Genomic DNA, 220,479 nt, shown 5'->3' on the forward strand with positions numbered 1-220,479 from the left:
CTCGGGGCCGGGACCTCGCGCTCGTCGTGGCGCGTCGTGCGTCCAACGCGGACCTGCGCCGCCAGGCCGCCCGGCTCGATCGGCATCACGGCGTTCGCCCGGCCGGGACGCGAGAGGCGGCCGAACTCGCCGTGCACCAGGACCGTGTGCTCGTCCCGGAAGTGCACGACGACCCCGAGGTCGAGGTCCAGGAGCTCCGCGATCTCGCGGGCGGCGAGCGCGAAGGTCGGCTCCGCCGCGATGTTCCGCGCCGCCGCCTCGGCGACGCGGCGCAGCGCCGCCTGCTCGTCGGCGAGCGCCCGCTTGGCCTGCTCGCTGCGGGCGAGCCGCAGGCCCGCACGGCGGCGCTCGCCGGTGATCGACGCGAGCAGCAGCGTGGTCAGCGCGGTCACCAGGATGAACCCCTGCGAGGTCAGCAGGCTGCTGGTGACCGTGTCCTGCACGAACGGCCCGTTGCCACGGGCCGCGTGTCCCACGGTCAGCGCGGACAGGATGAGCGCGACGCCCGCGGCGCCGCGCGGCCCCAGGCGCAGACCTGCCCAGATGAGGATCGGGAAGACGGCGTACACCTGCGTGTCGGGGGTGCCGAGGACGACGGTGCCGATGCCGGCCGCGGCGGCCGGCACGAGCAGCTCCTCCGTCCGGGACGCGTGCCCGCGCTCGCGCCGGACGAGGACGAGCGGTGCCGTGCAGAGCGCCCCGCAGACGTTGCCGAGCCACCACAGCCCCGCGGTGGGCAGCGCGTCGGCGGACGCGACGACACCGGTCAGCAACAGCCCGCCGACCCCGCCGAGCGCGCTGGCCGCCGCACCCACGCAGACCGCACCCGCGAAGACGACGACGTCCTGCGGCGCCCCGAACCCGGTGTCCACGCGGCGGCGCCGCAGGATCGTCACGGCGATCAGCGGCTCGAGGACGTTGCCCGCGATGATCAGCGCGACCGCGAGCGCGGGGATCGGCCGGGAGCCGTTCGCCACGACACATCCGATGACGATCCCGGGCAGTGCCGCGGTGCCGAAGCGGATCGTGGCGACGAGCGCGATCGCCGTCGCGGGCCAGACCGGGCACGCGGTCCCGGAGACGACGGCTGCGTGGAACGCGAGCTGCGCGCCCGCGACGTAGAGCGCGGCGACGAGCAGCGTGAGACCGGCGAGACGGCCGGGAGACAGCTGGCGCGGCAGCACGACACGGTCGTCGGCCGGCGGGCTGCGTTCTTTAGCGGACCCGCTTGGGCCCGGTCACCCGCCGCGGGAGCGAGCGGTCAGCGAGGCCCGTCGAGGAACTCCCGCATCGTCGTGTGGCGCGGCAGGTGCGCCCCCGACTCGAGCTCCTCGCGGAGCTCGGAGAGCAGGCCGGTGCGCTCGGCGACGACGTTGTGCTGGTGGATGGTCTCGAGGTTCTCCTGGCGGGCCGACAGGAACACCTCGCCCGGGAGGTCCGCGTACCGCGCGAGGGCGCCGCGCAGCGCCTCGCGGACGCAGTCCTCGACGAACCGCGGTCGCGAGTGGGCCTTCTCGACGACCGTGCCCTCGTCGCTGCGCTTCATCAGCTCGTAGATCTCGGACGACATCGACTCCTCGACGATCGCCACCAGGTCGGTGGCGTCGACGTTCGCCTCGACGCCCTCCGGCAGCCCGATGTGCAGCGTGCCCAAACCGCGCTGGTTGTGGGTGGCGACCGGGACGGACTCGAAGATGCGCTCGATCTGGTCCTCGGTGAAGCCGTCGGCGGCGAGCCGCTCGTGCGCGCGTCCCTGCAGGACGCCCTGTGCGCACGGGCACGCCGTCATGCCGTGGGCGGTCACGCCCACCATCCGGCGCGTGCCGGCCGCCGACGCGACCGCGACGCCGTACAGCGTGTAGATCTCCTGCGAGGTGATGCCGGACACCGGGGCGGGCTTGTGCTCGGGATAGCGCGCCTCGATGGTCACCTCGGCGCGCTGGGCGTCCTGGCGTTCGCGCACGATCTCCGCGATGCGCTCGGCGAGGGACTCGGCGCGGAACGCGGACTCGCCCAGGATGACCTCACCGATGGCGTCGTTGACGACCTCCTCGAAGCGACTCATGTGCGCGCCCTTCTGCTGCGGACCGAGGTCGACGAAGCAGTTCAGCGTCGCGTAGAACAGCTGCTCGTCGCCGTGATCGTCCCGGATGCGGATGACCTTCTCGACGCCGGTGACGCCGACACGGGACAGGGAGACCTGGAGGCCCGGCAACGACGCCTGCACGTCGGGACCGGACAGGGCAGAGGAAGAAGGGTTCATGGGCTGGGCCGTTGAGGGTAGCGATGCCCGGTCCCGGCACGGTGACAGGGTGTCGAGCGGCGGCTCGTGGCTTCTGCGACTTGTGCTATCACTCCGGGATAGCTGATAGCCCCTCCGGAGATAGCCGAGAGGACGACACGGCTCAGCACCTCGCGGGAACACCCGCGGCTCGCACGTCGCAGACGCGCACTCACAGCAGCACCGCAGGAACTGATGAGGGACATAGGAGGGTCGGGCCTGGTATGGGGCCGCCCACGAACTGCTTGAGTGAGGGACGGGGTTGAGGAAAGAAAGCACTGCACTGCTTGCTGATGAGGCGCCCATCTTCGAGATGGACGAACTCCGGCAGCTCATCGCCGACGGTCAGGAAAAGGGAGCCCTGACCATCGATCAGATCACCGCCGCTTTGGAAGAGGTGGAGGTCTCGAAGGAGCAGGTCAGCGAACTGCATGCGTACCTGGTCGACCAGGGCATCGAGATCGTGACGAAGGACGGCAAGCTCGCGACCAGCGAGAACGGGAAGATGGAGGCGGCCGCCGAGGCGCGCGCGTCCCAGCAGCCCGCGCCGAAGAAGCCGCAGATCGACCTCACGGTCGAGCCGTCGCTGGACTCGCTGCGGCTGTACCTGCGCTCGATCGGCAAGGTCAACCTGCTGACGGCCGAGCTCGAGGTGTCGCTGGCCAAGCGCATCGAGCGCGGCGACATGGACGCGAAGCAGCAGATGGTCGAGGCCAACCTGCGCCTCGTCGTGTCGATCGCCAAGGGCTACCTCGGTCGTGGCCTGACGTTCCTGGACTTGATCCAGGAGGGTTCGCTGGGCCTCATCCGCGCGGTCGAGAAGTTCGACTACCGCCGCGGGTACAAGTTCTCCACGTACGCCACGTGGTGGATCCGCCAGGCCGTCACCCGCGCCATCGCGGACAAGGGGCGGACGATCCGCATCCCGGTCCACATGGTGGAGAAGCTCAACAAGGTCGTGCACGTCGAGCGTCAGCTCGTGCAGTCGCTCGGCCGTGAGCCCACTCCGGAGGAGATCGCCCATGAGCTCGAGTGCACGGTGCGCGAGGTCCGCGACATCATGCGGATGAGCCAGCAGCCGATCTCGCTGGAGAAGCCGATCGGCGAGGAGGAGGAGTCCGAGCTGGGCGACTTCGTCGAGGACGCCAACGCGGTCTCTCCGTTCGAGCTCGCGTCGGACACGCTCCGCAAGGAGAACGTCCACCGCGCCCTCGCCACGCTCCCGCAGCGTGAGCGCGAGGTCATCGAGATGCGGTTCGGCCTCACCGGTGGCCGCCCCCGCACGCTCGAGGAGGTCGGTCGTGCGTTCAACGTGACGCGCGAGCGCATCCGCCAGATCGAGAACCACACGCTCAAGAAGCTCGAGTCGCTGCCCGAAGCGCAGCGTCTCCGCGACGCGTCCTAGACGCGCCGCCTCTCCTTGAGGGAGGAGACGACATGAAGGGCCGGCCATGTGCCGGCCCTTTGTCGTTGTGGGCGGTGCTGCCTGCCAGCGCGATCGGGACTGGAGCCGTGCCCCGGAGCCGTGGAAGGTTTCGGGCGTATTCCTCGCCGAATCCTCCGCGGAGACATGAACGCCTACCCATCCCCGGCGGTCCACCGGGCCGCGAGCCGTGCGATCCACCACTCGTCCCGCCCCGGCCAGCCGCCCGCCCCACGCCCGCACCCGAGACCTCCCAGCGCCCGCCGCCATCTGCAGCCCGCAGTTCGCAGCGCCGCCACGGCTGGGACAGTCCTCGGCGTCAGCACCACCAGCACGCGAGCACCAGGTCCTCGGCGCCAGCGCCACCGACCCCCGACCACAACCGCCCTTCCCGCGCGAACGCGGGAGGTCCTGAACCGATCTCCCGCAGTCCTCGTATCTTCCGGTGCATGCACCGCCTCCTCGCGCTCCTCGTCGTCGTCGCCCTGCTCGCCACCGCCGCGGTGCTCGTGTCGAGCGACGACGGCGGGACCACCCCTGCGGCCGCCGCCACCGGCAAGCGCCAGGTCCTGGTCGGCAAGGCCAAGAAGCTCACCGGCGGCGTCGTGTCGCTTTCGCGGTACCGGGGTCGGGTCGTGCTCGTCGTCAACACCGCCTCGCAGTGCGTCAACACACCGCAGTTCGGCCAGCTCGAGACGCTCTACAACCGCAAGCGGGGCAAGGGCCTGCTGGTGCTCGGCTTCCCGTCCGGCGACTTCGGCGAGCAGGAGCTGACGGACGCCGGCGACATCGCCGCGTTCTGCAAGCGGAACTTCGGCGTCTCGTTCCCGATGTTCGCCAAGACGCACGTCACGGGCGCCCGGGCGCACCCGTTCTACAAGCGCCTGATCCGCGAGGCCGGCTCGCCGAACTGGAACTTCGGGAAGTACCTCATCGATCGCAAGGGCCACGTCGTCAAGCGCTTCGACGCCTACATGTCGCCGAGCGACCCGACGATCGTCAAGGCCATCGACCGGCAGCTGAAGCGGTAGCCCGGCCAGGCCCCGCGCGCGCTCCTGCGGCACGCCGCCCCGCGCGCAGGATCGCTACACTCCGCGCCCCCCGGCGGGATTCCTGAGCGGTCAAAGGGGCGCGGCTGTAAACCGTGTGGCTCTGCCTTCGGAGGTTCGAATCCTCCTCCCGCCACCTGTATGACGAAGGGCCCCGCACGGGGCCCTTCGTCGTTCACGGCAGCCCGGCGGTGATCAGGTCCAGCTGGGCATCATCGCCTCGGGGTAGCGGCTGCCGAACGCACCCTGCGGCACGATCTCCTTGATGCGCGCGAGCGTCGCGTCGTCGAGCACGACGTCCGCCGCCCCGACGTTCTCCTCCAGCCGCGTCTGGCTGCGGGTTCCGGGGATGGGGACGACGTCGTCGCCTTGCGCGAGCAGCCACGCCAGCGCGAGCTGCGCCACGCTGATGCCCTGCTCGGCGGCCAGCGCGCCGAGCTGCTCGACGGCGGCGACGTTCTTCTCGTAGTTGCCCGGGAGCCACTGCTCCGACCAGCTGCGCATGTCGTCCTCCGGGTACTCGGCCGCCGGCTTGAAGTCGCCGGTCAGGAACCCGCGGCCCAGCGGCGAGTACGGGACGAAGCCGATGCCGAGCTCGCGCAGGACGGGGAGGACGTCCACCTCCACGGCGCGCTCGAAGATCGAGTACTCGGTCTGCAGGACCGAGACCGGCTGCACCGCGTGCGCCCGCCGGATGATCTCGGGCCCGGCCTCCGACAGGCCGAAGTACCGGACCTTGCCCGCGTCGATGAGCTCCTTCACCGCGCCCGCCACGTCCTCGATCGGGACGTCGGGGTCGACCCGGTGCTGGTAGAGGACGTCGATGTGGTCGGTCTGCAGGTACCGGAGGCTGTTCTCCGTGACCTCGCGGATGTGCTCGGGCCGGCTGTCGAGGACGGTGCCGACCTGCGCCGGATCGCTCAGGTCGAAGCCGAACTTCGTCGCGATGACGACGTCGTCGCGGACGTCCTTCAGGGCGCGGCCCACGAGCTTCTCGTTGCTGCCGGTGCCCATCCCGTAGAGCTCGGCGGTGTCGAAGAACGTGACGCCGAGCTCGTGGGCGCGGCGGAGCGTGGCGACGCTCGCCTCCTCATCGCCGCCGGGGCCGTAAGCCATGGTCATGCCCATCGTCCCGAGCCCGAGGGCCGACGCGGTGAGGCCCTGCTGTCCGAGGCTGCGCTGCTGCATGCGATCCGTCTCCTTCGCGAAGTGAACTAACTGTTTGGTTAGTTAGATGGTAGCGCCCCGGCTAGGCTCTCACCATGGCCGCGACCTGCACGCACCTGGACACGATCGAGCACACCGAGGGGCGGGGCGACGACGCCGGCTGTCCCGACTGCCTGGCGGTCGGCGGGACCTGGGTCCACCTCCGGCGCTGCACGGCGTGCGGCCGCGTCGGCTGCTGCGACAGCAGCCCGAACACCCACGCGACGAAGCACCACGCGGCGACGGGCCACCCGGTCATCCGCTCGATCGAGCCGGGCGAGCAGTGGCTCTACTGCTACCCCGACGACATCGCCTTCACGGTCGACGGGGTGCAGTGACGCAGGCGTCCGCCTTCAGGGCGTCGTCGTGCCGCCCTGCTGCTGCAGCTGCTCGACGGCGTTCGCGAGCTCGTCGACGCGCGTGCTGAGGGCGCTCACGTCTGCCCCCGCGTCGCCGTCGCCACCGTCGGGCGCCTGCTCGCCGAGCTTGTCCACCGCTTCGCGCAGGCTCTGAAGGTCGCTCGCCTTCGCCGCGCCGTCGACCTGCTCCTTGAGCGCATCGAGGTCGGCCGTGTCCGCGCTGCCGGACGACGAGCCGGAGCGCAGCTTCTGCACCTGTCGGCTGAGCCGGTCCACGCGGTCGTCCAGCTGCGAGCTGCTCGCGCTCGAGCTGCCGCCGGACCCGTCGTCGTCGCCGGCCTGGCTCAGGGCGTAGAAGCCCAGGAGCAGCGCGGCGACGGTCACGAGCGCCACGCCGATCAGCGTGGCGCGGAGCGTGCGGACGGTCGCGGCGAGGTTCTCGAACGCGAGCGCGTCCACGCCCTGGCCGCGGTAGCCCTGCGGATCGGCGGGCGGCCGCGGGTCGACCGGCTGCCGCGGGCGGGCGGCGCCGGCGGGCGGAAGGTGGCGGGTGGGCTGGTCGGCGGGGTCCCAGGGATCGTTGGGCATGCGGCTCCTCTGCGTCGTGACGACGGTCGCCGGGGTGACTACCCGGCCGGGGCCGACCTCATCCGCGCCGTCCGCGTTACAAACCGCGCGCTTGACCGGTAAGTCTGTTACGGTCGGCGAGGAGAGAGGGAAGTCCTCGACGACGGGTGCATCCTCCGGGAGCGCCACGTGGTCCGGTGCGGCGTGTGGGCCTGTGACCTGCGGAGCGATCCGGCGGTCACGGGCCCCGCTGCCGGTTTCCGACGGACGGACGGACGGGCGCCGCCGGCCGGCAGCTTCAGTAGATCCCGACATCTGCTGCTGGGGCGCCTTCGCGTGGGCCGGCGGACTCGGTCGCGGCGACCTGTGCGAGCGCCGTGGCCAGGACGGCCGCGAGGCGCTCCCGCTCGGCCCGCCGCCACGGTGCGTTGATGGCCAGCGCGACCGCGGCGCCGTGCAGGGCGACCGCGAGCGTGTGCGCAGGGTCCTCCCCGGACGGCGTCCGCGGCAGGTCGCGTCGCAGCGATGCCGCGATCCAGGCCGGCACCCGATCGAGCGCGCCGTCGACGGCGGCTGCGACCGACGAGCTGCGGTGCCGGGCGGTGACGTGCAAGAGCCGGAATGCGTCCGGATGGGCCCGCGCGTGGTCGATCATCGCCAGCGCGATCGCCTGCGTGCGAGCGACGAGGCCCAGGTCGCGCGCCGGGAGGTCGGCAGCGTGCAGGCGGTTCAGCAGGCGCTCGACCTCGGCCTCCACGCACGCCAGGAAGACCGCGTCCTTCGACCGCCCGTGGGCGTACAGCGTCGGCTTCGCGATGCCCGCCCGGCGCGCGACGTCGGCGGCGCTGACGCCGTGTAGACCGTCGGGTGCGAACGCTGCTGCGACGGCTCTCGTATCGATCCTGGAACGCGGCCGTGACATGGTCCAAACAGTGTGAACCTGAACCGGGTGGTTCACATTCGACCGGCGGGTGCCAGGTGGGACACCAGGTTCCGACCGGTTGTCGTAGATCCAGTGCCAGAGCCTCTCCAAGCTGGACTTCATGGCTGCGCTGCGCATCATCACGGACGGCGGACAGGGACCGGACGGCGGCTCACGCCCTGTTTCCGGGCCCATTCTGGTCATCGGCGGCGGCATCGCCGGACAGGCCGTCGTCGAGCAGGTCCGCGACCGCGACTCGCGCGTCCCCATCACGTTCCTGTGCGGCGAGGACCGGCTGCCCTACGACCGCGTCTCGCTGTCCCGGATCCTGGCCGAGGGCGAGGACCCCGCGGTCCTGCAGCTGCGGCCCGACGCGTGGTACGCCGACCGCGGCATCGACGTCCGCCTGAACGCGTGGGTCACCGCGGTGGACCCGGACGCCGGCACCGCCACGCTGGCCGGCGGCGAGACGCTGCCCTTCGACCGTGCCGTCCTGTGCACCGGCAGCGACGCCTTCGTCCCGCCGATCCCGGGCGCGGACGCCCCCGGGGTGGAGGTCTTCCGCGGGCCGGAGGACTGCGCGGCGATCGCCGCGGCGGTGACCGCGGCCGGCGCCCGGCGCGCGGTCGTCATCGGCGGCGGGCTGCTGGGGCTCGAGGCCGCGTACGGCATCGCGACGCTCGGCTGTCCCGTCACGGTCGTCCACCTCATGGATCGGCTGATGGAACGCCAGCTCGACACCGGCGCCGCCGAGCTGCTGGCGCCCGCGATCGAGGGCCTGGGCGTCGACGTCCTGCTCGAGACGTCGACCGCGAACATCACCGCAGGTCCTGACGGCCGCGCGAACCGGCTGGCCTTCGCCGACGGGACCGAGCTCGAGACCGACCTGGTCGTCGTCGCGGTCGGGATCGCGCCGCAGGCGGACCTCGCGCGGCAGACGGGCCTCGCCGTCGAGCGCGGCATCGTCGTCGACGACCGCCTCGTCACCTCGCACCCGAGGATCCTCAGCGTCGGCGAGTGCGCCCAGCACCGCGGCGTCTGCCACGGCATCGTCGCCCCGATCCACGAGCAGGCAGCGGTCGCGGCCGACACGCTGACCGGCGTCGCCGACTCGGCGTACCTGGGCTCCGTCCCGAGCGCCAAGCTCAAGGTGATGGGCGTGGCGCTCGTCACCGCGGGCGCCGCGGCGGGCGAGCGCGAGGTCGTCGTCGCGGACAGCGGCACCTACCGGAAGCTCGTCGTCGACGCCGAGGACCGCGTCATCGGCACCGTCCTGCTCGGCGACACGCGCGGCGCGGAGCTGCTGCTCGACGCCGTCAAGACGGGCCTGGTCGCCGCCGACCCGCTGCAGCTGCTGGCCGAGGCCAGCCAGGCCACCGCCGCCGAGCTGCCCGACAGCGCGCAGATCTGCAACTGCAACGGCATCTGCAAGGGCGACATCCTGAAGGCGATCTCAGGCGGCGACCTCGGGTCCACGCAGGAGGTGGTGTCCGTCACCCGCGCCGGCGCCGGCTGCGGCTCGTGCAAGCCGCTCGTCACCGAGCTGCTCGCCCACGCCCGCGGCGGCGCCGTCGAGGAGGCGACGTACCTGTGCCCGTGCCGCAAGCTCACCCGCGAGGAGCTGGCCGGCCGCGTCCGCGCCGAGGGCATCGAGGCGGTCAGCGAGCTCGCCGCGTCCTGCGGCGCCGGCCGCGACTGCGGCGCCTGCAAGCCGGGGCTCGCCTACCTGGTCTCCGAGATCAACGGCAACCAGCACCGTGAGGAGCGCCACGCCCGGTACATCAACGACCGCGTCCACGCGAACATCCAGAACGACGGCACGTTCAGCGTCGTCCCCCGGATGCGCGGCGGCGTCACGACCCCGGACGAGCTGCGCCGGATCGCCGACGTCGCCGACAAGTACGACATCCCGACCGTGAAGGTGACCGGCGGGCAGCGAATCGACCTGCTCGGCATCAAGAAGGAGGACCTGCCCGCTGTCTGGGAGGAGCTCGACATGCCCTCCGGTCACGCGTACGCGAAGTCCGTGCGGACCGTCAAGACGTGCGTGGGGACGACCCACTGCCGCTTCGGCCTCGGCGACGCGATGCGCGTCGGCATCGAGCTCGAGACTGCGATGGAGGGGCTGTACACACCCGCCAAGGTCAAGGCCGCGGTCACCGGCTGCCCGCGCAACTGCGCCGAGGCGTACGTCAAGGACATCGGCCTCGTCGCGGTCGAAGGCGGCTGGGAGGTCTACGTGGGTGGCGCCGCGGGGGCGTCCGTCCGCAAGGGTGACCTGCTCGCCACGCTCCAGACCTCCGAGGAGGCCAAGCGGATCGCCTACGTCTTCCTGCAGTACTACCGCGAGCACGCGGACTACCTGGAGCGCACCTACGCGTATATGGAGCGCGTCGGCCTCGAGGCCGTCCAGGCCGAGGTGATGGACCCGGCCAAGCAGGAGGAGTACCTCGAGCGCTACCGGATCGCCAAGGCCGCAGCCGACCCCGACCCGTGGCGCGAGCGGCACGCACCCGTGCACCCCAAGCAGTTCGCCGAGCTCGACACCGAGCCCGCACTGCTCCCGATGATGCCCGTCGGCCCGCCCGCCGAGGCCACGCGATGAGCTTCGAGTCCGCCTGGATCCCCGTCGGCCGCGCCGACGACGTCCCCCTCCTGGAGGGCCGCTCGGTGATGGTCGGATCGCGGCGGGTCGCGATCTTCCGCATGCCGACGGGCTGGGCCGCGATCGACCACGCCTGCCCGCACAAGGGCGGCCCGCTCGCCGACGGCCTGGTCGCGGACGCGTGCGTCACCTGCCCGCTGCACGGCCGGCGCTTCGACGTCTTCACCGGCCGGCAGGTCGGCGGCGACGACGTGGTCGCGACCTACGAGGTCCGTGAGTCGGGCGACGGCACGCTGGAGCTGCTGGTGCCCGCGGACCTGATGGTCGGCGCCGAGGCCGCGTAGTGGTGCGCAAGGTCAGGACGCAGTGCCCGTACTGCGGGGTCGGGTGCGGGCTCGTCGCCGAGGTCGAAGGTGGCCGCGTCCTGTCGGTCGCGGGCGACAAGCTGCACCCCGTCAACCGCGGGGCGACCTGCCGCAAGCCGTTGCGGCTGCCCGAGGCCGTCCACGCCGAGGACCGCGCTGTCGTCCCGCTGCAGCGATCGGGTGCCGACGCCCGCTGGGAGCCGGTGGGCTGGAAGGCGATCATCCCGAAGCTCGGCCGCCGGCTGCAGGCGATCATCGATGAGCACGGCCCCGAGTCCGTCGCCTTCTACATCTCCGGCCAGCTGCTGACCGAGGACTACTACGTCATCTCGAAGCTCGCCAAGGGCTTCCTCGGGACGAACAACGTCGATTCCAACAGCCGCCTGTGCATGTCCTCGGCCGTCGCCGGCTACGTCGCGTCGCTCGGCTCGGACGGCCCGCCCTCGTCCTACGCCGACCTCGCCCAGACCGACTGCATGCTCGTCCTCGGGTCCAACACCGCGGCCTGCCATCCGATCGTCTGGTCGAAGATCCGTGCCCGTCAGGCCGAGGGCGCGAAGCTGATCGTCGTCGACCCGCGCCGGACCGCCACCGCCGAGGCGGCCGACCTGCACCTCGCGGTCCGGCCCGGCGCCGACCTGCCGCTGCTGGCGGCGATGCTCGGCGTGATCGAGGCCGAGGGGCTGACGGACGCGGCGTTCGTCGCCCGCCACACCGAGGGCTTCGCCGACGCGCTCGCGGTCGCCGGCGAGTGGCCCGTCGAGCGCGCCGCCGCCGCCACCGGGATCCCGGCCGCGCTGATCGTGGACGCGGCACGCACGTTCGGCACCGCGGGCCGTGCGATGGCGCTGTGGTCAATGGGCGCGAACCAGTCGACCGTCGGCACGCTCAAGAACCGCGCGCTGACGAACCTCTGCCTGGCGACCGGCAACATCGGCCGTCCGGGGACGGGCCCGTTCTCGCTGACCGGGCAGCCGAACGCGATGGGCGGCCGCGAGGCGGGTGGGCTGTCGACCCTGCTGCCCGGCTACCGCAGCGTCGAGGACCCCGAGCACCGCGCGCAGATGCGGCGACTGTGGGACATCCCTGCGGACGCGCCCGGCATCTCGCCCGCGCCGGGCATCCCCGCGACCCAGCTCGTCGAGGCACTCGAGGCCGGGACGGTCAAGGCCGTCTGGATCGTCGCGACGAACCCCGTCGTCTCGCAGCCCGACGCGCAGCGCTTCACCGCCGCGCTGCGCCGCGCCGACCTGGTCGTCGTGCAGGACGCCTACCATCCGACCGAGACCTCGAGTGTCGCCCACGTCGTCCTGCCCGCGGCCCAGTGGCCTGAGAAGGAGGGGACGATGACGAACTCCGAGCGCCGTGTCGCGCTCGTGCGCAAGGCGATCGACCCTCCAGGCGACGCCCTGCCCGACTGGGAGATCTTCGCGCGCCTGGGTCGCGCGATGGGACACAAGGCGGCCTTCGGCTGGAAGTCGGCCGCGGAGGTCTTCGCGGAGTACGTCACGACCACCGAGGGTCGCCTGTGTGACCAGACCGGGCTCTCGCACGAGCGCCTGCGACGAGAGGGCGCGCTGCAGTGGCCGATCCCGGCGCGCGGGGCCGACGGCGAGGACCACGCCGGCACCGAGCGCCTCTACGCCTCGCGCCGCTTTCCGACGCCGACCGGCCGCGCGCGCTTCGCCGCCGCCGCCCACCAGGAGCCGTTCGACACGCCCGACGACGACTACCCGCTCGTGCTGACCAGCGGCCGCGTCGCGCACCAGTGGCACACGATGACGCGCACGGGCAAGGCGAAGGACCTCGTCGCCGCCGAGCCGGAGCCGTTCGTCGAGCTGCACCCGGCCGACGCCGAGCGCGCCGGCGTCACCGACGGGGACCGCGTCCGGGTCCGTTCGCGCTGGGGCCGGGCGATGCTCCGCGCCCGCGTGACCGACGCCATCGTCGAGGGGGCGGCGTTCGCGCCGTTCCACTGGGGCGCGCTGAACCTGCCGCCGGGGGCCGGTGCGCTGAACGCCGTCACCGCGCGGGCGATCGACCCGGTCTCCAAGCAGGCCGAGCTGAAGGCGACCGCGGTCTGCGTGGAGCCTGTCGCGGTGGCCGAGCGTGCCGACGGGACGGTCGGCCGTCCCCGGTCGGCGCCAGGGGAGGGCGGTGGGCCGGCGCGTCGGCGACTCGTGGTCGTCGGCACCGGCATGTCCGGCATGGCGACGGTCGAGGCCGCGCTGGCTCATCACGGCGGCGACGCGTGGGACGTCACGATGATCGGCGCCGAGCCCGAGCTGCCGTACAACCGCGTGATGCTCAGCAAGCTGCTGGCCGGCGCGATGGGCGAGGCCGAGCTGCACCTGCGCCACCGCCCGTGGTTCGCGGGCCGCGCCATCACGCTGCGCTCCGGCGAGACCGTCCGCGCCGTCGATGTCGCCGCGCGCGAGGTCGAGTTGTCCGACGGCGAGCGCGTCGCCTACGACCGGCTCGTGATCGCGACCGGCTCCCAGCCGGCACGCCCGCCGATCCCGGGCGTCGGACTCGACGGCGTCCTCACCTTCCGGTCGCTGGCGGACGCCCGCGCGATCCTTGCCGCCGCGGCGGGGGACGACGCCCGTTCGGCGGTGGTGATCGGCGGCGGCCTGCTCGGGCTCGAGGCCGCCCGTGGCCTGCGCGCCCGGGGCCTGTCCGTCACGGTCGTGCACCTCGCAGGCCGCCTGATGGAGCAGCAGCTGGACCCGCTGGCGGCCCAGCTGCTGATCCGGTCGCTCGCGGAGCTCGGGGTGGGCCTGCGGCTGGCCGCGTCGACCGACGCGATCGTGGCCGGGGACGACGGCCGCGTGGCGCACGTGGTGCTGGCCGGGGGCGAGGAGCTGCCCGCCGACCTCGTCGTCGTCGCCACCGGTGTGCGGCCCGACGTGCAGCTGGCACGGGACGCGGGCCTGGAGGTCGACCGCGCCATCGTCGTCGACGACGAGCTGCGCACCAGCGCCCCGGGCGTCTACGCGGTGGGGGAGTGCGCGCAGCACCGCGGCCTGGTCTACGGGCTGTGGGCGCCGCTGCTCGAGCAGGCCAAGGTGGCGGGCGCGTCGCTGTGCGGGCAGCCGGCGGCGTTCCGGGGAGCGGTCCCGGCGACGACCCTCAAGGTCGCAGGCATCGACCTGTTCAGCGGCGGCCGGGCGACGGCGCAGGACGACGACGACGAGCTGCTGGCGCTCGACTCCCGCCGCGGGGTCTACCGCCGGCTGCTGGTCCGGGAGGACCGGCTGGTCGGGGCGATCCTGCTCGGCGACCTGCGCGAGGCACGCACGCTGCGCGAGCTGCTGGCCTCCGGCGACCCCGTCCCCGACGCCCTGCTGGCGGGACCGTCGTCGACGGAGGGCGACGATGCGGTGGAGGTCCCGACCGACCCGCACGCGACCGTCTGCTCCTGCATGAACGTCGAGCGTGGTGAGATCGGGCGCATCATCCGCGACCGCGGGCTGACCACCGTCGAGCAGGTCGCCGAGCACACGCGGGCGTCGACAGGCTGCGGCGGCTGCCGGTCGGACGTTGCGGCGATCCTGGCGGTCGAGCGGGCGGCGAGCGTCGAGCCGCTGGTGGCGGTCCACCGCGGCTGACTGGGGGCGGGTGCGGGGCCGCCGAGTGATACCTGACGCACGGACGGGTGCGCACCAGCTATCACTCGGCAGCCTGCGACCGACGCCGTCTACTCGTCCAGGAACGCCTGCAGGTCGGCGTTGAACTGCGCCGGCCGCTCCAGCATCGGGACGTGGCCCGTGTCCGCGTAGACGACCTTGCGCGCGTTCGGGATCGCGTCCTCGTAGGCCGCCGCGCTGCTGACGGGGACCAGGTAGTCGGTGTCGCCCCAGACGATCAGCGTCGGGCAGGCGATGTCCGGGACGCGGTCCTTGAAGTCGTACTTGGCGAGCTCGACGGCCGCGGGCGCCGCACCGCGCTTGCCTGTGCCGCTGATCAGCTCGCGGACGAGCGCGGGGTGCAGACGCCGGGGGTGCGTGCTGACGAAGCCGAGCGCCAGGCGGCGGCCGTTGCGGCGACGCGACAGCGCCATGGCGAGCGGGTCAGGGACGCCGCCGAGGCCGAACAGCACCCGGCCGATCGCCACGCCGGACGGATGCGCGATGAGCTCGGTCGGCAGGCCGATGTACCGCCCGGCCATCCCCGCCGCGGACACGAGCACGAGCCGCTCGACGCGCTGCGGGAAGCGGATCGCGAGCTCGGCGGCGACGAACCCGCCCATCGAGTTGCCGACGACGCAGGCCGCGGCGACCCCGAGGTCCTGCAGGATCGCGTCGACCGTCCGGGCGTAGCCGCTCATCGAGATGCCGTTCGACGGGAACTCCGACCGTCCGAACCCCGGCAGGTCGAGGGCGATGCAGCGGCGCGTCCCCATGAACTGCGGCAGCTGCTCGAGCCAGTGCTGCCAGCACGCCGAGTGGCCATGGATGAAGACGAGCGGCGTGGCGTCGGCAGCGGAATTCGAACCCCGCCCACCCACACCCGTGTCCACGACGTTCACGGCCGTTCCCTCGTGATGGTGCCAGGACAGGTACTGCGACCAGTCCACGTCGAGCCAGGCGGGACGCGGACCGGAGCCGTACTCGCCGGGGTCCGGGATCGTGGCGGTCGGGGTCCGTCGGCGGGTGGCGGTGGCCATCGCCGGACGGTACCGGACCGCTCGTCAGCCGCCGTCGTCCGCGGCCCGGCGAACGGCCGCGCGGACGTCCTCGACCGCCTCCGCGTCCGTCGCCCCGAGGCCCTTGAGCAGGTCGGTGGCCATCGCGCGGACCTGCCCGACGATCACCGACGCCGACAGGTTCCCGGTCCGCTCCAGGCCGAGGGTCGCGAGCCCTGCGGCCTTCAGCGCGTGCTCGCGGGCCCGCGCGGCGCGCGCGTCGTCGACGGGGTCGGGCGCCAGCGCCACCATCGCCGACGCGAGCTCCCGCAGCGCCGCCGGGGTCTCCGGCGGGACGTGGGCGGCGAGGTCGACGGCGCGCACCCCGCCGCGGGCCAGGACCCTCAGGTTCCGCACCGCTAGGTCGATCTGCTCCGCCTCGCGCCGATAGCGCTCCAGACGGTCGCGGTGGCTGCGCCGCAGGGGCGAGAGCGCCGCGACCTCGGCGCCGGCCTCGGACGCCTCGGCGAATCGCATCATCATCGGGTCCAGCCCGCGCGCCCGGACGAGCGCATCGACGATGGCGTCGTGGTCGGCGGCCTCGACCGCCGAGGCGACGTCCCGCAGGACGGCGGCCAGCTCCTCCAGCAGCGGCGTCGCGGCGCGACGCGCCATCCGCTCGGGGTTCACGGGGGAGAGGACGAGGTTCATGAACAGCGCGATCCCCCCGCCGATCAGCGCGTCGACGGCGCGCGCCAAGGTGAGCTCGTCCGGGACGGCGATCGTCGCCACGAGCGCCGCCGACGTCGCGGCCTGCGAGACCACCAGCCGCGAGCCCCCGAGGACGATCGCCGCGCTCATCGCGAGCCCGATCACGAGCGCGATCTGCAGCGGGCCCGTGCCCAGCGCCAGCGTGATGAGGTCGGACACGAGGACGCCCACCGCCACGCCGAGGACGATCTCTACCGCCCTCCGGGTCCGTTGCCCGTAGGTGATCCCGAGCGCGATGATGGCGCTGACCGGGGCGACGAACGGGCCCGCGTGGCCGACGACGTCACGGGCGATCGTGAACGCCGCCGCGGCGGCCACCGCCGTCTGCAGCACAGCCGGCAGGACGGCCCACAGCAGGCCCAACCGCGCGCGGACGGTCACCCGCGAGCGCTCGGCCGCGTTGTCCAGCAGCTGTGACGTACGGCTGCGCATCGGCTCCATCATCGCGCGCGCTCTGCGACACTGCCGCCCCATGAAGCCGACTCGAAAGACCGCAGCCGCGCTGGCCGCCGCGCTCCTCGCCCTGACCGCCGCCGGCTGCGGCGGCGACGACGCCAAGCCGGGTGCCGCCGATCAGGCGATCGCCGACTCCCCGGCCACGACCGCCTCCACCGCGTCCACGGCGTCGACCGCGTCGACGGCCTCCACGCCGGCGGACGCGAAGCCCGACACCTCCGGCGAGGGCGCCGTCCTGCCGATCAGCACCGACCTGAAGAAGAAGCCGTCCGTCCCGAAGCCGTCCGGCACCGCGCCGAAGGAGCTCGTCGTCAAGGACATCGTCGTCGGCAAGGGCGCCGAGGCCAAGACCGGCAGCGAGATCACCGTCAAGTACGTCGGCGTGAGCTACTCGACCGGCAAGCAGTTCGACGCGTCGTGGGACAACGGGCAGGACTTCCCGTTCGCGCTCGGCACCGGCGCGGTCATCCCGGGCTGGGACGAGGGCCTCGTCGGCATGAAGGTGGGCGGGCGCCGCGAGCTCGTCATCCCGGCCGAGAAGGCCTACGGCGCCGCGGGCTCGCCGCCGGCGATCGGACCCAACGAGACGCTGGTCTTCATCGTCGACCTCGTCAAGGCCTGACGCCCGGCTGCGGGAGGTTCCCCTCGTCCGATCGGATGAGGGGGACCCACCCATCGATAGGACGTGCGCACGATGCCGAACGGACGGAAAGATTCCGATACTCGGCTGCAGCGTGTCCGCCCTTCCCCTCACCGTCGTCATCGCCGATGACAGCGACGCCTACCGATCCGGCATCGCCCGGGCCGTCCGCGCGCACGGCGACCTCGAGCTGGTCGGCGAGGCGATCGAGGGCGACGGCGCCCTGGCGGCGATCGCCGAGCTCGCCCCGGACGTCGCGCTGCTGGACGTCCGCATGCCGGGTCTCGACGGGCTCGAGGTCTGCGAGCGGCTGCGGGCGCTGAATCCCGCAGCGGCGACCCGGGTCGTGCTGCTCAGCGCCTACATGGACGACGCCGTGGTCGCCCGGGCACGCGAGGCCGGCGCCGACGCGTACATGTCGAAGACCGCCACGCGCGGTGAGATCTGCTCTGAAGCGATCCGGGTGGTCCGCGGACTACAATGATTCTCCGGTCAGACCGGCGTCGCGGGCCCGCGACGTCCTGATCGACCGGAAATCATCATGAGCGAAGCCAATGCCCCGCGCGTCCGCGTCCTTGTCGCCGACGACCACCCCGTCTACCGGGAAGGCGTCTCGCGCGCGATCAAGGCCCGTCCTGAGTTCGAGCTGATCGCCGAGGCCGAGGACGGCCGCCGGGCGCTCGAGCTGGTTCAGGAGCTGAACCCCGACGTGGCCGTGCTCGACGTGCAGATGCCCGGCCTGCAGGGCAACGACGTCCTGCACGCCATCAAGCGCGACGGGCTCCCGACGCGCGTGGTGCTGCTGAGCGCGCATCTCGACAGCGAGACCGTCTACCGCGCGGTCGCCTCCGGGGCCGGCGCCTACCTCTCGAAGGAGTCCTCGCGCGAGCGGATCTGCGACGCAATCGCCGCGGTCGCCCGCGGTGAGGTCGTGCTGTCCGCCGAGGTCCAGGCCGGGCTCGCTTCGGAGATCCAGATCCGCGAGCGCGACCAGCGTCCCGCGCTGACCCCGCGCGAGCACGAGATCCTGGTGCTGACCGCCAACGGGCACAGCGCGCCGGACATCGGCAAGCAGCTGCACCTGAGCCAGTCGACGGTCAAGACCCACCTGAAGTCGCTGTACGAGAAGCTCGCCGTGAACGACCGTGCTGCCGCGGTCGCCGAGGCGATGCGCCGCGGGCTGCTCGAGTAACCCCCGGACGGCGTCGTCAGAGCCGGTTCGCGCCGTCGTCGAGCAGGTCGCGGAGGGCGCGCTCGGTCGACCAGAACGCCAGCTCGTCCCATGGGATCGCATCCGGCGCGAACGCCTGCACCTCGGTCGCCTCGGGGGTGAGCTGCGGGACGTCGCGGGTGTGCGCCGTGTAGACGATCAGCACGACGCGCTCCTCGGGGCGCGAGTAGACGCCGTGGAGCGCCTCCAGCGTGACCGTGATGCGCAGCTCCTCCTGGGTCTCGCGCACCGCCGCCTCCTCGACCGACTCGCCGAGGTCGACGAAGCCGCCGGGGAACGTCCAGAGCCCGAACCCGGGCTCGCGCTCGTTGCCGCGGCGCAGCAGCAGGACGCTGCCGTCGGAGTAGCGCGGGATCGCTGCAGCCACGGGCTTCGGGTTGAAGAACGCCTGATAGCCGCACTGGCGGCAGCCGAAGTGCCGCGGCGCGCTGATCGTCGGGTCCGCCGCTCCGCACCGCGGGCAGAACCGGACGCCGTGCAGCGAAGGGTTGAGCGACACCGGTGCCTCGCCTCAGGCCGCGTCCAGGTGGGCCGCGTGTTCCTCGACGAGCCGTCGCTGGATCGGGGTGAGGGCCGGCGGCGACGTGCCGTCCTCGAGCAGGACGCGGGCGGCCTGGTCGAGCGTCAGGCCCGTCCCGGTCAGCGTGCGCCCGATCAGCGGCGGGACGTCCGCGCCGCAGATGCCCGTGCCGCACGAGTCTGCGGGCTGCGGGTTCGGGCTCTCCGGCGTCCTGGACACGCCTTCGATGCTAGACGGTCGGCGTACTCCCTCAGTGTATGCACTACAGGTATACCTTGTGTGTATAGTCCCTCCCATGTCGATCGGAAAAACATTCCTGGGGCTGCTGGAAGGCGGCTCCTGCCACGGATATGACCTCAAGCGCACGTACGACGAGAAGTTCGGGCAGGACCGGCCGCTCGCGTACGGGCAGGTCTACGCGACGCTCTCGCGCCTGCTGAAGCACGGCTTCGTCGAGGTGGAGGGCGTCGAGGCCGGGGACGGTCCCGATCGCAAGCGGTACGCCATCACCGAGGCTGGGGTCGCCGACGTCGACACCTGGCTCGCCCAGCCCGAGAAGCCGGAGCTCTACTTGCAAAGCGTCCTCTACACGAAGGTCGTCCTCGCGCTTTTGACCGACCGGCCCGCGGGGGAGGTGCTCGACACGCAGCGGACCGAGCACCTGCGCCTGATGCGCGAGCTCACGCGCCGCAAGCTCGCGGGCGACCTCACCGACCAGCTCATCTGCGACCACGCGCTCTTCCACCTCGAGGCCGACCTGCGCTGGCTGGAGTTGACCGCCGCCCGTCTGGACGACCTGCAGAAGGAGGTGGCCGCATGAACGCAGTGCGCACCGCGCCCGCCGGCGCGTCGGATCCGTCCGCGGCGGGCACCCCCCGCTTCGTGCTCGAGGCCACCGACCTCCACAAGGCCTTCGGCAGCACCGCAGCGCTCGATGGCGCGTCCTTGTCGGTCGCGGCCGGCGAGGTCCTCGCCGTGATGGGCTCGTCCGGGTCCGGCAAGTCGACGCTGCTGCACTGCCTGGCCGGCATCGTCCAGCCGGACCGCGGGCGCGTCACGTACGCCGGCCGCGAGCTGTCGTCGCTCCCCGACTCAGGCCGCAGCGCCCTGCGACGCGGCGACTTCGGCTTCATCTTCCAGTTCGGGCAGCTCGTCCCCGAGCTCAGCTGCGTGGAGAACGTTGCGCTCCCGTTGCGGCTCAGCGGGACGAAGCGCCGGCCGGCGGAGGCGCAGGCGATGACATGGCTCGAGCGGCTCGAGGTCTCAGACGTCGCCGCGAAGACGCCCGGGCGGATCTCGGGTGGACAGGGGCAGCGCGTGGCGGTCGCGCGGGCGCTGGTGACCGGGCCGCGGGTGATCTTCGCGGACGAGCCGACGGGCGCGCTCGACTCGCTCAACGGCGAGCGCGTCATGCAGCTGCTGGTCGCCGCCGCGCGCGAGACCGGTGCCGCCGTCGTCCTTGTCACGCACGAGGCGCGGGTCGCGGCGTACTCCGACCGCGAGGTCGTCGTCCGTGACGGCCGCACGCGCGATTTGGACCCGGCGTCGTGAGCACGTCGTCGTCGTCCCGGATCGACGACCTGGCGCTTGGGGCCCGGATGGCCCTGGCGGGCGGGCGCAGCTCGCGCCTGCGGGCCGCGATGACGGCGATCGGGGTCGGGCTCGGCGTTGCGCTGCTCCTGGCCGCGGCGTCGATCCCGGCCATGATCGCGGGCAGTGAGGACCGGGGTTCTGCGCGGTCGACGCCCTTCGGCGGCGGGCCGACGAAGGCCGGCCCAGGCACGCTGCTGATCGGGGGCGTCGACACGACCTACCGCGGTGACGACCTGATCGGTCGCGACCTCCAGCGCGAGGGACCGCGGGCACCGGCGCCGCCCGGTGTCCGGCAGCTTCCCGCGCCGGGCACGATGGTCGTCTCGCCGAAGCTGAACGACCTGCTGAACAGCTCACAGGGGCGGCTGCTGCGCGAGCGCCTCGATGCCCGCGTCGTCGGCATCATCGGCGACAGCGGCCTCCGCGGGCCGGCCGAGCTCGTCTTCTACCGCGGCACCGATCGCTTCGGGAAGCTCGCGGGGGTGTCGGCGGACCGTGACGTCGAGCGCATCGCGCGCTTCGGGGACGGTCAAAAGGCCGAGCCGCTCGGCCCGCTGCTGTCCCTGATCGTGGCGATCGCGGTCATCGTCCTGCTCCTCCCGGTGGCGGTCTTCGTGGCCGCGGCGGTCCGCTTCGGCGGGGAGGACCGCGATCGGCGCCTGGCGGCACTGCGGCTGGTGGGCGCCGACCGCGCGACTGCGGCCCGCGTGGCCGCGGGGGAGACGCTCTTCGGTGCCGTCGCCGGCATCGGGGTCGGCGCGGCGCTGTTCTTCGGGCTGCGGCCGCTGGTCGAGCGGTTCTCGATCGAGGACATCAGCGTCTTCGCGGGCGACGTCCGCCCTAGCGCGGTGCTCACCGTGCTGATCCTCGTGCTTGTGCCGCTGGCCTCGGTGCTCGTGTCGCTGCTCGCGCTGCGACGGGTCGTGATCGAGCCGCTGGGGGTCGTCCGCCGCGCGCCCGACGCCCGGCGCCGGCTGCGGTGGCGCGTCGTCCCCGCCCTGATCGGCCTGGCGCTGCTGGTGCCGCTGCGCGACGGGCTGTCCACCACCGACGGCTCCGACGACCAGTACCAGGCGGCGGCCGGGGTGTTCTTCGGGCTGATCGGCATCACCGCCGTCCTGCCGTGGCTCGTCGAGGTCGTCGTCCGCCGGATGCACGGTGGCTCGCTGTCCTGGCAGCTCGCGACCCGGCGGCTGCAGATGGATGGCGGTACCGCGGCGCGCGTGGTCAGCGGCATCGCGGTCGCGGTGGCCGGGGCGATCGCGCTGCAGACGCTCTTCACCGCGGCGGAGCGCGAGTCGACGCGCAACGTCTACTACGAGAACGGCCGGCCGCAGCTGGCGTCGCCGCTCCAGGGCCAGTCCACGCGCGACCGCGCGCAGGTCTCGGCCAATTACTTCAACGCGCCGGACGGGACGACGCCGGCCGGCCTGGTCCACGAGCTGCGTAGCGTGCCGGGTGTCAGCGGCGTGATCGGCACGGCGCAGGTGACCGCGCAGCGGCGGGGCCACGCCGACGACTACCTGGAGATCGTCGCGGGCGACTGCCGTGCCCTGCGCGAGTACGGCCAGGTCCGGACGTGCCAGGACGGCGACGTCTTCATTCCGCCGGGCTTCGACAGCCGGGTCGTCGCCCGTCCGGGCGATCGGCTGATCATCGGCGAGGGCAGCCGCGGGCGGGTCCGCTGGACCGTGCCGGCGGGGGCGCGCAAGGTCGGCGCCCGTACCGACCCAGGCGGCGGGCAGAACGACTACCTGCTCGTCACCCCCGGTGCGCTCGGATCGCTGCGCCTGCCGCGGCCCACGATCGAGGCGTACGCCAAGACCCCACCCGGCGACGACACGCTCGAGCTCGTCCGGAACGCTGTCGCCCGCGTCGACCCGTCGGCCTACGTCACCGAGTTGACGGCCACGCGAACCGCGGAGGCGTACACCACGGTCCGCCGCGGGGTCTACGCCAGCGCTGTGGCGGTCCTCCTGCTCATCGGAGCGTCGCTGCTGGTCGGGGCGCTCGAGCAGCTGCGGGAGCGGCGACGGGTGCTGGCCGTCCTCGTCGCGTTCGGGACACGGCGGTCGACCATGGCCACCTCGGTGCTGTGGCAGGCGCTCGTCCCGGTCACGCTCGGCCTGCTCGTGGCGGTCGCCGTCGGGGCGACGCTCGGCGCCCTGCTCCTGAAGATGGCCTCCGAGCCGGTGATCTACGACTGGGGCACCATCGCCGCGATGACCGGCGCCGGTGGCGCCGTCGTCCTGCTCGTCACCGCCCTGAGCATGCCTGCGCTGTGGCGCCTGATGCGTCCGGACGGGTTGAGGACGGAGTGAACCGGGGATGCTTTCCCGAGCATGCGACACGACTCCACGCCTGAGGTAATCCGCGAGCTGCTCACCGAGACCAAGGTCTGGGCGGTGGTCGGCTGCTCCCCGGAGCCGGCCCGCGACTCCCACCGTGTCGCGGCCTTCCTGCAGGAGCGGGGCTTCCGGGTCATCCCGGTGAACCCCACGGTGACCGGCCAGATCCTCGGCGAGGACTGCTACCCGGACCTCGCGTCCATCCCGGCCACCGAGGGCGTCGAGGTGGTGGACATCTTCCGCCGCTCCGAGCACGCGGGGGAGTACGTCGACGAGGCGATCGCCATCGGGGCGAAGGGCGTCTGGTTGCAGCTCGGCGTGATCGACGGCGCCGCAGTCGCCCGGGCCCACGCGGCCGGTTTGTCCGCGGTGATGGACCGCTGCCCGGCGATCGAGCTGCCGCGCATCGTCGACGTCTGAGGCCACGAGCCCCGCGAATCCTCCGACCGCCTCGGCGTGTCCCGCAGGGCGCGACCCGTCGGGGCCGTCAGCCGCTACGATTCCGAAAACCCGCTCTCTTAGCTCAGTTGGTAGAGCACTTCCATGGTAAGGAAGGGGTCATCGGTTCGAGTCCGATAGAGAGCTTCCGGGATTTGCAGGGATTTCGTCGGTTCCGAGTCCTGGCAGATCTCCGGAGAGGTACAAAACGGGTACATCCGTGCACGGACCCGGCGGATCTCCTCCTCGGGGGACACCCGGTCCTCCGGCTCCATCGAAGACGTGGGCGTAAGTGCTCAGTGTCATCGGGCGAGCGCCATGCGCAAGGCCGCCGATGAATGGTTGATGGTCAAGGACGATCCGGCTGCGCGTGCTGCCTACCTGGACGGTTGGATGTACGACGTCTGCGGCTACCGTCGCGACGCCCCGGCGGCCGGGTGACGCGCAGCGCGGCGGCCGGGCGGCCGGATCGCTAGCCGGGCACGTGCGCTTTGCGCGAGAAGTGGCATCGCTGGCCGCGTCCGCCCGGTAAGGGTTCGGGACGGACGGCACACCGCGACAGGGAGCTTGCGGCGTGTGGTGCCAGCTGACCGGTGCAACCGATCACCGCGTCGGGCGTAGTTCCACCATGCAGACGCCTCCCGTTACGTTCCGCACCGAGACTGAGGCTGCGATCGCCGCGGTCCAGAACGCCCTCAGGACCGCATCCGGCCGGGTCGGTTCGGACCACCTGACGATGAAGGGCGCTCGGGACATCGTCACCGAGACTGACGTCGTCATCGAGGATGCGCTGCGTACCGCGCTGAGCAAGACGTCCGCGCAGGACGTCGTCGGTGAGGAGCGCGGCGGTCGAGCCACCGACAGCGCCCACTGGATCGTTGATCCACTGTGCGGAACGCGGAACTTCGCCTCCGGCATACCGCTGTACTGCGTCAACGTCGCCCTCGTCGAGAACAAGCGCGTGACCGCCGCCGTCGTCGGCGACGCCTCGACCGGCGACATTCTGATCGCAGAAGCCCGCTCCGGGGCGTGGGCGCTGCGTAGGGACGCGATTCACCGGCTGAACGCGACGGCGGACAGCGGGTCGATCATCGTCGAAGCGGGCAAATCGACGCAGAACCGACGCGAGCACGCAGCTCGTTTCGTCTCCGACTTCGTGCGCGCCGACCGCTGGGAACTGCTCGCCCTCAGCTCGACCCTGTCCACGGCCTACGTCGCAGCAGGCCGCGCCGCGGCCTACGTGCAGTTCTTCGCGACGACCGTCCACAACGCCGCCGGCAGCCTCGTCGCGACCGAAGCCGGCGCGACCGTCACCGACATCGACGGCAACCCATGGACAACGGACTCCGACTCGCTCATCGCCAGCGCTGACCCGCAACTGCACGACGAACTGCTCACGCTGGTCCACGCCACCACTGCCCGCCCCTGAACGCCCACACGTGTCCGGCGGGGGTTCCCAGGAGTCGCGCGCCGTTGCGATCGCGCGGCGGCGCAGCACTGTGCCGGAATCATGTCGCGGCATTGCGTACCTGGGCGATCGTCGCCATCAGCGTCAGGTCGTCCCCGGGGAGCGGCTCGAAGCCGAACCGTTGGTAGAACGCTGCGGCCTGCTGGTCGATGGCGTCGATGAGGATGGCGCGGATGACGACCTCGTCCGCGGCTCGGACGGCGCGACGCATGGCGTCGGCGAGGAGCGCCGCGCCGAACCGGGTGCCTTGGTGGGGGCGGTCGACAGCGAGGCGGGCGAGCAGGACCACCGGGATCGGAAAGCGCTTCGACATTCCCCGGCGGACGCTTCCAGTGGCGCGTTCGTGGTCGAGCTGCGCGACGACGAGGGTGTAGTAACCGGCGACGTGGCCGCCCGGGTCGGCGGCGACGTAGGTCCGGGCCGCGTCACGGCGTTGACTTTGGCCGGCGTACGCGCGGAGCCACGTGTCCAGGCGTGCGTTGCCGCAGGTGAAAGCGTCGACCCGGTGGTACCCGGGGTCCAGCGGCCCCGGGGGCGCGAGCGTCACGTCGGCCAGGGCAGCGGCCCGTGCGCCACACTCGTGGCATACTTGTGGCATGTCGCGGATCAGGGTCAGCACCACCGTCGATGGCGATCTGCTTGCCCGAGCGCGCGGCCTGCGAGCTGGAACGCCGGACTCCGCCCTCCTCGACGAAGCGCTTACGGCGCTCGTCGCGCGCCACCGCGCCGCGGAGATCGACGCCGCGTACAGCGCTTACGACGAGCATCCCCTCAGTGAGCCCGACGAGTGGGGCGACCTTGCGTCCTTTCGCGCGGCCGCATCAACGTCATGAACGCTCCCGCTCGCGGGGAGATCTGGTGGTCCGAGCTCCCGGAGATCGGCCGACGACCGGTACTCGTGCTCTCGCGCGACGCTGCGATATCTCGCTTGCGACGCTCGATCATCGCGCCCTGCACAACCACCGTGCGTGGCCTCGCCAGCGAGGTCGTCCTGGACCCCGACACCGACCCGGTTCCCCGCCGCTGCGCGGTCAACTTCGATTCCATCGAGAGCATCTCGATCGGGATGCTCGTCGAGCGACTCGGCCGCGTGAGCGACCTACGCATGACCGACGTCTGCGCAGCGCTCAACGTTGCGGTCGCATGCTCCGGCTCTTAGCGCCGGCCGCCGTCACTGCCTCAAATCGCCGAACGCTGGCGCCTACAACCGCTCGGCGCTTCCCACCGTCACCGTCGTCGTCCTCACCACGAACCGCGCGCTGGCCGCACTCCCTGGCAACGTCGCCATCCCCGGCGAAACCGACGGCATCACCGCAGACTCAGTGGCCGATGTCACTCAAATCGCCACCATCGATCGATCAGCGCTCGAGGAACGCCTAGACGTTCTTCCGGCTTGGCTCCTCGCCCAAGTCGACTCCGGCCTCTCGCGCGCACTGGCACTGACCAACACGTACGGAAACCGTCGCGACGACCGGTCAGCGTTCCAGGAGTCGCTCGCCGTTGCGATCGCGCGGCCGTGCAGCACTGTGCCGGAATAATGTCCCGGCATTGCGTACCTGGGCGATCGTCGCCATCAGCGTCAGGTCGTCCCCGGAGAGCGGCTCGAAGCCGAACCGTCGGTAGAACGCCGCGATGAGGATGGCGCGGATGCCGACCTCGTCCGCGGCTCGGACGGCGCGACGCATGGCGTCGGCGAGGAGCGCCGCGCCGAGCCCGGTGCCCTGGTGGGGGCGGTCGACAGCGAGCCGGGCGAGCAGGACCGCCGAGATGGGAAAGCGCTTCGACTCCCCGGCGGACGCTTCCAGTGGCGCGTTCGTGGTCGAGCTGCGCGACGACGAGGGTGTAGTGCCCCTGACGGAGAGGTGGAGGTCCGTAACGGCGAACATCGTCTGTGGGCTGGCATCGCATGCGGCGGACGAAACCGGGTAGGAGCTGGCCTATGGGAGAGCTCGTTGTCGTCGTTGGCGAACAAGCCAGTCCCGGCCTGTACTCCTGCACCCGCTGCTGGGACCAGCTCAGGCTCGTCGCGGCCGCGCCGTTGCACGCATGTCGGGAATGCGAACACGAGCAGTTCAAGCTGCTCGTCCCGGCCAGAGCGGGCGACCCCCTCCCGGCTGGCGCAAGCGGATAAGCACGTCACGCGCTGATCCGGCGGGACTCCCGCGCAACAGCGGGCACCCGACTGCCGGCGGCATGGCCGTAAGCGCCCGTGAGTCGACGCTCTCCGGGTCGTCCGGTGAGGGTTCGTCGGTCGGGCTACATCTAGCGATCCGGCGTTCCAGGACGTGGCACGACTAGCCCCGCACGCCTGGGTAGACGTCGCAACATGAATCCTCCGAAGAACCCTGCCGACGACGGACCCGCGCACGAAGGCGTGCTCGCGCGCGACACCCCGCCGCACATCGACCCCGACGACCCGAAGCCAGAGATTTCAGACGAAGCCCTCGACACCGAGACACTGGGCGAGGGCGGGCCCGCAGGCGCCTGAGCGACGTTGCCTTCCCGGCGGCGGCTCCCGGCGATCGCAGCAGAAGGGGGAGACGCCCGGCCGGCGGACTGAGACCGTCGAAGGGATCGGCTTCGGCACGGTCCTCCGGGCGAGTTGCTCACCGCTGACCGCCGGCGCGACGGCTCGGCGCTTCCGCAGCAACGGGCGATCGGCCATGGCCGGCGACGGAACCCGTTCCTACCCTCCGACCTTGAGCAGGTCGACGACGAAGATCAGGGTCTCACCGGGAGCGATCACGCCGGATCCGGTGGATCCGTAACCCAAGCGGGGCGGGATGACGAGCTCGCGCCGCCCGCCGACCCTCATGCCCGGAATGCCCTTCTCCCAGCCGGAGATGACGGTGTCCGCCCCGAGCCGGAACGAGAACGGCTCGGCCTTGCGGTCCCAGGATGCGTCGAACTTCTTGCCGGTGGAGAGCGCGTAGCCCGTGTACTGGACCTCGACGCTTCGGCCGGACGTGGCCTTCTTGCCTTTGCCGACCACCAGGTCCTTCTTGATCAGCGCCGCCGGCGCCCTTCCGGGCTGCTTGAGGACGATGGGCTCCCGCCTGAGGTTCTTGGCATGCCTGACGGGCTTCAGCGAACTCTTGGTGACGGGCTTCGTGGCCGCTCCAGACGCCGACAGCACGGGCATCGCAGCAGCAGCGGTGACAGCCGCGACCAACGTGGTCGCGGCGAAGACAGAGGAACGGCGGTGAAAGCTCATCTACGGCGTGAGGGTATCTCGCGGTTTCGTGGAGTCGTACTGACCCGCGGAGCCGTCGCCTCGGTTCGCCGACTCAACGGCATCTCCGCGATGCCTCTAGGCGAGCCGAGGCGGCTCCGTGAGAGCGAAAGGCGAAGTCACCCATGTGACGAGGGCCGGATCGCAAGGAGCGCCGCCCGCCTGAGCTGCGGGCCGGCGTGTCAGCATGGACGCATGCCTGACCGTGCTCCGCTCGTCGTCGTCACCGGCGCCAACGGCTTCGTCGGCTCCCGCGTCTGCGAGGCGTTGTCCGCGCGCGGCGCGGCCGTGCGGGCCGTAGTGCGCCGCGCCGTCAGCTCGGCCACGCCCGACGGCGTGGAGATGCACGTCGGCGATTTCGGCGACGCGGCCTTCGCGGCCGAGGTCCTCGCCGGCGCCGACGCGGCCGTCACCACGGTGCACCCCATGGGCAGCGACCGGGCGGCGCAGGAGCGCGTCGGGATCGAGGCGACGCGGACGTTCGCCATGGCAGCGCGCGACGCCGGGGTCGCGACGCTCGTGCACGTCTCGACCGCTGCCGTCTACGCACGCCGGCCCACGACCGGCGGCGTCGATGAGGACGGCGCCCTGGTCGGCGACGACGCCGGCGACTACGCCGTCACCAAGCGGGACGCTGACGCCGCGCTGGCCGCGGTGGAGGGCATCACGCGCGTCCTCGTCCGGCCGCCCGCGATCCTCGGTCCTGGCGAGACGTCCGTGTGGAACACGCTGCGCCCGCAGCGCATCCGCGACGACGAGGCTGACCGCCGCACCCCGCCCCACGGCACCTACGCCTGGGTGCACGTCGAGGACCTCTCAGCGCTGATCGCCGACGTGGCGACGGGCGTGATCGCGCCGGCGCAGGACGCGGAACGCGGACCGGTTCCTGACGGCTGCACCCCGGTCAACGTGGCGGCGCCTTCGGCCACCCAGCGCCAGTACTTCCAAACGGTGACCGGCGCGCTGGGCGTCGACGCGATCTGGGACGACGGCCCGGCCTGGACGGGCGCGATCCTCGCGGGCCGCGCCCGTTCGTGGGGTTGGGGACCGCGGGTCACCCTCGACGAGGCGCTGCGCGAGCTCGCCGACGGCCTGCGCGCCTGAGTCCGGAAGCCCATGTTGTCGTGCTCGATCACGCGGAAGACACGTGCGAGCCCGGGAGCATCGTTGGCCCTGATGGCGGAGAGCACCATGGCCGGCGCGGTCGCGGCAAATCCACAGGTCGTTGACGTTGACCCGCCTACCGCGCTCGGCTAACTGGACGCGCAGCATGGCCGCCGAACACTCGCCGCGCTTGGTTTGGGTTCCGCAGGGGTTCGCATCGGAGACACTTCGGCATGTGTCGCTCACGGAGGCTCAGGACGGTTGGACGATCGATGCCGTTGGGTTCGAGGTCCTCACGGTCCAGTTCAGCGGTCGGACCTCGCTCACCGTCTACGCAGACGGAGGCGCCACCTGCACGGTCGCCTTCGGAGGCGAGTTCGACTTTCGCGACCGGTCGGGACGCCTCCACGAGCTGGATGCCGATGCCGGCTCCTGGGCGCCGCTGCAGCGCCTGCTCGAGCTTCGTCATGACCTTGTCCAGTCGCTCCAGGTGTCTCACGGCGGCGACGTCCAGATCCGGTTCAGCAGCGGGGCGGGCGTCAGCGCACGCCCGGACGCCGCCTACGAGAGCTGGGAGATCACCGGACCGGGCAGCCTCAACCTGGTGTGCCCGCCGGGCGGCGGCGACCCGCGCATCCGAACATAGGCTCGAGCCCGTCCGGACGAGGTTCGACAGCGGACGCGAGTTCGGTGTGACCACCGCGCTGCGGCGATGATGCCGGGATGACCGACGACACCAAGCGCAAACTCAGCCTGGCGGCCGGGATCGTGATTGGCTTCGTGATCCTCTTCGTCCTGTTTGCTCTGCTCTGAGCGACGTCTCGGTCGCCGTGGATGGCCGCCCCGAAGACCTTCGTCGCAGGACGGTCCGAGTTCCCCCCGCGCGCGACGGCGAACCGACGGCGTGCCGCATCGGCCTGCTTTGCGAGGCCCCGTCCGGTGAGGGTTCGCCGGTTGACCTAGCGGACAGGCTGATGATCGGTGAACCCGTCTTGGGGGTAGCGGATCTGCATGGCTGAGCTTCTTGGTGTCGCGCGCTTCACGTTCTTCGAGGGGAAGGCCGAGGACTTCAAGCGCCTCTCGGCGCAGTGCATGGAGGTCGTCCGCACGAAGGACACCGGGACGCTGCAGTACGAGATCTTCCTCGACGAGGAGGAGGCGTCTGCCGTCGTCATCGAGCGCTACCGAGATTCCGAGGCGCTGCTCGAGCACTTCGCGAACATCGGCGAAGAACTGATGGCGGCGATGCAAGAGGTCGGCACCCTCGAAGGAGAGACGCTCGGCGATCCGAGTCCCGAGTTGCGCGCGATGCTCAACGGGCCCCAACCCCGTCTGCTGTCGCCGTTCCTCTCGCTGTAACCCCTGGAGTTCTGAGACGTCAGGCGGGCGTGCATTGACCGCTCGACGACTTACTCGATTCCGGCTTCGCCACGCGCGCGGGCGTCCTCGGCAGCCGCCGCGCAGACCGGGTCGGTCTCGACGTCCGAGGCGATGGTCATCTGTCCCAGGTCGGTGCGCGCGGCACGGCCGCGCAGGCTCTGCACCTCGACAGAGAACGTCTCGGCGGGCTCGCAGGTCCGGTCGGCGACGGTCGGGATCGTGAGGTTCAGGTTCTTCGTCCGGCCCGCCTTGACGACGTGGGTCGTCACTCGGGTGGCGGCGTAGTCGATGCCGGCGGTGGCCGAGCCGTTCTTCAGCGCGATCCGGAACGTGCAGTTGCCCCTGCCCTTCTTGCAGACGAGCGCGGTTGAGAGGCGGACGGCTTGGCCCTCGGTCACCGTCGTCGGGATCAGCCCCGCGGCCACGAGCGTCGACGGCACCAGTTGCGGGGCCGGCGCGGGTGCCGACGCGACCGGCGGCGCCAGCGCGGTCTGCGCGCCGGCCGGCGTAGCGAATGCGCAGGCGACGAGTAGCGGGCCTGCAGCGGTGAGGGCCAAGCGGGCGGCGATGGTGCGGATGGCGGGCATTGGAGGGCTCTCGGTTCGTGGTGTGGCTGACGAGCACCATCAAACCGAGGTGACGATGAAGCCAACATGAAGCCGCCCCCAGCTTGACTTCAAGCGCTTGAGGTTTTCGATACTGGTCGACATGACTTCCTTTTCGACTGTCGAGCAGGCCGCGGAGTTGCCGATTCGCGAGGTAGCGCGGCGTACCGGCTTCAGCAGGGCGACGCTGCGGTACTACGAGAGCATCGGCCTCGTCGCGCCGGTCGCGCGCGATGACAGCAGTGGCCACCGCCGCTACGACGAGCGGGCGGTGCAGATGCTCGAGGCACTGGCGTGTCTGCGGACCACCGGCATGGGCGTGGAGGCGATGCGCGCCTATCTGCACAACATGGAGCGCGGGCACGTCGCCGCCGCGGACCAGCGCCGGCTGTTCGAAGAGCATCACGCCCGCGTGATGCGTGAGATCGAGCAGCTGCACACCCGGGCGCGTTACCTGGACGGCAAGGTGCGGCTCTGGGCAGCGCGCGAGGCCGGCGACGCGGACGGACAAGCCGGGGCGATCGAGGACCTCGGGGTATTGACGGAGGCCCTCCGATGAGCCGCGTCCTCGTCACCGGCGGGTCGGGGTTCCTCGGTGGGCACATCCTCGTCCGCCTGCTGGCCGACGACCACGACGTGCGGACCACCGTGCGGTCGCTCGCTCGGCGAGGCGAGGTCCAGGCGGTCCTCGCGGCCGCGGGAGCGCGGGAACCGGACCGGGTGACCTTCGCCATGGCCGACCTCACCGGCGACGCCGGCTGGGCCGACGCGGTCGCCGACCGGGACGTCGTCGTGCACGTCGCCTCCCCGTTCCCGCCCGGCGAGCCGGAACACGAAGCTGAACTGATCGTTCCCGCCCGCGAGGGCACGCTGCGCGTCCTGCGTGCGGCGGCTGCGGCCGGTGTCGCTCGGGTCGTCCTGACATCGTCGTTCGCCGCCGTGGGCTACACGCCGAAGCCCGACCCGGGCGAGCCGTACACGGAGGAGGACTGGACCGACCCCGCCGGGGACGTCGGGGCCTACGTGAAGTCCAAGACGCTCGCGGAGCGCGCAGCGTGGGACTGGGTCGCGGGCAACCCGACCGGCCCGGAGCTCACGGTCATCAACCCGACCGGCGTCTTCGGCCCGGTCCTCGGATCCGACCGCTCGAGCTCGATCGCCCTCGTCGAGGCGCTGCTGGCGGGCGCCACGCCCGCGCCCCCGGCAACCTCCTTCGGCGTGGTCGATGTCCGGGACGTGGCGGAGCTCCACGTCCGCGCGATGAGCGCACCGCACGCGGCGGGCGAGCGCTATCTGGCCGTCGGGCATGACGGCATCTCACTCGGGCGGATCGCGCGGATCCTGCGGAACGGCCTCGGCGAGGACGCTGCGCGCGTCCCGTGGGCCGACGCCGACGAAGCAACGACGTCGTCGGGCAAGCCGGCCAAGCGGATCTCGAACGCCAAGGCCCGGGCGACGTTCGACTGGTCTCCGCGGCCACTCGACGAGACGATCCTCGACACGGGCCGCAGCCTGACGTGAACTGGCTCGGACTTCCGCCAGCCGCGTCCGTTCTGCCGCGACGCCCCCGCTCGACTAACTCGGCGGGGTCCAGCGCACGGGTAGGTGATGCACGCCGTTGAGGAAGTTCGAGACGACGTAGACGGGGTCCCCGGCGAGGTCGATATCGGGCATCGTCTTGTAGATGTGCTGCAGCGCGGCTTTGCCCATCTCGCGGCCGAGGGCGGAGCCGATGCAGAAGTGAGGGCCGCCGGCCCCGAACGCGAGGTGGTTCTTGGTCTCGCGGTTGATGTCGAACTTCGCGGCATCCGGGAAGACGTCCTCGTCGCGGTTGCCCGAGCAGTACCACATGACGAGCTTCTCGCCCGCCTTGATGTCCACGCCGCCGATGGTGGTGTCGACGATCGCGGTGCGGCGGAAGTGCTGGATCGGGCCGGAGTGGCGGAGGGTCTCCTCGATGACCTTGCCGGAGTATGCGTCGATATCGGAGAGGAACAGCTCGCGCTGGTCGGGGTGCTCGGACAACAGCCGGACGGCGTGGGCGATCGTGTGCCGGGTGGTGTCGTTGGCGGCGGAGCCAAGGAGCGAGAAGAAGGACATGATCTCCCAGTCCTCGAGCTTGCGGCCCTCGAACTCGGCGTTCACGACCCAGGACACGAGGTCGTCGCCGGGCTTCTCGCGGCGCTTCTCGGCGACCTCGAGCGCGACGTCCTGGATCCGCATCGCCTCTTCGGCGTGGGTCGTGATCGCGTCGCGGCCCTGCGCGGCCTCCGGGTCGTCCCAGGCGAGCATCTTCTCGGCGGCGTCCATGAGGATCTGCTGCTCCTCGGTGCCCTGCTCGACCCCGAAGAAGTGCGCGAAGATGCGGCCGGGGAGCTCCTTGGCGAACAGCTGGCAGAACTCCCCCTCGCCCTTGTCCTGCATCTCCTCGACGAGCTCGCGGGCGTGGTCGTGGATCCAGGACTCGATCTTCTTGACGTTCCGCGGGGTGAAGGCGGTGTGGACGATTCCGCGTTGCTGACGGTGGTCCGTGCCGTCCATCGCCAGGAACGAGTGCGCCCCGATCTGGACGATCTCCGGGAAGTCCTCCATGACGATGCCCTTGCCGGAGACGAAGCGGGACACGTCACGGGAGACCTCGCGGCAGTCGGCCCAGCGCCAGAGCGACCAGAACCCCGGCGTGTCCTCGTCGGGCGGAAGCAGCGTCGACTCGTACGGCCGGTGCCAGGAGACGGGGCACTCCTTGCGGAACGTCGCGAACACGTCGTCGCGCTCCTCGTACGGGCGCTCCCAGAACCCGCGGGCGGAGATATCGGCCGCGGGATCGTCGATCGTCGGCTTCTGCGTGACCTGCGTGGACATGTCGCTCTCCTGTGGGTTTCCGTCGCGGCAGCCGCCGGACGGTGGAACGCGGACTCACTGGCCAGCCTCCCATACGCCCGACCCGCCGACCCTCTCCTGAGGGGGGAACTGCCTGCCCCTGTTGGCCAACTGGGCCCGTGCACGACCGCGCAGGAGGTACCCGGTCTGGCCTGTGATCGTCGGCCCCGCCCGGCGTCAGGCGGTCGTCGCCGCGGACCTTCCGCGGCGGGAGTAGCGATAGACCGCGCTGCGGGCCATGTTCAGGGCACCCGCAGGTCGCAGTCCGCCGCCGGTGTTCGTGATCGGATCGAAGTTCAGGTCTGCGTCGGCGGGCAGTGGCTTCCTGAGAGTGAGCGTGCCGATGATCGCGGGCCGATGGAGCCGCTGCGCCACGGAGACGCCGAACACGGCGCCGCGGTCCGCGACCTCGGCCCGGAGCGCCTCTATGCCGGGGCCGGGGCCGGTGACAGCAGGCGGCTCCCACCCGAAGATGATCGGCCCCGCACCCGCGTCGAAGGTCAGGCAGCTGGAGTAGGCGTTGGCGTACCACCGCGGGGAGGGCAGGAACAGTTCGTTCAGCGGCGCCGGGCGCCGGGAGGAGTTGCAGAGCAGATCCTGGTGCCGACCCGGGCCGTACGCGTCCACGACGCGGACGGCGATGCCGAACACGTCGCCGAGCTGCCGCGGGAGGCCGACCATCCGCGAGCACCGCACGATCACCGGCCGCGGGCCGGCCGGGCGAAAGACCTCGGCGCCGGCGACGTGCTCCGAGTCGCGGTCGATCTCGAGGGTGCCCTCGCAGAGCAAGCCCTGCGGGTGCACGCTGCGGTCCCCACGGAGGACGCTCAGCACTTGGAATCCAGGGCCGAAGGTGCGTTCGTAGGTGGCCTGAACCAGACCGTCGACCTGCGCAAGGACGCTCATGCCCGCACGGTCGCACGCTGAGGGCCGATCCTCGTCGGCCCCAGGGGGGAGCCGCCTGCCCCGAACGGTGCCTACGCCACTCGGCAACCGGGTTTCGCGCCGCTGGTCGCGATGCGCGAGTATCCGGCTCATGGAGAGCGGCGTGACGGTGCCGGCCTGGCGAGAGCGCGGTGCGCCGGTCCGCGACCGCGCACTGCTCGACCGCATCAACACCGCGTTGAAGCGGGTGCCGGGCGCCGCCCGGGTGTCGACCCGCGCGGACGCCTCGGAGCTGCTCGCCGCGCTCGACGCTGCACTCGATACCGTCACCCGCGCCGACGTCGTGCGCGAGCTCTGCACGCTGCAGGGGGACGTGCGCGTGGCCGTGGCCGCCGACCCCCTGCGGGGCGTGACGTCCGTCCAGGACGCCTTGTCGCGACTGCGCGGCAGCGAGACCGCAGCGCAGGTTCTGCGGCGCGCTCCCGAGGTGATCGTCGAGTGCATGGACTTCGACCGTGCGTTCATCTCCGAAGTCACCGACGGCGTCTGGACTCCGGTGAGCGTCTACGTGCACGACGATCCGCGCTGGGCCAAGTCGATCCTCGACGCCGCCCGCCAGCAGGTGCAGTCACTCGACGCCCTGGTTCTGGAGACGGAGATGGTTCGCCGGCGCCGGCCGTTGCTCGTCCGCAACGTCCAGGACCGCTCGGACGTCCATCACGCTGTGGCTTCGACGTCCGACAGCCGCTCGTACGTCGCGGCTCCGATCATGCCCGAGGGACTGGTCATCGGGTTCCTGCACGCCGACCTTCGCCTCAGCGGCCGCCATCCCGACGAGACCCACCGCGACCTGCTGTTCACGTTCGCCGAGGCACTGGGCGCGATCCTCGAGCGCACGGCGTTGCTCGAGCACCTCGCGACGCTGGAGCAACGCGCAGCCGATCTCGTCACCGCGTTCCGCGATGCGTTCGCCGACCGCCGCGAGACCCAGCTCTCGCTCGCCCCCGCAGAGTCCGACGCGGTCACCCCTCGGCGGTCACGCGCCGATGCGCCGGCGAGCGAGCACCGCCTGCGGGAGCTGCTCACCACGCGCGAGCTCGACGTGATGCGCTACGTGGCCGCCGGCATGTCCAACCGCGACATCGCCGCTCAGCTCGTCGTCAGCGAGGGAACCGTCAAGTCGCACATGAAATCGCTCCTGCGCAAGATGCACGCCACCAACCGCGCTGAGGCGACCTCCAAGTACATGCGGCTGATCGCTCGCACCCCGGACGGTTGACCCGCGCCGACGCTGCTACGAGTCCTCTGCATGACCCCGTCGTCGGAGGACGGCTGACTCCGCCTGGTTGCCGCTGGTTTGATGGTCCGCCGCAGCGGTGATCTCTCACCCATGGACGAACCCCGGACACCAGAACAGCGGCGGCAGGCGAAGGGCATGGCAACGGGCGGTCTCATCGGCCTGGTCGCTGTGGCGATCCTCATCATCGCCCTCGGCGCGTCCGTCGTCTCGCTCCTGCCGATGGCTGTCGCCGCCGTCCTGCTGGTCGCCGTCTACACGGGCCGCTTCGGCTGAAGCGCGGCGAGGCGATGAGTTCAGGCGACCGTGGTCGTCCGTGCTCGTATGACCACTACCGCCGCGACAGGATCCACGGCGCTCCAGTGGTCGCGCCGTCGCGCCGTCGCGCCGTCGCGCCGTCGCGCCGTCGCGCCGTCGACGATCGACGCCGGCGACTCGGCGTACATTCGCCGCATGAACGAGCTCGACGTCCGCGCGCCGGGAACCCGACCGATCTTCGATCAGGTCCCGCGCGCCATCGCCCTGACCGAGCGACTCAACCGCCTGCCCTACGCCGACCAGGACGCGATCCGCGCCGTCTGGGCCGAGCTGACCAACTCAGAGCCCGACCCGACGTTCCGGCTGATCCCGCCCGTCTACTCGGACCAGGGCGTGAACATCACGCTCGGCCGCAACGTCTTCATCAACCAGAACTGCACGCTCAACGACATCGGCGGCATTGTCATCGGGGACGACGTGCTTGTCGGGCCGGGTGTGAGCCTCATCAGCTCCGGCCACCCCGTCGATCCTGCGCGCCGGCGCAGCCACATCACCGCGGGACCCATCGTGATCGAGCGCGGGGTCTGGCTCTGCGCCCGTGCCACCGTGCTCCACGGCGTGACCGTCGGTGCTGACTCGGTCGTCGCGGCGGGGGCCGTCGTCACCCGCGACGTCCCTGCCGGCGTGGTGGTCGGCGGCACCCCGGCCCGTGTGCTGCGGACGGTCACGGACGACGATCAGGTCTGAACGCACCCGTGCCGTGCTTTCCAGCACGCGTGCGCTGCCGCAGCCGGAGTCCTCGGGGCTCGGCGTCCCTGGGCGGAAGCACGAACGAGGACCGTCGGTCAACGGTGGGTGCGCGCCCACACGGCCCAGAGTGGATCGCCGTCTGTGTAGGGGTCGGTGCGCAGGTCGGACTCGGGCGGGTCGAAGCCGCCGCTGAGCTGGAAGTAGCGTCGTACGATCTTCACGTGGGTGGCGTCGTCTGCGGCGAGCCAGCCGCGGATGGCCTTGGTCGGGAAGCAGCGGTTGGAGAACGTGCAGACGAACAGCCCGCCGGGCTTCAGCACCTGCGCGACCTCGGCGAACACCTCCAGTGGGCGGGTGAGGTAGTCGACGCTGACGCAGCAGACTGCGTGGTCGAAGCTCTGAGCGTCGAACGGAAGGTCGGGTGTGCGGTTGAGGTCGTGGACGACGCGCTCGGTGGCGGCAGCGTTGGCTTGCAGCTCGTCGTCGTTCATCCCCAGGACGACGAGCTCCTCGGGCGGGACCGTGAAGTGCGAGACCCAGGAGGACATCAGGTCGAGGGTGCGGCCGCGGTCGACGCCGAGTTCTTCGTACAGCGCGCCGACCGCGTTGATCGCGCCTTCGTCGATGTGGGTGACCAGGCGTGGTGGGCCGTAGAAGCCGGCGTCGGGCGCGGGGTCCATGCGGTCGAAGAATCCCGGGGGGAAAGCGTCGTCGCGGTCCATGCCTCGGGTACGGGCCGCCAGGGTCTCGGGGGTCACCAGCGGGCGTGGATGGAGGAGGATGGGCCGTGATGTCGCCCAGCTCCCCAGCTGACGTCCTGCGGGCGTCGTTCGACGACGATGCTCCGCGCTCGGTCGCGGATTCCGTCGCGCGTCTGGAAGCGCTCGTGGAAGCGGACGCGGCCGACACGGCGACTGCGGCAGCCGCGCAGCGCCGCCGGTTCGAGGTGCCGCTCCAGGTGCACGAGGCCCTCGGGCGCCTGCGGGCGGAGGCGACGTCGCCGGCGGAGCTCGTGGCGGCGGCACCGCGACTGGTGTGCGAGGCGTGCGGGTTCTCGCGGTCGTTGATCTCGCGAGTGCACGGGAGCCGCTGGAAGCCGGACATGGTGTGGAGCGATCCGGCGGTGGTCCCGGTGGACGTGCGGGCGTCGTTCGAGGGGTACGTCGACGAGACGGAGATCCCGCTCGAGCATCTGCTGCTGGAGGCGGAGCTCGCTCGGCGGCGGCGGCCGGCGCTGGTGAGTGACCCGCTGACGGACGAGCGGACGTTCAAGGGGATCATCGTCGCGTCGGAGACCGACGGCTACGTGGTCGCGCCGATCGCCCCGACGGGGAGCGTGATCGGGTTCCTGCACGCCGACCGGCTCGGGCAGGGCCGGTCGGTGGACGCGCGCGATCGGGAGAACCTGTGGATGTTCGCCGAGCACTTCGGGCTCCTCTTCGAGCGGCTGGTGCTGGTGGGCCGGCTCGAGCAGCAGCGCGTGCAGATGAAGGTCGCGCTGCGGGAGGCCGGGCGCCACATCGACGAGGCGTGCACGGCGGAGATCGAGCTCGCGCGCGAGGAGCCGGTCGGACTCGAGGAGGAGCGTCGGCCCCCTACCCGTGGAGGGGGCGCGGCACGGCTCACCGTCCGCGAGGTCGAGGTCGTCGAACTGCTGGCCGCGGGGCGTTCGAACGGGGAGATCGCGCGTGCGCTGGTGGTGTCCGAGGCGACGGTGAAGTCACACCTGGAGCGGGTCCTGCGCAAGCTCGGCGCGAGCACCCGGGCGGAGGCCGTCGCGCGGTACCTCCATCTGTCCCAGGACCCGCGTCGATGACGACGACGGGGGACGAGGGCGCGGCCGCGCTGACGGCACGGGTGGACGAGCTCGCCCGAGCGCTCGAAGGCCGGATGACCGCCGGGCCGCCGGGGGTCTCGGATCTGGGGGCGCTGGCACCGTGGCTCGCGTCGGCCAGGACGTCGGCCGCCGGTGCGCTCGCGGCGTGTGGTCAGATGGACGCGGAGGCGGGCGGCTGGCTGTCGCTGGCGCTCGAGGCCCGGGATCTGCTCGTCGCCTGCGGCGTGCTGTCCGAAGCCGACCGCGTCGCGCGCGAGGCGGCCGTCGCCCAGGCGCTTCACGAGCTGCGCGCGGTGGGCACCGCGGCGGATCTGCTCGATCGCGCCTGCGACGTCCTCGTCGAGCACTGCGGATTCCGACGGGCGCTGCTGAGCCGGACGGACGGCGAGCGGTGGCTGCCTTGGAAGGCGCGGTTCGCCGGCGACGCGGACTTCGCCGAGCGGTTCACGGCCGAGCTGCAGGAGCGGCGGATCGATCTCGTCGACGCGCCGCTGGAGCGGGACGTGGTCGACCGGATGCGTCCCGCCATCGTCCTGGACGCGGTCGGCGACGCGCGGACGAACAAGCCGACCGTCGAGCTCGGCCTGACCGGCTCCTACGTCGTGGCACCGATCATCCCGGGCGGCCGGGTCGTCGGGTTCTTCCACGCCGACCACCATCCCTCCGGCCGCGTGGTCGACGAGGACGACCGCGACGCGCTCTGGGCGTTCGCCGAGGGGTTCGGCCGCCTCTACGAGCGGGCGGTCCTGATCGAACGGCTGGCGGCGCAGCGACGGCACATCGAGCAGGCCTTCGCCTCGGCCCGCGAGACGTTCGCAGCGCTCGATCTCGACGTGCGGCTGGTCGACGTGGAGGGCGACCCGCTGGGCGAGGACGAGGCCCTTCCGGCGCCGGCGTCCAACGAGTCGGTCCGGGCGCTGATGACGGGCCGCGAGCGCGAGGTCCTCGACCTCCTCGTCCGGGGCATGGGAAACCGGGAGATCGCCGACCGTCTGGTGCTTCAGGTCGGCACGGTGAAGACGCACGTCAAGTCGATCCTGCGAAAAGTCGGGGCGGCGAACCGCGCCGAGGTGATCGCGCTGTACGTCCGCGGCAGCAGCTGAATCGCCCGAATCTCCCCCCATCGGCGGCGAAGTCCCGCCAACGGGGGAGGGGAGAGGGGCGTAGCGTCGTCCCATGACATCCAACGCTCCGGACTCCGTCGAACGCGCAGACGTCGTCATCGTCGGCTCCCGCTGCGCCGGCACCGCGGCCGCCGTGCCGCTGGTCCGGGCAGGCCACAAGGTCGTCGTGCTGGACAAGGCGCGGTTCCCGGCCGACACGCTGTCGACGCACGTGCTCGTGCCCAACGGCGTGTCGGAGCTGAAGAAGATGGGTGCGCTCGATCGGATCCTGGCGTTGAACCCCGCGCGGTCGACGCACCTGCGGATCACCGACGGCGACATGGTCGTCTGCGAGCGCTACAAGCCATTCGACGGCATCGACTACGGCATCTGCGTTCCGCGGAACCTGCAGGACGAGTGCCTCGTCGAGACGGCACGCGAGGCCGGTGCGGACATCCGCGAGAAGTGCAGCGTGGAGAGCGTCGTGTGGCGCGGCGGTCGCGCGGTGGGCGTCGTATACAGGGACCCGGACGGCGAGGAGCGGGAGATCCACGCCAAGCTCGTGATCGGCGCCGACGGCCGCAGGTCGCGGGTCGCGGCGGAGGTCGATTCGTGGACGCCCTACCGGGGTTCGAAGAACGGGCGCGGGTTCGCGTTCCGGTACATGGACGACCCGAAGGCAGGGACCTCGCAGCACGAGGAGATGGGCGTCTACCGTGCCGAGCGCACCGTCGGCCTGACCCTCCCGTCGACGCCGGAAGGCCGCGTGCTTGCCGTCTGGATGTGCCCCGCGGAGGACGTGAGCGGCTTCCGCATGGACCCCGAGGCGGCCTGGCAGCAGAAGCTCGACGGAGACCCCGTCATGGCCGACCGGCTGGCGGGCGCGCAGAACATGGGCAAGGTCCGCAGCACCGCGGACCTGTCGTCGTACTACCGCCGGTCGAGCGGCCCGGGCTGGGCGCTGGCGGGCGACGCCGGCCACTTCAAGGACCCGGTCACCGGCAACGGGATGCGCGACGCGCTGAAGCACGGCCGCCTGCTCGGCGAGGCCGCCGCCCCGAGGCTCCACGATCCCGAGCGGCTGGACGCGGCGCTCGCCGTGTGGGAGCGGGGCCGTGACCTGGACACCCTGAGCACCTACCACTGGGGCAACCGCGAGTCCCGGCCCGACCCGGTGTCGGACCTCGTGCGGGAGGTCCTGCGGACGTTCGCCGGCCAGGAGGGGCCCGACCTGTCGGACACGTTCAACCGCGCCCGGCCGATCGAGGCGATCGTCAGCCCGACGCACTTGGTCAAGGGCCTGGTCGCTGCGCTGCGCCGTCCCGGCGCCGACCGCAAGGCGATCGTCAAGCAGGCGCTCGGGGAGCTGCCGCTGGAGTGGCACGGACGACGCAACCGGCTGCTCGACGGCTTCCGCTCGACCCGTCCCACGAAGACCGAGCGGCCTGACTGGACGGTCGGCAACGCCCCCGGGCCGCCCTCCTACCGGCCTGCAGCAGACCCCGCGCCGGTCGGCGCCGATGTCCCGGCGGTGGCGGCATGAGCAGCGTCGAAGCACCGCTCACGCGGACCGGCGCGAACCTGAACCAGCCGCAGATCTCGAGGGTCGCCACAGCCCATCCCGACCCGAAGGCCTGACATGCCCACGCTCCAGCTCACCGACGAGAACTTCCTCCGTACCGCCCCGACACGCTTCACCGAGACGTTCGACATCCCCAGACCCGCCGACGCCGTCTGGGCCGAGCTCACCGGCGACAGGCCCCTGGACTGGTGCCGCGCGCTCTCGATCACCTGGACCTCGCCACGGCCCCTCGGCATCGGCGCCACCCGGACCGCGAAAATCCTCGGCGCCCTCTCCGCCAACGAGCGCTTCTTCATCTGGGAGGAAGGCCGCCGCAAGGCCTTCTGCATCACCGACACCAACCTTCCGGTCTTCAACCGCCTGGCGGAGGACTTCCTCGTCGAGCCGAACGGCCCCGACCGCTCACGCTTCACCTGGACCATCGCGATGGAGCCCAAGGGCATCGCCAAGGCCGGCGGTCCCGCGAACAAGCTGCTCGTGGGCAGCCTGTTCAAGGACACGCGCCGCCACTTCGCGGGCTAGCGCCGACCGCGGCGAGCCACGTGGGCGCAGTCGGTCATCGCTGCGGCACCAGGACCTGGATGAGCGCTCCACTGCGGAAGCGCTGCTCGTCGACGACCTCGAGCTTCAGGTGCTCGCCCAGATCGGCGAACGGGCTGCGGCCGCTGCCGATCACGATCGGCACCGTCGACAGCTGATACTCGTCGACGAGGCCCAGGCGGGTCAGCGCGGCGGCCAGTGTCGGGCCGCCGTGGACCAGGATCGTCCCGTCGTCGCGGCGCGCCCTCAGGTCCGCGATGCCGGCGCCTGCGTCGCCGAAGACCTCGGCCGGTCCCCAGCTCGTCTGCTTCAGTGTGCGGGAGAAGACCGCTTTCGGCTTCGCGTTCATCGCGGCGGCGATCGGCGCCTCGGACGCAGCCCAGTGCGGACCCATGATCTCGTAGCTCCGGCGGCCCATCGCGTGCACGCCGGCCGCCTCGAGCGCGCGCAGGCTGCGCTCACCCGAGTCCTCGCCGAACCATTCGAACATCCACTCATGGCTCCCGTCCGGACTCGTGGCGAAGCCGTCGAGGGACAGGACCATCTTGAGAATCACCTTGCGTTCGCTCATGCGGGTGGAGACCGACCCACCCACCCGAACTCATCGGTCGGCGACGTCACGCCGCCGTGCGGGGCTGGCGCCGCTCAGGCCTTCCAGCCGAGCGTCCGCCCGATCAGCGTCAGCGCTCGGAAAAGCGGCCGCTTCGGCCCGACGGCGACGATCTCGTCCGGATACTTGGTGAACAGCATCGCCGCGTAGATCGCGGACTTCGGGTTCTTCGGAGGCAGCGAGGTGATCTTGCCCGCACCGGCCAGGCTGGCGCCGTCGATGAAGAAGCCCTCCATCTGCTGGGCGGGCGAGTGGGTGTTGACGAGCTTGGCCGGGGTGTCGCTGAGATTGCGGACGGAGTGCGGCGCGCCCCTAGGGACGACGGACGTCTCACCGACGGCGACGGGGCTCCAGGTCCCGTCGAGAAGGACCTCGACGCCACCCTCGAGCACGGTGAACGTCTCCTCAGCAGCAGGATGGACATGGACGGGAGGCCCCGCCATCCGCGGCGCGAACCACATCGTCCCCTCCAGCAGCGCACCGTTCGTCTCCGCCGCGCTCCGCGTCGTCTCCCACTGCATCCCGACCCCCGGGCCCCAATCGTGCATGTCGACCACCTCCACCAAAGTAGTACGGCTTGTCGTACGAAGTAGTATGGAGTACCGTACGACTATGTCAAGTCCGCCGCCGCCGCCCTCAGTCATCGCGCTGCTGCGGATGGCCTGGGAGGACGCGATCCTCGAGGTCCACGACGGGCTGGTGGACGCTGGGTTCGAGGACATTCGGCCGGCCCACCGGATCGTCCTGCGCGACGTGCTGACCGCGGGCCTGCGGCCGACCGACCTCGCGGCTCGTCTGGGCGTCAGCAAACAGGCCGCGAACGACGTCCTGCGCGAGTTCGAGGCCGGCGGCTACATCACGCTCGTGCCCGATCCGGAGGACGGACGGGCCAAGCGGATACAGGCCACCGAGCGCGGGACGGCGCTGGTGCAGACCGCCTCGCGGGTCAGCGTCGAGATCGCGGACCGCTGGGCGGCGAGCGTCGGCGAGCGGCGCTTCGCGCAGTTCGAGGAGGTGCTGCGGGAAGTCGCCGACGACGCCACCGGCTGACGCCGCGCAGCCACCTGCGACCGGGGAGGAGCGCGGCCGTCAGACTGGCGCGACATGACCCTGGACACTGACCTGCACGAGCGCATCGCGGAGCTCCACGACCGCTTCGTCAAGGACGGCTCCCATGCGTTGCTCGTCGTCCTGCAGGGGTTCGACGGCGCGGGGAAGGATCACGTCATCCGCCAGGTGTTCGGCGCCATGGACCCCGCCGGGATTCACGTCCACAGCTTCAACAAGGCGGCCGGCGAGGAGGCGGAGCACGACTTCCTGTGGCGCTTCCACCGGCACGCCCCGGCGCGCGGCTGGGTGCACGTGTTCGACCGCTCGTACTACGAGGAGGTCATCTCGGCTCGCGTGCACGGCCTCGTCGACGCGGAGGAGGCCGCTGAGCGCTGTCGCTCGATCAACGACTTCGAGCAGATCCTGCACCGCGACGGCACCCGGCTGATGAAGGTCTATCTCGACATCGAGAAGGACGAGCAGGCGGAGCGCGTGCGGGAGCGGCTGACGGTGCGCTCCGAGCAGGCGGAGTTCTCGGCCGCCGATTGGAAGGACCGCGAGCTCTGGGACGAGTTCCAGCGGGCGTACGCCGACGCGCTGGGCGCGACGGACACCGAGATCGCGCCGTGGCACCGCATCGACGCCGACCCCCGTCCCGAGGCGCAGGCCGAGGTGGCCCGACGCCTGATCGCGCTCCTCGAGTCCCTCGACCCGCAGTACCCCGAGCTCGACCTCGATGAGGTCCGTGCGGCCGGGCTCGACCCGGACGACCTTCCGCCGCCGCAGTAGACGGGGTGCCGGTCGCGCGCCGATGAGTTCCGCCGCCGGCCGTCGTCACAGCCCCACCGGTCACGACGCGAAGGAACCCATGGGAACGCTGATCATCAACAACGCCACCACGATCGACGGCGCCTTCCAGGCGCCGCAGCCGGAGCCGAACGGCTGGCTGCGGCTGGACCCCGACAGCCAGCAGGCCTCGCTGGAGAAGTGGCAGGCCGCCGACGCGATGGTCCTCGGCCGCAAGACCTACGAGGGGCTCGCCGCGGTCTGGCCGCAGATGGTCGATCTCCCCGGCCTCGAGGCCTACGCCCGGCAGATGAACTCGATGCCCAAGTACGTCGCCTCCAGGACGCTGACCGCGCCGCTGGACTGGAACGCGACGCTGCTCGAAGGCGAGCTCGCCGACAGCATCGCCGGCATCAAGGCCCGCCACGAGGGCAACCTGATCGTCACCGGCGGCGGCGAGCTGGCCGCGGCCCTGATCGCCCAGGGCCTGGCCGACGAGCTCTGGATCACCGTCTGCCCGTACATCTGGCCCACCGGCCCGCGGATCTTCGATGCGCTGCCCGCCGTCCCCCTCGAGCACATCGCCACCACGACGTTCGCGTCCGGCGTGGTCCGCCTGACCTACCGGCTCGGCCCCCCCGACTGACCCACGGGCGCGCCGCGGTTCCACGGGGCCCACCAGTTCGCCCGGCCGAACAGGGTGACGAGCGCCGGGACGACGAGCGCGCGCACGACGGTCGCGTCCAGCAGGATCCCCGCCGCCAGGCCGGTCGCGAGGATGCGGATCTCCGTGTTGGGCGTGGCGGCCAGCGCAGCGAACGCGAGGAACAGGATCAGCGCGGCGCTCGTCACGAGGCGGCCGGTCCGGCCGAGGCCGGCGATCACCGCCTCGTCCGTCGAGCCGGTGCGCTCGTACTCCTCGCGCATGCGGGCGAGGATGAACACCTCGTAGTCCATCGACAGGCCGTAGAGGAACGCGAAGATCGCGAGCGGGACCCAGCCGGTGATCGATCCGGTGGACGGCACGCCGCCGATCAGCTCCGATCCGTGGCCCTGCTGCCAGACGAGGACGACCACCCCGAACGAGGCGCCGACCGACAGCACGTTCAGGAGGATCGCCTTCAGCGGCAGGAGGATCGAGTTCAGGGCGCGGGCGAGCAGCGCGAACGTGATCAGCGCGATCAGCGCGACCATCAGCGGGAACGACGCGTAGATCGCGTCGGAGAGGTCGCGGTCCTGCGCGTCCGGGCCGCCGACGCGGGCGTCCAGGTCCGCGTCGCGCAGGCGATCGAGCGCCGGGCGGCCGTCGCCGGACGCGTCGTCCCGCAGGACCACGAGCGACAAGGAGCGTCCACCGGCCGACCAGCTCTCGGCGGCCGGGCTGATGACGGCGCTGACCCCCGGCACCGCCGCGGCGCGGCGGCGGTCAGAGGGCGTGAGGGGACCGTCGGACACCAGCTCGACCGGGGTCAGCGCGCCGGAGCCGATTCCCGAGCGCTCGAGCGCCTCGAGCGTGGACCTGGCCTGCCCGCCCGCCGACAGCGCGTCGACCGACGGGCGGCCCGGACGCAGGTCGGTGGCGACGAGGGCGAGCGCGCCGAGGACCAGCAGGCCGGCGACGGCGGCGGGCCAGCGGCGGCGGACGACGAACGTGGCCCAGGCGGTCCAGCGTTCGCCCGGATCGTGATCCTGGTCCCCGCGGCGGCGGTCCAGCCGCGGTCCGAAGGCGGACAGCAGCGCGGGCAGCAGGGTGAGGGCTGCGGCGACCGACACGAGCGGGATGAGCAGGCCGCCGTAGCCGATCGAGCGGATGAAGGGGACCGGGACGACGACGAGCGCGAGCAGCCCGATGGCGACGGTGAGCCCGCTGACCGCGACGGAGTGGCCGGCGGTGCGCATCGCGGTCGCGACGGCGGTCGCGTTGTCGTGCCCGTGGGCGCGCTCCTCGCGCCAGCGCACGACGATCAGCAGGGAGTAGTCGATCGCGACGCCGAGCCCGATCAGCCCCACGAGGAACTGCACGACGAACGAGACATCGGTGACCTCGGTCAGGAGCCGCAGCAGGACGAACGTCGTCAGGATCGAGCAGGCCGCGATCGCGATCGGGACGAGCGCCAGCGCCGAGGCGAACACGAGGCCGAGCACGATGAGGGCGCCGATCCCCCCTCCGAGCGTCTCGATCAGCAGGCCGGGGCCGCCGCCCGAGCCGGTGTCGTCGGCGAGCGCCTCGATCCCGGTGACGCTGATGCGGACCCCGGGCGCGGCCGACTCGCCGACGACCCGGCGCGCCGCGGACAGGGCCGCAGGATTCTCGTCTGGCGCCGGGCGCCCGAGCGGGGGGAAGACGAGCGCGACCGCCGAGCGGCCGTCGCGGGCGACCAGCCCATCGGTGTCGCGGTCGCCCTGGGCCGCGCGGTCGTCCCGTCCCCCGCGGTCGCCCGCAGTCAGCACGCGCGACCCGGGGACAGCCTTGCCGACCCGCTCGGCGACCTGGGCGAGGCTCCGCTGCATGCGCGCGCTGCTCGCGTCGCCTGCGCGGCGCGCGACCAGGACGACCGGCGCGACCTGACCGCCGTTCCCGAAGTCGCGGGCGATCTCGCGGTTCGCCTGGAAGGCCGGGCGGCCCGGGGCGTCGAACGACCGCGAGAGGACGTCGTTGATCGATCCGGCCGCCCACCCGCCGGCGACGGTGAGGACGAGCCAGGCCGTGACGACCAGCCGGCGGTGCTGCGTGGCCAGGGCCGTGACGCGGCGCATCAGCGGGGCGCCGGGATCGGCGTGGTGAGCTTCACGGTGGACCTCGGGTTCGGGGGTGGTGTGACGGAGTCTGTCCGCGGCGGGTGCGCCGGCGGATCACGCGAGAGCGTCAGGACCCGCGGCCCTGCGACGGATACCCCCGGAACGCGATCGTCACCCCGCGCGGCGAGGACGATGGTCGGGGCCCCGTTGAGGGTAGGGCCCACCATCCACCCACCGAAAGAGCAGACATGTCCAGAGCACTCGTCATCGTCGACATCCAGCGCGACTACTTCCCCGGCGGCAACATGCCGCTGCACGAGCCGGAGGCGGCTGCCGCCAAGGCCGGCCAGGTCCTCGAGGCGTTCCGCGGGTCCGGCGAGCCGGTCATCCACATCCAGCACCTCAGCGCCGCCGGCGTCGGCTTCCTCGAGGAGGGGACTGCCGGCGCGGAGATCATGGCTCCGGTGACCCCGGCAGGCGACGAGATCGTGATCCAGAAGCGCGCCCCGAACTCGTTCCTGCAGACCGACCTGGAGCAGCGCCTGCGCGACCTCGGCGTCAGCGAGGTCGTGGTCGTCGGCATGATGACCAGCATGTGCGTGGACGCCACCACGCGCGCCGGCGCCGACCTCGGCTTCCAGATGACCCTTGTCCCCGACGCCTGCGCGGCCCCGGCCCTCGAGCACGGCGGACGGACGGTCGCCGCCGAGGACGTGCATGCCTCGTTCGTCGCCGCGCTCGGTCAGTTCTACGCGACCGTCACACCCGCCGACCAGCTCGGCTGACGCGTCCCGCACGGCGTTGGTGAGAGCGCCGGTTTGACCGTTCGGGTGATCGGTGACATAGTCCTCGCACCGTTCGCCGATCAAGCGATCGGCGAACGACTTCCCGCTCCGACCCCGACGCGCAAGGACACCATGGAAGAAGACGAGATTCGCGGGTCCAGGTTCAGGCGGGCCGCCACGATCACCGGTGCGGCGGCAGGCATCGCCGCCCGGGAGGCAAAGGCCCGCACGATGGTCAAGACGTCGCGGCCGGGCAACGCGGAGGCACGGCAGGCCGCGGCGTCCCGCCAGCAGCTGAAGTCCGCCCAGGCGCTCGTGAAGGTCTTCGCCGGGATGCGCGGCGCAGCGATGAAGGTGGGCCAGACACTGTCGGCGGTCGACCTCGGCATGGTGCCGGAGGAGATCCGCCCGGAGTTCCAGGCGATCCTCGCGCAGCTGCAGCAAGGCGCCGACCCCGTGTCCTTCAAGGCGATGACGAAGGTCATCGAGAGCGACCTCGGGGCCAAGCTCAAGGACGTCTTCGCGGACATCGACCCGGAGCCCATCGCGGCCGCATCGATCGGGCAGGTGCACCGCGCGACGCTCCACGACGGCCGCGACGTCGCCGTCAAGGTGCAGTACCCGGGCATCGCGGAGGCGATCCACTCGGACCTGCAGAACCTGCGGCTGGGGCTCAAGCTCCTGTCCGTCATCGCGCCCGGGATCGACACCGGCGCGATCGCCGACGAGATCCGCGAGCGGATCACCGAGGAGCTCGACTACGAGCTGGAAGCCTCCAACCAGCGCGCGATGTCGCGCGTCTACCGCGATCACCCCTTCGTCGTCGTCCCCGACGTGATGACGGACCTCTGCCGCGAGCGGGTGATCGTCAGCGAGTTCATCGACGCCAAGCGATTCGCCGAGGTCAAGGCGACCGCGACGCAGGCCGAGCGCGACCGCATCGGCGAGATCATCGTGCGCTTCTATCTCAACGGGCCGATGCGCCACCGGCTCCTGAACGGCGACCCGCACCCGGGCAACACGCTGTTCCTCCCGGACGGCCGCGTCGCGTTCCTCGACTTCGGCTTCTTCAAGCGGATGGGGGACGTCGAGGTCGAGCACCTGGTCGAGACGACGCGCGCCACGCATCAGAAGGATCCGCAGCGGCTGCTGGAGATCGTCGCATCCCTCGGGGCCCTGCCACCGGACCCGCGGCTGGCCCAGCCCTTCTTCGAGAACTACGAGGCGATCTTCGGCTGGCTGATGGTCGACACGCCGCTGAAGGTCGACGTCTCGCAGACCGCGGACATGATGCGGCGCTACACGCAGATGCGCGGCCAGGAGGGCTTCGACGAGCTGACGCTGCCGGCGGAGCACTTCGTCTTGATGCGCGGGGTGATGCTCGTCATCGGGCTGCTCGGGCAACTGGAGTCCGAGAACACCTGGTTCGACATCGCGCGCGAGTGGCTCTACGGCGACCCAGCGACGACCGAGCTCGGTCGTGCCGAGGAGGCGTTCTTCGGGTCGCGGCACACCTACACGACCGGCGTCGCGGCATGACCCCGGCGACAGCTGCACGACCGGCGAAGACCCCGTCATTCGCTCCGGTCCCCTTCGCCGTCGACATGCTCCTCAAGGGCCTGCACGTCGACGGCGACATGGTCAAGGGGAAGGAGGGCACCGACATCTCGACGGTCCGCATCGGGCGCCGGCGGATCTTCCTCATCACCCACCCGGACTACGTCGATCACGTCCTGCACACCGCGGTCGACAAGTACCACAAGTCCATCGAGTACGAGCTGCTGCGCGCGGTCCTCGGGCTGAACCTCTTCACCGACGAGGACGAGTCCTGGCGGCGGCATCGCATGATGCTGAACCCGACGATGTCCAAGCGGCACGTGCGGGGGATGGTCGACCTGATGATCGACCCGATCGAGGCGTACCTCGAGGCGTTCGACGACGGCGCGGAGCGGATCCCGCTGGAGATGGCGAGCTCGATGGTGGAGCTCACGATGGACGTGGTGGGGGCGGCGCTGTTCGGGCACTCCTTCGGTGAGGTCGCCCGCAAGATGAGCCGCGTCGTCACCATCGGGCTGCGCGGGGCGGAGTTCGCGACGCGGCTGCTGATGGTCCTCGCGCCGCCGATCCCCGTCATGCGCGGCGTCGGCGGGTTCATCCACCACGCGCCGCTGCTGCCGCCGCCGCTGTCGTCGATGCAGTACACGATGAAGACGGTCGACAAGGCGGTGTGGGACCTGATCCACGACCGTCAGGCCAACCCGACCGACAGCGACGACCTGCTGAACCTGCTGCTCGGGGTGAGCGACGACCAGGGCTCGCTGCCGCTCAAGCGGGTCCGTGACGAGGTCACCACGTTCATGCTCGCCGGCCACGAGACGACGGCGAATGCGCTGGCGTGGATGTGGTACCTGCTCGCGCTCAACACGGACGCGCGGGACCGGATGCTCGAGGAGGTCGACACCGTTCTACAGGGCCGACGGCCGACCGTCGACGACATCTCGAAGCTGCCGTGGACGACCGCCTGCTTCCAGGAGGGCATGCGGTTCTACCCGCCCGCCTGGGTGATCCCGCGGGAGTGCGTGCAGGACGACGTGATCGACGGGCACCGGATCCCGAAGGGGTCGACGGTGATCATGCCGGTGCACACCGTCCACCACGACGCGCGGTTCTGGCCGGACCCGGAGGTCTTCGATCCGTCGCGGTTCCTCGCGGAGAACATCAAGCAGCAGCACCGTTCGGCGTTCATCCCGTTCGGCGGCGGCCGCCGCGTCTGCATCGGCACGTCGTTCGCGCTGATGGAGACGACGCTGATCACCGCGATGATGAGCCAGCGGTTCGTCTACGACCTCGTGCCGGGCCACCCGGTCGAGCCCGAGGCGACGCTCACGCTGCGCCCGCGCAACGGCGTGAAGATGGTCGCCCGCCGGCGTGTCCACGCCCGGACCGAGGCGGTGACCGCATGACCCCGACCACCGCTGAGGCGGTGCCCGTCGAGGCGACGCCGCACCGCCGCATCCCGCGGCTGAACGGCCTGATGATGGCCCAGGAGATGCTCCTTCGAGGCCTCGCGACCGACGCCCGCATAGTGACGGGCGTCGAGGGCAGCGACATCTGCCAGTGGCGGATCGGCACCCGGGTCGGCATCGCCGTCACGCACCCGGACTACGCCGACCACGTCCTGCACAAGGCCGCCGCGAAGTACCACAAGTCGATCGAGTACGAGCTCCTGCGCGCGGCGCTCGGGCTGAGCATCTTCACCGACGAGGACGAGTCCTGGCGCCGGCACCGGATGATGCTCAACCCGACGATGTCCAAGCGCAACGTGCGTGGCATGGTCGACCTGATGATCGACCCGATCGCGGGGTTCGTGGACGAGCTCGACGACGGTTCGGCGCGCATCGAGCTCGAGATGGTCGAGGCGATGACGGAGCTGACGCTCGACATCGTCGGCGCGTCGCTGTTCGGCCACGAGATGGGCGAGCTGGCCCGCAAGCTCAAGCGCGCGGTGACCGACGCGCTGCGCACCGCGGAGGTGGGCGCGCGGCTGATGATGATCGCCGACCCGCCGGTGTGGCTGGCTCGGCTGTGCGCCGGGGTCGTGCGCCACACGCCGCTCCCGCTCGTGCCGCCCCCGCTGGACAAGCCGAGCTGGGCGCTGAAGGTCATCGACAAAACGATGTGGGAGACGATCCACGAGCGCCGCGCGCACCCGACCGACTCCCCGGACCTGCTCAACCTGCTCCTCGCCGCGAGCGACGAGGAGGGCGGCCTGAGCCTCAAGCGCGTGCGCGACGAAGCGACGACGTTCATGCTCGCCGGGCACGAGACGACGGCGAACGCGCTGGCGTGGATGTGGTACCTGCTCGCGCTCAACACGGACGCGCGCGACCGGATGCTCGAGGAGGTGGACACGGTCCTCCAAGGCCGTCGCCCCACGGTCGACGACATCCCGAAGCTCCCCTGGACGACGGCCTGCTTCGAGGAGGGGATGCGGCTGATGACCCCGGTCTGGGTCATCCCGCGCAAGTGCGTGGAGGAGGACGTCATCGACGGCCACCGCATCCCAAAGGGCGCGACCGTCTACATCCCCGTCGACAAGATCCACCACGACGAGCGCTTCTGGCCCGACCCCGAGGTCTTCGACCCCAGCCGCTTCATGCCGGGGGCGTCGAAGGGGCGCCATCGCAGCGCGTTCCTGACCTTCGGCGGTGGCCGGCGCGTGTGCATCGGGACGTCGTTCGCGCTCATGGAGGGCACGCTCATCACCGCGATGATGAGCCAGGACTTCGTCTACGACCTCGTGCCCGGCCACCCGGTCGAACCCGAGGCGACCCTGACCCTGCGCCCGCGCAACGGCGTGAAGATGATCGCGCGGCGGCGGACGTCCGCTGCCGCGGCGGTCGCCCCGACAGAAGAGGTGGCGGTATGAGCAAGGTCAGGCTGAAGGGGGCCCGCGTGGCCATCACCGGCGCCGGGAGCGGCATCGGCGCCGCTGCCGCCCTGCGCTTCGCCAAGGCCGGAACGGAGGTCATCGCGGTCGACATCGACGGGACGAGCGCGGAGGAGTCCGCCGTCGCCTGCCGCGCGCTCGGGGTCGAGGCGCACGCGTACGTCTGCGACGTCGCCGACGCGACCGCCGTGCACGACCTCGCCGACCAGATCGAACGCGACCGCGGGCCCGTGGACGTCCTTGTGAACAACGCGGGCGTCGGCATCGCGGGCCCGCTCCTGGACTCGTCGCTCGAGGACTGGGAGTGGCTGCGGTCGATCAACCTCGACGGGGTCGCCCACGGCTGTTACGCCTTCGGCCCCGGGATGGTGGAGCGCGGCCGCGGCCAGGTCGTGAACATCGCCTCGGGCGCCGCGTACATCCCGCAGCGGAACATGGCCGCGTACTGCGCGACCAAGGCTGCGGTGGTGATGCTGTCGCAGTGCCTGCGAGCGGACTGGCGCCCGCACGGCGTCGGCGTCTCCGTCGTCTGCCCTGGCGTCATCGACACGCCGATCGCCTCCGCGACCCGCTACCGGGGCGCGATGACCGCACGCCAGGGGCGGGCCGAGAAGGCGCTCGGCCTCGGCCATTCGCCTGACCTCGTGGCCAAGGCGATCGTCGACTGCGTCCGCAAGAACCGCGACGTGGTGCCGGTCGGCCTCGAGTCCACGCTCGCCTACAAGCTGCTGCGCGGTGCGCCGCAGCCGATCCAGGGCCTCGTCGCCCGCGCCCCGATCTGATGAAGGAGTCACGCATGTCCCCCTCCGCCTCGTCGCAGCACCACCGCCTCGTCATCATCGGCGCCGGCATCGCCGGCGTCGGCCTCGGCGTCCGTCTGCTGCAGGCCGGCGTGGACGACTTCGTCATCCTCGAGCGCAACGCGTCCGTGGGCGGCACCTGGTTCGAGCACACCTACCCGGGCTGCGGCTGCGACGTCCCGGCCAACCTCTACTCGTACTCGTTCGCGCGCAATCCGAAGTGGACGCGGATGTTCCCCCGGCAGGACGAGATCCTGGAGTACGTCCGCGACACCGCCGACGAGTACGGCGTCACCCCGCACATCCGCTTTCAGACCGAGATGGAGCACAGCGGCTGGGACGAGGCCGCGGGCCTGTGGCGCGTGCGGACGATCGGCGGCGAGGAGCTGACGGCGGACCTGCTCATCAGCGCGATCGGCGCCACGGCCGAGCCCGACGAGCCGGCGATCCCCGGCCTGACGAAGTTCAAGGGCCACCGCTTCCACTCGGCCCGCTGGGATCACGACCACGACCTGACCGGCGAGCGCGTCGCCGTCATCGGCACCGGCCCGGCCGCGGCGCAGTTCGTCCCCCGGATCCAGCCGCAGGTGGCCGCGCTGAAGGTCTTCCAGCGCACCCCGCCGTGGGTGATCCCGCACGTCGACCGGCCCGTGCCGTGGATCGAGCGCCAGCTCTACCGCGCCGCGCCCGTCCTGCAGGACGTGCAGCGCAACGCGCTGTTCGCCGTCTACGAGTCGATGGGGGTCGGCTTCCGCGGGCAGACCGCGCTGATCGCCCCGGTCGAGGCGATCGGCCGCGCGCACCTGCGCCGCCAGGTCAAGGACCCGGTCCTGCGGGCGAAGCTGACACCGCATTACCGCTTCGGCTGCAAGCGCCCGGTCCTGTCGAACACGTACAACCCGGCGCTGGCGGCGGACAACGCCGACGTCATCACCGAGGGCATCACGAAGGTCGACGGCAGCGCGATCGTCACCGCCGATGGCGGGCGGCACGAGGTCGACACGATCATCACCGCCATCGGCTACAAGTACGGCCGCTCGCTGCTGGCCCACCGCATCACCGGTCAGGACGGCCGCACCCTCGGCGAGTACTGGGACCAGTCGCCGAAGGCGTACCTCGGCTCGGCGGTCCCGGGCTTCCCGAACATGTTCATCCTGCTCGGCCCGAACTCGATCGGGATCAACTCGGTGATCTTCTCGCTCGAGTCCCAGATGGCGTACGTCATGAGCGCGCTGAAGACGATGGACCGCCGCGGGCTCGCCCGTGTCGAGGTGCGGCCCGAGGCGCTGCGCGAGTTCGTCGACGACGTCGACCGCCGCAGCGAGGGCAGCGTCTGGACCGCCGGCGGCTGCAAGGCCTACTACGTCGACGACACGGGCCGGAACTTCGGCCTGTACCCGGGCTTCGCCCTCGGGTTCCGCCGGCGCACGCGGACGTTCGACGCCGCGCCGTACGTCGTGGAGGAGACGACGCGGACGACGGTGGCGGCGTGAGCGCGCAGTCCCTCGCGCTACGCGATCGGGTTCCGTCGGACGGGACCGGTGCGCTCCCGGCCGCGTCCGATCTGGACCCGGTCGCGCGGGTGCTCTACCACGGCTCGGTGGCCGCCGACTACGGGCTGCGCACCGGCCTGGCCTCCGTGCTCAGCGCAGCCATGCTGCCGGCGGCGCTGCGGGACTGGTCCGGCGAGGAGCGGCGCCGACTCGAGTTCTATGCCGAGCTCGGCGCCGCACGCGACCAGGCGACGGTCTTCGCCCCGCCGCCACCGGTGAAGGTGCGCAGCGAGCCGGGGCGGGGACCCGGCGTCGACGGTGGTCGCGTCGAGCTCCTGCGCTTTGACAGTCCCTATGTCGCGCTGAACCCGCTCCTGCGCCGGTCCTACGCCGCCCACAGCAGCAACGCGGTGGCCCGGGCCCAGCACTGGCGCCACGAGGACGGACCCCGCAGGACACTCGCGGTCATCCACGGGTTCGGCGCGTCGCCGGCGTGGTTCAACACGGCGTTCTTCTCGCTCAAGCAGTTCTTCGCGAACGGCTGGGACGTCCTGCTCTACACCCTCCCGTTCCACGGCTCCCGCCGGAGCAACACGCTGGCGGTCAACGGGACCGACCTGTTCGCGCACGGCATGGCGCAGTTCAGCGAGGGGATCGTCCACGCCATCCACGACTTCCGTGCCTTCATGGACCACCTGGAAGCGACCGGCGCGCCCCGGGTCGGCGTGACGGGCCTCTCGCTCGGCGGCTACACCTCGGCGCTGCTCGCCGCCGTCGAGCCGCGGCTGGACTTCGCGATCCCGAACGCGGCCGTCACCTGGCTGCCGCCGCTGCTGAACAGCTGGTTCCCGGCCAACCTCAGCGCGGCCCTGGTCCGCGGGATCTCCCGCACCTCCGACGAGCTCCTCGAGAACGCGCTGGCGCTTCACAGCCCACTGAGCTACGCGCCGCAGCTGGCGAAGGACCGGCTGATGGTCGTGGGCGGCCTCGGCGACCGGCTGGCTCCACCCGAGCAGAGCCTGTTGCTGTGGGAGCACTGGGACCGTCCGCAGCTGGAGTGGTTCCCCGGCAGCCACATCATCCACTTCGGTCGCGGCGGGTACCTCGACGCGATGCGCAGCCTCATGCAAGGGCCGACCGATAAACCATCAGCGATGATGGTTTAACTGCTAGCCTGCCGCGCATGGCGACGACAGACGACATCGGGCGCGAGCTCGAGCGACCGTCCTTCCGCATCGACCCGAGCAAGGTGGGCGAGCTCGCACGGTCGCTGTTCGACGAGGACCCCGTCTACCGCGACGAGGAGGCCGCCCGCGCGGCGGGCTTCGCCGGCCTGCCGGTCCCGCTCACCGCGAGCACGCTGACGTCGTTCAACGCCGAAGGGGGCGCCCTCGGTGCGGCTGCGGCGCTCGGCCTCGATCTCGGCCGGCTGCTGCACGGCGAGGCCAGCTGGGAGTACGTGCGGCCGCTGCGCGTCGGCGACGCGCTCACCGGGACCACGACCGTGCTCGACGTGACGAAGAAGGAGGGCTCGCGCGGCGGGACGATGACGCTCGTGGTCCTGGGCACCGAGTTCCGCGACGCGGGCGGCGACGTCGTCCTGCGCAAGACCGACACCCTGATCGAGCGAGGTGCCTGAGATGAGCACGCCTTCCGCGCCGGTGGCCCTGGCCGCGGGCGACGCCATGCCGGCCGCGTCCGTCGGCCCGATCACCCGCACGGACATCGTTCGCTACGCGGGCGCCGGCGGGGACTTCAACCCGATCCACCACGACGAGCCGTTCGCGGTCTCGCTCGGCCTGCCCGGCGTCTTCGCGATGGGCATGCTCCAAGGCGGGGCGCTCGCGCAGCGGCTGGCCGCGTGGGTCGGGCCGGAGCACGTCCGCACGTTCAACCTGCGCTTCACCGGTCAGGTCTGGCCCGGCGACGTCCTCGCGATCGAGGGCACGGTCAGCGGCGTGGCCGACGGCATCGCTCAGCTGACGCTGACGGCGACCCGCCAGACCGGCGACGTGGTCCTGAAGGCCACGGCGTCGGCGACCGCTGCGCCTGCTGACAGCTGACCCCCCGCGCCGCTTTTTGGGAGGCTCGCGGGATGTCTGCTGCCCAGGCCCCCGCGAAGAGCCCGACACGGGACCGGCCACGGCTGATCCGTCGCGCGCTGATCCTTCTCACCGCCGCCGGGGCGCTCGCCGTCCCGGGCGCGGCCGGGGCCGCCCCCGGCGTCGAGTTCACGAACACCGGCAAGGACTGCCGCAACCTCGCCATCATGGCCGACCTCGACCCGGCCGGCGTCCGCGAGCTGCTTCCCGCGCGGTTCACGCCCGTCAGCCCGCCGCAGGGATTCGTGGAGCTGGCGGAGTGCCCCTCGGGCACGATCGACGGGGCGCCCACCGGGGCCTACCGGATCGCCGAGGCGGCGATCGTCATCCAGACCCCCGTGCCGATGGACGACCCGGGCGGCACGATCACGCAGGACATCTTCGCCGTGTCGCAGCTCGACACGAACGCCGAGCTCTCGCGTCGCAAGCGGGAGGTCGGGTTTCGCAGCGAGGTCGTCGACATCGGGTTCGCGCGCAGCGGCCTGCTCGGGACGCACGTCGAGGCGACGATCCCGTGGCCGTTCTCGCCGTACACGATGTCCGCCGACCTGACGCCGTCGACCCCGCCGCTCCCGATCACCATCGTGACGCGGATCTGGGGGCTGGGCCCGCGGGGCCTGGTCCTGACGCGCAACGACATCGAGCGGGTCGACGAGGGATCGGTCGCGTTCGGCACGGCCACGTTCGCCGTCGGCTCGCCGCTCGCGCGCCTGTTCGGGCAGACGACGGTCCAGGGGACCGGAATCGCGGGACGCGGCACGTTCACCAACGTCACGCGGATCGTCGAGCCGGCCGCGGCACCGGCACCCACCCCTGTCCGCCCGGCGCTGGCCGTCCGGATCGAGAACCGACGCGTGGTGCGCCTCTCGGTCGCGGGCGCCGGCGGTCCGCTGGTGGCGACGGTCCGCCGTGGACGTGGCGCCGCCGGCAAGGTGGTCCGGACCCTGCGCGGCCGCTCGCCACTGCGCTGGGGTGGACGGACTGCGGGCGGCGCCCGTGTGGCCGCAGGGGACTACACGCTGCGGGTCCGCACCGCGGCGGGCGCCCGGATCGGCGCGGTGCGCGTGCGCCTGACCGGCTCTGGGCTGCAGCGGCTGCCCTGACGCTGCCGGCGTCGAGCGCCCGCAGCGCTCGTCGGAAGCTAACCGGCCGGAGTCGTTTCCGGAGGGCACTCCGGAGCGACGTGCCCGCGGCCGGGTGCCGGCGGGCGGGGACGGGTGACGACGGTGTCCGACCCACCGGGCCCGAAGCAGACCGCGATGACCTGGACGCCTTCGGCATTCAGGCGGCGCAGGAGCGCCGGCAGGTCGGCGCTGGGGGTCGAGAGGCGACAGCCCGGCGGCGGCTCGGGCACCGGATGCACGTGCCGCTGCCGGGGCTGGACGTCAGAGCACGTCGCGATCACGGACGACGACGGGACGCTCGGTCCGGCGGCCGGCCCAGACGCTCGTCATCAGCAGGGTGAGGACGAGCCCGATGGCGCCGACCACCATCAGGATCAGGCCGGCGGTGTGGATGCTGAACCCGCTGACCGAGGTGTTCACGGCGTAGCGCATGATCGCGCCGACGGCGATCAGGAAGATCGAAGTACCAAGCTGCATCTGAGCCTCATTTCGGGCGGGCCGGACGGGACGATCCTGTGCCGGCGGGGGGACGGCGCAGCGGATGCTGCAGCCGTGCGCCGCGGACCCGGATGAGCGCTGCTGCGAGCGACCGGGGTCCGTGGCACACCACTAGAGCGCGTCAGGAGGCCGGAAGTTGGCTGGTCGGCCTGGCTATTTCGGCGACTTGCCCGAGCGGTCCGGCTGCACTGCGGCCGGCGCGGGCGCTGCGGCCTGCGCGGGCTGGGCGGCGGCCGCCGAGGCGGCCTTTGCCGGCTTCCTCGAGCTGGTCGACGCCGGGGCCTTCGTCGTCTTCGTCTGCTTGGCCGACCCGCCGGCCGACTGGACTCCGCGGCTGTTCTGCTTCTGGGCCGAGGTGGCCTTGGACGTCGCCTTCGACGATGCCGACTTGGCCGCGGGCGTCGCCTTCGCCTTGGCCTTGGCCTTGGCCGCGGCGGACGACGGGCTGGTGGACTTGGGCCGAGGACCGTTCAGCTTGAGCTTGCCGGAGGCGGCGCTCGCCGGCCGCAGCCTCTTGGCCTTGGACTTCCCCGATTGCGCGCGGCCCTGGGAGGCGCCGGCGCCGCGCGGCGCCGGCGTGCCCGGTGCCGCCTGCGAGCCACCGCGGCCTGGTGACGCGCTCGCGGCTGTGCTCCCGGCCGCAGCCCCGGGCCGGAGAGGCTGTGGCACGACCCCGGGCAGCGTGCGCCCGGCGCCTGTCACGGCGACGGGCCGCGGCGCCGGTGCGGCGGCCGGCGTGCCGGCCGCCGGGGCCGGGGTCGGGGCGGGCCGGCTGCGCTCGTGCTCGACGACGACCGCGCCGCCGCCGGCGGAGGCGGCGATCGCGGCGACCACCAGCGCCTTCGCGACGAGCCCCGAGGATCCGGCGGCGACGGCGCCGGTGGCGGTGCCGGCCGCCACGGCGGCGACCGAGCCGCCGGTGGCCGCGGTCCCGCCGGCGCCACCGCCCAGGGTCGCGGCCGCGCCTGCGCCCGTGGCCGCGACGCCGGTCGCGACGACCGGGTCCGCCGCCGCCTGGACCGCACCGAGGATGTGGTCACGCAGGCCGACGGCCGGCACCACCGGCAGAACGGCGCCGAGCAGCGTGCGCTGCCGGGCGACCTCGTCCTTGAACTCCGCGCACTCGGAGCAGACCGCGAGGTGGCGGCGCAGCTCGGTCCGGCGCAGCGCGCTTCCGCGCAGCGTCGCGAGCTGCTCACGGATGGGGGCGCAGTCCGCCGCGCGTGCGGCCCGGTACCCCATCAGCGCCTCGCGTCCCTGGAACACGAGCGCCTTGACCTTGTCCCGCCGGACGTCGAGCGCCTCCGCGATCTGCTCGTGCGACATGTCCCCGAGCTCGGAGAGAACGAGTGCGGCCCGCTGGTCCTCGGGAAGCCTCGCCATGTCCGCGAGCACGTCCCTGAGGTCCTGGCGCTGCTCCACCTCGGCGGCGACGAGCAGGCCTTCGCCGCTGGCCTCGGGTACGTCCTCGAGGGCGACGGTGTGACGGCGAGCCCGCAGCATCGAGAGGCACCGGTTGCGCGCGATCGCGTACAGCCAGGGCCGTAGGTCGATGTCCCGATCGTCGGCACGGAGCCGGCCGTGCGCGCTGACGAACACGTGCTGCAGCGCGTCCTCGGCCTCCTCGCGGCTGCCGAGCATGTGGCGGCAGAAGGACAGCAGCGGGCGGTGGTAGCGGTCGTAGATCGCCTCGAAGCAGCGGGCGTCCCCGCCGCGCACGCCCGCCACCAGTCGGCGGTCATCGGCCGACCCCGGGCGCGCGACGCGCCTGACGGCGGGCCGCAGGACGCTCGCCGCGCTCATGCGAGGCGTCTCGCAGCGGCCGCTGGGACCGCGAACGCGCCGCGGACCCCAGAGACCTTGCGGCGGTGTCGCGGAGGGCCATACGTGAAGAACCCGCTGGGCGGCATGAGGTTGGTCGATCGCATCACAGTGTCCGGGGGCGAACGGGCGCGCCGCCCGCCCCGACTCTACGCTCGCGCGCCACGCCCGCGGCCGACGACCAAGACGACCAGCAGGACGACGGCGACAATCAGCAGCAGCTTGGAGCTCACGGCGCCGCCGACGAGGAACAGGATCAGCAGCACCAGCAGGACGAGTTCGAGCGTGGTCATGGCGTGCTCCTTCTTTCGAGGACAGAACGTCGAGAACCGTTTCATACCCGGAACACGGTCACCCACACACGAAGGAGCAACCGCGGTGGCGGTCGCCAACCTTGGATCGCCCCAGGCGTTTCAGAGTGCGTGATCCAGCCCGATCCAGCCACCGTCCCGCCGTGCCCGGACCCGCGCATGGGCTCAAGGGGCGGCGGAGCACGGCCGATGGGGACATCGACATGGTCCCCGGCCTCCACCAGCGTCGCCGGACCGCCCAGGCACTGCTGGCGGCGTTCGCGCTGGCCGTCTGCCTCTGCGGGCTGCTCCCCGCGCTTGCGTCCGGCGCCGGCCTGTGCCTGCCGACCGGCAGCCTCGTGACCCCGGCGAGCGGCGACGCAGCGCTGCGGTTCGGAATCTATCCCGGCGGCGCGGCCGGCTCGGTGGAGGGCAAGCCCGACCCCGCCCCGGAGGACCCGGTCGCGCGCCTGGCTGCGCTGGAGCTGCTGCGCCCCACGAACGGCCGGCTCGGCGTCCACATCTACACGGCCTACACCGGCGACGCCGCGGCCGACGAGGGGACCGCGCTGTGGATGGACGGGGAGATCGCCGCCTACACGGCCGCCGGGTTCGACGTCGAGCTCGTCGTCCGGTACAAGCCGGAGGGCCTCGCCCGGGCACAGGCCGTCACGGGATTCGCCCGGTTCGTGCGGGCGACGGTTCGCCGGTACGGCGGCAACGCTCGCTTCACCTCCCTGCAGGTCACGAACGAGGCGAACCTGACCGGCGCCCCCGACGCGTCGGACGGCGCGTTCGCCGGGGCGACCGACGCGCTGGTCGCGGGCGTCATCGCCGCCAAGGCCGAGGTGCGCGAGACCAACTTCGCGCAGGTCCAGGTCGGGTTCAACTGGGCCAGCGACGCACGTCCTGCGGCCAGCACGGCGTTCTGGAAGGCGCTCGCCGATCAGGGCGGCGCCGCATTCGCGGACGCCGTCGACTGGGTCGGCCTGGACGCCTACCCCGGAACGTGGTTCCCGGCCCTCGATGTCAGCTCGCTGCTGCCGGGGCTCGCGGGCGCGGCGCTCGACTCGGCCCTCGCCACGGTCCGCGGCTGTCACATGCCGGCGGCGGGCCTCGGCACCGACATCCCGATCCACGTCAGCGAAAACGGGTACCCGACCGGTCCGGGACGCTCGCCGGCGACCCAGTCGCGCGTCCTCGAGGAGATGGTGCGCGCCGTCGCGCGTCGCGCCGCCGCGTACAACGTCAGCGACTACAACTGGTTCGACCTACGGGACAGCCGCTCGGACCACCCGCACCTCGAGAGCCAGTACGGCCTGCTGCGCGACGACTACTCGCTCAAGCCGGCCTTTTCGACATACCGCAGGCTGATCGGCGAGCTCGGCGCCGGCGCCGACACGAGCGGCGCGCCCACGGTGCAGCCGGCGGCGAACGCCGTCACGCCGTCCGCGAGCGCCTGCACCAGGTCGCCGGCGCGCATCGCCGTGCCGCGGCGCAAGGGCTGGAAGCTGCGCTCGCTCCGCGTGATGCAGGGCAGCCGCGTGCTGAAGACGCTGCGGCAGGCAGCGGTGCCGGCCTGGATCCGGGTGGCGCTGAAGCCCGGACGGACACGCGTGACCGTCCGCGTCAGCACCCGGCGCGGGCGCACCCTGCGCACCCAGACCGTGCGGCGGACGCTGACGGTCTGCGGAACCACCGCCGCCTGACGGCGCCGGCGCGCGCCCGGCGAAGTGGGGCGGCGTGACCCGTTTGGTTTGAGCGCTTGCACCGGAAGTAGCCCGACTCGGATTTCACGCATGTCGGATGTCGACCTGGGTATTCGGCGACCTTCATGTTGCGTATTGGGGGAGCGGGGACGGGGGTCCCGGACGACATCACGACGCCGGTCGGCGAGGGAAGCGAGGCGGCCGACCGCCGCCAGGCGTCCCGGCGCCGGCGCCGGCGCCGGCGCCGGCGGCGTCACGACCGGCACCTGATCGACGCGCTGTCCCGCACGCAGCGGCGCCAGTTGGCCGTCCTGTGCGTGGCGTGGGTCGCGACGTCGGCGTGGGCGTGGAGCTGGTGGATCGACCCCGCGCACGTGGAGTCGGTCCCGGCGTTCGTCCTGAACTCGCTGCTGCTGTCGGCCGAGACGCTCATCCTGCCGGCGTGGTTCTTCTTCTGGCTGTGGCGGATGAAGCGGCCGGACACGCGGATCCCGGTCCCGTGCCTGCGCACGGCGATGGTCGTGACCAAGGCCCCGAGCGAGCCCTGGCCCGTGGTGCGGCACACCCTCGAGGCGATGCTCGGGCAGCGGTTCCCCTACCACTACGACGTCTGGCTGGCCGACGAGCAGCCGACCGCGGCCACCCGCGCCTGGTGCAGCGAGCACGGGGTGCGCGTCTGCACCCGCGAGGGCGTCGCCGAGTACCACCAGCCGGTGTGGCCGCGGCGTACACGCTGCAAGGAGGGCAACCTCGCGTACTTCTACGACATGTACGGGTATCGCGAGTACGACGTCGTCGCCCAGCTCGACGCCGACCATGTCCCGGAGCCGGACTACCTCGCGCACATGCTGCGCCCGTTCGCTGATCCGATCGTCGGCTACGTGGCGGCGCCGAGCGTCTGCGACCGGAACGCGGCGCGCTCGTGGGCGGCCCGCGGCCGGCTCTACGCCGAGGCCGTGCTGCACGGCCCGATGCAGTCGGGGCACAGCGGCGGCTACGCACCGAGCTGCATCGGCTCGCACTACGCGGTGCGAACCCGCGCCCTCAGGGAGGCGGGGGGTCTCGGGCCGGAGCTGGCCGAGGACTTCACGACGACGCTGATGCTCAGCTCCCACGGCTGGCAGGGCGTCTTCGCCGGTGACGCCGAGGCCCACGGGGACGGCCCCGAGTCGCTGCCCGACTGCCTGACCCAGGAGTTCCAGTGGTCGCGGAGCATGATGAACGTCGCCCTCGGGGTGGGCGGCGCCTATTGGGCGGGCCTGCGCAGGACGGCCAAGGCGCGGCTCGGGTTCTGCCTCCTCTGGTATCCGCTCTTCGGGCTGCTGATGCTCGCGTCGGTCCTCGTGCCGGTCGTGGCGCTCGTGACGCAGACGCCGTTCGTGCGCGTCTCGCTCGGCGACTTCTACACGCACTTCGCGCCGTCGGTCCTGACGCTGCTGTGCGTCGTCCTGTGGCTGCGGCGCCTGGCGTTCCTGCGGCCGCGGACCGCCCGCGCCGTGTCCTGGGAGATGGCGCTGTTCCAGCTCGTGCGGTGGCCGTGGGCACTGATCGGCTGCGCGCATGCGGTCGCGGGCCGGATCCTCGGCCGCGAGTTCGCGTTCAAGGTCACGCCCAAGGGCAGGACCGGTGCCGCGCAGATGCCGTTCCGGGTCATCGCGCCCTACCTCGCGCTCTCGCTGATCTCGTCCGCGCCGTTCGTGCTAGGCGTTCCGACCGGGGCGGCGCACGGGTACCGGACGCTCGCGCTGGTCAACGTGGCGCTGTACCTGCTCGCGGCGATCGCGGTCCTCGTCCTGCACGTCGCCGAGCACCCGCCGCGGCACCGCCGGGCCGTCGTGCGCGGGTCGGTCGGCAAGGCGGTCCTCATCGGCCTGGTCGCCGTGACCGCCGGGGTGGCGGTCCTCCAGCCGGCGCCGTTCGCCGGCTTCGCCCCCGTGCAGGACGCCGAGGGGGCTGTCGCCTGGCCGCTGCGCGAGCCCGTGGCCGGACAGGTCGTCATCGGCGTGACCACCGACGCGCTCGCCAAGAACTCGACCCGCCCGTGGGACGCCGGGGACCTCGTGCAGGTCAATGCGTTCGAGCGTCACGCGGAGGGGGCGACCGGCATCGTGCAGTGGTTCGCGGACTGGGCGCATGCGCCGCGGCCGGACCTGGCCCAGTTGCGGGCGATCGCGGCCCGCGGGAGCGTGCCCCAGATCAGCTGGGAGCCGTGGGACTACTCGAAGGGCCTGAACACGGCCCAGCCGGAGTTCCGGCTGCGCGCCATCTCCGCCGGCCGGCACGACGCCCACATCCGCACCTGGGCCCGCGCGCTGCGGAGCTACCGGGGACCGGTGCTGCTGCGGTTCGCCCACGAGATGAACGGCACCTGGTATCCGTGGGGGCAGTCCTCCAACGGGAACCGCCGCGGCGACTACCGTGACGCCTGGCGCCACGTCCACGCGATCTTCGCGGCCGAGGGTGCCACCAACGTCCGCTGGGTCTGGAGCCCCGTGGCGCGGCCCCTCGACTCGCTGGACTACCCCGGCGACGACGTCGTCGACGAGGTCGGCCTGTCGGGCTTCAACGGCGGAACCGCGCTTCCGTGGACCGGCTGGCGCAGCTTCGAGAGCATCTTCGACAGGCCGCTGAAGCAGCTGCACGCGGTGGCACCCCACAAGCCCGTCCAGATCAGCGAGGTCAGCAGCGCCGAGCACGGAGGCGACAAGGCGCGGTGGATCCTGGACATGTTCGCCTACCTGCGGCGCCACCCGGGCATCAGGTCGGTGCTGTGGTTCGACCTGCGCAAGCAGACCGACTGGCGCGTCGCGAGCTCTCGCGACGCCGCAGCGGCCTTCGCCGCGGGCCTGGCGGGACGGACGGCCGTCGCGTCCCCGCGGGCATCCGCCACGCCCCTCGTGTCCCGGCCCTGAGCCGACCGAGGTGTGCGTGGGGTGACCGGGGGCGTGCTCAGTCCACAACCTGGACCGCTGGCGTGCGTTCTTCCTGACGACGCATCCGGGTCCGGTCCGCCGCGACCCGGGACAGGTCCACCGCTCCAGGGCAGGGGCACCCTCCACACAAGGACGTGAATCATGATGTTCCACGACTCGGTGCGCGTCGCGCACCTGTCGTCCCGCCGGCTGACCCGCGCAGCTGCGCTGTCCGCCGTCGTCGTCGGCGCCTCGCTGGCCTGCGGCGCCGGAAGCGCGCAGGCCGCAACCGCGACCTGGACCTGCGGCGCGAACGCCGTCACGGCGTCGGTGGTCGGCATGACGCAGCTGAACCCGATCACGGCGTCCCGGACCCCGTGCGCGGATCAGAGCGTCGGACTGCCGAACACGACGGACGCCGTCGGCCTCGCGCCGACGATCAACGCGCGGTCGGCCTACGCGATCACGTCGGCCGCACCGCCGGCCGGACGGCCGATCACCCAGACGATCGGCGGCGCCGCCGGAGTCGAGGGGCTCACGGTGAAGACCGCCGGCGGCACGGTGGTCATCGGGGTCGGTGCGGCGCAGTCGTCCGCGTCGGCGTCGTGCAAGGACGGCAAGGCGGTGCTGGCGGGCACGAGTCAGGTCGTGGACCTGACGATCAACGGCCAGACGGTGTCGCTGGACGGGCTGCTGACGAGCCTGACGGATGCGATCTCCAACTCGCCGCTGGGCGGGGTGGTCTCCGTGAAGCTGAACGAGCAGGTGGTGGCCGGTGAGACGCTGGTGCAGCGCGCGGCGCACGTCCGCGTGCTGTCGGCGATCGGCGCCAGCCCGCTCGCCGACATCATCGTGGCCCAGTCGACGGTGAGCTCGTCGAGCGCCTGCGATCCGGCGGCCGACGGCAACGTCGATCCGAACGGCGGCGGCACCGGCACCGGGACGGGCACGGGCACCGGGACGGGCACCGGCACCGGCTCCGGTGGCTCGGGCCTCGCGACCCTCAGCGGCGTCTGCCCGGCGGGTTCGACGCTCGACCAGGACCGGGTGCTGTGCATCATCACGGCGGCCAAGAGCGGCGGCCAGGGTGAGATCGTGATCGGTCGCCCGTTCACCGGCCCGTCCGGCGGCACCGTGATCTCGCTGGTCAACGCACGCAAGAAGTACCGCAGCATCTGCCTCTCCGGCAGCGGCCCGCGGTACGCGATCGTCGGCACCAACGGTGCCAACCGCATCACCGGTCGCAACACCGCCGACCGGATCCTCGCGCTCGGCGGCAACGATCAGGTCGACGGCGGCCGCGGCAGCGACTGCATCGATGGCGGCAGCGGCCGCGACAACCTGTCGGGCGGTCTCGGCAACGACCGCATCTACGGGACAACCGGCGGCGACGCCCTCAACGGCGGACCCGGCACGGACCGCCTGAGCGGCGGGACCGGCAACGACTCGATCAACGCCGCGTTCGGCGCCGACAGCGTCTCCGGCGGCACCGGGGTCGACTTCATCAACGTCGCCACCGCCGGTCCGCCGGCCCGCGTCGACTGCGGCAGCGCTCGCGACAAGGTCCGCCTGAACCGCAACGAGCGCGGCCGTATCCGCGGCTGCGAGACGATCCACGTGTTCAACGACCAGTAGCCGGCCGGGTGGGTGGGCGGAACTTCGTTCGCCCACCCACCAACCTCGGGATGCCGGCGACGTTGTGCTCTGTATGAAGACCATCACATCGCTCATCGTCGTCGGCGTCCTCGGGTGCACCGCTGCATCCGCGTCGGCCGACAAACCGGCCCCCAAGGCCCCGACCGGCGCCACCCCGTCGGCCCAGCAGCAGTGCCGCACCGAGCGCGCCCAGATGGGCGTGAAGACCTTCGGTGAGACCTACGGCACGAACGCCAAGCGCACCAACGCGTTCGGCAAGTGCGTCTCCAAGCGCGCCAAGCAGGACGACGCAGCCGCGAAGGCCGCGAAGACGCAGGCGACGAAGACCTGCGACGCCGAGCAGGCGGCCGACCCGGCCGCGTTCGCGGCCAAGTACGGCACCGGCAAGAAGGGCGCCAACGCCCACGGGAAGTGCGTCTCCGCCGAGGCCAAGCGCCTGAAGGCGACCAGCGTCGCAGCGACGACGACCGCCAACGTGAACGCCGCGAAGTCGTGCAAGGCGCAGCGCACGGCCGACGGTGCCGCGTTCGCCGCCAAGTACGGCAAGAGCCGCAACGCGTTCGGCAAGTGCGTCTCGGCGGCAGCCCGCGCCTGAGCCTTTCCCCGCGGAGTCGACACGTCTTCGCGGGGGCGCGCATGCACCTGAGCTGCAGCGGGCCGGTCGCCTCCCGGTGACCGGCCCGCGCCGCTTGCGACCGTGCGTGCTGACGTGACCCGTCTGTACGCCCGTGTCGTCGTGTGGCTGCGCTGGCCGGTGGCCGTCGCAATGATCGCCGGGGTGGCGGTCGCCGCGGTCGAGCTCCCCGCGCTGTCGACGGGCGGCGCGAGCGGGCTCGGCAGCCTGGTCCCGCCGGACTCGCGTGCCGTCGCCGCGGAGCAGGATGCCTCCGAACGGCTCGGCGCCCCGATCCTGAGCCGGACGCTCCTCGTGCAGCGCCGGCCGGCGGGGCTGACGGCAGCCGACCAGCGCGCGATCGTCCGGCAGGCGGCTGCGGTGCCCCGGGCATCCGGCGGCCGCGTCCTCGGTGCGGTGCCGTACGTGAACCACACGGCCGTCACGCCGCACGGGGGAGAGCGCGCGACGACTGCCGTGACGGGCCTGTTCTTCGGGCCGGACGTCGCGCCGCTGGACCAGCCCGAGGTGGCTCGCGACGTCGTGGACCGGCTGCGGCCACCGCACGCCGCGGGCATCACCGGCTCGCTCCCCGCGCAGGCCGCGCAGGGCGACCTGATCCTGGACCGGCTCCCGCTCGTCGAGATCGCGACCGCCGTGCTGGTCGCGCTCCTGGTCGGCCTGTACTTCCGTTCGCCGGTCGCCCCGCTGCTCACGCTCGGCGCCGTGGCGATGACGTACCTGCTGACCGATCGGATGCTCGCGCAGTTGGCGACGCACTCGCAGACCGCGATCCCGCAGGAGGTGCAGCCGGTGCTCGTCGTGCTCCTCTTCGGGGTCGTCACCGACTACTGCATCTTCTTCCTCTCCCGTGCGCGGACGCTGCTCGACGAAGGCCAGGGACGGCTGGAGGCGGCGATCGAGGCGACCACCGCCATCACGGGGATCGTCACCGCCGCCGCGGCCACGGTCGCCGCCGCGAGCCTCGCCCTGCTCGTGTCCGACCTGCAGTTCCTGCGGGCGTTCGGCCCCGGGATGGCCGGCGCCGTCGCCCTGGCCTGGCTGGTCGTGGTGCTGTTCGTCCCGGCCAGCCTGGCCATCCTCGGCCGCCGGGCGTTCTGGCCCCGCCCACGTCCCGTGGCCCCGCTGACGGTGGCCGAGGCCACTGCGGTGACGACACCGGCCGACACGTCCCGGCTCGTGCGCCTCTCGGTGCACCACCCGTTCGTCGCGTGCGTCCTGTGCCTCGTGGTACTCGGCGCCGGGGTGTCGGGTCTCGCCGAGACCCGGCTCGGGAACCCGCTGATGGCCTCCGCGCAGGAGGGGTCGGAGGTCCGCCGCGGGTACGAGGCGGCGAAGGCCGGCGCGGGGCCGGGCGTGGTCGCGCCAACCGTCGTCCTGCTCCGCCGAGCCGGCCTGCAGCGCGACGACGGCCAGGTCGCGTCGTTCCAGCGCTGGCTCGAGCGCCGGCCGGGCGTGGCCGGGGTCCTCGGCCCAGCGGACGCGGGGTTCGCCGCACCGCGCCGGCTCAGCCTGCAGGGTGACGAGGCGCGCCTCGTGCTGATCTTCCGCGACGACCCGCTGGGCGGGCGTGCGGTCGAGGGCCTGCGGGCGATCACCGCGGCGGCACCGGCGGCCCTCGCGGACCGTGGCCTCGCCGGCGCACGCCTCACATTCGCGGGCGACACGGCGATCACCGCCGAGATGGCCCGCACCACCGTCGCCAGCCTGCTGAAGATCGGCGCGCTGATCCTCGCGGTCCTGTTCCTGATCCTGGCCGTCTACCTGCGCGCCCTGATCGCACCGCTCTACCTGCTGGCGTCGAGCGTCCTTGCGCTGCTCGCCGCGCTCGGCCTGACGACGTACCTCTTCCAGGGCGCGCTCGGGCACGACGGGCTGTCGTACTTCACCGTGATCGTCGCCGGCGTCCTGCTCGTCGCACTCGGCTCCGACTACAACGTGTTCCTGGCGGGTGACGTCTGGCGCGAGGCGAAGGACCGACCTGCCCGCGAGGCGATCGTCACCGCGGCCAGCCGGACCTCGAAGCCGATCGCGCTGGCGGGCGTCGTGCTGGCCCTGTCGTTCGCGCTGCTGGCGCTCGTGCCCGTCACGCTGTTCAGGGAGATCGCCGTCGTCATGGTCATCGGGCTGCTGCTCGATGCGTTCCTGGTGCGGAAGGTCCTCGTCCCGGCGCTGATCTCCGCGTTCGGCTCCGTCGGGTCCAGGCGGGGGGACGGCGTGCCCCGCCGCGGGGCCGGCAGGCCGGCGGTCAGCCCTGCCGGGCCGCCGTCGCCGTAGCCGCCCGCGCTCGGACGAACGCCTCCACGAGATGCGGATCGAACTGCGCGCCCGCGCAGCGCCGCAGCTCGCCGATGGCCGCCTCCACCGTCTCGCCGCGGTGGTAGGGACGGCTGGTGGTGATGACGTCGAAGGCGTCGCAGACGGCGATGACGCGGGCGGCAAGCGGGATCTCGAGGCCGGCCAGGCGATCCGGGTACCCGCTGCCGTCCCAGCGCTCGTGGGTCGACCGGACGACGGCTGCCACGCCTCGGAGCGGCGGCGCGCACGCGAGGATCCGCTCGCCGATGACGGGATGCTCCCGCATGAAGAGCCATTCGTCGTCCGTCAGGTCGTCCGGGCTGTCCAGGATCTGATCCGGGATCGCGAGCTTCCCGATGTCGTGCAGCTCGGCCGCCCGCACCAGGACGTCCCGCTGCTCGGCGTCCAGGCCGAGCACCCGGCCGACCTCGTCGGCGAGGGCGGCGACCGCCTGGTGGTGACGGGCCAGGTCGGGCTGGCGCTCCTGCACCGTGCGGACCAGCGCGGCGCGCGTGTGCGGGTCGTCGCGACCGGCGGCGGCCGCCTTGGCGGCGTACAGGCGGCGGTCGGCCACGCGCAGGGCCTCGACCGCGGTCGCGGCCTCGCGCGGGACGTGCACGTGACCGGCGCAGGCCGTCACGCTGAATCCCTCACCGCGTTCGGTCAGCGCTGCGATCGCGCGCGCGGTCAGCGCCGGCGCGGACACGCCGCCCGCCCAGAGGACGCAGAACTCGTCGCCCCCGAGCCGGTACGTCCGTCCCGGAAGCGCGGCGATGCCGAGCTGGACCCCCACACGCCGCAGCAGCGCGTCGCCGACCGGGTGGCCGAACGTGTCGTTGTAGCGTTTGAAGCCGTCGAGGTCGAGGATCGTGAGCAGGTGGGGCTGGCCGTCCGCCGTCGCCGCCTCCAGGTCGCGGAGCAGGGCGCGCCGGTTGCCGAGGCCGGTGAGCTCGTCGGTGAGCGCCTCGTGCTCGCGGATGTGGAGCAGCCGCTCGGTCTGGTGGGCCGTGAGGACGAGCCGGACCACGACGCCGAGCAGGGACAGCGCGGCCAGGACCCGGGCGGCCACGCCGGACGGAGCGGCGATCAGGATCGCGGTGGACGTGGCGGCGGCGGCGACCGTCACCAGGCGCGCGTCCCAGTGACCCATTCCGCGCGCGCGGGCGGCGTCCGGACCGGCAGGGCGCCAGAGCCAGGGCGCGGCGGCGAACGCGCAGACGGCGGCCAGGTAGGCCGTGTCGACGAGGCCGCCCGTGGTGTACGTGCCGGCCGCCGAGCTGGCGAGGAAGGCCGCATCGGCGCCGGCCGCCAGCGCGAGCGCCGAGGGGAGCAGCAGGCGGCGGGCGTCCCGGCCGGTCCCGCGGAGCCCGGTGAAGGTCCCGACCGCCAGCACGACGAGGACGAGGTCGCCCGCGACGTAGGCGATGTTCAGCGCGGTCGCCAGCGTGCCGCCGACGGGCTGCGCCAGCGCGCCGTGGAGGATCGTCGCCGCGGCGAGCGCTGCGACGGCCGTGCCGGCGATGGCGCCGTCCAGGGAGAGGATCCCGCGGCCAGGGACATCGTCCCGGCGGGCGATAGCCCACGCGCCGCAGGCGATCAGCGGGTAGTAGGCGAGGTAGAGCGCGTCCGACAGCGGAACGCCGCCGAGCGCGACGTCGGCGTACAACCAGGACAGGTCTCCCGCGACCCAGCACACCAGGCCGGCGCCGAGGACGAACCACGCGCGCCGGGCTGCGGGCACGGCGTGCCGAGCGGCGCCCGCCAGGCACGCGCCGGCCGCCAGGACCGTGACCACGCCGTAGAGGGCATCGAGCGCCGGGGCGCCCGGCCCGATGAGCGCGGCGAGGACAGCGTGCAGGGCGACCGCCGCCCCGAGCACGCCGACCAGCAGCAGGAGCGGCGGCGACGGCTGGGCGCGCGCATTCACGCTCATGTGATCGGCAGGCCGGCCGGGTTCTTGAGCCGGGCCGGGCTGCCCGAGCGGTGTCCGCCGCGGGCGCTCAGGTTCCCGGGCTCCCGTCCGACCACCGGAGCTATGGTCTCCGGCGCTCGATGCGCTCGGTCTCGAGCTCGGACTCCGTGATGCGCCGCATGCGGCGACACGCCTCGCGGTAGAACGCCAGCTGCTGCCGGCGGCCGATCAGGCGGAACCCGAGGCGCAGGATCAGGGGCCCGTTGCGGGCGGCGCGCGAGTACGCGTGCAGGCGGAACTCGACCGCGCCGCTCCTGTCCCACTTCCAGACCTCGTAGTGCATCTGGCCCTGCTCGAAATGCCCTTCGAGCGTCTTGTAGTCCCAGCCGAAGACGTACGCGGTCTCCCCGTTGACGGTGCGGGTCTCGTCGTAGACGTCCCCGACCCGCACGCCGACAGGGAACCGCAGGACGAGGAAGTGGATCTGCAGCAGCATGGTCCGGCCCGCCAGGGGGACGTTCGGGCGGTAGCTGGCGCGCACCGTGCCGGGGTCGGCCACCTGGTAGGCGCTCATCAGCTCGCGCGCGACCTTCCAGCTGCCGCCGTCGGCCGGCGGCCCGGGCGCCTCGCCCGGCAGGGCCTGGCGCATGTCGTCGCGGCGCCAGCCGTTCTCGGGGGTGCGCTCCTCGACCGGGACCGTCGTGTCGAAGTTGACGGACCGCTGCTCGAGGCCCGAGAGCCTGCGCTCGGTGCGCTCGTCGCTGGGGCCCGACCCGTCGACCTGGTGGCCCGGGGAGTGCACGTGGCGGGTGGTGACGACGATGCCGCCGTGCAGCCGGCCGCCGGCGATCCTCGTGATTCGCTGCAGGACCGAGGTCCACATCAGCAGCTGGACCTCCTTGGAGATGCCCACGTGCGTGTACAGCAGGTTGCTGAGCCGGCTCCCGCTGCGCGCCCAGGACTCGATCACCACCTCGAGGCGGTTGTCGACCGGGTGCACGCGGAACTCGATCTGCCCCGCCTCCAAGTGGCCGTCGAGCGTGACGAGCCGGAACGCGGTCGGCGTGACGGCGACGACGCGGACCGGGCCGTCCCACGGTCCCGGCATCCGGACCACGTACTCGTCCCCGACCTGGAGACGCCCGGGTTCCCCGACCAGCTTCTGAAAGCTGGCGAAGGTCGACGGGGCCATGCGGTCGAGGTCCTCGGTGAGGGTCTGCATCAGCTCGGCGGAGTCCATCAGCGACCCCCGGATCTGCGTGCGGTAGAGGCGGTGCAGCAACGGGCCGACGCCGTCCTCGGTGGTCTGGACCTCGGCGGCGCTCACGCCGTCCGGCAGCGGTGGCGGACGGTCGTGCTCGGCCGAGCCCAGCAGGTCCCAGCGGTGCACCGGGACCGTCTGCCACAGGTACCGCCACATGGTCAGCGCCACGCCGCCCGGCCAGCGGGTCGCGGTGGCCAGGCGCTTGCCCGGGGTCTGCTTGCGCGGCATCCGCTAGCCCCGTCCGCGCGCCAGGCCTGGTGCAGGCCGTAGGAGATACGTCAGGGTGTCGAGCATGATCGTCTCGCTGTTCGGTCGGGTCGGCCTTCGCGGCTGGCACCTGCACACCGCATCGCTGGGGGCGATCGTCGCCTGCATCGCGCTCTGGATGCGGGCGAAGACGGTGGGGGAGGACGAGCGCGGCAACGCCGAGCGTCGCGCGTTGTTCATCGGGCTGTGGCCGCCGACGCTATGGCTCATCGGGGAGAGCCTCGACCGCGACGGGGACGGCTGAGGCGGACCGCACACCTCCCTGGTCTAACCGGAACGGCGTCGCGGGAACCCCCGGCGCCGCGAACGCGGCGCGGCGAGCCGGGCAGGGTCACGGCCCAGCTCGGTGCCGCGACGTCTGGAGCCGCACCGCCTCCGCGAGGATGCGGCCCAGGCCGGGGTCGTCCGTGACAGGGAGCGGGACGACCGCGAGGTCCCGGGGCCGGACCGTCCCGTCCGGTGCGCGGACCGCCCCGGACGCCAGGTGGATGCCGTGGCCGCCCACCACCAGCCACGGCTCGGCGATCGTCGCCGCGTCGCCGACGCCCACGCGCGCGAGGAAGATCTCCAGCCCCCGTCGCCGGTAGCGGCCCTGGGGGCCCAGTGGGCCGGTCAGCAGGTCGGTACCCAGCCCGGCGACGTCGATCGCGGTGCGGACGTCGGGATGGGGTGCGGGCCCGGGGTCCACGACGACGCTGCTCCACGTGCCCTTCTCGTTGACGTCGTCCGAGTCCGGCGGCGCGGTCCAGCGCACCCGCGCGCCGGCAGGGCCGATGCCGTCGCCGGCGCCGCCGCGGGTCCAGGTGCCGATGAGCGGCGCCCGCCACTCCTGCGCGCGGAGGATCGCAACGAACTGGTGCTGGGCGACGAGGTGCACCGCTCGAGCATGCCCAGCCGGCGGCAGCGTCACCGCACGCGGCGACGCGTGCGGAGGAAGCGCGGCTTCCCGCCAGGATCCTGCGCGCAGGCCCGGGGCGGATTGCCACGCGGGGGACCGGGGCAAGCGCCGCTCCGTGGTCACCGACGAGGAACTGCGGACACTCGCCGCCGAGCGCCTGGGCCACACGTCGCTGCGGCCCGGTCAGCTCGAGGCCGCGCGGGCGGCGGCCGCCGGACGGGACACCCTATGCGTGATGTCGACCGGCTCCGGGAAGTCCGCCGTCTACCAGCTCGCGGGCCTGGCCCGCGGTGGGCTGACCGTCGTAGTCTCGCCCCTGATCGCCCTCCAGCGCGACCAGCTCGAGGGCGCGATCGACGCGGCCGCGATGCTCAACTCGACGCTGAGGACGGCCGAGCGGGCGGAGCTGCTCGAGTCGGTGGCGGCGGGTGAGGTCGAGGTGCTCCTGCTCGCGCCCGAGCAGCTCACGGACGACGGCGTCCAGGCGGCGCTGCGCGACGGCGGCGCGTCGCTGTTCGTCGTGGACGAGGCGCACTGCGTCTCGCAGTGGGGCCACGAGTTCCGCCCGGACTACCTGCGCCTCGCCCAGGCCGCCGACGCGATCGGCCGCCCGCCGATCCTCGCGCTGACCGCCACGGCCGCGCCGCAGGTCCGCGAGGAGATCGCGGAGATCCTGTCGCTCCAGGACCCCGAGGTCGTCGTGCGCGGGTTCGACCGCCCGAACCTGCACCTCGAGGTCCGCACCTTCCGGGACGCCGACGCCAAACGCGCGGCGGTGGTCGACTTCGCCGTAGAGGCCGCCGGTCCGGGGATCGTCTACTGCGCGACGCAGAAGGCGACGGACGCCGTCGCCGCGGCCCTGCAGGAGCGCGGCGTTGCGGCGGTGGCGTACCACGCGGGTCACAGCGCGGCGCGCCGCGACGAGCGCCAGGCCGCGTTCATGGACCCGGCCGGCGGCGTCCAGGTGATGGTCGCCACGATCGCCTTCGGGATGGGCGTCGACAAGCCCGATGTGCGCTGGGTCGCCCACCACGACGTCTCCGCCTCCGTGGACGCCTACTACCAGGAGGTCGGGCGCGCCGGCCGGCACGGCGATCCCGCCCGCGTCGTCCTGTTCTTCCGCGCCGAGGACCTGGGGCTTCGGCGCTACTTCGCCGCCGGCCGGGTGCGCGGCGCCGAGATCGACCGGGTGGCGCGGGCGCTGGCCGACAAGGACGAGCCCACCGAGCCCGGCGTCCTGGCCGACCGGCTCCACCTGTCCGACACGAAGCTCGCGACGGCCCTGCAGCACTTCGAGCGCCTGGGCTTCGCGGAGGTGCTCGGCGACGGACGCGTGCGGCGGCCGCCCGGCGCGCCGAGCGTCGAGGAGGCGGTTGCCACCGGCCAGTCCGGCGAGGCGCACCGCAAGGCGCTGGACCGGACCCGCGTCGACATGATGCGCGCCTACGCCGAGAGCCGCAGCTGCCGGCGCGCGCTGCTGCTCGGCTACTTCGGCGAGCCCTACGACGCGCCGTGCGGGGCATGCGACGTCTGCGACGCCGACGAGCGGGACGGCACCGCCGTCGCGGCTGCGACCGCGGGGTTCACCACCGGGGACCGCGTGCAGCACAACGCCTGGGGCCACGGCCAGGTCGGCCACGTCGACGACGATCGCCTGACGGTCGTCTTCGACACGGTCGGCTACAAGACGCTCGCAGCGGAGGTCGTCGAGGGCGACCCGGACCTGCTGCGTCCCGTCTGACCGCGCCGGGTCGTCTCCGCGGCGCAGTCCGACCGCAGCCTGGAGCGTCGCCGCGTTCGCGGTCGGTGGACCCGGCCGGCCGCACGCGCGTTTGCGCCAGGACGGCTGGGGCACCCGGTTGGTGTGGCCCGCAACGAGATCCATGTCGATGTCCCGCCGGAGCGCGTGTGGGCGGTCCTCGCGGACGGGCGCAGCTACGGACACTGGGTCGTCGGCTCGAGCGAGATCCGCGATGTCGAGCCCGGGTTTCCGGCGGTCGGGACCGCGTTCCACCACAAGGTCGGCATCGGTCCGCTGAAGGTCGCCGACCACACCAGCGTCCTGGAGAGCGACGCCCCGCACGTGCTGAAGCTGAAGGCCAAGGCGCGCCCGCTCGGGACCGCGCTGGTGTCGCTCGAGCTGCGGCCCCAGAACGGTGGCACCCGCGTGATCATGGTCGAGGACGCGGGTGACAAGCTCACGCAGCTGGTCTTCAACCCCCTGACCCACCTCTTGGTCCGCGGCCGCAACGTCGAGTCGCTCGAGCGGCTGAAGGCGATGGCCGAAGGGCGCGGCCCGTCGCTCCCGGACGCCGCCTCGTCGTAAGCACCCCCCGCCGGGGCGAGCGTCAGGCCGCTTCCGCGCTGCGGCCACCGAGGCGCATGGCCACCCGCCGCGCCTCGTCGACGAACTCAGGCGGATCCAGGACCGTGAGGTCGTGGTCCATGAGCGCGATCCACACGAGGAACGGTCGCGACCAGCCGCCGACCGTGGTGACGATGCAGTGCGCGTCGCCGTCCGGCGTGACGGTCGCGCGGCTCGCGGGGACGCGGCCGGTCAGCTCGGTGAACGGCGCGTGCACGCGCACCCGGCCCGGGACCGGGCTGGCCGTCGTGGTCGACCCGCGGATGGACTGCTTGACGTAGGCCGCCGCATCGCCGCCCGGGACCTCGCGCCGGCGCCCGCGACCGCCGGGCCGCACGCCGCCGGCGATGCGGTCGACGCGGAACGTCCGCCAGTCCTCGCGGTCCAGGTCGTACGCGACCAGGTACCAGCGCCAGCCCGAGTGGACGAGCGCGTTCGGCTCGGTCTCGCGCCGGGTCTCGGCACCGTCCTTCGCGCCGTAGGCGAAGCTCAGGCGCACCCCGTCGCGGCAGGCCGAGGCGATCGTGGCCAGCAGGTCGGGGTCGATCTGGGGACCGTCGACCTGGAACGCCGACGTCGCGCCGGCGAGCGCCTGGACCCGGCGGCGCAGCCGGTCGGGGAGCAGCTGCTCGAGCTTGGCGAGCGCGCGCACGGACGTCTCCTCGATCCCGCCGATCGACCCGGTCGCCGCCGTCCGCAGCCCGATCGCGACGGCGACCGCCTCCTGGTCGTCGAGCAGCAGCGGCGGCAGGTCGGCGCCCGCGCCCAGGCGGTAGCCGCCCGCGACACCGGGCGCCGCCTCGATCGGATACCCGAGTCCCCGCAGCTTGTCGACGTCGCGCCGGATGGTGCGTGAGCCGACCTCGAGCCGGCCCGCGAGCTCGGGACCGCTCCACTCGCGCCGCTGCTGCAGCAGCGAGAGCAACGCGAGGAGGCGGGACGACGTCGGAACGGACATATGGTGATCGTCGCAGGCCTTGCGGTCAAAAGCTGACCGCAAGCGAGCAATTGCGGTCAATACCTGACCGCGAGCCGCGAGAGGATTCCGGACATGGCCACGACGACCGCGCCCAGCCCACCCCCGACAGCACTGCTCAAGGAGCCACCGGCGACGACGGACGAGACGCCGCCGATCCCGCGCCGCGTCTGGCTCGGGTTCCTCGTCGTCATCACGGCGGCGGTCATGGACCTGCTCGACTCGACGATCGCCCAGACGGCCGCGCCCGCGATCCGCGCGGACCTCGGCGGGTCCTACACGAGCATCGAGTGGATCTCCGCGTCCTACACGCTCGCGCTGGCCGTCGGCCTGCTGGTCGGCGGTCGGCTTGGCGACCTGTTCGGCCGGCGCCGCGTCCTGCTGATCGGCATGGCCGGCTTCACGGGCGCCTCCGTGCTCTGCGCCCTCGCGCCGTCGACGGATGCGCTCATCGCTGCCCGCGTGCTGCAGGGCGCGGTCGGCGCGATCATGCTGCCGCAGGGCTTCGGCCTGATCCGCGAGCTCTTCGGGGACGCCGGCCAGCAGAAGGCGTTCGCGGTCTTCGGCCCGGTGATGGGCATGTCCGCCGTGCTCGGCCCGGTCCTCGGCGGCGCGCTCGTCGACCTGGACCTGTTCGGCACCGGCTGGCGGGCGATCTTCCTGGTGAACCTCCCGATCGGCATCGCCGCCATCTGGATGGGCCGCCGGTACCTGCCCGACGTGCCGCCGTCGGCTCCGGGCGGCCGCATCGACCTGCCCAGCATCGGGCTGGCGGGCTTCGGCGTCTTCGCAGTGATCTACCCGCTCATCGAGGGCCGTGAGCTCGGCTGGCCGGCGTGGTCGGTCGCGCTCGTGTTCGCCGGCCTCGGCGTCCTGGCGGCGTTCGGCGTCCGGCAAGGCAAGCTCGCCCGCGGCGGCGACGGCCGCCGCGCCCCGCTCGTGGATCCGTCGATCCTGCGGCGCCGCGCCTACGTCGGCGGCCTGGTGCTCGTCGTCTGCTTCATCGGCGCGATGGGCGGGATGATCCTGGCGCTCAACGTGATGCTGCAGGCCGGGCTCGGGTTCACGCCGCTGGAGTGCGGCGTCGCCACGATCGCCATCCCGCTCACGGCGATCCTCGGCTCGATCACCTCGTCCGTCCTGCTCGAGCGTCTCGGCCGGACCACGATCCACATCGGGACGGCGACGATGGCGACCGGCCTGGTGCTGGTCGACCTCGTCCTGCGCGACGCGGGCGCGGACCTGAGCGCCTGGTCGCTCGCGGCACCGCTGGCGCTGACGGGCTTCGGCATGGGGATGGTCTTCGTCCCGATGTTCGACGTGATCCTGGCCGGGGTGCTGCCCACCCAGCTCGGCTCGGCCTCGGGCCTCCTCGAGTCGGTGCAGCAGTTCGGCATGTCGCTCGGGATCGCGGTGGTCGGGACCGTCCTGTTCGACGTGGTCGGCGACGGCACGTCCGCGGCGGTCTTCGTCCGGGCCGCCGACCACGCGCTGCTGGTGGCGGTCGGCTTTCTGGTGGCGGCGTTCACCGTCACGTGGTGGCTCCCGCGGCACGCCCGCGAGCAGGGCTGAGCGTCGGGGGCGGCACCGGTGGGTCGTCCTGCGGGCGGCCCACCAGGTGCGGCTGGACGTGGGGCGCGGCCCGGACGAAGATGCGGGCATGGCCATCACCACGCACTGGTACCTGCCGACGACCGGCGACGCCCGGTCGATCCTCGGATCGCTGCGCGTCATGGGTCGCCACGATCGCCGGCCCGACGACGAGCCGGGCGCCCGCCCGCCGTCGATCGACTACCTCGCGCAGATCGCCCGTGCGGCCGAGGACATGGGCTTCGACGCCGCCCTGACGCCGACCGGGACCTGGTGCGACGACGCGTGGATCACGACCGCGGCGCTCACGGCGATGACCACGAAGCTGCGGTACCTCGTCGCGCTCCGCCCGGGCCTCGCCTCGCCGACGCTCGTCGCGCAGCAGGCCGCGACCTACCAGCGCATCTCCGGCGGCCGGCTGCTGCTCAACACGGTCATCGGCGGCGACGACCCTGAGCAGCAGCGGTTCGGCGACTACCTCGGCAAGGACGAGCGCTACGTCCGCGGCGAGGAATGGCTCGAGGCCTTCCGCGGCGCGTGGACGGGCGAGCCGTTCTCCATGGACGGCGAGTACGTCAAGGTCACGGGCGCCTTCGTCGTCAACCCGCCGGCGTTCCCCGAGATCTACCTGGGGGGCGCGTCACCCGCCGCGCTGCGCTGCGCCGCGCGGCAGGCCGACGTCTTCCTCCACTGGGGCGAGCCGCCCGAGGCCATCGCGAGGCAGATCGACAGCGTCAAGGAGCTCAGCGCGCAGATCCGCGAACAGCCCGACCCGCTGCGCTTCGGCATCCGGCTGCAGGTCATCGCGCGCCCCACCGCCGACGAGGCGTGGGCGGCTGCCGAGTGCTGGCTCGACGGGGCGGACGACGACGTCGTCGACGGCATGCAGGCAGCGCTCGGGAGCGCGGTGTCCGAAGGCCAGAAGCGCCAGCTCGCGCTGCACGGCGGCAGCCGGGACAACCTCGTGGTCTCGCCGAACCTGTGGGCGGGGCCGGGCCTGCTGCGCCCGGGATCGGGGACGGCGCTGGTGGGCAGCTACGAGGACATCGCCGACCGGCTCGCCGAGTACCACGACCTCGGCGTCACCGAGTTCATCCTCTCGGGCTACCCGCACCTGGAGGAGGCGTACTGGGTGGGTGAGGGCGTGCACCCGGTCCTGCGCGAACGCGGGCTCCTGGCCGAGCCAGGGTCGCTGCACGCGGTGGCGTAGCGTCTAGGACCCGGCCGGCCGGAACGGGCCGGCCTCGCTCGACGCGATCTTCGCGTGGGCGGCCGCGATGCTGTCGACGACGTTGAGGGTCTGGGTGAGCGCGCTCAGCTCCATCAGGCGCAGGACCGGTCCGGGGCTGCAGACCGTGACGAGGAAGCGGCCCGCGGTCACCCGTCGACGGGTGGCGTTGAGCAGGATCGAGAGGGCGGTCGAGTCGGCGAACGTCACGCCCCGCAGGTCGACGATCAGGTCGGTGATCGGCTCGTCGGCCTGCTGCGCGAGCGCGGTCTTGAAGGTCTCGGCGGTGGCGACGTCGAGCGCGCCGCGGAACGCGACCACGCGATGCGGGCCCGGGAGCTCGTCGGCGGTGACGAGCGAGAGGTGGGGCCGGTCGGTCATGGCCTAGGGGCTCCGTGGTCGGTCGCGAACCAGACGCAGGTCGGATCGGCGCGCGCGCCCCAGTCGGAGGCGACGGCGTCGATGAGCTGGAGGCCGCGCCCGCCACGGTCGTCGGGGGTGCGTCCGGCGATCATCGCCCCGGTGCCGTCGTCGCGCACCTCGACGCGAACGCCCGTCGCGGTGCGCGCCGCCAGGACGTGGATTTGGCCGCCGGCCGGACCGTGCCGCACGCTGTTGGTGACGAGCTCGCTGAGGCCGAGCGCGAGGTCGGCGTGCTGGTCGGGCGTGAGGAAGTGACCCCAGGCGGCAAGCGCGCTGCGTGCGTCCCCGGGCGAATCGGGGTCGGCGGCCAGCGTCAGACGCAGGTCGCCGTGATCGTTTGCGGGAACGGTGGGGGCCATGGTCAAGCGGGGTGGTAGGCGGTGAGGATGGCAACATCGTCGTCGAAGCGCCCACTCGAGTCGAGCGCGGCCTCCAGCAGCACGTCGCCGAGGCGACCGTGCGGGACGGCCACGTCGCCGCAGCGCGTCGCGAGGCGCTCGAGCGACACCAGCAGGTCCTCGTCCCGCCGCTCGACGAGCCCGTCGGTGTAGAGGACGAGCTGCGACCCCCGGGGAAAGGCCGCGACCGCTTCCGCGCGGCGGTGCGGACCGAACCCGAGCGGCGGCGACAGCGCGTCGCGCAGGGCGTCGACCGTCCCGTCCGCGTGGCGCAGCAGCGCCGGGAGGTGGCCCGCGCTGGCGTACCGCATCCGGGCAGCAGCGGGGTCGACGAGCAGGTAGAGGACGGTGACCATCGTCCGGAGCCCGGCCACGAACGGGTCCAGCCGGCCCAGCAGCTCACCCGGCTCGCGGTGGTTCAGCGCCAGCGCGTGCATCGCGCTGCGGACCTGGCCCATCGTCACGGCGGCCTGCAGCCCCTTGCCGGCCACGTCCCCGATGCACAGCCCGACACAGCCGTCGGGGAAGGTGATCGCGTCGTACCAGTCGCCGCCGACCGCCCCGTCCGCGGCCTGCGGGTGGTAGTGGGCCACGAGGGTCAGCGCGCCCTCCGGCAGCGTGCTGGGCAGCATCGAGCGCTGGAAGGTCTCGGCGATGCGCCGCTCGCGGCGGACGGTCTCGCCGTGGGCGATGACGGCGGCCGCGCGGTCCCCGATCGCAGCGAGCAGCGCAACGTGCTCCGGCGCGAACGAGCCGGTCCGGTCGGCGCCGACGTGCAGGACGCCGACCACCTGGCCGGCGACGCGGAGCGGCACCACGACCAGCGACCGGTCCGGGCGGCTGGGTGCGGCGGTGACGCGCTCGTCGCGCGCGACGTCGTCGACCACGATGGCGCGGCCCGTGCGGGCGCACTCGCCGCTCACGCCCGCGTCGATGGGCTGCCGCCAGCCGATGAAGTCGGACCCCTCGACGCCGAGCCGGTGGACGATCGTCAGGTGGCGCCCGTCGGGCTCCAGGAGCAGCAGCGTGCTGCGCTGGCCGCCGACGAGCTCGCGCGCCTGCTCCAGCAGGGCGACCATGCCGCCCTGCGATCCGGTGTCCTCGATCGCGGCGACCGTGATCCGCTCGAGCGTCTCGAGCCGGCGGACGGCGCGCTCGGCCTGGTCCTTGGCGTCCTCGAGCTCCTGCTGACGATCGCTCAGCTGACGCTGGACCGCGATGAGCGCGTGGTTCATCGCGAGCAGCTGCACGACGCGCTGCTCGTGCTGGCGGTCCGGCGGCTCGGCGACGACGAGCAGCCCCGCCTCGCTGTGGCGCACGTGGACCACCCGTTCCACCAGCTCCGCGTCGGGTGCGCCACTTGCGAGCGCGAGGGTCGCCGTCGCCCAGTCCTGGTCGGCCGCCTGCCCGGCCAGCGCGAGGAACGCCGCGCGCTGGGGTCGGCATACGAGGTCCGCGAACCGGGACCCGGTGAGCTCGCGGCCGGCGAAGGCCTGCAGTCCGACGCTCGCCGAGACGACGGTGCCCTCCGGGGCGAGGACCGCCGCCCAGAGCGCCTCCGAGCGCTCGAAGAACGCCTCGAGCGCGCGCAGGTCCGCGAGCTGCCGGATCACCCCGCTCACCGGCTCCGGGTGACCGCGCCGAGCTGCTGCAGGAGCTGCGCCGGGTCGGCGGCGTAGAGGTCGGCGCCGACGTGGGCAACGGCTTCGCGCCCATCCGCGTAGCCCTGCCCGCCGACCACCATGAGCGGCGGCCGCTCGAGCTCGTCCAGGGCCTGGCGGACCGTTGCGACCGCGTCCAGCTGCTCGGGGCGTGACGTCGACACCGCGACGACCAGCGCGCCGTGGGCGGCGGCGACGGAGGCGAACGCCTCGGCCGGCGCGGCGGGGCCGAGGTCCAGCACCCGCCAGCCGGCGGCCTGCAGGAAGTCGCCGACCATCCGCGCGCCGAGGCCGTGGAAGTCGTCGGGGCCGGAGCCGAGCACGGCGACCGGGCGCGCGGCGACCGCCGGGACACGGGGCAGGCGGCCCGACAGCGACGCGAGGACGCCGGCCGTGATCGCGGTCGCCAGGTGCTCGTCGCCGATGCTGATCTTGGCCTGCTCCCAGAGCGTCCCCAGCTGGCGCATGACCGGGGTGAGGACGTCGAGGTACGTCGTGGCGACGGGGAGTCCGCGGGCGATCCCGTCGTCGATCGCGCGCTGCGCACGGCCGGCGTCCGCGTCCAGGAGGGCCGCCAGGTACCTGGAGCGCGTGAGGAGGAGATCGTCGGTGGCCGTCGCCGGGGAGTCGGGCATGCGGACCGTCAGGCGTGGCTGGTCACGGGAGGAACGGGAGGGTGGTGGTGAGGCCGGCGAGCTCGAACACCCGCCAGATGCGTGGGTGGCCGTGCAGGATGGTCAGGCGCTGGTCGCTGAGAGCGATGCGCTGGTGCAGCTGGATCAGGGCGTTGACGCCGCTCGAGTCGACGAACGTGAGGCCCCCGAGGTCGACGACGATCTCGGGCACGTCGCTGCGCTCGGCCACGTCCAGGACCTCCTGCAGCTCCGGGAGCGCTGCGAGGTCGAGCTCGCCGTGGACGGCGACGACGAACGCACGCTGTCCCTCGCGCGTCTCGATCCGGAAGCGTGGCGACCGCACGGGGAGCCCGTCGTCGGGACATCGCGTGTCGGCAGGACCGTCCACTTCCACACCCCAGTATCGATTCGAGAGCAGGCGACGCGGTCCGTGGGGTCCACCGCTGAGAGTGGGCCCGGCCCGCGAAGGTCCCGACTGGGCGGCCGCCTCCGGTCAGAAGGCAGCGACACCGACAAACCTACACCTCGTGCCGGGTTCTGGCACGTGGCGCGTCAGAACGCTCCGGATCTGCGGGTCGCGTCCTCGGCGGCGATGGCCGGCCGCCCGCCGGCCATCGCTGCCGGGTGGTTCAGGCGGCAGCCCCGCGGACGGTCGCCGTCCCCAGCAGCAGCCCCGGAGTGAAGGCCGTGGTGCCGAAGGCCTGGTTCAGCGCGCCCGCGGCGGCGGCTGTGAGCTTCGCCTGGACGTTGCCGACCGTCACCGTGCGGCCCGCGATCGCGACCTGCGGAGCCGAGAGGTCGAGGTCGAGGACCTCCACCCGGTCCGCTCCGCCGTTCACCTTGGCGGCGAGCGTCTTCCTGGTCGTGTCGACGAGGAAGTCCGTGAGCGTGATGGTGGTCGCGCCCTTGGTCAGGGTGATGCCGCCGCTGTGGCCGACGGTGCCCGCGAGGCTCGTCGCGTTGACGACGCCGCCGGTGATCGGGAAGGCGAGCGAGCCGTCCGTGTTCGTGGTCGTGCCGGGCGCGAGGCCGGGGGCGACGCCGAGGGAGGTCAGCGCGGCGACAGCGCCCGAGTCCAGGGCGAGGTCCGTCCGGCCGCCGGCGAAGGCGACCTCGGTGGGCTGGGTCCTCACGGTCAGCGTGCCGAGCTTGAGCTTCGGCTTGAACGCCTTGACCCCGAACGCCTTGTTCAGCGCGGCGGCGCCGGCGCTCGTGAGGTGCAGCGCGATGTTCGAGGCGTTCGTCGCGAGCCCGGAGCGGGTGACCTTCGCCTTCCCGACGACCGGGAGGAGCAGCTTCGCGCGCGCACCGCCGTTGACCTTGCTCGTCAGGGTCGACGCCTTCCCGATGATCACGTTGTAGTCGCTCAGCGTGACCTTGACCCGGCCGGCGCTCAGGCTGATGCCCCCGGAGTGGGTGATCAGCCCGGCCGCGCTGGCGGGGTCGATCCGCCCGCCGGTGATCGGGAAGGTGATCCCGGCGGTGCCGGCCTTCGCCTTGCCGGTCGGCGCGACCTTCACGCCGAGGCTCTTGAGCGCCTTCGCCGCCGAGGCGTCCAGCTTGAGCGTGGTCCCGCCCTTCGGAGCGAGCCGCACGGGTGCAGCGGACGCCGGTGCGGCGGCGACCGCGACGGCGACGGCCGCGCCGGTGGCGACGAGGACGCGGCGGGTGTTGGGGATGCTGGGCTTCATGCGGGTGGGACCTCCGATTCGGGGTGGGACTCCGAGGGCATCCGAGACCACGGTGGCGATCGGTTGGGTCGAACGCGCCAGAACCGAACGGCGGTGAGCCACGTACCCCATGGGTGAGATGTCCGCGCCGGAGCTCATGCACGACGTCGGGACGCGCATGGCGGTGAACCCCGGGCGCGCTGCGCCGTCCCGGGACGAGCAGCGCGTGGCGCGCGGGCTGGTGGGCGGCGACCCCGAGGCGCTGCGTGCCCTGCACGAGCGCTTCGCGGGCGTGGTCTTCGGCTACCTGCTGAGCACGCTCGGCAACCGCGCGACCGCCGAGGACGTGTGCCAGCAGGTCTTCACGGAGGTGTGGACGCGCGGGTCGAGCTACGACGCCGAGCGGGCGTCGCTGCTGACCTGGGTCATGACGATCACGCGCTCACGGGCGATCGACGAGCTGCGCCGGCGGCGACCCGAGCCGCACGCCCCGGAGTCCGCGGCCGCGCTCGCCGACGCCGCCGAGCCCGGGTCCGCGTCGGCTGGGGTCCCCGACGACATCGATGGCCTGCTGGCCCGCTGGGAGATGGCCCACCTCCTGGATCGCGTGGACCAGGACGACGCGCTCCTGCTGCGCCTGCGGTTCTACGCCGAGCTCAGCCAGACCGAGATCGCCGACCGCACCGGTCTGCCGCTCGGCACCGTGAAGACCCGCATGGTGCGCGGGCTGGAGCGGATGCGCGACCTGATGGCTGCCGACGAGCCGCGCATCGCCGGTCCCGGCGTGGCTCGGCGCACGTCGCTCGAGGTGGCGTCATGAACCCCGGCGTTCGTCCGGTCGACGTCGTGCTCGGGGGCCTCGACGCCGACCAGGTGGCCCGGGCCGAGCAGCTGATCAGGGAGGACCCGGCCTTCCGCGCCGAGGTCGAGCGGCTGCGCCTGGCGGGCGTGGCCATCGCACGGGCCGGCAGCGTGGGCGACGTGCCCGACCCCCCGGCGCTGCGGATGGACGCCGCACTCGCGGCACGGCCCGCCTGGGACGGCGTGGCCGCCGGTGAGGCCGCGCCGCCCACCGCGGCGGCCCCGCTGCGGCAGCCGCGCGGCGTCCGCGCGTGGGCCACGCGGCCGATCACGCTCCGCCGGGGCGTCGCCGCGCTCGCGTCGGCGGTGCTGCTCACCGCCGGGGCCGGGGGCGCGGTCGTGCTCACGGGCGATCCGGCACCGGGGGACGAGATCGTGGCCGGGCCCGGCGCGGCCCCCGTCGTGCTCCTGCGCGCGTTCGACGGCTTCGCCGGGGCGGGGCGCGTGTCCGTGCGGCTCCCTGCGACCGCCGGGCGTCCCGCGGTCCTCGTCGCCGACGGCCTCGCCCCGAGCCCGTCGGGCCACTACTACGAGCTCTGGCTGATGAGCGACGGCACCCGTCTCGCGTCGCTGGGAAGCTTCCGGGTGGGGGCGGGGGGCCACGTCGAGGTGCGCTTCCCGGTCGGCGTCGACCCGCAGGCCTACCGGTACCTCGACATCTCCCTCGAGGCGGACGACGGCGACCCGGCCCACTCCGCGCGCTCGGTGCTCCGCTCGCGGCCGTTGTCCTAGCCGTCGCCGCCGAGCGAGCCCTGCCGCGCCGGGGCCGGAGGCCAAGCGGCCGCGGGTGGACCGCCCCTCGGAGCCCACGTACCCTTCGCCGCATGCGTGGTCAGAGAGCGAACGTCGAGTCGCCGGCCCTTGCGCTCGCTGCGGCTCCCTGGGGACGGCGCGCGCTCGCGCTCGGGGTGGACGGGCTGCTGTACGCCATCGTCACGGTGCTCGCGTTCGTGGTGACGATCATCGTGCTCGCGAACGGGTCCAGCGACGAGGACGCAGCCGGGACGGGCCTCACCGCGCTGCTGGTGTTCGCGGTGACCTATCCGTGGCTGCTGCTGGGGCTCTGGGGCGGCCGGACCGTCGGCCGGCGGGTCGCGGGGGTCCGCGTGGTCGGTCACGACGGGCGGCCGGTCGGCATCGGCCGGGCGTTCGTGCGCGAGGTGCTGGTCAAGGGCGTCTTCGGCGTGTTGGTCCTGCCGCTGCTCGCCAGCGTCCTGTGGCCGCTGCGCGACCCGCACCAGCGTGCGCTCCACGACCTCGTCGCCGGGACGCGGGTGGTCCGGGACCGGTCCTGAAACGCCGGCCCGCGGACGAAAGGGGGGAACCCCCGATGGCACCGCGGACCCCCGGCGCGAAGCTCGGACCATGTTCTCCACCTCCAGCCCCGTCCGCTCCGCCGCCATCCTGACCGCGCTCGTCGGCGCCGCGCTGCCGGCCGTCGCCGTCCCGGCCGCGTCCGCCGCCACCCGCACGGAGGCGACCTACGCCGTCACGCTCAAGGCGCAGATGACCGAGCGGTGGCAGTACCGCTACGACTCCACCGACGACTGCAAGCTGACCGGCGACATGTGCACCAAGACGATCGTCGGCAGTGGCGCGGCGTCCGCGCAGCTGCGCACGCGCAGCCCCCAGGACGTCTGGGTCCTGCGCGGCAGTGGAGGCCGTCCGCCCGCGCTGAACACCGGGACCGACGGCCTGCAGATCACGGGGTCGACGGTCCGGTCCGGCAGCCTGACGACGACCTACGGCGGACCGTGGCAGGCGGCGAACCGCGACGTGACGCGCCCGACGTCCGGCTGCGGGCGCAGGGACGTCCGGGCCTCGACCGGCCTCGCGTGGGCCGGCCGCTCCGGCCTGCAGACCTCGCTGTCCGTGGGCGAGGGCTCCGGCGCCTGCCCGTCCGGGCCGGGTCCCGCGCCGGACTGGAAGAACGACGAGGCGCCGAGCCTGTCGGCCGTCGTCGCCGCCGTCTCGCCGTCCAAGTTCCTGAAGACCAGGCAGTTCACGATCCGCGGGACGAAGACGTTCACCGCGACCTACCCGACGTCGCAGGGCAGCAGCAAGCTCGGCCGCTACAGCGAGGGCGGCGACCACACGGTCCGCTGGACGTGGGAGGCGACGTTCCGGCTGAAGCCGGGACGCCGCGGCTGAGCGGTCCCGGCCTGTCGTGTGGCGCGCGGCGCTATCCGCGACCGCGGGTCGCCACCCGAGGGTCTGGCGCGGTGAGGCAGCGCGGGACCCGGACGGTCCGCCGGAACGGCGCGTGCCCCGGCGAGGACCGGCCGCGCAGGCGGACGGTCAACGTCTGCGGCCGCCCGCCGGGGAGGCGGACGAGGACCGCGGTCGGCCCTGCCCGGCGGACGCGCGCCGACCGTCCGCCGATGGCCGCGGTGACCGAGCGCGCTCGCGACGGGACGCGCAGCCGGACGACCCGCGCAGTGCAGGTGGGCGCCACCGGCGCCAGGACGGCAAGGTCGACGGCCTCGCCGAGCCGGCGGTAGCCCGCGGGGTTCAGGTGGATCCCGTCGGGGTCGTCGTAGCGCGGGTCACGACGGCCGTCGGCGGTGCTCACCGCGCGCTCGAAGTCGACGTGGTGCTCGAACGTGCCGCTTGTCCGGATCCAGTCGTTCAGTCGCAGCCGGTCGGCCTTCGCAGCGGCGGTGTAGTGCAGGTCATCCCGCACGTTGAGCGTGGCGGCGATCACGTCGAGGCCGCGGCCCCGGGCGCGGTCCGCCAGGCCGCGCAGGGCGCCGCGGAGCTGCGCGAACGTGCAGCCGTTGGCCAGGTCGTTCGTCCCGGCGAATAGGAACACGGTCCGGACGCCGGAGACGTCCAGGACATCGCGATCGAACCGGTCGACCCCGTCCGGGCCGTCGGCGCCGAGGCCCACACCGCAGTCGACGCTGTTGCCGGAGAGCCCGGCGTTGACCACGGACCTGTCGATGCCCGCTGCCTGCAGCCGCGCCGCCAAGACGTCGGTCCAGCGGTCGTGCCCGTCGAAGGTGCTGCCCAGGCCGTCCGACAGCGAGTCGCCGAGGACGACCACCGCGCCCGCGTCGGCCGCGCTCAGGACGTCGACGCGATCGACGACCACGACCGACGTGACCCCGGCGGTGAAGGCCGCGCCGGAGTCGTCCGCGGTGGCGTTCCCGTACCCGCTGCGGGTGAGGTAGTTGGTGCGGAACGCCTGGGCGTGCACGCTCGGGGTGAGGGCAGGCCCGGGCAGGTACACGCTGACCGCGACGTCCTGGCCGGCGGCGATCGGCAGGTCGGCGCCGTCGCTCACGACCGTCGCGCCGGGCGCGACGGTCACCCCGGGCCGGCCCCCGAAGAGCAGGCTGCGGGAGGACCCGGGACGCGTCGCAGCGCCCGTGCCGCCGATCGCAGCCGTGACCGCGCCGATCCGCAGGGGCGACGCGCTGCCGACGTTGCTCAGCCGGACGCGGACCGCCGTCCCGCCCGATGTCGTCCGCGCGAGCATCCGCAGCGTGCGGTCGCTCCCCGGGGCCGCGAGCAGGAAGTCGGCATCGGTGTTGTAGGTCTGCGGGAAGGCCGCAGCGGTGGGCGCTGCCCAGGTTGTCACCCAGTGCGGCGCGGCGGCCGCCGCCCCGGGCGCGGATGTCGCCGCCGCGACAACGACCCACAGCACCAGCGCGCGCCGCAGGCTCCGGATCTTCATCGCGGCAGCCGGACCGTCGCGCGGCCCCGGTCGAAGGTGTCGCCCGCGGTGGCCACCACTGCCCGAACCCCACGCTTCACTGCGCGCGGCAGGCGGACTGTCGCGACCCCGGCAGCGTTCGTCCGGGTGCGCCGCCCGGCGAGGAGGACCCGGGCGCCCCGGACGGGGCGGCTGTCCCCCAGGATCGTCGCCCGCACGGTGACGCGCACCCGCAGCGTGCCGGTCCGGCGCGCGCCGACCTCCAGGCGGGACGGCCGGACGAAGCTCTCCGGGCACGCAGCGGCAGCGGCGAGGCGCGTGACGCGCCGTCCACCGAACGCCGTGTCGACCGTGCCGGACAAGGTGGTCGGGGGCTCGGTCACCGGCGGAGCCGGTATCCGCTGGGAGAACGCGACGGCGACACGGTGATGGCCGGCCGGCCGGCCGCCCGCGTCGGTGGCGGTGACGTCGGCCGCGTAGCGGATGCCCAAGCGGGCGGCGCTGCCCGTCACGTCCTCGGTCCCGTCGAGGAAGGTCACCCCGTCGTCGCTGTAGCGCGAGTACGTGACACGCCCGACGATCGCTGCCACGTTCCCGCCGCGGACGATCGTCGCCGTCCCGCCGCGCGGTCCGTCGACCGTGGTGATGCCCGGCAGGCCGAACGCGCCGCGGTAGGCCTGCGGCGCCGGTGCCCACGCGCCCACGACCGTTTTCACCGTCGCCGCCGGAGCGCTCGGACGCCGGTCGAGGCGCGCGACGAGCAGCCGGTTCGGCGCCGTGCCCTTCTGCCGGACGTACGAATTGGACCCGGCCGGAACGGGCCTGAGCTGCCGCTCCTGCACGAGCACGCGCGTGCTGTCCGGGCTCCAGAAGGCGACGCCCGCGAGGTTGTTGCCCACGATGTCGTCCCCGCCACGGTAGGGCGCGAGGGGCTGGCCCGCCAGGGTGCCGCCGGCGTCGCCGGACCCGGCCAGCAGCCACGGCTGCAGGTCGCACGCGAACCCGGCCTTGCTCGAGACGTAGTGGATCGCCACCGCCGCGCCGAGCGGGTAGGTCAGGAACGGCCGCGTCGGGAAGATCCCGAACGGCGTCAGGCGGTCCATGCCGCGCCACGACGCCGCGATCAGCGCGCGGCCGTCGGGCGACTGCGCGCCGTCCTCGTCCCAGTCGGCGTCGGCTGTGAGCCGGGTCGTCCGGCCGGTGGCGAGGTCGAGCTTGAACATGTCCGCGTTCCCGCCCTCGCGCTCGCCGACGATGATCGCCGCCGCGCCCCCGTCCGCGAACGACTTCAGCTCGAACAGCTGGCTGCCGTTGGCCCAGCGCTCGGCGCTGCGATCCAGCAGCGACGTGGCAGGGGTCGGGTTGACCACCCGGGGGTCGGTGACGACGTAGCGGTCCGCAGCCCGGCGCAGACCGGCGACGAGCATCACCAGCTGGTCGGGCCGCGTGTTCGTGTATCCCAGGTGCTCGCCGTCGGGTGCGAGGTGATAGGTCCGGCGGCCGAGCCCGGGGTTGCCGCTGAGCGTGCTGTCGTCCGCCGACAGGTCGACCGGGAGGTAGGCGTGCTCCGCGCAGTCCACCAGCGACGGCCGGCACTCCAGGACGGAGGCGACGTCGCCGAGCTCGTTCGCGAGGAACATGCGGCGGTTGTCGGGGAAGACGTAGCTGAAAGCGCCGATGATGCCCGGGCGGTCGTCGAAGCCGCACGTCACGCAGCGCAGGTTTCGCCCGTCCGCCGTGGCCATCCACTCGCGCCCGCCGTTGTAGTCGTGGAAGAGGATGTGCCTGCCGTCGGGTGACCAGGTCGGTGCCCACGGCATCACGCCGGCCGGGGTCGCGATCCGCTCGTGGGCGATCGGCTCGAACGGCGGCGGCGCCGCCTGCCCGGTGGCCGGCCACGCGGCGGCAAGCGCCAGTGCGGCGCCCGCCACCGTCAGCGCCTGCCGGCGCATCGCACTCCCCGTCGACCCGAACACGCGCTGACCCCTCCGTCGTCCCGACCACCTCCGTGGCGATCACTTGCCTTGAAGGTAAACCATACTTGGCGGTATAGTCAAACCATGAGCACGGGCGAGGCCGATGTGACCGATGGGCGCCGCCGTCGCCGAGTCACCGACGAGCAGATCCTCGACGCGGCGGTCGCGGAGTTCGCCGCCCGTGGGCACGCCGGCGCCAGCATGGCTGCGGTGGCGGCCAGAGCCGGGACCACCAAGCCGACCCTGTACGCGAACTTCGGCTCGAAGGACGGGCTCTACGTGGCGGCCGTCGCGGCCGAGACCGAACGCCTGCGGGCGGCCCTGCTGAGCACCTACGCAGGCACGGAGGGTGACCCGGTCCGCGCGCAGTTGCACGCCGGGACGCTCGCGATCTTCGGCTACGCCGCCGCGCGCCCGGACGGCTTCGAGCTGCTCTTCGGCGCCGCCCCCGGGCTCCCGACCGGGTCACCCGTGACGCGTGACGCCTACGAGGACGTCGTCGCGGCGATCGCAGGGATGGTGCGCGGCCGACTGGCCGACGGGGACGACGGCGACCCGCGCCACGCGCGCTTCGTGGCGGCGATGCTCGTCGGGCTGCTGCATGCGGCCGCTCGGACGGCGGTCACGGACGGGCTCGACCACGAGGCGGCCGCGGCCGTCGCGCAGTCGCTCGTGCTGGACGGCCTGAGTGGCCTCGACGCCTCTCCGCTCGGTGACCCCGTGCTCAGGCGCCGAGGGCGCGCGCGATGACCATCTGCTGGACCTCGTCGGTCCCCTCGCCGATCGTGAGGATCTTCGCGTCGCGGTACATGCGGCACACCGGGTACTCCTCGATGTAGCCGTAGCCGCCGTGGATCTGCACGGCCTCCTCGGCGGCGCGCACCGCGAGGCGGCCGGTCTTCAGCTTCGCCTGCGCGGCGGTGAGGGTGAAGTTGCGGCCCTCGTCCTTCTCCCAGGCTGCCTTGTAGGTCAGCAGCCGGGCGGCCTCGATCTCGGTTGCCATGTCCGCGAGCTTGCTCTGGATCGCCTGGAACTTGGAGATCGACTGGCCGAACGCCTGGCGCTCCTTCGCGTACTTCAGCGCCTCGTCCAGCGCGCCCTGGGCGAGGCCGACGCCCATCGCGGCCACGCCGATGCGGCCGATGTCCAGGATGTGGAGGAACTGCTTGAAGCCGGCACCGCGCGGGCCGAGGAGGTTCTCCTCGGGGACCTGGCACTCGGTGAAGCTCAGCGGCCGCGTGTCGGACGCGTTCCAGCCCATCTTGCGGTACGCGGTCCCGATCTCGTAGCCGTCGGTGCCGTTCTCCACGATCAGGTTGGAGACCTCCTTGTTCCCGCGCTCGTCGGTCCCCGTCACGGCGGTGATCGCGACGTGGCCGGAGATGTCGGTCCCGGCGTTGGTGATGAACTGCTTCGCGCCGTCGATGGTCCACGTCCCGCCGTCGAGCGTCGCGCGCGTCTTGACGTTGCCCGCGTCCGACCCGGCCTCGGGCTCGGTCAGCCCGAACGCCCCGAGCTTGCGGCCGGCGCAGAGGTCGGGCATGAGCCGCTGCTTCTGGTCCTCGCTGCCGAACAGGTAGACCGGCTGCGTGCCGAGCGAGGTATGGGCGCAGAGGGTGATCGCGACGCTCGAATCGATCCGGGTGAGCTCCTCCACCGCGATCGCGTACTGCAAGGAGGTGCCGCCGGCGCCGCCGACCTCCTCGGGGAACGGGATCCCCATCCAGCCGAGCTCGCCCATCTTGGCGACGATCTCGTACGGGAACGACTTCGTCTGGTCCAGGTGCTCGGCGACCGGGGCTACCTCGCTGCGCGCGAAGTCGCGAACGGACTCCTGGAGCGCCTTGGCCTCATCGGGAAGGTCGAAGAACATGCGGGCCAGCATAACCGAATGACCGTTCAAAGTTCCGAACGGTCATTCGAAGAAGGCGCGGCGGCGTTAGGCGGTCCGGTCGAGGTCCAGCGCCGCGCTGTTGATGCAATAGCGCTGTCCGCCGCGGTCGCGCGGACCGTCGGGGAACACGTGGCCGAGGTGGCCGTCGCAGCTCGCGCAGCGGACCTCGGTGCGGCGCAGGATGATGCCCTCGCGGCGCAGCGCGACGCTGTCGCCTGCGGCCGGGGCGACGAAGCTCGGCCAGCCCGTTCCGGAGTCGAACTTGTCCCCGGACGTGAACAGCTCCGCGTGGCAGCCGGCGCAGCGGTACACACCGGGGTCCTTGCAGTCGTCGTAGGTCCCGGTGAACGGACGCTCGGTCCCGGCCCGGCGCAGCACGCGGTACTGCTCGGGGGTCAGGCGCTCGCGCCACTCGGCGTCGGTGCTCGGCAGGTCGGATCCCATGCCCCCATGGTGGCAGCGTCGCGCACGCGGCCGAGTCGTTTGACGCAACGGCGCGCTCATCGGGCCACGTACCGGTGCATCACGGCGCCACCACCTGTAGAAAGCCGGGCGTGAGCGTCCCCCGCCTGCGTCCCCGTGCCGACCGCCGTAGGCAGGCGTGGTCCTGGGTGTGCGCGACCATCGGGACCGCGGTGGCGGCAGGCGCGCTCGCAGCGCCGGCACGCAGCGCCGCCGACTGCCCGGGGACCGGCGCGGACCCGACGTGCCCGTGGACGGCCGCGACGACCGTCGGCAGCCGCGCCGACGGGACCTTCCGCTTCCCGCAGGCAGTGGCCGCCGACGCCGCCGGCAACGTCTACGTCGGGGACCACTACACCGGCGTCATCCAGGTCTTCACCGCGGAGGGCACGCTGCTGCGCCAGTTCGGTCGCAACGGCACGGGGGACGGCGAGCTCGGCCAGATCGGCGGCATCGCCGTCGACCCGGCGTCAGGCGACGTCTACGTCGTCGACTCCGAGACGGACCGCATCATGCAGTTCGCCGCGGGTGGGACGTTCCGCCGCAGCGTCGGCGGGCGCGGGACGACCGCCGGGACGTTCGACTTCCCGAGCGGGCCGGACGCGGCCTCGCCGGCCGGGGGTGGGATCGCCATCGCGAACGGGGCGGTCTACGTGGCGGACTCCGGCAACGACCGCATCCAGCGGCTGTCGATCACCGCGGCCGCCGGGGGCGTCGACGCAAGCACCGCCGTCGTCCTGCCGATCGTCGGCCTGCTGGTGCCCATGGGGCTCGCCGTCACCCCGGCCGGCGTCTACGTGGCGGACGACGACAACCACCGCCTCATCCTGGCCGACGAGGCCACCGGCGTCGTGAAGGCGGCTACGGCACCGGGTGCCCTCGACTTCCCCTACGGCGTGGCGGTCGACCCCGCCGGCAACGCCTACGTCGCCAACAACAACACCACCAGCGCGAACAACCGCGTGGCGGTCTTCGGGCCGCCGGCGGGCGACGGGACGTTCGGTCCCCCCACGGTGCCGACGACCGGGTGGGGCTCGTTCGGCACCGCGGTCGGCCGCTTCAGCTTCCCGCGCGACATCGCCATCAACCCGGCCAACGGCCAGATCCTCGTGGCGGACACCGCGAACAACCGGATCCAGGCGTTCGACGGCGTCGGCACGCCCGTCGCCCAGTGGGGCGCGTCGGGCCGGGCGCCGGGGCAGTTCACCTCGCCGCAGCGGATGTCCGTGTCGCCGTTCGGGGACCTGCTCGTCGCCGACACGTACGCCTACCGCGCGCAGGTCCTCGGCCTCGACGGCACGTTCGGCCTGGCGACGCGGACGACGATGGTGACGCCGGGCGGCGTCACCGACGACCATCTCCTGGGCGCGGCCGACGCGGCGTACGCGCCGGACGGGACGATCGTCGTGCTCGACACCCGCTCGCCGCGGATCGTGCGCTACGACACGGACGGTCGTCAGGTGGCCGCGTACCCGACGCCGGTGCGCACCACCGCGGCCAGCGTCCGGGGCGGCATCGCCGTCGACGCCGCCGGCAACATCTGGATCAGCGACCCGATCGGCGATCGCCTGCTGCAGTTCGACGCGGGCGGGAGCCAGATCGCGGCCACGGGCTCGTCCGGCAGCGCCCCGGGGCAGTTCGACGACCCGGAGGGCGTGCGGATCGACCCCGAGGGCAACGTCTGGGTGGCGGACGCGGGGAACAACCGCGTGCAGAAGCTCTCCGCGACCGGACAGCCGCTGCTGTCGCTGACCTACCCGGGAACCAGCCCGCCCGACGCGGCGGCGTCGATCGCCCTCGACGGGCAGGGCCACGTCTTCGCCGCGTCGGCCACGCGGCATCGCGTCGTGCAGATGAACGCGACCACGGGCGCGCAGGTCGCGCGCTTCGGCACGCGCGGGACGGCGGCCGGAGAGTTCCTGCGGCCGCTCGGCGTCGCCGTGCAGTGCGACGGGACGCTGGTCGTCGCCGACACGGACAACAACCGCCTGCAGCGCTTCACGCTCGCCGCCGCCCCGGCCAACGCCTGCCGCGAGCGGCCCGCGTCGCCCGTGCCCCCGGACCCGACCGTCCCGACGACGCCGACCGTCCCCGCGACCCCGACGACGCCGGCCCCGCCCGTGACGACCACCCCGACCACGCCGACGACCCCCACCGTGCCGCCGGCGAGCCCGAAGCCGGCGCCGCGGCCGGCCAAGATCGCGCTCCGGATCGGGGCCGCCACCACGAAGACGCTGACGCGCCGCACCATCCGTCTCACGGTCGGCTGCAACGTGCGGTGCGCCCTGACGGTGCGCGGCACGCTGAAGGCGTCGCTCGGCGGGCCGGCCGTGCGCCTCGGCGGCGTCCCGACGACCGCGCTGACGGTGCAGGGCGGCCGCGCGCGGACCGTGACGTTCACCGTGCCGCGCGCGGCGGCGGCCACCCTCGCGCGGCGGCTGACCCGCCGCGGACGCAAGGGCCTGGTCCTCGCGGTGACGGTGCGCGCAACGCGCACCGGGGCGAAGGCGTCGACGCGCAACCAGACGTTCCGGCTCGTGGCCTGAGGGCCGGCCGGGGGCACGCTCGTCGCACCCGGCAGGCGCCTCGAGCGCCTGCACCTACGACGGCCGTGCGCTGCGGGACCGGCGTCGGCTCACCCGCCGTCGGCCGGGACTGCAGACACGGCGGGACGATCGGGGAGCGGGATCGGGTTGCCGAGGGACACCGGCAGCTGCGCCGCCAGCTCCGGCGCCTTGACCCGGACGCGCCAGACGCGGCCGCCGTACTGCGTCCCCAGCAGGAAGAAGTCGTCCAGCGCGACCTCCTTCGTGCTCGTGCCCTGCAGGTTCATGAACCGTGGGTAGGTCAGCCGGCTCGACGTGAAGAAGTCGCAGCCGTCGAAGTCCGGCCCGGACAACTCGACCGGCGCCGACCACCGCACGCCGTCGGGCGACACACGCAGGCGGGTGGCGCTGCGCTCCTCCAGCCGTCCGCTCGCCGCGCGGCAGTCCTGGCCGGCGACCGGTCCCTGGTCGATCGCGACGAAGCCACGCCGCCCGGCCACACGGGCCACCGTCATCACCGTCGACCCCGAGGGGAACAGCTCGGTCGACGCGGCCGCGGGACTGCGCCGGGGCAGCGCCTCCGGGCGGGTCCCCGGTCCGCGCTGCTCCCGGGGCAGCGAGTCGATCCACTCGCCCCGCGACTGCACCCACGTCTTCCAGCCGCGGCCCCGCTGCCCCACCGGTGCGCGGGCCACGCGGAAGCCCTCGCGGACGCCGCCCGGCTCGAGTCCGGAGTCGTAGTAGAACATGTAGAGGTACCCGTCCCCGCCCGTGACGATCGACGGATGGCGGACGCCGTGGCTGAGCCGGAACAGGCCGCCGACGGCCGAGTAGCCCCCGATCGGCCAGACCGCCGGCCCCTGGTCCACCGGCATCGTCAGCCCCCAGTTGCTCGCGGCGTCGACCGGCGCGACGGCGGTGCCGACGAACGTCGAGTAGCCCGCGTCGCAATCGCGGTAGATGCCGGCCGCGTCCGGTCCGCTGAGGCACTTGCCCCGGGGCGGGGCCTCCGCGTCGACCCCGCGGTAGATCGAGTTCGGGTACGTCAGCCCGCTGCGGCGCACGTTCTTGTTCTCGCCGTGGGTCGCGGCGACGAGCGTCGCGGTCCCGCCGACGGCCGGCGTCTGGTCGGCCGAGAAGATGCCGAAGTAGCTGCGCCGGTGGGCGCGGCCGGACGGCATCCGGCCCGGGGGCGACGCGAGGTAGTCGGCGGCGCCCTGCGGCACGCTCCGCCCGGGGGCCTGGCAGTCGACGGGCCGACCGCTGACCGGGGTCATGTCGCCGGGGACGTCGCAGCGGGCGCTGCGCTCGGTCGTCAGGTAGTACGACAGGCGCAGTCCGCCCGGGACGATCTCGGGCGGGATCTCCGTGAAGATGCCGGGCGGCAGGCTGATGGAGACCGGCTCGACGGCGCCCGTGGTCGCCGCGGGGACGGTCGCTGGGAGCGCAGCCGCGAGCAGGCCGGCGGCGAGCGCGCCGAGGGCGAGGCGCCGGACCGGCGACCGAGACGTCATCCCGACGGGCTACCCAGCCGCGGGTCATCGGAAGCCCGCCCCGCACGCCGATGAACGTCCTTTTCCCCGTAGCCGGCTGCGGGGAAAAGGACGTTGATCCGCTGAGGGCGGGTGCCGGGGCGATCAGGGGGTCGTCGGCAGGATGATCGGCTCGGACACGGGGTCCGGGTCTGCGATCGGGTCCGGGTCGGTGACCGGGGTGGTGGGGGTCGGCGTCGGGTCGACCGGGTCGGGCGCCGGGGTGGTGTCGACCGGGATCGGGTCGGGGTCGATCGGGACAGGGGTCGGGGTGACCGGGTCGGGGGTCGGGTCGACCGGGACAGGTGTCGGGGTGATCGGGTCGGGTGTCGGGTCGACGGGGACGGGTGTCGGGGTGATCGGGTCCGGTGTCGGGTCGACGGGGACAGGGGTGGGGTCGACGGGGACGGGTGTCGGGGTGATCGGGTCGGGTGTCGGGTCGACGGGCACGGGGGTGGGGTCGACGGGGACGGGTGTCGGGGTGATCGGGTCGGGTGTCGGGTCGACGGGCACGGGGGTGGGGTCGACGGGGACGGGTGTCGGGGTGATCGGGTCGGGTGTCGGGTCGACGGGGACGGGTGTCGGGGTGATCGGGTCCGGTGTCGGGTCGACGGGGACAGGGGTCGGGTCGACGGGGACGGGGGTGGGGTCGACGGGGACGGGTGTCGGGGTGACCGGGTCCGGTGTCGGATCGACCGGGACGGGCGTCGGGTCCACCGGCACCGGGGTCGGGTCGACCGGCACCGGGGTCGGGTCGACAGGCACCGGCGTGGGAACGACCGGGACCGGAGTCGGGTCGACAGGGACCGGCGTGGGATCCACCGGGACGGGGACCGGCGTCGGGTCGACGGGGACCGGGGTCGGGTCCACCGGGACCGGAGCGGGGGCGGCCGGTACGGGCGCCGGCGCGGCCGGGGTGGGAGCGGCGGCGGCCGGGGGCGTGGCCGCGGGGGTGGTGTCCTTGGGTGGCGCCGTCGCCTTCGGCGTCGTCTTGGCGTCGCTCGACGGCATGCCGCCCTTCGGGAACGCGATGACCACCCGGTCGGCGCCGGATCCGTAGACGTGCCACGGGCGTCCGCCGTGGTCCTCGAGCGCGAACACCTGCCCGTCGCGCACGTTCTTCGAGGTGTTGACGAACATGCCCTCGCGCGAGCCCGACGTGATCCTGGAGTACGCGTGGCCCTTGACCGGCTCGAGCTTCTCCGACGCGTCGGCCAGCTTGCTCTTGAACGAGGACCCGCCGTCGCCACCCTTGGCGGTCGCGCGCAGCTTCGCGTCGGGCGCGGTCGTCGTCGGCTGCGCCTGGCGCCTGATCCGGCTCAGCTCGTCCATGTCCCCCGTAGTCGCCCGGGCTGGCCGTTTCCTGAGCGACCGATCTGCCCCGCCCCGTGCGGCGGCGTGAGAGAGTCCCGGCGTGCCCGAGCTCCCCGTCCCCCGCCGTCCCCGATGAGGGCCGTCGTCTGCACCGACGCCGTCCTCGAGGTCGTCGAGCAGCCCGACCCGACGCCCGGCCGCGGCCAGGTGCGCCTCGAGGTGTCGCGCTGCGGCATCTGCGGGTCCGACCTCCACGCGCGCCACGGCATCGACGAATGGGCCGATATGACGGCGCGCGTGGGCTACCACCGCTTCGGCCGGTCGCACGAGCCGCTGGTCTTCGGCCACGAGCTGTGCGGCACCGTCGCCGGCCACGGCCCGGGGTGCGACGCGAAGGTGCCCGAGGGCACGCCCGTCGTCGCTCTCCCGCTCCTGCGGAGCCCTGAGGGGGTCGACACTCTCGGCCTCTCGGTCCACGCCCCCGGCGCCTACGCCGAGCAGGTCCTGGTCCAGGAGTCGCTGATGCTCCCGGTCCCCAACGGCCTGCCGGTCGACGTCGCCGCGCTCACCGAGCCGATGGCCGTCGCCTGGCACGCGGTCCGTCGCGGAGATGTCGGCAAGCGCGACGTCGCCATCGTCATCGGCTGCGGCCCGGTCGGCCTCGGCGTGATCCTGATGCTGAAGGCGCAGGGCGTGCGCAGCGTCGTCGCCAGCGACTACTCGGCGGACCGGCGCGCGCTTGCGACCGCGTGCGGGGCGGACGTCGTCGTCGACCCGGCCGCCGCGTCGCCCTACACCGCCGTCAGGCGCAAGGGCCACGTGGACGACGTGCCGTCGCTGCTCGAGCTCGCGGTCTCCACGCGGGAGAAGCTCGGCCGGCTCCCGGTCGGCTGGTGGCACGCGTGGCGGCTGATCGACCGGCTCGGCATCGAGCCGGCTCGCCCGGTGATCTTCGAGTGCGTCGGCATGCCCGGCGTCATCGACAGCATCATCGACGGCGCGCCGCTGTTCTCCCGGGTCGTGGTCGTCGGCGTCTGCGTCGGCAAGGACACGATCACGCCCGCGATGGCGATCAACAAGGAGATCGACCTGCGCTTCGTGATCGGCTACTCGCCGCTCGAGTTCCGCGACACGCTGCACATGCTGGCCGACGGCAAGGTCGACCCGCGTCCGCTCATCACGGGCACGGTCGGCCTCGACGGGGTCGACGCGGCCTTCGCGGCGCTCGGCGGGAAGGACGGGTCGATCGTCCACGCGAAGATCCTCATCGACCCGCGCAGCACCCAGGGGCTCGGCGCCCCCGGGCCGGCCGCCTGAGTGCAGCGACCGGCAGGACGCTTCACGGCCGCGCATCGCGGCGGCGCGGGCGAGCCGCTGCTCTGCCTGCACGGCTTCATGGACACCTGGCGGACGTGGGAGCTCGTGCTTCCGCGGCTGGAGCGCCGGCACGACGTGCTCGCCCCGACGCTGCCCGGCCACGCGGGCGGGTCGCCGCTCCCGCCCGACGTCGACGACGACGCGATCGTCGACATGCTCGAGCGGACCCTCGACGAGGCCGGCTGGGCGACCGCGCACATCGCGGGCAACTCGCTCGGCGGCTACCTGGCGCTGCGGCTCGCCGCTCGCGGGCGCGCTCGATCGGTCGTCGCGTTCGCGCCCGCCGGGGGCTGGGCCGTCGGCGACCCGGCCTTCGCTGCCGTGCTGCGCATGCAGGCCGATCTGCACACCCAGACCCGAGCCGCGGCGGCGCAGGCGGTGCTGTCGGCGGGGACGCCCACCGGTCGCCGCGCCGCCACCCGGCTGCTCACGGTCCGGTACGAGCACCTGCCGGAGGACCTCGTCGCCCACCTCACCCTGGGCGTGGCCGCGTGCGACGCCCTCCCCCTGATCGAGGCGGCGCTGCGGACCGGCTACTCGCTCGACGCCGCCGCGGTGGCGTGTCCCGTCCGGGTCGTCTGGGGGACGGACGACGTGCTGCTGCCCTGGCCGTCGACCGCGGTCCGGTTCCGCGAGGACTGGCTCCCGCACGCCGACTGGGTGGAGCTCGACGGCGTCGGTCACGCGCCCCAGCTCGACGTGCCGCTCGAGGCCGCCGAGCTGATCCTCGGCCTCACCGCTGCGTGAGGCCGCCCGTCAGTCGGCGGCGACCGGCTCCAGGACGAAGCTCTCGATCGCGATGTCCGGGTCCAGGTGGTTCGCGCTCATGAAGGCCGCGACCTTGCGGCCGGTGATCCGCTCGACGCCGCTGACGAGCTCCTCGCGCATCGCCTGCTGATACGCCCAGCGCATCGCCAGGACGACCTCGGTCTTGCCGGCCTCCGCCAGCGAGCGCTCGCCCTTGTTGAGGATGTCCTGCAGGACCGTGGTGACCAGGTCGCCCTGGATGTAGGTCCGCGCGCGGGTGGGGCCACGGCCCGTCCATTCGCGCGTGGTGGTGACGACGTGGTCGCTGATGAGCGCGACCACGCTCGGTTGTTCTGACACTGCGGGACCTCGAACTGCCGACTCGGGGAAACGGGTCACCTCGCGCGAGCCGGACGGCGTGCTCGCGAGGGTGACCGCGTTCGAGGCGAAGTCCCGTCGCGATCGGACGGTCCTACGGAAGGCTCGCGGTACCGCGAGAAGCTACCAGCGCCGCCGTCCGTCCGCTCGACGACGCGTCATACATGGCGCTGCAGCCACAGCTCCAGGAGTCCGATCTGCCAGAGCGACGCGCCGTCGAGGTTCGTCCGGTGCCCGTTCGGGTCGGCGAACATCCGGTCGACCTCCGCGCCGTCGAACAGCCCGCGGGCCCGCGCCGCCGGGGCGTGGAGCGCGTCGCGGATCAGGTCGAGCACGGGCGCCTCCAGGTGCGACAGCGCGGGAACCGGGAAGTAGCCCTTCTCGCGGTCGATGACGGCGTCGGGGACGATCCCCCGTGCGGCGGCCTTCAGGACGCCCTTGCCGCCGGCGTCGAGCTTCAGCCCGGGCGGGCAGCGCGCCGCGAGCTCCACGAGCTCGTGGTCCAGGAACGGGGTCCGGGCCTCCAGCCCGTGGGCCATCGTCATGTTGTCCACGCGCTTGACGGGGTCGTCGACGAGCATCACCTCGGCGTCCGAGCGCAGGGCGCGGTCGATCGCGGTGCTCGCGCCCGCCCGCCGGAAGTCGCCGCGGACGTACGCCCGGGTGGGGTCGCCGTCCACGCGCAGGGGCGGCTGCACCAGCCGGCGAATCTGCGCGTCGTCGCGATCGAAGAACTCCGCGGCGTACTCGTCGGCGCCGTCGCCTTCCACGTCCAGCAGCGGCGGATACCAGTAGTAGCCGCCGAAGACCTCGTCGGCGCCCTGCCCGGACTGCACCACCTTGCGGGACGCGGCCACCTCCCGGGAGAGCAGCCAGAAGGCGACCGCGTCGTGGGAGACCATCGGCTCGCTCATCGCGTCGATCGCGTGCGGCAGGCCCTCGAGGAGCTCGTCGACCCCGAGCCGGAACTGCTGGTGGTCGGTGTCGAACTCCCGTGCGACGAGGTCGGAGAACGCGAACTCGTCCCCGTCGCGATCGCCGACGCGGTCGAACCCGATCGAGAACGTCGCGAGGCCGCGCTGGCCCTCCTCAGCGAGCAGGCCCACGATCAGCGACGAGTCCAGCCCGCCGGAGAGCAGGATGCCGACGGGGACGTCGGCGACCATGCGGCGGCGCACGGCGACGCGGGTCGCGTCCTGCACGGCGTCGCGCCAGTCCTCCGCCGACCAGTCCGCGCGCGCGTCGTCGCGCGTGAACGGCGGGTCCCACCAGCGGCGCTCGGTCCGGCGGCCGTCCGCCTCGACGTGCATCACCGTCGCCGGCGGCAGCTTGCGCACCCCGTTCAGGATCGTGCGCGGGGCGGGGACGATCGCGTGCAGCGAGAGGTAGTGGTGCAGCGCGACCGGGTCGACGCTCGTGTCCAGGCCGCCGCCGGCGACGAGCGCCGGCAGGGTGGAGCCGAAGCGCAGGCCGCCATCCGGCAGCGGCGCGAGGTAGAGCGGCTTGACCCCGAGGCGGTCGCGGACGAGCGTCACGCGGCCGCTCGCGTGGTCCACGAGGGCGAAGGCGAACATGCCGAGCAGCCGCTCGAGCAGACCCTCGCCCCACTGCGCCCAGCCGCGCAGCAGCACCTCGGTGTCGCTGACGGAGTCGAACGCGTGGCCGAGCGAGCGGAGCTCCTCCCGCAGCTCGTGGTGGTTGTAGATGCAGCCGTTGAAGACGATCGTCAGCCCCAGCGCGTCGTCGGTCATCGGCTGCGCGCCGCGCTCGGACAGGTCGATGACCTTCAGCCGGCGGTGGGCCAGGCCGACGTTCGCCCGGGTCCAGACACCGTCGCCGTCGGGGCCGCGCGGCGCGAGGCGGGCGGACATGCGCGTGAGCACGTCGCGGTCGACTGCGGCCCGTGGCCGCAGCTCGCCGGCGAAGCCGCACATCAGGCGGCGGGGACGGCCGCGGCAGCGGTCGCCGCCTCGACGAGCGCCGCGAACAGGTGCGCGTGCTCGGGTAGGTGGACCAGCGTCTCCGCGTGCCACTGCACGCCGAGCACGAAGCCGGCCCCGTCGCCCTCGATCGCCTCGATCGTCCCGTCCGGCGCCCAGGCGGTCGCGCGCAGGCCGTCCGCGATCCGGTCGACGGCCTGGTGGTGGAAGGAGTTGACCGGCACCTGGTCGGAGTCGCCCAGCAGCTCGCGCACCCGCGACCCGGGCTCGGTGCGGACCGTGTGGGACGGCGAGGTGCCCGGCTCGTGCTGGCGGTGGTCGAGGTCGGTGGAGACCTCGGGGAGGTGCTGGTGCAGCGTCCCGCCGAACGCGACGTTCAGCACCTGCGCACCGCGGCAGATCGCCAGCACGGGGACGCCCCGCTCGACGGCCTGGCGGACGATGGTCATCTCGAACTCGTCGAGCGCCGGCTCGACCGGGCCGAGCTCGTGGTGGCGCTCGGCGCCGTAGGCCGGCGGATCGATGTCGGGCCCGCCCGAGAGGCAGAGCCCGTCCAGCCGCTCGAGCACCCGCGGCGCGAGGTCGTGGCCGATCGGCGGCAGCACCACGGGGATCCCGCCGGCCGCCTCGATGGCGCGCAGGTACGGCATGCCGAGCGCCATCTCGGGGTGGGGCGGGTCGGCCGCCTTCGTCATCGAGATCGCGGCCTCGTCGCGCCGCATCTCCGAGCTGGTGACGCCGATCAGGGGCGGCCGAGCCGTCACCGCAGGATCCACGTGTCCTTCGCGCCGCCCTCCTGCGAGGAGTTGACGATCATCGACCCCTCGCGCAGCGCCACCCGGGTGAGGCCGCCGGCGACGACCCGCGCGGACTCCCCGGCGAGCATCACGAACGGCCGCAGGTCGACGTGCCGCGGCTGGGCGACGCCGTCGATCACGGTCGGATGCGTCGAGAGCGGCACGAGCTCCTGCGCCACGAACGCGTCGGGCGCGGCGTGCAGCTGCTCGCGCACGGCATCCAGGCCGGCGCGGTCGAGGGCCGCGCAGATGGTGACGCCGATGCCGCCGAAGCCGCCGCGGGGCTTGACGACGAGCTCCGCGAGGCGGTCGTCGGCCTCGGCCAGGCCGGCGTCCGTCCCGAGGTCGAGGCCGCGGACCGACGGCAGCAGCGGCTCCTCGCCCAGGTAGTAGCGCACGAGCCGCTCGACGTAGACGTGGGTGAGCTTGTCGTCGGCCACGCCGGTCCCGAACGCGTTGACCAGACCGAGCGTCCCGGCCTGCAGCGCCGGCGACAGGAAGCGGCCGACAGACGTCGTCGACAGGTCCTCGTCGGTGCGGCGGTAGACCACGTTCACCGGGTGCTCGCCGCCGATCGTCCACAGCTGGTCAGCGCGGATCTGCAGCTCGTTCGGGGTCACGAGCGGGACGCCGAGCGCCACCGCCAGGCGCCGATGCTCGTAGTAGGCGCTGTTGCGCGGGCCGTCGGTCAGGACGACGGCCTCGGTCGGCCGCGCCGGGTCGGGCCGCGCGGCGTCGAGGGTGGCCCGCAGCATCCCCGGGACGTCGCCGAGCGTCCGGACGTGGTCCAGCTCCTCGGGCTCGAGCGCGTGCTGCAGCGCCTCGCGGGCGGCCAGGGCGTACGCGAGGCCGCTCGGCGTGCGGCAGTTGTCCTCGAGCACGAGGAACCGGCCGGAGGCGTCGCGGATCAGGTCGAGCCCGGCGATGCCGATCCAGTTCTGCCCGCTGCCCCGGGGGCCGAGCGCCGCCGCTCCCGGGTCGAGGTTCGCGCACGACTCGATGACGCGGGCCGGGATGACGCCGTCGGCGACGGCGCTGCGGGTGCCGTGCACGTCCCGGACGAAGGCGTCGAGGGCGAGAGCCCGCTGCTTGAGCCCGCGCTCGACGTCGGCCCAGGTGGCGGCGTCGATGACCCGTGGGTACGGATCGATGACGAACCGCGAGTCCGGGCCGGTACCCGCGAACGAGACGCCACGCTGGCGGGCGTGGTCCATGACCGCGGTCTGCAGCGTCGGCAGACGGGCGTCCAGATCGGTGGGGAGGCCGCCGTGGGCGGCGGATTCGTCGAAGGTCTCGGCGTCGAGCAGGCTGGTGGTGTCGCTCACCGGGCAGGCACCGCGATCGGGCAGGTGGAACAGGCCATGGCGAACGTATGTCCGCGAGGCCTGAGCCCGTAACCCCCGCCGTACGCCCGGCGACACAGCAGGGAAACGGGGGCGGCGGGCGAAGAGGTCCTGATGAGCTGGGGCTTCGAGCTGATCGACGTCGAGAAGCGCTACGGCAGCGTCAGGGCCCTCGACGGGTTCGACCTGGGCGCGCGGATGGGGTCGATCACTGCGCTCGTCGGTCCGGCGGGCTGCGGCAAGACGACGGTGTTCCGCCTGCTCGCGGGGCTCGAGCGTCCCGACGTCGGCGCGGTGCTGGTGGCCGGCAAGGACATCGGGAACGCGCGGGGCGGACGGCTGAAGAAGATCCAGAGCCGCATGGCCGTGGTGTTCGACGCCGCCGCCGACGGCAGCCACGCGTTGTTCGGCACCGCCACGGTGCTCGAGAACGTCGAGTTCCCGATGCGGGCGGTCGGCCGCGTCCCGCGCCGGCGGCTCGAGCTCGTCGCGCGCACCGAGCTCGACCGCTTCGGCCTCGGGGCGCTGTCGGACGAGCTGCCGGGGGCGCTCAGCCGGTCGCAGCGCAAGTCGCTGGCGCTGGCGCGGGCGTTCGCGATGAAGGCGCCGCTGGTGCTGGTGGACGACCTTGCCGCCGGCCTCGACGGTCCCGGGCTCCACGACGTCTGCCGCCTGATCCGCGAGGAGTGCACGGCCATCGGCGCGACCTGGTTCGTGACCGAGCGCAGCGCCGTGGTCGCCGAGGCGGTCGCGGACGAGGTGCAGGAGCTCGTCCCCTTCGTCTGACGCCGCCGCCGCGTCAGGCCGTGTCGGGGACGGCGGCGTCCGCGCTCGGACCCTCGCGCAGGCCGAAGCGACGCTGGAACCGCGCGAGCGGCGCGGGCGCCCACCAGTTGCGCTCCCCCAGCAGGCGCATCAGCGACGGCACCAGCAACGCGCGGACGATCGTCGCGTCGAGCAGCACCCCGACCGCCATCCCGATCGCGATCTGCTTCATGAAGAACACCGGGCTGACGGCGAAGGCGAGGAAGACGACGGCGATCATCACCGCCGCCGCCGAGATGATCCGGCCCGTCTTGCCGATCCCGCCTGCGACCGCGTCCTCGTTGGAGTCCCCGGCGTCACGCTGCTCCTTGATGCGCGAGATCACCAGCACCGCGTAGTCGGTCGACAGCGCGAAGGTGACCGCGAACAGGAAGACGAGGCTCGTCACCTCGATCGAGTCCGGGCCTGAGTCGCCGAGCAGCCACTTGAGCCATCCGTGCTGGAACGCGAGCACCATCACGCCGAGGGTGGCGCAGAGCGTCAGCGCGTTCATCAGGAGGGTCTTGACCGGCAGGATCACCGAGCCCGTCAGGAGGAACAGCAGCAGCAGGGTCCCGCCCGCGACGATCGCGACCACGAGCGGTGCGTGGCTGACCAGGCTCGCCTTCTGGTCGATGAAGCGCGCGGTGTTGCCGGCGACGAGGACCTCCGTCCCCGGGGGGCCGGGGAGCGCCCGCACGGCTCTGATCGTGTCCTGTGACGCGCTGTCGAGGGCCGGTCCGGCCAGGGCGACGTTGGTGACCGCGACGTCGCCCGCCTGCGCGAACGGCGTGGCGCGCACCACCCCGGGAAGGCTCTTGACGCGGGCGCCGAGCGCGGCGAGGGCGTCCGGGGTGGTCCCCCCGCGGACGACGATCGTCGCGGCCTCGGTCACGTCACGCGGGTAGTGCTGCTGCACGTACCGGCTGGGCTCGTAGGACGGCTGGCCGGGCGGGACGGCCTCGGCGGACGGCCCGGTGAGGACCGTCGTCGCCAGCGGCGCCGCGGCCGCCAGCAGCAGCCCGGCGCTGGCGAGCCCGACGACCACCGGCCGCCGCATGACCGCGCGGGCGACGCGGTACCAGCGGTCCGACTGCGAGGCGACGCTCGGCCCGCGGCGGACCGCGAGCGCGTTGATCCGGTGCCCGAGCAGGGCGAGCAGCGACGGGACGACCAGCACCGAGATCACGGCCGACAGGACGCCGACCGCGGCACCGGCGGCGCCGACCGAGTACAGGAAGCGCTGCGGCATCACGATCAGCGCCGCCATCGCCGCCGCGACCGTGAAGCCGGAGAAGAGAGCGGTGCGGCCGGCGCTGGTCACGGTCCGGCGGTGGGCCTCGCGGGTGGGGCCGTCGCGCTCGAGCTCCTCCCGGTAGCGGGACACCATCAGCAGCGCGTAGTCGACGGCCAGCCCCAGGCTCAGCGCGGTGGCGATGTTCAGCGCGAAGAGGGACGTGTCCACGAGCGACGACATGATCCGCAGCACAAGGAACGTCCCGAGGATCGACAGGACGCCGATGAGCAGCGGCACGGCCGCCGCGACGACACCGCGGAACACCAGCAGCAGGAGCAGCGTCAGCGCCGGGAAGGCGATCAGCTCGGCGTTCGTGAGGTCCTTGCGGGTCTGGTCGTTGACGTCGTTGAACCCGGGCGCGAACCCGCCCATCCGCACGTCGAGGATCGGCGATCGCACCCTGCTCTCCGCGCGCTCGGCGATCTTGCCGCCCTCGTCCTCGATGTCCTGCGTCGTGAGGTGGGCCGTGAGGACCAGCGACCGGCCGTCGGCGGCCCGCAGCCCGCCGGCCGCGGGATCGGTGAGCGGGTTGTCGACCTTTCCGACACCCGGCACCGACGCGATCTGGCGGGCGATGCGGCCGACCTCGGCGGCGATGGTCGGCTGCCCGGAGGAGAGCGGGCCGCCGCCCTTGGGGCGCACCAGGAAGACGATGCCGGGGCTCGCGTCGTACCCGAGCCGGTCGTGCAGCGCCCGGCTCGCGACCTCGCTCTCCGAGGCGCTGTCGGTGAAGCCCGCGGCCTTCAGGTGGTGCTCGACGTCGTGACCCACGGCACCTGCGCCGATCGCGCAGATCGCGACCACGAGCAGCACGAGCTTCGGGTGCCGCCAGGTCAGCGTGGCTACACGATCGAGCATGGCCGGGACGGTACCACCGTGAGTTCCCATTGGGAACTGACTAACCTGTGTGCCATGCCTCACACGCCGTTCGCCGACATGTCCTGCTCGGTCGCCCGGACCCTGGACATCATCGGAGACCGCTGGACCCCGCTCGTCCTGCGCGACGTCGCGCTCGGGATCTCGCGCTTCGACCGCATCCAGAGCAACCTGGGGGTCTCGCGAAAGGTCCTCACGCAGCGGCTGAACCACCTGGTCGAGCACGGCGTCGTGCAGCGCGTCGCCTACCAGGAGCACCCGCCGCGCCACGACTACCACCTGACCGAGCGCGGGGCCGAGCTCGCCGTCGTCCTGCTCGCTGTCCAGTCGTGGGGCGATCGCTGGGTCCCGACCGAGGACGGGCCCCCGGTCGTCTGGCGGCACGAGCGCTGTGGGCAGTTCGCCCAGGCGCAGGTGACGTGCTCGTGCTGCGGCGAGCCGCTCCGCGCCGGCGAGGTGGTGCCGTTCCTGGGCCCGCGCACCGACCCCGGTCCCGGGGCGTCCGAGGTGCCGGCGGCCGTGGCGCGCATCCATGCCCTGGCCGGGATCGAGGACGAGCGGCCTAGGCCGTGATCGACGTCGTCCTGACGGCGCGGTCCGGGCAACGGGTCCGGCTGCGGACGCTGACGAGCGGCGAGGCCGGCGAGTTCGCCGGGGCGGTGGCCGGCGACCTGGCGCGCCTCGGGGAGTTCCTGGGCTGGCCTGAGCGCTGCGCCGCGCCCGAGGGTGCACGGGCGTTCCTCGAGGCGTACGAGCAGCAGCGCGAGGGACGCGTCCTGCACGCCGGCCTCTGGCTCGACGGGTGGCTGGTCGGCGGCGCGATCCTCATGCACCACGACCCCGTCGACGCGAAGGCCGAGCTCGGCTGCTGGGTGACCGCGGACGGTGTGGGGCGCGGGATCGTCGCGGTCGCGTGTCGCGCGCTGATCGCCCTTGCGTGCGACCTCGGCGTGCAGCGTCTCGTCTGGCGGTGCGCCCCGGCGAACGTCCCATCACGGACGCTCGCCGAGCACCTGGGCTTCGTCTACGAGGGGACGGCGCGGTCGGACTACGCGCTGCGGGGCGAGCGGCTCGACACCGACGTGCTGGCGCTCGTCGGCGCAGAGCTCGAGGTGGCCGCCGGGGGCGAGCGGAACGCCCTGCGGTAGTCGGACGGGGACGTCGCCGCGTGACGGCGCAGGTGGATGCGCAGCGACGCCGCGCTGGGAAACCCGGCGCGGGCCGCGACCGTCTCCACGGGGAGCGGCGTGGACTCGAGCAGATCGCGGGCCAGGCCGACCCGCTGGGCCAGCAGCCAGCGCTTCGGCGTGGTCCCGACCTCGGACGCGAACCGGCGGCTGAACGTCCGCTCGCTCATGTGCGCGTGGGCGGCCAGGCGCGCGACGGGCAGCGGCTCGGGCAGACGCTCGAAGGCCCAGCGCAGCGTCGGGCCGACGCCGTCCTCGCTGTCCGCGCGCGCCGGTGCCGGGATGAACTGGGCCTGCCCGCCCTCGCGGTGGGGGGCGACGACGTTCCACGCCGCCAGCCGGGCGGCCGCGGCCGCGCCGGTCTCGCGCCGGACGATGTGCAGGCAGAGGTCCAGGCCCGCGGTCAGCCCGGCCGAGGTCAGCACGTCCCCGTCGTCGACGAACAGCACCGCGGGCCGCAGGTCGACCTTCGGGAAGCGCGCCCGGAAGTCGTCGCAGAAGCCCCAGTGGGTCGTGGCGGGCCGGCCGTCCAGGATGCCGGCCGCCGCCAGGACGAACGCGCCGATGCAGATGCTGACCAGCGTCGCGCCCGCGTCCTGGGCGTCCCGGAGCGCGGCGATCACCGCCCGCGAGGGCTGCGCGTCGTGCGGGTGGCGGCCGGGGACGACGACGATGTCGGCGGCGCGCAGCGCCTCGAGGCCGTGCTCCACGCGCAGCTCGAACCCGTCGACGGTCCGCACGCGGCCGCGCCGCTCCCCGCACGTCGTCAGCGCGAAGCCGGCCGGCGCCCCGTCGACCCCTGGGCCGCGGGCGAACGCCTGGACCGCGCACCCCAGGTCGAAGCTGATGACGCCGTCCAGGGCGAGGGCGCAGACGCGGATCTCGGCCACCGGCTCAGTCTGGCAGGAAATCGCCGGATGTTGTCTTTCCCGACACTGGTCAGGTGGCGGCGCGGTCGGCAGGCTGACGAGCATGAGCGCACCGCGCGGGATGGACTGGGACTGGGCGACGGCGACCGGCGGCGCGCTCAGCGCGCGGCAGCGGCGGCAGCTGCTGAGTCCGCTGCTGCGCACCGTCGTCGCCTACCCGGTGGAGCGGCTGCGGCTCGCGACCGGGCGGCGCGGCGCCGGGGCGGTGGACCTCGACACGCTGCGGTGGCCGGACTCGGCGCTGGCCCGCGCGGCCGAGGATGAGGCCCGGGACGTCCTGAGCCCCCACGTCCTGCAGCACTCCTACCGGACCTATCTGTTCGCGCTGGCGCTGGCGGCGGTCGACGGTGTCGCCGTGGACGAGGAGCTCGGCTACGTCTCGTGCCTGCTCCACGACCTGCATCTCGAGCACCCGACGCCGGGACGGTGCTTCGCGGTGGTCGGCGGGGAGCGGGCGGCGGCGTTCGCCACCGCGCACGGTGCCGATGCCGCGCAGGCGCGGCACGTCGGGGCGGCGGTCGGCGGCCACATCACCATGGGCGCGAACGACGACCTGCGCGACCCGGCGGGCTTCGTCTCGGCGGGGGCGATCCTCGACGTCGCCGGGGTGCGGATGGCGGACACCGACCCGGAGTGGATCGACGCGGTCCTGGCGCGTCATCCGCGGCTGGGCTTCCGTCGCCACCTGATGGCCGCCTGGAAGGCCGAGGCGGCGGCGGTCCCGGCCGGCCGGGCGCGCTGGCTGAACCGGTACGCGGGCTTCCCGCTGCTGATCCGGCTGGCCCCGTTCGACGAGTAGCGCCGCCGGCTCTGGCGGGCGGTGTGCCGATGCGCGGGCGGCGGTGGGGCCGTCGTGCGGGCATGATTGAGGCCCTTGCAGCTGCTGACCGAAGCCAACCCCCGCGACCCGGTGCTGGACATGGCGCTGACCCACGCCCTGCTGCGGCGGGTCGGCGCGGGCGAGCTGCCCGAGCTCGCGCGGGTGTTCGTCCCGGGCCCGACGATGGCCTTCAGCCGGCTGGATGCGCTGCGGGACGGATTCCCCGTCGCGCGGCAGGCGGCGGTGGCGTACGGGTGGACCCCGCTCGTGCGCCTCGGGGGCGGGCACGCGGCCGCCTACGACAGCGGCGCGGTGGTCCTCGAGCTCATCACGCGGACCGTCGGCGTCGGGACCGCGATCCAGGAGCGCTTCGCGGCCGGGACCGAGCTGCTGGTCGCTGCGCTCGCGGACGCCGGCGTCGCCGCCGAGGTCGGCGAGCTGCCCCGCGAGTACTGCCCCGGTCGCTGGTCGGTGCACCTGCCGGGCGGCCCGAAGGTCGCCGGCGCCGCGCAGCGCAACATCCGCGGGGCGACGCTGTTCGCCGCCGCCGTCGTCGTCACCGGCGGGGCGCGGCTGCGGAAGGCGCTGCTCGCGGTCTACGCGGGCCTGGAGCTCGACTGGGATCCGGCGACGGCGGGGGCGGTCGAGGACGGGGTGCCCGGGGCACGTCCGGGGGACATCGCGGCGGCGCTCAGCGCTCAGGTCGGCCGCCGGCACGGCGGGCTGGAGCGCGCGACGATCAGCCCCGAGACGCACGCGCTGGCGCAGCAGCTGCGGGCGTCGCATCTGGCCGGACCCACTTCGGCCGGTCCGGCCAGACCGTGAGCGTCGGTTTCCCCGTCGCTGGGCGTGCGGCGGTCAGGCCGCCAGCGACAGGCCCCGCGCGCCCGCCGCCGGCAGCTCGATGCCGTCCAGCAGCGCGCCGATCCGCGCGCCCACCCCGGCCGCCGCCGTGTCCAGCACCCGCCGGCTTCGACTGCGGTCCATCATGTTCAGGCCCATCGCGTGCAGCTCGGCGGCTGCCGGTTCGATCGTGACGACCTGCGTCCCCGTCGCGCGCAGGAGCGCCGCCTCGTTCGCGAGGTTGCGGGCCGACGCGCGCCGGGCGGCGCCGAAGATGGTGGTGTCGGCGAGCGACGCGCGCTCGCGGGAGGCGAACGGCGACAGGCAGAGGACGACGTCGCAGCCGGCGTCGTTCAGGACGTCGGCGTTCAGCAGCGAGTGCAGGCCGCCGTCGACGTAGTCGCGCCCCCCGACCCGGACCGGCCGGTAGTAGCCCGGGATCGCGCAGGACGCCACCACCGCGTCCTCCAGCGGTGCTGGCGGAGCGCCGTCGGCACCGAATGTGACGCGGTCGCCCGTCCGGAAGTCGCAGGCGTTCAGCAGGAGCCGCCGCTCGGCCGGCCAGCCCGGGGCGACCGCATCGCGCGTGAGCCCGCGGATCTCGTCCCCGGAGCGCAGTCCGCGCGGGAGGAAGCCCGTCAGCGAGGTAATGCGGCGCCGCGGGTCGGTGCTGACGAGGCCGCTGATCCCCAGGGCGAGCGACCCGGGCCACATCCCCGGGACACCGCCGGTGCCGCCGGGACGACGGGCCACCGCATCGGCGATGGCGGCGTCGAGGACCGCCTGCTCCTCGGCCATCGTCAGCAGCTGCTCGTTGTCGATGCCGCCGGCGACGACCACCGCGGCGATCGCGCCCGCCGAGGTGCCGGCGATGACGTCGGCGGTGCCGGGATCCCAGCCGGTATGGGCCTGCACCGCCTCGAGCGCCCCGAGCAGCCAGGCGATGCCCGTGATGCCTCCGGCGCCCAGCACCACTCCGACCCGTGTCATGTCACCCATAGGCGCCGGGCGGCGGGTTCGTTACTGCGGTCCCCCCGGTTGGGGGGTGGGGTGCCGGATCAGAGGGTCGCGAGTGGCGGCGGACCGGTGATCGCCTGCAGCGCGGCGCCGGCGTCCAGCAGGTGCGTGTCCGCGCCCGCCCGGCCGACGAGCTGCACCCCCACGGGCAGTGCGCCGGCTGGCACCGGGCACGGCAGGCTGAGGGCCGGGAGCAGCGCGAGCGACCACGGCGCGGTGTTCCGGTTGACCCGGCGGCTGACCTCCACCATCGAGGCTCCCGCAACCACCGGCGCGACCGTCGGCACGGTCGGGACGAGCAGCAGCTCGACGTCCGCGAGGGCGCTGTCGACCACGGCGCGCCAGCGCTCGGCGATCGCTGCAGCACCTTCACGCGCGGCCGTGGTGGTGGCCAGCCCGAGGCGCAGCCGCTCCTTGATCTGCTCGTCGATCCGCGGGTCCTCCAGCGCCGCGCCGTGCAGCTGCGCCGCCTCGCCGTTCAGGAGGACCGCCAGCGCCGCCCCCGTGTCGGCGGCGCCAGGAAGGTCGACCGCCACGAGCGCGGCCCCGGCGCCGCGCAACGCCGCCAGCACCGCGTCCACGCCCGCCGCGACCGCCGGCTGCAGGTCGTCGAAGAAGAACGCGCGGGGCACGCCGACCCGCAGGCCGGCGAGCAGGCCGGCCGCGACCGGCTCGGGCGGCGGGCCCGTCCCGGCCACGACCGCGAACGCGACGCGCAGCTCGGCCGCGGTCCGGGCAATCGGGCCCACGACGTCGAAGCTGGGCGCGAGCGGGGTGACCCCGCCGATCGGGACCGTGCCGCGCGAGGGCCGCAGCCCGCTGACGCCGCAGAACGCGGCCGGGTTGCGGATCGAGCCGCCCGTGTCCGTCCCGAGCGCCAGGTCGACGTATCCGGCGGCCACCGCCACCGCCGACCCGCCGCTCGACCCGCCGGGGATGCGCCCGGTGTCCCACGGGTTGCGGCACGAGCCGAACGTCCGGTTCTGCGTGGTCGCGGCGAAGCTGAGCTCCTCGAGGTTCGCCTTGGCGACGACGACCGCGCCCGCGGACCGCAGGCGCCGGACGGCCTCGGCGTCGTGGCCCGCGACCGCAGGGTGCGGCGGCGGCAGGCCGTCGGTGCGGACGGTGCCCATGACGTCCGTGTTGTCCTTGACGGCGACCGTCCAGCCCCGCAGACCGCCGCGCCGCCGGCAGCCGCCCTCGGCGAGCGCGGCCGACCGGGCTGCGTCCGCGGGGACGTGTGTGCACGCGCGCAGCTCCACGTCCCGGGCGGCGATCACCCGGAGCGAGCGCTCGACCGCAGCGGCCGGGGTGACGGCCGCCGCGCTAATCGACGTAGCCCGCGGTCTTGCGCAGCAGGCGGTGCAGCTCGGCGAACTCCTCGGGCTCCAGGCGCCCGAACACCTCGTCCCGCATCCCGGCCGCCGCGCGGCGCGCAGCTCGGAGGGTCTCCGTGCCGGCCTCCGTCAGGTGGAGCGCGTGCTTGCGCCGGTCCGAGGCGTGCGGCCGGCGCTCGGCCAGCCCCGCAGCCTCCAGCCCGTCCAGCATGGCGACCATCGTCGAAGGATCGATGTTCGTCGCCGCGACCAGCTCCTGCTGCGCCATTCCCGGGTCGGCGTCGATCATCGTCATGGCCGCGAACTGCTGCGGCCGCAGGCCGAGCTCCTCGATCGCGGCGGCAAACGCTTCCCGCGACCGCGCCCCGACCCAGTTGAGCAGGAAGCCGGTCAGCTGGCCCATCGGCTCCGGCGGCGTGGATGACCCGAACAGCATGTCGAGCAGATACTACGGCCTCCGGATCTTAGGCGTTTCGTATAATTCGTGATACAAACGAATTCATGACCGCGTTCACCCGCTGGATCCTCGCGCACCGCCGGCTCGTCGTCGGCTTCTGGATCGTCCTCACCGTCGTCGGCATGGCGACCGCCGGGGCGGCCACGAAGGCGATGGACCAGAAGTTCTCGGTCCCGGGGAAGGAGGGCTGGGAGACGAACCTCGCGATCGCCCGCGCCTTCCAGGGCACCGGCGGCAACGCGGCGCCCCTCGTCCCGGTCGTCGCGCTGACCGGCGGCAGGACCGTCGCGGACCCCGGGGTGCGGGCCGACCTCGAGGCCGTCGAGGCCAAGCTGGCCAAGGCGCTGCCCGGCGTGCGCGTGGCGGGCTTCGGGTCGACCGGGGACAGGGCCTTCACGTCCGCGGACGGCCGCACGGCGTTCGTCGTCGCCTACCCCCGGCCCGATCCCGACCAGCCCTTCGGCGACAACCCCGAGGCGGAGAAGTCCGCCCGCGCCGCGCTGCGCGGCGCGACCGTCGGCGGCGCCCCCGTCCACCTCTCGGGCTACGACGCGCTGCTGGCCGACAGCGGTGAGGCGGAGGGGCCTGGCGTCCTCGTCGAGGCCCTGGTGGGCGGGCTCGGCGCGCTGCTGGTGCTCGCGTTCGTGTTCGGCTCGTTCCTCGCGATCGTCCCGATCCTGATGGCGATCCCCGCGATCATGACGTCGTTCCTGACGGTCTACGCGCTCACGGCGGCCATCGAGGTGTCGCCGATCGTGCAGTTCCTGATCGCGCTGATCGGGCTCGGGGTGGCGATCGACTACTCGCTGCTGGTCGTCGTCAGATGGCGCGAGGAGCAGTCGCACGGCGCGAAGGGCGACGAGGCGATCATCAACGCGATGGAGACGGCCGGCCGCTCGGTCGTGTTCTCGGGCACGACGGTCGCGATCGGCCTGCTCGCGCTCATCGTCCTGCCGCTGCCGTTCCTGCGCAGCGTCGGCATCGGCGGCATGGTCATCCCGCTGCTCAGCGTGGCCGTGTCGCTGTCGCTGCTCCCGGTCGTCCTGCACGCCTGGGGCGAGAAGCTCGACTGGCCGCACCGGCGGACGGACGACAAGGCCTCGGCCGCGTGGACCCGCTGGGCCGAGGGCGTCGTCAAGCGGCGCTGGACGGCCGCGGGGGTCGCCATGGTGATGCTCGCCCTGCTGGTCGCGGCGGCGACGCAGCTGCAGCCCGGTGTCTCGGACCCCGGGACGCTCGCGAAGGGCGGGCCGGCGAAGGTCGGCCTGCAGGAGCTCGAGCAGTCCGGGATCGGCGGCGGTGCGCTGCTCCCGCACGAGCTGCTCACGACCGGCGACGGGGCCAAGGGCGTCGCCACCGCGGTCGCCCGGGTGGACGGGGTGCACGGCGCCGTCGCACCGGTGGCATGGACCGCGCGCGGTGAGTCCGCGGTGCTCGCCTTCCCCGTCCAGGACGGCTCCAAGAGTGCCGGCCGGGACCTGGTCGATCCGATCCGGGACGCCGCCCGCGGCGCCGAGCCGGGGGCGCGCCTCGGCGGGCAGGTTGCGCAGAACGCCGACTTCATCGACGCGGTCTACGGCTCCTTCCCCCTGATGATCGTCCTCATCGCGGTGATTACGTTCATCCTGCTCGCGCGGGCCTTCCGGTCGCTGCTGCTGCCGGCGAAGGCCGTCCTGCTCAACATCATCAGCGTGGCCGCCGCCTGGGGAGTGCTGCAGCTGGTCTGGCAGTCCGGCCACGGCTCGGAGGAGATCTTCGGGATCGCGGCGACCGGGTCCATCACCGCCTGGATCCCGCTGATGGTGTTCGCGTTCCTCTTCGGGCTCTCTATGGACTACGAGGTGTTCATCCTCGCCCGCATGCGCGAGGAGTACGACGCGACGGGGGACACGGACCTCGCCGTGATCCGCGGCATCGGCCGCACGGGCCGGCTGGTGACGAGCGCCGCGATCATCCTGTTCCTCGCCTTCGTCTCGATGGCCTCAGGGCCGCAGACGGACGTGAAGGTCCTGGCGACAGGGCTCGCGGCGGGCATCCTGCTCGACGCGACGATCATCCGCGCGCTCCTCGTGCCGGCGGTCGTCTCGCTGTTCGGGCGCTGGAACTGGGTGCTGCCGGTGGGGGCGGCGAAGCTGCTGCGCGTGGAGCCGTCGCTGCCGCCGCGGGACGTGGTGCCGGAGGCCGCCTGACGCGCTGGCCGGCGCGGTCGTAAGGGTGGCCTTACGACCGCACCGGTATATTCGCCGACCATGCGCCCCGTAGCCCGCCGCGTCCGCCGCTCCACCGCCGTCGGGGCGGCCATCGCTGCCGGCGCCGTCGCGTTCACGGCCGCCGTGCCTGCCCACGCCGCTGACAGGACGGTGACGTTCGCCGACGACGGCGACACCCGGAACTACACGCCGAGCGCGGTGACGATCAACCCCGGCGACACCGTCACGTTCAGCGGCAGCTTCAAGGACCACCCGCTTGTGTGGCCGAGCGGCGACTTCTCGCGCGAGGCGACCGGGGACAGCCGCACCTACGCGTTCCCGCGCGGCGGGACCTACGCGTTCCTCTGCGACTTCCACCCGAACATGCTCGGCACCGTCGTCGTCGCCGGGAACAAGACCGCCGCGCCCGTCTTCGCCGTCAGCCCCGATCCGCCGACGGCGGGCGCGGTCACGACCTTCGACGCCGGCGCCACGCGCGACCCCGACGGCACCGTCAGCACGTACGAGTGGGACCTCGACGGCGACGGCCGCTTCGAGACGAAGGGCGCGTCGCCCACGGTCACGAGGACGTACGCGAGCGCGGGCACGATCAAGGTCGGCCTGCGGTACGTGGACGACGGCCACGACACCTCCGCGGTCACGACGCGCGAGATCACGGTCAGCACGGCGCCGGCGCCGGGCGGCGGCACCCCCGTGCCCGGTCCGGGTGGCGGAGGCACGCCGCCCGCCGGATCCACCCCGCCCGCCGGGGGCGCGACCCCGCCCACCGGGGGCACGACCCCGCCCGCGCGCGACCGGCGCGCGCCGACCGCCCGCGTGTCGGCCGCCACCACCCGCGGGGTCAAGCTCGTCGCCGGCGTGGCGCGCCTGGGGCTGACCGTGGACGAGCGCAGCACGGTCACCGCCAACGTGCGCCGCGGCGCCGTGGTCGTCGGGCGCGGGACGGCGAAGCTCACACGCGTCGGCGCGGGCGCGGTGAAGGTGAAGCTGACCGCCGCCGGGCTCCGCGCGGTCCGGCAGAAGGGCCGCGTCTCGGTCGCGCTCACGCTCGTGGTCCGCGACGCCGCGGGCAACGCGCGCACGCTCAGGCGTCAGTTGACGCTGAAGAAGTAACGAAGTCCCTCGCCGGGCGCGGGGACGTCGGCGGGGACGCGTCAGCCGGCGGCCGGCGCGTCGTCGAAGGTCGTGTCGTCGGCCGGGCCGGCGAGCAGCCGGTCCATGTCGTAGTGCTCGGCCCACGCAGCGAGCATCTCGTCGTACGGCATCTCGTTGTACGTGCCGTGGTCGGTCACGTACTCCATGTGGCGCCGGCCGGCGCCGTCGTACGCGTGCATCAACGCGTCGGTGCGCCCGTCGAAGTCCAGGGCGGGGGTCCCGAACCGCTCGCAGAGCGCGGCGTTGAACGCCGGGCTGGTCTTGCGCCAGGCGCCGTCGACGAACAGCGCCGAGTAGCCGTGGTAGACGAACAGGTCGGTGCCCATCATCGCCGTCAGCCGCTCCGAGGAGAGGTGGTTGCGGACGTCCGCGAACCCGAGCCGGGCCGGGATGCCGACCGCCCGCGCGCTCGCCGTCAGCAGGATCGCCTTCGGCACGCACCAGTTCTCGCTGGAGGCGAGCGCCGTGCTGGCGACGAACTCGGAGCGGTCGTAGTTCGACGTGTACGGCGAGTAGCGCACCGCCTCGCGGACGGCGACGAAGATCCGGCGGGCACGGTCGACCTCGTCGGTGGCGCCTGCCACCGCGTCACGGGCGAAGGCGGCGACCGCGGCGTCGTCGAAGTCGAAGGTCGGGGTCGCGGCGAGGTCGGCGTCGGTCGGCGGCAGGCTGTGCGGGGCGTCGGCAGGCATGGGGACATTGTAGGCCGGTGCCCTGGTCAGTCCCGTCGTCCCGGGGTTCCGGCTCCCCGGAGGATTCGGCGGGTCACGCCCGCACGATCCTCCGCGCGGAGGTCAGGTCGCCGGGCCGGCACGCCGACCGTCCCGCGGCTTCGCGTCGGCGCAGCGCGCGGGGTCGAGCGGGTCGCTGCAGGCGCCGAACGGCGGCCGGCCGGAGCGGTAGCGGACGCGCCCGAGGCGGTCGACGATCGAGTAGCGCAGGACGCCGGTGTCGAAGTCGCGCTCGACGACGACGAGGCGGCCGTGCAGGGCGGTCGACGGCGCGACGAGGACCAGGTGGTGCCGCGACCGCGCGCGGTGGGGCGGGACGACCTGCCGGACGACGTCGTCGGCCGCCGGGACCAGCCCTACGGCGCCGACGCTGACCGCGGTCCCGAGCCGGAGGACCGCCTCGCCCGGGACGCGGCCGTCCGCGGTCGCCCGCCACCCGCGCAGGTCGTTGCCGTGGCCGACGTAGTAGGTCAGCGCCGAGGTGACGGCCGCCTCGGCCGCGGCTAGCGCCCGTCGATCGCGATCGGCGGTGCGGAGGCTCTGTGTGTAGAGGCGGCGGCGGACCCGCTGCGTGAAGCCGACCGCGACCTCGCCGATCCGGTACCCGCCCGGCTCGGCGATCGTCGCCCGGCAGCCGTCGGCGTCGCCGGCGATCCGCTGCGCCAGGCCCGGCACGGTCAGGCGGACCGTGAGGGTCGCGGGGTCGGGCGCGACGACGGCGTCGCCGCCGAAGTCGCGGCCCGGTCGGGGACGGGTGAGGTCCAGGCCGACGACGTCCGCGCTGCAGGCGGCGGTGACGCGGACCGGGGCGGCGGACCGCAGCCGCTTCTCCAGCGCCGGGACGGCCGCGCTCGCATCGACGATGAGCTCGTCCGCGCGCGTGAGGACCTCGGCCTGGCTGCCCCGGTACGTCCGGTCGACCGCCCGCGCGCCGGGGGTCTGCGCGGTGGCGGCGGCGGGCAGCGCGACGCCGGCCAGGACCAGGACGGCCGGCCCGACGCGACGGAGGAGACCCCTGACCCCCATGGCCACCAAGCCTACCCCGCGCGCTGCAGCCGTCCCGCCGCCGCGGCGCGTGGATACGGTGCCCGGGTGACTGCTCCCGAGGACGTCGTCATCCCGCCGCTGGTCGAGGACGAGCCCGATGGCCGCGGCGTCGTTCGCCGCCGCGCACGGGCGGTTGCCCTGCAGGTCGCCGGCGACGCGGCGCGCTGGGACGACGAGGAGCGGTTCCCCGAGTCGTCCCTCGACGCGCTCCGCGCCGCGGGGCTGACCGGGCTGACGGTCCCGCTCGAGCACGGCGGCGAGGGGCTCGGCGTCGGCGACGCGTGCGCGGTGCTCGAGGAGCTCGCGACCGCCTGCGTGTCCTCCGCGATGGTCGCCCAGCTCTACCTCAACGGGCCGCCGAGAGCGCTCGCGACGCTCGGGACCGCGGCGCAGCGGGCGCGCTACCTGCCCGGTGCGGTCAGCGGCGAGCGGAACTTCGCCATCGCGATCTCCGAGCCGGATGCGGGCAGCGCCGCCACGGACCTGCAGACGCGGCTGGAGCCGGATCCCGGCGGCGGCTACCGCCTGCACGGAGGCAAGTGCTACATCACCGGCGGGATGCGGGCGGACACCGTCCTCGTGTTCTGCCGCCTCGCGGGGACACAGGGCTCGCGCGGCATCGGCGCGGTGGTCGTCGAGCGCTCCCAGCCGGGGTTCTCGTCCCCGCACAGCCAGCCCAAGATGGGGGGCCGCGGTGTGGGGGAGTCCGTGCTCGAGTTCGACGGCGTGGCGGTCGCGCAGGACGCGGTCGTCGTCGCGCCCGACGCGGCGTCCGCTGCCGGTGCGGCCGTGATGCTGCGGCAGTTCAACCCGGAGCGGTGCGGGAACGCCGCGATGGCGCTCGGCGCGGCGCGGGCGGCGCTCGAGCTGTCGCTGCGGCACGTGCGCACCCGCGAGCAGTTCGGCCGGGAGCTCGCCGAGTTCCAGGGGCTGCAGTGGAAGCTCTGCGACATGGCGATCGAGCTCGACGCCGCACGGGCGCTGCTCTATCGCGCGGCGGACTCGGACGCGGACGGCTTCCCGGTCACCCGGCTGACCGCGATGGCCAAGATCAAGGCCAACGAGGTCGCCGAGCGCATCTGCCACCAGGCGATCCAGCTGCACGGCCACGCCGGCTACACCCGCGACCTGCCGCTCGAGCGGATGTACCGGGACGTGCGCGGCATGTCGCTCGCCGGCGGGACGGTGGAGGTGATGCGCAACGTCCTCGCCGGCGAACTGCTGGGCCGCCGGTTCTCCCAGCGGGCCTGATCAGGCGACGGCGGCGTCGTACCCGGCCTGGATGTCGGCGTAGAGCACGTCGAGGTCGCTCGACAGCGCGGACTTGACGGCGCGCGAGGTGTCGTCGGCGAGGATCTCCTCGTCCCCCGCCGTCAGGCCCGCGACGAGGGCCGCGGCGACATCGGCCGGCGCCACCTTCGGCGCGGTGACGCCGGCGGTCATGTCGGTGTCGGCGTACCCCAGGTGCAGGCCGCTCACGAGCGTCCCCTGGCCGCGCAGCAGCGTGCGCAGGCTATTGGTCAGCGACCACGTGGCGGACTTCGCCGAGCAGTAGTTGCCGTACTGCGGAAAGGCGACCCACGAGAGGGCGGAGAGGACGTTCACGAGCGCGCCGCCGCCGTTCGCCGCCAGGACGGGCGCGAAGGCGCGGGACATGGCGAGGTGGCCGAAGTAGTTGACCTCCATCTCCTCCCGTGCACCCTCCAGGCCGTCGTCCGAGAGGACGTTGGTGCCGGTCGCGACGCCCGCGTTGTTGATGAGCACGGTGACGTCCCCGGCCGCCTCCACCGCGGCAGCGACGTCGGCCGGCCGGGTGATGTCGAGCGCGATCGGGACGACCCCCGGCCGTGCGGCGACCGTCGCGGGGTCCCGCGCGCCGGCGTAGACCTTCGCGGCGCCGGCCGCGAGCAGCGCGTCGGTGAACGCGAGGCCGAGGCCGCGGTTGGCGCCGGTGACGAGGACGATCGAGCCTTCGAGCTTCATGGGACTTCCTTTTGGTTAGTTAGTCGTGTGATGCAACGGATCGTATCACGCTGCGCGATGGCGTCCGCGGGGTCGGCGGGGGTCGGGTGGCGTAGAGTTCGGAACTCTGTACGCTGGGGGCATGACCTCGACGACCGCCCCCGCCGCTGTGCAGCTCGTCCGCGACGTCAACCGCGCGATGATCGCCTTCGACCTGGCCCTCGGGACGGCAGCGATCCTGAGGCCCGATGCCGCGCTCAGGGCGATCGGGCACGCGCCGCCGTCGGACGACGCACGCGAGCTGTTCCGGCGCAACGGGCCGATTTGGCTGACGTTCGCAGCGGCGCACGTGATGGCGGCGACGCGCGGCAGCGCGCGGGACTGGTGGGCCGTGGCCTGGCTGCGGGGGACCGAGGTGGCGACCGATCCCCTGTGGAGCCGCTCGCCGGGCATCCGCCGGGCCCACAACCGCGCCGGACTCAAGGTCGCCGGCGCGTTCAACCTGGCGCTCGCGCTCGGCGCCGCCCACGTGGCGCGCACCGTGGCGCGGCCGGGCACGCCGCCTGAGCCCGGCCGCTGAACCCGTCAGCGCCCGGCTGAACCCTCCGGCCGCCAGGTCGCCGGCCGGTCGGTGGTCAGCCGTCGGCGAACGGCTGGATCGTCATGCCGTGGTCGCGCTCGCGCATCCCGAGCTCGTAGGCGGCGAGCCCCGGCGCCGTGAGCGTGCGTGGCGGCTGACCGTCGCGCGCGACGGTCAGCTCGAGGTCGGCGATCGAGCAGTTCACCGTGTGGTGCGTCGATCCGTCCGGGTCCGCGTAGATCCAGCCGACGAAGCGCTCGCGGGGTGCCTGGGCCGCGCCGGTGACCCGGACGCCCCGGCCGGTGAGCCCGAAGACGAGGTGGTCCGGGTGCTCGTCGATCCGGGTCGAGCGGATCCGGCCGGGACCGCCCAGGGCCAGTCGCTCGCCGTCGACGCTGACCGTGCCGGACGCGGTCCATGGTGTCGTGCGCCCGGCGATCCGCAGGCGGCCGAGGACGACGTCCAGCCACGTGTCCTCGCCGGCGCCGTCGAACGCCATCCCGTGCAGCCAGATCCAGCGCTCGGCGTGCTCGGTCCCCCAGTTGTGGCCGACCATGCCGGGCCAGGCGTCCAGGTCGATGCGCCGGCCGTCGACGACGACGGTGCCCGACACGCGCGCGACCGGGTACACGCTCACGGGCTTGGTCCGCGGGAGCGGCGCACGGTACATCCACGCCTTCGGCAGCGTGGCCAGCAACGGCGCGCCGCTGAACGACAGCTCCCACGACACGTCCGCCCCGCCCGGGGCGGCGGCGGCGCCCCGGCACGTCCCGGGGCCGAAGTCGGCCGCACCGATGCGGATCCAGGCGCCGTCGCCGGTGCGCGGATCCTCCAGGGTGACCTTCGTCGCCGACGGGGCGAGCGCGTCCGCGTCGAAGAGCGTGAACCAGAGGGAGCCGGTCGGCGCGTGCCCCGGGCGGCGGTGGACGGTGTAGCGGATCCAGACGCCGAGCCCGCCTTCCGGCCGCGCGGTGCGGAGGTAGTAGCTCTCGTAGCCGGCTCGCATGTGGGGGAACCGGGCGCTGAGCAGGTCGGGGGTGCTCATGACCGCCGACGCTAACAGACAGTTCCGAACTCTGTCAGCGCCTCACAGCAGCGTCGCCACGGCCGACGCCAGCGCGACCGCGCCGCTGAACGCCAGGACCAGGACCGACGTCCGCTCGTGGTGGCCCGCCAGCAGCGGCCGCAGCCCACGGCCGACGACCTGCCCGGCCACGGCGGCGACGAGCAGCAGCGGGGTCAGCGCGATCGGGTCGAGCGCAGCCTCGGCGACCAGCAACAGCCCGGTCAGCACGCCGATCCCGGCGAAGTAGACCGCGAGCGTGCCGCGGCTCTGCTCGGGCGTGGTGCCGCGGCGCAGCAGCAGGAGGACGACCGGCGGCCCGTTGAAGCCGACCGAGCCACCGAGGACGCCCGCCACCAGGCCGGCGCCGACCGTCTCCCGCCCGCGGACGCCGACGACGGTCGGACGCGCCGCGCGGGCCACTGCCGCCAGGATGACCGCCCCGGCGACCAGTGCGCGCAGCGCCTCGCGCGGCAGCGCGAGCAGCAGCGCGATGCCGGCCACCGTGCCAGGAACCGAGATCGCCATCAGCGCCACGGACAGCCGCAGATCGGGAGCGTCGCGGGGACGTCCGGCGCGCCGGTCCGCGTACGCATCGGTCGCGACCATTAGCGCGTTCACCAGCGTCCCGACGATCACGAGGCTCGGCAGCGCCCGCTCGGGCGCGACCACGGCGGCCAGCACGGGGGCGGCGAGGACCGCGAAGCCGTAGCCCGTCGCGGCCTGGAGCAGCCCGCCGGCCGCGAAGGCCAGGAGCGCGCACCACTCGCCCGCGCTCATCGGTGCGCCGGTGGGCGCCGGGTGCGGCGGGGGGCGGGCATCGGCGGCGCATCCTACGGGCCGCGCTCGGCTTGGGTCCGGGCTCAGCCGCCCGGTTCGCGTCCGTGCCTGCCCGCATGGTCTACGGTTGGCTTCCGGAAGGGGTGGGCAGTGGAAAGACAGGGAACACGGAGCAGCAGCTGACATGAGGTGGAGCAGGTGAACGACCAGCAGGAGCACTATCCGCTCGAGGCCTACGACTACATGCGCCGCGTGATGTCGGTGCTGCTCGCGATCGTGGGGGTCTTCCTCTTCGCCGCCGGCACGAAGCTGTTCGCCGGTGTCGTCACGAAGACGTTCAGCTCGGCGGGCTTCGCGATCGTCCCGCTCGGCATGTTCATCACGGGCATCTTCCTGATCCCGCTCATGTCGGCCGTGCACGGCTTCTGGACCGACGCGGACCCGGCCATGCGCGCGCGGACCAAGGCGCGGGACGACCGTGACGCCGCGAAGGTGCGCCTCTCGGCGGCCGAGTACAAGACGCGCGCGCAGCGTGAGGCCGAGGGCCGCGCGGCGCGCGAGGCCGCCGATTCCACGTCGCGGGGCACCACCCGCAGCACGAGCAGTGAAGCGCCCGGCTGACTAGCCCGCCGGCGGCCGGCGGGTAGGTAGCCGCGCCAGCAGCGCGAGCACCGGGCCCTGCAGCGGACCGGGGAGCGCCAGGCGGAAGACCGCCTGGTGACGCTGGACGAGGCGCGCGAGCACGGGGAGCGGAACCTGGCCGCCGCCGTACCGGCGGCCGGCGGCGTCGACCGCGCTCCACCAGGCCACGGTCCCGAGCGCGGGTCGCGTCTGCCAGCGCACCCGCGCCGGCGCGTCGCCGCCGGCGTCCATCGTGTGCGGCGTCCCGCGCGGGATGTCGACGCTCTCGCCCGGGCCAAACGCCTGCGTCCGGCCCCCGGCGACCACGCGGAGCGTGCCCTCGAGGACCTCGAAGCGCTCGTCCTGCTCGGGGTGCAGGTGCTTCGGCGGGAGCCGGCCGCCCGGCGTCAGCACCGCCTCGACCTCCAGCAGGTCGGCGGTGTGGGAGACGACGGTGACGCGTTCGCCGGGACGGAGGACGAAGAACTCGTTTGGCATGAGCTAATACTTTCAGTCGAGTATCTCGATGTCAAGATACTTGGGTGGGGTACAGTCGCGGCATGGATGACCGCGTCGCCCAGTTGGTCGACCAGTGGACCCGCGAGCGCCCCGACGTCGACGTCGCGACCATGGCCACGGTCGCCCGGCTGCTCGGGACCGCGGACCTGGCCCGCGCCGCGATCGGGACGCTCGCCGCGAGCTACGACCTGACGACGGCGGAGGGCGACGTGCTGTTCGCGCTGCGGCGCAGCGGGCCCCCGTACCGGCTCCTGCCGTCGCGGCTCTCGGCCGCGCTGCTCGTCTCCTCCGGGACGATGACGAGCCGGCTCGACCGGCTCGAACGCGGCGGGCTCATCGACCGCACGACCGTGCCGGAGGACCGCCGTGCCGTCGCGGTGTCGCTCACCGAACGCGGGCGGGAGGTCACCGACGAGGCGCTCACCCGGCACATGGCGGCCGAGGAGCGCATGCTCGCGCCGCTCAGCGAGCGCGAGCGCCGGACCCTCGACCGCCTGCTGCGCAAGGTCGCCGACGGCTTCGACGAACGCGTGGGGACGCCATGAGCTCCGCGCGGCTGCCGGACGGCTTCGAGGTCGGCCACTGGACGCACCCGGGCGGCCACACCGGCTGCACCGTGGTGCTGGCGCCCGCCGGCGCGGTGGGGGGCGTCGAGGTCCGCGGCGGCGGCCCCGGGACGCGCGAGACCGATGTCCTCGCGCCGTCCAGCCTCGGGCGCGACGTGCACGGCGTCCTGCTGACGGGCGGCAGCGCATTCGGCCTGGCCGCGGCGGACGGCGTCGTGCGCTGGCTCGCCGAGCACGATCGCGGTCACCTGACACGGTCCGGGGTGCGCGTGCCCCTCGTGCCGGCGGCGGTGGTCTTCGACCTCGGTGCGCTCGACCCCGCGGCGCGTCCCGATGCGGCCGCGGGCCGGGCCGCCTGCGAGGCGGCGTCCGCCGATCCGCCCGCCCGCGGCCCGGTCGGCGCGGGGGCGGGCGTCGCGGCGGGCAAGCTCCTGGGGCCCGACGGCTGGACGCGGACCGGGATCGGCGTGGCGTCCGACACGACGGCGGGAGCGCTCGTCACGGCGCTCGCCGTGGTCAATCCCGTGGGCGAGGTCGTCGGCGCCGACGGGACGCTGCTGGCGGCCAGCCGCGATGCCGGCGGCCGCTCCTGGTCGACCGCCGACCTGATCCGCGACGGGCGCGCCTTCGCGGACCCGCCGGCCGGCCGCGAGGCCACGGTCCTGATCGCCGTGATGACCGACGCGATCCTCGACCGCACCGGCGCCTGGCTCCTGGCCCGCGCGGCGACGGCCGGCGTCGCGCGCGCCGTGCACCCGGTGGCGACCGCCTACGACGGCGACGTGGTCTTCGCGCTCGCATCGGGCCGGGTGGCCGCCGACCCGTTCGCGCTGCAGGTCAGCGCGGCCGAGGCGACGGCCGCGGCAGTCCGCGACGGCGCCCGCGCCGCGGCGTAGGGTCCCGGGCATGAGCACCGTCCGCAGCGAGCGGGACGGGCCCGTCACGACGATCGTGATCGCCCGCCCCGAGGTCCGCAACGCCGTCGACGGCCCGACCGCGGCCGCCTTGGCCGACGCGTTCCGGGCGTTCGACGCCGACGACGAGGCCGCCGTCGCGGTCCTCTGGGGCGAGGGCGGCACGTTCTGCGCCGGGGCCGACCTGAAGGCGATGGGCGGCGAGCGGTCCAACCGGATCGACGCCGAGGGCGACGGGCCGATGGGGCCGTCCCGCATGCACCTGTCCAAGCCCGTCATCGCCGCGGTCGCCGGGCACGCCGTAGCGGGGGGTCTCGAGCTCGCGTGCTGGTGCGACCTGCGCGTCGTCGAGGAGGACGCCGTCTTCGGGGTCTTCTGCCGGCGCTGGGGCGTGCCGCTGATCGACGGCGGCACCGTCCGGCTGCCGCGGCTGATCGGCCACAGCCACGCGATGGACATGATCCTCACCGGGCGTGCGGTCGCCGCGGACGAGGCACAGCGGATGGGGCTGGCCAACCGGGTGGTCCCGGCGGGGACGAGCCGCAGCGCGGCCGAGGCGCTCGCCCGCGAGCTGAGCCGGTTCCCGCAGGTGACGATGCGCGGCGACCGCCTGTCGGCGATCGAGCAGGCGGGCCAGGACGTGCCCGCCGCGATCGCGAACGAGTGGCAGCACGGGCTGCGGGCGCTGACGGCCGCCGTCGAGGGTGCGGGCCGCTTCGCCGCGGGCGCGGGCCGCCACGGCTCCTTCGACGACGCGACCTGAGCGCCCGCTCAGCGCCTCACGGTGCCGAGCTGCGATTTCCGTCATCCCGGCGTGGCGCCCGTCGCCACTCGGCCCCCGGGTGGCCGAGTGGCGGTGGCCGGGAGCGCATGTGGAAAGCTGCAGGACGTGGCACACCCGCTGACCTTCGATCCGATCGACGAGGCCGGCCGCCAGTGGCGCAAGCACTGGGGGGCGGCGTCCGCCCCGCCGATGATGGCGGTGACGTCGATGATGCGCGCGCAGCAGATCGTCCTCGCGCGACTCAACGAGGCCCTCGAGCCCTACCGCCTGTCGTTCCCGCGCTACGAGGCGCTGATGCTGCTGTTCTACAGCCGCGAGGGCGAACTGCCGCTCGGCAAGATGGGCGCGCGGCTGCAGGTGCACCCGACCAGCGTCACCAGCCTCATCGACGGCCTCGAGGGACTCGGGTACGTCGTGCGGTCCGCACACCCCACCGATCGCCGGACGACGCTCGCGACGATCACCGACACCGGTCGGGGGACCGCGTCCGCCGCCACGGAGGCGCTGAACGCGATCAGCTTCGGGATGGAGCCGCTGAAGCGGTCGGACATCGTCGTCGTGACCGACGTCCTGCGCGACCTGCGGCTGGCCGCCGGGGACTTCGAGTCCGGCGACGACTGACGGCGGCTTCAGGCCGCGGCGGGGACCTTCGCCGGCGGGTACTCGTAGAAGCCACGGCCCGACTTGCGGCCGAAGTGGCCGGAGACGACGAGCCGCTTCAGGATCGGCGGCGGCGCGAAGTCCGGGCGCTTGAACTCCTCGTAGAGCGACTCGCCGATGGCGTACATCACGTCGAGGCCGATGAAGTCAGCGAGCTGCAGCGGGCCCATCGGGTGGCCGCAGCCGCGCTTCATGCCCTCGTCGATGTCCTCGGCGGTCGCGAAGCCGTCCTCGTACATGCGGATCGCGGACATCAGGTACGGGACGAGCAGCATGTTGACGATGAAGCCCGCGCGGTCCGCGGTGTGGACCGGGTGCTTGCCCATCGTCGCCGCGAAGGCGCCGGCCGCCGCGAGCGTCTCGTCCGAGGTGTCGATCGCGCGGACGATCTCGACGAGGCTCATGACCGGGACGGGGGAGAAGAAGTGGATCCCGATGACGCGGTCCGGTCGCTGGGTCCAGGCGGCGATCTCGGCGATCGGGATCGACGAGGTGTTCGATGCGAGGAACGTCGCGTCCGGCAGGAGCGCGTCGAGCTTCTTGAAGATGCTGCCCTTGGCCTTCGCGTCCTCGATGATCGCCTCGACCACGCCATCGACGCCGTCGAAGTCGTCGAGCGACCTGGTCCAGGCGACGCGGTTCAGCATGTCGCTGCCCTCCTGGTCGGACAGCTTGCCGCGGGAGACCGCGCGCCCGATCGACTTCTCGAGGCTCGCCTGGGACCGGTCGAGCGGTGCCTGCTCCGGCTCGTAGATCACCACCGAGAGGCCGGCCCGGGCCGCGGACTCCGCGATCCCGGTGCCCATGAATCCGCCGCCGACGACACCCAACGTCTCGATTCCACTCATGGGACGACGCTACCAGATGCTCGGACGTCCGACTACTGGGCGTCATAGCAAGGCGCGGCATGCCGCGGGCCGGGCTGCGGACCGGTCCGGGTCTATGCTCGAGGCATGTCAGTCGACGTCACGGACAACGCCGAGCGGGAGCGCTACGACGTCCACCAGGACGGCATGCTCGCGGGGTTCGCCCAGTACCGCAAGCGCGGTGGGCTGATCGCCTTCATCCACACCGAGGTCGATCAGCAGTTCGAAGGGCAGGGCCTCGGGACGGCCGTCATCAAGTCGGCGCTCGACGACGCCCGGTCCCAGCAGCTGGCGGTCCTGCCGTTCTGCCCGTTCGTCAGCGGCTACATCGAGCGGCACGCGGTCTACCTCGACCTCGTGCCGGAAGCGCGCCGGGGGGACTTCGGCCTCTGAGCGGGGGCGGCCCCGGCCCGGTCACTTCACGGTGACGGCCTTCACCATCCCGAGGGCGTTGTGCGCCTTGCCCTTGGACTGCTTGCTCTTCACGAAGCACACCAGGACGTAGTTCCCGGGGGCGTTCGCGACGGTGAGGTCGTGCGCCTGGCCGGGGCCGACCGCGTTCGCGCTCGTGCCCTCGCCGCGGATCTCCTTGCCGGCGGCGCGCTGATCGTCCGCCCTGACCGCCTTCACCAGGCGCGCGGAGCCCTTCGCGTCGGCGGTCTTGAAGACGACGACGATGTGGTTGCGCTTGCCCTTGTTGACGATCCGCACGTCGCCCTTGCGCGGCAGCTTCCCGGCGATCTCGTACTTGTAGTCGAACATCGAGATCGTCGCGGCGGGCGCGGCCGGGAGCCCCGGGCCGCTGCCTTCGCCGACGGTGAACGGGACGGAGGGCACGCCCTTCTGCGAGCTGAGGTCGGCCAGCAGGTAGGTCCCGGACGTGAGGTCGACGACGATCGATCCCTTGCGGCGGGCGGACACGCCGGTGCCCCCGACGGCGACGACGCCGCCGAGCGCCTCGAAGTCGTCGTCGCTGCGGGCCTTGCTCACCCGCTGCTGGATCGCGGGGACGTCGGCGCCGGCCGGCAGGCGGAGGAGCTGGAAGCCGTGCATGCCCTTGGCCTTGGTGGCCACGTCGATGCGCACGGCGCCGGGCGGGACCGTGGCCGGCCCGGTCGGCGCGGTCCTGCCGTCGGCGGCGGCGAGCGCGAAGCGGACGGTGGGCGGGGCGGCCGCGTCCTCGGCGGTCGCGAGCGCCGCGGTGGCCCCGGTCGCGGCCAGTGCGGCGAGGGCGAGGGGGAGGAGGAGGTGGCGGGGAGTCGGAGTGCTCATGGCGGGCACTCTGCCTCCGGCCGCCCCGGCCCACATCGGGGGAATGCCCCTCCTGTCCCCCGCGCGCCGGGGGAGCTGCTGCCCGGCTCAGCTCCCGGTCAGCAGGACCATCCGGAACCGCGCGTCGCCGGCCATCATCTTGTCGTAGGCCGCCTGCGCCTCCTCGAGTGGCATCGTCTCGATCATCGGCCGCACGTCGGCCAGCTCGCTGAAGGCCAGCGTGTCCTGCGAGTCCTGCGAGGTCCCGGACGCGTGGCCCACGATTCCCGTGCTGCCGCCGATGAACGCCGCCGGCGGCACGCCGAGCGGGTCCATCGACGCGCCGACGATGATCAGGCGCCCGTTCGGCGCGAGACCGCCGACCGCCGCGGCCTGCGCGTCGGCGTTCGAGGCGGTGGCGAGGATGACGGTGGCGCCGCCGAGCGCCTGCAGCGCCTCGGAGGGATCCTCCTGCGTCGAGTCGATGTAGTGGTGGGCGCCCAGCTCGCGGGCGAGCTCCTCCTTCGCCGTCCCGCGGGCGATGGCGACGGTGCGGAACCCGAGCCGGCGCGCGAACTGGATGCCGAGGTGCCCGAGCCCGCCGACGCCGAGGACCGCGACCGTGTCGCCGCCGCGGGCGTCGCTGCGGCGCAGCGCGTTGAACGTCGTCACGCCCGCGCAGAGCAGCGGGGCGGCGTCCTCGGCGGACAGGTCGTCCGGGATCAGCGCGAGCGCGGTCGCCGGGACCACCACGTGGTCGGCGTAGCCGCCGTCGAAGGTGACGCCGGGGATGCCCGTGTTCTGGCAGGCGATGAAGTTGCCGCGGCGGCACGGCTCGCAGTGGCCGCAGTTGCCGCCGAACCAGCCGACGCCGACCCGCTGGCCGACCTTCCAGCTGCCGACGTCGTGGCCGACCTCGTCGATCACGCCGGCGATCTCATGACCCGGCACGATCGGGAACGTGACGCCCGGGTATCCGCCGGTCACCGCGAATACGTCGCTGTGGCAGACGCCGCAGGCCTGCACGCGGACGCGGACCTCGCGGGCGCCGGGGACGGGCACCTCCCGCTCCACGAGCTGCATCGGCCCGCCGGCCTCGCTGATCTGCACTGCGCGCATCGTCGCCATCGTCTGCTCCGTTCGTCTGCTGGGGGACGCGGCCCAGGCTAGTGACCCGTCCATGGGTGCTCGATTAGGCTCGCGGACCGTGAGTCAGATCTTCCGTGAGGGGCTGCTGGACGGCCAGGTCGCGATCGTCACCGGCGGTGGCTCGGGCATCGGACGCGCGACGGCGCTCGAGCTCGCGTCCCTGGGGATGCGCGTCGCCGTCTTCGGGCGCCGCGTCGAGCCGCTGGAGGAGACGTGCGCGCTCGACCCGTCCGGCCGCTGCACCGCCGTCGTGTGCGACATCCGCGAGGAGGACCACGTCGACGCCGCGGTCGCCGGCGTCGTCGAGCGGGAGGGGCGCATCGACCTGCTCGTCAACAACGCGGGCGGGCAGTTCCTGACCCCCGCCGAGCTGATCACCCCGAAGGGCTTCCGCACCGTCATCCGCCTGAACCTCGAGGGCACCTGGCTCATGACCCATGCCTGCGCGACGAAGGCAATGATTCCGGCCGGTGGCGGCAAGGTCGTGTCGATCACGATGACGCCGCACACCGGGCTGCCCGGGATGACGCACTCGTCGGCCTCCCGCGCCGGGATGGAGTCGATGATGAAGACGCTGTCGATCGAGTGGGCGCGCTTCAACATCCGCCTGAATGCGATCGCCCCCGGCATCGTCGGGACCGACACGTTCCTCACGAAGTACCCAAAGCAGTTCGTCGAAGGCGCCGCGGAGACCGTCCCGCTGCAGCGGCTCGGCACCCCGGAGCAGATCGCCTGGATGGTCGCGCAGCTGGCGTCCCCCGCGGGCGACTACACGACGGGATCGGTCATCACGATCGACGGCGCGCGGGACAACCACATCGGCCCGTGGCCGCCGGAGCGGGAGCTGGGGGAGGACGGCCTGCCGGCGATCGAGGTGCGCCGGCCGCGGGACTAGAGCGCGGGTGACCGGGGTATTGCTCCGGCATGCGCCGCCGACAGCTGCTGTCCGTCCTCGCCGTGCTCGCCGTACCGGCCACGGCTCTCGGAGCTGGGGCCGCCCCTGCGGGGGCGGCGAAGGCCCCGCTGGCCGGCAGCAAGAAATGCGCGAACGGCAAGTACGTGCTGCACGTGCGCGTGAAGGGGTGGTCCTGCGGCAAGGGCCGCAAGGAGGCGCAGTACTGGGAGACCACCGGCCGCGGGCACTGCCGCAAGGGCTACACGTTCCGGCAGTACAGCCTGCCTGCGGGCGTCAGCGGCCCGGGCGGCAGTTACCTCAGCTGCGGCAAGGGCGGGGTCCGCGTGTTCTGGGTCGAGGGCGGCGACTGACCGATGGACGCCCCTGCGGTCTAGGGTCCGGGCATGCCCACGGATCCCACGCTGTCCCCCGAGCTCGCCGACCTGCAGGAGCGCACGCGACGCTTCGTGGACGACGTCGTCATCCCCATGGAGGCGCGGGACGATTCGGCCGGGGCCCACGGGCCCAGCGAGGCGTTCAAGACGGAGCTACAGGACGCGGCCAAGGCGGCCGGGCTGTTCGTCCCGCACCTGCCGGCGGACCTGGGCGGGCTCGGCCTGGACATGCGCGGCCAGGCGATCGTGTTCGAGGAGGCGGGCCGCTCGCTGCTGGGCCCGCTCGCGCTGAACTGCGCCGCGCCCGACGAGGGCAACATGGCGATGATGGAGAAGATCGCCACGCCGGAGCAGCGCGACCGCTTCCTGGCGCCGCTGGCCGCCGGCGACGTGCGCTCGTGCTTCGCCATGACCGAGCGGGCCCCCGGCGCCGGCTCGGACCCGTCGATGCTGCAGACGACCGCCGAGCGCGTCGACGGTGGCTGGGCCATCAACGGCGAGAAGTGGTTCATCACGGGCGGCGTCGGCGCGGCGTTCGCCATCGTCATGGCCAAGACGGAAGGCGGCGCGACGATGTTCCTCGTGGACACGGACGCCGCGGGCTTCCGTGTCGAGGAGGCGATCGACACCATCGACCGCATCAGCCCGGGCGGCCACGCGCGGCTCACGCTGACCGACTGCGTGGTCCCCGACGACCAGGTCCTGGGTGCCGCCGGGCAGGGCTTCAAGTACGCCCAGGTCCGCCTGGCCCCCGCGCGCCTGACGCACTGCATGCGGTGGCTCGGGCTCGGGCGGCGGTCGCTCGAGATCGCGCTCGACCGGGCGTCGACGCGTCAGGCCTTCGGGGAGCGCCTGGCCGACCTCGGCCTCGCTCAGCGGCTGATCGCCGACGCCGTGATCGACATCGAGACGAGCCGCGCGATCATCCAGCGCACGGCGGCCGTCCTGGACGCCGGCGTCGACGGTGGCCTGGCCTCGTCGATCGCCAAGGTGCACTGCTCCGAGGCGGCGTTCCGGATCATCGACAGCGCGGTCCAGCTCTGCGGCAGCGACGGGATCACGGTCGAGCCGCTGGGCCGCTACATGGCCGAGGTGCGGCCGTTCCGCATCTACGACGGGTCCAACGAGACGCATCGCTGGTCGATCGCGCGGCGCACGGTGCGGGCGCGCGAGCGGGCTGTCGGTGTCTCTGCCTGAACAGCCGTCCGTCCAACCGGGCGCTCAGACGTCCGTCCAGTGCCACACGGAACGCGCGAGACCTGGCAGCATTGCGCCCGTGCCGGCTTACCTCCAGGCCTCGCTCGCGCTGGCTGCGACGACCCCGATCCTCGCGAACGCCGTCCCGGCCCCGCGAATGCGCTCGGGTCACGTCGGCACGCTGTGCCTCTGTCTGCTGGTGTCGTCGGCGCTGACCTTCATCGTGGCCGCGGGCGTCGTCGTCCTCGGGCTGCTGACGATCCTGCCGGGGTTCGTCGTCATCACGCCGGCGCTCGCCGGGCTGGCGATCGCGGTCGTCCTGTCGATGACGTCCTGCTGGATCTCGACGTCGCAGGAGCGGATCGTCGACGAGGCCGAGGAGAGCGACCCGGACTCTGACAGCGACGACGGCGGCGGCGGACTGCGTCCCGAGGACGAGCCCCCGCGCGACCCGGGCCCGTCGGACGGCATCGCGTGGGACGCGTTCGACCTCGAGCGCCAGGCGTGGGAGGCGACGCGCACCGAGCGCGACCGCGACGCCGAACGGGAGCTCGTCGGGGTCTGACGCAGCAGCCCGCCGTGCCGGCCGGGCGTTCGCCGGCCGCGACCGGGTCAGCTCGCGAGCCAGGCCTGCATGCCCGCGACCCCTGCGGGCTCCAGCTGCCGGATGACCGCCACCGCGCCCGCGCCGCCCGCGTGGTCGCCCGCCGCAGCAGCCTCCGCGAGCGCGACCCACGCCGCCGCGAGCTGGTCGTAGACCTCGCCCAGCCGGCCGAGGGCACGGTCGTCGAGCACCGCCGCGGCGTCGTGCAGGAACTCGGCGTGCAGCGAGCGGAACATCGCGCCACCCGTCCCCGCCTTCACGACGAACACGCGCAGGCCGGCCAGCGCGGCGGGTAGGTCGTCCCCGAACGCGTCCGGCCACGACGGGTACGCCGCCGCGAACTGCGCCACCCCGGCGAGCCCGGTCCCGGCGTCCTTCAGCCCGCCGAGCGGGTCGCCGCCGCCCTGCATGTTGCGGACCGCGGTCGCGACCGCTGCGCGCACCGCCCCCGCCGGGTCCGGCAGCGCCGCCGGCCACGTGTAGTCGAACGTCCTGTGACGGTTCGGCCCCGGGAAGCCGGGCGAGTGCCGCGCGGAGGCCAGCGACTCCAGGGAACAGGGCTCCAGCTCGTCGCGGTCGTTGTCGGCGATCCACGCGACGCCCTCGTCGGCCGAGTAGTCGACGACCACGATCGCGTGCTGCGTGTTCTGCATCCGGACGCGCAGGTACTCGAGGCGCTGGATGTCCGCCAGCACCATCAGCGGGCGGCGGTCGTCGATCGCGTCCCGGACCCAGCCCCAGCCGGTGGCCGGGTCCTCGGTCTCCAGGACCTCGAGCGGGATGCCCAGGTGCGCGGCGAAGTCCCGCTCCATCGTCGCGGTCCGGCCGACGAGGTAGAAGCGCTGCGGCTGGTCGGCGACCGGGGTGTAGAGAAAGCCGAGCCCGCCGCCGAGGCCGAAGACCATGCCCTCGGAGAGCGGTCCGGCGCCGAAGTCGAGGCCCTCGAACGCGAGCAGGTCGCGCAGCGAGCCGGAACCGCAGTGGCCGGCCTTGGTGTGCGCGAACGCGGCGCGCAACGTCGTCCCGGAACCCATGGTCCCCGCATCGTAGGCCCACCCCTCCAGGGAAAACATGAATCTGTTTCATCCCAGACGTCGAAATCGACGCCGGACAGCTACGATGCCGGTGCTGCCGGCTCCATTCAGCGCCAGCGGCCGGCGGCTGTCCCACGGGGACGCCGCTCGATGAGAACGCCTCTCGAGCACAGGAGCACGCAACCATGAGCAGCACCGAAGCGCTGGTCTTCGACGCCATCCGCACCCCCCGCGGCAAGGGCAAGAGCAACGGATCCCTCCACGGGACCAAGCCGGTCGACCTGGTCGTCGGCCTGATCCACGAGACCCTGTCCCGTCAGGACAGCCTCGATCCTGCCCAGATCGACGACCTCGTCCTCGGCTGCGTCTCCCCGATCGGCGACCAGGGCGGCGACATCGCCAAGGTTGCGGCCATCAAGGCCGGCCTCCCGGACACCGTCGCCGGCGTCCAGCTGAACCGCTTCTGCGCCTCCGGCCTCGAGGCCGTCAACACCGCCGCGATGAAGGTCGCCTCCGGCTGGGAGGACCTCGTCTTCGCCGGCGGCGTCGAGTCCATGTCCCGCGTCCCGATGGGCTCCGACGGCGGCGCCTGGGCGATGGACCCCGAGACGAACTTCGACACCGGCTTCGTGCCCCAGGGCATCGGCGCGGACCTCATCGCGACGATCGAGGGCTGGTCGCGTGACGACGTCGACGCGTTCGCTGCCCTCTCCCAGGAGCGCGCCTCGGCCGCCCAGGAGGCCGGCTACTTCGACAACTCCGTCATCGCGGTCAAGGACATCAACGACCAGGTCGTCCTCGACAAGGACGAGTTCATCCGCAAGGGCACGACGGTCGAGTCGCTCTCCAAGCTGAAGCCGTCGTTCGCGGCCATGGGCGAGATGGGCGGCTTCGACGCCGTCGCGCTGCAGAAGTACCACTGGGTCGAGAAGATCGACCACGTCCACCACGCGGGCAACTCGTCGGGCATCGTCGACGGCGCCTCGCTGCTGGTCATCGGCAACGAGGCCGCCGGCGAGCGCAACGGCATGAAGCCGCGTGCCCGCATCCTGTCGACCGCCGTCTCCGGCGCCGACCCGACGATCATGCTCACCGGCCCCGCGCCGGCGTCCCGCAAGGCCCTCGAGAAGGCCGGCCTGAAGGCGTCCGACATGGACCTCGTCGAGATCAACGAGGCCTTCGCGGCCGTCGCGCTGCGGCTCATCCGCGACCTCGACATCGACCCTGAGCTGACGAACGTCAACGGCGGCTCGATCGCCATGGGCCACCCGCTCGGCGCGACCGGCGGCATGATCCTCGGCACGCTCATCGACGAGCTGCACCGTCGCGGCAAGCGCTACGGCCTGGCGACGCTGTGCGTCGGCGGCGGCATGGGCATCGCGACCGTCATCGAGGCGATCTGAGCGCCGCGGCCCTCACGATCACCTCAAGAGAACTGAGAGACAGCACATGAGCGAGAGCACCACGATCCGCTACGAGAAGGGCGACGACAAGATCGTCAACCTGATCCTCGACGACCCGAACCAGTCGGCCAACACCATGAACGCGGCCTTCACCGCGTCCCTGGAGGCGACCGTCGACCGCCTCGAGGCCGAGAAGGACGACATCGCGGGCGTCATCATCACGTCGGCGAAGAAGACCTTCTTCGCCGGCGGCGACCTGAACGACCTCAAGCGCGTGAACCCCGAGAACGCCGCGGAGTTCACCGCCGGCGTCACGTTGATCAAGTCGCTGCTGCGGCGCCTGGAGACGCTCGGCAAGCCCGTCGTCGCCTGCGTCAACGGCGCGGCCCTCGGCGGCGGCCTGGAGATCACGCTGGCGACCCATCGCCGGATCGTGGTCGACAGCCCCAAGATCCAGCTCGGCACCCCCGAGGTGCAGCTCGGCCTGCTGCCCGGCGCCGGCGGCATCACCCGCACCGTGCGCATGATGGGCATCGTCGGCGCGCTCATGGGCCTGCTGCTCCAGGGCAAGCCGGTCCGTCCGGCGAAGGCGCTGGAGATCGGCCTGATCGACGAGCTCGTCGCCACGCCGGAGGACCTGATCCCGGCCGCGAAGAAGTTCATCGCCGAGAACCCCGAGGCGCAGCAGCGCTGGGACGCGGACAAGAAGTACCGCATCCCCGGCGGCACCCCGGCCACCCCGGCGCTCGCCGCCAACCTGCCGGCGTTCCCGTCCAACCTGCGCAAGCAGCTGAAGGGCGCGAACTACCCGGCGCCGAAGGCGATCATGTCCGCCGCCGTCGAGGGCGCGCAGGTCGACTTCGACACCGCGCTCGTCATCGAGGGCCGCTACTTCACGTCCCTGGCCACGAGCCAGATCGCGAAGAACATGATCCAGGCGTTCTTCTTCGACCTGCAGCGCGTCAACGGCAAGCGCGGCCGCGGCGACGACGTCGAGACGTTCCAGTCCAAGAAGGTCGTCGTCCTCGGCGCCGGCATGATGGGCGCCGCGATCGCGTACGTGTCGGCCAAGGCCGGCATCGAGGTCGTGCTGAAGGACGTCTCTCAGGAGGCGGCCGAGCGCGGTAAGGGCTACTCCAAGAACATCGTCGACAAGGCCGTCGCGAAGGGCCGTTCCACGCAGGAGCAGGCCGACGCGCTGCTGGCGCTGATCACCCCGACTGCCGATGCGGCCGATGCCGACGGCGCCGACCTGGTCATCGAGGCGGTCTTCGAGGACCCGGCCGTCAAGGCGCAGGTCTTCGCGGAGATCGAGCCGCACCTCGCCGAAGGCGCCCTGCTGGGCTCCAACACCTCGACCCTGCCGATCACCGGCCTGGCCGAGGGCGTCTCCCGTCCCGCCGACTTCATCGGGCTGCACTTCTTCTCCCCCGTGGACAAGATGCCGCTGCTGGAGATCATCAAGGGCGAGAAGACGTCGGACGAGACGCTCTACCGCGCGCTCGACTTCGCCAAGCAGATCAAGAAGACCCCGATCGTCGTCAACGACTCGCGTGGCTTCTTCACCTCGCGCGTCATCGGCACGTTCATCAACGAGGGCATCGCGATGCTCACGGAGGGCTTCGCGCCGAACACGATCGAGCAGGCCTCCTCGCAGGCCGGCTACCCGGCGCCCGTACTGCAGCTCAGCGACGAGCTGAACCTGGAGCTCATGGCGAAGATCCGCAAGGCGTCGAAGGAGGCCATCGAGGCCGACGGCGGCGAGTGGGTCGACCACCCGGCGTTCGCGGTCATCGACAAGATGATCGCCGAGGGCCGCTCGGGCCGCCTCAAGGGCGCGGGCTTCTACGAGTACGCGGACGGCAAGCGCACCGGGCTGTACAAGGGCCTGAAGGACCTCTTCCCGGTGACGGCCGACCCGTTCGCCGTGAACCTCAAGGACCTCGAGGAGCGCATGCTCTTCGCCGAGGCCCTGGAGACCGTCAAGTGCGTCGACGAGGGCGTCATCCCGTCGGTCGCCGACGCGAACATCGGCTCGATCATGGGCATCGGCTTCCCGGCCTGGTCGGGCGGCGTCCTGCAGTACATCAACGGTTACGAAGGCGGCGTTGCCGGCTTCGTGGCCCGTGCCAACGAGCTCGCGGCCGCGTACGGCGCGCGCTTCGAGCCGCCGGCGTCCCTGGTCGCCAAGGCCGAGGCCGGCGAGGTCTACACGGACGAGCAGGTCGCGGCTGCGGTGTAGCCGCCCCTGACGTGCCGGCTGTGCCCGAGGGCCCGCACTGCGGGCCCTCGGTCGTTCCCGGGCCAGGAACGCCCACGACCTCCGTGGCCGGCTCAGGCCGAGAGGCCGCCCTCCGGGCCGGCACCCGGAACGCCCGGGGTGCGGCGCGGCGGGAGGATCCTGCTCGGGTCGAGCGGATTCCGCGGCAGCCTGATCGGCGCGACCTTGTCCCAGTGGCTCAGGGTGGCGTCCGACTTCGTGCTCGTGTCGTCCGTGTCGTCGCAGCGCGGCTCGAACGTCCCGCCCGGACGCGACGGGCCGGTCTGCCGCTCGCGCATCGGCAGCGCGCGCCCGTTGGTGGCGACCGACAGCTCGCCGGGCGTACCGCCGGGGACGTTGCCCGCGTCCCGGATGACGACCACGCGCCGGCCGCGGACCGTGCGCACGCCGACCTTCGTCAGCGTCCCGATCCGCTTCGGCAGGCAGTACGCCTGTTCCTTCGGCATCAGGCGCTCGACGTCCTTGAGCAGCGCGGCCGCGCCGCCGGCCGAGAGCTTCACCCAGCGGCCCGCGAGCAGACGGGCGATGCGCTGCGAGCGTGCGTCGCTGCGTCCGTCGAGCCAATATGCGCGATCACCGCGGACGAACCCCTGCCCGCGGACCACGAGGTAGGACGAGGTCACGCCCTTCGTCGTGTACGTCGCCTTGACCGAGCGGTCGTCCCTGACGGAGGCGCTGATGACCGTCCGGCCGTCGTCGTCGACGACGGACCCGCGGATCTTGTAGCTGTGCACGTCCGCGACTGCGGCGACCGACGCGTCGAGGATCTCCTGCGGGGTCTTGGACGCGAGGTCGTCGTCCGCCGCCGTGGTGGTCGTGGACGACGAGCCGCCGCCGCAACCTGCGAGCCCCGCAGCGGCGGCACTGATGACGAGCAGGGGCAGGACGCGGCGGGACGGCATCCCGACCTACGGTAGCCCGCTGCCGACCGGGCGCGCGCCACACCGCTCCTCGGGGTCGAACATCCATCGTGCCCCGCCACGGACGGCAGGATCGATGTTCGACCGCGCTCGTCGGGATGCCGCGCGCTTGTCAGGCCGCCGCGGCTGCCGGCCGCGTGGTCCGGCGGGACTGCAGCACCAACCGCGCACCCTCTGCCGGGCTGACCGTGATGTGACGGCGCAGGTGCGCCTCGTCGCCCGGGGCCGCCGCCGGGTCCCTCGCGAGGTCCGTCGTCCGCAGCAGGGCCGCGAGGACGACGCGCATCTCGAGCATCGCGAACGCCTGGCCCAGGCAGCGCCGGCGGCCGCCGCCGAACGGCAGCCACGTGAAGGTCCCCGGCGCCTGCTCGAGGAAGCGCTCCGGCCGGAAGGCGTACGGATCGGGGTAGATGTCCGGGTCGTGGTGGACCAGGTGCACGTTGGCGGTCAGCGCGCAGCTGCCGGCCGGGTAGGCCACGTCGCCGACCGTGATGGGCCGGGCGACGAACCGCGGCTGCGCGAACATCAGCACGGGGCGGCAGCGCAGCGCCTCCTGGATGGTCGCGGTCAGGTACGCGTCGTCCCCGGCGTCGACCGCCGCCTGTGCGCGGGCCAGGACGTCCGGGGTCCGCACCAGCCGCTCGCACGTCCACGCCAGCTGGGACGCGGTGGTCTCGTGACCGGCCACGAGCAGCGTCACGAGCTCGTCGCGGATGTCGAGGTCGCGCATCGGCGTCCCGTCCTCCTCGGTCGCGCCGAGCAGCATCGCGAGGACGTCCCCGTGGTCGCCCTGGTCGGCGGTGCGGCGGCGGGCGATCTCGGCGCTGACCAGGCCGAGCGCCTGCTCGCGCACACGCAGGAACCGGCCCCAGGGGGACAGGCGGCCGAGGTCGCGCTGCAGTCCCGTCGGCATGTTGTGGGGCTTGGACGCCTCCTCCAGGTAGGCGGTGAAGACGGTCCGCAGCGCGTCGAGTCGCGGGCCGGGCTCGAGCCCGAAGACCGCGCGCAGGATGACCTCGAGCGTCAGGGCCTGCAGCCGTGGATGCAGCTCGATCGGCCGGTCGCGCGGCCACTCGGCGACGGCCCGCTCGGTGACCTCCTCGAGGACGCCGGTCAGCGTCGCCATCCGCTCGCCGTGGAAGGCGGGCAGCATCAGCCGCCGCTGGCGCAGGTGATCGTCGCCGTCGAGCACGAGGACGGACCGCGACCCGAGCACCGGCTCCAGGATCTTGCCACCGAAGCCGGGCTCCAGGACGTCGGGCGGCGCGCCGAAGATCGCCTTGACCTCCGCCGGGTCGCTAAGGCTCACGATGGGCGGGCCGAACAGGAAGCGGACAGTGAAGCGCCGGCCGTAGCGGTTGCGGCAGCGCTCGAAGAACGTGACGGGATCACGGACCCAGCGAGCGGTCTGGACGAGCGGCGGGGCGGCGGGCCCGGGGGGCAGGACGGCGCGCGAGCTCATGTACCCGGCAGCCTACGCCGTCGCGGCGCGGGCACGAAGGGGACGGGGATGAGCGGCGGCGCCCGCGGGTAGGGTCCGCAGCATGCCTGCCCGCCTGTCCGTCCTGCGCCGCCGCTCGGTCGGCGCCGTCGCCGTCGCCGCCCTCGCGGTCGCCGGTGCGAGCGTCCTTCCCGCAGGGTCGTCCGCCGCTCCGGCGTGCCGCAACCTGACGGTCGACAACGCCACGCGCACCGCGCTCTACAACGCACACGGGCGGCCGCGCGACGGGCAGATCAGGAAGGGGTCGGTCTACTACGGCCGCTGCGGGTCGACGCGATACGCGATCGCCACCTTCTCGAAGGCGCTCGCCGACCAGCCCGAGAAGTTCCGTAAGTACCCGGGCCGGGGCTGGGTGGACCAGGGCGACGGGTTCGAGAACGGCTGCGGGACGGCCAGCCGCCCGATCCCCCGGGCGCTGGTCCGTCTCTGGGGCTTCTGCCGCTGAGCGCGGCGCCCGTCGTCAGGACGGGATCCGGAACATCCCGGTCAGCTGCGCCGCGAAGCCGAGGTCGCCGCGGACCGAGATCTTCCGCCGCATGAACATCATCGCCGGGTTGGCGTTGCCGGTGACCAACCGCAGGAAGTCGGCGGCCTCCACCTGGATGCTCACGCGCGGCTTCAGGCTGCCGGGCTCCGCCAGGACGACCGCGCCATGGTCGATGTGGGTGACGAACTCGTCGACGCCACCGTCCTCGCGACCCGTGATCCGCCAGGCGATGGCAGCGTCGACGTCGGCGGTGCGGTCGCGGCGCAGGTGGTCCGCGAAGCGGGCGAAGATCTCGCCGAGGACGATGTCGCGCACGCCGCCGGCCATCCGCTGGCGCAGCGCCTTGTCGGAGAGGTCGCGGACCACGGCCGCCACGGCGTTCGCGTCGATCGCGAGCGGGTCGAGGTCGGTGGTCCCGTCGTGGCCGTCGCGGTTGCTCGACGCCGCGCCGGGGATGTGGAAGCAGCCGGCCGCGGCGATCGCGAGCCGCACCTCGCCTTCCAGGCGCAGCCCCCCGCGCAGGTAGAGCAGCGCCGCGTGCTCCTGCCCGGTGACGAGCAGCAGCAGGTCGAGCGCGTCGGCCTCGATCGTCACGTCGACCGGGTCGACGGTGGTCGCCGCACCGGTGGCGCGGTCGGCTGTGGCGGTCACGCCGTCGAGCCTCAGGACCACGGTGTCGCTGCCACCTCCCGCGCGGCCGGTCAGCCGCAGGGCGAGGCAGACGGGGGCCCCGGTCCAGCGCTCCGGGGCGACGAACTCCGGCAGGCGGTCCAGGACGATGTCGATGGTCAGGTCGCGCAGGCTGCCGGCGGCTGCGGCCCGCAGCTCGGCGAGCGGCGTGGCGGCGACCACGGCCGCGAGGTCGGCCGGGGCGACGGCGGCCGGGTCGGCCGCGGCCAGCGCGGCCAGCTGCGCGAGGGTCGCGGCGTCGCGGGCGTCGGTGGGCGTGCTCATCGGCGCACCTCCGACCTGGGCGAAGGAGCCGCCGGCAAGTTCGCCCGACCGGAGCCGAGCCCCCTGGGCGAGTGCTTCGGCGTGCTCATGACGGCAGGCTCGAGCCGGCGAAGAAGAAGAACCAGACGGCCAGCGCGGCGAACGCGATGGCGACGCTGGTGACCATCACGACCGCGAGCACGCTGCGCGGTGCGTCGTCGCCGCGGCTGTCGCGCATCGACTGGTTCCAGGGCGCGTGACGGGCACGCTCGTCGAGCGTCCCGGACAGCTCCTGGTGGCGGCGGTCGAGCGTCCCGAGCAGCTTGGCGGCGGGCAGCATGGTGAGCGGCGCGCCGATGAGGATAATGAGCAGCGGACCCAGGGTCGGCTGCGTGTGGGCCACCTGGGCGGCCAGCAGCACCCACGCAGCGGGGATGGCGACCCACATGACCACCGAGCCGAGCGCCATCGCGGCGACGAGGCCGTAGGCGAGCTGGCGCCGTGCGGGGCGGTGGTGGGCGGTCAGGGCGAGGGAATCGGTGCTCATGGAGGCGTCCTGGCAGGCGACGAGTAAGTTACGCAACCGTATCATGTTGGGCGACCGAACCTCCTGTCAAGCTTGCGTTCGATGTCGACCGCCCCGAAGGACCCCGTCAAGCGCCGCCCGTACGCGCCGCGCGTCCCGCCGGCCGAGCGCCGCGAGCAGCTGCTCGACGCCGCCCTCGTGCTGATCGGGGAGCACGGGTACCGCGGCGCGAGCATGGAGGCGATCGCGCGCCATGCCGCGGTCGCCAAGCCCGTCGTCTACCGCACGTTCACCAGTCGTGAGGCGCTGCTGATGGCCCTGCTCGAGCGGGAGCGGGAGCGGGCCTTCGCGACGCTCGAGAACGCGCTGCCGACCGACCTCGCCGGGACGACGCCGGAGGCTCTGCTGGCGGAGGCGGCGCGCGGCCTGCTGGCCGCGGTCCAGACCCGGCCGGAGGCGTGGCGCCTGATCCTGCTGCCGGCGGGGGAGACCCCGCGCCTGGTTCGCGAGCAGGTCGAGCAGGGTCGCGCGCTCGTTCGCGGGCAGATCACGCAGCTGATCCGCTGGGCGCTCACGCAGCGACCGGCTCTGGAGGGGGCCGACCCGGACATCGCCGCCCGCATGCTGATGGCCGCCGGGGAAGAGGCGATGCGCCTCGTGCTGACCGATCCGGACACGTACTCGCCGGACGCCTTCGCGGCGTTCGCGGTGCGGCTGCTGGGCGCGGTGCGCTGACCCCCGCCGCAGCGCAGGGACGCCCTTTGCCGGTCGAGATGCGATTCAGGGGTCGCATCTCGGCAGCGGGGGCACGGGGGCCGGTGGCGCCGGAAGCACTGTCGCGGTCGGACCTGGTGGTCGGTAGCCGTGGCGCTGACGCCGAGGACCTGCCGGTGGTGGTAGCTCTGGAAACGGCAGGCTGAAGACGGCGGTATGCGCTGAGCGGCCGCGGCGGCTTGGGTGCGGGGCCGTGGGCGGGTGGCCGGCTGTGCGAACCCCGGAACCGGGGACCTTGTCCCCCAGCGCATGTCATGCATGCGTCAGCGCGCAAGGTCCCACCCCACACCCGCGACATCGGCGTCCTCGGAGGTTTGGCGGGGCATGCCCCCCAAACCCTCCGCGCGTCCGGGCACGGCCGGGCGGCAGGGCCTCCTTGGAGGATCCGGCGGGGCACGCCCCCCAAACCCTCCACGCGTCCGGCGACAGTGCTCGCTTCATCGCCGCGGTCAGGACGGCGCGGCGCCGAAGCGGACCTCGAAGCGGGCGCCGCCCAGGTCCGCGGCGGTGCCCACCGTGACCGTCGCCCCGTGGTGACGTGCCTGCTGGGCGACGAGCGCGAGCCCGAGGCCCGAGCCCGGCCGGTCGGTGTGGCCGGCCCGCGCGAACGGCTCGAAGATGCGCTCGCGGTCGGCGGGCGGGATGCCGGGCCCGTCGTCCTCGACGGTGACCAGCACACCCCTGCCGGCGGGCGCCACCGCCACCCGTACCGAGCCGCCCGGCCGGCCGTGCCGTGCCGCGTTGCCGATCAGGTTGTCGACCAGGAGGCGCAGTCCCGGCTCCCAGCCCGTGACGGTGTCGACGGGCGCCTGCAGGTCGGTGATCCAGGTGACGTCCGGATGGCGGGCGCGGGCGGACTGCAGCGACGCGTCGACAACGTCGAGCAGGTCGACGTCGGTGTGCTCGACGGGGTTCGCGTCCCCGCGGGCCAGCGCCTGCAGGCCGTCCAGCAGGTGCACCAGGCGGCGCTGCTCGGTCAGGGCGTCGACCGCGAGCTGCGTGCGCTGGGCCGGGTCCATCTGCGGATGGCGGGCGATGATCGAGAGCGACGCCTGCACGCTCGTGAGCGGGGTGCGCAGCTCGTGGCCGGCGTCGGCGGCGAAGCGCCGGGTCGCGGCCAGCGCGGCGTTGCGCTCGTCGGCCGACCGCCCGAGCCGGACCAGCATCTCGTTGAACGATCCCGCCAGCGACCGTGCCTCGCTCGAACCGCTGACCGGGACGCGCTGCTCGAGGTCCTCGTCGACCGCGATCGACGCCGTCGCGGACCGCAGCCGGCGCAGCGGGCGCAGGACCCCGCCGGCGGCGAAGAACACCCCCAGGCCGGCGAGCACGAGCATGCCCGCACCGAGCGCCAGCATCCGCCGCCGCAGCCGCTCCTGGCGGTTCTCCACCTGTCGCAGGCTGCTGCTCACCACGAGGCTGGCCAGGCCGCCGAGGTCCTTGTCGCGCAGCGTCGCCGTGTAGAGCCGGACGTTCCGGCCGCGGATCCGCTGCGTGGAGAACCCGACCGGGGCCGACAGGCTCTGGGGGAGCGTCGCCCCGGACTCGGCCAGCGTCTGGGCCCCGAGGGAGAGCCGGAGCGAGCTGCCGGTCGCGCGCAGCACGGCGTCCAGGCGGTCGTCGATGCCGGGCAGCCCGTTGCGCAGCGCGATCTCCGCGATCGGCAGCGACAGGTTGGCGGTGCGCTCGAGGGTGTCGTCGACCCGCTGGCGCTCGGAGCGGTCCACCTCGCGGCTGACCGCGATCCCGCCGACGAGCAGCACGGCGGCCAGGACGGTCAGCACGCCGAGCGTCAGCCGGCCGCGGAGAGTGCGCACCCGGACGGCTCCCTAGACGCGCAGGATGAAGCCGACGCCGCGGACGGTGTGCAGGACGCGGGAGCCGCCGTCGGCCTCGAGCTTGCGCCGCAGGTAGCCGACGAAGACGTCGGCGATGTTGGTCCCCGGGTCGAACGTGTAGCCCCAGACGTCCTCGTGCAGCCGGGCGCGGTCGATGACCTCGCCGGGGTGCCGCAGGAACAGGTGCAGCAGCGCGAACTCGCGCTGGGTGAGCTCGAGGTCGCGGCCGTCCCGCGTGGCCTCGTGGGTCGCCGGGTCCAGCGCGATGTCGCCGGCGCTGACCACCTGCTGCGCGGCCGGGGGACGCCGCCGCAGCAGCGCGTGCAGGCGGGCGACGACCTCCTCGAGCGCGAAGGGCTTGACGACGTAGTCGTCGGCGCCGGCCTGCAGGCCGAGCACACGGTCGTCGACGTCATCGCGGGCCGACAGCACGCACACCGGGACGTCGTCCCCGCCGGCGCGCAGGCGGGCCAGCACCTCCAGGCCGTCAAGGTCGGGCATCGTGAGGTCCAGCAGGATCGCCGCCGGCCGGACCGACGCCGCGGCCTCGAGCGCCGCCCGTCCGCCGGACGCGGGGACGACCGCGAAGCCCTCGAGCTCCAGGCCGATCGCCAGGGTGCGCCGGATCCCCGGGTCGTCGTCCACCAGCAGGACGACCGGGCGCGAAGCGTCCTCAGCCACGTTTCACGCGCTCGCAGCCGCCGAGGATGCGGTCGCCGCGGTCGGCGCTCACGGTGTCGCGCCCGCTCCCGCAGGAGATCGTGTCGACCTCGCGGTCGCGGGCCTCGATGGAGTCGTTCCCGGCGCCGCCGACGATCGAGTCCGGGCCCTGGCCGCCGTTGATGCGGTCCGCCCCGGCGCCGCCGAGCAGGCTGTCGGCCCCGGGCCCGCCGCTGAGCTTGTCGTCGCCGGCGTCGCCGCTGAGCAGGTCGTTGCCCTCAGCTCCGACCAGCGAGTCGTTGCCAGGGCCGCCGTACACGCGGTCGTCGCCGGGGCCGCCGCTCTGCCGGTCGTTGCCGCCGTTGCCGTACAGGGTGTCGTTGCCGTTCTTGCCGGACTGCGAGTCCGCGCCGCCGGTGCCGTTGATCGTGTCGGGCCCGCGCGTGCCCTGCTGCTTGGCCGCGCCCGCGATCGCGACCGACGAGGCGAGGGCCAGGACAGCGACGAGGATCAGCGCGAGGGTGCGGGACATGGGAGGAAGACGATGGCCGACGCCCGTCATCCTGACACGCGGGACCCCCGTCTTCTCACGAACCTCTCACGAAGGGTGAGGGGCGGGTGAGAACACCTACTACTGGTGCGTCGGGTCGGTCATAACTGTTCGCAGCACGACCGAGGCATCACCCCCAAACAGGAGGAACACCCCGCATGCACCTTTCCACTCCCCGCCGCGCCACGATCACGGCCGCCGCAGCACTCGCGCTGATCCCGGCGACCGCGTTCGCGGCGACCATCAACGGTAGTGCTCGTGGTGAGCGCCTGAAGGGGACCGCTGTCGCCGACGTCATCAACGCCAACGCCGGCAACGACATCGTCTCCGGCCTCGGCGGCGACGACCGCCTCAACGGCGGCTCGGGCAACGACCGCATCTCCGGCAGCGCCGGCAACGACCTCATCAGCGGCGTGCAGGGCAACGACCGCCTGAGCGGTGGCCCGGGCGACGACACGATCTCCGGCGACGCCAACAACACCGGCGACCGCACCTCCTTCGACCGCCTGTCCGGCGGCGACGGCAACGACACGCTGCGCGGCGGCGACTCCCAGGATCGCCTCTCGGGCGGCAACGGCAACGACATCTCGTTCGGCGAGAGCGGCAACGACCACATGGCCGGCGGCTCCGGCGACGACGCCCAGGACGGCGGCGCGGGCAACGACCGGATCTACGCCAACCTCGGCGTCGACACGACCAACGGCGGCGACGGCAACGACCAGCTCTGGGCGCTCGCCCGCGGCGACGTCGCACCCGGCCCCGGCGTCGACCAGGTCGGCGACACGCTGAACGGCCAGGGCGGCAACGACACGATCCGCACCCGCGACGGCGAGGTCGACCGCATCACCTGCGGCGACGGCAAGGACAAGGCGCTGCTCGACAACGTCGACGTGATCGCCGACGCGACGGCCGAGAACCCGAAGGGCTCCTGCGAGACCGTCCAGCGCAAGGCGCCGAAGGCGTCCGACTCGGCGCCCGAGGACGCGGAGGCGGCCCCGGCCGCGGCGCTCTTCTCCTAGCCCGTCCCAGCGGCCGCCCGGTGACGGGCGGCCGCCTGAACCTGACCCGCGTTCGCGCGAGCGCTCCGAGATCGCTCGGCGCGGCCCCGGGTCTGCGGTCCGCCGGCACGGGCGGGCCGCGCCAGTCCCACCCCCGACGTCGCCGCCCGTTCCTCGTTCCGGGACGGGCGGTCGTCGTTCCGGGGCCATGCCCACTGACAGGTTCTGCCACGGCTGCGGGGCAGAACCTGTCAGCCGGCGCGGTCAGTCGGCTGCTGCGGCCTCCGCCACCAGCGCGTCGAGGTCGATCCCACCGTCCATCGCCATCTTCACGTGGCCGGCCGCGTCGCGCGGCCAGACGTCGAAGGGACGGTCGAACACCAGCTCGAGGTCGTTGCCGTCCGGGTCGGTGACGTAGATCGCGAGGTGGGTCCCGTGGTCGGTCACCTGCCGCAGCGGCCAGTCCGCCGCCCGCAGTCGCCGCACGGCGTCCCCGAGTGCCGCACGCGTCGGGTAGTTAAGCGCGACGTGGTGCAGGCCGGCCACGCCGTCCGGGGTCGGGCCGCCGCCCGCCGACTTCCAGGTGTTGAAGCCGAGGTGGTGGTGGTAGCCGCCGGCCGACAGGAACAGCAGGTCCCCGGTGGTGCCCCAGCCGGGGACGCCGCGCGCCTCGGCGACGACGTCGAAGCCCAGGACGTCCACGTAGAACGCGCGGATGCGGTCGATGTCGGCGGTCCGCAGGTGGACGTGGCCGATGTGGACGCGCGGATCGATGCGGCGGGCGGCGGTCGCCGTCGCCACCACCGGACCCTGCGCGTCGGGACGGTCGTCGAGGTTCATGCCGGCGCCCCGGTTCCGGCCGCCGCCGGGGCGATGACCTGCACGGCGATCGCCCACGGGTCACGGGCGAGGAACCCGTTGGGGACGTCCTCCGTCGGGACGCCGGCACCGTCCAGGCGTGCGCGGACCGCAGCGACCTCGTCGGCCGCCGCGAGCTCGATCGTCCAGTGCCGCAGGCCCACCGTGTGCGGCGGGGGCGCGGGGACGCCGGGGCCGCGCCAGACGTTGAACGCCAGGTGGTGGTGGTACCCGCCGGCGCTGACGAAGGCAGCGGTCGGCAGCCGGCCCCAGACCTCGAGGCCCAGGATGTCGCGGTAGAACGCGAGCCCCTCCTCGACGGAGCCGACGTGCAGGTGCACGTGCCCCATGCGCAGCCCGGGGCGGACCTGCGGCTCGGCCGGCTCCCCGGCGACGGCGGCCAGCAGCGAGTCGACGTCGAGCGGCCGCGGCCCGCCGCCGGAGAACTCCTCCTCGGGCGTGGGCCACTGCTCGCGGGGCCGGTCGGCGGCGAGCTCGACGCCGTTGCCGTCCGGGTCGGCGAGGTATATGGCCTCGTGCGTGCCGTGGTCGGACGCACCCTGGACCGGGACGCGCGTGGCCGACAGGCGGACGGCGGCGCGGGCCAGGTCCTCCCGGCTCGGGTACAGCAGCGCGTAGTGGTAGAGCCCCGCGGTGCGGTGCGGTGCGCGCGCCTGCGCGTCCTCGTGCAGGACGACGGTGGTGACCGACCCGTCCCCGAGCTCGGCGACGTCCAGGTCGTGACGGTGCACCCGCAGGCCGAGGGCGGTGGTGTACCAGGCCACCGACTGGTCCAGGTGCGTGACGGTGAGGTCGACCGCGCCCAGGCGCAAGGTGGCCGGGAGGGTCGGTGCGGGGGCGGTGGTGGGGCTGGGGGACGGCATGTGGCGGTGCTCCTGGATCGTCATGGCTCGTGCTCCCAGTATCCGGCGGGTGGCTTTCAACCGGAATGCACGGGCCGGTGCGATCTATGGACTTCTCGTCGCCGCGATCCGCCGCTGCAGGCCACGGGCGCGATCGCGGGCCATCCGCGCGCTGTAGCCCGCGAGCGTGCGGACCGGCGTGTCACCCATCAGCAGCCGGGCGGCGAGGCGCAGGGTCGACGCCCCCGCCTTGTCGGGCGAGCCGACGTCGAACAGCGGCTGCGGGTCGTACTCGATGCCGAGCTGGATCGCCTTCGCGAGCTCGTCGCCGTGGACCCGGGCCGTGAGGGCGAGCGCCATGTCGATGCCGGCGGACACGCCCGCGCCGGTGACGAACGGCCCGTCGAAGACGACCCGCTGCGTGACCACGTCGACCCCCATGGCCCTGAGGTTCTCGCGGAAGCCCCAGTGGGTGGTCGCGCGCCGGCCGTCGAGCACCCCGGCGGCCGCGTACACCCCGGCGCCGGTGCACGCCGACGCAAGCCAGGTCGCGGTCGGGGTCACCTGGCGGACCCAGTCGAGCAGGACCTCGTCCCTCAGGACCCCGAGCGGCCTGCTGGACCCGGGGATCACGACGACGTCGGGGTCCGGCAACTGCTCGGGGGTCGTCGTCGGGAGCATCGCGAGGCCGTGGTCGGTGTGGATCGGTCCGGGCGACGTCGCGACCCAGTGCAGCTCGACGTCCGGCCACAGGCTGATGACCTCGTAGGGCCCGATCAGGTCCAGGGCGGTGAAGTCGGGGTAGAGGACGTACGCGATCTTCATGGCTGACCTCGGTCGGGGGTTCGGGGTGTGCCCGGCGGCACAACGGGTTCGCGGCCGCGGCCGCGGCCGCGGGCGGCGTCGCGGTAGCGGACGGGCGGCACGCCGAAGTGCCGCTTGAACGCTCGCGAGAAGTAGAGCTGGTCGGGGAAGCCGACGCGGAAGGCGACCTCGCCGACCGCGAGGTCCGTGAAGCGCAGCAGCCGCGCGGCCTCGAGCATGACGCGGTCCAGAATCAGGTCCTTGGTGCTGCGCCCCGTCTGCGTCCCGAGCACGCGGGTCAGCGTCGCGCGGGGGACGGCGAGCGCGTCGGCGTAGTGGACCGCGTCGTGGTGCCGGGCGAAGTCGCTCTCGAGCAGCGCGACGAACCGGCGGTGCAGGGCGAGGTCGGCGTCGGCGGGCTCGCCGTGCCGTTCGCCGCGCGAGCCGTCGAACCACCGCTCGAGCCACAGCAGGACGGTGGCGATGAGGTTGCCCTGCAGATCAGCGCTGTAGGTGTCCTGCGGACGCCGGACCTCGGCCTGCAGCGCGAGCAGGATCGCGTCGAGGCGGCCGTGCTCGCCGGCCGGCACGGGAATCGTGCGTCCCGTCGTCCCAGCGAGGAGCCAGCTCGCGGCGATCCGCTGCGCACCGCCGCCGACGAGCTCGTCGCGGAACCGCAGGATCGCGCCGTCCAGGCCGTCCGCCCGCAGGAACTGGTGGACGCGTCCGCGGCCGATGACCGTGACCGCGCCGGCGGGAACGGACGCCGGCTCGCCGTCGACCAGGTGCTGCCCGCAGCCGGACCGCAGCCAGAGCAGCTCGTGGTAGTCGTGGCGGTGCGGCGCGCGGACCGGGCGGTCCCCCACGCGGAAGCCCTCCATGAGGACGACCTGGACCGGCTGCCCGGGGTCGAGCGTGTCGAGCGCGGGCTCGCGGCCGTCGGGGGTGGCGCTCGCCATCGTCGGCGAACGCTACCGCGCGAGCCGACGAGTGCTTCAGGGGCGCAGCGGGTCGGGCCGATGAGCCCGGTGGCGGCGTGCACGCCGCTTCGCGCCGCCCCGGTGCTCGAACTCCGGGTGGCGCCGGGTCAGCGTCCGCGTCGAGCCGACGCGGGTCGCGCGGCAGCGGGTCACGCCGGTCACGCCCTTGACGCGGGGAATGCGCTCAGGAATCGGGGATCAGCTCCGCGTCGGCCTCGCCGTGCGTCTCGCCTGCGTCCTCGGCCTCGTCGCGGGCGTCGCGCGTGATGACGGCGGTCCCGTGGTCGTCACCGTGGCTCGCGTTGTTGATCAGGTCGCGCTCGGCCTGCTCGAAGCCCTCCGACTCGCCGCCCCCGGCCTCCTCGACCGCGCGGCGCTCCTCACGGCGGCGCTCCGCAAGGCGGTCGACGTCGGCGGTGGGGAGGTCGTCGTCAAGTTGCATGCACTATCGCGTGCCCACGGGTTCGGGTACCCAAACGCATGCGCGCTGACGGCGCCGCGTGTGGCCCGGGCGATGACGGGTACGCATTCGGCATGACCACTCCGACGCTCGAAGTCCCTGGCCAGATCCCGCCGCATCCCGGCACGCCGAGTGGGCCGTCCGACCCCGTCCCGCCCGCGCCGACCCCCGAGCCGGGCCCGACGAGTCCGGATCCCGTGCCGCCGACCCCGGCGCCCGACCCGTCCCCGGCGCCCGGCGGGCCGGATCAGCCGCCGCAGCCGCAGATCGCTGCGCGCGACGTGCTGGCCGCTGCCTGAAGGTTCCGCCCGCGGCCGGCATGGTGCGCGAAGTGCCCACGCGGCACTTCTGACCACACGCCGCCGACCGCAGGCAGTCGCCGGTCAGCCCGCCAGGAGCGGGCCGGCCAGCGCCAGCAGGAGTGCGTCGTTCGCGCCCTCGCCGATCTGGGTCTGCGGCGCGTCGCGGCGCAGCCGGGCGAGTTCGTCGTCGGCGCCGTAGGACCGGCTCGCCGCCAGGCGTGCAGCGCGATCGACCGCCCACACGGCCGTGTCGGACGCGACGATCTTCGCCGCGGTGGCCAAGCGGCCTGAGTCCTCGCGCTGCTGGTCGACCGCCTCGGCCGCGCGCAGGACCAGTGCCTCGACGGCCATCAGGCGCGACACGATCTCCCCGACGCGCAGCTGCGCGTGGGTGTGGTCGCCCAGGACACCGTCCGCGATCTCGCGGCCCGTCGACTCGTCCACGGCGCACACCAGGCAGCGGTCGATGATGCCGAGGGCGCGGCAGGCCACGTTCACCCGGCCGACGTCGAGCGCGTCGAGCATCTGCCGCGCGCCACGGCCCAGTCCGTCGTCGCCGCCGAGCACCTCTGCACCCGGCTCATGGTGCTCGTCGAAGACGTAGGCGGCCGACTCGACGCCGCGGTAGCCGGTCTTGTCGAGGTCGTCCACCCGCCACGACGAGGTGCCACGGCCCTCGGTCGGGAGGACGATGCACGACGGCTTGTCGGTCCCCTCGACGCCGGACATCACGAAGACCACGCCGCTCGAGCGGCCCCCGGCGACCCAGCGCTTGGTCCCGTCGACGACGAGGCCGCCGTCCGGGTGGACGCGTGCGGAGGTCTCCAGTCGCTTGAGGTCGCTGCCGGCCTGCGGCTCGGTGATCGAGAACGATGCGAGCACCTCGCCGCTCGCGATCTGCGGGAGCCAGCGCTCGCGCTGGGCCGGCGACCCGTGGCGGACCAGCAGCGTGGTGGCCAGGCCCGTCGGGTTCACGGCACCCGTGATCGAGATCCAGCCCTGGCTGAGCAGCCGCCAGACGTGGACCATGTCCGCCACGCCGAGGCCGTCGCCGCCGTGCTCGACGGGCACGAGCGCGCGCGTGACCCCGAGCTCGACGAGCGTGTCGAGGAGGTCGTCCGGGAGGACGTCGTCCCGGTCCCACGCGGCGACGTTCGGCAGGATCTCCTCGTCGAGCAGGCGTTTGGTCTGCGTGTGCAGGGCGGCCGCGGTGGCGGCCCGTTCCGGCGAGGCGGTCGGCATGGGTGGTGCCATGCCCTCGTTGTCTGCCCGCAAACCGCCCTCCCCGGCTCGCTGACCCCGGGTTCCGCAACCGCTGCGGTGGTCAAAGTCCGGACGAGGGCCGAACGGGGTCAGAACAGGCCGGCGGGCTCGCGCGGGCGTTCGGCCGGGGTGGGGTGGCCGGCGCGGCCGGTCCGGGCGGTCGTGGCCGGCGCGGTCGCCGGGGGCGTCGCAGGCGCGCGGCTGCCGGCCGTTGTCCCGCGCTTCAGCCCGGCCAGCCGGGCGACCAGCAGCACCAGGGTCGGGACGACGGCGACTGCCACCAACGCGAGGAACCACGTCGTCCCGGCGTCCGTCCCCTCCCCGAGCGAGTGCCCGAGGCCCATCAGCCAGGCCAGCGCGGTGAAGCGGTGCGCGGTCCGCCAGCGGGCCTGCCCGATCCAGCCGCGGGCGTAGTAGGACAGGCCCAGCAGGACGAGGCCCCAGCCGGCGAAGATCCCGAGCGCGGTCCACCACCGGTGGTACGGGGAGACGAACGGGATCAGGAGGTCGGCGACCCCGGGACGCAGGTATGCATCGCCGAGCAGCGAGCCCGCGTGGACGACGAGCGCGACGATCGTCCCCAGCGACAGGACCTCGTGCAGGACGCGCAGGTCACCCGCACGAGTGCCGCGGACGAGCTTCGTGCCCATCAGCAGGCCGGCGGCGACCGCGGCGCTGGCCAGGACCAGGGCGGTGATGCCCGCGGCGCGGCTCGTGATCCAGAAGAGGTGGTCGCCGGTGGCAACTGCGGCCAAGGTCATCGTGATGCTCCGCGGAGGGTGGTCAGGTGGACGTGGATGGCGCCGGCGGACGTGACGGCGACGCCACCATCGGGAAGGAAGTCCGCCGCGCCACCGGGCCCGCTCAGCAGCGCCGCCTTCGCGCGGACCTCGGCGAGCAGGCCGGTCGGCGCGAGGGCGGTCACCTGCACCAGGCCGGTGTCCGCCGGCGAGCCGGTCCGCGGGTCGATCAGGTGGTGCCCGCCGCCGGCCCAGGCGCGGCGGGTGACGCCGCTGGTGGCGACCGCGGCCGCGCGCAGGTGCAGGGTGTGAACGGGGTCGTCGCCGGCGTGCGGGCCCGCGACGTGGACGGCCCGTTCGAGGTCGGCGGTGCCGCCGAGCCTGACGTCGCCCGCGCAGTCGACGGCCCAGGCGGCGCAGTCCCGCAGCGCGTGGGCCATCAGGTCGGCGGCCATGCCCTTCGCGAGCCCGCCGCTGTCGAGGCGGACGCCGGCCGGGCGGACGATGCTCGTGCCGCTCACCCGGAGCAGGCGCCAGCCGCCCGCCAGCGGCGCCGGGCTGCGCAGCGCGCGCTGCCAGCGCGGTCCGACGCCGCCGCCGGGCTCGAAGTGCTCGCGGTAGCCGGCGTCCTCCAGGGCGGGCAGGCAGGTGGCGTCGACCAGGCCGCCGCTCGCCTCGCCGGCCCAGCGCGCGGCCTCGGCCAGCCGCCGCAGGAGCGAGCCGGCCGGGACCGCGCGGCGTGGGTCGGCGTTCAGGCGGCACAGATCGCTGGCGGGGTCGAAGCGCGTCAGGTGGTGGTGGACGTCGAGGGCGACGCCGCGGGCGCGGGCCATCGCCGTCCGGACGACCGCGCCGTCCTCACCGCTCGCGACCACGGCGACCGTGGTGCCGAAGCACGCGAAGCGCTCGGTCAGCTCGACGGTCGTCGGCGGACGCGATGCCGCTGGTGACGGGGAGCGTGACCGGTGGCAGTGCGTCCTGTCGGCCGGGAGCCGGAGCCGTGAGGCGGCGGCGGGACGGGTGTCGGCCTGCGGGGTCATGGACGCATCGTCGGCCCGGGCCCTCTGCCGCAGCTGAAGCCAGGCTGGGAACTTGCTGGGAGGCGCTCGCCCGACCGTGGTGTGACCTTCCGCCGCGATGAAGGTACGCTTCCGTACTATGAGCTCCATGAACGGCAAGGTCGTCCTCATCACCGGCGGCGCACGCGGCGTCGGCGCGGAGGTCGCACGGCGCCTCCGCCGGCAGGGGGCGAAGCTCGTCCTCACCGATCTCGACGTCGAGCCCCTGAACGCGCTCGCCGCCGAGCTGGGATCCGACCACGTCGTGGGCGTCGTCGCGGACGTCTGCGACCTCGCGTCCATGGAGGCCGCGGTCGCCGAGGGCGTCGAGCGCTTCGGCGGGATCGACGTCGTCATGGCGAACGCCGGCATCGCGAGCTACGGCTCCGTCCTGGCCGTCGACCCCGAGACCTTCAAGCGCGTTCTCGACGTCAACGTCCTCGGCGTCTTCCACACCGTCCGCGCCGCGCTGCCGTCCGTCATCGAGCGCCAGGGCTACGTCCTCGTCGTCTCCTCGCTCGCCGCCTACACCGCCAGCCCGGGCCTCGCTGCCTATCACGCGTCGAAGGCCGGCGCGGAGTACTTCGCCAACACGCTGCGGCTCGAGGTCGCCCACCACGGCGTCGACGTCGGCTCGGCGCACATGTGCTGGATCGACACGCCGCTCGTGCAGGACGCCAAGGCCGACCTCGGCGCCTTCGGCAAGATGCTGAAGACCCTGCCCGGCCCGCTCAGCAAGACCACGTCGGTCGAGAAGTGCGGCGAGCTGTTCGTCAAGGGCATCGAGGGTCGCAAGAACCGCGTCAACGTCCCCGGCTGGGTCGGGCTGTTCCGCTTCATCCGTCCGCTGGTGCAGTCGAAGCTCGGCGAGCGCGACGTCCGCAAGGCGACGCCGACGCTGCTGCCGGAGATGGACGCCGAGGTCGCCGCCCTGGGCCGCTCCCTGAGCGCGCGCAGCCAGGCGCTGGAGCGCGAGCCCGCCGCGCACTGATCCGGGCACGGCCGTCGGGGCGTCAGCGCCCCGACGGATAGCTGGCGCGAGTGGCGGCCACGGGGGCAAGCTGGTAGGACGGACCTACATGGCGAACACCCCGTTGGCGGAAACGGCTCGCGTATGAGCCAGAGCGACGTAGACCCGCAGGAGACCCGCGAGTGGCTCGAGGCGCTCGACGCCGTCGCCCGCAACGACGGTCCCGAACGCGCCCGGCAGATCCTGGACGAGCTGCTCAGCCTGTCCTCGCGCCTCGGCGCGCACCCCCGCACCGACGGCCCGACGCCCTACGTCAACACGATCGCCGTCGAGCAGGAGGCGCCGCTCCCGGGCGATCCCGCCGTCGAGCGCGCGCTGCGGTCGCTCGTGCGCTGGAACGCGATGGAGACGGTGCTGCAGGCGAACAAGGAGTCGAGCGAGCTCGGCGGCCACATCGCCTCCTTCCAGTCGGCGGCCGTCCTGTACGAGACAGGCTTCAACCACTTCTGGCGCGCGCCCACCAAGGACAACGGCGGCGGCGACCTCGTCTACATCCAGGGCCACTCGTCCCCGGGCATCTACGCGCGGGCGTTCCTGGAGGGCCGCATCAGCGAGGAGCAGATGCGCCGCTTCCGCGAGGAGACCGACGCCACGAAGCCGGGCCTGAGCTCCTACCCGCACCCGTGGCTGATGCCGGAGTTCTGGCAGTTCCCGACCGTCTCGATGGGCCTCGGGCCGCTGATGGCGATCTACCAGGCGCGGTTCATGAAGTACCTCCAGGGGCGCGACCTCGGCAAGGCCGCCGGGCGCAAGGTCTGGGCGTTCATGGGCGACGGCGAGATGGACGAGCCGGAGTCGATGGGCGCGATCTCCCTCGCCGGCCGCGAGACGCTCGACAACCTCGTCTTCGTCGTCAACTGCAACCTGCAGCGTCTGGACGGGCCGGTGCGCGGCAACGGCAAGATCATCCAGGAGCTCGAGACGAACTTCCGCGGCGCCGGCTGGAACGTCATCAAGGTCATCTGGGGCTCGAAGTGGGACGCGCTGCTGGCCGCCGACAAGGACGGCCGCCTCGTCCGCCGCATGGAGGAGGCCGTCGACGGCGACTACCAGACCTACAAGTCCCGCAACGGTGCCTACGTGCGCGAGCACTTCTTCGGGACGGACCCGGAGCTCCTGAAGATGGTCGAGCACATGAGCGACGAGGAGGTCTGGGCGCTGAACCGCGGCGGCCACGACCCGGTGAAGGTGTACGCCGCCTACGCCGCCGCGTCCAAGCACTCGGGCCAGCCGACGGTGATCCTCGCCAAGACGATCAAGGGCTACGGCATGGGGACCTCCGGCGAGGGCCAGAACATCACCCATCAGCAGAAGAAGATGACGCGCGACTCGATCCTCGCGTTCCGGACCCGCTTCGACCTGCCGATCAGCGACGAGCGCATCGACGACACCGCGTTCGTCAAGCCGCCGGACGACGACCCGGCGATGGTCTACCTGCGGGAGCGGCGCGAGGCGCTGGGCGGCTCGCTCCCCGTCCGCAAGGTCTCGACCGAGGAGCTCGAGGTTCCGCCGCTGGGGAAGTTCCACGCGCAGCTGGAGGGCTCCGGCGAGCGCGAGATCTCCACCACGATGGCGTTCGTCCGGGTCCTGGCGACCATCGTCCGCGACAAGCAGCTCGGCCGCCGGGTCGTGCCGATCGTCCCCGACGAGTCGCGCACGTTCGGCATGGAGGGCATGTTCCGCCAGCTCGGCATCTTCAGCCAGGTCGGGCAGCTGTACTCGCCCGAGGACTCCGAGCAGCTCATGTTCTACCGCGAGGACAAGCACGGCCAGATCCTGCAGGAGGGGATCAACGAGCCCGGCGCCATGTCCTCCTGGATCGCCGCGGCGACGTCGTACGCCAACCACGGCGTGGCGATGATCCCGTTCTACATCTACTACTCGATGTTCGGGTTCCAGCGGATCGGCGACCTTGCCTACGCCGCCGGAGACAGCCGCGCGCGCGGGTTCCTGATCGGGGGGACGGCGGGCCGGACGACGCTGAACGGCGAGGGGCTGCAGCACGAGGACGGCCACTCGCACCTGCTCGCGTCGACGATCCCGAACTGCGTCGCGTACGACCCGACCTTCGCCTACGAGGTCGCGGTCATCGTCCAGGACGGCCTGCGGCGGATGATCGCCCAGCGCGAGGACGTCTTCTACTACCTCACCGTGATGAACGAGAACTACGTGCAGCCCGCGCTGCCGGAGGGCTCCGAGGCCGACATCCTGGCCGGGCTGCACCAGATCGCCGGGGACGGGTCGGGCGACGTCCGGCTGCTCGGCTCCGGCACGATCCTGCGCGAGGTCATCGCCGGCGCGCAGCTGCTGCAGGAGGACTTCGGCGTCAGCGCCGACGTCTGGAGCGCCACGTCGTTCAACGAGCTGCGGCGGGACGGGATGGCCGCCGAGCGCTGGAACCGGCTGCACCCGAAGGAGAAACCGACGGACTCGCATGTGCAGCGCTGCCTGCCGGGCGACGTGCCGGTCATCGCGTCGACCGACTACATGCGCGCGGTCGCCGATCAGATCCGTCCGTACCTCGACGCGCCCTACACGGTGCTCGGGACCGACGGCTACGGCCGCAGCGACTACCGCGTGAAGCTGCGCTCGTTCTTCGAGGTCGACCGCCACCACGTGGTGATCGCGGCGCTGCAGTCCCTCGGCCGCACCGACGACGCGCAGGCGGCCATCGACAAGTACTCCATCGATCCCGAGGCGGTGGCACCGTGGCGTCGGTGACGACAGTCGAGGTACCGGACATCGGCGACTTCGACGAGGTCCCGGTCATCGAGATCCTCGTCGAGGTGGGGGACACCGTGAGCGTGGAGGACCCGCTCGTGACGCTCGAGTCGGAGAAGGCGTCGATGGACGTCCCGTCCCCGGTGGCCGGCGTGGTGAAGGAGTTGTTGGTGAAGGTCGGGGACAGCGTGAAAGAAGGGGTGCCGCTGCTGACGGTCGAGGAGTCTGCTGACGACGACTCAGGTGGCGATGCCGAGTCGGGGAACTCGGATGCTGAGGACGAGGCAGCGGAGACCGACGCAGGGGGAGCGGTCGGCACGCCCCCCGCCGCTTCGGCACGCTCGTCCCTCGCTTTGCCGGACGACGCTCTGGGGGGCATGCCAACCGCTCCTACGACGAACGGCACGGGGGCGAAAGCCGGGGCCCCGGACGGGGGTGGGGGGTTGCTAGGTGGCAGCGATGACGCACCGATCTACGCCAGCCCCATGGTCCGCCGGCGTGCCCGTGAGCTCGGGATCGACCTGACCACGGTCGCCGGGACCGGCCGCGGTGGCCGCATCCAGGCGGTCGACCTCCGCGCTGCCGCCGATGCCGCGGCCAAGGCTCCGGCCCCGGCCGGTGGTGCCGCGGGCGCCGGGGATGCCACGTCGATCCTCGGCTTCGCGCTCGCGAAGTGGCCGACGCCGGACTTCGCCAAGCAGGGTCCGGTCGAGCGGGTGGAGCTCTCGAAGATCCGCAAGCTCAGCGCGACGAACCTGCACCGCAACTGGGTGGCGATCCCGCACGTCACGCACGACGACGAGGCGGACATCACCGAGCTGGAGGCGTTCCGCAAGCAGGTCAACGCCGAGCAGGCCAAGCTGAAGGAGGGCGGCGCCAAGCTGACGATGGTCGCGCTGCTGATGAAGGCGTGCGTCGCGTCGCTGAAGGCGTTCCCGGACATGAACTCCTCGCTCGAGCCCGGTGGCGAGGCGCTGATCCACAAGCGCTACTACCACCTCGGGTTTGCGGCCGACACGCCGAACGGGCTCGTCGTCCCCGTCATCCGCGACGTCGACCAGAAGGGCATCCTCGACGTCGCGCGCGACCTGACGGAGCTCTCCGGCAAGGCCCGCGCGGGCAAGCTGTCCCCGAAGGAGATGTCGGGCTCGACGTTCACGATCTCCTCGTTGGGCGGCATCGGCGGGACGTCGTTCACGCCGATCGTCAACGCGCCGGAGGTCGGGATCCTGGGCGTGACCCGGTCCGCCATGAAGCCGGTCTGGGACGGCAGCGCGTTCGTCCCTCGGCTGATGGTCCCGCTCTCCCTGAGCTACGACCACCGCGTCATCGACGGCGCCGCGGCGGCGCGGTTCATGGTGCACCTCTGTCAGACCCTCACCGACCTGCGGCGGGTGCTTCTCTAATGGCGACGACAGTCACGGTTCCTGTCCCCGACATCGGCGACTTCGACGACGTCCCGGTCGTCGAGGTCCTCGTCGCCCCCGGCGACACGGTCGCCAAGGAGGACAGCCTGGTCGTCCTCGAGTCCGAGAAGGCGACGATGGAGGTCCCGTCGCCCGCCGCTGGCAAGGTCATCGAGGTGATGGTGAAAGTGGGGGACGCGGTCAAGGAGGGCGTTCCGCTCCTGACTCTCGAGGTTGCGGACTCGGCCGGTGACCGTACGGGCGAGACATCGTCCGCGGCCGGCACGCCCCCCTCCGCTTCGGCACGCTCGTCCCTCGCTTTGCCGGACGACGCTCCGGAGGGCATGCCGACCGCTCCCGCGTCGGCCAGCGTGGCCTCCGATCGTGCCCTACCCGACCCGTCAGCGCTTCCTGAGGCTGACGTGAGCGCGCAGTTGGTGGTGCTCGGTTCCGGACCCGGCGGCTACACCGCCGCCTTCCGCGCCGCCGACCTCGGCCTCGACGTCCTGATGATCGAGCGGTACGAGCAGCTCGGCGGGGTCTGCCTGAACGTCGGCTGCATCCCGTCGAAGGCCCTCCTGCACACCGCCAAGCTGATCACCGACGCCGAGACCTCGGGCGAGCATGGCGTCGCGTTCGCCGCGCCCGACATCGACCTCGACAAGCTGCGCGAGTTCAAGGACGGCGTCGTCGGCAAGCTCGTCGGCGGGCTGTCCGGGATGGCCAAGCAGCGCAAGGTCCGCACCGTCCACGGTGTCGCCGAGTTCCGCGGGCCGAACCTGATCGCGGTCCAGACGTCGGGCGGCGAGCAGACGATCGCCTTCGAGCAGTGCATCATCGCCGCCGGCTCGGAGGCCGTGAAGCTGCCCGACCTACCGGACGACGAGCGCATCATGGACTCCACCGGAGCGCTCGAGCTGCGGGACATCCCCGGCAGCCTGCTGATCGTGGGCGGCGGCATCATCGGCCTCGAGATGGCGACCGTGTACGACGCGCTGGGCTCGCAGGTCACGGTCGTGGAGCTCGCGGACGTCCTGATCCCGGGCGCCGATCAGGACCTGGTCCGCCCGCTGAAGAAGCGGATCGAGAAGCGCTACGCCGGCATCCACCTCGGGACGCGCGTCGAGGCCATCAGCGCCGAGGACGACGGCCTGCACGTGCGCTTCGCCGGCAAGGAGACCCCGGCGACCACGACCTTCGACCGCGTCATCATCGCCGTCGGCCGCCGCCCGAACGGCAAGGCGATCAAGGCCGGGAAGGCCGGCGTCGAGGTCGACGACCGCGGGTTCATCCCGGTCGACGCGAAGTTGCGCACGAACGTCCCGCACATCAGCGCGATCGGCGACGTCGTCCCCGGCCCCATGCTCGCCCACAAGGCGATCCACGAGGGCAAGACCGCCGCCGAGGTCATCGCCGGCGAGGACGTCGTCTTCGACGCGAAGACGATCCCGTCGGTCGCGTACACCGATCCCGAGGTCGCCTGGATGGGCCTCACCGAGACCGAGGCCAAGGCGCAGGACATCCCGCACGAGACCGCGTCCTTCCCCTGGGCGGCGTCCGGCCGCGCGCTGTCGTTCGGCCGCAGCGAGGGCGCCACGAAGCTGATCGTCGAGCCGGAGACCCATCGCATCCTCGGCGCCGGCGCGGTCGGCGTCCACGCGGGTGACCTCATCGCCGAGGCCGTCCTGGCCCTCGAGATGGGCGCCGTCGCCGGCGACCTCGCGCTGACCGTCCACCCGCACCCGACGCTGTCGGAGACCATGGGCCTCGCCGCCGACCTCATCGAGGGCACGATCACCGATCTCCCGCAGCCGCGAAAGCGCGCGCCGAAGTAGCGTTCACCGCATGGAGATCGGATCGCAGCGCACCGACGAGTTCGTGGTCGAGGGGCTCGTGACGACCGACGTCGGCGGGACCATCGGCGTCACCGTCCTGTCGACTCCCGGCATGATCGGGATGATGGAGCGGACGGCCGCCACGCTCGCGTTCGAGCAGCTCCCTGCGGGGAAGGCGACCGTGGGCTTCGCGGTGAACATCAAGCACGTGGCGGGCTCGCTCGAGGGCTCCACGTGCACCGCGACCGCGCGGATCACCGAGGTGACCGACGGCCGCAAGCTGCACTTCGACGTCGAAGTCAAGGAGGGTGACCGCACGATCGGCGTCGGCACCCACGAGCGTCGCGTGATCGACGTCGCCGGCCACGCGCAGGCTGCCGGCAGCGGTCAGGGGCCTGTTGAAGCAAGCGAGTCGCGCGACCGAGCCGTCTCGCGGCGCCAGACGCCACCGGGAGAGCCGGTAAAAGGCAACCAGCCTTGATCGGCTCACCCGTCGTCGTCTGGCATCCACGATCCGGCCGCGCTCGCATCGACGGCAGATGCTTCAACAGACCCCACAGACGAGCGCGCGAGGCTACGGTGGCGTAACATCGCGCGCATGGCCTCACGCCCCAACGCCCTGCAGCGCCTCGTCGTCGACTCCGCCGGCCTCGCGAACCGCGTCGCCATGCGGCCGGTCGGGACCGCCGGCCGCAGCTACGGCGCCTGGCCGCTGGACCGCGCGCTGAGGGACCGCGTCACGCTCGTCACCGGTGCCTCGTCGGGCATCGGCGAGGCGACGGCCCACGCCATCGGTGCGGCCGGCGGGACGGTCGCGCTCGTCGCCCGCAGCGCCGGCAAGCTCGAGGAGGTCGCTGCCACCGTCGAGGCGTCCGGCGGCCGCGCGAGCGTGCACCCGGTCGACCTGACCGACGGCGAGGCGATCGACGCCCTCTGCGCGCAGGCGCTGGAGCAGCACGGGCACGTCGACATCCTCGTCAACAACGCGGGCCGGTCGATCCGGCGCGCCGTCAGCAACTCGACCGGCCGCTTCCACGACTACGAGCGCACGATGCAGCTGAACTACTTCGCCGCGGTCCGCCTGACGCTCGGGCTGCTGCCGGCGATGCAGGAGCGCCGCCACGGGCAGATCGTCAACGTCTCCACGCTGGGTGTCCTCACGCGCGTGCCCCGGTTCAGCGCGTACGTCGCGTCGAAGGCGGCCCTCGACGCGTTCGGCGACAGCCTCCAGGCGGAGGTCCTGAACGACGGCATCCGCGTGACGACCATCCACATGCCGCTCGTGCGCACGCCGATGATCTCCCCGACCGGCGCGTACCGCGGCGTCCCGGCGATCAGCCCGGACCAGGCCGCCGGCTTCGTCACGCGCGCGATCGTCGAGCGCCCGCGCCGCCTGACGCCGCCCGTCGGGCAGGCGATGAACGTCGCCGACGTCTTCGTCCCCGGGGTCACCGACTGGCTGCGGCACCGCGGGTTCAGCGCCTCGCAGGACTCGCGGGCCTCCCGCGGACCCGAGGACTCACCCGCCTGACGGCGCCCGCCGGGCGGCGCTACGGTGCCCGGGTGCGCGGCACCGTCCCACACACGGGGGCGCCGCCACGCCACCTGCTGCTGCTCCTCGGCTGCCTGTCGACCTTCGGCCCGCTGTCGATGGACATGTACCTGCCGGGCCTCCCGGCGATGGCGGACGACCTGGGGGCGTCGACCGCCGCAGCGCAGGTCACGCTGACCGCCTGCCTGGCCGGTCTGGCGGCCGGCCAGCTGCTGATCGGGCCGCTCAGCGACACGCACGGTCGCCGTCGTCCGCTGCTGGCCGGCCTGCTCGCGTACGGCCTCGCGTCGCTGCTGTGCGCGCTCGCGCCGTCCGTCGCCACGCTCACGCTGCTGCGATTCGTGCAGGGCGTCGCCGGTGCGGCGGGCATCGTCATCGCCCGCGCGATCGTCCGCGACGTCGCTGAGGGGGATGCCGCGGCACGGGCGTTCGCGCGGCTGATGCTCGTCAGCGGCCTCGCGCCGATCCTGGCGCCGGTCCTGGGCGGCCAGGTCCTGCGCGTCACGGACTGGCGCGGGGTCTTCGGCGTGCTGGCCGGCATCGGCGCCGTGCTCGCCGCCGTGACCTGGCGGGTCCTGCCCGAGACCCACGCGCCCGACCGGCGCCGGACCGGCGGCGTCCGGGAGACGACGTCGGTCTTCGCCACCCTGCTGCGGGACCGGACCTTCCTGGCCTGCACCCTCGCATGTGGACTCTCGTTCGCGGCGATGTTCGCCTACATCGCCGGCTCGCCGTTCGTCCTGCAGGAGGTCTACGACGTCTCGCCGCAGACGTTCAGCCTGCTCTTCGCCGTCAACGCGCTCGGCATCCTGCTCGGCAGCCAGGTGAGCGGTCGCCTGGTGGGCCGCGTGGCGCCGGACCGGCTGCTGACGCTCGGCGTGCGGACGGCGGCGGCGGGCGCGGTGGGGCTCGTGCTCGTCAGCGTCCTCGAGGTCGGCCTGGTCGCGGTCCTCGTCTGCCTGTTCGCCGTCGTGGCGAGCATCGGCCTGATCCTCCCGAACGCCGCGGCGATCGGGATGGCCGGGCACCCGCGGACGGCGGGCAGCGCGTCCGCCCTGCTGGGACTGTCGCAGTACGCGTTCGGTGCGCTGGCCGCGCCGCTGGTCGGCGTGGCGGGCCTGCACCACGGCGTCCCGATGGCGGTCGTGATCGCGGCCGCGGCGGTGGGCTCGCTCGTGGCGCTGATGCTGCTGCTGCCGCGCGGCCGCCTGCCGGCCCCGGTCGCCCCACGACCCTGACGCCGCGGGCCCGGTCCCGGCTCAGGCGGCGATGGCCGCGCGGGCGGCCAGCGTCTGCACGCAGGCGTTCGCCGCCTCGGCACCCTTGACGACGAAGTGCTCGAAGAAGAAGCGCCGGTGCTCCTCGCCCTCGTGGAAGTGGTGCGGCGTGAGGACGAGGGAGAAGATGGGCAGCTCGGCGGCGAGGCCGACCGCCACCAGCCCGTCGAGCACGGCGCCCGCGACGAACTCGTGCCGGTAGATGCCGCCGTCGACCACCAGCGCGCAGCCGACGATCGCGTCGTAGCGGCCGGTCGCAGCGAGGGTCTTGGCGTGCAGCGGGATCTCGAGCGCGCCGGGCACGTCGAACGTGTCGACGACGGCCGCCCCGTCGGTCAGGCGGGCGATCTCGTCGACGAACGAGTCCCGTGCCCGGTCGACGATGTCGGCGTGCCAGCGGGCCCGGACGAAGGCCACGCGCGGAGCGGTCTGGGTGGAGTTCATGGCGCGGCCATGATCCCATACCGGCGGTCCGTCCTTGCGCCCGCTCAGGACGGTGAGGTGACGGCGACCGGATACCCGGTCGGTGGCACCGCGCTCGAGGGTGCGGTCCCGGCGCCCGTCCTGTCGACGGCCGGTACCCTCAAGACCGTGCCCGACCGGTCGTTCACCCGCGCATGACGGCAGCACTGAACCCGGAACGCGCTCCGTCGCAGCCGGAGACAGACACCGTCGCTGCGGACCCTGCGGACCCCGTCCCGCCCGCCGAAGGCGGCCACGACGGCTGGCTGGGGGTGCTGCTCAGCCTCGTGGCGATCGCCATCGCGGCCGCCGTCGTCCTGGCGGTGCCCGCCCTCCGCGAAGCCGCCGGGCATGCCATGGACGGCGACGGCGGTGACCTACGGCAGCAGCTCCGCGACCTCGGCGCCACCGGGGTCCTCGTCCTGATCGCGGTGATGCTCATCCACGCGGTCGTCCTCTTCCCCTCCGAGCTGGTCACCGCCACGGCCGGCCTCGTATACGGCTTCCTGGGCGCGCTGCCGCTCGTCATCGGCGGCTGGATGGCCTCGGCGCTGCTCACCTACTGGCTCGGGCAGCACGCCGGCCGGCCGCTGCTGCAGCGGATCGTGGGCCGGTCGCGCCTGGAGCAGGCCGAGGCCCTGGTCCACCGTGGCGGCGCCGGGGGGTTGCTGGCGGCTCGCCTGGTCCCGATCGTCCCGTACAGCCTCGTCGGGTACGTGGCCGGCGCCGCGCGCGTCCCGGTCGGCAGGTTCATGTGGACGACGCTCGTCGGCTCGCTGCCGCTGACGGTCATGGTCATCGCCCTCGGGACCCGGCTCGAGGAGTTCTCGCTCTCGGATCCCGTGGTCTGGCTGATGGTCGTCCCGCTGCTGATGGGCGCCCTCGCGGTGCGCCCGCTCGCCCGCCGGATGAAGGCCGACCCGGCGGGCTGACGCCCGCGGCTCAGCCGAGCCGCACGAGCATCTTGCCGGTGTTGGCCCCGCGCAGCAGGTCGATGAACGCCTGCGGCGCCCGCTCGAGGCCGTCGACCACGGTCTCCCGCGCCGTGATGCGGCCCTCGGACAGCGCAGGGGCGATGTGCGTCACGAGGTCCGCCAGCCGGCTGCCGTGGTCGGTCACGATGAACCCGCGCAACGTCAGGCGCTTGCCGACGACGGTCATCATGTTCGACGGCCCGGCGACCGGCTCCGTCGCGTTGTACTGGGCGATCGCGCCGCACATGGCCACACGGCCGCCGACGTTGAGGACGTCGATCGCGGCCTCGAGGTGGTCGCCGCCGACGTTGTCGAAGTACAGGTCGATGCCGTCCGGGGCCGCGGCACGCAGTTGCTCGGCGACCGGTCCGTCCTTGTAGTTGAACGCCGCGTCCAAGCCGAGGTCATCGGTCAGGTGGGCGACCTTCGCCGCCGAGCCGGCGCTGCCGATCACGGTGTGGCCACGCAGCTTGGCGAACTGGCCGACGAGCGAGCCGACCGCGCCCGCCGCCCCGGAGACGAACACGATGTCGTTGTCGCGCAGCTCACCGACGTCCAGCAGACCGGCGTAGGCGGTGAGCCCCGGCATCCCCAGGACGCCGAGGTAGGCCTGCGCGGGGGCGAGCGCGGTGTCGACCACGCGGTAGGTGCGGGGCTCCAGCAGCGCCCACTCGCGCCAGCCGAGCCCGTGGCTGACGGTCGTCCCGACCGGGATCTCGTCGCCGCCGCCGGCGACGACCTCGCCGATCGCCCCACCCTCGAGCGGCGCACCGACCGCGAACGGCGGGATGTAGCTGGGGACGTCGTTCATCCGCCCGCGCATGTACGGATCGACCGACATCCACGTGTTGCGGACGAGCAGCTGGCCGGGGCCGGGGTCCGGGACGTCCACGGTCACGGCGTGGAAGTCGCCCGGCCGGGGCTCGCCTACGGGGCGGGCGGCGAGCTGGATCTCAAGACCGGTGCGGGGCATGCCCCGCACCGTAGTCCGTCGCGACGACCGCCTGCCGTCAGGGACGCCGGATCAGGACGCGCCGCTGCGAGCGCGCGCTGCGATCGCGTCCCGCAGGTCGCCGAGCTGCGCCTGGCGGCGGAGCAGCGGCAGGCGCGCCTTGCTGGTGAGCCCGGGTGCTGCCAGCTTGGTTGCGACGCTCTCCAGTTCCTTGAGCACTGCCGACTTGTCCAGAACGCGTTGCATCCGTCCAGGTTAGCGGTCTGACTCCTGCCGCAGCGGGTTCAGCTCTGCTTCGCGCGGCGCTGCGCGAACAGGAAACCGGCGGCGAAGCCGACCACGACGCAGATCGCGATCACCACGAACAGCGGCGCCTTCGACGAGGCGACGACCCAGGAGATCTTCGTGGTGCGGGAGTTCGCGACCGCGAAGACGACGACGACCGCGACCAGGGCGATCGTCGCGATGTCGGTGTTCGAGAGCCGCGACTTCTCCTCGGGCGGTGCGACGGTCGGATCCTCGGTGGCCATGCGCTGAAGCCTAATACGGCGCGCGCGTGACTGACGCGCTCCCCGCGCGGGTCAGCCGCGGCCCCACCGCCGGCGCCGACCGCCGTCCCCGCCAGGGTCGGGCAGCGTCGGCATCAGCGGCGTCGCCGCCTGGATCTCGCCATCGATCAGCTGCTTCGCCTGCGCGAGCGCCTGCGACCACAGGCCCTCCACCAGGCGCGCGATCTCGCCGTCCTCCGACTTCTCGCCGATGCGCAGCGCCTGCGGCGTCCCGCCGCCCACCGGGTCGACGACCATGTAGCGCAGCCCGTCCGGCCACTGCACCGCGAACAGGATCTGGCCGTCGCCGCGCAGGCCCGAGCGCAGCTCGACGGCGCCCGCCGCGGCGAGGGTCTCCTCCTTGGACAGCGCGTACTCGTCGAGCCAGTCCGGCGGCCAGCGGGGGAAGTCGTCGCTCATCGTCCCCCTAGTCAAGCGCATCCGGCGCAGGCCGGACGCCGTCGGCGGCGTGCCGTCGGGTCAGCGCCCGGGGACCTCGCCGCCCGCCGCGGCCAGCAGCTCGTTCGCGCGGAAGCCGAACCCGGTGCCCTTCACGAAGCACCAGATCGCGATGCCGACCAGGACGGCGGTCAGGAGGACGACGATGAACGCGAGCGGCGCCGCGGCCATCAGCGCGAGGATCCCGCGGTAGTACCACGCCCGTCCCTGCCGGCGCAGCTCGTCGACCTCCACCTGCACCTTCTCGAGCTTCTGCGCCTGCCGCGCCTCCTTGCCCGCCGCGCGATCGCGTGCCATCAGTCGCGCCCGATCGCGGAGCCGGCCCCGCCGAACTGCTGGCGCAGCTCGCGCTTGAGGAGCTTGCCCGACGGGTTCTTGGGCAGCTCGTCGACGAGGTGCACCGACTTCGGCACCTTGTGCGGCGCGAGGTGCTGCTTGGCGTAGGCGATCAGCTCGTCGGGCTCCACGGCGGCGCCGTCGCGCGGGACCACGACCGCGGCGATCGCCTCGATCCAGCGCTCGTGGGGGAGTCCCACCACCGCGATCTCGCCGACCGCCGGATGCCCGTAGAGCGCCTCCTCGACCTCGCGCGAGGCGACCAGGACGCCGCCCGTGTTGATGACGTCCTTGATGCGGTCGACGACGAACAGGTAGCCCTCGTCGTCGATCCGGACGAGGTCACCCGAGTGGAACCAGCCGCCCGCGAACGCCTCCGCCGTCGCCTCCGGCAGCGCCCAGTAGCCGGTGCAGAGCTGCGGCGAGCGGTAGAGCAGCTCGCCCTGCGCGGCGTCGTTGCCGTCCTCGTCGACCACTCGCACCTCGGCGAACAGCACCGGGCGCCCGCAGGAGTCCGGGCGCTCGTCGTGCTCCTCCGGCCGCAGCACGCACGCCAGCGGACCGATCTCGGACTGGCCGAAGCAGTTGTAGAAGCCGACCGCGGGCAAGGTGCCGCGCAGCCGCTGCAGGATCGGCACGGGCATGATCGAGGCGCCGTAGAACGCCTTCTTCAGGCCGGTGAGGTCCCGGCGCTCGAGGTCCGGGTGGTTGGCGACCGCGACCCAGACCGTCGGCGGGAGGAACACCGCGTTCACGTCCTGGCCCTCGACGTGGTCGAAGACGGCCTCGACGTCGGGGGCGGCCAGCAGGTGGTTCGTCGCGCCGACCGCCAGGGCCGGCAGCAGGAAGACGTGCATCTGTGCCGAGTGGTACAGCGGCAACGAGTGCAGTGCGACGTCGCGGTCCGTGAGCTCGAGGCCGACGATGCAGGAGACGTACTCGTGGACCAGCGCGCGGTGGGTCATCATCGCGCCCTTGGGCCGCGAGGTCGTCCCGCTCGTGTACAGCAGCTGCACGAGGTCGTCGTCCTTCACGCCGCTCTCCACGTGGACCGCTCCGTCGGCGTCCTGCATCCAGGCGAGGACGTCGTCCCCGATCGGCGAGGACTGCAGCCACGCGCGCGGCAGGCCCCCGAGCGTGTCCTCGACCGCGTCGACCTGCGCGGACAGGACGGGGTCGACGAAGACGACGGACGCGTCGCACTGCGTGAGCAGGTAGGTCAGCTCGTCGCCGGTCGCGTTGAAGTTGACCGGGACGTGGACCAGGCCTGCACGGGCACAGCCGAGGTACAGGGCCAGGTAGGCGTCGGAGTTCTTGCCGTAGGCGGCGACGCGGTCCCCGGGCGTCAGGCCGGTCGCCAGCAGCCGGGACGCCACCCGGCCGACCGCCACGTCGAGCTCGGCGTACGTCCACGTGCGCGCGCCGAACACGAGCGCCGTGCGCCCGGGTGATCGCGCCGCGCTGCGGCTGAGCACCCGGCCGACCGTGCTCGGGAAGCCCGCCACCGTCCCGTCTGCGTTCATGGGCTGATCCTCGCGCATCCGGTGCCGGGGCGGGGCGCCATCTGGCTACCCTCGTCCCCGGATGAGTGCTGCGCCCGAACCCGCCGACGGTCTACGCGTGCCGTTCGTCGTCCGGCCGTCGACGCTGCCCGCGACGCGCGCGCTGCGCCGGGCGGTCCTGCGGCCGCATGAGTCCCTCATGGCTTTCGCGGCGCACGACGAGCCGGGCGGGGAGTTCGTGGCCGCGGCGTTTGCGGCGGCCGACGACGCCGTGGTCGCGGCCGGGCTCGTCCTGCCGGACGGCGAGCCGGGCGGCTGGCGGATCCGCGGAATGGCGACGGCGCCGGAGGCCCGCGGGCAGGGTGCGGGCGGCGCAGTCCTCGACGCCCTGGTCGGCCACGCGCTGCGGGCCGGGGCGACGCGCATCTGGTGCAACGCGCGCACGCCGGCGACGAACCTCTACCTGCGGGCGGGCTTCCTGGTCGTCAGCGACGAGTTCGAGCTCCCGGAGATCGGCCCGCACGTGGTGATGGAGCGCGGCCGCTGACCGCGCGACCGAACGAAACGGTTGCTCAGCAACCACTTCGTACGGTCACCACCCCGGCAGCGACCAGGCCCGCCACGCAGCCGCCCGCCTCATCGCTGAACGAGCAACACCAAGCCCGTACCGGGGGTGGGGGCCGGCGGTCGTGGCGCGGAGCGGCGTCCGGCGCCGGGCTCGAGTCGTCGCTTCCGACACGTGCTCCGGCGCCCCAGCCGCGGAGGGCCATGACCGCCGGCCCTCCGCCCCCGGCCACAGAACCCCGACTACTTCAGCTGCGCGCTCGACCGGCCCAGCAGCTGCCGGGCGATGATCAGCAGCTGGATCTGCTGGGTGCCCTCGAAGATGTCGAGGATCTTCACGTCGCGCGCCCACTTCTCGAGCAGCTCGGTCTCCGTGACGCCGATGGCGCCGCACAGCTCGATGCAGCCGAACGCCACGTCGGTCCCGGTGCGCCCGGCCTTCGCCTTGGCGATCGACGCCTGGACCGAGTTCGGCTTGCGGTTGTCGGCCATCCACGCGGCCTGCATGGTCAGCAGGCGGGCCGCGTCGTACTCGGCCTCCATCGCCAGGTACTTCGCCGCGGCGGCGGACTGCGACAGGATCGGCTTGTCGTAGTCGACCTCCACGCCGGCCTCGTTCAGGCGCTCGAGCGTGAACTCGAGGCACGCCTTCGCGCAGCCGACGGCCATCGCGGCGACCAGCGGCCGCGTGTTGTCGAACGTCTGCATGACGCCGCCGAAGCCCTTCTTGACGTCGACCTCCGGTGAGCCGAGCAGCGCACTCGCCGGGACGCGGCAGTCCTGCAGGATGAACGCCGCGGTGTCGGACGCGCGGATGCCGAGCTTGTGCTCGAGCCGGTCGAGCTTCATGCCCGGGTTCGAGCGCTCGACGATGAACGACTTGATCGCGGCGCGGCCGACGCTGCGGTCCAGGGTCGCCCAGACGACGACGAGCTCCGCCCGCTCGCCGGCCGTGACATAGATCTTCTCGCCGTTGAGGATGTACTCGCCGGTGGCCTCGTCGAGCTCCGCGGTGGTGCGGATCGACGCCGAGTCGGACCCCGACTCGGGCTCCGTGATCGCCATCGCGGCCCAGCGGCCACCGAACTCCTCCAGCTGCTCGGGGGACGCCACGGCGGCGATCGCCGAGTTGCCCAGGCCCTGGCCGGGAATCGAGAGCAGCAGGCCGACGTCGCCCCAGCACATCTCCATGATCGACAGCGCGGTCGACAGGTTCGAGCCGTTCTTCGTCGTGGCCGGGTCCGCCGAGCCGTTGCCGTTCGCGTGGCCGTTCGCCGCGCCGCCGTTCAGCGCAGCGCCAGGCTTGTCGGCGTCCTTGCCCTTGCCGGCTCCGGCGGCACCGGCACCGCTCGTGGCGCCGGAGTCCTCCATGCCGTTGAGGATCGCCGCGAGGAAGTCGAGCTCCTTCGGGCGGGCGTGCTCGGCGGTGTCGTACTTGCGCGCGATCGGGCGCAGGACCTCCTGGGCGACCGTGTGGGCCTGGCCGATGAGGGGCTTGAACTTCTTGGGGGTCTCGAGATTGATCATCGTGGTCTCTTTCTCCGTCGACTAGACGAGGAGGGCGCCCTCGTACACGCCCGCGGTTCGCAGATCCCGGTACCAGCGCTCGACCGGGTACTCCTTGGTGTAGCCGTGGCCGCCGAGCAGCTGCACGGCGGACGAGCCGATCTCCGCGCCGTGCTTGACGCACAGCTGACGGGCGACGGCGGCCTCGCGGAAGAACTCCTTGCCCGCGTCGGCCCGGGACGCGGCACGCCACGTCGCCAGGCGCATGCCGGCGGTCTCGATCGCGATGTCCGACACGGTGAACGCGACGGCCTGGCGGTTGGCGATCGGCTCGCCGAACGCGACCCGCTCGTTGACGTACGGGATCAGGTAGTCGAGCGCCGCCTGCGACGCACCGACGGCGACCGCACACCAGGCGAGGCGCGCGCGGTGGATGCACTCGGCGTAGATGTCCTGGTCGGCGCCGCCCAGCAGCGCGTTCTCCGGGACCGGGACCGCGTTGAACGTGACGGACGCGGTGGCCGCGGCGCGCACGCCCATCGCGGGCTCGGCGACGACGGTCACGCCGCCGCCACTGGTCGGGACGAGGAACAGGGCCGGGCCGCGGTCCTCGAGGTCGGCCGCGACGAGGAACAGCTCAGCGTCGGCCGCGCGCGGGACGAGCGACTTGACGCCGTCGATGACGTAGCCCTCGGCCGTCTTGCGCGCCGTCGTCTTCAGGACGAACGGGTCGAACAGCGGCCGCGGCTCCAGGATCGCCAGCGCGCTCACGGCGACGTCGTCGCCGGTGAAGGCCGGCAGGTACGTGGCCTGCTGGCCGGCGTCGCCCCACAGCCCGAGGGCGGTGGGGACCGCGCCGGTCGACAGGGTGGCGACGGCGAGGCCGAGGTCGCCGTGGGCCAGCGCCTCGGCGACGAGGACGCCCGTGACCGCCGAACGCTCGGCGGCCGAGCCGCCCAGCTCCTCGGGCACGCCGAGCGTGGCCAGGCCGAGCTCGTCCGCGGACGCCAGCAGCTCCGCCGGCGCCGCGCATGCGGTGTCCGACGCGAGGGCGATCGGGCGCAGCTCCGCGGCGGCGAACTCCTTCATCGCCTCCACGATCATCTGCTGGTCCTCGTCGGGGGTGAGGTCGAAGAGGCCGGTCGTCGACGCGGGGCGCGGGCGCTCCGCGGTGCCGCGTTTGGTGACGACGGTGAAGGTGCGGCCCGCGCTCGCGGCGGCGCCCATCCCGTTCTTGGTGGCGACGTACAGCGCGCGCTCGGCGGGGCCGCGCAGGCCCACGCGGTCGATGACCTCGAGGCCCGCGATCTGGCGGATCGCCTTCAGCCCGAGGCCCATCCCTCGTTCGGCAACAGTGGTCATGCGGTCGTCCTTGCGGTCGTGGTCTTCTTGACAGGGGTCTTCTTGGGCGGCGTCTTCGCCGCCGCGGCGGGTGTGACGGTCCCGACGAGGTGCGCCGAGTCCTTCTTCGCGTCGCGGACGGCGAACGCGGTCACTCCGGTCTTCGCGTCCGTCGCCGAGCCGAAGGTGACCTTCGTCGGCAGCAGGACCGGTTTGCGGAACTCCACGTCCACGGTGAACGCGTCCGGCAGCTGCGACTCGATCGCGGCCAGCGCATGGGCCTTCGTCCAGAGCCCATGCGCGATGGCGCGCGGGAAGCCGAAGGCCTTGGCCGTCAGGCCATACAGGTGGATCGGGTTGCGGTCGCCCGAGACGGCGGCGTAGCGGCGGCCCTGGTCGCCCGGGACCTTCCAGGTGGCGGACGCCGGGACGTCCGCATCGGGCCCGCGTTCCACGCGGTCGCCCGATCCCCCGGGTGGGTGGGACCGATGCAGCATCGTCGACGCCGCGGTCCAGACGACCGCGCCGGAGGCGTCGGCCGCCTCCGTGTGCAGCGTCAGCGTCCGCCCCTTCGGGTGCGGGTCGAGGCCGGTCGTCCAGACGCGCAGCGACAGCTCCTCGCGCACGCTGACCGGCCGCGCCTGCGTGATCGTGTTCGTCAGGTGCACGAGGCCGACGGGGCCGAACGGGAACTGCGCGTCGGTCATCAGCGCGATGTGCACCGGGAACGCGCGCACGTTCAGGTAGGTCACCGGGAGGGTGTCCCGCAGCGTGAAGCCGCAGACCTGCGCGTACGCCGACAGATGCCCGAGGTCGGTCTTCAGCGACGGGACGCGCAGCTCGAGGTCGGGCAGGTCACCGCCGCCACCGGGCAGCGGCAGGGGCAGCTTGCCGACCAGCGGCAGCGCCGACCCGAAGGCCTTCGCGTACCCCGCGACGATGGACGGCGCGCCGTCGAGCTCCTTGATCGTGGTGCTCATGCTCACGCCCCCAGCAGCGACTGGCCGCAGACGCGGACGACGTTGCCGTTCAGGCCGGTCGAGTCGGGCGCCGCGAACCAGGCGATCGCCTCGGCGACGTCCACCGGCAGGCCGCCCTGGGACATCGAGTTCATGCGCCGGCCGGCCTCGCGGATCGCGATCGGGACGGCGGCCGTCATCTGGGTCTCGATGAACCCGGGGGCGACAGCGTTGATCGTGATCTTCTTCTTGGCGAGCACCGGCGCGAGGGCGGTGACCATGCCGGCCACGCCCGCCTTCGACGTGCCGTAGTTCGTCTGCCCGTTGTTGCCCGCGATACCGGCGATCGAGGAGACACAGATCACGCGGGCGCCGGCCTTCAGGACGCCGTCCGCGAGCAGGACGTCGTTGATCCGCTCCTCGCTCGAGAGGTTGATGTCCAGGACGCGGTCCCAGCGCTCGGGCTTCATGCGCGCGAGCGTGCGGTCCTGCGTAATGCCGGCGTTGTGGACGACAATGTCGACGCCGCCGTGCGCCTCCATCAGGCGGGCCGCGATCAGCTGCGGTGCGTCCTCGGCGGTGATGTCGGCGGTGAGCGACGAGCCACCCAGGGCGCTCGTCACGGCTGCGAGGTCGTCCGCCAGCGGCGGGATGTCGAGGCCGACGACGTGCGCGCCGTCCCGGGCCAGGACGGACGCGATCGCCGCGCCGATCCCGCGGGAGGCGCCGGTCACCAGCGCGACCTTGCCGGCCAGCGGCTGGTGCGGGTCGACCACGGGCGGCTTGCCGGTCGCCTTCCCGATCCGGACGACCTGCCCGGAGACGTAAGCGCTGCGGGCGGACAGCAGGAAGCGCAGCGTCGACGCCAGCTGCGTCTCGGCGCCAGGGGCGACGTAGACCAGCTGCACGGTGGAGCCGCCGCCGACCTCCTTGCCGAACGACCGTGTGAAGCCCTCCAGCGCACGCTGGGCGGTGGCGTGGCGCGGGTCCTCGCAGTCCTCGGGCGCGGTGCCGAGGACGACGACGCGGCCGCACGACTGCACACGCCGGGCGACGGGGTGGAAGAACGCGTGCACCTCGCGCAGCTGCGCGGAGTCGGTGATGCCGGTCGCGTCGAAGACGAGCGCCTTGAAGCGCGCGTCGCCGGGGACCTCGCCGTTGAAGACACCGGCGTCGAGGCCGGCGTCGGCGGCAGCGGTCCGCAGGTCGTCGCGCAGCGCGGTGGCGACGTCCACGCCGAGCGCCGCGAGGACCTCGGCGATCGGGCCGGCCAGGCGGCCGCCGGGCGCGGCGCCCAGCAGCAGGCGGCCGCCGACCGTCGCGTCCCCGGGCGAGTAGCGCTCCAGGATCGTCGGGCGCGGCAGGCCGACCTGGCCGGTGATGAACTTGCCGATCGGGTTGTTGGCGAGCTTGGTGTAGGTGTCGGGCATGGTGTGAGCTCCTTCTACTTCTCGAGGATGGCGACGACGCCCTGGCCGCCGGCGGCGCAGACCGAGATCAGCGCGCGGCCGCCGCCACGGGCGTGCAGCTCCTTCGCCGCGCCGGCGACGATCCGGCCGCCGGTGGCGGCGAACGGATGGCCGGCGGCGAGCGAGCTGCCGTTGACGTTGAGCTTCGAGCGGTCGATGGCGCCGAGCGCCTTCTTCAGCCCGAGCTGCTCCTTGCAGAAGACCGCGTCCTCCCACGCCTTCAGCGTGGACAGGACCTGCGAGGCGAACGCCTCGTGGATCTCGTAGATGTCGAAGTCCTGCAGCGAGAGGCCGACGCGCTCGAGCATCCGCGGGACGGCGTAGGCGGGGGCCATCAGGAGGCCCTCGTCGCCGCCGACGTAGTCGACCGCCGCCGTCTCGCCGGTGACGAAGTGCGCGAGCACCGGCAGGCCGCGCTCCGCGGCCCAGTCGTCGCTCGCCAGCAGCACCGCGGCGGCGCCGTCCGACAGCGGCGTCGAGTTGCCGGCGGTCATCGTCCCGTCCGGCCCGCCGAAGACGGGCTTCAGCTTCGCGAGCTTCTCGACGGACGAATCCGGGCGCAGGTTCTGGTCGCGCTCCAGGCCCAGGAACGGCGTGATGAGGTCGTCCTGGAAACCGCGCTCGTAGGCGGCGGCGAGGTTCGCGTGCGAGCGCGCGGTCAGCTCGTCCTGCTCGGCACGGGTGACGCCCCAGCGGGCACCGGTGCGAGCCTGGTGCTCGCCCATCGAGAGGCCGGTGCGGGGCTCCTCGTTGCGCGGGATCGCGGGGACGATCATGCCCGGGCGCACCGCGGTCAGCAGCTTCAGGCGGTCCTGCGTGGAGCGGGCGCTGTTGAGCTTGATGAGCAGCCGGCGCAGGTCGTCGCCGACGGCCAGCGGCGCGTCGCTCGTGGTGTCGACGCCGCCGGCGATGCCGGAGTCGATCTGCCCGAGGGCGATCTTGTTGGCGACGAGGATCGCGGCCTCCAGCCCGGTCCCGCAGGCCTGCTGGATGTCGTAGGCCGGCGTCTCGGCGGAGAGGCGCGTCGACATGACGGTCTCGCGCGTGAGGTTGAAGTCCTTGCTGTGCTTGAGGACGGCGCCGGCGACGACCTCGCCGAGGCGCTCGCCCTCGAGGCCGAAGCGGGCGACGAGCCCGTCGAGGGCCGCGGTCAGCATGTCCTGGTTCGATGCGGTCGCGTAGGCGCTGTTGGAGCGCGCGAACGGGATGCGGTTGCCGCCGACGACGGCGACCTTGCGCAGGTTCGTGATCATGGTCGGTCAGGTCCTGTCGTGGAGGGGGTCGGGAGAAGGACGGTGTGGGGGCGCGCGAGGCCCGGGCGGACCAGCGCGATGAACGCGTCGGCGGTGTCCGCCGCGCTGAGGTCGCCGGCGCCGTCGCGCAGCCACCAGCGGGAGAGCGACTCGACGGCACCGAGCAGCGCGTGGGCCATGCCCGGCAGCAGGACCGGGTCCGGCGCGGGATCGAGGTGGCGCAGCGCCTCGCCGACGAGGGCGGTCGCCTTCGCGCGGTAGGCGGCGATGTGCTCTGCGATCTGGCCGCCGGCGGGCAGCGTCTCGTCGTAGAGCACCTGCCAGGAGGCGCGGTCGCTCTCGACGAACGCGAAGAACGCGCGCAGGGCCTCGCGCAGTCCCTGGCCGGGGTCGTGGGCGCCGGCGAACGCGGTCGTCAGCGTGGCGATGAGTCCGTCCGCGGTCCGGCCCAGGCACGCCAGGTAGAGGCGTTCCTTGTTGCCGAAGTAGTTGTAGAGCAGCGGCTTCGTGACGCCGACCGCCGCCGCGACCTCGTCCATCGTCACCGCGCCGTAGCCGTGCTGCGCGAACAGCGCTTGCGCGACGTCGAGCATCTGCTGCTCGCGCTCGGCGCGCGGCAGGCGGCGGGGCGATCCGGCGGAGTCGGGGAGTGCTCGAGCGGCCACTGACGTTCATATTACCCATATATAAATTTGTATGCGGGTAACCGGACTACGGCGACCCGTGAACGGCGCCATCTGCGTCATTCGTCGCATTGCGACCGTCCCGGCGATACCTTCACCCGAGGACAGGGGTGTTAAGCGCATGGGGATCGAGGCCGGGATGGGCGCACGACCAAGCCGAAGGGGACGCAGGGTGGCGCGCGGGCTAGCCCTACCGGCCGCGCTGCTGGCCACCGCTATGACGCCGGTCACGGCGGACGCGTACGAGATCACCGGAACCGACACGGGCGGGGCCTTCAGCTTCGGCTACACGTTCACCGCCGCGCCGAACGAGGCGAATGTGGTCAATGTCCTCTTCACCAGCTCGCTGTCCTCGACCATCAGGATCACGGCGACCGGCGGGACCCGGACCGCCTTCCCCGCCGCATGCACGGCCGCCGGCGATGCCGTCACCTGCCCCGCGACGGGCAAGCGGCTCGTCGTCAACACCGGCAACCTCGATGACGCCGTGAACGTGGCGACGACCGGCACCGTGCGGTCGACCTTCTTCGTGATCGCCGACGGCGGGACCGAGAACGACTCGCTGGTCGGGGGCCCCAACGCCGACCAGCTGACGGGGGGTGACGGCGCGGACGCCATCGAGGGCGCCGGCGGCACCGACACCGTCGTGGGTGGACCGGGCGACGACCTCCTGGAGGGCAGCGACGGCAACGACACGGTCGACGGGGGAACGGGTGCCGACCAACTGAACGGGGACGACGGGGACGACATCCTCGAGGGCGGCACGGGGACGGACGACTACGACGGCGGCGACGGCAACGACACCATCACCTACAGGAACGGCGCCGGCCCGGTCACCGCCACCCTCGGGGGGAGCGGGCCTGTGGGTGAAAGCCTGCCCACGGACGTCGAGAACCTCGAGGGAACGGCGTTCGCCGACATCCTGACCGGGTCGAACGGCACGAACACGATCACCGGGCTCGCCGGGGACGACACGATCGACATCCGCGACGCGGCGCCTGACACGGCGAGCTGCGGTGACGGCAGCGACACCGTCGCCGCCGATGCCGCGGAGGTCGACACCGTGAACGGCGACTGCGAGAACGTCTCGCGGCCGGCCGTCGACCCTCCTGTCACTCCGACCACCCCCACGACGCCGACGACACCCACCACGACTCCGACAACGACCTCGCCGACCACCACGACCACGACGCCCCCGACCACGACGACTTCGCCCGGCGGCACCCTCGAGCCGCTGCCGCCAGGCCCATCGGAGCCGACGCAGCGTCCGACCAAGCCATCCGACCCCGTCAACCCCGACGGCAGCGACACCACCTCCTCCGGGGCCGCGGTGTCGCCGCCGGTGTACTCGCGGGACGCGAACCTCAACGCCGTCGACGGCAAGGTCGCCGTTCAGGGCAGCAACGGACAGTTCGTCCCGTTCACGGGCGGCATCAAGATCGAGGACGGCACCGTCGTCGACGCGACGAACGGCCGCGTGAAGCTGACCTCAGTCAACAAGGACGGGACGACGCTGAACGTCGCCGAGTTCACCGGGGGCCGCTTCAAGCTCAACCTCAAGACCCCGGACGGCGCGACCGAGCTGCTGCTCCACGGGGGCTCGCCGAGCATCTGCGCAAAGCGGGGCCGTGCCGCGCTCCGCAGCACCGCGCAGACCCGCGCCGCCAAGAAGAAGAAGGCCAAGCGCCGCAAGGTCCGCGGGCTGTTCGGGTCCGGCAAGGGCAACTTCCGCACCCGCGGCCGCTACGCGTCGGCCACGGTCCGCGGGACCATCTGGGTCGTCACCGACTACTGCGAGGGCACCGGGGTCGTCGTCCGCCAGGGCCGCGTCGCCACCCGCGACTTCGTGAACCGCAAGACCGTCACCGTGAAGTACAAGCCGGGAAGGCGCCCGTCCGAGGCCGGCAGCTTCGGCAGCTACTTCGCGCCCTTCGGGACGATCACGGCGAAGGAGAAGGCGCGGCGGGGGATATAGGCGCCGCGAGCGGCGCGTCCGCCTCCAGGCCCCACAGCCGCACCGTCGCGGCGCGTCCGCGCACCGGGCGCTCCTCGACGAACACCAGGTCGGGATGGTTGCGCTGCAGCCGCTGCTTCGTGGTCTCGCACACCAGGAGCTGACGGCGCACGTCCTTCGTCATCCCCTCGATCCGGGCCGCGATGTTGACGGCGTCCCCGATCCCCGTGTACTCCAGGCGGCGCTCGGACCCGACCGTCCCCACCATCACGGGGCCGCTGTTCAGCCCGATCCCCATGCGGAAGCCCTCGCCGCGCCCCGTCTCCTGCATCCAGTCGTTGAAGTGCCGGATCCGCACGAGCATCTCCCGTGACGCGGCGAGCGCGAGCTCGGCGTGGTCGTCCTGCGTGTAGGGCGCGCCGAAGAGGGCCATGATGCCGTCGCCCAGATAGGCGGTCAGCGTCCCGCCGTGGTCCAGGATCGCGGCGCTCATCTCCGACAGGTAGGCGTTGACGACCGTCACGACCTCCTCGGGCGAATGCGACTCCGAGTAGGTCGTGAACCCGCGCAGGTCGGAGAACATCACCGTGCACTCGATGCGGTCGCTGGCCAGGCGCACGTCGCCGTCGCCGTCCTCCATGACCTTCCGGGCAATGCTGTCGGAGACGAAGCGGCCGAAGACGTCGCGGACCCGCTGGCGCTCGAACGCCTCGGTGATGTAGTGGACGACGATCGAGCCGACGGCGCTCAGCCCGATGGCGGCGAGCGGCGCCACCGCGGGCAGCACCCGGCCCCAGCCGAACGCGAGCTGCGTCAGCCCGGCGTAGGCACCGGCCGTGACGATGGTCAGCGCGAACGCGCGCAGCGGCCCGAAGCGCAGGTTGATGAACGGCCCCACGAACGCCAGCGCGACCGCGAGCAGGGTCCCGACCCAGCCGGGGACGGCGCGCAGCGGTGCGTCGCGGCGGACCGTGTCGAACGCGTTGGCGAGCACCTCCACGCCCGGCATCTGACCGCCACCCGCCGAGACGGCATGCACGTCGTTCAGGCTCGGCGCCGTCGCGCCGACGAAGACGACCTTGTCCTTGAACGTCTCCGTGAGCGTGGTCCCCGCGATGGCGCCCGCCCGCACATCGAAGAACGACACCGTCCGGAAGCTGCCGGGCCTGCGGTAGTCGACGTAGAAGCGGTCCGAGCCGAGCGTCGCCGGCGCGATCGGCGTGCCGCCGACCACCTCCTGCAGCGCGACCGGCAGCGTGGTGAGCCCGTCGACCGCGTAGTTCCAGCGACGGATCACCCCGTCGTCGTCCTTGATGATGTTGGTGCTCGCCCCGCGCGCGCCGGACTCCCTGAGCAGGCGTGGGTCCGCCCCGAAGATCTTGGTGTTGCCCTGCTCGTCGACCTCGGTGGTCGCCAGGACGACGCGGGACGCATCCTGGACCGCGAAGTAGAGCCGCTCGTCGTCGGCCGGGCTGCCGGACGCGTCCGTGAACTGCACGTCGTACGCGATCGCCCGCGCGCCCGCGCGGCGCAGCCGGTCGATCACCTGCGCGTGGAACCGCCGCGGCAGCGGGAACCGGTTGAGCTTGTCCAGCGACCGTGCGTCGATGGCGACGATCACGATGTCGTCGGGTGCCTGCGCGAGCCCGGCGAGCCGTAGCCGGGCGTCGACGCTGGACCGCTCGGTCGGGGCGAACGCACCGACCGCCGACAGGCCGACGGTCAGCAGAGCCGCCGTGACCGCCACCGCGAGCAGCAGGCCGCGGCGCAGCGCCCCGAAACGCCGTGTCACCGGCCGGTCCCCCTCGCTCCGCGCACGGCGTGAGCGTAGACGACCACCGCAGGCGCGCCGCGATCCTGCTCAACCTTCCCGCGCCGGTGCCGAATACGGGGCCGAGCAATCCGGCCCCGTCGCCCAGGATCAGCCGCCTTCTCCCGCTGCCGCGCGCAGCCGTCTCCGAACAGAAAGACCTCGTGAAGACCAAGATCATCACCCTCTCCTCCGCCGCCGCCGCCCTGGCCCTGGTGGGCTCTGCCCAGGCTGCATACGGACCCGAGGCGCCGCAGCCGACCGACGCCCCCGGCGGCTACCAGCAGGTCATGACCGCCAAGACCGTCGGCGGCGGCGGCGGCACGCTGTCCGCCGGCTGGGGCAACGTGCGAGTGAACGTCAGCGTCCCGGCGGGGGCCTCCGGCTCACCGGTCCAGTTCAGGATCGTCGCGCCGAAGCTCTCGACCCTCGCCGCCGCCGTGCGCAAGTCGGGCTTCCGGAGGGTTCGCACCGTCACCGGCGTCGCCGTCTCGCAGACGGGCGTGAACGGCGGGTCGGGCACGCGGCTCAAGCGTGCCGTGAAGATCAGCCTGTCCGCCGGCAAGCTCGGGAAGCGCGCCTTTGTACTCCGGTACGACGCCGCCAAGGGCCGCTACGTGCGGACGGCGTTCAAGCGCGAGAACGGCCGGCTCGTCGTGCGCATGGTCCGCCCGGTCGCGCTCGTCGTCGTCACCCCGACCGCCTGAGCCGGCGCGGGCGACGGTGGCCCCGGCCGCCGAGCGCCCGCGCCTCCGTCGCACCCGCCCGTCGCACCCCGCATCCGTTCCCCGTCCGTCCCCGGGCGCGCCCGCGCCCGTCTTCCCCTGGGATCCCATGGCCACCACCGCTGCACCCCCGACCCACCTCGAACAGCTGCTGCCGGACCCCGTCGTCCCGGTCCGCCAGCCGTCGCGCAAGGACGCCGCGCTCGACCTCGCCGAGCCGGTCGGCTGGACGCTGGCCTCGCTGACGGTCGTCTTCTGGGGACTGCGGATGTGGGCCGGCTCCGCGCTCTACGGGCCGGTCAACGGGCTGGCCTGCGCCATGACCCTTGCGGGCCTTGCGGGCTGCGTCGCCGCCTGGACGCTGGAGGGGCGTGCGGCCACGGTCGCCCGGGCGGCGCTGCTCGGACTGTGGGCGGCCGGCTTCGCCGTGTTCGCGCTGCTGATGATCACGGCCAACCCGGCCTACGGGACCGACGCGATGGCGTTCAACCAGCGGGCGGCCGAGCTGCTCGTCGACGGGACGAACCCGTACACCGCGTCCCTGGCCTCGAGCCTGGACCGCTTCATGGTCCCCGAGCAGTACCACACGTGGTTGCTCGACGGGGGGCAGGTAGACCAGCTCAGCTACCCCGCGCTGTCGTTCCTCGTCTACGTGCCGGCGCTGCTGCTCGGCGCCGGGATGCAGACCGCGTTCGTGGTCAACATCGCGGCCTGGACCGCCACGATCGTCCTGCTCTTCGTCCTGCTGCCGGCGCGCCTGCGCTGGGCGGCCCTCGTCCTCGGCACGCTCACCAACTACGTCGACTTCGCGGTCGGCGGGGTGACCGACGTGACCTTCATGCCGTTTCTGCTGCTGGCGCTGTGGCGCTGGGATCGCTTCGGCGACCCGGCCGAGCGGTCGGCCGCGCGCTGGCTCGGGCCGGTCGCACTCGCGCTCGCGATGTGCATCAAGCAGACCCCGTGGTTCGTGCTGCCGTTCCTGCTGGTCGCGCTGGCGTTCGAGGCGCAGCACCGCCCGGTACCCCGCGGGTGGTGGCGGCTTCCGGCGCGCTACCTCGTCGTCGTCGTCGGCGTGTTCGCGGTCGTCAACGCCCCGTTCGTCGTCTGGGACCCGGGCGCGTTCCTGCACGGCATGCTGGTTCCGTTCGTCGAGCCCACGGTCCCCGCGGGCCAGGGCCTGATCACCCTGGCGCTGTTCCAGCGGCTCGGCGGCCAACTGGTGGTCTTCAAATTGACTGGCCTCGCGGCAGTCCCGCTGATGCTGCTCGTGTTCACCGTCGGCTACCGGCGCCTGAAACCCGCGCTGATCCCGCTCACCGCGATCGTCTTCTTCTGGTCCACGCGCTCGTACGCCAGCTACCTCATCGACCTGCTCCCGGCGGCATTCGTCGCCGGCGTCACGGTCCGCTCGGCCCCGGCCGCGGCGACGCTGGGCCGCCGCCGCGGTGCGGCGAAGGTCGCCGTCGCCGCCGGGTGCGTCGCCTTCGCGGGCCTCGTCACCGTCGCGCTCGCCTCACCGCAGCCGCTCGAGATGCGCATCGTGGGGATGCAGACGACCGGGCAGCAGCAGTCGGTCCGCCAGATCACCGTCAAGGTCCACAACAACACGGGAGCGGCGGTGACGCCCGTCTTCTCGATCATGGCCGGGCAGTACCTCACGCGGGCCTGGCGACCGAAGGGCTCGGCGCTCGTGCCCGCCCACGGCGAGGCGACGGTGACGCTCGCCGCGCCCAATCAGCAGTCGATGCCCGCCATCGAAGGCGGCTGGGTCGTGACCGCGTTCTCGCGCCGCCCGGACGCGCTGTCGACCTCGGTCGGCATCCCGGCGAACGCGGACCGTCTCAGCATGGTGCCGTCGACGATCAACGCCCCCGTCGCGGTCGGGCAGCACGTGCCGGTGAAGGTCCAGCTGCGGAACCGCCTCGGCGCGGCGCAGCGCCGCGCCGGCGTGCGTGTCTCGCTGGGGCAGGTGGTCTACACGCAGGACGGGATCCTCGGTGGGGAGACGCGGATCAACGGCAGCCCGGTGGGCCAGTCGCCGGTCACGGCCGTCACGGATGACCGAGGCCTCGCGCACTTCGACGTCGTCGGCGCCACCGCGCTGGAGGCGCCGGTCTTCTTCCAGGCTTGGATCAACCCTTCGGGAGAGGCGCCCCACGCCTACAGCGCGCAGCTCGCCATCACGTTCACCGACCCCGTCGCGCCCTGACGAGCGCCTTCGAGCAGGAGCCTCCACGATCATGTCCCTAGCACCGGGCTGCTCCGCCCGCACCGCAGCGACGACCGACGCAGGGCGGGTCATCGTCTGCCTGCCGACCTACGACGAGGCCGCGAACATCGAGCCGATGCTCGCGGGCCTCGCGCACGCCCTCGGGCCGGACGCCTCGGTCCTGGTCATCGACGACGGCTCACCGGACGGCACCGCCGACCTCGCCGCGGGCTACGGCGCCCGGCATGGCGGCGTCGAGGTCCTGCGCCGGACCCGCAAGGAAGGCCTCGGCCCGGCGTACGTCGCCGGGTTCCGGCGCGCGCTCGCGACTGGAGCCGACCTCATCGTGCAGATGGACTGCGACTTCTCACACGACCCCGGCGCGGTCCCGCGGCTGGTCGCCGCGACGCAGACCGGCGACGTCGCGATCGGCAGCCGCTGGGTCGCCGGCGGCAGCGTCGTGAACTGGCCCCTGCGCCGCCATGCGCTGTCCCGCGGCGGGTCGCTCTACGCCCGGCGGGTCCTGGACATCGACGTCCGCGACCTAACCGGCGGCTTCAAGTGCTGGCGTCGCGAGGTGCTCGAGGCGATCGACCTCGACCTCGTGCGGACCAGCGGGTACGGGTTCCAGATCGAGCTGACGTTCCGGGCGGTCGCGGCCGGGTTCTCCGTCGTCGAGGTCCCGATCCGGTTCACCGACCGGGCGGCGGGGACCTCCAAGATGTCCGGGCACATCGCCTTCGAGGCCCTGCGGGCCGTGCCGTCGCTGCGCCGCTCCGTCCTGAGGGAGGCCGCGTGACGCCCCGGCTGCAGCCCCTGCGCTTCGTGCTCGTCGGCGTCGCCGGGGCGGCCGTGAACCTCGCTGCCTTCGTCGCGGTCCACGCTCTCGGGGGCTCCGCGGTGCTGGCGAGCGCCGCCGCCTTCATCCTCGCGTGCGCCTGCAACAGCCGCCTGCACCTGCGCGTCACCTTCCGCCACGGTCTGGTGCCCGTCTCCTTCCGGACCGCCCGCTACACCGCGGTGTCGGGCGTGGCCCTGCTCGCGAACGTCGGCGTCCTTCACGCGCTCGTGTCGGCGGGCTCCCCAGCGGTCACCGCCCAGCTCGGCGGGATCGCGCTCGCGTGCCCCGTGAACTACCTGCTCTCGACCCGGCTCGTGTTTCGCCGCAGCCCGGCCGTCTTCCGTCCGTCCCCGTTCCCCACTTCCGCGTAGAAGGGATTCCCCGTGGCCACCACCACCATCGCAAGCCCGCCCGTCCAGCCGTCCCGTCCGACCCTCGCCGGCGCGATCGCCGGACGCGTCGCCCAGGCCCGTCCCCGCGACGTGGTCCTCGTGGCCGCGCTCGGCCTCGCTGGTCTGTGGCTGACGTTCCTCGCCCACTACCACGGCCACGTCGTCGACTTCTCGATCTTCGGGCAGGAGCTCGCGGGGCTGGTTGGGCCGCCGTCCGACGCTCATCCGATCGTGGGCCAGGGCTACGACGGGCAGTTTTTCTGGCGCCTGGGCAACGACCCGCTCCTGCTGGACCCGCAGACGCTCCACATGCTGGCAGGCGACCAGGCCTACCGCGCGCAGCGGATCTTCTACCCGGCGCTGGCCTGGCTCCTCGGCGGCGGGCAGGGTGCGGCCCTGCCCTACACGCTCCAGCTCGTTGCCTGGGGGGCCGTCCTCGGCCTCGTCGGACTGATGGCGACCGTCGCCCAGGCCCACGGCCGCTCGGCCTGGTGGGGGCTCTGCCTCGGCGTGCTGCCCGGGATGTACCTGGGCGCGGCCCGCGGGCTCGCGGATCCGCTGGCGACCACGATGATGATCGGCGCGTTCGTCGCGCTCGACCGCCGCCGCTACGGCTGGGCCGCGGCCGCGACGGTGGCCGCAGTGCTCACGCGCGAGACCATGATCGTGCTCCCGCTGGCGATCGTCGCCTGTGGCGCCGCCTCCTTCGCCGGCCTCCCGCAGCGTCTGCGACCCGAGCGGCCGGCCCTCGGCGCCTGGATGGTGGCCGCGGCGGGAATCGTCGTGTACGGCGCCTGGCAGGCATACGCGAGCATCCGGCTCGGGGTGACCCCGGCACGCAGCACCCCGGACGGACAGTTCTCCGGGATGTTCGCGTTCGTCCCACAGCAGCTGGAGGTCACCGGCCGCGACGTGGGCGCCGGCGGGCGCTTCGTGCTGCTGGCGGTGGCCAATCCGGTCTACCTCGCCGCCATGGCGGGCGCCGCGGCCGTCGCGGTCTTCGCGCTCAGCCGGCGGATCGGCGTACCCGAGCTCTGCGCCGCCGGCTTCGCCCTCGTGGCGGTGACCCAGAGCTACGGCGATCACTGGTCCTACACGCGCGCGTCGGCGCCTCTGTTCGCGGCGCTCGCGTACATCGCCCTCACCCGCGGCTACCAGCGGACCCTCATCATGATCGCCTGCGGCGTCGTGCTCGTGCCCTTGTACCCGGCCTGAGCCCGCGGGCGCGTCCGGCTCGCCGCCGTAGGGTGGGCGGGACGTGCCCGAGTCCTTCACCGACACGCCGCTCCTGACCGCCCGCTTCGACGCGGCGCTGCACTACGCGACCGAGCACCATCGCCTGCAGCTGCGCAAGGGCACGCCCGTCCCGTACACCGCGCACCTGCTGGCCGTCGCATCGCTGGTCCTGGAGATGCACGGGGACGAGGACGAGGCCATCGGCGGCCTGCTGCACGACGTCGTCGAGGACGGCGGCGGCCGCGAGGCGCTGGCCTTCATCGAGCGCGAGTTCGGCGCCGCGGTCGCGGCCATCGTCCTGGCCAACAGCGACACGGTCGACGGCGTCGAGGTCGCCGGCGGTGGACGCCGCTGGTTCGACCGCAAGCAGGCCTACCTCGACGGCTTCCCGGCGAAGACCCCCGCTGCGCTACGCGTGTCGCTCGCGGACAAGCTGCACAACGCACGGTCGATCCTCATCGACTACCGCACCCACGGGGACGACGTGTGGGCGCGCTTCAACCAGACGCAGGGCTTGGCGACGCGGCTGTACTACCGCGAGCTCGCGCTCGGGTTCGAGCGCGAGCGCGGCCGGCTCGGCGAGTTCGCGCAGCCGGCGGTCGACGAGCTGCGTCGGACCGTCGACGCCATCACCGCGCTCGCCGTCGAGCACCAGGGCCCGGACTCGCGCACGCTCTTCGCCGGCTGACGCGCCGCACGCGCGGTTGGCCGCGCCGTGTCCGCGGGTACACGGACGGGATGGACGACAACAAGCCAGGAACCCCGACGCGCGACCACCAGGACGCCGAGGACTTCGACAAGAGGGACCAGACCGTGTCCGACCAGTCGGGCGAGACGGCGCCGGAGGGTGCCGAGGAGAAAGCGGCCGACGAGGCCAACTGAGCCGCCGTCAGGGAGGGGAAAGGCCGGACGGGTCACTGCAAGTGGGGGCTTGCAGTGACCCGTACCCGGCACGGATGCCGTCCATGGCGTTCTTGGGGGCTGGGCCGCGTGGCCGGCGGATCGGGGGAAATCACCAGGCCTTATGGGCGACCGCAGTACGCGTCAGCTGCCCGCCCTCCCGGCCACCGAAACCGAAAACCTCAGCGCTGTCAGAAACCTGACGAACAGAGCGCGGAGCGGGGGCTGTCGCCCGCAGCGCCCGGCGCATTCCGATCGGCTCACGCGAACGGCACGCAGCGCCCGATCCGCCGCATGAGCGCCCACACGTCCGGCAGCTCCGGGTAGAGGATCGGCTTGCCGCTCGTGACCAGCGCGGCGGACAGCGCGCGCTGCGGGTCCGCCCAGCCGATCGTGTTCGTGTAGCCGAGGTGCCCGAAGGCCTGGTCGGTGTTCGGGCCGAACAGGCTCAGCACCTCGGCGCCGAGCATGAAGCCGAGCCCGTACCGCGTCGGGAAGCCGAGGGTGAAGTCGATGTCGCGGTAGGACTGCTCGGACCGTGCGCGCATGATCGTCCTCGGCTCCAGCAGCCGCACGCCGTCCAGCTCCCCGCCGCAGCGCAGCAGCTCGAAGAACCGCGACAGCTCGGTGGCACTGGCCACGCCGTTGCCCGCCGGGACGATCCCGGACAGGAAGCGCGGGTCGTTCGACGCCTCGACGATCGCGTCCGGGGCCTTGCCCAGGGCGCGGGTGAGGACCGTCGAGATCGGGGGCACCACCGGCGCTCCGGTGGCGTAGCAGTGGCCGACGAGGTCCAGGTCCTCGGGCGCCACGCCGTAGTTGCCGAACCGAAAGCCGAGCGGGTCCAGGATCTCGCGCTGCAGGACGGTGCGGATGTCGTCGCCGGTCACGCGCCGCACGACCTCGCCGAGGATGAAGCCGCCGGAGATCGCGTGGTAGGCCAGCGTCTTGCCGGCCCGCGACGCGGGGTGGGCGTCGCAGAGCGTCTCGACGATCAGGTCCCAGTCGCCGAGGTTCTCGATGTCCATCAGATGCCCGGGCAGGTTCGGCACACCCGCGCGGTGGCTCAGCACGTGCGCGAGCGTGATGGCGTCCTTCCCGTTGCGCCCGTAGCCCGGGATGTAGTCCGCGACGCGGTCCCCGATGTGGAGCTCGCCGCGCTCGTCGAGGAGGTGGACGACCATCGCGGTGATCGCCTTCGACGCCGAGAAGATCACGAACGGCGTGTCGGTGGTGACGGGGACCTTGGGCACGTCGGGCCCGTCGGACGGTCCGCCGCCGCGGGCGTGGCCGATCGCCCGGTCCAGCACGACGTGCCCGTCGCGCCGCACGCACAGCTGCAGCGCGGGATGCACACCCGAGCGGTAGAGGCGGCGCGCCGAACCCCACATGGCCTCGACCTGATCGCGGGTCATGCCGGCGTCCCGCGGGTCCGCCTCGGCGCCGACGTGGGTGACGGAGTCCAGGTCGGCCGGGACGCGGATCCGCCGCAGCGGGTCGCCGACGAACGGCAACCGGGGCAGCGGCGGCAGCGGGGCCATCAGCCGGCCAGCACCTTGAAGTCGATGCCGCCCTTGGCGTCGGTCTGCGTCACCTGCACCGTGGCGGAGTCGTTGGCGCTGGTCGCCTTGCACTGGAACGTGTCGCCCTGCTTGCCGACCACGATGTCCGGGCAGTCGACCTTCACGCCGGTGGCCGACGACTGGGACTCGATGCGCTCGGCGATCAGCCGCTCGCCGTTGCCGGTGTGCACGAACGGGGCGTTGAAGCGCACGTTGCCCTCGTCGTCCTTCTGCGTCACCAGCGCGTCGCCCTTGGTGCCGTCGGCCCCCGTGACCAGGCAGGTGAAGGTGTCGCCCTTCTTCGCGACCTCGTCCTCCGGGCACTTCACCTCTTTGACCGTCGTCCCGACCTGTTTGGCGACCTCCTCGCGGATGATCTTCTGGGCCTTGTCCGCGTCGATGGTCGTCTCCCCGCAGCCGGCGGCCAGGGCGGCGGCCGCGACGGCCGCGGTGAGGACGAGGGTCTTGGGTGAGCGCATGGCGCGCGAGGCTACTGGACGGGACGGAAACCGCCCTATCGCCTCGCAGACCCGGGGCCGGCGGACGCGGACCGGGCCAGCAGCTGCAGTCCGGGGAGCGTCAGGGCGACGAACCACTCGGTCAGCGTCTCGGGGGTGACGTCCGTCTGGGCGGCCGCCCAGTTGGCCAGCGACTCGAACGCGCCGTTCAGCGCCTGCGCGGTGGCGGCGACCTGCCGGGCGTCGATCGCGCCGCCCTGCTCGAGCGCCGCACCGGTGAGCAGCGCCTCGACGAGCGCGGTCTGCCGGTGGCGGATCGACTCGGCCTCGGCGGTGAAGGTGCTGTCGCCCGCGAACAGGACGCTCCACGACCTCCGGTGCTCTGCGGCGAAGCGGAAGAAGGCGAGGCTGCCGGCCCGCAGCTGCGCCTCGGCCGCGGTCGCGTCGGCGACCGGCGCCGCGGCGGCCACCGCGCTGGCCACCCGCTCGTGCAGATCCTGGGCGGCGAGGTCGGCGCAGCGGCGGAACAGCTCCTCCTTGCTGCCCAGCAGGTCGTAGATCACCGGCTTGGAGACCCCGGCGCGCGTGGCGAGCTCGTCCATCGAAGCGCCGGCGTACCCGCGCTCGGCGAACAGCTCGGCGCCGAGCGCCAGCAGCTGCCGCTCGCGCAGCGCGCGCGGCACCCGGCCGTGAGCGTGCGCCGCGAGCTCCTCGGTGAGCGTGTCCACGGTCACAGCGTAACGCCCTACCGCCAGTAGGTTACCCTCGGTAGCAGCGGCCGGAAGGCTGCCGCAGGTCCAGCCCGCACCCCGCACCAGGAGAGCCGTATGCCCGCCACTGCCGTCCCGGCGCCAGCCGAACAGGTCGCGCTCCACGTCGACCAGCCGCTCCCCGACCACGTCTACGTGGCGATCGTCGGGACCGGCGCCGCCGGCATCGCGATGGCGCACCAGCTCAAGGAGGCGGGGGTCGACGACCTCGTCCTGCTGGAGAAGGCCGCGGACGTGGGCGGCACGTGGCGCGCGAACGACTACCCGGGCTGCGCCTGCGACGTCCCCTCGCACCTGTACTCGTTCTCGTTCGCGCCGAACCCGACCTGGTCGCGTGCGTACTCCAGCCAGCCGGAGATCCACGCGTACATGCAGAAGGTCGCCGCCGAGCAGGACGTCCTGCGCCACGTTCGCGGCAACGCGGAGGTCATCGGCGCCGAGTGGGACGAGGCGACCCAGCGCTGGACCGTCACCACGGTGCGCGGCAGTCTGACCGCGAACGTCGTCGTCGCCGGCCCGGGCCCGCTGAACGACCCGAAGATCCCCGAGATCGAGGGGCTCGGCAGCTTCGCCGGGCAGATCTTCCACTCCGCGCTGTGGGACCACGACGTCGACCTGACCGGCAAGCGCGTCGCGGTGATCGGCACCGGCGCGTCGGCGATCCAGTTCGTCCCCCGGATCCAGAAGCAGGTCGCGCACCTCGACATCTACCAGCGGACGGCGCCGTGGATCGTCCCGAAGCTCAACCCCCACTACGGGAAGCGGCGGCACGCGCTGTACACGCGCCTGCCGCTCGCGCAGCGCATCGCCCGGACCCTGATCTACTGGCGCCAGGAGCTGCTCGTGCCGGGCTTCGTCTACGACCGCCGCTTCCAGGCGATCCCGCAGAAGCTCGCCGAGACGCACCTCAAGCGCCAGGTTCCCGACCCGGTCCTGCGCGAGAAGCTGCGGCCGAAGTACACCATCGGCTGCAAGCGCATCCTGCAGGCGAACGACTACTACCCGGCCGTCTCCAAGCCCAACGTCGACGTCATCGACACCGGCATCAAGGCCGTCACCCCCGAGGGGGTCGTCACGCACGACGACGTCGTGCACCCGTGCGACGTGATCATCCTCGGGACCGGCTTCCACGTCACGGACCTCCCGATCACGACCCTCATCCGGGGCAAGGGCGGCGTGCGGATGTCCGATCACTTCGACGGCAGCCCGCAGTGCTACTACGGCACGAGCGTCGACGGCTTCCCGAACCTGTTCCTGCTGCTCGGCCCCAACACCGGCCTCGGGCACAGCTCGGTCATCTTCATGATCGAGGCGCAGGTCGCGCACGTGATGGGCGCGGTCAAGGCGATGCGGGACCGCGGCATCGCCGAGGTCGAGGTCCGCGCGGACGTCGTGAAGGCCCACAACGCGACGCTCCAGCAGCAGATGAAGCGGACGGTCTGGACCCAGGGCGGCTGCGACTCCTGGTACCTGGACAGCAAGGGCAAGAACACGACCCTCTGGCCGGGCTTCACCTGGCGGTTCCGGCAGCTCGCCGCGACGTTCAACCCGGCGGACTACGTCCTCACGGGCCGCCGCTGACGCGCCTCGGCGCCTTCAGGCCGGGACCTTCGTGCCGGCAGCGTCGATCGCCGCCGCGCTCGGCCGCTCGCGCAGCGCGGCCAGCCACGCGGTCACGCGCGGGTGCTCGGCCGGGTCCGGCAGCAGCTGCGGCTTCCACTCCGGGATGCGGACGGCGATCGCCATGCCGGTGATGTCGGCGTAGGTGAACTGCTGCCCGCACAGCCAGGGCCCGTCGTGCGCGTCGAGGGCGTCCTCCAGCCGCGCCCACTGGCGCGGGACCTTGGCGTGGATCCGGTCGACGATGTCGTCCGGGTCCTCGGGCGCCTTGCCGAACGCGAGCTTGCGCATGCCGAAGAAGAAGTTGACCGCCAGCCCGTCGTCCACGTAGCGCGCCCAGCCCCGTGCCCAGCCGCGCAGGCCCGGGTCAGCCGGCCACAGCGGCGGCTCGGGGTAGACCTCTTCGAGGTACTCGCAGATGACCGCGGACTCGCGCAGGACGACGCCCGGCGCCTCGAGGACCGGGACGCGCCCCACCGGATTCAGCTCGCGCAGGCGCGGCGGCCGCTTGACCGGGTGGATCTCGAGCAGTTCGTAGTCCACGCCCTTCTCGGCGAGGGCGACACGGACCTTGCCCGCGAACGGCGAGGCGCGGAAGGACCACAGGCGGGGGACGTCGGACACGGTGACTCCTCGGCGGCGATGGGGCGGTGGGGACGCTGGGTGTTGCCCTCGCAACCCTTGCAGACCCGCGCAGGCGACCCGTCCAGGGGCCTGCGGACGCGCCAGCGTCGACAAAACGTCGAAAATGGTCCTTCCGACCGTCAAGCACCGGCGCGTCCGTGCCGAGTCTTGGGGCATGGGTCTTCCGACGATCGCCACGCGCCGCGCCGCTTTCGCGCTCGCAGCGGTCGCCTGTGGCGCCGTGCTGGGGCTCTCGCCGTCCGTCGCGAGCGCCGCCCCGACCGCTCCCGTGACCCCGTCGGACACGCTCTACGCCGACCAGAGCGCGCTGCAGGCCGACGCGGCCATCGGCGCGCCGCAGGCCTGGCGCCTGACCCGCGGCGCCGGCGCCGTGGTCGCCGTCCTGGACACCGGCGTGCTCGAGTCGCACCCGGACCTGACCGGCCAGCTGTGGACGAACAGCGGGGAGGTCGCCGGGAACGGGAAGGACGACGACCGCAACGGCTACGTCGACGACGTGCACGGCGTCGACCTCGTGAACCGCGACGGGGACCCGGCCGACGACGAGGGCCACGGCACCCACATCGCCGGGATCATCGCGGCGAAGGCCGACGGCGACGGCGCGGTCGGCCTGGCCAACCAGGCGAAGATCATGGCGATCAAGGTGCTCGACGCCCGCCGGGGCGGCACCGCCGACACCGTCGCGCAGGGCGTCCTCTACGCCGTCGGCAACGGCGCCGACGTCATCAACATCTCGATCAACGGTGCCGGGACGTCCGAGAGCCTGAAGAGCGCCATCCGGATCGCGGGCGCCGCGGGCGTGCCGGTGGTCGCCTCCGCCGGCAACGACGGCGACAACCTCGGCCTCGTCCCGTCCTACCCCGCGTCCTACCCGGATGCGGCCGTGGTGGGCGTCGGCGCGACCAAGGGCGACACCATCCTTGCGAGCTTCTCGAACTTCGGGCGCGGCGTGGAGCTGACCGCACCCGGGGTCGGGATCCTGTCGACGTCGAGCACGGGTGGATACGAGCTCCGCGACGGCACGTCGATGGCGGCGCCGTTCGTCGCCGCGGCGCTGGCCATGCTGCACAGCGTGCGGCCCGAGCTGGCGGGGACCGAGCTGCAGGCCACGCTGGAGGCCACCGCGCGCCATCCGTCCAACCTGCTCGGCAAGGTCGCTGCCGGCGCGATCGACGTGGCGGCCGCGCTGCGCAGCCTCGTCCCCGAGGACCAGTGGCCGACGCAGGCCGACCCGCCGGTGCTGACCGCGCGGGTCAAGCGCACGACGTCAGGGCGCAGCGGGCGCGCCCTCATCACGTGGACGCTGACGGGCGACGTCTCGCAGGTGAGCCGCTACCGCGTGACCCTCGGCGGCAAGACGCTGGCCCGGCGGAGCGGCGGCGGTGCCCGCGGGCTCTACGTCCCGCGCCGCAAGGGCCGGGCCACGCTCGTCGCGCTGTCGTCCACGGGTGCCCGGATCGCGGTCGCCCGCGTCACCATCAAGTAGTCCGGCGCAGCCTCGCTGCGCGGGTGGCTCGACCCGGTGGACAACAGGCACCCGTGAACTTCCTCCTGCGGGACGGGGGTTGGGGCATGGCCTGCCTGGGAAGATCGCTTACAAGCATGGCCGAGCCGATCATCATCAGAGAGCCCACCGTCTACCGCCCCTCGCCGGAGTACTTCGACGAGGTGTTCGGCGCCGGCGGCATCCCGCACGAGTACGCGTCCCCGCTCGTCGCCGAGCTGCACCGCCTCGGGCCGGAGCAGCTGGCCTCCGCCGGGCGCCGCCGCGACGCGATCTTCATGCAGCAGGGGATCACGTTCGACGCGACCGGGGAGGAGGGGCCCGTCAAGGACCGCCCGTTCCCGCTCGACCTCGTCCCGCGGATCCTGCCGGGCGAGGAGTGGCGGCAGATCAAGCGCGGCCTCGCGCAGCGGATCCGTGCGCTCAACCACTTCGTCGACGACGTCTACCACGCCCGGGAGATCGTCCGTGCGGGGATCGTCCCGTGGAACCTGATCGTCTCGCGCAGCCACTTCGCCCGCGCTGTGCACGGCATCCGGCCGCCTGGCGGCGTCTACTGCCACGTCGCCGGCTGCGACCTCGTCCGGGACAACGACGGCAGCTGGAAGGTCCTCGAGGACAACGTCCGCACGCCGTCGGGCATCTCCTACGTGCTCGAGAACCGCGTGGCCATGACGCGCCTGGTGCCGCAGCTGTTCCAGCACTACAAGGTCCGCCCGGTCGACCACTACCCGCAGCTGCTGCTGGCCGCGCTGCGCGCCGTGGCGCCGTCGACCGACGAGGAGGCCACGGTCGTCGTCTGGACGCCCGGCTCGCTGAACTCGGCCTACTTCGAGCACGCGTTCCTGGCGCGCCAGATGGGCGTCGAGCTCGTGGAGGCGTCCGACCTGGTCGTCCGCGACGACGTCCTCTACATGCGCACGACCTCCGGGCTGCAGCGCGTGCACTCGGTCTACCGGCGACTGGACGACGACTTCGTCGACCCGCTCGAGTTCCGGCCCGACTCCCTGCTGGGCGTCCCGGGCCTCGTGCGCGCCTACCGCGCCGGCACCGTCGCGATCGCCAACGCCTTCGGGACCGGCGTGGCGGACGACAAGGCGATCTACCACTACGTGCCCGAGATGATCGAGTTCTACCTGGGGGAGAAGCCGATCCTCCAGAACGTCAAGACCTACCTGCTCAGCGATCCCGAGCAGCTGGCCTACGTCCTGCCGAAGCTCGACCAGCTCGTGATCAAGCCGACCAGCGAGTCCGGCGGCAAGGGCGTCTTCATCGGGCCGTCGACGCCGGCCGACGAGCTCTCGGCGCTCGCCGACGTGCTCCGCGCCCAGCCCGAGAAGTGGATCGCGCAGGAGGTGGTGAAGCTGTCGACCGTCCCGACGGCCGGCGTCGACGGTGGCCTCTCGGCGCGTCACGTGGACCTGCGCCCGTTCGCGGTCTTCGGCGAGACCATCAAGATCGTGCCCGGTGGCCTGACCCGCGTGGCGATGGTCCCGGGGTCGATGATCGTCAACTCCTCGCGCGGTGGCGGTTCGAAGGACACCTGGGTGCTCGAGGAGGACGGCGTGGACACCGATCGCGCGGAGCCCACGATGGCCGCCACGCTGCCGCCGGCGCTGCCGGACATGCAGTACGGCAGCGAGTGGAGCGGGCAGCAACAGCAGCAGCAGCAGACGTCGGAGGCCGAGGTCGCTGCTCCCGCCGACGCTGACGCTGCCGTCGCCGCTGCCCCGACCGAGGCCGGCTCGTGCTAGCCCGGATCGCGCACGAGCTCTACTGGCTGGGCCGCAACCTCGTCCGCGCGGAGCACACCGCCCGCATGCTGGACGGCGTCTTCTCGGCGGACCTTCAGGGGCGCCCCGACGATCCGAACCGCGTCACGCTCGGCTGGGGCTCGATCCTCGCGATCATGGGCGGCGAGGTCGAGGACGCCGCGACGGTGCGGCGCGACGACGTGCTCTCGTCGCTGACCCTCGACCCGGACAACCCGACCTCCGTCGTCTCGTGCATCGGCCGGGCGCGTGAGGGCGCGCGTACGGTCCGCGACGTCATCTCCACGGAGATGTGGGAGGCGATCAACACCACGAACCTGACGCTGCTGGAGGGCGACCTCTCGGCGCGGCTGCGGACCGGCCCGTACTCGGTGTACCAGTACGTGAAGGAGCGGTCGGCGCTCACGTGGGGCATGACGTCCCGGACGATGCTGCGCGACGAGGCCTCCGCCTTCCTCGCCGCCGGCGGCCGGATCGAGTCGGCCGACATGGTGCTGCGCATGCTGCGCGTCGCGCTCCCGATCCAGGCCGACGTCGAGGACGCCGGCGCGGTCCGCGACGGGCAGGCGATCGCGCTGCTGGCCGCCGTCGGCGGCATCCAGGCCTTCCGCCGCGCGGTCCCCGGTCAGCCGAACGCACTTCCGGTGGCCAACTTCCTCCTGTACGAGCGTGCCTATCCCGACAGCGTCGCGGCGTCCGTCGAGGCGACGCTCGAGGTGCTGCAGCTCGCCGACTCCTCGCCGCGGGCGTCCGAGCCGATGCTGCGCCTCAGCCGCCTCGGCGCCGACCTGGACTTCCAGGCGCGGACCGTCGGCCCGCCCACCCGCGACCTCGGCGCCACCTGCGAGGCCGTCCAGCAGGAGCTGGCGCGCGTCGACCAGGACATCGCCGATCGCTACTTCGCCGGCGCCGCCAGCCCTGGCGTCGTCACCTCCTCGTCGTAGGGACCTCACGTGAACTTCTCGATCCGCTACCTCACCGAGTACCGGTACGACTCGATCGTCACCGACAACCTCAACGCCCTCCGCGTGCGGCCGGCGACCACGTCGACCCAGCGCACGGACGACTTCCACATCCGCACCGACCCGGAGTCCCGGGTCAGCCGCCACACCGACTACTTCGGCACCGAGGTCATCGAGTTCGGCATCCCCAAGCCGCACGACCACCTGACGATCGACGTCCGTGCCCGGGTCGTGACGTCGGCCCCGGCCGAGCCGCCGGAGGCCCCCTGGGACGCGCTGACGACCACGTCCTACGAGGCGGCCGGTGGCGAGTTCCTGCTCCCGGTCGGCGACGAGCCGGACCCGGAGCTGCTGGGCGACCTCATCGGCGTGGTGCGCGCCTCGAGCCCGCTCGCCACCCTCCGCCTGCTCTGCGAGATCATCCCCGACCGCTTCCGCTACGACCAGAACGCGACCTACGTCGGATCGACCGTCGAGGACCTCCTCAAGGGTGGTGGCGGTGTCTGCCAGGACTTCGTCCACCTCGGGGTCGTGCTGCTGCGGGCCCACGGCATCGCCGCGCGGTACGTCTCCGGCTACCTCTGGGCGGCCCCGCAGGACGGCGGCAGCGACTCGATGGAAGTCCACACCCACGCCTGGGTCGAGGCGCTGATGCCGGGGACGGACGGCCACGGCGAGCCCGTGTGGGTCGGTGCGGACCCGACGAACCGCCGGCTCGCGGGGGAGACCCACGTCAAGGTCGGCCACGGCCGCAACTACACCGATGTCCCGCCGGTGAAGGGGGTCTACCGCGGCAATGCGTCGACGGAGCTCAGCGCCTCCGTCCAGATGACCCGCCTGGACCCGGCCTCCTCCGCCCGCGCCTGACCGGGGCACCCGTCCCCAGGGCCTGAAGGCCCGTGGGCGCGAACGGGTGAATGTCGATTCACCAGGCCCGGAGCCGTGTGATCCGCCACTGGCGTCGCCGGACATGCGGTGAATGTCGATTCACCCGGCTGGGGGCCGTGCGATCCGCCACTCGCGTCGCCGGACCGTAGCCTTGCCTCCGTGACCGGCCTGCCCCCGCTGCCTCCACGCGAGATCGCCACGTACGTCGTCGGCGGCGTCGCGGGCGACGACTGGGCCGCCGACTACGACCGCGTCGGCCGCGAGGTCGTTGCCGCGCTCCTGCCGCTGACCGACCCGGAGGCGCTGGCGGGCGGGCGGCTGCTGGACTTCGGCTGCGGTTCGGGCCGGATCCTGCGGCACCTGATCCGCGCCGTGCCCGGCACGGAGCTGCACGGCTGCGACATCGACGCGACCTCCGTCGAGTGGGTGCAGGCGAACCTCGCCCCGCGGTGCCGGGCCGTCGTCGCTCCGCCGCAGCCGCCGCTGCCGTTCGCCGACGGGTGTTTCGACGTCGTCTGGGCCGTGTCGGTCTTCTCCCAGATCCACGAGGGCTGGGCCGACTGGCTGCTCGAGCTCCGGCGGGTCCTGCGTCCCGGGGGGACGCTGGTGGCGAGCTTCATGGGCGCAGCCGTCGCCCCCGAGGTCACCGGCCGGACCGTGGCCGACGACGACATCGGCATGAGCGTCCACGGCGCCGGGCGGCCGTGGGCGGCCGGGGGGCCGATGGTCCTCCACGGCGGGTGGTGGCTCCGCGCGCACTACGGCCGTGCCTTCGAGGTCGTCGAGCACCGCCCCGCCGCGATGCGAGGCCAGGACGTCCTGGTGCTCCGCCGTCCCCCGGCGGACGTCCCGGCCCCGTCCCCCGCGGACCTGATCGCCCCAGAACCGGACGAGCCGCGCGAGCTCACCGCGGCCCTGGCGGACGTCGCCCGTCTACACGCCGATCACGCCGCGCTCAACGCCGCTCACGACGCCTACGCGCAGGCCTACGCGGACGAGGCGCAGAAGTCCGCGGCACTGAGCGCTCGCATCGCCGAGCTCGAACGCCAGGCTGCGCTGCCGCGAGGTCGCGGCCGTCGGCGTAACGCGTAGGCCGGCGGTCGCGGCGGCCGCGGGCAGCGACCAATCGCGGTCGCTGACAGGTTCGCGTACGGATGAGGTGCAAAAGCTGTCAGCGGCAGGCGGGGACGGGCCCCGCGAACGGCCCGTCCGCAGGGCCGGCCACTCGGGCCCCGTCCTCAGCCCGCTCAGCGAGCGAAGTCGGGGCTGTTGCCCCGCACATCGTCCGAGCGGCCCTTCGGCTCCTCCCAGTCCTCCTGGCGGCCCAGTGGCGTGAGGTCCAGCCAGTAGTACGAGCCGCCCGTCATCTCCGCCCCGCGCGCGAAGCTCGAGTAGGTGTGGAAGACCTCGTCGCCGCTGCGCAGGAACACGCTCATGCCGGGCATCTCCCACGGCTGGTCGGTCACCAGGTCGAATCCGCGCTTGGTGTGCTCCGCAGCCGAGCGGTAGTTGTACTCACCCGGCGTCACGGAGTCGTCGATCGTCACGTGGAAGTCGTAGTTGAAGTCGCTTCCGAACGACGAGACCCAGGGGAACGTCCAGCCCCTGCGCGCCTTGTAGTCCGCGATCGTCTCCAGGCGCGCCCGCGAGACGTAGGTGAACGCCGTGTTCCGCGTGGCCAGGTGCTCGAGCAGGCCGGGGGAGACCTCGTCCGCGCCCGCCGTGCAGCTGGGGCACCCGTCCGTCCAGTCCGGGTCGAACATGAAGTGCCCGACCATCAGCTGCGGGTGCTCGCCGAACAGCTCGAGCAGCGTGACGCGGCCGTCCGGGCCGTCGAAGGCGTACTCCTTCTCGACGCGGACCATCGGCAGGCGCCGGCGCTCGGCGTTGAGCTCGTCCCGCGCCCGGGTCGCCGCCTTCTCCTTCTCGAGCAGGGTGACGCGGGCGGCCCGCCATTCGTCGGGGGACACGATCTCGGGCAGGGTCATGAGGCGCTCCTTGCGGTCGGGTTGTGCATCACCACAACGACGCCGACGGCAGCCGCTTCTCATCGGCCACCGTCGACGTCTGACAGCCGCCTACCCGATAACCGTCAGTCCCACCAGGGTCCGCGGTGCGCCGGTCGCGCCGATCCGACCGATCTTCGTCGCCTTGCCGGTGGTGACGTTCACGCGGTAGAGGAGCGTCCCCACGCGGCGCTTGACCTTGAGCGTCGCGAACGCCTCGCCGGCGGCGCTGATGTCGAAGGCGACCGGGTTCGTCACGTCGCCCGCGCCGAGCGTCCCGATCGTCTTGAGGCCGCCGTCGTTCGGCGGGTCCTGGAGGACGAGCGAGTCGGTCGTGCTGTCGATGTTCAGCAGCTGCGTCGTCGTCGCGCCCATGACGTTGTTCGTGTAGGCGGACCCGACGACGGTCGCGACCTTGCCGGCGTTGGCGTCACCCGTGGCGTAGTTCAGGGACTTGTCCGTGGCGGCCACCGCACCGGTGTCCGGATGCAGGCGCAGGTTCTGGGTGAAGTTCGAGGTCAGGCGGATGCGGTCGACCGTCGGGTTGAAGTCCCAGCCGAAGCCGGTGCCGAACAGCTTCGTCGCGAGCGGGCCGCTGCCGACGACCGTGGCCTTGCCCGTCGTGATGTCGACCCGGTAGATCGTGCTGGACGACCCGATCGCGTAGAGCGAGCTGTTCGCCGGGCGCCGGTCGAGGCCGACGATGCGGTCGCCGGCGGTCAGCCCGGAGATCGCGGTCGTCTTCGCGATCTTCTTGGGGCTGCTCGAGCTGAACGTGAGCAGGCGGTTCGACGTGTCGACGCCGGTCAGGGTCGCCGCGGACGCGCCGGCGGCGGGGACGGCGACGCCCAGGGCGGTCGCGAGGGCGAGGGTCCGTGCGGTACGTGAGGAGAACATGCCGGGTTCTTCGTAAGAGATCACTTAGGGGTTCACTTCTCTCAGGCTTCCCCCTGGCGCCGGCTCGCTAGCACCCCCGCCGGTCGTGAAACCCGGCCCTGCGCTATCCTCGTCCAGTGACTCGCTCCGGGGCGGGTCTTTTCTTTGCCCCGGTTCCGATGTCCTGACCCGTCTTACCCACCTTCTTTTCACATCGGGAGCCCGTATGGCCCGCGGAGACGTGCGCATTGCTGTAACCCTCGCCTGCGAGGACTGCAAGCGGCGCAACTACCAGACGAACAAGAGCAAGCGGAACAATCCGGACCGCATTGCCATGAGCAAGTACTGCAAGTGGTGCCGCTCTCATACCAGTCACAAGGAGACCCGCTGACCCGGGGACTCTGACGTGGCTGATTCCTCACAAGACGAGCCGGAGATCGACGACGTGTCGCTCGAGAAGGCCGCCCTCGCCGGCGCCCCCTCGGCAGCGGCGCTGCCGGCCGCCCCGACGCCCAAGGGCATCGGGCGCTTCTCCTCGTTCCTGCGCGCGTCGTGGGCCGAGCTGCAGCGCGTGCAGTGGCCCGACCGCGGCCAGGTCGGCCAGGCGACAGCCGTCGTCATCGGCTTCGTGATCGTCGCAGGCGCCTACCTCGGCCTTGCCGACGCGCTCGCCAAAGAGCTCGTCGACTTCATCCTCTAGGCCTCGGGCGCAGAAGAGAGTTACCGAAGAACCATGTTTCGCTGGTACGTCGTCAACACCTACTCGGGCCACGAGAAGAAGGTCAAGCAGAACATCGAGCATCGCGCGGAGACGCTCGGCCAGAAGCGCTACCTGCGCCAGGTCGTGATCCCCACCGAGACGGTCTCCGAGATGAAGGAGAACGTGAAGGTCACCTCGGAGAAGCGCACGATGCCCGGTTACGTGCTGATCAACCTCGATCTCAACGAGAACTCGTGGCAGCTCGTCAAGGGCACCCCCGGCGTGACCGGGTTCGTCGGCGCGGCCAACGAGCCGGTTCCGCTGACCCAGCCGGAGGTCGACCGCCTGCTGCACCGCGAGGTCGCGCAGAAGGTCGCAACGAAGGCGCAGTTCACGATCGGCGAATCGGTCAAGGTCGTCCACGGCCCCCTGTCGGACTTCTCGGGAGAGATCTCGGAGGTCAACCAGGAGCAGGCCAAGCTCAAGGTGCTTGTGTCAATCTTCGGCCGCGAGACGCCGGTCGAAGTGGGCTTCGACCAAGTCAAGAAGATTTAAACATCCGCGACGACCACTCCCCCGGACAGGCCGGGGCCGTGGCAGGAGATAGGAAATGGCAAAGAAGGTCCTCACCACCATCAAGCTGCAGGCTGCGGGCGGACAGGCCAGCCCGGCACCCCCGGTCGGCCCCGCGCTGGGTCAGCACGGCATCAACATCATGGAGTTCTGCAAGGCGTTCAACGCGCAGACCCAGGGTGACCAGGGCACGACGATCCCCGTCGTCATCACCGTGTACGAGGATCGCTCGTTCACGTTCGTCACCAAGACGCCGCCCGCGGCCGTCCTGATCCGTCAGGCCCTGTCGATCGACAAGGGCTCGTCCGAGCCGCAGAAGACCAAGGTCGGCAAGCTCACGCAGGCCCAGATCGTGGGCATCGCGGAGAAGAAGCTGCCGGACCTGAACGCCAACGACATCGACGCCGCGGTCAAGATCATCGCCGGCACCGCCCGCTCGATGGGCGTGGAGGTAGAGGCCTGATGCCCAAGCACGGCAAGAGCTACAACGAAGTCAAGGCCAAGGTCGACCGCAACGCGGAGATCTCCCCGGCGGCCGCCGTCAAGCTCGTCAAGGAGCTCAAGCGCGCGAAGTTCACCGAGTCGATCGAGATCCACGTCCGCACCGGCCTGAACGTCCGCCACGCCGACGAGCAGCTCCGCGGCACCATCGCGCTGCCGCACGGCCTCGGCAAGGAAGTCACGATCGCCGTGTTCGCCCGTGGCGACAAGGCCGCCGAGGCGACTGCCGCCGGCGCCGACATCGTCGGCGACGAGGACCTGGCCAAGCGCGTCGAGGAGGGCTTCACCGATTTCGACGTCGCCATCGCGACGCCGGACATGATGCCGCTCGTCGGCCGCCTGGGCCGCGTGCTCGGCCCGTCGGGCAAGATGCCGAACCCGAAGGTCGGCACCGTGACGATGGACGTCGCGAAGGCCGTCACCGAGGCGAAGGCCGGCAAGGTGGAGTACCGCACCGACCGCACCGCGATCGTGCACCTCACCATCGGCAAGGTCGACTTCCCCGACCAGCAGCTGCTCGAGAACTACGCCGCCGTCATCGACGAGCTGATGCGTGCCAAGCCGTCCGCGGCCAAGGGCAAGTACATCAAGTCGATCACCATGGCCTCGACCATGGGCCCCGGCGTGAAGGTCGACCCCACTCGTACCAAGGACATCCTCGAGGAGGCAGCGTCCGCAGCCGCGGCGTAGCCACCACCCTCGAGGCCACCCAAGACCCGCGGCCGGCCGGCGCACCCCCAACGGTGCGCCGGGCTGCTAAGCCCGCGACAGGAGGCTCATGAACAGAGAGCAGAAAGCCGCGGCGATCGAAGAGATCGTCGGCCAGATCCAGGAGTCCGAGGCGATCTTCGCCGTGGACTACCGCGGGATCACCGTTGCGCAGATCGCCGAGCTGCGCACCAAGCTGGCCGAGTCCGACGCCTCGCTGCGCGTCGTGAAGAACACGCTGACGGAGCGTGCGGCAACGCAGACCGAGACCGAGGCCCTGAAGGCGCTCCTGTCCGGTCCGACCGCACTCGCGTTCGTCCGTGGCGATGTCGCCGCGGCCGCGAAGGCGCTCGCCGACGCCCAGAAGGCGACGACGTTCCTCGCCTTCAAGGGTGGCGTCCTGAACGGGGAGGCGCTCGACGCCGACCAGATCACGGCGCTCTCGAAGCTCCCGACCCGCGAGGTGCTCTACCAGCAGCTCGTCGGTCTCGTCGCATCCCCGATCTCGGGCCTGGCCCGGAGCCTCAACGGGCTCATCGGTGGTCTGGCGATCGCGCTCGACGGCGTGCGCGAGAAGAAGGAGTCGGGCGAGATTCCGTCTGGCGATGCACCGGCCCCGGCCGCTGCTCCCGCCGCAGAAGAGGCGGCTCCGGCCGCCGAAGAAGCTCCCGCAGATGTGGCTCCGGCCGTTGACGCACCTGCCGCCGATGCGGCCGATACCACTGACACGACCCCCCAGGAGGACTGAAACACATGAGCACCACCGCTGAATGGATCGAAGAGCTGAAGAGCATCTCCGTGCTCGAGCTGTCTGAGCGCATCAAGGCGCTCGAAGAGGAGTTCGGCGTCTCCGCGACGGCCGTGGCCGCTGCGGCGCCCGCGGGCGGCGGCGGCGACGCCGGCGGCGCGGCCGAGGAGGAGTCCACCACGCGTGACGTCATCCTCACCGCGGCCGGCGACAAGAAGATCCAGGTCATCAAGGTCGTCCGCGCGGCGACCGGCCTTGGCCTGAAGGAGGCGAAGGCCCTCGTCGACGAGGCGCCGAAGCCGATCAAGGAAGGCCTGGAGAAGGACGAGGCCGAGAAGCTCAAGGCCGAGCTGGAAGAGGCCGGCGGAAGCGTCGAGCTGAAGTAACCGGCTGCGCCCGCACGGGCGCGCCTGAATCACGAGTTGTCAGAGGGGCGCCCACGGGCGCCCCTCTGTCGTTCCGCCGCGAACTTCGGGGCCTATCCGATCGGATGATGCGCGGCTCACCCAATCGGCTTATAGGACGGATTCCGATGCTGTCCGGGCAGATGAGTACGGCACCGTGGCGCTCGACTGATAATCGCTGCCATGGGATCAGGCACGTCTGTCGTCCGGTGGGTCACCGCGGCGCTCATCGCAACCGTCGCAGCGCTAGGGCTGCTCACCGCGTCGGCTTCAGCCGACCAGAACTTCTCGAAGCGCTTCCAGACGAACGACACCGGCGACATCCTCGCGATCGCCAACACGCTGATGACGTGTCCGCCCGGGTCCAGCTCCAACGGGAACGGGGCGAGCGTCCCCTGTGCGACAGCCCAGCAGGTGGGGCCGACGTCCGCTGCGAACGACGCGTACAACAACAACTTCAACATGGCGTTCGTCGACACCGACGGCGACCCGGCGACGACGCTGAACTCGTCCACGGCCCAGCTGTCGCTCCCCGCCGGCGCCCAGGTGCTGTTCGCGGGGCTCTACTGGGCCGGCGACGCCTCGGGCGGCTCCAACGCCCTCCTGGCGGCCCGCAACACCGTCGACTTCAAGGTCCCCGGCGGCTCGTACCAGCAGCTGGTCGCCGCCAACAACGCGACGGACTTCATCACCTCCACCGCCAACCCCGCGCGCTTCCAGGCCTTCAAGGACGTCACGAGCCTCGTCGCCGCGGCCGGCAACGGCACCTACTCGGTCGGCGACGTCCAGGCCACCACCGGCGCCGACCACTACGCCGGCTGGTCGCTGGTCATCGCCTACCGCGACACCGCGCAGCCTGCGCGCAACCTGACCGTCTTCGACGGCCTCAGGTCGGTCACCAACGGCCAGTCCGTGACCATCCCCGTGTCCGGCTTCCTGACCCCGCCGCAGGGCCAGGTCAAGACCGAGCTCGGCTTCATCACGTACGAGGGCGACCACGGCCTCGTCGGCGACTCGGCGCGCCTGAACACCACGACCCTGGGCGACGCGCAGCACCCGGCCGACAACTTCTTCAACTCACGCATCAGCCGCGACGGCTCGCTCGTCGGCAACAAGAACCCCAACTACGCCAACCAGATGGGCATGGACGTCGCGTTCACGCCGGCCAACGGCGTGCTCGCCAACAACGCCACCAGCGCGAACATCACCGTCAGCACGGTGGGTGACGTCTTCATCCCCGGCGTCATCACGTTCGCCACCGAGATCTACGCGCCGAAGATCGACCAGACCAAGACGGTCACGGACGACAACGGCGGCGACGTCCTGCAGGGCGACGTCCTGACCTACACGGTCACGGGCAAGAACAACGGCCTGGACGGCGCCACGGGCTTCGTGCTCCGCGACCCGATCCCGGCCAACACCACCTTCGTCCCCGGCTCGATCGTCATCAGCAACCCCTCTGGCGCCAGCACCGGCGGTGCCTCGGATGCCACGGACAACGACCGTGCCGAGTTCGAGGCGGGCAACAACCGCGTCGTCGCGCGGCTCGGCGTCGGATCGAACCAGAACACGGGCGGCAACGTGATGCCCGGCAACACGTACTCGCTGACGTTCAAGGTGAAGGTCAACGGTCCGGCCACGTTCCCGGTCCCGTCCGGCACGCAGCTGACGAACACCGCGACCGCGAGCTTCTTCTCGCAGACGACCGCCACGCCGCTGACCGCGGTCAGCACCGCTCAGACGCAGGTCGTCGCCGCGCCGGACCTGACGATCAACAAGGCCCGGACCGGCGCCGCCTTCGTCATCGGCGGCACGTCGGCCTACACGCTGAAGACGCGCAACATCGGCGATGCCCCGACCAGCGGCACCGTCACCATCAGCGACCCGCTCCCGTCCAACCTGACGGTCGCCAACATCAACGCGCCGAACTGGAACTGCGGCGCCTCGACGGCGACCACGGTCACCTGCACCCGCACCGACGCGCTGGGGATCAACCTTGCCTACGACGACATCGTCGTCACGGTGAACGTCAACCCCGGCACGCCGATCAACACCCCGCTCCCCAACACCGCGACGGTCTCGGGCGGCGGCGACTCCAAGCTGGGCAACAACCAGTCGACCGACACCTCGCCGGCGACGGACATCGCCGACATCAGGCTCGAGAAGACCGCGTCAAAGAGCCCGGTCAACATCGGCGAGCAGCTCACCTTCACCCTCAAGGTCACGAACCTCGGCCCGTCGCCCGCCACCTCCGTGGCGATCAGCGACGCGATCCCGGGTGAGTTCACCTACATCAGCAACGACGGCGGTTGCGTCTTCACGCCGCCGACCGGCACCCTCGGGTGCGCCGTCGGCACGCTCGCCTCGGGTGCCTCCAAGACGATCGTCGTGACGGTCCGCGCCGAAGCCGATGGAGCGACCCGCTCGATCACCAACACGGCGACGGCGTCCGCGCAGCAGAACGACCCGACGCCCGGCAACAACACGGCGACCTCGACCGTCGCCATCACCGGCGTCGACCTGGCGCTGACCAAGGAGGTCATCGCCCCCGCCCCGCCCGCCTCGGTGAGCGTCGGCGGCCAGATCACCTACCGCATCACGGTGAAGAACAACGGCCCCTCGGACGGCACCGCGATCGTCGTCAAGGACGCGCTGCCGACGAACCTGTCGAACGTGACGACCAACAAGCCGGCCCAGTGCGACATCGTCGCGGGTGAGCTCACCTGCCTCGCCGGCAGCCTCGCTGCGGGCGCCGAGTACACGGTGGAGGTGACCGGCACCGTCACGGGCGGCACCGACGTCACCAACAACGCGGGTGTCGGCGGCGCCGAGCCGGATCCGGACCCGGGCAACAACACCGGCACGACGACCACCCCGGTCACGGCCCCCAACAACGCCGACCTCGGCGTCGTCAAGACGGCCGGTTCCGCCACGGCCACGACCGGCACCAACCTGGTCTACACGCTCAACGTGACCAACACGGGCCCCGACACCGCCACCGGCGCGGTCGTGACCGACAGCATCCCGGCGGGGACGACCTTCGTGTCGGCTTCCAACGGGTGCACCGAGAGCGGCGGCATCGTGACCTGCGCGCTCGGCGACATCCCGAGCGGTGACAGCCGCCAGGTGACCATCACGGTCGCCGTCACGGCCACCACCGGCGACGTCGTCAACACGGCGACGGTCACCGGGACGTCGATCGACCCGAACCCGGGCAACAACACCTCGACGGTGACGACCCCGGTCGGCGCCAACGCCGATGTGTCGATCGTCAAGACCGTCGACAACGCGACGCCGATCTCGGGCGACACGATCGTCTACACCCTCGTCGCCCGGAACAACGGCAACGAGCCCGCCAACGGTGTCGTCGTCAAGGACACCCTGCCCGCCGGCGTGACGTTCCAGAGCGTCACCGGGCCGAACTGCACGCAGGCCGCCGGTGTCGTCACCTGCAACGTGGGGACGCTTGCTCCCGGCGCCACGGCGACGATCAAGATCACCGCGAAGGTCTCCGCCCTCCCGGGCGGCGTCTCGGCCCACGATCACCAGTTCACGGTGAACAAGGTCGAGAACCAGGTCGACATCGATCCGGGCCAGACCCGCACGGTGAGCATCGACTGCGGTCCCGGCTTCGTCCTGACCGACGGCTCGCTCCGGACCGACGCGGTCGACCAGGGCACGGGCGACCTCGGCTCGGTGCAGGTCATCACCCAGAAGGGCACGTCGCCCTCCGGCTACACCGCGACCGTCCGCAACGACGCGACCGGCCGTGCCCAGGCGAAGGTCTTCGGGGTCTGCCTGAGCTCGAGCACCTCCAACGAGGCCGGCCACTCGCACGACGTGATCGTGACCGACCCGGTGTCCACGACGACCGGGGTCGTCAACGGGCGCCCGTCCACCACCATCGAGTGTGGCCCGGGCAAGACGCCGATCCAGCCGGGTTGGGACGGACTCGGCACCGGCCGGATCCTGACCTCCGAGCCCACGCCTGGTGGCACCGGCTGGACGTTCGTGGCCGACGGCGCCGCGACCTTCTCGGTCCGCTGCCTGGACCAGAACGTGACCGTGGTGAACGGCCACACGCACACGCTCGGTCTCGAGCGCCGCACCAAGACGATCACCGTCGCTCCCGGCCAGACGGCCGAGGTCGAGGTCATCTGCGGTGACAACGCCAAGGGCATCGTCGGCGACTGGTCCATCGATCCGGGCCTCGTCCCGCTCGGCAACGACCCCCGCCCGAAGGCCCGCACGTTCAAGTTCTACAACCCCACCGGGGCTCCGCTGAACGCACGTGTCGGCCTGCTGTGCCTGAACGACCGCACCGGTCCGGCGACCGGCACCGACCGGATCATCAACACGGGCACGGTCAGCACGACCAGCCCCGACAGCAACGCCGCGAACAACAGCTCGTCCGCGACCGTCGTCGTCGGCGGCAGCTCCCTGCTCAACCGCTCCGGGCGCGCCCGGGTCAGCGGCAGCACGGTCCTGGTCCGCGGCCTCAAGGCCACGGTCCGCGTCGCCTGCCTCAAGGGCGGCCCGGCGTGTGTCGGCACCGTGCAGATCAAGACGATGACCAACCGCAAGGTCGCCTCGAAGAAGTACGCGGTGAAGGCCGCCAAGACGGGCAACCTGGTGATCACCGCGAAGGCGTTCAAGACGCTGAAGCGGGCGAAGTTCATCGTCACCGGCCGCGACGGCCGCAAGGTCACGCAGACGATCAAGTTCAAGAAGGCACCGGTGAAGAAGGCGACGGCCAAGAAGAAGGCCGCGACCAAGAAGGTGTCGATCAAGCGGGCGTGAGCCAGACCGGGCGCTTTGGCGCCCGGCCCTGAGTTCCCGCCGGGGGCCTGCCATGGCCGGTGGTCGCGCAACCCGCGCGTCCACCGGCCGGCGGCCCCCGGCTTTTTGCGTTCCCGGCACGTTCGAGTGAGCAGCACGCCCTAGCCGCGAAGGGGCCGGCGCGCTATCCTCGACCGTGATCGACCGATAGCCGTAGCCGCTCCAGCAGCACGCGCCCGCGCCACATACGCGGATCGCACGGAACGGGGTCCGTGAGCGTCGATCCGCCCTCCCCGAGGGCAGCAGCTTGCTGTGCTATCTTGGACGGTCGCGTTTTGCCCTCGTCGGCGGAACCATGAACGTCCTCCCTTTCGACCCCAATGAGGAGTCGCCCGTCGTGCCTCGTGTTGACGCCCCCCGCAAGCGCCGTACCTTCGCGCGCTTGGACAAGTCCGTCGAAGTCCCCAACCTGATCGACATCCAGAAGAAGTCGTTCGACTGGTTGGTCGACACCGAGAAGGGGGGGCTCCGCGAGACGATCGACGACATCTCCCCGATCGAGGACTACACCGGGCATCTCGCCGTCAACTTCGGCGACTTCCACTTCGACGAGCCGGCGGCGACCATCGAGGAGTGCCGCGAGAAGGACCTGACCTACTCGCGGCCGCTCACGGTCACGGTCGCGTTCATCAACCACGAGACGGGCGAGATCCGCGAGCAGTCGGTCTTCATGGGCGACTTCGCCTGGATGACCGAGCGCGGCACGTTCATCATCAACGGCACCGAGCGCGTCGTCGTCACGCAGCTGGTCCGTTCGCCGGGCGCGTACCTGATGGAGCCGAAGGACCGCGAGAAGCAGGTCTTCATCGCGAACCTGATGCCGGCCCGCGGCTCGTGGCTCGAGCTCGAGATCGACAAGAAGGGCAAGGTCTTCGTCCGCATCGACCGCAAGCGCAAGCTGCCGGTCACCGTGCTGCTGCGCGCGATGGCGTACGACCCCGAGTCCGACTCGGGCGAGGAGTCCGAGGACGACATCGCCAAGCTCGACGCCGAGATCATCGAGCTGTTCGAGAACTCGCTCTACATCCGCAACACCGTCGAGGGCGACCCCGAGGTCACGAAGACCAAGAAGGGCGCGCTCATCGAGCTCTTCAAGAAGCAGCGCCCCGGCGAGCCGCCGTCCGTCGACGCGGCCTACGCCCTGCTGCAGCAGCTGTTCTTCGACCCCAAGCGCTACGACCTGACCCGCGTCGGCCGTTACAAGCTGAACGCGCGCCTGGGCCTCGACATCGACCTCGACACGCGCCAGCTGACGCACGGCGACATCCACGCCCTCGTGCGCGAGCTCGTGTCCCTGCCGCGCATCCTCGGCATCCCCGAGGACGGCGAGGTGGAGATCAAGGACTACGCCGCCGAGGCCGCGTCCATGCCGCGCGAGCCCGTCGACGAGCACCTCGACGAGTACGAGCACTTCGGCAACCGCCGCCTGCGCACCGTCGGCGAGCTCATCCAGGAGGCCTTCCGCATCGGCCTCTACCGCATGGAGCGCGTCGTCCGCGAGCGCCTCACGACGGAGGACGAGGACACGATCACGCCGCAGACGATCGTGAACATCCGCCCGGTCGTGGCCGCCCAGAAGGAGTTCTTCGGGTCGAGCCAGCTGTCGCAGTTCATGGACCAGACGAACTCGCTGGCGGGCCTGACCCACCGGCGTCGCCTCAGCGCCCTCGGCGCCGGCGGCCTGACCCGTGAGCGCGCACCCATCGAGGTCCGCGACGTCCACCCGACCCACTACGGCCGGATGTGCCCGATCGAGACCCCCGAGGGACCGAACATCGGCCTGATCGGCTCGCTCTCGAGCTACGCGCAGGTCTCCGAGCACGGCTTCGTCACGACGCCCTACCGGGTCGTCAAGGACGGCGTGAAGACGGACGAGATCGTCCGCCTCGACGCCACCCAGGAGGAGATCCGCCTCATCGCGCAGGCGGACACGCCCGTCGACGAGAACGGCAAGCTGATCGGCACCGACATCATCTGCCGGACCCAGGCGGGTCAGTACGTCACGGTCCAGCCCGGCGACGTCGAGCTGATGGACGTGTCCCCCGAGCAGATCTGGTCCGTCGCCACGGCGATGATCCCGTTCCTCGAGCACGATGATGCGAACCGCGCCCTCATGGGCTCGAACATGCAGCGCCAGGCCGTCCCGCTGCTCGTGCCGGACGCCCCGGTCGTCGGCACCGGCATGGAGAAGCGCGCCGCGCACGACACCGGCGACATCCTGCTCGCCGCGTTCGACGGCGAGATCACGCACGTCGACGCGACCTCGATCATCCTCGAGAACCCCGCGGGTGACGAGCGCAAGGAGTACGAGCTGCAGAAGTTCATGCGCTCCAACCAGGGCACCCTCATCCACCAGAAGCCGCGCGTGAACACGGGCGACAAGGTGGCCAAGGGCGAGCTGCTGGCGGACGGCTCGGCCTCCGACCACGGCGAGATGGCGCTCGGCAAGAACCTGCGCGTCGCCTTCATGTCCTGGGAGGGCTACAACTTCGAGGACGCGATCATCCTCTCGAAGCGGCTCGTGAAGGACGACGAGCTCACCTCGATCCACATCGAGGAGTACGAGATCGACGCCCGCACCACGAAGCTCGGCGACGAGGAGATCACCCGCGACATTCCGAACCGCTCGGAGGAGTCGCTCCGCAACCTCGACGACCGCGGCATCGTCCGCATCGGCGCCGAGGTCACGTCCGGCGACCTCCTGGTCGGCAAGGTCACGCCCAAGGGCGAGACCGAGCTCACCGCCGAGGAGAAGCTGATCCGCGCGATCTTCAAGGAGAAGGCGCGCGAGGTCCGTGACACCTCGCTGAAGGTGCCCCACGGCGAGGGCGGCGTCGTCATCGACGTCATGACCTTCAGCCGCGAGAACGGCGACGACCTGCCGCCGGGCGTCAACGACCTGGTCCGCGTCTTCGTCGCGAAGAAGCGCAAGATCTCCGAGGGCGACAAGCTCGCCGGCCGCCACGGCAACAAGGGCGTCATCTCGAAGATCGTCGACGACCACGACATGCCGTTCATGGAGGACGGCACGCCGGTCGACGTCATCCTCAACCCGCTGGGCGTCCCGTCCCGGATGAACGTCGGTCAGCTCCTGGAGGTCCACCTCGGGTGGGCCGCCGCCGAGGGCTGGTACGACGACCCGGAGAAGGGCTTCTCCCACGGCCAGGGCAAGGTCTACACGGCGACGCCCGTGTTCGACGGCGCCTCGGTGACGGACGTGGACAACGCGCTCGTCAACTGGCAGCGCGACCACATCAAGGCCGGCGGCCCGATCCGCATGGACGTGGACGAGTCACGCCGCGACGGCACGAAGGCGGCCGGCAAGTTCCGGCTGTACAACGGCCGCACCGGTGAGCCGTTCGACCAGATGGTCACGGTCGGCTACATGTACATCCTGAAGCTCCTGCACCTCGTGGACGACAAGATCCACGCGCGCTCGACCGGCCCCTACTCGCTCGTCACCCAGCAGCCGCTGGGCGGCAAGGCGCAGTTCGGCGGCCAGCGCTTCGGCGAGATGGAGGTCTGGGCCCTCGAGGCGTACGGCGCGGCCTACACCCTGCAGGAGATGCTCACGATCAAGTCCGACGACACGGTCGGCCGCGTGAAGGCGTACGAGGCGATCGTCAAGGGCGAGAACATCGCCGAGCCGTCGATCCCGGAGTCCTTCAAGGTGCTCCTGAAGGAGATGCAGTCCCTCGGCCTGGACGTGAACGTGGTCTCGGAAGAGGGCACGCGGGCCGAGATGCACGACGAGGACGACGACCTGCTCCGCGCGGCGGAGGAGCTCGGCATCGACCTCTCGGGCGTGCGGGCGGCGGTCGTGGACGACGCGGCCGACGAGCAGCAGACCGACGCGGCCCCCGAGGCCGAGGCGGACGCAGACGACAGCGCCGAGGGCGACGCTGTGGAAGTGCCGGCAACCGACGAGACGGAAGAGGCTTAGTACATGATCGATATCAACAACTTCGACGCGATCGAGATCGGTCTCGCCTCCTCCAAGCAGATCCGCAGCTGGTCCTCCGGTGAGGTCACCAAGCCGGAGACCATCAACTACCGCACGCTGAAGCCGGAGAAGGACGGCCTCTTCTGCGAGCGCATCTTCGGTCCGACCAAGGACTGGGAGTGCTACTGCGGCAAGTACAAGCGCGTCCGCTACAAGGGCATCGTCTGTGAGCGCTGCGGCGTCGAGGTCACCCGGTCCAAGGTCCGCCGTGAGCGGATGGGCCACATCGACCTGGCCGCCCCCGTCAGCCACATCTGGTTCTTCAAGGGCGTCCCGTCGCGGATCGGCTACCTGCTCGACATGGCTCCCAAGGAGCTCGAGAAGATCCTGTACTTCGCCGCGTCGATCGTGACGTCGGTGGACCAGGAGGCCCGCTGGCGCGACATCCCGAAGCTCCGCGAGGAGATGCAGGCCGAGCTCACCCGCCTCCGCTCGGAGGAGCAGGAGCGCACGGGCGAGCTGCGCACCAGCCGTGAGGCACGCCTCGCGTTCCTCGCCGACGGCTCCCAGGGCGACTTCACCGACGACGACCACCTGTGGGCGGAGTCGCTGGACATCAACGTCAAGAAGCTGTCCGACGACGAGCGCAAGAAGCTCACCAACGAGGTCAAGAAGACCTTCGCGACGGACATCGACGACACCTCGGCCTACTACGAGGACGCGATCGAGCGCCTCAAGGAGGTCTGGAAGCTGTTCTCGAACTCCGACGAGCCGGCCGCCGAGCCGCCCGCCGAGGGCGAGGACTGGCCGCTCAGCGAGTACGTCGACAAGGCGATCGACAAGGACCAGCTGCAGCCCAAGCTGATCATCCAGGACGAGACGTTCTTCCGTGAGCTGAAGCACCGCTTCGGCTCGCCGTTCGGCTTCGGCGAGTACTTCGTCGGCGGCATGGGCGCGGAGTTCATCCGCGAGCTCCTGCGCGAGAAGCCCGAGTACGACCGCGACGCGGCCCCGCGCAAGGTCGACCCCGACCGCATGGCCGGCGACGACCTGCGCCCGCAGGACATGCCGGGCCTGTGCCCCGAGCACGAGCGCGTCGACCTCGAGGACATCGTCAAGAACGGCAAGGGCCAGAAGCAGGCCCGCTCGGTCAAGCGCCTGAAGGTGCTGTCCGCGTTCCTGAACTCCGGCAACAAGCCGGAGATGATGATCCTGGACGCCGTCCCGGTCATCCCGCCGGAGCTGCGCCCGATGGTCCAGCTGGACGGCGGCCGCTTCGCGACCTCCGACCTGAACGACCTCTACCGCCGCGTCATCAACCGGAACAACCGGCTGAAGCGCCTGCTCGACCTCGGCGCCCCCGAGATCATCGTCAACAACGAGAAGCGGATGCTGCAGGAGGCCGTCGACGCGCTGTTCGACAACGGCCGCCGTGGCCGTCCCGTCACCGGGCCGGGCAACCGTCCGCTGAAGTCGCTGTCGGACATGCTCAAGGGCAAGCAGGGCCGGTTCCGCCAGAACCTGCTCGGCAAGCGCGTGGACTACTCCGGCCGTTCGGTGATCGTCGCCGGCCCGTCGCTGAAGCTGCACCAGTGCGGTCTGCCGAAGCTGATGGCCCTCGAGCTGTTCAAGCCGTTCATCATGGCCCAGCTGGTCGAGCGCAAGGACGCGCAGAACATCAAGGCCGCCAAGAAGATGGTCGACTCGATGATCCCGCAGGTCTGGGACGTCCTCGAGCAGGTCATCCACGAGCACCCGGTGCTGCTCAACCGCGCGCCGACGCTCCACCGCCTGGGCATCCAGGCGTTCGAGCCCGTGCTCGTCGAGGGCAAGGCCATCCAGGTCCACCCGCTCGTCTGCGCGGCGTTCAACGCCGACTTCGACGGCGACCAGATGGCCGTCCACCTCCCGCTCAGCGCCGAGGCGCAGGCGGAGGCCCGGCTGCTGATGCTGTCGGCCAACAACATCCTGTCCCCGGCCCATGGCGCCCCGCTGGCCACGCCGTCGCAGGACATGGTGCTCGGCGCGTACTACCTGACGTACTCCGAGTACGACGACATCAGCGCCGACGAGCAGAAGAAGCGCGTCGCCGAGGGCAAGGGCGAGAAGCTGACGTTCTCGCAGCTCGAGCAGATGCGCGACGAGGATGCGTGGCCGACGGACCTGGACCGCCCGCACACCTTCCGGACCGCGCAGGAGGCCGAGACGGCCTACGAGCACGGCATCGTGAAGCTGCACGGCCTGGCCGAGTACCGCCGCCCGGGCGCCGACGACGGGCACATCCTGACCACGATCGGCCGCATCATCTACAACGATGCGATCGAGCGCTCGGTCGAGGAGGCCCTCCGTGGCCGCTTCACCGACGAGGACCGCTTCTTCGTCAACAAGTCGATGCGCAAGAAGGACACGACGCAGCTGATCGACGACCTCGTGCAGCGGCACGGCCCGTCGACGATCGCCCTCGTCCTGGACGCGTTCAAGGACGTCGGCTTCAAGTACGCGACGAAGGCCGGCATCACGATCGCCAAGAACGACGTCGTGATCCCGCCGACCAAGGGCGAGGTCCTCAAGAAGTACGAGGACATCGTGGCCGAGATCCACGAGCAGTACGACATGGGCCTCATCACGCAGGAAGAGCGCCACGAGATGGTCGTCGAGCAGTGGAACAAGTGCACCGACGAGGTCGCCAACGAGATGGAGCAGTTCTTCGACGAGCTGAACCCCATCTTCATGATGGCCAACTCCGGCGCTCGTGGCTCGTTCAAGCAGATCCGCCAGCTGGCGGGCATGCGCGGCCTGATGGCCAACCCGAAGGGCGAGATCATCGAGCGCCCGGTGAAGGCGAACTTCATGGAGGGCCTGGACGTCCTCGAGTACTTCACCTCCACCCACGGTGCCCGGAAGGGCCTCGCGGACACCGCCCTGCGTACGGCGGACTCCGGCTACCTGACGCGCCGTCTGGTCGACGTCGCCCAGGACGTCATCATCCGCGAGCCCGATTGCGGGACCGGCGAGTACATCGGCGTCGAGGTCTTCACCCCCACGGGTGAGGTCAACGACAACCTGATCGGCCGCATCGCGGCGCTGGACATCGTCGACGAGACCGGTGGCGGCAAGCCCGTCGTCATCGTCCCCGCCGGCGGCGAGATCGATCGCCCGGAGGCCGCCGCTATCGGCGTCGCCTACCGGTCGCAGCTCGACGGGGGTGCCAACCCGCGCGTGCCGCTGCGGTCCACGCTGAAGTGCGTCGCCATCACCGGCGTGTGCCAGGCGTGCTACGGCCGCTCGATGGCGTCGGGCAACACCGCCCAGATCGGCGACGCGGTCGGCATCATCGCCGCGCAGTCGATCGGCGAGCCCGGCACGCAGCTGACCATGCGCACGTTCCACACCGGCGGCGTCGCCGGCGCGGACATCACGCACGGCCTGCCGCGCATCGTGGAGCTGTTCGAGGCCCGCAAGCCGAAGGGCCTCGCGCGGATCGCGGAGCAGGACGGCACGGTCGGGATCGAGGAGACGGACAAGGCGCTGACCGTCGTCATCACCGACGACACCGGCGAGGAGTTCCGCTACCCGTTCCCCCGCCGCACGCGCGTGTTCGTCAGCGACGGCGACAAGGTCGAGGCCGGCAAGCAGCTCAACGAGGGCTCCCTGTACCCGCACGAGCTCCTGGCCCTGCGTGGCCGGACGGAGACCGAGCGGTACCTCGTCAAGGAGGTGCAGGTCGTTTACAAGTCCCAGGGCGTGGACATCAACGACAAGCACGTCGAGCTGATCGTCCGCCAGATGCTCAAGAAGGTCCGCGTGGATCAGAAGGGCGACACCGACTACCTCCCGGGGCAGTTCGTGGACCGCTACGAGTTCTACAAGGCCAACGCGGACATCAAGAAGAAGAAGGGCGAGCAGGCCCAGTACGAGGAGATCATCCTCGGCATCACGAACGCCTCGCTGAACACGGACTCGTTCCTGTCGGCCGCCTCCTTCCAGGAGACGACGAAGGTCCTCACCGACGCGGCGCTCGAGGGCAAGAAGGACACCCTCAACGGCCTCAAGGAGAACGTGATCATCGGCAAGCTCATCCCGGCGGCCACCGGCCTGCGCCGCTACCGCCGCATCGAGATCGAGCCGGCGGAGCCGCTGCCCCGCGCGGTCGACGACCTCGGCCTGCTGGACTCGGACGAGATCCTCGGCCTCTCCGGCACCGATGACCTGGGTGGCTTCGGCACCGCCTTCTCGGAGGACATCGCGTCCCTCGAGGAGATCGGCGCCGGCGGCACGGACCCGGGCTTCGCGGAGGAGCTCGCGGACCTGGACATCCCGAGCGACTCCTAGTCGTCAGGGAGTGATCTGAAGGACCGAAGGGCCCGCGCATCGCGGGCCCTTCGTCGTTGTGGCGCTGGTTCAGCGAGGTGGCATATCCGGCGGGGTCCCGGCCGTGCCTTACGACGCTGGTCCAGCGAGGTGTGTGTGTCCCGGCGGGGTCCCGGCCGTGCCCCTACGCCGCTGGTTCGCGGGGCACGCTGTGGACCATGCGACCCTCGCTCGCTCACGAACGCGGCTCCGCGGCACAGCCGACTCCCCGCCTAGCCTGAGGGTGTGAGCTCCCGTGTGATGACCCCGGTGTTGGTGGCTGATGGCGAGGTGCTCGAGGGAAACATCGTTGCGATGCAAGAGCTCGCTCGGGAGCATGGGGTTGCTCTGCGGCCGCATGCGAAGGGGCATCGGGCGGCGTGGGTGGCTGCTCGTCAGCTGACGGCAGGGGCGGTTGGGGTGGGGGTGGCGACCCTCGCGGAGGCCGCGATCTTCCTGGAGGCGGGTGTCGGCGACGTGCTGCTGACGACGATCCTGCCGCCTGGGCGCGCCGCCGACGCGGTCGCGCTCGGAGGGGCGGGTGCGCTGACGGTCGTCGTCCACACGCCGGAGCTGGCCGCGGCGTTCGCGGCCGCCGCCGACGGGGCGGGGGTCGTCCTGCCGGTCCTCGTCGACGTCGACGTGGGCCAGCACCGGGGCGGCGCCCCGACCCCGGCGGCGGCGCTGGCCGCCGCGGACGCGATCGCCGCGGCCCCGTCACTACGCATGAGAGGAGTGCAGGGCTACGACGGCCACCTGCAGGGGATCGCCGACCCGGTCGCCCGCGCCGACGGGCACGCAGGCGCCATGGCCC

The 220,479-nt window shown here is 72.6% G+C and carries 213 protein-coding genes, 2 tRNA genes and 2 pseudogenes (2 of these 217 only partly in view); 125 read left to right on the forward strand and 92 right to left on the reverse strand.

Annotated elements, in window-relative coordinates; genetic code table 11:
* Together DSM112329_RS05365 and mptA are read right to left on the reverse strand one after the other, a co-directional pair.
* Nucleotides 1-1,184, reverse strand: the 5' portion of a protein-coding gene (locus tag DSM112329_RS05365) for a diguanylate cyclase (RefSeq protein ID WP_354700783.1). It extends 1,315 nt beyond the left edge of the window; the window shows 1,184 of its 2,499 coding nt (coding positions 1-1,184); the start codon lies at nucleotides 1,182-1,184; its stop codon lies beyond the left edge, outside the window.
* Nucleotides 1,185-1,261: 77 nt separating this feature from the next.
* A complete protein-coding gene (gene mptA / locus DSM112329_RS05370) occupies nucleotides 1,262-2,263 on the reverse strand; it encodes a GTP cyclohydrolase MptA (protein WP_354700784.1) in 1,002 nt (333 codons plus the stop codon).
* Nucleotides 2,264-2,594: 331 nt separating this feature from the next.
* Between mptA and rpoD the strand changes: the two genes are divergently transcribed.
* The 3 genes from rpoD (at nucleotide 2,595) to DSM112329_RS05385 (ending at nucleotide 4,889) form a co-directional block, all read left to right on the forward strand.
* The gene (gene rpoD, locus DSM112329_RS05375; RefSeq protein WP_354700785.1) at nucleotides 2,595-3,686 is read left to right on the forward strand and encodes an RNA polymerase sigma factor RpoD; all 1,092 of its coding nucleotides are present in this window, start codon (nucleotides 2,595-2,597) and stop codon (nucleotides 3,684-3,686) included.
* A 467-nt stretch (nucleotides 3,687-4,153) separates the two neighbouring features.
* A complete protein-coding gene (locus tag DSM112329_RS05380) occupies nucleotides 4,154-4,735 on the forward strand; it encodes a glutathione peroxidase (RefSeq protein WP_354700786.1) in 582 nt (193 codons plus the stop codon).
* A gap of 72 nt (nucleotides 4,736-4,807) precedes the next feature.
* Nucleotides 4,808-4,889: transfer RNA gene (locus DSM112329_RS05385), tRNA-Tyr, on the forward strand.
* A 59-nt stretch (nucleotides 4,890-4,948) separates the two neighbouring features.
* On the opposite strand, the gene DSM112329_RS05390 is transcribed toward DSM112329_RS05385, so the two are convergent.
* Complete coding sequence (locus DSM112329_RS05390; RefSeq protein WP_354700787.1) at nucleotides 4,949-5,941, reverse strand: aldo/keto reductase; 993 nt, start codon at nucleotides 5,939-5,941, stop codon at nucleotides 4,949-4,951.
* Nucleotides 5,942-6,015: 74 nt separating this feature from the next.
* Between DSM112329_RS05390 and DSM112329_RS05395 the strand changes: the two genes are divergently transcribed.
* Complete coding sequence (locus DSM112329_RS05395; protein WP_354700788.1) at nucleotides 6,016-6,297, forward strand: UBP-type zinc finger domain-containing protein; 282 nt, start codon at nucleotides 6,016-6,018, stop codon at nucleotides 6,295-6,297.
* A 15-nt stretch (nucleotides 6,298-6,312) separates the two neighbouring features.
* Here DSM112329_RS05395 and DSM112329_RS05400 read toward each other — a convergent pair whose 3' ends face one another.
* Nucleotides 6,313-6,906, reverse strand: a complete 594-nt coding sequence (locus DSM112329_RS05400) for a hypothetical protein (RefSeq protein ID WP_354700789.1) — start codon at nucleotides 6,904-6,906, stop codon at nucleotides 6,313-6,315.
* A 277-nt stretch (nucleotides 6,907-7,183) separates the two neighbouring features.
* Nucleotides 7,184-7,807, reverse strand: coding sequence for a TetR/AcrR family transcriptional regulator (locus DSM112329_RS05405; RefSeq protein WP_354700790.1), 624 nt, complete (start codon nucleotides 7,805-7,807; stop codon nucleotides 7,184-7,186).
* Nucleotides 7,808-7,928: 121 nt separating this feature from the next.
* On the opposite strand from DSM112329_RS05405, the gene nirB reads away from it, so the two are divergent.
* Genes nirB through DSM112329_RS05420 form a run of 3 tightly spaced genes read left to right on the forward strand, consistent with a single transcriptional unit; the run spans nucleotide 7,929 to nucleotide 14,388 of the window.
* Nucleotides 7,929-10,412, forward strand: a complete 2,484-nt coding sequence (gene nirB, locus DSM112329_RS05410) for a nitrite reductase large subunit NirB (RefSeq protein WP_354700791.1) — start codon at nucleotides 7,929-7,931, stop codon at nucleotides 10,410-10,412.
* Nucleotides 10,409-10,756 (forward strand): Rieske 2Fe-2S domain-containing protein, encoded by a 348-nt coding sequence (locus DSM112329_RS05415; RefSeq protein ID WP_354700792.1) that lies wholly within the window; start codon nucleotides 10,409-10,411, stop codon nucleotides 10,754-10,756. Before nirB ends, DSM112329_RS05415 begins: the two co-directional genes overlap by 4 nt.
* A gap of 2 nt (nucleotides 10,757-10,758) precedes the next feature.
* A complete protein-coding gene (locus tag DSM112329_RS05420; protein ID WP_354700793.1) occupies nucleotides 10,759-14,388 on the forward strand; it encodes a molybdopterin-dependent oxidoreductase in 3,630 nt (1,209 codons plus the stop codon).
* 89 nt (nucleotides 14,389-14,477) lie between these two features.
* On the opposite strand, the gene DSM112329_RS05425 is transcribed toward DSM112329_RS05420, so the two are convergent.
* Nucleotides 14,478-15,446 carry an alpha/beta hydrolase gene (locus tag DSM112329_RS05425; RefSeq protein WP_354700794.1) on the reverse strand — a complete coding sequence of 323 codons (969 nt, stop codon included), beginning with the start codon at nucleotides 15,444-15,446 and terminating at the stop codon, nucleotides 14,478-14,480.
* Between the two features lie 24 nt (nucleotides 15,447-15,470).
* Complete coding sequence (locus DSM112329_RS05430) at nucleotides 15,471-16,607, reverse strand: FUSC family protein (protein ID WP_354700795.1); 1,137 nt, start codon at nucleotides 16,605-16,607, stop codon at nucleotides 15,471-15,473.
* A gap of 40 nt (nucleotides 16,608-16,647) precedes the next feature.
* On the opposite strand from DSM112329_RS05430, the gene DSM112329_RS05435 reads away from it, so the two are divergent.
* The 3 genes from DSM112329_RS05435 to DSM112329_RS05445 all read left to right on the forward strand — a co-directional run bounded on the left by DSM112329_RS05435 (nucleotide 16,648) and on the right by DSM112329_RS05445 (nucleotide 18,463).
* On the forward strand, nucleotides 16,648-17,253 hold the full coding sequence (locus DSM112329_RS05435) for an FKBP-type peptidyl-prolyl cis-trans isomerase (protein WP_354700796.1): 606 nt from the start codon (nucleotides 16,648-16,650) through the stop codon (nucleotides 17,251-17,253).
* A 112-nt stretch (nucleotides 17,254-17,365) separates the two neighbouring features.
* The gene (locus DSM112329_RS05440; protein ID WP_354700797.1) at nucleotides 17,366-17,755 is read left to right on the forward strand and encodes a response regulator transcription factor; all 390 of its coding nucleotides are present in this window, start codon (nucleotides 17,366-17,368) and stop codon (nucleotides 17,753-17,755) included.
* Nucleotides 17,756-17,812: 57 nt separating this feature from the next.
* Nucleotides 17,813-18,463, forward strand: coding sequence for a response regulator transcription factor (locus DSM112329_RS05445; protein ID WP_354700798.1), 651 nt, complete (start codon nucleotides 17,813-17,815; stop codon nucleotides 18,461-18,463).
* A 16-nt stretch (nucleotides 18,464-18,479) separates the two neighbouring features.
* Here the strand turns inward: DSM112329_RS05445 and DSM112329_RS05450 are convergent, their stop codons facing one another.
* Nucleotides 18,480-19,001 carry an NUDIX domain-containing protein gene (locus DSM112329_RS05450; RefSeq protein WP_354700799.1) on the reverse strand — a complete coding sequence of 174 codons (522 nt, stop codon included), beginning with the start codon at nucleotides 18,999-19,001 and terminating at the stop codon, nucleotides 18,480-18,482.
* A gap of 12 nt (nucleotides 19,002-19,013) precedes the next feature.
* Nucleotides 19,014-19,241, reverse strand: coding sequence for a hypothetical protein (locus DSM112329_RS05455; protein WP_354700800.1), 228 nt, complete (start codon nucleotides 19,239-19,241; stop codon nucleotides 19,014-19,016).
* Between the two features lie 76 nt (nucleotides 19,242-19,317).
* Between DSM112329_RS05455 and DSM112329_RS05460 the strand changes: the two genes are divergently transcribed.
* From DSM112329_RS05460 to DSM112329_RS05490, 7 genes are all read left to right on the forward strand, one after another.
* A complete protein-coding gene (locus DSM112329_RS05460; RefSeq protein ID WP_354700801.1) occupies nucleotides 19,318-19,842 on the forward strand; it encodes a PadR family transcriptional regulator in 525 nt (174 codons plus the stop codon).
* A complete protein-coding gene (locus DSM112329_RS05465) occupies nucleotides 19,839-20,573 on the forward strand; it encodes an ABC transporter ATP-binding protein (RefSeq protein WP_354700802.1) in 735 nt (244 codons plus the stop codon). Before DSM112329_RS05460 ends, DSM112329_RS05465 begins: the two co-directional genes overlap by 4 nt.
* Nucleotides 20,570-22,936 carry an FtsX-like permease family protein gene (locus DSM112329_RS05470; RefSeq protein ID WP_354700803.1) on the forward strand — a complete coding sequence of 789 codons (2,367 nt, stop codon included), beginning with the start codon at nucleotides 20,570-20,572 and terminating at the stop codon, nucleotides 22,934-22,936. Before DSM112329_RS05465 ends, DSM112329_RS05470 begins: the two co-directional genes overlap by 4 nt.
* 21 nt (nucleotides 22,937-22,957) lie before the next feature.
* Nucleotides 22,958-23,383 (forward strand): CoA-binding protein, encoded by a 426-nt coding sequence (locus tag DSM112329_RS05475; protein ID WP_354700804.1) that lies wholly within the window; start codon nucleotides 22,958-22,960, stop codon nucleotides 23,381-23,383.
* A 92-nt stretch (nucleotides 23,384-23,475) separates the two neighbouring features.
* A tRNA-Thr gene (locus DSM112329_RS05480) sits at nucleotides 23,476-23,548 on the forward strand.
* Between the two features lie 171 nt (nucleotides 23,549-23,719).
* Nucleotides 23,720-23,842 (forward strand): hypothetical protein, encoded by a 123-nt coding sequence (locus DSM112329_RS05485; RefSeq protein WP_354700805.1) that lies wholly within the window; start codon nucleotides 23,720-23,722, stop codon nucleotides 23,840-23,842.
* Between the two features lie 133 nt (nucleotides 23,843-23,975).
* Complete coding sequence (locus tag DSM112329_RS05490) at nucleotides 23,976-24,830, forward strand: inositol monophosphatase family protein (protein WP_354700806.1); 855 nt, start codon at nucleotides 23,976-23,978, stop codon at nucleotides 24,828-24,830.
* A gap of 79 nt (nucleotides 24,831-24,909) precedes the next feature.
* Here DSM112329_RS05490 and DSM112329_RS05495 read toward each other — a convergent pair whose 3' ends face one another.
* Complete coding sequence (locus DSM112329_RS05495; RefSeq protein WP_354700807.1) at nucleotides 24,910-25,467, reverse strand: GNAT family N-acetyltransferase; 558 nt, start codon at nucleotides 25,465-25,467, stop codon at nucleotides 24,910-24,912.
* Here DSM112329_RS05495 and DSM112329_RS05500 point away from each other — a divergent pair.
* From DSM112329_RS05500 to DSM112329_RS05510, 3 genes are read left to right on the forward strand one after another with little or no spacing between them, the layout of a single operon-like run.
* Nucleotides 25,466-25,702 carry a DUF2191 domain-containing protein gene (locus DSM112329_RS05500; RefSeq protein ID WP_354700808.1) on the forward strand — a complete coding sequence of 79 codons (237 nt, stop codon included), beginning with the start codon at nucleotides 25,466-25,468 and terminating at the stop codon, nucleotides 25,700-25,702. The two genes, DSM112329_RS05495 and DSM112329_RS05500, sit on opposite strands and share 2 nt — an antisense overlap.
* Nucleotides 25,699-26,028 carry a type II toxin-antitoxin system PemK/MazF family toxin gene (locus DSM112329_RS05505; protein WP_354700809.1) on the forward strand — a complete coding sequence of 110 codons (330 nt, stop codon included), beginning with the start codon at nucleotides 25,699-25,701 and terminating at the stop codon, nucleotides 26,026-26,028. Before DSM112329_RS05500 ends, DSM112329_RS05505 begins: the two co-directional genes overlap by 4 nt.
* The gene (locus DSM112329_RS05510; protein ID WP_354700810.1) at nucleotides 26,003-26,407 is read left to right on the forward strand and encodes a type II toxin-antitoxin system PemK/MazF family toxin; all 405 of its coding nucleotides are present in this window, start codon (nucleotides 26,003-26,005) and stop codon (nucleotides 26,405-26,407) included. The genes DSM112329_RS05505 and DSM112329_RS05510 overlap by 26 nt, the downstream gene beginning before the upstream one ends.
* On the opposite strand, the gene DSM112329_RS05515 is transcribed toward DSM112329_RS05510, so the two are convergent.
* Nucleotides 26,345-26,755: a GNAT family N-acetyltransferase gene (locus DSM112329_RS05515; protein ID WP_354700811.1), complete on the reverse strand. Its 411-nt coding sequence runs from the start codon at nucleotides 26,753-26,755 to the stop codon at nucleotides 26,345-26,347. The genes DSM112329_RS05510 and DSM112329_RS05515 overlap by 63 nt on opposite strands.
* Nucleotides 26,756-26,808: 53 nt before the next feature.
* Here DSM112329_RS05515 and DSM112329_RS05520 point away from each other — a divergent pair, with 53 nt between their 5' ends.
* Both DSM112329_RS05520 and DSM112329_RS05525 read left to right on the forward strand, forming a co-directional pair.
* Nucleotides 26,809-27,000, forward strand: coding sequence for a hypothetical protein (locus DSM112329_RS05520; RefSeq protein ID WP_354700812.1), 192 nt, complete (start codon nucleotides 26,809-26,811; stop codon nucleotides 26,998-27,000).
* 195 nt (nucleotides 27,001-27,195) lie between these two features.
* On the forward strand, nucleotides 27,196-27,357 hold the full coding sequence (locus tag DSM112329_RS05525; RefSeq protein ID WP_354700813.1) for a hypothetical protein: 162 nt from the start codon (nucleotides 27,196-27,198) through the stop codon (nucleotides 27,355-27,357).
* A 198-nt stretch (nucleotides 27,358-27,555) separates the two neighbouring features.
* Here the strand turns inward: DSM112329_RS05525 and DSM112329_RS05530 are convergent, their stop codons facing one another.
* Nucleotides 27,556-27,915 (reverse strand): FKBP-type peptidyl-prolyl cis-trans isomerase, encoded by a 360-nt coding sequence (locus DSM112329_RS05530; RefSeq protein WP_354702444.1) that lies wholly within the window; start codon nucleotides 27,913-27,915, stop codon nucleotides 27,556-27,558.
* A 381-nt stretch (nucleotides 27,916-28,296) separates the two neighbouring features.
* Between DSM112329_RS05530 and DSM112329_RS05535 the strand changes: the two genes are divergently transcribed.
* From DSM112329_RS05535 to DSM112329_RS05545, 3 genes are all read left to right on the forward strand, one after another.
* Nucleotides 28,297-29,205: an NAD-dependent epimerase/dehydratase family protein gene (locus DSM112329_RS05535; protein ID WP_354700814.1), complete on the forward strand. Its 909-nt coding sequence runs from the start codon at nucleotides 28,297-28,299 to the stop codon at nucleotides 29,203-29,205.
* A 166-nt stretch (nucleotides 29,206-29,371) separates the two neighbouring features.
* Complete coding sequence (locus DSM112329_RS05540) at nucleotides 29,372-29,851, forward strand: DUF6188 family protein (protein WP_354700815.1); 480 nt, start codon at nucleotides 29,372-29,374, stop codon at nucleotides 29,849-29,851.
* Nucleotides 29,852-30,216: 365 nt separating this feature from the next.
* The gene (locus DSM112329_RS05545) at nucleotides 30,217-30,564 is read left to right on the forward strand and encodes an antibiotic biosynthesis monooxygenase family protein (protein ID WP_354700816.1); all 348 of its coding nucleotides are present in this window, start codon (nucleotides 30,217-30,219) and stop codon (nucleotides 30,562-30,564) included.
* A gap of 50 nt (nucleotides 30,565-30,614) precedes the next feature.
* Here DSM112329_RS05545 and DSM112329_RS05550 read toward each other — a convergent pair whose 3' ends face one another.
* A complete protein-coding gene (locus DSM112329_RS05550; protein ID WP_354700817.1) occupies nucleotides 30,615-31,172 on the reverse strand; it encodes a hypothetical protein in 558 nt (185 codons plus the stop codon).
* A 121-nt stretch (nucleotides 31,173-31,293) separates the two neighbouring features.
* Here DSM112329_RS05550 and DSM112329_RS05555 point away from each other — a divergent pair, with 121 nt between their 5' ends.
* Together DSM112329_RS05555 and DSM112329_RS05560 are read left to right on the forward strand one after the other, a co-directional pair.
* The gene (locus tag DSM112329_RS05555) at nucleotides 31,294-31,749 is read left to right on the forward strand and encodes a MerR family transcriptional regulator (protein WP_354700818.1); all 456 of its coding nucleotides are present in this window, start codon (nucleotides 31,294-31,296) and stop codon (nucleotides 31,747-31,749) included.
* The gene (locus DSM112329_RS05560) at nucleotides 31,746-32,711 is read left to right on the forward strand and encodes an NAD-dependent epimerase/dehydratase family protein (RefSeq protein WP_354700819.1); all 966 of its coding nucleotides are present in this window, start codon (nucleotides 31,746-31,748) and stop codon (nucleotides 32,709-32,711) included. The genes DSM112329_RS05555 and DSM112329_RS05560 overlap by 4 nt, the downstream gene beginning before the upstream one ends.
* Nucleotides 32,712-32,765: 54 nt before the next feature.
* Here the strand turns inward: DSM112329_RS05560 and DSM112329_RS05565 are convergent, their stop codons facing one another.
* Both DSM112329_RS05565 and DSM112329_RS05570 read right to left on the reverse strand, forming a co-directional pair.
* Nucleotides 32,766-34,052, reverse strand: a complete 1,287-nt coding sequence (locus DSM112329_RS05565) for a cytochrome P450 (protein WP_354700820.1) — start codon at nucleotides 34,050-34,052, stop codon at nucleotides 32,766-32,768.
* A 195-nt stretch (nucleotides 34,053-34,247) separates the two neighbouring features.
* Entirely contained in the window at nucleotides 34,248-34,976 is a 729-nt protein-coding gene (locus DSM112329_RS05570; RefSeq protein ID WP_354700821.1) for a hypothetical protein, read from the reverse strand.
* A gap of 130 nt (nucleotides 34,977-35,106) precedes the next feature.
* Between DSM112329_RS05570 and DSM112329_RS05575 the strand changes: the two genes are divergently transcribed.
* The 3 genes from DSM112329_RS05575 (at nucleotide 35,107) to DSM112329_RS05585 (ending at nucleotide 37,257) form a co-directional block, all read left to right on the forward strand.
* A complete protein-coding gene (locus tag DSM112329_RS05575; RefSeq protein WP_354700822.1) occupies nucleotides 35,107-36,234 on the forward strand; it encodes a LuxR C-terminal-related transcriptional regulator in 1,128 nt (375 codons plus the stop codon).
* A gap of 111 nt (nucleotides 36,235-36,345) precedes the next feature.
* On the forward strand, nucleotides 36,346-36,528 hold the full coding sequence (locus DSM112329_RS05580) for a hypothetical protein (RefSeq protein WP_354700823.1): 183 nt from the start codon (nucleotides 36,346-36,348) through the stop codon (nucleotides 36,526-36,528).
* Nucleotides 36,529-36,705: 177 nt separating this feature from the next.
* The gene (locus tag DSM112329_RS05585; RefSeq protein WP_354700824.1) at nucleotides 36,706-37,257 is read left to right on the forward strand and encodes a sugar O-acetyltransferase; all 552 of its coding nucleotides are present in this window, start codon (nucleotides 36,706-36,708) and stop codon (nucleotides 37,255-37,257) included.
* A gap of 98 nt (nucleotides 37,258-37,355) precedes the next feature.
* On the opposite strand, the gene DSM112329_RS05590 is transcribed toward DSM112329_RS05585, so the two are convergent.
* Nucleotides 37,356-37,940 (reverse strand): methyltransferase domain-containing protein, encoded by a 585-nt coding sequence (locus DSM112329_RS05590; RefSeq protein ID WP_354700825.1) that lies wholly within the window; start codon nucleotides 37,938-37,940, stop codon nucleotides 37,356-37,358.
* Between the two features lie 110 nt (nucleotides 37,941-38,050).
* Here DSM112329_RS05590 and DSM112329_RS05595 point away from each other — a divergent pair, with 110 nt between their 5' ends.
* The 4 genes from DSM112329_RS05595 to DSM112329_RS05610 all read left to right on the forward strand — a co-directional run bounded on the left by DSM112329_RS05595 (nucleotide 38,051) and on the right by DSM112329_RS05610 (nucleotide 42,304).
* Nucleotides 38,051-39,076, forward strand: coding sequence for a LuxR C-terminal-related transcriptional regulator (locus tag DSM112329_RS05595; RefSeq protein ID WP_354700826.1), 1,026 nt, complete (start codon nucleotides 38,051-38,053; stop codon nucleotides 39,074-39,076).
* A complete protein-coding gene (locus DSM112329_RS05600; RefSeq protein WP_354700827.1) occupies nucleotides 39,073-40,200 on the forward strand; it encodes a LuxR C-terminal-related transcriptional regulator in 1,128 nt (375 codons plus the stop codon). Before DSM112329_RS05595 ends, DSM112329_RS05600 begins: the two co-directional genes overlap by 4 nt.
* Nucleotides 40,201-40,273: 73 nt before the next feature.
* A complete protein-coding gene (locus DSM112329_RS05605) occupies nucleotides 40,274-41,743 on the forward strand; it encodes an NAD(P)/FAD-dependent oxidoreductase (protein WP_354700828.1) in 1,470 nt (489 codons plus the stop codon).
* Between the two features lie 96 nt (nucleotides 41,744-41,839).
* Complete coding sequence (locus DSM112329_RS05610; protein ID WP_354700829.1) at nucleotides 41,840-42,304, forward strand: SRPBCC family protein; 465 nt, start codon at nucleotides 41,840-41,842, stop codon at nucleotides 42,302-42,304.
* A gap of 34 nt (nucleotides 42,305-42,338) precedes the next feature.
* Here the strand turns inward: DSM112329_RS05610 and DSM112329_RS05615 are convergent, their stop codons facing one another.
* Both DSM112329_RS05615 and DSM112329_RS05620 read right to left on the reverse strand, forming a co-directional pair.
* Entirely contained in the window at nucleotides 42,339-42,893 is a 555-nt protein-coding gene (locus DSM112329_RS05615; protein ID WP_354700830.1) for a dihydrofolate reductase family protein, read from the reverse strand.
* 74 nt (nucleotides 42,894-42,967) lie between these two features.
* On the reverse strand, nucleotides 42,968-43,480 hold the full coding sequence (locus DSM112329_RS05620) for a cupin domain-containing protein (RefSeq protein WP_354702445.1): 513 nt from the start codon (nucleotides 43,478-43,480) through the stop codon (nucleotides 42,968-42,970).
* Between the two features lie 64 nt (nucleotides 43,481-43,544).
* On the opposite strand from DSM112329_RS05620, the gene DSM112329_RS05625 reads away from it, so the two are divergent.
* The 3 genes from DSM112329_RS05625 to DSM112329_RS05635 all read left to right on the forward strand — a co-directional run bounded on the left by DSM112329_RS05625 (nucleotide 43,545) and on the right by DSM112329_RS05635 (nucleotide 45,414).
* Complete coding sequence (locus DSM112329_RS05625; protein ID WP_354700831.1) at nucleotides 43,545-43,982, forward strand: MarR family transcriptional regulator; 438 nt, start codon at nucleotides 43,545-43,547, stop codon at nucleotides 43,980-43,982.
* A gap of 54 nt (nucleotides 43,983-44,036) precedes the next feature.
* The gene (locus DSM112329_RS05630) at nucleotides 44,037-44,771 is read left to right on the forward strand and encodes a PPK2 family polyphosphate kinase (RefSeq protein ID WP_354700832.1); all 735 of its coding nucleotides are present in this window, start codon (nucleotides 44,037-44,039) and stop codon (nucleotides 44,769-44,771) included.
* Between the two features lie 79 nt (nucleotides 44,772-44,850).
* On the forward strand, nucleotides 44,851-45,414 hold the full coding sequence (locus DSM112329_RS05635; protein ID WP_354700833.1) for a dihydrofolate reductase family protein: 564 nt from the start codon (nucleotides 44,851-44,853) through the stop codon (nucleotides 45,412-45,414).
* On the opposite strand, the gene DSM112329_RS05640 is transcribed toward DSM112329_RS05635, so the two are convergent.
* Complete coding sequence (locus tag DSM112329_RS05640) at nucleotides 45,390-47,525, reverse strand: MMPL family transporter (RefSeq protein ID WP_354700834.1); 2,136 nt, start codon at nucleotides 47,523-47,525, stop codon at nucleotides 45,390-45,392. The two genes, DSM112329_RS05635 and DSM112329_RS05640, sit on opposite strands and share 25 nt — an antisense overlap.
* A 230-nt stretch (nucleotides 47,526-47,755) precedes the next feature.
* On the opposite strand from DSM112329_RS05640, the gene DSM112329_RS05645 reads away from it, so the two are divergent.
* The 10 genes from DSM112329_RS05645 (at nucleotide 47,756) to DSM112329_RS05690 (ending at nucleotide 58,240) form a co-directional block, all read left to right on the forward strand.
* Nucleotides 47,756-48,292 carry a cysteine hydrolase family protein gene (locus DSM112329_RS05645; RefSeq protein WP_354700835.1) on the forward strand — a complete coding sequence of 179 codons (537 nt, stop codon included), beginning with the start codon at nucleotides 47,756-47,758 and terminating at the stop codon, nucleotides 48,290-48,292.
* Between the two features lie 132 nt (nucleotides 48,293-48,424).
* Entirely contained in the window at nucleotides 48,425-49,831 is a 1,407-nt protein-coding gene (locus DSM112329_RS05650; protein ID WP_354700836.1) for an AarF/ABC1/UbiB kinase family protein, read from the forward strand.
* On the forward strand, nucleotides 49,828-51,255 hold the full coding sequence (locus DSM112329_RS05655; RefSeq protein WP_354700837.1) for a cytochrome P450: 1,428 nt from the start codon (nucleotides 49,828-49,830) through the stop codon (nucleotides 51,253-51,255). The genes DSM112329_RS05650 and DSM112329_RS05655 overlap by 4 nt, the downstream gene beginning before the upstream one ends.
* Nucleotides 51,252-52,721: a cytochrome P450 gene (locus tag DSM112329_RS05660; RefSeq protein ID WP_354700838.1), complete on the forward strand. Its 1,470-nt coding sequence runs from the start codon at nucleotides 51,252-51,254 to the stop codon at nucleotides 52,719-52,721. Before DSM112329_RS05655 ends, DSM112329_RS05660 begins: the two co-directional genes overlap by 4 nt.
* Entirely contained in the window at nucleotides 52,718-53,524 is an 807-nt protein-coding gene (locus DSM112329_RS05665; RefSeq protein ID WP_354700839.1) for an SDR family NAD(P)-dependent oxidoreductase, read from the forward strand. The genes DSM112329_RS05660 and DSM112329_RS05665 overlap by 4 nt, the downstream gene beginning before the upstream one ends.
* 14 nt (nucleotides 53,525-53,538) lie before the next feature.
* Nucleotides 53,539-55,035 (forward strand): NAD(P)/FAD-dependent oxidoreductase, encoded by a 1,497-nt coding sequence (locus tag DSM112329_RS05670; RefSeq protein ID WP_354700840.1) that lies wholly within the window; start codon nucleotides 53,539-53,541, stop codon nucleotides 55,033-55,035.
* Nucleotides 55,032-56,201 carry an alpha/beta hydrolase gene (locus tag DSM112329_RS05675; RefSeq protein ID WP_354700841.1) on the forward strand — a complete coding sequence of 390 codons (1,170 nt, stop codon included), beginning with the start codon at nucleotides 55,032-55,034 and terminating at the stop codon, nucleotides 56,199-56,201. The genes DSM112329_RS05670 and DSM112329_RS05675 overlap by 4 nt, the downstream gene beginning before the upstream one ends.
* A 17-nt stretch (nucleotides 56,202-56,218) precedes the next feature.
* On the forward strand, nucleotides 56,219-56,674 hold the full coding sequence (locus DSM112329_RS05680; RefSeq protein WP_354700842.1) for a MaoC family dehydratase N-terminal domain-containing protein: 456 nt from the start codon (nucleotides 56,219-56,221) through the stop codon (nucleotides 56,672-56,674).
* Nucleotide 56,675: 1 nt separating this feature from the next.
* Nucleotides 56,676-57,098, forward strand: a complete 423-nt coding sequence (locus tag DSM112329_RS05685; protein ID WP_354700843.1) for a MaoC/PaaZ C-terminal domain-containing protein — start codon at nucleotides 56,676-56,678, stop codon at nucleotides 57,096-57,098.
* A 32-nt stretch (nucleotides 57,099-57,130) separates the two neighbouring features.
* Nucleotides 57,131-58,240 carry a hypothetical protein gene (locus tag DSM112329_RS05690; RefSeq protein ID WP_354700844.1) on the forward strand — a complete coding sequence of 370 codons (1,110 nt, stop codon included), beginning with the start codon at nucleotides 57,131-57,133 and terminating at the stop codon, nucleotides 58,238-58,240.
* 282 nt (nucleotides 58,241-58,522) lie between these two features.
* On the opposite strand, the gene DSM112329_RS05695 is transcribed toward DSM112329_RS05690, so the two are convergent.
* From DSM112329_RS05695 to DSM112329_RS05705, 3 genes are all read right to left on the reverse strand, one after another.
* Entirely contained in the window at nucleotides 58,523-58,738 is a 216-nt protein-coding gene (locus DSM112329_RS05695) for a DUF6458 family protein (protein ID WP_354700845.1), read from the reverse strand.
* A gap of 174 nt (nucleotides 58,739-58,912) precedes the next feature.
* Nucleotides 58,913-60,562 carry a sigma-70 family RNA polymerase sigma factor gene (locus DSM112329_RS05700; RefSeq protein WP_354700846.1) on the reverse strand — a complete coding sequence of 550 codons (1,650 nt, stop codon included), beginning with the start codon at nucleotides 60,560-60,562 and terminating at the stop codon, nucleotides 58,913-58,915.
* 167 nt (nucleotides 60,563-60,729) lie between these two features.
* Nucleotides 60,730-60,873 (reverse strand): hypothetical protein, encoded by a 144-nt coding sequence (locus tag DSM112329_RS05705; RefSeq protein ID WP_354700847.1) that lies wholly within the window; start codon nucleotides 60,871-60,873, stop codon nucleotides 60,730-60,732.
* 161 nt (nucleotides 60,874-61,034) lie between these two features.
* On the opposite strand from DSM112329_RS05705, the gene DSM112329_RS05710 reads away from it, so the two are divergent.
* The 5 genes from DSM112329_RS05710 (at nucleotide 61,035) to DSM112329_RS05730 (ending at nucleotide 70,058) form a co-directional block, all read left to right on the forward strand.
* Nucleotides 61,035-62,579: a hypothetical protein gene (locus DSM112329_RS05710; protein WP_354700848.1), complete on the forward strand. Its 1,545-nt coding sequence runs from the start codon at nucleotides 61,035-61,037 to the stop codon at nucleotides 62,577-62,579.
* Between the two features lie 125 nt (nucleotides 62,580-62,704).
* A complete protein-coding gene (locus DSM112329_RS05715; protein ID WP_354700849.1) occupies nucleotides 62,705-65,491 on the forward strand; it encodes a glycosyltransferase family 2 protein in 2,787 nt (928 codons plus the stop codon).
* Between the two features lie 162 nt (nucleotides 65,492-65,653).
* On the forward strand, nucleotides 65,654-67,126 hold the full coding sequence (locus tag DSM112329_RS05720; RefSeq protein ID WP_354700850.1) for a calcium-binding protein: 1,473 nt from the start codon (nucleotides 65,654-65,656) through the stop codon (nucleotides 67,124-67,126).
* A 73-nt stretch (nucleotides 67,127-67,199) separates the two neighbouring features.
* Complete coding sequence (locus DSM112329_RS05725) at nucleotides 67,200-67,742, forward strand: hypothetical protein (protein WP_354700851.1); 543 nt, start codon at nucleotides 67,200-67,202, stop codon at nucleotides 67,740-67,742.
* 114 nt (nucleotides 67,743-67,856) lie between these two features.
* Nucleotides 67,857-70,058, forward strand: a complete 2,202-nt coding sequence (locus DSM112329_RS05730) for an MMPL family transporter (protein WP_354700852.1) — start codon at nucleotides 67,857-67,859, stop codon at nucleotides 70,056-70,058.
* Here DSM112329_RS05730 and DSM112329_RS05735 read toward each other — a convergent pair.
* Nucleotides 70,030-72,012, reverse strand: a complete 1,983-nt coding sequence (locus tag DSM112329_RS05735) for a diguanylate cyclase (RefSeq protein ID WP_354700853.1) — start codon at nucleotides 72,010-72,012, stop codon at nucleotides 70,030-70,032. The two genes, DSM112329_RS05730 and DSM112329_RS05735, sit on opposite strands and share 29 nt — an antisense overlap.
* Nucleotides 72,013-72,112: 100 nt before the next feature.
* A complete protein-coding gene (locus tag DSM112329_RS05740) occupies nucleotides 72,113-73,483 on the reverse strand; it encodes a DUF1990 family protein (RefSeq protein ID WP_354700854.1) in 1,371 nt (456 codons plus the stop codon).
* A gap of 64 nt (nucleotides 73,484-73,547) precedes the next feature.
* Here DSM112329_RS05740 and DSM112329_RS05745 point away from each other — a divergent pair, with 64 nt between their 5' ends.
* Entirely contained in the window at nucleotides 73,548-73,766 is a 219-nt protein-coding gene (locus DSM112329_RS05745) for a hypothetical protein (protein ID WP_354700855.1), read from the forward strand.
* Nucleotides 73,767-73,853: 87 nt separating this feature from the next.
* Here the strand turns inward: DSM112329_RS05745 and DSM112329_RS05750 are convergent, their stop codons facing one another.
* The gene (locus DSM112329_RS05750) at nucleotides 73,854-74,399 is read right to left on the reverse strand and encodes a hypothetical protein (RefSeq protein WP_354700856.1); all 546 of its coding nucleotides are present in this window, start codon (nucleotides 74,397-74,399) and stop codon (nucleotides 73,854-73,856) included.
* 136 nt (nucleotides 74,400-74,535) lie between these two features.
* Between DSM112329_RS05750 and DSM112329_RS05755 the strand changes: the two genes are divergently transcribed.
* Both DSM112329_RS05755 and DSM112329_RS05760 read left to right on the forward strand, forming a co-directional pair.
* On the forward strand, nucleotides 74,536-76,161 hold the full coding sequence (locus DSM112329_RS05755; protein ID WP_354700857.1) for a RecQ family ATP-dependent DNA helicase: 1,626 nt from the start codon (nucleotides 74,536-74,538) through the stop codon (nucleotides 76,159-76,161).
* Between the two features lie 123 nt (nucleotides 76,162-76,284).
* Nucleotides 76,285-76,746 (forward strand): SRPBCC family protein, encoded by a 462-nt coding sequence (locus tag DSM112329_RS05760; protein WP_354700858.1) that lies wholly within the window; start codon nucleotides 76,285-76,287, stop codon nucleotides 76,744-76,746.
* Between the two features lie 22 nt (nucleotides 76,747-76,768).
* Here DSM112329_RS05760 and DSM112329_RS05765 read toward each other — a convergent pair whose 3' ends face one another.
* On the reverse strand, nucleotides 76,769-77,743 hold the full coding sequence (locus tag DSM112329_RS05765; protein WP_354700859.1) for a transcriptional regulator: 975 nt from the start codon (nucleotides 77,741-77,743) through the stop codon (nucleotides 76,769-76,771).
* 93 nt (nucleotides 77,744-77,836) lie between these two features.
* Here DSM112329_RS05765 and DSM112329_RS05770 point away from each other — a divergent pair, with 93 nt between their 5' ends.
* Both DSM112329_RS05770 and DSM112329_RS05775 read left to right on the forward strand, forming a co-directional pair.
* Nucleotides 77,837-79,333 (forward strand): MFS transporter, encoded by a 1,497-nt coding sequence (locus DSM112329_RS05770; RefSeq protein WP_354700860.1) that lies wholly within the window; start codon nucleotides 77,837-77,839, stop codon nucleotides 79,331-79,333.
* A gap of 88 nt (nucleotides 79,334-79,421) precedes the next feature.
* Nucleotides 79,422-80,561, forward strand: coding sequence for an LLM class flavin-dependent oxidoreductase (locus DSM112329_RS05775; protein ID WP_354700861.1), 1,140 nt, complete (start codon nucleotides 79,422-79,424; stop codon nucleotides 80,559-80,561).
* A 3-nt stretch (nucleotides 80,562-80,564) separates the two neighbouring features.
* Here DSM112329_RS05775 and DSM112329_RS05780 read toward each other — a convergent pair whose 3' ends face one another.
* The 6 genes from DSM112329_RS05780 to DSM112329_RS05805 form a co-directional block, all read right to left on the reverse strand.
* Nucleotides 80,565-80,960, reverse strand: a complete 396-nt coding sequence (locus DSM112329_RS05780) for an STAS domain-containing protein (protein ID WP_354700862.1) — start codon at nucleotides 80,958-80,960, stop codon at nucleotides 80,565-80,567.
* Nucleotides 80,957-81,361: an ATP-binding protein gene (locus tag DSM112329_RS05785; protein WP_354700863.1), complete on the reverse strand. Its 405-nt coding sequence runs from the start codon at nucleotides 81,359-81,361 to the stop codon at nucleotides 80,957-80,959. The genes DSM112329_RS05780 and DSM112329_RS05785 overlap by 4 nt, the downstream gene beginning before the upstream one ends.
* 2 nt (nucleotides 81,362-81,363) lie before the next feature.
* Entirely contained in the window at nucleotides 81,364-83,022 is a 1,659-nt protein-coding gene (locus tag DSM112329_RS05790) for a SpoIIE family protein phosphatase (protein ID WP_354700864.1), read from the reverse strand.
* Nucleotides 83,019-83,696 (reverse strand): cobalamin-dependent protein, encoded by a 678-nt coding sequence (locus DSM112329_RS05795; protein ID WP_354700865.1) that lies wholly within the window; start codon nucleotides 83,694-83,696, stop codon nucleotides 83,019-83,021. The genes DSM112329_RS05790 and DSM112329_RS05795 overlap by 4 nt, the downstream gene beginning before the upstream one ends.
* 22 nt (nucleotides 83,697-83,718) lie before the next feature.
* Nucleotides 83,719-84,039, reverse strand: coding sequence for an STAS domain-containing protein (locus tag DSM112329_RS05800; protein WP_354700866.1), 321 nt, complete (start codon nucleotides 84,037-84,039; stop codon nucleotides 83,719-83,721).
* A 286-nt stretch (nucleotides 84,040-84,325) separates the two neighbouring features.
* On the reverse strand, nucleotides 84,326-85,387 hold the full coding sequence (locus DSM112329_RS05805) for an HtaA domain-containing protein (RefSeq protein WP_354700867.1): 1,062 nt from the start codon (nucleotides 85,385-85,387) through the stop codon (nucleotides 84,326-84,328).
* Between the two features lie 109 nt (nucleotides 85,388-85,496).
* Here DSM112329_RS05805 and DSM112329_RS05810 point away from each other — a divergent pair, with 109 nt between their 5' ends.
* From DSM112329_RS05810 to DSM112329_RS05825, 4 genes are all read left to right on the forward strand, one after another.
* Nucleotides 85,497-86,186 (forward strand): sigma-70 family RNA polymerase sigma factor, encoded by a 690-nt coding sequence (locus DSM112329_RS05810; RefSeq protein ID WP_354700868.1) that lies wholly within the window; start codon nucleotides 85,497-85,499, stop codon nucleotides 86,184-86,186.
* A complete protein-coding gene (locus DSM112329_RS05815) occupies nucleotides 86,183-86,959 on the forward strand; it encodes an anti-sigma factor (protein ID WP_354700869.1) in 777 nt (258 codons plus the stop codon). The genes DSM112329_RS05810 and DSM112329_RS05815 overlap by 4 nt, the downstream gene beginning before the upstream one ends.
* Nucleotides 86,960-87,051: 92 nt before the next feature.
* Nucleotides 87,052-87,522 (forward strand): RDD family protein, encoded by a 471-nt coding sequence (locus tag DSM112329_RS05820; RefSeq protein ID WP_354700870.1) that lies wholly within the window; start codon nucleotides 87,052-87,054, stop codon nucleotides 87,520-87,522.
* Nucleotides 87,523-87,592: 70 nt separating this feature from the next.
* Nucleotides 87,593-88,378 (forward strand): hypothetical protein, encoded by a 786-nt coding sequence (locus DSM112329_RS05825; RefSeq protein ID WP_354700871.1) that lies wholly within the window; start codon nucleotides 87,593-87,595, stop codon nucleotides 88,376-88,378.
* 31 nt (nucleotides 88,379-88,409) lie between these two features.
* Here the strand turns inward: DSM112329_RS05825 and DSM112329_RS05830 are convergent, their stop codons facing one another.
* Nucleotides 88,410-89,906, reverse strand: coding sequence for a GDSL-type esterase/lipase family protein (locus tag DSM112329_RS05830; RefSeq protein ID WP_354700872.1), 1,497 nt, complete (start codon nucleotides 89,904-89,906; stop codon nucleotides 88,410-88,412).
* Entirely contained in the window at nucleotides 89,903-91,861 is a 1,959-nt protein-coding gene (locus DSM112329_RS05835; RefSeq protein ID WP_354700873.1) for a hypothetical protein, read from the reverse strand. The genes DSM112329_RS05830 and DSM112329_RS05835 overlap by 4 nt, the downstream gene beginning before the upstream one ends.
* An 84-nt stretch (nucleotides 91,862-91,945) precedes the next feature.
* On the opposite strand from DSM112329_RS05835, the gene DSM112329_RS05840 reads away from it, so the two are divergent.
* Nucleotides 91,946-92,611, forward strand: coding sequence for a TetR/AcrR family transcriptional regulator (locus DSM112329_RS05840; protein ID WP_354700874.1), 666 nt, complete (start codon nucleotides 91,946-91,948; stop codon nucleotides 92,609-92,611).
* Here DSM112329_RS05840 and DSM112329_RS05845 read toward each other — a convergent pair.
* Entirely contained in the window at nucleotides 92,586-93,734 is a 1,149-nt protein-coding gene (locus DSM112329_RS05845; RefSeq protein ID WP_354700875.1) for an acyl-CoA dehydrogenase family protein, read from the reverse strand. The two genes, DSM112329_RS05840 and DSM112329_RS05845, sit on opposite strands and share 26 nt — an antisense overlap.
* A 66-nt stretch (nucleotides 93,735-93,800) precedes the next feature.
* Nucleotides 93,801-94,199, reverse strand: a complete 399-nt coding sequence (gene msrB, locus DSM112329_RS05850; RefSeq protein ID WP_354700876.1) for a peptide-methionine (R)-S-oxide reductase MsrB — start codon at nucleotides 94,197-94,199, stop codon at nucleotides 93,801-93,803.
* Nucleotides 94,200-94,309: 110 nt separating this feature from the next.
* Between msrB and DSM112329_RS05855 the strand changes: the two genes are divergently transcribed.
* On the forward strand, nucleotides 94,310-96,763 hold the full coding sequence (locus tag DSM112329_RS05855; protein ID WP_354700877.1) for an NHL repeat-containing protein: 2,454 nt from the start codon (nucleotides 94,310-94,312) through the stop codon (nucleotides 96,761-96,763).
* Between the two features lie 89 nt (nucleotides 96,764-96,852).
* Here DSM112329_RS05855 and DSM112329_RS05860 read toward each other — a convergent pair whose 3' ends face one another.
* Both DSM112329_RS05860 and DSM112329_RS05865 read right to left on the reverse strand, forming a co-directional pair.
* Nucleotides 96,853-98,277 carry a hypothetical protein gene (locus DSM112329_RS05860; protein ID WP_354700878.1) on the reverse strand — a complete coding sequence of 475 codons (1,425 nt, stop codon included), beginning with the start codon at nucleotides 98,275-98,277 and terminating at the stop codon, nucleotides 96,853-96,855.
* A 123-nt stretch (nucleotides 98,278-98,400) separates the two neighbouring features.
* A complete protein-coding gene (locus DSM112329_RS05865; protein ID WP_354700879.1) occupies nucleotides 98,401-99,627 on the reverse strand; it encodes a hypothetical protein in 1,227 nt (408 codons plus the stop codon).
* 114 nt (nucleotides 99,628-99,741) lie between these two features.
* On the opposite strand from DSM112329_RS05865, the gene DSM112329_RS05870 reads away from it, so the two are divergent.
* Together DSM112329_RS05870 and DSM112329_RS05875 are read left to right on the forward strand one after the other, a co-directional pair.
* Nucleotides 99,742-100,926, forward strand: a complete 1,185-nt coding sequence (locus DSM112329_RS05870; RefSeq protein WP_354700880.1) for a zinc-binding dehydrogenase — start codon at nucleotides 99,742-99,744, stop codon at nucleotides 100,924-100,926.
* Nucleotides 100,927-101,733 carry an alpha/beta hydrolase gene (locus DSM112329_RS05875; RefSeq protein ID WP_354700881.1) on the forward strand — a complete coding sequence of 269 codons (807 nt, stop codon included), beginning with the start codon at nucleotides 100,927-100,929 and terminating at the stop codon, nucleotides 101,731-101,733.
* A gap of 9 nt (nucleotides 101,734-101,742) precedes the next feature.
* Here the strand turns inward: DSM112329_RS05875 and DSM112329_RS05880 are convergent, their stop codons facing one another.
* From DSM112329_RS05880 to DSM112329_RS05895, 4 genes are all read right to left on the reverse strand, one after another.
* Complete coding sequence (locus DSM112329_RS05880) at nucleotides 101,743-102,093, reverse strand: Na-translocating system protein MpsC family protein (RefSeq protein WP_354700882.1); 351 nt, start codon at nucleotides 102,091-102,093, stop codon at nucleotides 101,743-101,745.
* Between the two features lie 176 nt (nucleotides 102,094-102,269).
* Complete coding sequence (locus tag DSM112329_RS05885) at nucleotides 102,270-104,045, reverse strand: N-acetylglutaminylglutamine amidotransferase (RefSeq protein WP_354700883.1); 1,776 nt, start codon at nucleotides 104,043-104,045, stop codon at nucleotides 102,270-102,272.
* Complete coding sequence (locus DSM112329_RS05890; protein WP_354700884.1) at nucleotides 104,045-104,815, reverse strand: gamma-glutamyl-gamma-aminobutyrate hydrolase family protein; 771 nt, start codon at nucleotides 104,813-104,815, stop codon at nucleotides 104,045-104,047. Before DSM112329_RS05890 ends, DSM112329_RS05885 begins: the two co-directional genes overlap by 1 nt.
* Nucleotides 104,812-106,173: a circularly permuted type 2 ATP-grasp protein gene (locus DSM112329_RS05895; protein ID WP_354700885.1), complete on the reverse strand. Its 1,362-nt coding sequence runs from the start codon at nucleotides 106,171-106,173 to the stop codon at nucleotides 104,812-104,814. Before DSM112329_RS05895 ends, DSM112329_RS05890 begins: the two co-directional genes overlap by 4 nt.
* A 132-nt stretch (nucleotides 106,174-106,305) precedes the next feature.
* On the opposite strand from DSM112329_RS05895, the gene DSM112329_RS05900 reads away from it, so the two are divergent.
* Entirely contained in the window at nucleotides 106,306-106,977 is a 672-nt protein-coding gene (locus DSM112329_RS05900; protein ID WP_354700886.1) for an ATP-binding cassette domain-containing protein, read from the forward strand.
* A 13-nt stretch (nucleotides 106,978-106,990) separates the two neighbouring features.
* On the opposite strand, the gene DSM112329_RS05905 is transcribed toward DSM112329_RS05900, so the two are convergent.
* Entirely contained in the window at nucleotides 106,991-109,150 is a 2,160-nt protein-coding gene (locus tag DSM112329_RS05905; protein ID WP_354700887.1) for an MMPL family transporter, read from the reverse strand.
* A gap of 54 nt (nucleotides 109,151-109,204) precedes the next feature.
* Here DSM112329_RS05905 and DSM112329_RS05910 point away from each other — a divergent pair, with 54 nt between their 5' ends.
* Together DSM112329_RS05910 and DSM112329_RS05915 are read left to right on the forward strand one after the other, a co-directional pair.
* On the forward strand, nucleotides 109,205-109,741 hold the full coding sequence (locus DSM112329_RS05910) for a helix-turn-helix domain-containing protein (RefSeq protein ID WP_354700888.1): 537 nt from the start codon (nucleotides 109,205-109,207) through the stop codon (nucleotides 109,739-109,741).
* Nucleotides 109,738-110,316: a GNAT family protein gene (locus DSM112329_RS05915; RefSeq protein WP_354700889.1), complete on the forward strand. Its 579-nt coding sequence runs from the start codon at nucleotides 109,738-109,740 to the stop codon at nucleotides 110,314-110,316. Before DSM112329_RS05910 ends, DSM112329_RS05915 begins: the two co-directional genes overlap by 4 nt.
* Here DSM112329_RS05915 and DSM112329_RS05920 read toward each other — a convergent pair.
* Entirely contained in the window at nucleotides 110,217-111,245 is a 1,029-nt protein-coding gene (locus tag DSM112329_RS05920) for a helix-turn-helix domain-containing protein (RefSeq protein WP_354700890.1), read from the reverse strand. The two genes, DSM112329_RS05915 and DSM112329_RS05920, sit on opposite strands and share 100 nt — an antisense overlap.
* 82 nt (nucleotides 111,246-111,327) lie before the next feature.
* Here DSM112329_RS05920 and DSM112329_RS05925 point away from each other — a divergent pair, with 82 nt between their 5' ends.
* On the forward strand, nucleotides 111,328-112,083 hold the full coding sequence (locus DSM112329_RS05925; protein WP_354700891.1) for a phosphohydrolase: 756 nt from the start codon (nucleotides 111,328-111,330) through the stop codon (nucleotides 112,081-112,083).
* Between the two features lie 75 nt (nucleotides 112,084-112,158).
* Nucleotides 112,159-112,929, forward strand: a complete 771-nt coding sequence (locus DSM112329_RS05930; protein WP_354700892.1) for a lipoate--protein ligase family protein — start codon at nucleotides 112,159-112,161, stop codon at nucleotides 112,927-112,929.
* 33 nt (nucleotides 112,930-112,962) lie between these two features.
* Here DSM112329_RS05930 and DSM112329_RS05935 read toward each other — a convergent pair whose 3' ends face one another.
* The 3 genes from DSM112329_RS05935 to DSM112329_RS05945 all read right to left on the reverse strand — a co-directional run bounded on the left by DSM112329_RS05935 (nucleotide 112,963) and on the right by DSM112329_RS05945 (nucleotide 115,737).
* Nucleotides 112,963-113,937 carry a patatin-like phospholipase family protein gene (locus tag DSM112329_RS05935; RefSeq protein WP_354700893.1) on the reverse strand — a complete coding sequence of 325 codons (975 nt, stop codon included), beginning with the start codon at nucleotides 113,935-113,937 and terminating at the stop codon, nucleotides 112,963-112,965.
* A 68-nt stretch (nucleotides 113,938-114,005) separates the two neighbouring features.
* A complete protein-coding gene (locus tag DSM112329_RS05940; protein ID WP_354702446.1) occupies nucleotides 114,006-115,403 on the reverse strand; it encodes an amidase in 1,398 nt (465 codons plus the stop codon).
* Nucleotides 115,291-115,737 (reverse strand): MarR family winged helix-turn-helix transcriptional regulator, encoded by a 447-nt coding sequence (locus DSM112329_RS05945; protein WP_354700894.1) that lies wholly within the window; start codon nucleotides 115,735-115,737, stop codon nucleotides 115,291-115,293. Before DSM112329_RS05945 ends, DSM112329_RS05940 begins: the two co-directional genes overlap by 113 nt.
* Nucleotides 115,738-115,802: 65 nt before the next feature.
* Between DSM112329_RS05945 and DSM112329_RS05950 the strand changes: the two genes are divergently transcribed.
* Both DSM112329_RS05950 and DSM112329_RS05955 read left to right on the forward strand, forming a co-directional pair.
* Nucleotides 115,803-117,947: an MMPL family transporter gene (locus tag DSM112329_RS05950; RefSeq protein ID WP_354700895.1), complete on the forward strand. Its 2,145-nt coding sequence runs from the start codon at nucleotides 115,803-115,805 to the stop codon at nucleotides 117,945-117,947.
* 60 nt (nucleotides 117,948-118,007) lie between these two features.
* Entirely contained in the window at nucleotides 118,008-119,081 is a 1,074-nt protein-coding gene (locus DSM112329_RS05955; RefSeq protein WP_354700896.1) for a PKD domain-containing protein, read from the forward strand.
* A 41-nt stretch (nucleotides 119,082-119,122) separates the two neighbouring features.
* Here DSM112329_RS05955 and DSM112329_RS05960 read toward each other — a convergent pair whose 3' ends face one another.
* Nucleotides 119,123-119,815, reverse strand: a complete 693-nt coding sequence (locus DSM112329_RS05960) for a transglutaminase family protein (protein ID WP_354700897.1) — start codon at nucleotides 119,813-119,815, stop codon at nucleotides 119,123-119,125.
* A gap of 102 nt (nucleotides 119,816-119,917) precedes the next feature.
* Nucleotides 119,918-120,880 (reverse strand): hypothetical protein, encoded by a 963-nt coding sequence (locus DSM112329_RS05965; protein ID WP_354700898.1) that lies wholly within the window; start codon nucleotides 120,878-120,880, stop codon nucleotides 119,918-119,920.
* Nucleotides 120,881-120,946: 66 nt separating this feature from the next.
* On the opposite strand from DSM112329_RS05965, the gene DSM112329_RS05970 reads away from it, so the two are divergent.
* Complete coding sequence (locus DSM112329_RS05970) at nucleotides 120,947-122,152, forward strand: acyl-CoA dehydrogenase family protein (RefSeq protein WP_354700899.1); 1,206 nt, start codon at nucleotides 120,947-120,949, stop codon at nucleotides 122,150-122,152.
* Here DSM112329_RS05970 and DSM112329_RS05975 read toward each other — a convergent pair whose 3' ends face one another.
* Nucleotides 122,153-122,884 (reverse strand): SDR family oxidoreductase, encoded by a 732-nt coding sequence (locus tag DSM112329_RS05975; protein ID WP_354700900.1) that lies wholly within the window; start codon nucleotides 122,882-122,884, stop codon nucleotides 122,153-122,155.
* 121 nt (nucleotides 122,885-123,005) lie between these two features.
* Between DSM112329_RS05975 and DSM112329_RS05980 the strand changes: the two genes are divergently transcribed.
* On the forward strand, nucleotides 123,006-123,443 hold the full coding sequence (locus tag DSM112329_RS05980; RefSeq protein WP_354700901.1) for a hypothetical protein: 438 nt from the start codon (nucleotides 123,006-123,008) through the stop codon (nucleotides 123,441-123,443).
* A gap of 55 nt (nucleotides 123,444-123,498) precedes the next feature.
* Here DSM112329_RS05980 and DSM112329_RS05985 read toward each other — a convergent pair whose 3' ends face one another.
* Together DSM112329_RS05985 and DSM112329_RS05990 are read right to left on the reverse strand one after the other, a co-directional pair.
* Nucleotides 123,499-124,488 (reverse strand): hypothetical protein, encoded by a 990-nt coding sequence (locus DSM112329_RS05985; protein ID WP_354700902.1) that lies wholly within the window; start codon nucleotides 124,486-124,488, stop codon nucleotides 123,499-123,501.
* A gap of 42 nt (nucleotides 124,489-124,530) precedes the next feature.
* Nucleotides 124,531-125,286: a sulfite exporter TauE/SafE family protein gene (locus DSM112329_RS05990; protein WP_354700903.1), complete on the reverse strand. Its 756-nt coding sequence runs from the start codon at nucleotides 125,284-125,286 to the stop codon at nucleotides 124,531-124,533.
* A 198-nt stretch (nucleotides 125,287-125,484) separates the two neighbouring features.
* On the opposite strand from DSM112329_RS05990, the gene DSM112329_RS05995 reads away from it, so the two are divergent.
* The gene (locus DSM112329_RS05995) at nucleotides 125,485-125,907 is read left to right on the forward strand and encodes a hypothetical protein (protein ID WP_354700904.1); all 423 of its coding nucleotides are present in this window, start codon (nucleotides 125,485-125,487) and stop codon (nucleotides 125,905-125,907) included.
* Here the strand turns inward: DSM112329_RS05995 and DSM112329_RS06000 are convergent, their stop codons facing one another.
* On the reverse strand, nucleotides 125,908-126,405 hold the full coding sequence (locus DSM112329_RS06000) for a cupin domain-containing protein (protein ID WP_354700905.1): 498 nt from the start codon (nucleotides 126,403-126,405) through the stop codon (nucleotides 125,908-125,910).
* A 62-nt stretch (nucleotides 126,406-126,467) separates the two neighbouring features.
* Between DSM112329_RS06000 and DSM112329_RS06005 the strand changes: the two genes are divergently transcribed.
* The 4 genes from DSM112329_RS06005 (at nucleotide 126,468) to DSM112329_RS06020 (ending at nucleotide 129,311) form a co-directional block, all read left to right on the forward strand.
* On the forward strand, nucleotides 126,468-126,971 hold the full coding sequence (locus DSM112329_RS06005; RefSeq protein WP_354700906.1) for a MarR family transcriptional regulator: 504 nt from the start codon (nucleotides 126,468-126,470) through the stop codon (nucleotides 126,969-126,971).
* A complete protein-coding gene (locus DSM112329_RS06010) occupies nucleotides 126,968-127,888 on the forward strand; it encodes a P1 family peptidase (protein ID WP_354700907.1) in 921 nt (306 codons plus the stop codon). The genes DSM112329_RS06005 and DSM112329_RS06010 overlap by 4 nt, the downstream gene beginning before the upstream one ends.
* Before the next feature lie 10 nt (nucleotides 127,889-127,898).
* Nucleotides 127,899-128,669 (forward strand): crotonase/enoyl-CoA hydratase family protein, encoded by a 771-nt coding sequence (locus DSM112329_RS06015; protein WP_354700908.1) that lies wholly within the window; start codon nucleotides 127,899-127,901, stop codon nucleotides 128,667-128,669.
* A 126-nt stretch (nucleotides 128,670-128,795) separates the two neighbouring features.
* On the forward strand, nucleotides 128,796-129,311 hold the full coding sequence (locus tag DSM112329_RS06020; RefSeq protein WP_354700909.1) for a MarR family transcriptional regulator: 516 nt from the start codon (nucleotides 128,796-128,798) through the stop codon (nucleotides 129,309-129,311).
* 8 nt (nucleotides 129,312-129,319) lie between these two features.
* On the opposite strand, the gene DSM112329_RS06025 is transcribed toward DSM112329_RS06020, so the two are convergent.
* The gene (locus DSM112329_RS06025) at nucleotides 129,320-130,198 is read right to left on the reverse strand and encodes a 3-hydroxybutyryl-CoA dehydrogenase (protein WP_354700910.1); all 879 of its coding nucleotides are present in this window, start codon (nucleotides 130,196-130,198) and stop codon (nucleotides 129,320-129,322) included.
* A 105-nt stretch (nucleotides 130,199-130,303) separates the two neighbouring features.
* On the opposite strand from DSM112329_RS06025, the gene DSM112329_RS06030 reads away from it, so the two are divergent.
* Entirely contained in the window at nucleotides 130,304-130,609 is a 306-nt protein-coding gene (locus tag DSM112329_RS06030) for a GNAT family N-acetyltransferase (RefSeq protein ID WP_354700911.1), read from the forward strand.
* A 21-nt stretch (nucleotides 130,610-130,630) separates the two neighbouring features.
* Here the strand turns inward: DSM112329_RS06030 and DSM112329_RS06035 are convergent, their stop codons facing one another.
* Nucleotides 130,631-131,488 (reverse strand): hypothetical protein, encoded by an 858-nt coding sequence (locus tag DSM112329_RS06035; RefSeq protein WP_354700912.1) that lies wholly within the window; start codon nucleotides 131,486-131,488, stop codon nucleotides 130,631-130,633.
* 87 nt (nucleotides 131,489-131,575) lie between these two features.
* Entirely contained in the window at nucleotides 131,576-132,595 is a 1,020-nt protein-coding gene (locus DSM112329_RS06040; protein ID WP_354700913.1) for an alcohol dehydrogenase, read from the reverse strand.
* Between the two features lie 79 nt (nucleotides 132,596-132,674).
* On the opposite strand from DSM112329_RS06040, the gene DSM112329_RS06045 reads away from it, so the two are divergent.
* The 4 genes from DSM112329_RS06045 (at nucleotide 132,675) to DSM112329_RS06060 (ending at nucleotide 135,668) form a co-directional block, all read left to right on the forward strand.
* Nucleotides 132,675-133,511, forward strand: a complete 837-nt coding sequence (locus DSM112329_RS06045) for an SDR family oxidoreductase (RefSeq protein WP_354700914.1) — start codon at nucleotides 132,675-132,677, stop codon at nucleotides 133,509-133,511.
* A 29-nt stretch (nucleotides 133,512-133,540) separates the two neighbouring features.
* On the forward strand, nucleotides 133,541-133,882 hold the full coding sequence (locus DSM112329_RS06050) for a hypothetical protein (protein WP_354700915.1): 342 nt from the start codon (nucleotides 133,541-133,543) through the stop codon (nucleotides 133,880-133,882).
* Between the two features lie 33 nt (nucleotides 133,883-133,915).
* Nucleotides 133,916-135,103, forward strand: coding sequence for an acyl-CoA dehydrogenase family protein (locus DSM112329_RS06055; protein WP_354700916.1), 1,188 nt, complete (start codon nucleotides 133,916-133,918; stop codon nucleotides 135,101-135,103).
* A 79-nt stretch (nucleotides 135,104-135,182) separates the two neighbouring features.
* Complete coding sequence (locus tag DSM112329_RS06060) at nucleotides 135,183-135,668, forward strand: hypothetical protein (protein WP_354700917.1); 486 nt, start codon at nucleotides 135,183-135,185, stop codon at nucleotides 135,666-135,668.
* Nucleotides 135,669-135,715: 47 nt separating this feature from the next.
* Here DSM112329_RS06060 and DSM112329_RS06065 read toward each other — a convergent pair whose 3' ends face one another.
* On the reverse strand, nucleotides 135,716-136,741 hold the full coding sequence (locus DSM112329_RS06065) for a BtrH N-terminal domain-containing protein (protein WP_354700918.1): 1,026 nt from the start codon (nucleotides 136,739-136,741) through the stop codon (nucleotides 135,716-135,718).
* Nucleotides 136,742-136,926: 185 nt separating this feature from the next.
* Here DSM112329_RS06065 and DSM112329_RS06070 point away from each other — a divergent pair, with 185 nt between their 5' ends.
* Both DSM112329_RS06070 and DSM112329_RS06075 read left to right on the forward strand, forming a co-directional pair.
* Entirely contained in the window at nucleotides 136,927-138,144 is a 1,218-nt protein-coding gene (locus tag DSM112329_RS06070; protein ID WP_354700919.1) for an acetyl-CoA C-acetyltransferase, read from the forward strand.
* Between the two features lie 46 nt (nucleotides 138,145-138,190).
* Entirely contained in the window at nucleotides 138,191-140,386 is a 2,196-nt protein-coding gene (locus DSM112329_RS06075) for a 3-hydroxyacyl-CoA dehydrogenase NAD-binding domain-containing protein (protein WP_354700920.1), read from the forward strand.
* 92 nt (nucleotides 140,387-140,478) lie between these two features.
* On the opposite strand, the gene DSM112329_RS06080 is transcribed toward DSM112329_RS06075, so the two are convergent.
* Both DSM112329_RS06080 and DSM112329_RS06085 read right to left on the reverse strand, forming a co-directional pair.
* The gene (locus DSM112329_RS06080; RefSeq protein ID WP_354700921.1) at nucleotides 140,479-141,327 is read right to left on the reverse strand and encodes a hypothetical protein; all 849 of its coding nucleotides are present in this window, start codon (nucleotides 141,325-141,327) and stop codon (nucleotides 140,479-140,481) included.
* A 130-nt stretch (nucleotides 141,328-141,457) separates the two neighbouring features.
* Complete coding sequence (locus DSM112329_RS06085) at nucleotides 141,458-142,807, reverse strand: cytochrome P450 (RefSeq protein WP_354700922.1); 1,350 nt, start codon at nucleotides 142,805-142,807, stop codon at nucleotides 141,458-141,460.
* Between the two features lie 82 nt (nucleotides 142,808-142,889).
* Here DSM112329_RS06085 and DSM112329_RS06090 point away from each other — a divergent pair, with 82 nt between their 5' ends.
* Nucleotides 142,890-143,291, forward strand: coding sequence for a hypothetical protein (locus tag DSM112329_RS06090; RefSeq protein WP_354700923.1), 402 nt, complete (start codon nucleotides 142,890-142,892; stop codon nucleotides 143,289-143,291).
* 15 nt (nucleotides 143,292-143,306) lie between these two features.
* On the opposite strand, the gene DSM112329_RS06095 is transcribed toward DSM112329_RS06090, so the two are convergent.
* Together DSM112329_RS06095 and DSM112329_RS06100 are read right to left on the reverse strand one after the other, a co-directional pair.
* On the reverse strand, nucleotides 143,307-144,287 hold the full coding sequence (locus DSM112329_RS06095; protein WP_354700924.1) for an SCP2 sterol-binding domain-containing protein: 981 nt from the start codon (nucleotides 144,285-144,287) through the stop codon (nucleotides 143,307-143,309).
* Between the two features lie 85 nt (nucleotides 144,288-144,372).
* Nucleotides 144,373-144,813, reverse strand: a complete 441-nt coding sequence (locus DSM112329_RS06100) for a hypothetical protein (protein ID WP_354700925.1) — start codon at nucleotides 144,811-144,813, stop codon at nucleotides 144,373-144,375.
* 81 nt (nucleotides 144,814-144,894) lie between these two features.
* On the opposite strand from DSM112329_RS06100, the gene DSM112329_RS06105 reads away from it, so the two are divergent.
* Nucleotides 144,895-145,527: a helix-turn-helix domain-containing protein gene (locus DSM112329_RS06105; RefSeq protein ID WP_354700926.1), complete on the forward strand. Its 633-nt coding sequence runs from the start codon at nucleotides 144,895-144,897 to the stop codon at nucleotides 145,525-145,527.
* A 488-nt stretch (nucleotides 145,528-146,015) separates the two neighbouring features.
* Here the strand turns inward: DSM112329_RS06105 and DSM112329_RS06110 are convergent, their stop codons facing one another.
* Genes DSM112329_RS06110 through DSM112329_RS06120 form a run of 3 tightly spaced genes read right to left on the reverse strand, consistent with a single transcriptional unit; the run spans nucleotide 146,016 to nucleotide 148,596 of the window.
* On the reverse strand, nucleotides 146,016-147,383 hold the full coding sequence (locus DSM112329_RS06110) for a HAMP domain-containing sensor histidine kinase (RefSeq protein WP_354700927.1): 1,368 nt from the start codon (nucleotides 147,381-147,383) through the stop codon (nucleotides 146,016-146,018).
* 12 nt (nucleotides 147,384-147,395) lie between these two features.
* Entirely contained in the window at nucleotides 147,396-148,085 is a 690-nt protein-coding gene (locus tag DSM112329_RS06115) for a response regulator transcription factor (protein WP_354700928.1), read from the reverse strand.
* Entirely contained in the window at nucleotides 148,078-148,596 is a 519-nt protein-coding gene (locus DSM112329_RS06120; RefSeq protein ID WP_354700929.1) for a calcium-binding protein, read from the reverse strand. The genes DSM112329_RS06115 and DSM112329_RS06120 overlap by 8 nt, the downstream gene beginning before the upstream one ends.
* Nucleotides 148,597-148,772: 176 nt before the next feature.
* Here DSM112329_RS06120 and DSM112329_RS06125 point away from each other — a divergent pair, with 176 nt between their 5' ends.
* Complete coding sequence (locus DSM112329_RS06125) at nucleotides 148,773-149,633, forward strand: calcium-binding protein (RefSeq protein WP_354700930.1); 861 nt, start codon at nucleotides 148,773-148,775, stop codon at nucleotides 149,631-149,633.
* 243 nt (nucleotides 149,634-149,876) lie between these two features.
* Here the strand turns inward: DSM112329_RS06125 and DSM112329_RS06130 are convergent, their stop codons facing one another.
* The 5 genes from DSM112329_RS06130 to DSM112329_RS06150 form a co-directional block, all read right to left on the reverse strand.
* Nucleotides 149,877-150,452 carry a VOC family protein gene (locus DSM112329_RS06130; protein WP_354700931.1) on the reverse strand — a complete coding sequence of 192 codons (576 nt, stop codon included), beginning with the start codon at nucleotides 150,450-150,452 and terminating at the stop codon, nucleotides 149,877-149,879.
* Entirely contained in the window at nucleotides 150,449-151,378 is a 930-nt protein-coding gene (locus tag DSM112329_RS06135; RefSeq protein WP_354700932.1) for a VOC family protein, read from the reverse strand. The genes DSM112329_RS06130 and DSM112329_RS06135 overlap by 4 nt, the downstream gene beginning before the upstream one ends.
* 60 nt (nucleotides 151,379-151,438) lie before the next feature.
* Nucleotides 151,439-152,158: a DJ-1/PfpI family protein gene (locus DSM112329_RS06140; RefSeq protein WP_354700933.1), complete on the reverse strand. Its 720-nt coding sequence runs from the start codon at nucleotides 152,156-152,158 to the stop codon at nucleotides 151,439-151,441.
* Nucleotides 152,155-153,096, reverse strand: a complete 942-nt coding sequence (locus DSM112329_RS06145) for an AraC family transcriptional regulator (protein WP_354700934.1) — start codon at nucleotides 153,094-153,096, stop codon at nucleotides 152,155-152,157. The genes DSM112329_RS06140 and DSM112329_RS06145 overlap by 4 nt, the downstream gene beginning before the upstream one ends.
* A 205-nt stretch (nucleotides 153,097-153,301) precedes the next feature.
* Nucleotides 153,302-153,559, reverse strand: a complete 258-nt coding sequence (locus DSM112329_RS06150; protein ID WP_354700935.1) for a hypothetical protein — start codon at nucleotides 153,557-153,559, stop codon at nucleotides 153,302-153,304.
* A gap of 92 nt (nucleotides 153,560-153,651) precedes the next feature.
* Between DSM112329_RS06150 and DSM112329_RS06155 the strand changes: the two genes are divergently transcribed.
* Nucleotides 153,652-153,876, forward strand: a complete 225-nt coding sequence (locus tag DSM112329_RS06155) for a hypothetical protein (protein WP_354700936.1) — start codon at nucleotides 153,652-153,654, stop codon at nucleotides 153,874-153,876.
* 84 nt (nucleotides 153,877-153,960) lie between these two features.
* Here the strand turns inward: DSM112329_RS06155 and DSM112329_RS06160 are convergent, their stop codons facing one another.
* From DSM112329_RS06160 to DSM112329_RS06170, 3 genes are all read right to left on the reverse strand, one after another.
* The gene (locus tag DSM112329_RS06160; RefSeq protein WP_354700937.1) at nucleotides 153,961-155,121 is read right to left on the reverse strand and encodes an acyl-CoA dehydrogenase family protein; all 1,161 of its coding nucleotides are present in this window, start codon (nucleotides 155,119-155,121) and stop codon (nucleotides 153,961-153,963) included.
* A 110-nt stretch (nucleotides 155,122-155,231) separates the two neighbouring features.
* A complete protein-coding gene (locus DSM112329_RS06165) occupies nucleotides 155,232-155,897 on the reverse strand; it encodes a hypothetical protein (protein WP_354700938.1) in 666 nt (221 codons plus the stop codon).
* Nucleotides 155,898-155,899: 2 nt separating this feature from the next.
* On the reverse strand, nucleotides 155,900-156,922 hold the full coding sequence (locus DSM112329_RS06170) for an FAD:protein FMN transferase (RefSeq protein ID WP_354700939.1): 1,023 nt from the start codon (nucleotides 156,920-156,922) through the stop codon (nucleotides 155,900-155,902).
* A 118-nt stretch (nucleotides 156,923-157,040) separates the two neighbouring features.
* On the opposite strand from DSM112329_RS06170, the gene DSM112329_RS06175 reads away from it, so the two are divergent.
* From DSM112329_RS06175 to DSM112329_RS06205, 7 genes are all read left to right on the forward strand, one after another.
* Entirely contained in the window at nucleotides 157,041-157,931 is an 891-nt protein-coding gene (locus DSM112329_RS06175; RefSeq protein WP_354700940.1) for an SDR family oxidoreductase, read from the forward strand.
* A gap of 123 nt (nucleotides 157,932-158,054) precedes the next feature.
* The gene (gene aceE / locus DSM112329_RS06180) at nucleotides 158,055-160,691 is read left to right on the forward strand and encodes a pyruvate dehydrogenase (acetyl-transferring), homodimeric type (RefSeq protein ID WP_354700941.1); all 2,637 of its coding nucleotides are present in this window, start codon (nucleotides 158,055-158,057) and stop codon (nucleotides 160,689-160,691) included.
* A complete protein-coding gene (locus tag DSM112329_RS06185) occupies nucleotides 160,688-162,097 on the forward strand; it encodes a 2-oxo acid dehydrogenase subunit E2 (protein ID WP_354700942.1) in 1,410 nt (469 codons plus the stop codon). Before aceE ends, DSM112329_RS06185 begins: the two co-directional genes overlap by 4 nt.
* On the forward strand, nucleotides 162,097-163,932 hold the full coding sequence (lpdA, locus tag DSM112329_RS06190) for a dihydrolipoyl dehydrogenase (RefSeq protein ID WP_354700943.1): 1,836 nt from the start codon (nucleotides 162,097-162,099) through the stop codon (nucleotides 163,930-163,932). Before DSM112329_RS06185 ends, lpdA begins: the two co-directional genes overlap by 1 nt.
* A 10-nt stretch (nucleotides 163,933-163,942) precedes the next feature.
* Nucleotides 163,943-164,413, forward strand: a complete 471-nt coding sequence (locus DSM112329_RS06195; RefSeq protein ID WP_354700944.1) for a hypothetical protein — start codon at nucleotides 163,943-163,945, stop codon at nucleotides 164,411-164,413.
* Between the two features lie 117 nt (nucleotides 164,414-164,530).
* Entirely contained in the window at nucleotides 164,531-165,463 is a 933-nt protein-coding gene (locus DSM112329_RS06200; RefSeq protein ID WP_354700945.1) for an SDR family NAD(P)-dependent oxidoreductase, read from the forward strand.
* A 32-nt stretch (nucleotides 165,464-165,495) separates the two neighbouring features.
* On the forward strand, nucleotides 165,496-166,722 hold the full coding sequence (locus DSM112329_RS06205; protein ID WP_354700946.1) for a multidrug effflux MFS transporter: 1,227 nt from the start codon (nucleotides 165,496-165,498) through the stop codon (nucleotides 166,720-166,722).
* Between the two features lie 21 nt (nucleotides 166,723-166,743).
* Here the strand turns inward: DSM112329_RS06205 and DSM112329_RS06210 are convergent, their stop codons facing one another.
* Entirely contained in the window at nucleotides 166,744-167,205 is a 462-nt protein-coding gene (locus DSM112329_RS06210; RefSeq protein WP_354700947.1) for a 6,7-dimethyl-8-ribityllumazine synthase, read from the reverse strand.
* Between the two features lie 173 nt (nucleotides 167,206-167,378).
* Here DSM112329_RS06210 and DSM112329_RS06215 point away from each other — a divergent pair, with 173 nt between their 5' ends.
* A complete protein-coding gene (locus DSM112329_RS06215) occupies nucleotides 167,379-168,155 on the forward strand; it encodes a VTT domain-containing protein (protein ID WP_354700948.1) in 777 nt (258 codons plus the stop codon).
* A gap of 10 nt (nucleotides 168,156-168,165) precedes the next feature.
* On the opposite strand, the gene DSM112329_RS06220 is transcribed toward DSM112329_RS06215, so the two are convergent.
* The 6 genes from DSM112329_RS06220 to DSM112329_RS06245 are packed head-to-tail and all read right to left on the reverse strand — an operon-like array spanning nucleotide 168,166 to nucleotide 172,015.
* On the reverse strand, nucleotides 168,166-169,170 hold the full coding sequence (locus DSM112329_RS06220; protein WP_354700949.1) for an NADP-dependent oxidoreductase: 1,005 nt from the start codon (nucleotides 169,168-169,170) through the stop codon (nucleotides 168,166-168,168).
* A gap of 51 nt (nucleotides 169,171-169,221) precedes the next feature.
* Nucleotides 169,222-169,395 carry a hypothetical protein gene (locus DSM112329_RS06225; RefSeq protein ID WP_354700950.1) on the reverse strand — a complete coding sequence of 58 codons (174 nt, stop codon included), beginning with the start codon at nucleotides 169,393-169,395 and terminating at the stop codon, nucleotides 169,222-169,224.
* Between the two features lie 38 nt (nucleotides 169,396-169,433).
* Nucleotides 169,434-169,679 carry a LapA family protein gene (locus DSM112329_RS06230; RefSeq protein ID WP_354700951.1) on the reverse strand — a complete coding sequence of 82 codons (246 nt, stop codon included), beginning with the start codon at nucleotides 169,677-169,679 and terminating at the stop codon, nucleotides 169,434-169,436.
* A 51-nt stretch (nucleotides 169,680-169,730) separates the two neighbouring features.
* On the reverse strand, nucleotides 169,731-170,117 hold the full coding sequence (locus DSM112329_RS06235) for a hypothetical protein (protein WP_354700952.1): 387 nt from the start codon (nucleotides 170,115-170,117) through the stop codon (nucleotides 169,731-169,733).
* A 60-nt stretch (nucleotides 170,118-170,177) separates the two neighbouring features.
* Entirely contained in the window at nucleotides 170,178-170,453 is a 276-nt protein-coding gene (locus DSM112329_RS06240; protein WP_354700953.1) for a hypothetical protein, read from the reverse strand.
* On the reverse strand, nucleotides 170,453-172,015 hold the full coding sequence (locus DSM112329_RS06245; RefSeq protein WP_354700954.1) for a fatty acyl-CoA synthetase: 1,563 nt from the start codon (nucleotides 172,013-172,015) through the stop codon (nucleotides 170,453-170,455). Before DSM112329_RS06245 ends, DSM112329_RS06240 begins: the two co-directional genes overlap by 1 nt.
* Nucleotides 172,016-172,076: 61 nt before the next feature.
* Here DSM112329_RS06245 and DSM112329_RS06250 point away from each other — a divergent pair, with 61 nt between their 5' ends.
* Nucleotides 172,077-172,541 (forward strand): GNAT family N-acetyltransferase, encoded by a 465-nt coding sequence (locus DSM112329_RS06250; RefSeq protein ID WP_354700955.1) that lies wholly within the window; start codon nucleotides 172,077-172,079, stop codon nucleotides 172,539-172,541.
* Between the two features lie 260 nt (nucleotides 172,542-172,801).
* On the opposite strand, the gene DSM112329_RS06255 is transcribed toward DSM112329_RS06250, so the two are convergent.
* From DSM112329_RS06255 to DSM112329_RS06280, 6 genes are read right to left on the reverse strand one after another with little or no spacing between them, the layout of a single operon-like run.
* On the reverse strand, nucleotides 172,802-174,085 hold the full coding sequence (locus DSM112329_RS06255) for an acyl-CoA dehydrogenase (protein WP_354700956.1): 1,284 nt from the start codon (nucleotides 174,083-174,085) through the stop codon (nucleotides 172,802-172,804).
* 21 nt (nucleotides 174,086-174,106) lie between these two features.
* Nucleotides 174,107-175,402, reverse strand: coding sequence for an acyl-CoA dehydrogenase family protein (locus DSM112329_RS06260; protein ID WP_354702447.1), 1,296 nt, complete (start codon nucleotides 175,400-175,402; stop codon nucleotides 174,107-174,109).
* 20 nt (nucleotides 175,403-175,422) lie between these two features.
* Entirely contained in the window at nucleotides 175,423-176,385 is a 963-nt protein-coding gene (locus DSM112329_RS06265; RefSeq protein WP_354700957.1) for a MaoC/PaaZ C-terminal domain-containing protein, read from the reverse strand.
* 2 nt (nucleotides 176,386-176,387) lie between these two features.
* The gene (locus DSM112329_RS06270; protein ID WP_354700958.1) at nucleotides 176,388-177,794 is read right to left on the reverse strand and encodes a 3-oxoacyl-ACP reductase; all 1,407 of its coding nucleotides are present in this window, start codon (nucleotides 177,792-177,794) and stop codon (nucleotides 176,388-176,390) included.
* A gap of 14 nt (nucleotides 177,795-177,808) precedes the next feature.
* Nucleotides 177,809-179,086 carry an acetyl-CoA C-acetyltransferase gene (locus tag DSM112329_RS06275; RefSeq protein ID WP_354700959.1) on the reverse strand — a complete coding sequence of 426 codons (1,278 nt, stop codon included), beginning with the start codon at nucleotides 179,084-179,086 and terminating at the stop codon, nucleotides 177,809-177,811.
* Nucleotides 179,083-179,751 carry a TetR/AcrR family transcriptional regulator gene (locus DSM112329_RS06280; RefSeq protein ID WP_354700960.1) on the reverse strand — a complete coding sequence of 223 codons (669 nt, stop codon included), beginning with the start codon at nucleotides 179,749-179,751 and terminating at the stop codon, nucleotides 179,083-179,085. Before DSM112329_RS06280 ends, DSM112329_RS06275 begins: the two co-directional genes overlap by 4 nt.
* A 235-nt stretch (nucleotides 179,752-179,986) precedes the next feature.
* Between DSM112329_RS06280 and DSM112329_RS06285 the strand changes: the two genes are divergently transcribed.
* Nucleotides 179,987-181,744 carry a hypothetical protein gene (locus DSM112329_RS06285; protein WP_354700961.1) on the forward strand — a complete coding sequence of 586 codons (1,758 nt, stop codon included), beginning with the start codon at nucleotides 179,987-179,989 and terminating at the stop codon, nucleotides 181,742-181,744.
* On the opposite strand, the gene DSM112329_RS06290 is transcribed toward DSM112329_RS06285, so the two are convergent.
* The gene (locus tag DSM112329_RS06290) at nucleotides 181,710-183,515 is read right to left on the reverse strand and encodes an adenylate/guanylate cyclase domain-containing protein (RefSeq protein ID WP_354700962.1); all 1,806 of its coding nucleotides are present in this window, start codon (nucleotides 183,513-183,515) and stop codon (nucleotides 181,710-181,712) included. The two genes, DSM112329_RS06285 and DSM112329_RS06290, sit on opposite strands and share 35 nt — an antisense overlap.
* 182 nt (nucleotides 183,516-183,697) lie before the next feature.
* Here DSM112329_RS06290 and DSM112329_RS06295 point away from each other — a divergent pair, with 182 nt between their 5' ends.
* The 7 genes from DSM112329_RS06295 (at nucleotide 183,698) to DSM112329_RS06325 (ending at nucleotide 189,818) form a co-directional block, all read left to right on the forward strand.
* A complete protein-coding gene (locus DSM112329_RS06295; RefSeq protein ID WP_354700963.1) occupies nucleotides 183,698-184,240 on the forward strand; it encodes a hypothetical protein in 543 nt (180 codons plus the stop codon).
* Between the two features lie 127 nt (nucleotides 184,241-184,367).
* Nucleotides 184,368-186,467, forward strand: a complete 2,100-nt coding sequence (locus DSM112329_RS06300; RefSeq protein ID WP_354700964.1) for a hypothetical protein — start codon at nucleotides 184,368-184,370, stop codon at nucleotides 186,465-186,467.
* Nucleotides 186,468-186,498: 31 nt separating this feature from the next.
* A complete protein-coding gene (locus DSM112329_RS06305; RefSeq protein ID WP_354700965.1) occupies nucleotides 186,499-187,266 on the forward strand; it encodes a polyprenol monophosphomannose synthase in 768 nt (255 codons plus the stop codon).
* On the forward strand, nucleotides 187,263-187,679 hold the full coding sequence (locus tag DSM112329_RS06310; RefSeq protein ID WP_354700966.1) for a GtrA family protein: 417 nt from the start codon (nucleotides 187,263-187,265) through the stop codon (nucleotides 187,677-187,679). Before DSM112329_RS06305 ends, DSM112329_RS06310 begins: the two co-directional genes overlap by 4 nt.
* A gap of 12 nt (nucleotides 187,680-187,691) precedes the next feature.
* Entirely contained in the window at nucleotides 187,692-188,915 is a 1,224-nt protein-coding gene (locus tag DSM112329_RS06315) for an AZOBR_p60025 family cell surface glycopolymer formation protein (RefSeq protein WP_354700967.1), read from the forward strand.
* Between the two features lie 43 nt (nucleotides 188,916-188,958).
* On the forward strand, nucleotides 188,959-189,624 hold the full coding sequence (locus tag DSM112329_RS06320) for an HD domain-containing protein (RefSeq protein ID WP_354700968.1): 666 nt from the start codon (nucleotides 188,959-188,961) through the stop codon (nucleotides 189,622-189,624).
* A 50-nt stretch (nucleotides 189,625-189,674) separates the two neighbouring features.
* On the forward strand, nucleotides 189,675-189,818 hold the full coding sequence (locus DSM112329_RS06325) for a hypothetical protein (RefSeq protein WP_354700969.1): 144 nt from the start codon (nucleotides 189,675-189,677) through the stop codon (nucleotides 189,816-189,818).
* Nucleotides 189,819-190,096: 278 nt separating this feature from the next.
* Here the strand turns inward: DSM112329_RS06325 and DSM112329_RS06330 are convergent, their stop codons facing one another.
* The 3 genes from DSM112329_RS06330 to DSM112329_RS06340 are packed head-to-tail and all read right to left on the reverse strand — an operon-like array spanning nucleotide 190,097 to nucleotide 192,584.
* Nucleotides 190,097-191,377 carry a serine hydrolase domain-containing protein gene (locus tag DSM112329_RS06330; protein ID WP_354700970.1) on the reverse strand — a complete coding sequence of 427 codons (1,281 nt, stop codon included), beginning with the start codon at nucleotides 191,375-191,377 and terminating at the stop codon, nucleotides 190,097-190,099.
* The gene (locus DSM112329_RS06335; RefSeq protein WP_354700971.1) at nucleotides 191,377-191,877 is read right to left on the reverse strand and encodes a DUF4333 domain-containing protein; all 501 of its coding nucleotides are present in this window, start codon (nucleotides 191,875-191,877) and stop codon (nucleotides 191,377-191,379) included. Before DSM112329_RS06335 ends, DSM112329_RS06330 begins: the two co-directional genes overlap by 1 nt.
* 35 nt (nucleotides 191,878-191,912) lie before the next feature.
* On the reverse strand, nucleotides 191,913-192,584 hold the full coding sequence (locus DSM112329_RS06340) for a helix-turn-helix domain-containing protein (protein ID WP_354700972.1): 672 nt from the start codon (nucleotides 192,582-192,584) through the stop codon (nucleotides 191,913-191,915).
* A gap of 99 nt (nucleotides 192,585-192,683) precedes the next feature.
* Between DSM112329_RS06340 and DSM112329_RS06345 the strand changes: the two genes are divergently transcribed.
* Entirely contained in the window at nucleotides 192,684-194,207 is a 1,524-nt protein-coding gene (locus DSM112329_RS06345; RefSeq protein ID WP_354700973.1) for an NAD(P)/FAD-dependent oxidoreductase, read from the forward strand.
* A gap of 15 nt (nucleotides 194,208-194,222) precedes the next feature.
* On the opposite strand, the gene DSM112329_RS06350 is transcribed toward DSM112329_RS06345, so the two are convergent.
* A complete protein-coding gene (locus DSM112329_RS06350; RefSeq protein WP_354700974.1) occupies nucleotides 194,223-194,870 on the reverse strand; it encodes a glutathione S-transferase family protein in 648 nt (215 codons plus the stop codon).
* Between the two features lie 175 nt (nucleotides 194,871-195,045).
* Between DSM112329_RS06350 and DSM112329_RS06355 the strand changes: the two genes are divergently transcribed.
* From DSM112329_RS06355 to DSM112329_RS06375, 5 genes are all read left to right on the forward strand, one after another.
* The gene (locus DSM112329_RS06355; protein WP_354700975.1) at nucleotides 195,046-196,377 is read left to right on the forward strand and encodes a S8 family peptidase; all 1,332 of its coding nucleotides are present in this window, start codon (nucleotides 195,046-195,048) and stop codon (nucleotides 196,375-196,377) included.
* A gap of 116 nt (nucleotides 196,378-196,493) precedes the next feature.
* A complete protein-coding gene (locus DSM112329_RS06360; protein WP_354700976.1) occupies nucleotides 196,494-198,149 on the forward strand; it encodes a circularly permuted type 2 ATP-grasp protein in 1,656 nt (551 codons plus the stop codon).
* Nucleotides 198,143-199,111, forward strand: coding sequence for an alpha-E domain-containing protein (locus DSM112329_RS06365; protein ID WP_354700977.1), 969 nt, complete (start codon nucleotides 198,143-198,145; stop codon nucleotides 199,109-199,111). The genes DSM112329_RS06360 and DSM112329_RS06365 overlap by 7 nt, the downstream gene beginning before the upstream one ends.
* A gap of 9 nt (nucleotides 199,112-199,120) precedes the next feature.
* Complete coding sequence (locus tag DSM112329_RS06370; RefSeq protein ID WP_354700978.1) at nucleotides 199,121-199,996, forward strand: transglutaminase family protein; 876 nt, start codon at nucleotides 199,121-199,123, stop codon at nucleotides 199,994-199,996.
* A 180-nt stretch (nucleotides 199,997-200,176) separates the two neighbouring features.
* Nucleotides 200,177-201,109, forward strand: a complete 933-nt coding sequence (locus DSM112329_RS06375; RefSeq protein ID WP_354700979.1) for a class I SAM-dependent methyltransferase — start codon at nucleotides 200,177-200,179, stop codon at nucleotides 201,107-201,109.
* A 155-nt stretch (nucleotides 201,110-201,264) separates the two neighbouring features.
* On the opposite strand, the gene DSM112329_RS06380 is transcribed toward DSM112329_RS06375, so the two are convergent.
* Both DSM112329_RS06380 and DSM112329_RS06385 read right to left on the reverse strand, forming a co-directional pair.
* Complete coding sequence (locus DSM112329_RS06380; protein WP_354700980.1) at nucleotides 201,265-202,005, reverse strand: DUF899 domain-containing protein; 741 nt, start codon at nucleotides 202,003-202,005, stop codon at nucleotides 201,265-201,267.
* 90 nt (nucleotides 202,006-202,095) lie between these two features.
* The gene (locus DSM112329_RS06385) at nucleotides 202,096-202,920 is read right to left on the reverse strand and encodes a DUF4394 domain-containing protein (protein WP_354700981.1); all 825 of its coding nucleotides are present in this window, start codon (nucleotides 202,918-202,920) and stop codon (nucleotides 202,096-202,098) included.
* Between the two features lie 205 nt (nucleotides 202,921-203,125).
* Here DSM112329_RS06385 and rpmG point away from each other — a divergent pair, with 205 nt between their 5' ends.
* The 12 genes and pseudogenes from rpmG to DSM112329_RS06445 form a co-directional block, all read left to right on the forward strand.
* Nucleotides 203,126-203,290: a 50S ribosomal protein L33 gene (rpmG, locus tag DSM112329_RS06390; RefSeq protein ID WP_354700982.1), complete on the forward strand. Its 165-nt coding sequence runs from the start codon at nucleotides 203,126-203,128 to the stop codon at nucleotides 203,288-203,290.
* A 15-nt stretch (nucleotides 203,291-203,305) separates the two neighbouring features.
* Nucleotides 203,306-203,599: a preprotein translocase subunit SecE gene (gene secE / locus DSM112329_RS06395; RefSeq protein ID WP_354700983.1), complete on the forward strand. Its 294-nt coding sequence runs from the start codon at nucleotides 203,306-203,308 to the stop codon at nucleotides 203,597-203,599.
* Between the two features lie 33 nt (nucleotides 203,600-203,632).
* Nucleotides 203,633-204,154: a transcription termination/antitermination protein NusG gene (gene nusG, locus DSM112329_RS06400; protein WP_354700984.1), complete on the forward strand. Its 522-nt coding sequence runs from the start codon at nucleotides 203,633-203,635 to the stop codon at nucleotides 204,152-204,154.
* Between the two features lie 55 nt (nucleotides 204,155-204,209).
* Entirely contained in the window at nucleotides 204,210-204,635 is a 426-nt protein-coding gene (gene rplK, locus DSM112329_RS06405) for a 50S ribosomal protein L11 (protein WP_354700985.1), read from the forward strand.
* On the forward strand, nucleotides 204,635-205,363 hold the full coding sequence (rplA, locus tag DSM112329_RS06410) for a 50S ribosomal protein L1 (protein WP_354700986.1): 729 nt from the start codon (nucleotides 204,635-204,637) through the stop codon (nucleotides 205,361-205,363). The genes rplK and rplA overlap by 1 nt, the downstream gene beginning before the upstream one ends.
* Before the next feature lie 88 nt (nucleotides 205,364-205,451).
* The gene (gene rplJ, locus DSM112329_RS06415) at nucleotides 205,452-206,129 is read left to right on the forward strand and encodes a 50S ribosomal protein L10 (protein WP_354700987.1); all 678 of its coding nucleotides are present in this window, start codon (nucleotides 205,452-205,454) and stop codon (nucleotides 206,127-206,129) included.
* A 5-nt stretch (nucleotides 206,130-206,134) separates the two neighbouring features.
* Nucleotides 206,135-206,515 carry a 50S ribosomal protein L7/L12 gene (rplL, locus tag DSM112329_RS06420; protein WP_254572201.1) on the forward strand — a complete coding sequence of 127 codons (381 nt, stop codon included), beginning with the start codon at nucleotides 206,135-206,137 and terminating at the stop codon, nucleotides 206,513-206,515.
* A gap of 201 nt (nucleotides 206,516-206,716) precedes the next feature.
* The gene (locus tag DSM112329_RS06425; RefSeq protein WP_354700988.1) at nucleotides 206,717-211,333 is read left to right on the forward strand and encodes a hypothetical protein; all 4,617 of its coding nucleotides are present in this window, start codon (nucleotides 206,717-206,719) and stop codon (nucleotides 211,331-211,333) included.
* Nucleotides 211,334-211,667: 334 nt separating this feature from the next.
* Entirely contained in the window at nucleotides 211,668-215,315 is a 3,648-nt protein-coding gene (locus DSM112329_RS06430; RefSeq protein ID WP_354700989.1) for a DNA-directed RNA polymerase subunit beta, read from the forward strand.
* Between the two features lie 3 nt (nucleotides 215,316-215,318).
* A pseudogene (locus tag DSM112329_RS06435) lies at nucleotides 215,319-215,765 on the forward strand (DNA-directed RNA polymerase subunit beta'); the annotation flags it as partial.
* Between the two features lie 399 nt (nucleotides 215,766-216,164).
* Nucleotides 216,165-219,449: pseudogene (gene rpoC, locus DSM112329_RS06440) on the forward strand (DNA-directed RNA polymerase subunit beta'); the annotation flags it as partial.
* Nucleotides 219,450-219,926: 477 nt separating this feature from the next.
* A protein-coding gene (locus tag DSM112329_RS06445) for an alanine racemase (protein WP_354702448.1) crosses the window boundary here: on the forward strand, nucleotides 219,927-220,479 show its 5' portion. Its footprint extends 446 nt past the window's final position; only the first 553 of its 999 coding nucleotides appear in the window; the start codon lies at nucleotides 219,927-219,929; its stop codon lies off the right edge, out of view.

The organism is Paraconexibacter sp. AEG42_29 (assembly GCF_040581415.1).
Classification (GTDB): domain Bacteria; phylum Actinomycetota; class Thermoleophilia; order Solirubrobacterales; family Solirubrobacteraceae; genus Paraconexibacter.

Excerpts from the sequence above, each read along its gene's own strand:
- mptA (WP_354700784.1), bottom strand. The coding sequence starts at position 2,263 with ATGAACCCTTCTTCCTCTGCCCTGTCCGGTCCCGACGTGCAGGCGTCG.
- rpoD (WP_354700785.1), top strand. The coding sequence starts at position 2,595 with ATGGACGAACTCCGGCAGCTCATCGCCGACGGTCAGGAAAAGGGAGCC.
- DSM112329_RS05380 (WP_354700786.1), top strand. The coding sequence starts at position 4,154 with ATGCACCGCCTCCTCGCGCTCCTCGTCGTCGTCGCCCTGCTCGCCACC.
- DSM112329_RS05390 (WP_354700787.1), bottom strand. The coding sequence starts at position 5,941 with ATGCAGCAGCGCAGCCTCGGACAGCAGGGCCTCACCGCGTCGGCCCTC.
- DSM112329_RS05395 (WP_354700788.1), top strand. The coding sequence starts at position 6,016 with ATGGCCGCGACCTGCACGCACCTGGACACGATCGAGCACACCGAGGGG.
- DSM112329_RS05400 (WP_354700789.1), bottom strand. The coding sequence starts at position 6,906 with ATGCCCAACGATCCCTGGGACCCCGCCGACCAGCCCACCCGCCACCTT.
- DSM112329_RS05405 (WP_354700790.1), bottom strand. The coding sequence starts at position 7,807 with ATGTCACGGCCGCGTTCCAGGATCGATACGAGAGCCGTCGCAGCAGCG.
- nirB (WP_354700791.1), top strand. The coding sequence starts at position 7,929 with ATGGCTGCGCTGCGCATCATCACGGACGGCGGACAGGGACCGGACGGC.
- DSM112329_RS05415 (WP_354700792.1), top strand. The coding sequence starts at position 10,409 with ATGAGCTTCGAGTCCGCCTGGATCCCCGTCGGCCGCGCCGACGACGTC.
- DSM112329_RS05425 (WP_354700794.1), bottom strand. The coding sequence starts at position 15,446 with ATGGCCACCGCCACCCGCCGACGGACCCCGACCGCCACGATCCCGGAC.
- DSM112329_RS05430 (WP_354700795.1), bottom strand. The coding sequence starts at position 16,607 with ATGCGCAGCCGTACGTCACAGCTGCTGGACAACGCGGCCGAGCGCTCG.
- DSM112329_RS05435 (WP_354700796.1), top strand. The coding sequence starts at position 16,648 with ATGAAGCCGACTCGAAAGACCGCAGCCGCGCTGGCCGCCGCGCTCCTC.
- DSM112329_RS05445 (WP_354700798.1), top strand. The coding sequence starts at position 17,813 with ATGAGCGAAGCCAATGCCCCGCGCGTCCGCGTCCTTGTCGCCGACGAC.
- DSM112329_RS05460 (WP_354700801.1), top strand. The coding sequence starts at position 19,318 with ATGTCGATCGGAAAAACATTCCTGGGGCTGCTGGAAGGCGGCTCCTGC.
- DSM112329_RS05465 (WP_354700802.1), top strand. The coding sequence starts at position 19,839 with ATGAACGCAGTGCGCACCGCGCCCGCCGGCGCGTCGGATCCGTCCGCG.
- DSM112329_RS05475 (WP_354700804.1), top strand. The coding sequence starts at position 22,958 with ATGCGACACGACTCCACGCCTGAGGTAATCCGCGAGCTGCTCACCGAG.
- DSM112329_RS05485 (WP_354700805.1), top strand. The coding sequence starts at position 23,720 with ATGCGCAAGGCCGCCGATGAATGGTTGATGGTCAAGGACGATCCGGCT.
- DSM112329_RS05500 (WP_354700808.1), top strand. The coding sequence starts at position 25,466 with ATGTCGCGGATCAGGGTCAGCACCACCGTCGATGGCGATCTGCTTGCC.
- DSM112329_RS05495 (WP_354700807.1), bottom strand. The coding sequence starts at position 25,467 with ATGCCACAAGTATGCCACGAGTGTGGCGCACGGGCCGCTGCCCTGGCC.
- DSM112329_RS05505 (WP_354700809.1), top strand. The coding sequence starts at position 25,699 with ATGAACGCTCCCGCTCGCGGGGAGATCTGGTGGTCCGAGCTCCCGGAG.
- DSM112329_RS05515 (WP_354700811.1), bottom strand. The coding sequence starts at position 26,755 with ATGTTCGCCGTTACGGACCTCCACCTCTCCGTCAGGGGCACTACACCC.
- DSM112329_RS05520 (WP_354700812.1), top strand. The coding sequence starts at position 26,809 with ATGGGAGAGCTCGTTGTCGTCGTTGGCGAACAAGCCAGTCCCGGCCTG.
- DSM112329_RS05525 (WP_354700813.1), top strand. The coding sequence starts at position 27,196 with ATGAATCCTCCGAAGAACCCTGCCGACGACGGACCCGCGCACGAAGGC.
- DSM112329_RS05535 (WP_354700814.1), top strand. The coding sequence starts at position 28,297 with ATGCCTGACCGTGCTCCGCTCGTCGTCGTCACCGGCGCCAACGGCTTC.
- DSM112329_RS05540 (WP_354700815.1), top strand. The coding sequence starts at position 29,372 with ATGGCCGCCGAACACTCGCCGCGCTTGGTTTGGGTTCCGCAGGGGTTC.
- DSM112329_RS05545 (WP_354700816.1), top strand. The coding sequence starts at position 30,217 with ATGGCTGAGCTTCTTGGTGTCGCGCGCTTCACGTTCTTCGAGGGGAAG.
- DSM112329_RS05550 (WP_354700817.1), bottom strand. The coding sequence starts at position 31,172 with ATGCCCGCCATCCGCACCATCGCCGCCCGCTTGGCCCTCACCGCTGCA.
- DSM112329_RS05555 (WP_354700818.1), top strand. The coding sequence starts at position 31,294 with ATGACTTCCTTTTCGACTGTCGAGCAGGCCGCGGAGTTGCCGATTCGC.
- DSM112329_RS05560 (WP_354700819.1), top strand. The coding sequence starts at position 31,746 with ATGAGCCGCGTCCTCGTCACCGGCGGGTCGGGGTTCCTCGGTGGGCAC.
- DSM112329_RS05565 (WP_354700820.1), bottom strand. The coding sequence starts at position 34,052 with ATGTCCACGCAGGTCACGCAGAAGCCGACGATCGACGATCCCGCGGCC.
- DSM112329_RS05570 (WP_354700821.1), bottom strand. The coding sequence starts at position 34,976 with ATGAGCGTCCTTGCGCAGGTCGACGGTCTGGTTCAGGCCACCTACGAA.
- DSM112329_RS05575 (WP_354700822.1), top strand. The coding sequence starts at position 35,107 with ATGGAGAGCGGCGTGACGGTGCCGGCCTGGCGAGAGCGCGGTGCGCCG.
- DSM112329_RS05580 (WP_354700823.1), top strand. The coding sequence starts at position 36,346 with ATGGACGAACCCCGGACACCAGAACAGCGGCGGCAGGCGAAGGGCATG.
- DSM112329_RS05585 (WP_354700824.1), top strand. The coding sequence starts at position 36,706 with ATGAACGAGCTCGACGTCCGCGCGCCGGGAACCCGACCGATCTTCGAT.
- DSM112329_RS05590 (WP_354700825.1), bottom strand. The coding sequence starts at position 37,940 with ATGGACCCCGCGCCCGACGCCGGCTTCTACGGCCCACCACGCCTGGTC.
- DSM112329_RS05595 (WP_354700826.1), top strand. The coding sequence starts at position 38,051 with ATGTCGCCCAGCTCCCCAGCTGACGTCCTGCGGGCGTCGTTCGACGAC.
- DSM112329_RS05600 (WP_354700827.1), top strand. The coding sequence starts at position 39,073 with ATGACGACGACGGGGGACGAGGGCGCGGCCGCGCTGACGGCACGGGTG.
- DSM112329_RS05605 (WP_354700828.1), top strand. The coding sequence starts at position 40,274 with ATGACATCCAACGCTCCGGACTCCGTCGAACGCGCAGACGTCGTCATC.
- DSM112329_RS05610 (WP_354700829.1), top strand. The coding sequence starts at position 41,840 with ATGCCCACGCTCCAGCTCACCGACGAGAACTTCCTCCGTACCGCCCCG.
- DSM112329_RS05615 (WP_354700830.1), bottom strand. The coding sequence starts at position 42,893 with ATGAGCGAACGCAAGGTGATTCTCAAGATGGTCCTGTCCCTCGACGGC.
- DSM112329_RS05620 (WP_354702445.1), bottom strand. The coding sequence starts at position 43,480 with ATGCACGATTGGGGCCCGGGGGTCGGGATGCAGTGGGAGACGACGCGG.
- DSM112329_RS05625 (WP_354700831.1), top strand. The coding sequence starts at position 43,545 with ATGTCAAGTCCGCCGCCGCCGCCCTCAGTCATCGCGCTGCTGCGGATG.
- DSM112329_RS05630 (WP_354700832.1), top strand. The coding sequence starts at position 44,037 with ATGACCCTGGACACTGACCTGCACGAGCGCATCGCGGAGCTCCACGAC.
- DSM112329_RS05635 (WP_354700833.1), top strand. The coding sequence starts at position 44,851 with ATGGGAACGCTGATCATCAACAACGCCACCACGATCGACGGCGCCTTC.
- DSM112329_RS05640 (WP_354700834.1), bottom strand. The coding sequence starts at position 47,525 with ATGCGCCGCGTCACGGCCCTGGCCACGCAGCACCGCCGGCTGGTCGTC.
- DSM112329_RS05645 (WP_354700835.1), top strand. The coding sequence starts at position 47,756 with ATGTCCAGAGCACTCGTCATCGTCGACATCCAGCGCGACTACTTCCCC.
- DSM112329_RS05650 (WP_354700836.1), top strand. The coding sequence starts at position 48,425 with ATGGAAGAAGACGAGATTCGCGGGTCCAGGTTCAGGCGGGCCGCCACG.
- DSM112329_RS05655 (WP_354700837.1), top strand. The coding sequence starts at position 49,828 with ATGACCCCGGCGACAGCTGCACGACCGGCGAAGACCCCGTCATTCGCT.
- DSM112329_RS05660 (WP_354700838.1), top strand. The coding sequence starts at position 51,252 with ATGACCCCGACCACCGCTGAGGCGGTGCCCGTCGAGGCGACGCCGCAC.
- DSM112329_RS05665 (WP_354700839.1), top strand. The coding sequence starts at position 52,718 with ATGAGCAAGGTCAGGCTGAAGGGGGCCCGCGTGGCCATCACCGGCGCC.
- DSM112329_RS05670 (WP_354700840.1), top strand. The coding sequence starts at position 53,539 with ATGTCCCCCTCCGCCTCGTCGCAGCACCACCGCCTCGTCATCATCGGC.
- DSM112329_RS05680 (WP_354700842.1), top strand. The coding sequence starts at position 56,219 with ATGGCGACGACAGACGACATCGGGCGCGAGCTCGAGCGACCGTCCTTC.
- DSM112329_RS05685 (WP_354700843.1), top strand. The coding sequence starts at position 56,676 with ATGAGCACGCCTTCCGCGCCGGTGGCCCTGGCCGCGGGCGACGCCATG.
- DSM112329_RS05690 (WP_354700844.1), top strand. The coding sequence starts at position 57,131 with ATGTCTGCTGCCCAGGCCCCCGCGAAGAGCCCGACACGGGACCGGCCA.
- DSM112329_RS05695 (WP_354700845.1), bottom strand. The coding sequence starts at position 58,738 with ATGCAGCTTGGTACTTCGATCTTCCTGATCGCCGTCGGCGCGATCATG.
- DSM112329_RS05700 (WP_354700846.1), bottom strand. The coding sequence starts at position 60,562 with ATGAGCGCGGCGAGCGTCCTGCGGCCCGCCGTCAGGCGCGTCGCGCGC.
- DSM112329_RS05705 (WP_354700847.1), bottom strand. The coding sequence starts at position 60,873 with ATGACCACGCTCGAACTCGTCCTGCTGGTGCTGCTGATCCTGTTCCTC.
- DSM112329_RS05715 (WP_354700849.1), top strand. The coding sequence starts at position 62,705 with ATGTTGCGTATTGGGGGAGCGGGGACGGGGGTCCCGGACGACATCACG.
- DSM112329_RS05720 (WP_354700850.1), top strand. The coding sequence starts at position 65,654 with ATGATGTTCCACGACTCGGTGCGCGTCGCGCACCTGTCGTCCCGCCGG.
- DSM112329_RS05725 (WP_354700851.1), top strand. The coding sequence starts at position 67,200 with ATGAAGACCATCACATCGCTCATCGTCGTCGGCGTCCTCGGGTGCACC.
- DSM112329_RS05735 (WP_354700853.1), bottom strand. The coding sequence starts at position 72,012 with ATGAGCGTGAATGCGCGCGCCCAGCCGTCGCCGCCGCTCCTGCTGCTG.
- DSM112329_RS05740 (WP_354700854.1), bottom strand. The coding sequence starts at position 73,483 with ATGCCGCGCAAGCAGACCCCGGGCAAGCGCCTGGCCACCGCGACCCGC.
- DSM112329_RS05745 (WP_354700855.1), top strand. The coding sequence starts at position 73,548 with ATGATCGTCTCGCTGTTCGGTCGGGTCGGCCTTCGCGGCTGGCACCTG.
- DSM112329_RS05765 (WP_354700859.1), bottom strand. The coding sequence starts at position 77,743 with ATGTCCGTTCCGACGTCGTCCCGCCTCCTCGCGTTGCTCTCGCTGCTG.
- DSM112329_RS05770 (WP_354700860.1), top strand. The coding sequence starts at position 77,837 with ATGGCCACGACGACCGCGCCCAGCCCACCCCCGACAGCACTGCTCAAG.
- DSM112329_RS05775 (WP_354700861.1), top strand. The coding sequence starts at position 79,422 with ATGGCCATCACCACGCACTGGTACCTGCCGACGACCGGCGACGCCCGG.
- DSM112329_RS05780 (WP_354700862.1), bottom strand. The coding sequence starts at position 80,960 with ATGACCGACCGGCCCCACCTCTCGCTCGTCACCGCCGACGAGCTCCCG.
- DSM112329_RS05785 (WP_354700863.1), bottom strand. The coding sequence starts at position 81,361 with ATGGCCCCCACCGTTCCCGCAAACGATCACGGCGACCTGCGTCTGACG.
- DSM112329_RS05795 (WP_354700865.1), bottom strand. The coding sequence starts at position 83,696 with ATGCCCGACTCCCCGGCGACGGCCACCGACGATCTCCTCCTCACGCGC.
- DSM112329_RS05805 (WP_354700867.1), bottom strand. The coding sequence starts at position 85,387 with ATGAAGCCCAGCATCCCCAACACCCGCCGCGTCCTCGTCGCCACCGGC.
- DSM112329_RS05810 (WP_354700868.1), top strand. The coding sequence starts at position 85,497 with ATGGGTGAGATGTCCGCGCCGGAGCTCATGCACGACGTCGGGACGCGC.
- DSM112329_RS05815 (WP_354700869.1), top strand. The coding sequence starts at position 86,183 with ATGAACCCCGGCGTTCGTCCGGTCGACGTCGTGCTCGGGGGCCTCGAC.
- DSM112329_RS05820 (WP_354700870.1), top strand. The coding sequence starts at position 87,052 with ATGCGTGGTCAGAGAGCGAACGTCGAGTCGCCGGCCCTTGCGCTCGCT.
- DSM112329_RS05825 (WP_354700871.1), top strand. The coding sequence starts at position 87,593 with ATGTTCTCCACCTCCAGCCCCGTCCGCTCCGCCGCCATCCTGACCGCG.
- DSM112329_RS05830 (WP_354700872.1), bottom strand. The coding sequence starts at position 89,906 with ATGAAGATCCGGAGCCTGCGGCGCGCGCTGGTGCTGTGGGTCGTTGTC.
- DSM112329_RS05840 (WP_354700874.1), top strand. The coding sequence starts at position 91,946 with ATGAGCACGGGCGAGGCCGATGTGACCGATGGGCGCCGCCGTCGCCGA.
- DSM112329_RS05845 (WP_354700875.1), bottom strand. The coding sequence starts at position 93,734 with ATGTTCTTCGACCTTCCCGATGAGGCCAAGGCGCTCCAGGAGTCCGTT.
- msrB (WP_354700876.1), bottom strand. The coding sequence starts at position 94,199 with ATGGGATCCGACCTGCCGAGCACCGACGCCGAGTGGCGCGAGCGCCTG.
- DSM112329_RS05860 (WP_354700878.1), bottom strand. The coding sequence starts at position 98,277 with ATGACGTCTCGGTCGCCGGTCCGGCGCCTCGCCCTCGGCGCGCTCGCC.
- DSM112329_RS05865 (WP_354700879.1), bottom strand. The coding sequence starts at position 99,627 with ATGGACGAGCTGAGCCGGATCAGGCGCCAGGCGCAGCCGACGACGACC.
- DSM112329_RS05870 (WP_354700880.1), top strand. The coding sequence starts at position 99,742 with ATGAGGGCCGTCGTCTGCACCGACGCCGTCCTCGAGGTCGTCGAGCAG.
- DSM112329_RS05885 (WP_354700883.1), bottom strand. The coding sequence starts at position 104,045 with ATGTGCGGCTTCGCCGGCGAGCTGCGGCCACGGGCCGCAGTCGACCGC.
- DSM112329_RS05900 (WP_354700886.1), top strand. The coding sequence starts at position 106,306 with ATGAGCTGGGGCTTCGAGCTGATCGACGTCGAGAAGCGCTACGGCAGC.
- DSM112329_RS05905 (WP_354700887.1), bottom strand. The coding sequence starts at position 109,150 with ATGCTCGATCGTGTAGCCACGCTGACCTGGCGGCACCCGAAGCTCGTG.
- DSM112329_RS05910 (WP_354700888.1), top strand. The coding sequence starts at position 109,205 with ATGCCTCACACGCCGTTCGCCGACATGTCCTGCTCGGTCGCCCGGACC.
- DSM112329_RS05925 (WP_354700891.1), top strand. The coding sequence starts at position 111,328 with ATGAGCGCACCGCGCGGGATGGACTGGGACTGGGCGACGGCGACCGGC.
- DSM112329_RS05935 (WP_354700893.1), bottom strand. The coding sequence starts at position 113,937 with ATGACACGGGTCGGAGTGGTGCTGGGCGCCGGAGGCATCACGGGCATC.
- DSM112329_RS05945 (WP_354700894.1), bottom strand. The coding sequence starts at position 115,737 with ATGCTGTTCGGGTCATCCACGCCGCCGGAGCCGATGGGCCAGCTGACC.
- DSM112329_RS05950 (WP_354700895.1), top strand. The coding sequence starts at position 115,803 with ATGACCGCGTTCACCCGCTGGATCCTCGCGCACCGCCGGCTCGTCGTC.
- DSM112329_RS05955 (WP_354700896.1), top strand. The coding sequence starts at position 118,008 with ATGCGCCCCGTAGCCCGCCGCGTCCGCCGCTCCACCGCCGTCGGGGCG.
- DSM112329_RS05960 (WP_354700897.1), bottom strand. The coding sequence starts at position 119,815 with ATGCCTGCCGACGCCCCGCACAGCCTGCCGCCGACCGACGCCGACCTC.
- DSM112329_RS05965 (WP_354700898.1), bottom strand. The coding sequence starts at position 120,880 with ATGGGGGTCAGGGGTCTCCTCCGTCGCGTCGGGCCGGCCGTCCTGGTC.
- DSM112329_RS05975 (WP_354700900.1), bottom strand. The coding sequence starts at position 122,884 with ATGAAGCTCGAAGGCTCGATCGTCCTCGTCACCGGCGCCAACCGCGGC.
- DSM112329_RS05980 (WP_354700901.1), top strand. The coding sequence starts at position 123,006 with ATGACCTCGACGACCGCCCCCGCCGCTGTGCAGCTCGTCCGCGACGTC.
- DSM112329_RS05985 (WP_354700902.1), bottom strand. The coding sequence starts at position 124,488 with ATGAGCACCCCCGACCTGCTCAGCGCCCGGTTCCCCCACATGCGAGCC.
- DSM112329_RS05990 (WP_354700903.1), bottom strand. The coding sequence starts at position 125,286 with ATGAGCGCGGGCGAGTGGTGCGCGCTCCTGGCCTTCGCGGCCGGCGGG.
- DSM112329_RS06000 (WP_354700905.1), bottom strand. The coding sequence starts at position 126,405 with ATGCCAAACGAGTTCTTCGTCCTCCGTCCCGGCGAACGCGTCACCGTC.
- DSM112329_RS06005 (WP_354700906.1), top strand. The coding sequence starts at position 126,468 with ATGGATGACCGCGTCGCCCAGTTGGTCGACCAGTGGACCCGCGAGCGC.
- DSM112329_RS06010 (WP_354700907.1), top strand. The coding sequence starts at position 126,968 with ATGAGCTCCGCGCGGCTGCCGGACGGCTTCGAGGTCGGCCACTGGACG.
- DSM112329_RS06015 (WP_354700908.1), top strand. The coding sequence starts at position 127,899 with ATGAGCACCGTCCGCAGCGAGCGGGACGGGCCCGTCACGACGATCGTG.
- DSM112329_RS06025 (WP_354700910.1), bottom strand. The coding sequence starts at position 130,198 with ATGAGTGGAATCGAGACGTTGGGTGTCGTCGGCGGCGGATTCATGGGC.
- DSM112329_RS06030 (WP_354700911.1), top strand. The coding sequence starts at position 130,304 with ATGTCAGTCGACGTCACGGACAACGCCGAGCGGGAGCGCTACGACGTC.
- DSM112329_RS06035 (WP_354700912.1), bottom strand. The coding sequence starts at position 131,488 with ATGAGCACTCCGACTCCCCGCCACCTCCTCCTCCCCCTCGCCCTCGCC.
- DSM112329_RS06040 (WP_354700913.1), bottom strand. The coding sequence starts at position 132,595 with ATGGCGACGATGCGCGCAGTGCAGATCAGCGAGGCCGGCGGGCCGATG.
- DSM112329_RS06050 (WP_354700915.1), top strand. The coding sequence starts at position 133,541 with ATGCGCCGCCGACAGCTGCTGTCCGTCCTCGCCGTGCTCGCCGTACCG.
- DSM112329_RS06055 (WP_354700916.1), top strand. The coding sequence starts at position 133,916 with ATGCCCACGGATCCCACGCTGTCCCCCGAGCTCGCCGACCTGCAGGAG.
- DSM112329_RS06065 (WP_354700918.1), bottom strand. The coding sequence starts at position 136,741 with ATGGGTTCCGGGACGACGTTGCGCGCCGCGTTCGCGCACACCAAGGCC.
- DSM112329_RS06070 (WP_354700919.1), top strand. The coding sequence starts at position 136,927 with ATGAGCAGCACCGAAGCGCTGGTCTTCGACGCCATCCGCACCCCCCGC.
- DSM112329_RS06075 (WP_354700920.1), top strand. The coding sequence starts at position 138,191 with ATGAGCGAGAGCACCACGATCCGCTACGAGAAGGGCGACGACAAGATC.
- DSM112329_RS06080 (WP_354700921.1), bottom strand. The coding sequence starts at position 141,327 with ATGCCGTCCCGCCGCGTCCTGCCCCTGCTCGTCATCAGTGCCGCCGCT.
- DSM112329_RS06085 (WP_354700922.1), bottom strand. The coding sequence starts at position 142,807 with ATGAGCTCGCGCGCCGTCCTGCCCCCCGGGCCCGCCGCCCCGCCGCTC.
- DSM112329_RS06090 (WP_354700923.1), top strand. The coding sequence starts at position 142,890 with ATGCCTGCCCGCCTGTCCGTCCTGCGCCGCCGCTCGGTCGGCGCCGTC.
- DSM112329_RS06095 (WP_354700924.1), bottom strand. The coding sequence starts at position 144,287 with ATGAGCACGCCCACCGACGCCCGCGACGCCGCGACCCTCGCGCAGCTG.
- DSM112329_RS06100 (WP_354700925.1), bottom strand. The coding sequence starts at position 144,813 with ATGAGCACCGATTCCCTCGCCCTGACCGCCCACCACCGCCCCGCACGG.
- DSM112329_RS06105 (WP_354700926.1), top strand. The coding sequence starts at position 144,895 with ATGTCGACCGCCCCGAAGGACCCCGTCAAGCGCCGCCCGTACGCGCCG.
- DSM112329_RS06120 (WP_354700929.1), bottom strand. The coding sequence starts at position 148,596 with ATGTCCCGCACCCTCGCGCTGATCCTCGTCGCTGTCCTGGCCCTCGCC.
- DSM112329_RS06125 (WP_354700930.1), top strand. The coding sequence starts at position 148,773 with ATGCACCTTTCCACTCCCCGCCGCGCCACGATCACGGCCGCCGCAGCA.
- DSM112329_RS06130 (WP_354700931.1), bottom strand. The coding sequence starts at position 150,452 with ATGAACCTCGACGACCGTCCCGACGCGCAGGGTCCGGTGGTGGCGACG.
- DSM112329_RS06135 (WP_354700932.1), bottom strand. The coding sequence starts at position 151,378 with ATGACGATCCAGGAGCACCGCCACATGCCGTCCCCCAGCCCCACCACC.
- DSM112329_RS06140 (WP_354700933.1), bottom strand. The coding sequence starts at position 152,158 with ATGAAGATCGCGTACGTCCTCTACCCCGACTTCACCGCCCTGGACCTG.
- DSM112329_RS06145 (WP_354700934.1), bottom strand. The coding sequence starts at position 153,096 with ATGGCGAGCGCCACCCCCGACGGCCGCGAGCCCGCGCTCGACACGCTC.
- DSM112329_RS06150 (WP_354700935.1), bottom strand. The coding sequence starts at position 153,559 with ATGCAACTTGACGACGACCTCCCCACCGCCGACGTCGACCGCCTTGCG.
- DSM112329_RS06155 (WP_354700936.1), top strand. The coding sequence starts at position 153,652 with ATGACCACTCCGACGCTCGAAGTCCCTGGCCAGATCCCGCCGCATCCC.
- DSM112329_RS06160 (WP_354700937.1), bottom strand. The coding sequence starts at position 155,121 with ATGCCGACCGCCTCGCCGGAACGGGCCGCCACCGCGGCCGCCCTGCAC.
- DSM112329_RS06170 (WP_354700939.1), bottom strand. The coding sequence starts at position 156,922 with ATGACCCCGCAGGCCGACACCCGTCCCGCCGCCGCCTCACGGCTCCGG.
- DSM112329_RS06175 (WP_354700940.1), top strand. The coding sequence starts at position 157,041 with ATGAGCTCCATGAACGGCAAGGTCGTCCTCATCACCGGCGGCGCACGC.
- aceE (WP_354700941.1), top strand. The coding sequence starts at position 158,055 with ATGAGCCAGAGCGACGTAGACCCGCAGGAGACCCGCGAGTGGCTCGAG.
- lpdA (WP_354700943.1), top strand. The coding sequence starts at position 162,097 with ATGGCGACGACAGTCACGGTTCCTGTCCCCGACATCGGCGACTTCGAC.
- DSM112329_RS06195 (WP_354700944.1), top strand. The coding sequence starts at position 163,943 with ATGGAGATCGGATCGCAGCGCACCGACGAGTTCGTGGTCGAGGGGCTC.
- DSM112329_RS06200 (WP_354700945.1), top strand. The coding sequence starts at position 164,531 with ATGGCCTCACGCCCCAACGCCCTGCAGCGCCTCGTCGTCGACTCCGCC.
- DSM112329_RS06210 (WP_354700947.1), bottom strand. The coding sequence starts at position 167,205 with ATGAACTCCACCCAGACCGCTCCGCGCGTGGCCTTCGTCCGGGCCCGC.
- DSM112329_RS06215 (WP_354700948.1), top strand. The coding sequence starts at position 167,379 with ATGACGGCAGCACTGAACCCGGAACGCGCTCCGTCGCAGCCGGAGACA.
- DSM112329_RS06220 (WP_354700949.1), bottom strand. The coding sequence starts at position 169,170 with ATGCCCCGCACCGGTCTTGAGATCCAGCTCGCCGCCCGCCCCGTAGGC.
- DSM112329_RS06225 (WP_354700950.1), bottom strand. The coding sequence starts at position 169,395 with ATGCAACGCGTTCTGGACAAGTCGGCAGTGCTCAAGGAACTGGAGAGC.
- DSM112329_RS06230 (WP_354700951.1), bottom strand. The coding sequence starts at position 169,679 with ATGGCCACCGAGGATCCGACCGTCGCACCGCCCGAGGAGAAGTCGCGG.
- DSM112329_RS06235 (WP_354700952.1), bottom strand. The coding sequence starts at position 170,117 with ATGAGCGACGACTTCCCCCGCTGGCCGCCGGACTGGCTCGACGAGTAC.
- DSM112329_RS06240 (WP_354700953.1), bottom strand. The coding sequence starts at position 170,453 with ATGGCACGCGATCGCGCGGCGGGCAAGGAGGCGCGGCAGGCGCAGAAG.
- DSM112329_RS06245 (WP_354700954.1), bottom strand. The coding sequence starts at position 172,015 with ATGAACGCAGACGGGACGGTGGCGGGCTTCCCGAGCACGGTCGGCCGG.
- DSM112329_RS06250 (WP_354700955.1), top strand. The coding sequence starts at position 172,077 with ATGAGTGCTGCGCCCGAACCCGCCGACGGTCTACGCGTGCCGTTCGTC.
- DSM112329_RS06255 (WP_354700956.1), bottom strand. The coding sequence starts at position 174,085 with ATGATCAATCTCGAGACCCCCAAGAAGTTCAAGCCCCTCATCGGCCAG.
- DSM112329_RS06260 (WP_354702447.1), bottom strand. The coding sequence starts at position 175,402 with ATGGGCCTCGGGCTGAAGGCGATCCGCCAGATCGCGGGCCTCGAGGTC.
- DSM112329_RS06265 (WP_354700957.1), bottom strand. The coding sequence starts at position 176,385 with ATGAGCACCACGATCAAGGAGCTCGACGGCGCGCCGTCCATCGTCGCG.
- DSM112329_RS06270 (WP_354700958.1), bottom strand. The coding sequence starts at position 177,794 with ATGCCCGACACCTACACCAAGCTCGCCAACAACCCGATCGGCAAGTTC.
- DSM112329_RS06275 (WP_354700959.1), bottom strand. The coding sequence starts at position 179,086 with ATGATCACGAACCTGCGCAAGGTCGCCGTCGTCGGCGGCAACCGCATC.
- DSM112329_RS06285 (WP_354700961.1), top strand. The coding sequence starts at position 179,987 with ATGACGCCGGTCACGGCGGACGCGTACGAGATCACCGGAACCGACACG.
- DSM112329_RS06300 (WP_354700964.1), top strand. The coding sequence starts at position 184,368 with ATGGCCACCACCGCTGCACCCCCGACCCACCTCGAACAGCTGCTGCCG.
- DSM112329_RS06305 (WP_354700965.1), top strand. The coding sequence starts at position 186,499 with ATGTCCCTAGCACCGGGCTGCTCCGCCCGCACCGCAGCGACGACCGAC.
- DSM112329_RS06325 (WP_354700969.1), top strand. The coding sequence starts at position 189,675 with ATGGACGACAACAAGCCAGGAACCCCGACGCGCGACCACCAGGACGCC.
- DSM112329_RS06330 (WP_354700970.1), bottom strand. The coding sequence starts at position 191,377 with ATGGCCCCGCTGCCGCCGCTGCCCCGGTTGCCGTTCGTCGGCGACCCG.
- DSM112329_RS06335 (WP_354700971.1), bottom strand. The coding sequence starts at position 191,877 with ATGCGCTCACCCAAGACCCTCGTCCTCACCGCGGCCGTCGCGGCCGCC.
- DSM112329_RS06345 (WP_354700973.1), top strand. The coding sequence starts at position 192,684 with ATGCCCGCCACTGCCGTCCCGGCGCCAGCCGAACAGGTCGCGCTCCAC.
- DSM112329_RS06355 (WP_354700975.1), top strand. The coding sequence starts at position 195,046 with ATGGGTCTTCCGACGATCGCCACGCGCCGCGCCGCTTTCGCGCTCGCA.
- DSM112329_RS06360 (WP_354700976.1), top strand. The coding sequence starts at position 196,494 with ATGGCCGAGCCGATCATCATCAGAGAGCCCACCGTCTACCGCCCCTCG.
- DSM112329_RS06380 (WP_354700980.1), bottom strand. The coding sequence starts at position 202,005 with ATGACCCTGCCCGAGATCGTGTCCCCCGACGAATGGCGGGCCGCCCGC.
- DSM112329_RS06385 (WP_354700981.1), bottom strand. The coding sequence starts at position 202,920 with ATGTTCTCCTCACGTACCGCACGGACCCTCGCCCTCGCGACCGCCCTG.
- rpmG (WP_354700982.1), top strand. The coding sequence starts at position 203,126 with ATGGCCCGCGGAGACGTGCGCATTGCTGTAACCCTCGCCTGCGAGGAC.
- nusG (WP_354700984.1), top strand. The coding sequence starts at position 203,633 with ATGTTTCGCTGGTACGTCGTCAACACCTACTCGGGCCACGAGAAGAAG.
- rplK (WP_354700985.1), top strand. The coding sequence starts at position 204,210 with ATGGCAAAGAAGGTCCTCACCACCATCAAGCTGCAGGCTGCGGGCGGA.
- rplA (WP_354700986.1), top strand. The coding sequence starts at position 204,635 with ATGCCCAAGCACGGCAAGAGCTACAACGAAGTCAAGGCCAAGGTCGAC.
- rplJ (WP_354700987.1), top strand. The coding sequence starts at position 205,452 with ATGAACAGAGAGCAGAAAGCCGCGGCGATCGAAGAGATCGTCGGCCAG.
- rplL (WP_254572201.1), top strand. The coding sequence starts at position 206,135 with ATGAGCACCACCGCTGAATGGATCGAAGAGCTGAAGAGCATCTCCGTG.
- DSM112329_RS06425 (WP_354700988.1), top strand. The coding sequence starts at position 206,717 with ATGGGATCAGGCACGTCTGTCGTCCGGTGGGTCACCGCGGCGCTCATC.
- DSM112329_RS06430 (WP_354700989.1), top strand. The coding sequence starts at position 211,668 with ATGAACGTCCTCCCTTTCGACCCCAATGAGGAGTCGCCCGTCGTGCCT.